General features: G+C 58.4%; 138 protein-coding genes and 1 tRNA gene (1 of these 139 only partly in view). 71 read left to right on the top strand and 68 right to left on the bottom strand.

Translation table 11 applies throughout. The features are described 5' to 3' along the window. Positions 1–359 precede the first annotated feature (359 nt). The gene (locus XX99_RS03915; RefSeq protein ID WP_050058028.1) at positions 360–1,664 is read left to right on the top strand and encodes a hypothetical protein; all 1,305 of its coding nucleotides are present in this window, start codon (positions 360–362) and stop codon (positions 1,662–1,664) included. A gap of 361 nt (positions 1,665–2,025) precedes the next feature. Here XX99_RS03915 and XX99_RS03910 read toward each other — a convergent pair whose 3' ends face one another. Then, positions 2,026–3,417, bottom strand: coding sequence for a hypothetical protein (locus tag XX99_RS03910; protein ID WP_050058027.1), 1,392 nt, complete (start codon positions 3,415–3,417; stop codon positions 2,026–2,028). A gap of 290 nt (positions 3,418–3,707) precedes the next feature. Between XX99_RS03910 and XX99_RS03905 the strand changes: the two genes are divergently transcribed. The 4 genes from XX99_RS03905 to XX99_RS27600 all read left to right on the top strand — a co-directional run bounded on the left by XX99_RS03905 (position 3,708) and on the right by XX99_RS27600 (position 10,104). Beyond that, positions 3,708–7,229, top strand: a complete 3,522-nt coding sequence (locus XX99_RS03905) for a TonB-dependent receptor (RefSeq protein ID WP_082125219.1) — start codon at positions 3,708–3,710, stop codon at positions 7,227–7,229. A gap of 690 nt (positions 7,230–7,919) precedes the next feature. Next, positions 7,920–8,498: an RNA polymerase sigma factor gene (locus tag XX99_RS03900; RefSeq protein WP_050058026.1), complete on the top strand. Its 579-nt coding sequence runs from the start codon at positions 7,920–7,922 to the stop codon at positions 8,496–8,498. Between the two features lie 55 nt (positions 8,499–8,553). Beyond that, entirely contained in the window at positions 8,554–9,243 is a 690-nt protein-coding gene (locus XX99_RS03895) for an anti-sigma factor (protein WP_050058025.1), read from the top strand. A 24-nt stretch (positions 9,244–9,267) separates the two neighbouring features. Next, complete coding sequence (locus XX99_RS27600; protein WP_050058024.1) at positions 9,268–10,104, top strand: choice-of-anchor P family protein; 837 nt, start codon at positions 9,268–9,270, stop codon at positions 10,102–10,104. 17 nt (positions 10,105–10,121) lie between these two features. On the opposite strand, the gene XX99_RS27595 is transcribed toward XX99_RS27600, so the two are convergent. Continuing rightward, positions 10,122–10,433, bottom strand: coding sequence for a hypothetical protein (locus XX99_RS27595; RefSeq protein WP_184084534.1), 312 nt, complete (start codon positions 10,431–10,433; stop codon positions 10,122–10,124). 90 nt (positions 10,434–10,523) lie between these two features. Here XX99_RS27595 and XX99_RS03885 point away from each other — a divergent pair, with 90 nt between their 5' ends. After that, the gene (locus XX99_RS03885; protein ID WP_184084531.1) at positions 10,524–12,587 is read left to right on the top strand and encodes a CHAT domain-containing protein; all 2,064 of its coding nucleotides are present in this window, start codon (positions 10,524–10,526) and stop codon (positions 12,585–12,587) included. Here XX99_RS03885 and XX99_RS03880 read toward each other — a convergent pair. After that, positions 12,566–14,203: a multicopper oxidase family protein gene (locus tag XX99_RS03880; RefSeq protein ID WP_082125216.1), complete on the bottom strand. Its 1,638-nt coding sequence runs from the start codon at positions 14,201–14,203 to the stop codon at positions 12,566–12,568. The genes XX99_RS03885 and XX99_RS03880 overlap by 22 nt on opposite strands. 318 nt (positions 14,204–14,521) lie before the next feature. Between XX99_RS03880 and XX99_RS03875 the strand changes: the two genes are divergently transcribed. Next, on the top strand, positions 14,522–16,888 hold the full coding sequence (locus XX99_RS03875) for a purple acid phosphatase family protein (RefSeq protein ID WP_184084528.1): 2,367 nt from the start codon (positions 14,522–14,524) through the stop codon (positions 16,886–16,888). 98 nt (positions 16,889–16,986) lie between these two features. On the opposite strand, the gene XX99_RS03870 is transcribed toward XX99_RS03875, so the two are convergent. The 9 genes from XX99_RS03870 to XX99_RS03830 all read right to left on the bottom strand — a co-directional run bounded on the left by XX99_RS03870 (position 16,987) and on the right by XX99_RS03830 (position 29,658). Continuing rightward, positions 16,987–18,519 (bottom strand): CehA/McbA family metallohydrolase, encoded by a 1,533-nt coding sequence (locus tag XX99_RS03870; RefSeq protein ID WP_082125215.1) that lies wholly within the window; start codon positions 18,517–18,519, stop codon positions 16,987–16,989. A 127-nt stretch (positions 18,520–18,646) separates the two neighbouring features. After that, positions 18,647–19,855 (bottom strand): hypothetical protein, encoded by a 1,209-nt coding sequence (locus XX99_RS03865; RefSeq protein WP_156185777.1) that lies wholly within the window; start codon positions 19,853–19,855, stop codon positions 18,647–18,649. 252 nt (positions 19,856–20,107) lie between these two features. Beyond that, positions 20,108–20,623, bottom strand: a complete 516-nt coding sequence (locus tag XX99_RS03860) for an RNA polymerase sigma factor (protein WP_184084526.1) — start codon at positions 20,621–20,623, stop codon at positions 20,108–20,110. 313 nt (positions 20,624–20,936) lie between these two features. Continuing rightward, on the bottom strand, positions 20,937–24,593 hold the full coding sequence (locus XX99_RS03855; protein ID WP_050058018.1) for a TonB-dependent receptor: 3,657 nt from the start codon (positions 24,591–24,593) through the stop codon (positions 20,937–20,939). Positions 24,594–24,804: 211 nt separating this feature from the next. Then, positions 24,805–28,113 (bottom strand): TonB-dependent receptor, encoded by a 3,309-nt coding sequence (locus XX99_RS03850; RefSeq protein ID WP_050058017.1) that lies wholly within the window; start codon positions 28,111–28,113, stop codon positions 24,805–24,807. A 299-nt stretch (positions 28,114–28,412) separates the two neighbouring features. Further along, positions 28,413–28,489 (bottom strand) — tRNA-Glu (locus XX99_RS03845). Between the two features lie 148 nt (positions 28,490–28,637). Beyond that, complete coding sequence (locus XX99_RS28295) at positions 28,638–28,913, bottom strand: DUF507 family protein (protein ID WP_050058016.1); 276 nt, start codon at positions 28,911–28,913, stop codon at positions 28,638–28,640. After that, positions 28,910–29,188, bottom strand: a complete 279-nt coding sequence (locus XX99_RS28290) for a DUF507 family protein (protein WP_050058015.1) — start codon at positions 29,186–29,188, stop codon at positions 28,910–28,912. Before XX99_RS28290 ends, XX99_RS28295 begins: the two co-directional genes overlap by 4 nt. A gap of 98 nt (positions 29,189–29,286) precedes the next feature. Then, positions 29,287–29,658, bottom strand: coding sequence for a (2Fe-2S) ferredoxin domain-containing protein (locus XX99_RS03830; protein WP_050058014.1), 372 nt, complete (start codon positions 29,656–29,658; stop codon positions 29,287–29,289). A 135-nt stretch (positions 29,659–29,793) separates the two neighbouring features. Here XX99_RS03830 and XX99_RS03825 point away from each other — a divergent pair, with 135 nt between their 5' ends. Beyond that, the gene (locus XX99_RS03825; protein WP_050058013.1) at positions 29,794–30,267 is read left to right on the top strand and encodes a hypothetical protein; all 474 of its coding nucleotides are present in this window, start codon (positions 29,794–29,796) and stop codon (positions 30,265–30,267) included. Beyond that, positions 30,264–32,042, top strand: coding sequence for a single-stranded-DNA-specific exonuclease RecJ (gene recJ, locus XX99_RS03820; protein WP_231581130.1), 1,779 nt, complete (start codon positions 30,264–30,266; stop codon positions 32,040–32,042). Before XX99_RS03825 ends, recJ begins: the two co-directional genes overlap by 4 nt. A gap of 9 nt (positions 32,043–32,051) precedes the next feature. On the opposite strand, the gene XX99_RS03815 is transcribed toward recJ, so the two are convergent. Further along, entirely contained in the window at positions 32,052–33,938 is a 1,887-nt protein-coding gene (locus XX99_RS03815) for a M61 family metallopeptidase (RefSeq protein ID WP_050058012.1), read from the bottom strand. A gap of 149 nt (positions 33,939–34,087) precedes the next feature. Between XX99_RS03815 and tmk the strand changes: the two genes are divergently transcribed. The 4 genes from tmk (at position 34,088) to XX99_RS03795 (ending at position 38,131) form a co-directional block, all read left to right on the top strand. Then, positions 34,088–34,726: a dTMP kinase gene (gene tmk / locus XX99_RS03810; protein ID WP_311732204.1), complete on the top strand. Its 639-nt coding sequence runs from the start codon at positions 34,088–34,090 to the stop codon at positions 34,724–34,726. 103 nt (positions 34,727–34,829) lie between these two features. Continuing rightward, entirely contained in the window at positions 34,830–36,227 is a 1,398-nt protein-coding gene (locus XX99_RS03805) for a cytochrome P450 (protein WP_050058010.1), read from the top strand. An 84-nt stretch (positions 36,228–36,311) separates the two neighbouring features. Continuing rightward, positions 36,312–37,409: a DNA polymerase III subunit gene (locus XX99_RS03800; protein WP_050058009.1), complete on the top strand. Its 1,098-nt coding sequence runs from the start codon at positions 36,312–36,314 to the stop codon at positions 37,407–37,409. A 203-nt stretch (positions 37,410–37,612) separates the two neighbouring features. Continuing rightward, positions 37,613–38,131 (top strand): RNA chaperone Hfq, encoded by a 519-nt coding sequence (locus XX99_RS03795; protein WP_050058008.1) that lies wholly within the window; start codon positions 37,613–37,615, stop codon positions 38,129–38,131. 6 nt (positions 38,132–38,137) lie between these two features. On the opposite strand, the gene XX99_RS03790 is transcribed toward XX99_RS03795, so the two are convergent. Further along, the gene (locus XX99_RS03790) at positions 38,138–39,202 is read right to left on the bottom strand and encodes an L-threonylcarbamoyladenylate synthase (protein WP_050058007.1); all 1,065 of its coding nucleotides are present in this window, start codon (positions 39,200–39,202) and stop codon (positions 38,138–38,140) included. A gap of 128 nt (positions 39,203–39,330) precedes the next feature. Between XX99_RS03790 and XX99_RS03785 the strand changes: the two genes are divergently transcribed. Beyond that, on the top strand, positions 39,331–39,918 hold the full coding sequence (locus tag XX99_RS03785; protein WP_050058006.1) for a class IV adenylate cyclase: 588 nt from the start codon (positions 39,331–39,333) through the stop codon (positions 39,916–39,918). A 3-nt stretch (positions 39,919–39,921) separates the two neighbouring features. Here the strand turns inward: XX99_RS03785 and XX99_RS03780 are convergent, their stop codons facing one another. Genes XX99_RS03780 through secA form a run of 3 tightly spaced genes read right to left on the bottom strand, consistent with a single transcriptional unit; the run spans position 39,922 to position 43,633 of the window. After that, positions 39,922–40,314, bottom strand: coding sequence for a type II toxin-antitoxin system VapC family toxin (locus XX99_RS03780; protein ID WP_050058005.1), 393 nt, complete (start codon positions 40,312–40,314; stop codon positions 39,922–39,924). Further along, positions 40,311–40,562, bottom strand: a complete 252-nt coding sequence (gene vapB / locus XX99_RS03775; RefSeq protein ID WP_050058004.1) for a type II toxin-antitoxin system antitoxin VapB — start codon at positions 40,560–40,562, stop codon at positions 40,311–40,313. Before vapB ends, XX99_RS03780 begins: the two co-directional genes overlap by 4 nt. 53 nt (positions 40,563–40,615) lie before the next feature. Next, entirely contained in the window at positions 40,616–43,633 is a 3,018-nt protein-coding gene (secA, locus tag XX99_RS03770; protein WP_050058003.1) for a preprotein translocase subunit SecA, read from the bottom strand. 817 nt (positions 43,634–44,450) lie between these two features. Here secA and XX99_RS03765 point away from each other — a divergent pair. After that, positions 44,451–45,776 carry a choice-of-anchor Q domain-containing protein gene (locus XX99_RS03765; protein ID WP_050058002.1) on the top strand — a complete coding sequence of 442 codons (1,326 nt, stop codon included), beginning with the start codon at positions 44,451–44,453 and terminating at the stop codon, positions 45,774–45,776. A gap of 116 nt (positions 45,777–45,892) precedes the next feature. On the opposite strand, the gene XX99_RS03760 is transcribed toward XX99_RS03765, so the two are convergent. Both XX99_RS03760 and XX99_RS03755 read right to left on the bottom strand, forming a co-directional pair. Then, entirely contained in the window at positions 45,893–46,873 is a 981-nt protein-coding gene (locus XX99_RS03760) for a tyrosine-type recombinase/integrase (protein ID WP_050058001.1), read from the bottom strand. Further along, complete coding sequence (locus XX99_RS03755; protein WP_050058105.1) at positions 46,870–47,808, bottom strand: site-specific tyrosine recombinase; 939 nt, start codon at positions 47,806–47,808, stop codon at positions 46,870–46,872. Before XX99_RS03755 ends, XX99_RS03760 begins: the two co-directional genes overlap by 4 nt. A gap of 181 nt (positions 47,809–47,989) precedes the next feature. On the opposite strand from XX99_RS03755, the gene XX99_RS03750 reads away from it, so the two are divergent. Beyond that, positions 47,990–48,724 (top strand): HAD family hydrolase, encoded by a 735-nt coding sequence (locus XX99_RS03750; protein ID WP_050058000.1) that lies wholly within the window; start codon positions 47,990–47,992, stop codon positions 48,722–48,724. Here XX99_RS03750 and XX99_RS03745 read toward each other — a convergent pair. The 6 genes from XX99_RS03745 to XX99_RS03720 all read right to left on the bottom strand — a co-directional run bounded on the left by XX99_RS03745 (position 48,721) and on the right by XX99_RS03720 (position 56,495). Then, complete coding sequence (locus tag XX99_RS03745) at positions 48,721–50,985, bottom strand: serine/threonine-protein kinase (protein WP_050057999.1); 2,265 nt, start codon at positions 50,983–50,985, stop codon at positions 48,721–48,723. The genes XX99_RS03750 and XX99_RS03745 overlap by 4 nt on opposite strands. 108 nt (positions 50,986–51,093) lie before the next feature. Beyond that, complete coding sequence (locus XX99_RS03740) at positions 51,094–52,530, bottom strand: DUF4135 domain-containing protein (protein WP_050057998.1); 1,437 nt, start codon at positions 52,528–52,530, stop codon at positions 51,094–51,096. Between the two features lie 29 nt (positions 52,531–52,559). Beyond that, positions 52,560–53,312, bottom strand: a complete 753-nt coding sequence (locus XX99_RS03735) for a class 1 isoprenoid biosynthesis enzyme (protein WP_050057997.1) — start codon at positions 53,310–53,312, stop codon at positions 52,560–52,562. A gap of 170 nt (positions 53,313–53,482) precedes the next feature. Further along, complete coding sequence (locus XX99_RS03730; RefSeq protein ID WP_184084524.1) at positions 53,483–53,689, bottom strand: Os1348 family NHLP clan protein; 207 nt, start codon at positions 53,687–53,689, stop codon at positions 53,483–53,485. Between the two features lie 213 nt (positions 53,690–53,902). Continuing rightward, positions 53,903–55,744, bottom strand: a complete 1,842-nt coding sequence (locus tag XX99_RS03725; protein ID WP_311732203.1) for an ABC transporter ATP-binding protein — start codon at positions 55,742–55,744, stop codon at positions 53,903–53,905. A gap of 196 nt (positions 55,745–55,940) precedes the next feature. Further along, the gene (locus tag XX99_RS03720; protein WP_050057995.1) at positions 55,941–56,495 is read right to left on the bottom strand and encodes a hypothetical protein; all 555 of its coding nucleotides are present in this window, start codon (positions 56,493–56,495) and stop codon (positions 55,941–55,943) included. Between the two features lie 148 nt (positions 56,496–56,643). Here XX99_RS03720 and XX99_RS03715 point away from each other — a divergent pair, with 148 nt between their 5' ends. Further along, a complete protein-coding gene (locus XX99_RS03715) occupies positions 56,644–58,158 on the top strand; it encodes a hypothetical protein (RefSeq protein ID WP_156185775.1) in 1,515 nt (504 codons plus the stop codon). 221 nt (positions 58,159–58,379) lie between these two features. Here the strand turns inward: XX99_RS03715 and XX99_RS03710 are convergent, their stop codons facing one another. Then, entirely contained in the window at positions 58,380–59,897 is a 1,518-nt protein-coding gene (locus XX99_RS03710; RefSeq protein ID WP_050057993.1) for a sugar transferase, read from the bottom strand. Positions 59,898–61,016: 1,119 nt separating this feature from the next. On the opposite strand from XX99_RS03710, the gene XX99_RS03705 reads away from it, so the two are divergent. Next, complete coding sequence (locus tag XX99_RS03705) at positions 61,017–61,841, top strand: 2OG-Fe(II) oxygenase (RefSeq protein ID WP_050057992.1); 825 nt, start codon at positions 61,017–61,019, stop codon at positions 61,839–61,841. 59 nt (positions 61,842–61,900) lie between these two features. On the opposite strand, the gene XX99_RS03700 is transcribed toward XX99_RS03705, so the two are convergent. Genes XX99_RS03700 through XX99_RS03685 form a run of 4 tightly spaced genes read right to left on the bottom strand, consistent with a single transcriptional unit; the run spans position 61,901 to position 66,476 of the window. Further along, positions 61,901–63,337 carry an alpha/beta hydrolase family protein gene (locus XX99_RS03700; protein ID WP_050057991.1) on the bottom strand — a complete coding sequence of 479 codons (1,437 nt, stop codon included), beginning with the start codon at positions 63,335–63,337 and terminating at the stop codon, positions 61,901–61,903. A gap of 25 nt (positions 63,338–63,362) precedes the next feature. After that, positions 63,363–64,388 carry a glycosyltransferase gene (locus XX99_RS03695; protein ID WP_197081819.1) on the bottom strand — a complete coding sequence of 342 codons (1,026 nt, stop codon included), beginning with the start codon at positions 64,386–64,388 and terminating at the stop codon, positions 63,363–63,365. Between the two features lie 28 nt (positions 64,389–64,416). Continuing rightward, positions 64,417–64,989 carry a serine O-acetyltransferase gene (locus tag XX99_RS03690; protein ID WP_050057989.1) on the bottom strand — a complete coding sequence of 191 codons (573 nt, stop codon included), beginning with the start codon at positions 64,987–64,989 and terminating at the stop codon, positions 64,417–64,419. A 35-nt stretch (positions 64,990–65,024) separates the two neighbouring features. After that, complete coding sequence (locus XX99_RS03685) at positions 65,025–66,476, bottom strand: sigma-54 interaction domain-containing protein (RefSeq protein ID WP_050057988.1); 1,452 nt, start codon at positions 66,474–66,476, stop codon at positions 65,025–65,027. Between the two features lie 882 nt (positions 66,477–67,358). Here XX99_RS03685 and XX99_RS03680 point away from each other — a divergent pair. The 17 genes from XX99_RS03680 (at position 67,359) to XX99_RS03600 (ending at position 97,865) form a co-directional block, all read left to right on the top strand. Continuing rightward, a complete protein-coding gene (locus XX99_RS03680) occupies positions 67,359–67,622 on the top strand; it encodes a helix-turn-helix domain-containing protein (RefSeq protein WP_269430950.1) in 264 nt (87 codons plus the stop codon). A gap of 140 nt (positions 67,623–67,762) precedes the next feature. Further along, a complete protein-coding gene (locus XX99_RS03675; protein WP_050057986.1) occupies positions 67,763–68,302 on the top strand; it encodes a UpxY family transcription antiterminator in 540 nt (179 codons plus the stop codon). Positions 68,303–68,392: 90 nt separating this feature from the next. Beyond that, entirely contained in the window at positions 68,393–69,697 is a 1,305-nt protein-coding gene (locus tag XX99_RS03670; protein WP_082125212.1) for a WecB/TagA/CpsF family glycosyltransferase, read from the top strand. 217 nt (positions 69,698–69,914) lie between these two features. Continuing rightward, positions 69,915–71,075 (top strand): glycosyltransferase family 2 protein, encoded by a 1,161-nt coding sequence (locus tag XX99_RS03665; RefSeq protein WP_050057984.1) that lies wholly within the window; start codon positions 69,915–69,917, stop codon positions 71,073–71,075. An 82-nt stretch (positions 71,076–71,157) separates the two neighbouring features. Continuing rightward, positions 71,158–72,198, top strand: a complete 1,041-nt coding sequence (locus XX99_RS03660) for a polysaccharide biosynthesis/export family protein (RefSeq protein ID WP_050057983.1) — start codon at positions 71,158–71,160, stop codon at positions 72,196–72,198. 92 nt (positions 72,199–72,290) lie between these two features. Beyond that, complete coding sequence (locus XX99_RS03655) at positions 72,291–74,513, top strand: GumC family protein (RefSeq protein WP_050057982.1); 2,223 nt, start codon at positions 72,291–72,293, stop codon at positions 74,511–74,513. Positions 74,514–74,730: 217 nt separating this feature from the next. After that, complete coding sequence (locus XX99_RS03650; RefSeq protein ID WP_050057981.1) at positions 74,731–83,100, top strand: hybrid non-ribosomal peptide synthetase/type I polyketide synthase; 8,370 nt, start codon at positions 74,731–74,733, stop codon at positions 83,098–83,100. Between the two features lie 52 nt (positions 83,101–83,152). Then, positions 83,153–87,085 carry a condensation domain-containing protein gene (locus XX99_RS03645; protein ID WP_050057980.1) on the top strand — a complete coding sequence of 1,311 codons (3,933 nt, stop codon included), beginning with the start codon at positions 83,153–83,155 and terminating at the stop codon, positions 87,083–87,085. A gap of 180 nt (positions 87,086–87,265) precedes the next feature. Next, complete coding sequence (locus XX99_RS03640; protein ID WP_050057979.1) at positions 87,266–88,045, top strand: 4'-phosphopantetheinyl transferase family protein; 780 nt, start codon at positions 87,266–87,268, stop codon at positions 88,043–88,045. Further along, entirely contained in the window at positions 88,042–89,073 is a 1,032-nt protein-coding gene (locus XX99_RS03635; RefSeq protein WP_050057978.1) for a cupin-like domain-containing protein, read from the top strand. The genes XX99_RS03640 and XX99_RS03635 overlap by 4 nt, the downstream gene beginning before the upstream one ends. A gap of 32 nt (positions 89,074–89,105) precedes the next feature. Continuing rightward, positions 89,106–89,753 carry an SGNH/GDSL hydrolase family protein gene (locus tag XX99_RS03630; protein WP_050057977.1) on the top strand — a complete coding sequence of 216 codons (648 nt, stop codon included), beginning with the start codon at positions 89,106–89,108 and terminating at the stop codon, positions 89,751–89,753. 3 nt (positions 89,754–89,756) lie between these two features. After that, a complete protein-coding gene (locus XX99_RS03625; RefSeq protein WP_082125209.1) occupies positions 89,757–91,166 on the top strand; it encodes an oligosaccharide flippase family protein in 1,410 nt (469 codons plus the stop codon). 457 nt (positions 91,167–91,623) lie between these two features. Continuing rightward, positions 91,624–92,985 (top strand): hypothetical protein, encoded by a 1,362-nt coding sequence (locus XX99_RS03620; protein ID WP_050057976.1) that lies wholly within the window; start codon positions 91,624–91,626, stop codon positions 92,983–92,985. A 609-nt stretch (positions 92,986–93,594) separates the two neighbouring features. After that, complete coding sequence (locus XX99_RS03615) at positions 93,595–94,299, top strand: glycosyltransferase family 25 protein (protein ID WP_050058103.1); 705 nt, start codon at positions 93,595–93,597, stop codon at positions 94,297–94,299. Positions 94,300–94,421: 122 nt separating this feature from the next. After that, on the top strand, positions 94,422–95,690 hold the full coding sequence (locus XX99_RS28285; protein ID WP_082125207.1) for a glycosyltransferase family 4 protein: 1,269 nt from the start codon (positions 94,422–94,424) through the stop codon (positions 95,688–95,690). Beyond that, positions 95,687–96,802, top strand: coding sequence for an acyltransferase family protein (locus tag XX99_RS03605; protein ID WP_050057974.1), 1,116 nt, complete (start codon positions 95,687–95,689; stop codon positions 96,800–96,802). Before XX99_RS28285 ends, XX99_RS03605 begins: the two co-directional genes overlap by 4 nt. A 1-nt stretch (position 96,803) precedes the next feature. Next, positions 96,804–97,865 carry a glycosyltransferase family protein gene (locus XX99_RS03600; RefSeq protein WP_050057973.1) on the top strand — a complete coding sequence of 354 codons (1,062 nt, stop codon included), beginning with the start codon at positions 96,804–96,806 and terminating at the stop codon, positions 97,863–97,865. A gap of 139 nt (positions 97,866–98,004) precedes the next feature. Here XX99_RS03600 and XX99_RS03595 read toward each other — a convergent pair whose 3' ends face one another. Further along, a complete protein-coding gene (locus XX99_RS03595; protein WP_050057972.1) occupies positions 98,005–103,638 on the bottom strand; it encodes a chitobiase/beta-hexosaminidase C-terminal domain-containing protein in 5,634 nt (1,877 codons plus the stop codon). Between the two features lie 270 nt (positions 103,639–103,908). Here XX99_RS03595 and XX99_RS03590 point away from each other — a divergent pair, with 270 nt between their 5' ends. From XX99_RS03590 to XX99_RS03580, 3 genes are read left to right on the top strand one after another with little or no spacing between them, the layout of a single operon-like run. Next, entirely contained in the window at positions 103,909–105,168 is a 1,260-nt protein-coding gene (locus XX99_RS03590; protein WP_156185773.1) for a glycosyltransferase family 4 protein, read from the top strand. A 3-nt stretch (positions 105,169–105,171) separates the two neighbouring features. Continuing rightward, a complete protein-coding gene (locus tag XX99_RS03585; protein WP_050057970.1) occupies positions 105,172–106,176 on the top strand; it encodes a glycosyltransferase family 2 protein in 1,005 nt (334 codons plus the stop codon). 30 nt (positions 106,177–106,206) lie between these two features. Further along, positions 106,207–106,809 carry an acyltransferase gene (locus XX99_RS03580; protein WP_050057969.1) on the top strand — a complete coding sequence of 201 codons (603 nt, stop codon included), beginning with the start codon at positions 106,207–106,209 and terminating at the stop codon, positions 106,807–106,809. A gap of 63 nt (positions 106,810–106,872) precedes the next feature. On the opposite strand, the gene XX99_RS03575 is transcribed toward XX99_RS03580, so the two are convergent. The 11 genes from XX99_RS03575 to XX99_RS03525 all read right to left on the bottom strand — a co-directional run bounded on the left by XX99_RS03575 (position 106,873) and on the right by XX99_RS03525 (position 123,249). Beyond that, on the bottom strand, positions 106,873–107,790 hold the full coding sequence (locus XX99_RS03575) for a hypothetical protein (RefSeq protein ID WP_050057968.1): 918 nt from the start codon (positions 107,788–107,790) through the stop codon (positions 106,873–106,875). Between the two features lie 28 nt (positions 107,791–107,818). Then, on the bottom strand, positions 107,819–108,931 hold the full coding sequence (locus tag XX99_RS03570) for a hypothetical protein (RefSeq protein ID WP_050057967.1): 1,113 nt from the start codon (positions 108,929–108,931) through the stop codon (positions 107,819–107,821). 335 nt (positions 108,932–109,266) lie between these two features. After that, positions 109,267–113,043 carry a TonB-dependent receptor gene (locus tag XX99_RS03565; protein WP_050057966.1) on the bottom strand — a complete coding sequence of 1,259 codons (3,777 nt, stop codon included), beginning with the start codon at positions 113,041–113,043 and terminating at the stop codon, positions 109,267–109,269. A 406-nt stretch (positions 113,044–113,449) separates the two neighbouring features. Then, positions 113,450–114,226, bottom strand: a complete 777-nt coding sequence (locus tag XX99_RS03560) for a glucose 1-dehydrogenase (protein WP_050058102.1) — start codon at positions 114,224–114,226, stop codon at positions 113,450–113,452. An 18-nt stretch (positions 114,227–114,244) separates the two neighbouring features. Beyond that, positions 114,245–115,516: a lactate racemase domain-containing protein gene (locus tag XX99_RS03555; protein ID WP_050057965.1), complete on the bottom strand. Its 1,272-nt coding sequence runs from the start codon at positions 115,514–115,516 to the stop codon at positions 114,245–114,247. Then, positions 115,513–116,820, bottom strand: a complete 1,308-nt coding sequence (locus XX99_RS03550; protein ID WP_050057964.1) for an MFS transporter — start codon at positions 116,818–116,820, stop codon at positions 115,513–115,515. The genes XX99_RS03555 and XX99_RS03550 overlap by 4 nt, the downstream gene beginning before the upstream one ends. A gap of 33 nt (positions 116,821–116,853) precedes the next feature. Then, positions 116,854–118,248, bottom strand: coding sequence for a glucuronate isomerase (uxaC, locus tag XX99_RS03545; protein ID WP_375782534.1), 1,395 nt, complete (start codon positions 118,246–118,248; stop codon positions 116,854–116,856). Between the two features lie 191 nt (positions 118,249–118,439). Beyond that, positions 118,440–119,426 (bottom strand): transglutaminase family protein, encoded by a 987-nt coding sequence (locus XX99_RS03540; protein ID WP_050057963.1) that lies wholly within the window; start codon positions 119,424–119,426, stop codon positions 118,440–118,442. 15 nt (positions 119,427–119,441) lie between these two features. Continuing rightward, positions 119,442–120,404: an alpha-E domain-containing protein gene (locus XX99_RS03535; RefSeq protein ID WP_050057962.1), complete on the bottom strand. Its 963-nt coding sequence runs from the start codon at positions 120,402–120,404 to the stop codon at positions 119,442–119,444. 91 nt (positions 120,405–120,495) lie between these two features. Continuing rightward, entirely contained in the window at positions 120,496–121,965 is a 1,470-nt protein-coding gene (locus XX99_RS03530; RefSeq protein WP_050057961.1) for a circularly permuted type 2 ATP-grasp protein, read from the bottom strand. Positions 121,966–122,265: 300 nt separating this feature from the next. After that, positions 122,266–123,249: a S1/P1 nuclease gene (locus XX99_RS03525; protein ID WP_050058100.1), complete on the bottom strand. Its 984-nt coding sequence runs from the start codon at positions 123,247–123,249 to the stop codon at positions 122,266–122,268. A 179-nt stretch (positions 123,250–123,428) separates the two neighbouring features. Between XX99_RS03525 and XX99_RS03520 the strand changes: the two genes are divergently transcribed. The 4 genes from XX99_RS03520 to XX99_RS03505 all read left to right on the top strand — a co-directional run bounded on the left by XX99_RS03520 (position 123,429) and on the right by XX99_RS03505 (position 129,364). After that, a complete protein-coding gene (locus XX99_RS03520) occupies positions 123,429–124,490 on the top strand; it encodes a 1,9-bis(guanidino)-5-aza-nonane synthase (protein ID WP_050057960.1) in 1,062 nt (353 codons plus the stop codon). A 605-nt stretch (positions 124,491–125,095) separates the two neighbouring features. Then, positions 125,096–128,530 (top strand): PAS domain S-box protein, encoded by a 3,435-nt coding sequence (locus tag XX99_RS03515; RefSeq protein WP_156185772.1) that lies wholly within the window; start codon positions 125,096–125,098, stop codon positions 128,528–128,530. A gap of 57 nt (positions 128,531–128,587) precedes the next feature. Further along, a complete protein-coding gene (locus tag XX99_RS03510; RefSeq protein WP_050057958.1) occupies positions 128,588–128,965 on the top strand; it encodes a response regulator in 378 nt (125 codons plus the stop codon). Positions 128,966–129,013: 48 nt separating this feature from the next. Next, positions 129,014–129,364, top strand: coding sequence for an Hpt domain-containing protein (locus XX99_RS03505; RefSeq protein ID WP_184084522.1), 351 nt, complete (start codon positions 129,014–129,016; stop codon positions 129,362–129,364). Positions 129,365–129,382: 18 nt separating this feature from the next. Here XX99_RS03505 and XX99_RS03500 read toward each other — a convergent pair whose 3' ends face one another. Beyond that, entirely contained in the window at positions 129,383–130,558 is a 1,176-nt protein-coding gene (locus XX99_RS03500) for a potassium channel family protein (protein ID WP_050057956.1), read from the bottom strand. A gap of 88 nt (positions 130,559–130,646) precedes the next feature. On the opposite strand from XX99_RS03500, the gene XX99_RS03495 reads away from it, so the two are divergent. Genes XX99_RS03495 through glmM form a run of 3 tightly spaced genes read left to right on the top strand, consistent with a single transcriptional unit; the run spans position 130,647 to position 133,663 of the window. Continuing rightward, on the top strand, positions 130,647–130,871 hold the full coding sequence (locus XX99_RS03495) for a DUF2905 family protein (RefSeq protein WP_050057955.1): 225 nt from the start codon (positions 130,647–130,649) through the stop codon (positions 130,869–130,871). A gap of 45 nt (positions 130,872–130,916) precedes the next feature. After that, positions 130,917–132,317, top strand: coding sequence for an exodeoxyribonuclease VII large subunit (xseA, locus tag XX99_RS03490; protein ID WP_050057954.1), 1,401 nt, complete (start codon positions 130,917–130,919; stop codon positions 132,315–132,317). Further along, a complete protein-coding gene (gene glmM, locus XX99_RS03485) occupies positions 132,314–133,663 on the top strand; it encodes a phosphoglucosamine mutase (RefSeq protein WP_050057953.1) in 1,350 nt (449 codons plus the stop codon). Before xseA ends, glmM begins: the two co-directional genes overlap by 4 nt. A gap of 96 nt (positions 133,664–133,759) precedes the next feature. On the opposite strand, the gene polA is transcribed toward glmM, so the two are convergent. The 5 genes from polA to XX99_RS03460 form a co-directional block, all read right to left on the bottom strand. Then, the gene (polA, locus tag XX99_RS03480) at positions 133,760–136,510 is read right to left on the bottom strand and encodes a DNA polymerase I (RefSeq protein ID WP_050057952.1); all 2,751 of its coding nucleotides are present in this window, start codon (positions 136,508–136,510) and stop codon (positions 133,760–133,762) included. A 55-nt stretch (positions 136,511–136,565) separates the two neighbouring features. Continuing rightward, the gene (gene queA / locus XX99_RS03475; RefSeq protein ID WP_050057951.1) at positions 136,566–137,636 is read right to left on the bottom strand and encodes a tRNA preQ1(34) S-adenosylmethionine ribosyltransferase-isomerase QueA; all 1,071 of its coding nucleotides are present in this window, start codon (positions 137,634–137,636) and stop codon (positions 136,566–136,568) included. 10 nt (positions 137,637–137,646) lie between these two features. Next, positions 137,647–138,321, bottom strand: coding sequence for a lysophospholipid acyltransferase family protein (locus tag XX99_RS03470; RefSeq protein ID WP_156185771.1), 675 nt, complete (start codon positions 138,319–138,321; stop codon positions 137,647–137,649). A gap of 66 nt (positions 138,322–138,387) precedes the next feature. Next, positions 138,388–139,632, bottom strand: a complete 1,245-nt coding sequence (locus XX99_RS03465; protein WP_050057949.1) for an ABC transporter permease — start codon at positions 139,630–139,632, stop codon at positions 138,388–138,390. After that, positions 139,625–140,530 (bottom strand): ABC transporter ATP-binding protein, encoded by a 906-nt coding sequence (locus tag XX99_RS03460; RefSeq protein WP_050057948.1) that lies wholly within the window; start codon positions 140,528–140,530, stop codon positions 139,625–139,627. Before XX99_RS03460 ends, XX99_RS03465 begins: the two co-directional genes overlap by 8 nt. Positions 140,531–140,826: 296 nt before the next feature. Between XX99_RS03460 and recG the strand changes: the two genes are divergently transcribed. Then, the gene (gene recG, locus XX99_RS03455) at positions 140,827–143,067 is read left to right on the top strand and encodes an ATP-dependent DNA helicase RecG (RefSeq protein WP_050057947.1); all 2,241 of its coding nucleotides are present in this window, start codon (positions 140,827–140,829) and stop codon (positions 143,065–143,067) included. A 16-nt stretch (positions 143,068–143,083) separates the two neighbouring features. Here the strand turns inward: recG and XX99_RS03450 are convergent, their stop codons facing one another. Next, a complete protein-coding gene (locus tag XX99_RS03450; protein ID WP_231581129.1) occupies positions 143,084–143,533 on the bottom strand; it encodes a hypothetical protein in 450 nt (149 codons plus the stop codon). A gap of 78 nt (positions 143,534–143,611) precedes the next feature. On the opposite strand from XX99_RS03450, the gene XX99_RS03445 reads away from it, so the two are divergent. The 5 genes from XX99_RS03445 (at position 143,612) to XX99_RS03425 (ending at position 150,650) form a co-directional block, all read left to right on the top strand. Then, positions 143,612–143,989 (top strand): holo-ACP synthase, encoded by a 378-nt coding sequence (locus XX99_RS03445; RefSeq protein ID WP_050057945.1) that lies wholly within the window; start codon positions 143,612–143,614, stop codon positions 143,987–143,989. A gap of 231 nt (positions 143,990–144,220) precedes the next feature. Next, entirely contained in the window at positions 144,221–145,297 is a 1,077-nt protein-coding gene (locus XX99_RS03440; protein ID WP_050057944.1) for an MlaD family protein, read from the top strand. Between the two features lie 196 nt (positions 145,298–145,493). Then, complete coding sequence (locus XX99_RS03435; protein ID WP_050057943.1) at positions 145,494–147,566, top strand: M13 family metallopeptidase; 2,073 nt, start codon at positions 145,494–145,496, stop codon at positions 147,564–147,566. Between the two features lie 294 nt (positions 147,567–147,860). Next, a complete protein-coding gene (locus XX99_RS03430) occupies positions 147,861–149,192 on the top strand; it encodes a beta-propeller fold lactonase family protein (protein WP_050057942.1) in 1,332 nt (443 codons plus the stop codon). A gap of 195 nt (positions 149,193–149,387) precedes the next feature. After that, a complete protein-coding gene (locus tag XX99_RS03425) occupies positions 149,388–150,650 on the top strand; it encodes a lactonase family protein (protein WP_050057941.1) in 1,263 nt (420 codons plus the stop codon). 267 nt (positions 150,651–150,917) lie between these two features. Here the strand turns inward: XX99_RS03425 and XX99_RS03420 are convergent, their stop codons facing one another. Further along, the gene (locus tag XX99_RS03420; RefSeq protein ID WP_231581128.1) at positions 150,918–151,694 is read right to left on the bottom strand and encodes a dienelactone hydrolase family protein; all 777 of its coding nucleotides are present in this window, start codon (positions 151,692–151,694) and stop codon (positions 150,918–150,920) included. Positions 151,695–151,914: 220 nt separating this feature from the next. On the opposite strand from XX99_RS03420, the gene XX99_RS03415 reads away from it, so the two are divergent. Continuing rightward, positions 151,915–152,292, top strand: a complete 378-nt coding sequence (locus XX99_RS03415; RefSeq protein ID WP_050057939.1) for a VOC family protein — start codon at positions 151,915–151,917, stop codon at positions 152,290–152,292. Positions 152,293–152,568: 276 nt separating this feature from the next. On the opposite strand, the gene XX99_RS03410 is transcribed toward XX99_RS03415, so the two are convergent. From XX99_RS03410 to XX99_RS03385, 6 genes are all read right to left on the bottom strand, one after another. Beyond that, complete coding sequence (locus tag XX99_RS03410; protein ID WP_050057938.1) at positions 152,569–153,399, bottom strand: hypothetical protein; 831 nt, start codon at positions 153,397–153,399, stop codon at positions 152,569–152,571. A 402-nt stretch (positions 153,400–153,801) separates the two neighbouring features. After that, positions 153,802–154,752: an alpha/beta fold hydrolase gene (locus XX99_RS03405; RefSeq protein WP_050057937.1), complete on the bottom strand. Its 951-nt coding sequence runs from the start codon at positions 154,750–154,752 to the stop codon at positions 153,802–153,804. A gap of 689 nt (positions 154,753–155,441) precedes the next feature. Next, positions 155,442–155,870 (bottom strand): hypothetical protein, encoded by a 429-nt coding sequence (locus tag XX99_RS03400; RefSeq protein WP_156185769.1) that lies wholly within the window; start codon positions 155,868–155,870, stop codon positions 155,442–155,444. A 241-nt stretch (positions 155,871–156,111) separates the two neighbouring features. Beyond that, positions 156,112–157,779, bottom strand: coding sequence for a hypothetical protein (locus tag XX99_RS03395; RefSeq protein WP_156185768.1), 1,668 nt, complete (start codon positions 157,777–157,779; stop codon positions 156,112–156,114). Further along, the gene (locus tag XX99_RS03390) at positions 157,767–158,564 is read right to left on the bottom strand and encodes an ABC transporter ATP-binding protein (RefSeq protein ID WP_050058099.1); all 798 of its coding nucleotides are present in this window, start codon (positions 158,562–158,564) and stop codon (positions 157,767–157,769) included. The genes XX99_RS03395 and XX99_RS03390 overlap by 13 nt, the downstream gene beginning before the upstream one ends. A gap of 240 nt (positions 158,565–158,804) precedes the next feature. Further along, a complete protein-coding gene (locus XX99_RS03385; protein ID WP_050057934.1) occupies positions 158,805–159,689 on the bottom strand; it encodes an aldo/keto reductase family oxidoreductase in 885 nt (294 codons plus the stop codon). Between the two features lie 113 nt (positions 159,690–159,802). On the opposite strand from XX99_RS03385, the gene XX99_RS03380 reads away from it, so the two are divergent. Then, on the top strand, positions 159,803–160,423 hold the full coding sequence (locus tag XX99_RS03380) for a TetR/AcrR family transcriptional regulator (protein ID WP_231581127.1): 621 nt from the start codon (positions 159,803–159,805) through the stop codon (positions 160,421–160,423). Between the two features lie 90 nt (positions 160,424–160,513). Here the strand turns inward: XX99_RS03380 and XX99_RS03375 are convergent, their stop codons facing one another. Continuing rightward, a complete protein-coding gene (locus tag XX99_RS03375) occupies positions 160,514–162,217 on the bottom strand; it encodes an alpha/beta hydrolase-fold protein (RefSeq protein ID WP_050057932.1) in 1,704 nt (567 codons plus the stop codon). Between the two features lie 144 nt (positions 162,218–162,361). After that, the gene (locus XX99_RS03370) at positions 162,362–163,387 is read right to left on the bottom strand and encodes an alcohol dehydrogenase (protein WP_050057931.1); all 1,026 of its coding nucleotides are present in this window, start codon (positions 163,385–163,387) and stop codon (positions 162,362–162,364) included. A gap of 299 nt (positions 163,388–163,686) precedes the next feature. Here XX99_RS03370 and XX99_RS03365 point away from each other — a divergent pair, with 299 nt between their 5' ends. Next, positions 163,687–163,932: a hypothetical protein gene (locus XX99_RS03365; RefSeq protein WP_156185767.1), complete on the top strand. Its 246-nt coding sequence runs from the start codon at positions 163,687–163,689 to the stop codon at positions 163,930–163,932. 29 nt (positions 163,933–163,961) lie between these two features. On the opposite strand, the gene XX99_RS03360 is transcribed toward XX99_RS03365, so the two are convergent. The 8 genes from XX99_RS03360 to XX99_RS03325 all read right to left on the bottom strand — a co-directional run bounded on the left by XX99_RS03360 (position 163,962) and on the right by XX99_RS03325 (position 172,048). Continuing rightward, a complete protein-coding gene (locus XX99_RS03360; RefSeq protein WP_050057929.1) occupies positions 163,962–164,489 on the bottom strand; it encodes an AAA family ATPase in 528 nt (175 codons plus the stop codon). Then, positions 164,486–164,854: a VOC family protein gene (locus XX99_RS03355; RefSeq protein ID WP_050057928.1), complete on the bottom strand. Its 369-nt coding sequence runs from the start codon at positions 164,852–164,854 to the stop codon at positions 164,486–164,488. The genes XX99_RS03360 and XX99_RS03355 overlap by 4 nt, the downstream gene beginning before the upstream one ends. A gap of 223 nt (positions 164,855–165,077) precedes the next feature. Further along, positions 165,078–165,887 (bottom strand): enoyl-CoA hydratase/isomerase family protein, encoded by an 810-nt coding sequence (locus tag XX99_RS03350; protein WP_050057927.1) that lies wholly within the window; start codon positions 165,885–165,887, stop codon positions 165,078–165,080. Positions 165,888–165,980: 93 nt separating this feature from the next. Continuing rightward, positions 165,981–166,856, bottom strand: coding sequence for a hydroxymethylglutaryl-CoA lyase (locus tag XX99_RS03345; protein ID WP_050057926.1), 876 nt, complete (start codon positions 166,854–166,856; stop codon positions 165,981–165,983). A 4-nt stretch (positions 166,857–166,860) separates the two neighbouring features. Further along, positions 166,861–167,259 carry a hypothetical protein gene (locus XX99_RS03340; protein ID WP_156185766.1) on the bottom strand — a complete coding sequence of 133 codons (399 nt, stop codon included), beginning with the start codon at positions 167,257–167,259 and terminating at the stop codon, positions 166,861–166,863. Between the two features lie 190 nt (positions 167,260–167,449). Beyond that, positions 167,450–169,174, bottom strand: coding sequence for an acyl-CoA carboxylase subunit beta (locus tag XX99_RS03335; RefSeq protein WP_050058098.1), 1,725 nt, complete (start codon positions 169,172–169,174; stop codon positions 167,450–167,452). A 69-nt stretch (positions 169,175–169,243) separates the two neighbouring features. Then, positions 169,244–171,280 carry a GH39 family glycosyl hydrolase gene (locus XX99_RS03330; RefSeq protein ID WP_050057924.1) on the bottom strand — a complete coding sequence of 679 codons (2,037 nt, stop codon included), beginning with the start codon at positions 171,278–171,280 and terminating at the stop codon, positions 169,244–169,246. A gap of 144 nt (positions 171,281–171,424) precedes the next feature. Then, complete coding sequence (locus XX99_RS03325; RefSeq protein WP_050057923.1) at positions 171,425–172,048, bottom strand: HAD family hydrolase; 624 nt, start codon at positions 172,046–172,048, stop codon at positions 171,425–171,427. Between the two features lie 194 nt (positions 172,049–172,242). Here XX99_RS03325 and XX99_RS03320 point away from each other — a divergent pair, with 194 nt between their 5' ends. From XX99_RS03320 to XX99_RS03310, 3 genes are all read left to right on the top strand, one after another. Next, positions 172,243–172,785 (top strand): helix-turn-helix domain-containing protein, encoded by a 543-nt coding sequence (locus tag XX99_RS03320; protein WP_050057922.1) that lies wholly within the window; start codon positions 172,243–172,245, stop codon positions 172,783–172,785. Positions 172,786–172,913: 128 nt separating this feature from the next. Beyond that, positions 172,914–173,525: a flavin reductase family protein gene (locus XX99_RS03315; protein WP_231581126.1), complete on the top strand. Its 612-nt coding sequence runs from the start codon at positions 172,914–172,916 to the stop codon at positions 173,523–173,525. A gap of 201 nt (positions 173,526–173,726) precedes the next feature. Next, positions 173,727–174,560 carry an isoprenyl transferase gene (locus tag XX99_RS03310; RefSeq protein ID WP_231581125.1) on the top strand — a complete coding sequence of 278 codons (834 nt, stop codon included), beginning with the start codon at positions 173,727–173,729 and terminating at the stop codon, positions 174,558–174,560. A 222-nt stretch (positions 174,561–174,782) separates the two neighbouring features. On the opposite strand, the gene XX99_RS03305 is transcribed toward XX99_RS03310, so the two are convergent. Beyond that, a complete protein-coding gene (locus tag XX99_RS03305; RefSeq protein WP_050057921.1) occupies positions 174,783–175,730 on the bottom strand; it encodes a vWA domain-containing protein in 948 nt (315 codons plus the stop codon). Positions 175,731–175,893: 163 nt separating this feature from the next. Between XX99_RS03305 and XX99_RS03300 the strand changes: the two genes are divergently transcribed. The 10 genes from XX99_RS03300 (at position 175,894) to XX99_RS03255 (ending at position 188,030) form a co-directional block, all read left to right on the top strand. Then, a complete protein-coding gene (locus XX99_RS03300) occupies positions 175,894–176,718 on the top strand; it encodes a phosphatidate cytidylyltransferase (RefSeq protein ID WP_050057920.1) in 825 nt (274 codons plus the stop codon). A gap of 36 nt (positions 176,719–176,754) precedes the next feature. Next, positions 176,755–177,942: a 1-deoxy-D-xylulose-5-phosphate reductoisomerase gene (locus tag XX99_RS03295; protein ID WP_050057919.1), complete on the top strand. Its 1,188-nt coding sequence runs from the start codon at positions 176,755–176,757 to the stop codon at positions 177,940–177,942. 63 nt (positions 177,943–178,005) lie between these two features. Beyond that, positions 178,006–179,379 (top strand): RIP metalloprotease RseP, encoded by a 1,374-nt coding sequence (rseP, locus tag XX99_RS03290; protein ID WP_050057918.1) that lies wholly within the window; start codon positions 178,006–178,008, stop codon positions 179,377–179,379. Between the two features lie 18 nt (positions 179,380–179,397). Beyond that, positions 179,398–179,826 (top strand): acyl-CoA thioesterase, encoded by a 429-nt coding sequence (locus XX99_RS03285; protein ID WP_050057917.1) that lies wholly within the window; start codon positions 179,398–179,400, stop codon positions 179,824–179,826. 392 nt (positions 179,827–180,218) lie between these two features. Then, positions 180,219–181,628, top strand: coding sequence for a hemolysin family protein (locus XX99_RS03280; RefSeq protein ID WP_050057916.1), 1,410 nt, complete (start codon positions 180,219–180,221; stop codon positions 181,626–181,628). Then, on the top strand, positions 181,628–182,560 hold the full coding sequence (locus tag XX99_RS03275; protein WP_050057915.1) for an ABC transporter permease: 933 nt from the start codon (positions 181,628–181,630) through the stop codon (positions 182,558–182,560). Before XX99_RS03280 ends, XX99_RS03275 begins: the two co-directional genes overlap by 1 nt. Positions 182,561–182,712: 152 nt before the next feature. Continuing rightward, a complete protein-coding gene (locus XX99_RS03270; RefSeq protein WP_050057914.1) occupies positions 182,713–183,918 on the top strand; it encodes an efflux RND transporter periplasmic adaptor subunit in 1,206 nt (401 codons plus the stop codon). Positions 183,919–184,018: 100 nt separating this feature from the next. After that, positions 184,019–184,873, top strand: a complete 855-nt coding sequence (locus tag XX99_RS03265; RefSeq protein WP_050057913.1) for a DUF4097 family beta strand repeat-containing protein — start codon at positions 184,019–184,021, stop codon at positions 184,871–184,873. A 115-nt stretch (positions 184,874–184,988) separates the two neighbouring features. Then, positions 184,989–186,197, top strand: coding sequence for a tetratricopeptide repeat protein (locus XX99_RS03260; RefSeq protein WP_050057912.1), 1,209 nt, complete (start codon positions 184,989–184,991; stop codon positions 186,195–186,197). Between the two features lie 72 nt (positions 186,198–186,269). Beyond that, on the top strand, positions 186,270–188,030 hold the full coding sequence (locus XX99_RS03255; protein ID WP_231581124.1) for a CRTAC1 family protein: 1,761 nt from the start codon (positions 186,270–186,272) through the stop codon (positions 188,028–188,030). 60 nt (positions 188,031–188,090) lie between these two features. Here the strand turns inward: XX99_RS03255 and XX99_RS03250 are convergent, their stop codons facing one another. Next, positions 188,091–191,534 carry a TonB-dependent receptor gene (locus XX99_RS03250; protein WP_050057910.1) on the bottom strand — a complete coding sequence of 1,148 codons (3,444 nt, stop codon included), beginning with the start codon at positions 191,532–191,534 and terminating at the stop codon, positions 188,091–188,093. A 518-nt stretch (positions 191,535–192,052) separates the two neighbouring features. On the opposite strand from XX99_RS03250, the gene XX99_RS03245 reads away from it, so the two are divergent. The 4 genes from XX99_RS03245 to XX99_RS03230 form a co-directional block, all read left to right on the top strand. Further along, entirely contained in the window at positions 192,053–194,437 is a 2,385-nt protein-coding gene (locus XX99_RS03245) for a glycoside hydrolase family 31 protein (protein ID WP_050057909.1), read from the top strand. 608 nt (positions 194,438–195,045) lie between these two features. Continuing rightward, positions 195,046–195,759 (top strand): RNA polymerase sigma factor, encoded by a 714-nt coding sequence (locus XX99_RS03240; RefSeq protein ID WP_050057908.1) that lies wholly within the window; start codon positions 195,046–195,048, stop codon positions 195,757–195,759. Positions 195,760–195,992: 233 nt separating this feature from the next. Continuing rightward, on the top strand, positions 195,993–196,673 hold the full coding sequence (locus tag XX99_RS03235) for a response regulator transcription factor (RefSeq protein WP_050057907.1): 681 nt from the start codon (positions 195,993–195,995) through the stop codon (positions 196,671–196,673). Between the two features lie 7 nt (positions 196,674–196,680). Then, positions 196,681–197,114: the 5' end (the start) of a sensor histidine kinase gene (locus XX99_RS03230; RefSeq protein ID WP_050057906.1), read on the top strand. 997 nt of this gene lie beyond the right edge of the window; only the first 434 of its 1,431 coding nucleotides appear in the window; its start codon is at positions 196,681–196,683; the stop codon falls past the right edge of the window.

Genomic DNA, 197,114 nt, shown 5'->3' with positions numbered 1-197,114 from the left:
CTCCTCTGAAACCGCTGCTACCATCCTCCGCCTTAGCGGAGACTTACAGCGGCGGACCATCTCATTAGCCGACTTCCCGTTCCAAATCCAGCCTCGATGAGCGACTTGGCGATTATGCGCTCAGTGAGAATTCGGGGACAGAACGGAAGGCCTAGCCCGCAGTCTGACAACCAACGCGTGCTAGTTTTCGCTAGGCTCACACACAAAACCATCTGCCTGAGATGCGACCCGATGCCCAAGTGATGAAAGACGCATTCGCCATTCCCTAATTCCAAATGATTGTCCCATGTGATTGTCCTCCTTACCCGCACAGACTTGGTGCTTCTATAATCGGGCCCAGGAGAACCCCAAGTCGGAAAATGGACCGTGCTCGCGTCGGAGAAATTCTTAGTAATCTGACGGCTCTGGGGACCGAAGCGATCTCTACGCTTAAACCGGACGCTCAGGCGATTAACACTGCCGCCCACCAGGTTGGGCTCTCTTGGAGCGGATCCGCGCTCGGACACCATGCAGAAATGTATTTTGAGCACTTCCAGAGACCTCCTCGCGAGTGCCGATTCAACGCGGAATGGGGAACGCAGATGGGATGGCCGCGTGGCTGGTTCATTCCCACGGTCGAGGAGATAGAGGCGGAAATCAGTCGCATCAGCGGAGTCGATCTTGCTGCATGGAAGGAGCGGTACGAGGGGATGATGTTGAAGCTCCACGAACTGCCGGGCTCCCTGCTAGTTGAGATTCCCACCACAGCGGCAAATCTAGATCCGAGATTTGCGCGAATTGTGTCGGATATCGAAGCCTCGAAATTCGATGATTCCCACGCAAAGGAGTATTTGCGACAACAGCTCAATGCGCATAGGCCCTCGATCTCCAGAGACCTGCGCGCCATCAGCGCCAGCGGCGTTACCCTTCCGACCCATCTGTGCTACGAGGCGCTGGTTGAAGGGTTTGAATATACGCAAAAGAGCCTCGCCGCGCTGGTAAAAAACATACGCCTGTTGGCTAGATATATTGAGGTTCAGGGAGAATCAAATGCAATCGGGAGCAGCTCGGAGGCACAAACCATGCTGGAAACATTGACTAACGACCCGCTAATGTTGCGGAAAAGCGACGGGATGGCCCGCAAATTTCAAGGGCGCATAACCAGCGGAAAACTAACCACATTTGAATCGACACTCCCTTATGCTGAGGGAGACACGGTAGAACGCGAATTGCCCAACGGTCAGATAGAAAATTTTGAAATTCTGGAATTGGGATTCCACCAGGGACTTCCACCCCACATTGGTCCGCACTACCAAATGAAGATCCGGAAGATCACGGACCGCATCCCGCATATTGCGCCACCAAGCTCGGTGACCAACATCTACAACGTACATGGCCCAAACGCTCGGTTCAATAGCCAGTCCGTCGATCAATCACATAATGTCGTCCGCGTCGATGAGGGTGAACTGTTCCAGAAATTAAAGGAAGCAATCCAGGCCGCTTCTGCTAATTCACCTCAGCGAGAGCAATTACTCCTAGCGGTAGAAGAGATGAGCGCACACGCAGGCAGGTCGTCATTTGGCGATAAATTTCAGAGCTTCATGGCGCTTGCTTCCAACTGCATGACGGTAGTCACTCCTTTTCTCCCGGCATTGGCCAATCTCGCTGCGTCGGTCCACCATTGATCCAGAGCGACAAATGGGCAGCACGCAATCTTTCTCAGTTTTTGGCGTACGAATCGACATGGACGCAAGCTGCCATAACTGATAGGCGGCAGTGATTCTCGATTGATGCATGCAGGGCAATGCACTTACTGAGCCTTCGCTTAAGGTATGAACAGGCCTAGTCCTGCTAAACACCCACCACAATCAGTTAGACATACTCTGAATGGGCTCTCCATAACAGCGGGCAAGCGACGAGATATATTCCTATCTCAAATCAAACCTAGCCAGCCTCTGACCAACACACGGAAGCCACTCTCCCCGCAAGGGGCTTGGAGATATCTCAGGTCAACAACCTAACGCATCCCCCGATACACTCACCCTCTTACCAGACCTCAACCGCCAGAATCTTCGGAGAGCCCGCGATTCCGTTGACCACGTCCATGCCCAGTACAGCCTCGAAGTCGTGATTTCGAAATCCCGGACCGACCTTTCTGCGCAATTCTTCCAACTGGTTCGCATCCACCAGGAATTCACCGGCCGCGGCGGTTCCGGTCATGCCGATCCCGGCCACAATCATCTGAACCTGCCCGGTCGACTCGTCGTGAATGCGCGCGATCAAGGCGAAATCATGTTTGAAGGCCGGATATCCGGTCTTCAAATTGACCTCCCAATCCCGCTGAGACGGATTCTTGGTGTCGGTGATCCAATACTGTTCCCCGATGTCGCCCGCAAACCGGTAGCGCAGGTGGGCGATGGCGCGCAGCGTCCAGCCATTATCCAATCCGCCGATCAGCACGTCCGGCCCCTGCTGCAGATCATCGAGCGTGGTCGAAGTGCCGAGGCGCAGTCTTGATTCACGGTCGTGAACCGCAAGCCAATTGGAGATTCGCAGCGTCGCCAGGGCATCGCTGAAGACAACGTTCTCACCCTCATGCTCATGGTCGAGGAAGGTAGGACTCGGAGCCGCAGCCGAAGTTACCTGTCCATCCACCGGCGAGGAGGGCTTCGGTGAATCGGAGGACGAGATGATTCCCGCAGCTTTGGCATCTTCGGATCCAGTGGATCCGGCGGGAAGGCATAGCGTGACAGTCTGATGTGCGGCGAGGAGCGGCTTCCACAATTCCTCGGTCGCCAGGGGATGCGCCCACTGCCAGCCGAATATGGCTACCAGCGCCAGAAGAACAGCCGCCCCGAGTCCCACCCCCCAGCGGACAAGGAGCGAGAGACGTGTCCGGCTGCGTCCCGGCGAAATGGGAGGCGAGTCTGACGGAAGATCGACGGGTACAGCCTGGGCCGCCGCGGGGTGATTTCCATTTCCCGGGGCGCCGTTCGACGGAACCGCCGCAGACGGCAATGCGCCGGCTTCCCCAGTCTCTTCTATTGCAGCGTGATGCACTCGGGGCGGATAGAATTCCGGCTCGTAGCGGCCCGGCATCAGCTCGATCCGCATCTCGTTATCGTGCGCTTCTTCGTGATAGTACTGGGCGATGCGCTTGCGGATCTCGGCGATTGTGACGCGGACGATCGGATCGTTGGCCGTATCGTAGTCGGGCGGCCGGTTGAAAACACGGACCCCGAGCAGGCGCTCTTTGAGGAATTCTCCCCGGCCCTCCAGGGTCTCCTCCACGATGAAGCGAAATAACGCCGGATAGCGGCGGCTATTTTTGAAGTGTGAGGTATTCAGCAGACGATGCATCTGCTGCCTTACCTGGTCTCTTTCCTCCTCCGTAGCGGGAATCCATGGAGCTTTTTCATCAATTCCAGCACGAATCATGGGTGCCTCACCAAATCGTGAACAGCATAGGACACATCTGTAACATTTGACAACTGTTTATAACGCTAAATCATAAGTCTTTTACATCTCCTTACCTATATGTAAAACCCAGCGTTATTACCACAAAAGGTTCTTAACCTTCCGTGTAATACCAGAAATAGCCTATCCATTCGATTGGACGTGGACCCTATAATGCGGCCGGTTCAAACTCCAACCTTTGGGTGTAGGGAAATGTCCCCCGTTACCCTCACCCTTTAACCGTAGGCCGTCGACCGCTCCATAGGATATCTATGATCAAAAGACAAAAGTACTTCGAATTCTTCGCTGGCCAGTGCGAAGCTGTTCACCGTTGGAAAAAAATCCCATCGCGTTCCTGCCTCATCCTGATCGCTGCCATCTGCATGGCGCTCGCGACCGGGGGGGTGGCCCACGCGCAGACCGGAGGCGAAATCGGTGGAACAATCACCGACGCCACGGGAGCCGTCGTTCCCAACGCCAACGTCAGCGTGACATCGGTAGAAACCGGCGCCACCCACGACACCAAGACCAACGGTTCAGGAATTTTCGACTTCCCAAGCCTCCAGATCGGCCACTACAACCTGTCGATCAGTGCTCCCGGCTTCGAGGCCTATAAGAAGACCGGCATCGTCCTGAACATCGCCGACTCTCTCAAGGAAGACGCCACGATGGTGGTCGGCGGAGCCAGCCAGGTCGTCACCGTACAGGCGAACGTCCTCCAGGTTCAGTCGGAATCGAACCAGATCAGCACCCTTATTACAGGTCAGCAGATCAGTCAGCTGGCGACCAACGGGCGCAATGTAACCTCGCTGGCCTCTTTGGGCACCGGCGTCTCCGGCAACTTGCCCTCGTTTAACGGCGTGACCGCACAAGGAAGCACCGCGACTCTGAGCTTCAACGGCACCAACCCTAACCACAATAACTGGATGATCGACGGCGGCGAAGTGTATGACCGCGGTTCGGGAGGCAAACTGGACGTTCTGCCGGCCCCGGACGTCATCTCCCAATTTCAGGTGTTGGCCAGCAACTACACTCCCGATTTCGGTATCAGCTCCGGAGGCACGATCCTGATGGAGCTGAAGAGCGGCAGCAAGGCTTTTCACGGCGGACTGTGGGAGTTCAACCGCAACGACGACTTTGACGCCGGTTATTACTTTAATAAGCAGGCAGGTACGCCCGATCCTGAGCTTCGCCTGAACATCTTCGGCGGCGACATCGGCGGACCGGTCTTCATCCCTCACCTTTACAACAGCAGCCGGCAGAAGACCTTCTTCTTCTGGAGCGAAGAGTGGCGCAAGTACATCCAGGGCGCGAACGCTGCAGCCCAGAACACCGTTCCTCTGGAGGACTTCCCCACTGCTGGCAGCCCAACCTTCAACTACACTCAGTGGAACTGCGCCCCCAGCTGCCCGGCGGTGTTGAACCCTGTAACCGGCACTCCATACCCGATCGTCGGTACCGCCGCGGCGGCCGGTCAGCCCAACACCTACGCCATCCCGACTGCACAGCTTGACGCCAATGCCCTGCTCTTCCTCGGAACAGGTGCTATCCCTAAGCCGATCATCGACCCGACCGGCAACTCGCCACAGTTCATCTCCTCGCCCAAGCAGCCTACCTACGTGAGAGAAGATACGGTCCGGGGCGATCACAACATCACGGATAAGTTGCACCTGATGGGCAGCTACATCCATGACCAGATGTCGCAAACCTACTTCCCACCGCTGTGGAGCGGCACAACCTACACCACGGTCGGAAATATCTTCGCCAATCCCTCATGGGCGGCTGTGGTCAAGCTCACCCAGACCATCTCGCCGACCATGCTGAACGAAATATGCTTCTGCGTGAACGGAAACACGATCACAACGACACCCCAGGGCATCTTCGCGGAGCCGACCGGCTGGAGTGCCGGCAGCTTCTTCAATGGAAATACCGACAACCGCCTGCCTCAGATTGCCTTCTCCAACGGCCAGCTCAACACCACGTGGGGAACCAACTACTGGCCCTGGCACAATGCTTTCCTGGATTACCAGTTACGCGATGACTTCTCCATGACCAAGGGCCGCCACGCCATGAAGTTCGGCGGAGCCTATATGCGCATGGACAAAAACCAGCAACAACAGGCCGATACGCAAGGCGACTACACCTTCCAGGGTGGCGCGGGCGTTGCCTCGCAGGATCCCTATATCAATTTCCTGCTCGGCTATGCCAGTACCTACCAGCAGCTTAACGAACTCAAGACCTACCACTGGGTGAACAACACCTTCTCCGGCTACGCGATGGATGACTGGCACGCAACCCCGCGCCTGACGCTCAACATCGGCATTCGCTATGACGCCCTGCCAAGGGTTTATGAGAAGAACAATCAGGTGGGTAACTTCAACCCGGCAGCGTTCAACGCGGCCAATGCGCCTACGGCTGCGGACATTACAGCCGCCAACGGCAATGTGCCCAGCAATTTCCTAACTCAGATCGCGGGAGCTTCTGCGCCGTTCTATCTGAATGGTATTCAGATCGCCGGCTCAAATGGAGTCGCCCGAGGTCTGGTAAAGAACGATTTCCTTACCTGGCAGCCGCGCGTTGGCTTTGCGTGGGATGCTTATGGAGCCGGCAAGACCATCGTCCGCGGTGGCTTCGGATTGTTCTATGAGCGCGTTCAGGGCAACGATATCTACGATATCGATACCACTCCCCCGTTCTCCTTCCAGCCCAAGGCGAGCCGGGTGCTCTTCTCCAGCCCGAACACGAGCTGGGAGGGCGTGGTCACACCCCCAACCAGTCTGCCCTCCGCACCCGCGGGTATCAACTCCATCGGGTTCTATTACCCCAACCCGGCAACCGCGCAGTTCAGCTTTGGCGTTCAGCAGGAGCTAGCTCCGTCGGTCGTGGCCGCTATCCAATATGTCGGCACCACCGCCTGGAACCAAAACGACAGGGTGGAGCAGAACGACCTTCCTCTCGGAGACATAACCGACCGCCAGGCCGTCGCGCAAGGAGCCAACGCCAACCTGTACCGCCAATTCCTCGGCTACAGCAACGTGCTGCAATCCTCCAACGCCGTCAACTCCAGCTACAACTCACTGCAAGCCGCGGTCCGTATGGAAGCCAAGCACGGATTCTCCCTGCAGCTGGCGTATACCTTCTCGCATGAGATCGACAGTCAGAACGGAAGCCAGGATCTCGACACCGCCTCCAACCCCTATAACCTCCGCTACGATCGTGGTTCGGGAGCATTCGATCGTCGCAATATCTTCAACGCCAACTACGTCTACAACCTTCCCTTCTACCTCCACTCCGGTTCGATCTTGGAGCGGCAGGTCCTGGGCGGGTGGCAGATTTCCGGTGTCACTGTCGCGGAGAGCGGATCGCCCATCAACGGAGCGGGATCGACTCTGTCCTACAACGGTGCGGACACGCTCGGCCTCGGTGGAAATACCACCAATCGTCCCAACCTCGTCTCGCCGGTAACGTATCCGCATAAGCAGAAGGCATGGTTCAACACCTCCGCCTTTGCAAATCCAACCGCTCCCTGGGCGGGTGGAGGCAACAACGGATTCGGCAATGCCGGCAAGGATGCGGTCATAGCCCCCGGGCTCTTCAACTGGAACATCGCGCTCTTCAAAGACTTCCCAATCCACGAGGCGTTCCACCTGCAATTCCGGGCGGAATCCTTCAATACCTTCAACCATACGGAATTCAATCAGATAGACGGCGGAAGCAACGACGGCAACTTCGGACAGGTCACCAGCACGTATGACCCGCGCGAATTGCAGTTCGGTGCAAAACTGATGTTCTAACCTGAAAGACCGGAATAGGCACGGCGGCAACAACCGCCGTGCCTATTTTATTTTCCGGCCAACGAGGCTCAACCATCAGGATTTGACCGTCTCGCCGCTTCCTTCTCGCTCTCACTGCCTCAGATCCATCCCGTCTGCACCCAATCCTAAAAAACGCGCTCCCGTGAAACGTTCTCCTCGCGTCCGGCACTATGCTCATGTCGCGCTTAAGTCCGAAGAGACGATACCGGCGTTTCGCCTGACTTCTGTCAGGTGGTTTCAGTTTTTTAACAACGTTTCTGCCTTGGTTCTTTCAATCAAGATTTCGAGGAAAACTATGCTTGCGTGCAGCACGATGGATGGGAAGAAAAAACCTCCAGTACCTCAACCGATCGGTGAAGATCGGCCGAAGCCAGTCATATCGAACGAAGGCAGGACGTTCAGGTCTCATGAGCCATCGCATGCGATGGATTTCTTTCATTGCCCAACACTGGTGGAACACGTAGTGGATTTCCTCGAGCGGTATAAACAAGCCCCTTACGGGCAGTGCTGAGGCCGGCCATGTCGACTACCTGGTTGCCCACTCCTCTGTTCGGAAGCCGTCCCGCCAATCGCGTGCACCCGAGCACCCTCCCCGGCAAAATCGGGATGGGAGGCGCGTCCGGCAGTGTAAACTTGGGCGCGTGTTCAGCTGCTCGGGGGAAACAGGGCTTGCAATTCACCGCATTCGACGCCACCTACCTGGAAAAGCTCAAGTCCGGAGATCCACGTACGGAAGGCCATTTTGTGAACTACTTCAGCGAGCTCATTCGCCTGAAGCTGCGTTCACGCCTGAATTCGAAGGAAGCTCTGGAGGACGTCAAGCAGGAAACCTTCGTCCGGGTGCTGGCTCTGGTCCGTTCAGAGGGAGGGCTGCGCCAGCCGGACAGACTTGGGGCGCTGGTGAACTCCGTCTGCAACAATGTGCTGCTGGAGCACTATCGCTCGAAAAATCGGGGCGAGATGGTCATCGAGGAAGAGCAGGAGAACACCTTCGTCAACCGCGACCCCAGCGCGCTCAGCCTTCTCGAGTCCAAGGATACGAAGCGGGTGGTCCGGCAGATCCTCGATGAGTTGACGGACCGCGACAGGCGTCTGCTTCAATCCGTACTTCTCGAGGAGCGCGATAAGGACGAGGTCTGCGCAGAGTTCGGCATTACACGAGAGTATCTAAGGGTCCTGGTGCATCGCGCCAAACAATCGTTCAAGGTCTTTTATCTGAGGCGAGTAGGCGAGAACAGGTCTTATTGAAAAACATGACACGATTTTGTAGTGCAATCACCATCGAGTTGAGGCCTTGGCTTCTATGAATCACGACGAAGCCACACGGCTCATGGCGGTTGAAAAATATCTGTTGAACGAGATGCCGCCCGAACTGCGCGACGAGTTCGAGGAGCACTTCTTCGATTGCCCGGAATGCTCAGCCGATCTCCGCGCGACCGAGGCCTTCCTCGCCGCGGCGAAAGATGAGATGAAAGAGGTGCGCGTCGCGAAGCCCTCGCCTGCACCGTCCAGGAAGTCGCCATTTGAGTTTCTTTGGAGACCGGCCTTCGCCTTGCCCGCTTTCGCACTCTTGCTCATTGTGATCGCCTACCAGAACCTTGTAATTTATCCCCACTTCGCGAACGAGATCGCTCAGCTGCGCACACCGCAGCTTCTTCCTTCGCTGAGTCTCGCGGGAGGCAACAGCCGCGGCGGCGAAACCCCGTCGATCACAGTGCGTCCATCGCAGCCTTTCGCACTGAGCTTCGATATTCCGACGCAAGGCCGCTTTTCGAGCTACACTTGTTTGCTGTATTCTCCTTCCGGTTCCATTGCCTTTCAGATTCAGGTTTCTGCCCAGCAAGCGAAAGACACAATTTCTATCAGCATCCCGGCGGGTCATCGCGAGACTGGCACTTACACATTGAAGGTGCAGGGGGATGCCGACGGCTCTGCAGCCGGGCCAGCTTCGGACCTTGCGCACTACCGTTTTGCAGTCAAAGAGCAGGACTAACTTCGCGGCAACACCAAGGCGGCTATGCGATCTCAGGCAAGAAAAGCTTTCTACTCTCAGGCGAATGCGGAAGCGCTCGGCGGGTTCATCGAGAAGCCCTTCCGGAAGGCAATTCCCTCACAGGCTTCGGCGTCTTTGCCGCCCGTTGGCGGCTACCACACGACACGCACCGAGCATTTCAATTTCGAAGAGATCGTCTCCTGCCGCTCGGCTTATACCCGCGTATCCGGCAGCGAGGGCGATGGCCACTGGTCAGTGCTGACGACAGCGGTGCTGGAAGGCCTCAACATCCTCGAGGTCATAACGGCAGATCGCGTGGTCGCACAGATCTCCGCCGACTATCCGGAAGATGGCGGCCTTCCCCGCATCTCGCTCGCCGGCTCTCACTTCGAAAATCTTCGTATCGCCGGATTCGAAGCGCTGCCTTCATCCATGCCTACTTCGGTGTTGCTCCAGCCCAAACGTGGAGAGGATGCCTCGCAGTCGCAACTCACCTTGCCGATTTTTCAGGAGACGGGACGCGAACAAGCTGACAGACTGATTGGAGCCGCAAAAGACGAGGGCCGCGATGCGTTTCGATGGATTGTCGAACGCTTCGAATGGATGACCTCGCAGCGGACTCCAAGGGAAGACGGATGCGTTCTTTGTTCACTGGTGGATGGCGTGGATCAAAGAGTTCCAGGCCGAGCTTTCGGGCACGTCGTAGAGATCCCCGACTTCGGCCGGATCTTTCTCGGAGAGGTGCTGGTGACTCCGTCGACGGTCCAACTGTCGATGATCCGGGCCGAGCTGGGCTGCGCGATCACGGCGCAGGTAAGTGGCGGAAACGGATCGGTCGGCGGCCGCATGGTTCCACCATAGCCTTGGTTGGCATCCTGCTATGCATTGAAGCTTTCTTCGGATGTCACACTGCAGCGACAAATGATCCCACCGTTATCTTTCAAAATATCCGCGGCGATTTCCTGCGCGGCAACCTCGACGTTGCAGGAGAAAAAGCCGATCAGGAACGAAACGTTTTCTCTGTCTCCGACCCGAATTGGTCCCTCCGCTTTCGCCTGCTCGAAGCTGAAATCCTCACTTATCAAGGACGCCGGACAGATGCACTCGCTCTGCTCACGAGCAGAGATGTTTCCTATCCTGCCCAAGGCGACATCGCGATCAAACGGGATATTCTTTGCGGGTTGGCGCACGCCCGTCTAGGCAAAACCGAGCAATCGAATCAGGAACTGCAGGAAGCTCGACGCTTATCGGACGAAACTAATTCTGAGTTGAAGGGCGAAGTGCTTCGCACGGAAGCGCAGGTGTTGGTCTATCGCAATGATTTGGCCGCAGCCAGCAGCCTGTTCAGGGAGAGCCAGCGATTTGCGCATGAGCATCACGACACCTTCCTTGAGGCAACCGACCTCTTGAACCTGGGCCTGGTAGCTCTTGAAATGGGACGCTACGACGAAGCCCTTGCATCACTGAGTGGTGCGGCAGATTTCGCCAGAACTGCTCAGGCGCGGCAGGTCGTCGAGGCCGCTTTCGGAAACCTTGGCGTTGCTTATTTCTACCTCGGTGATTTTCAGAAAGCGCTTTTGAATTTTGAACAAGCCGAAGTGCAGGCAAAGGAAATAGGGACGACAAGCGCACAGGGAAGTTGGCTCTGGGATGCTGGCGCATCTTACTATCAGCTCGGCAATCTGGCGCAGGCAAAGGATTGCTTTGAGGAAGCACTGAAGATTGCTCAAAGCATTCATGCACCTGATGAAATAGCAGGTATCAGCGCCCAGTTGGCATTTTTGTTCTATCAGGAGGGTCGATTCGATCTGGCTCGCGCACAAGCGGAGCAGGCCCTTGATGCCGCCCGTGCAGCGGGAGATAAATCTGCGGAACTTGAACCGCATTTTCTCGAAGCCCGGTTAGCTGCGAGACAGGCAAATAGACAGGACGCGGAGCAGATGCTGATCCAGGTAGAAAAGGAATCAGCCGAACGACCGGCTCTGCAATGGGAAGTCGAAAATGCTCTCGCAGATTTCTACTCTGAGAAGGGCGAAGGTATCCGCGCCGAGCGCTGGTATCGCAGATCGATTCAAACCTTCGAAGACCAGCGCGCTTCGGTCAAGGATGAGGAACTGAAGTTGCCGTTCTTCGCCAATGGCGACGCTCTCTATCGGGACTACGCATATTTTCTCATCGCATCCCATCGTCCTGACGAAGCACTGCGGCTGCTGGACCTTGGCCGGGCAAGAACGCTTGAAGAGGGTCTTGGACTAGCAGAGAACAATCCTCACTCGTCGCAAACGAAGACCGATCCACGAGCCGTTGCCGCAAAGCTCAATGCCGCGATCCTCTTCTATTCTCTCGGACCCGACAAATCCTATCTGTGGGCAATCACCGGGCGACAAACTGCGCTGTTCACGCTCCCCAGGCAGTCCGAGATCGAATCGCTTGTGCAGCGATACCAGAAGGACATCCTGAGATCGGGCGATCCGTTGCACGATAGCGATGAATCGGGGAAATTGCTCTACGACACGTTGATTGCGCCCGCAGCATCGATGCTTTCAAAAGGATCACGCGTCTTTGTGATCCCCGATGGTGGCCTCAACAATTTGAATTTCGAGACGCTGCTCGCACCGGGTCCAGACGATCTTCATTACTGGATCGAAGATGTAACCGTGACGAATACAAATTCCATTCGTCTCCTCGCACGGCCGGATGCACCTCGCAACGTAGCAGATCCGAAAAACCTTCTGCTGATTGGTAATCCCATTTCGCCGGCGAAGGAATATGAAGATCTTCCCAACGCTGCGGCCGAGATTTCCGGAGTAGAAAAACACTTCGCGCCGCTCCGTCAGAGGACGCTCACCCAGGCGCAGGCCGTGCCCGCGGCATATTCTGCAAATCAACCCGGCCGCTTCGCCTACATCCACTTTGTCGCGCATGGTACAGCGAGCCGGCTCAGCCCACTCGATTCTGCCGTAGTGTTGTCGGCTACTCCCGGGCATCCTGAAGACTTCAAGCTCTATGCGAGAGATATCGTGCGTACGCCGGTGCACGCGCAGCTGGTCACCATCTCTGCCTGTTATGGATCGGGCTTGCGAGCCTACGCGGGCGAGGGCTTAGTCGGGCTATCCTGGGCCTTTCTTCGCGCTGGCGCTCACAACGTCATCGGCGCTCTTTGGGAAGTCAACGACGCATCGACGCCGTTGCTCATGGATCGCCTTTATAGCGAGCTTGCAGCGGGAAGCCGGCCGGATGCTGCTCTCCGCGCCGCGAAGTTGCGGCTCATTCATTCTTCCGGTGTCTACCGCAAGCCGCTCTATTGGGCAGCCTTTCAAATCTACGCGGGCACAACCTCATAGGGCCGCATCATCTCGTTGTCCTCATGCTCCAGCATGTGGCAGTGCCAGACATAGCGTCCGGTAAAGCCTTCAAACTTGACGATAATGCGCGTCACGGTCATGGGATCGACACGCACAATATCTTTCCATCCCATCTCTGTCGCTGTCAGCTCCACTGGAGGACCAGTGAAGACGATCTTCTTCGTCAATTGATAGACGGTGAGATCGAAGGGCCGCCGATCCAATATCTGGAAGCGGACCATGTGCAGATGGATAGGATGAGAATCATCAGTCAGGTTGATGAACGACCAGATCTCCGTCGAATTCAAGACCGGCTTCTCCGTGACTGGCATGTCCCAATGCGCGCCATTCAGCAACATCACGCTCGACTGGCCCAGGCGATTCTGTAAATCGGCAATGGTTAACTCGCGTGTCTTGCTGGCAGCGCTCTCCAACATGCGCGGCACCGGACGAAGCGTTGCTGGCAATGAGGAATCATCCACGACCTTACCTGCTGAAACACGAAACTGCATGAAGACAGCCATATCGCTTCGCAGGAAAACTTCCTTCCCTGCTCGGTCGCTGAAGTCCACGATGATATCGGCGCGGTCTCCAGGCCCCAGGATAAGAGTGTGCATGCTCGCGGGAGCCTCGAGAAATCCCTGCTCGCTTCCGATCTGGAAAAACTCGATAGTGTCCGATCGAACCGAGCCATCTCCAGAGAGAGACAGCTTATAAAAGCTGCCATTGGAGCTGTTCAACAGGCGGAATCGATACTTGCGCGGCTCAACTTCAAGATACGGAAAGATTGTGCCGTTCACCAGAATCGCGCTGCCGTAATACTCCGATACCCAGGGTGAGTTGGGCTTGCCTGAAACCGGATAATAAAGCTGGCCGTTCGTATGAAAGGAGCGGTCGAAGATAACCAACGGGATTTCATACGCGCCCATAGGCAGATGCAGCGAGTCCTCGAATTCATCGCGGATGAGATACATGCCGGTCAGCCCGGCAACCGCGTTAAGACGCGTGATGCCCATCGCATGATCGTGATAGAAGAGGCTGGTCGCTTCCTGCTGGTTCGGGTAGTAACACGTGGCCGAGTAACCGGGCACAAACCACTCCTCCGGATAGCCGTCGCTCGCCGGGCCAGTCCTTCCACCATGCAGATGCACCACAGTACGCACCTCTGGCTTATCCGCCTCGGCTCCGTGGAGCGTGTGATCGATAGGCAGAAAGTGCTTTTGCGGCAGATCGTTCACCCATTCCACCAGCACCGGTTCGCCAAGCCGCGTCTCGAAGGTCGGGCCCGGGCATGAGCCTTCATATCCCCAGCAGGTAGTGGGCGACACATCGCGATGAACCTTGGCCTGAAACTGCCGCATCGACACGCGATAGTACGGGATCTGCTTCGCGGCGTTGTTCGGGTCAGGCCGCAGACCGGACGCTTTGATCAACTTCGGAATCGGCAAGGGATCGACATACCGTGCCAGAGCGTTGGTATCGAGCACAGGCTCCGCCGGTGTAGCCGGAGGGCTCATCTTGTGTCCCGTTTGCTGGCCCGCATACGCGCCCCGCGTTGCAGCTGCGGCGGCCATCAGACTCGCATGCTGTACGAAATCCCGTCTCGTAATCTTCATCGATTCCTTCGGTTCAGGTCTTTGCCAGCCCACTTCGGAGCGGTCATCTACTCAGAGTGACTGGAGAAGATTGCGAAGAGATGAATTTGCCAAGACGCTCGCGGCAAGAAGTTGCCATGTGGCGAGTGGGGGCCACTGAAGTCTGACCATCGCAGCGCCGGTAGTTTTAACCCAACTGTGAAGTCTCATTCATTCATGAACGCGGCGGAGCAGCATAGACTCGCGCCTGACTTCTGCAGACAGCGAACGGCGCACCGCACGTCCCATGCCGCCGCCGATTTGCACCTGCGAAGCAACAGCAGAACCAAGGAGATCCGCATGAAGTCGTTTGCAACGACCGGTCTTTCCCCCACCTTGCGCGCCCTGACTTTGATAGCGGGTGTTGCGTTTGCGCCAGCAGTTTTCGGCCAGCAGGTTACATTCTCTCCTTACCTTCAGCTCGGCGATAACGGCGCGTTCGGTCCCACGGATCAGATCGTCGTCGCCTGGCAAACGGATGAAACTTCTCCCAAAGCATCGGCCTACAAGGTTGAATTCCAGGCATCCGAGCGTGATCGCCGCAACGTCACTCCCCAAGCACGCGTGATCGACAACTATCTCGCTGCCGATCCTTCGCTGCCAACTATCCCCGGCGCGTATGGGGCGCATTCCAACTACACTGCCGTACTCAGCGGCCTGCGCTATGACACCGAGTATCAATATCGTGTCACCGGTCCCGGCATGCCCGGCGGTGGCTTCACCTCTACGTTCCACACCCGCACACAGAGTCCCGTTTACTCCTTCGTGGTAGTAGGTGACGAAGGTTTCTTTCCGACCGTGCCGAACTCCGATCCCGCGATCATTGTGGACTATGAAGCGCGCATCGCTCACCTGATTCACAATGTTGCGAATCTCTCCGTGAAGGGCGTGCCGCATCTGCCGCAGTCGGGCTTCATCCTGAATACCGGCGACAACGTCTATAACGAAGGCACCGAAGACAACTACCGCGATTTCTTCTTCCCGGTCTACAACAGCGACCAGGACTCCAACGAGACCGGCGCGCCTATCATCCGCAGCCAGCTCTTCTTCCCGGCAGACGGCAATCATGACCTGGGCAGCACCGGCGTCTCGGCCAACCTGCTGGCAGACAACTCTGCGCCCCTCTTCAGCGGCAACCTGAGCGGAGGCGACGCGCTCTCCTACTTCAACGATTTCTACTTTCCGCAGAATGGTCCCAAGGGATTCGACATCCAGAACGATTGGGATGTGACCACCTCTGTGCCCACCGGCTTTACCTTCAGCTATCAGGGACAGAGCTTCACCTCGCCCGCAGCGATCACCGCATTCCGGAACTCGACGAAGGTCGATACGGGCAAGGGTCCTTCGGTTCAGATCGATCACCAGAGCAACTTCTCGTTCGACTACGGCAATGCGCACGTACTCTTCCTGGATGCGAATCCGCACCTCTTCGACGACAACTCGCCCGGCGGAAATGCCTTCAACACGCCGCCGCCGACCTTCGTCGCCTATCCGACACCGCTCGGCCAGTGGGTTATCAACGATCTCGATTCCACCAAGCAGCCCTGGAAGATCGTCGTCTACCATCAGCCGGCCTTCACCTCGGGCGACGCCACCATCGTCAACAACCAGATGCGCGCAGTGGCCAAGCTTCTTGAAGACCATGGCGTCAACATCGTCTTCAATGGCCATGACCACAACTACCAGCGCTCGCTGCCCATCCGCGCAACGGCCCGCACTGCTTCCACTCCCACTACACTGGCCGGCTCGCCTGCGGTCTACGTGGATCAGAAGTTCAATGGCATCTCCGACACCGTTCCCGATGGCGTCCTGTATCTGATCGAAGGCGCGGGCGGCAATCGTGACTTCGACGGCGACTATGCTCCGCCGCGCGGCAGCGGTGTCGGTCTCGACCAGGACGACTCGGCGACCGGCACCTTTGTCGACGAGCCGGGCCTCACCGTTCCCCAGGGCCCTGCATCGTGGCTCGATACCAACCTCACCAATCCTGAGATGATCAACTTCTTCCCCAATGCCGGACAGGGAACGAAGATCACAGCGAAGTTGAAGTCGAAGATCTTCTCCTTCGGCGATGTCCTGGTCGATCACAACAAGCTGACGCTTTATCAAATCAGCGAGCCCTTGCTTCCGACTTCGTCTGCGACCTCCGCCGATCCTGCGCCTTACGGAACGGATATCAACGGAGAAGCATTGAATGATCCCATCCCCGACACCCAGGTCGATCCCGCAACCGGACAGGTTATCTCCGCTCCGGCCAACGGTCCGTCGGCACTGCTCGACAAGTGGACCATCACCAAGCCTGAAGTCTTCGGCTCCGTCTCGGCGAAGATCTCCGCTCCTAGCCAGATCAAAGCGGGACAGGCTTTCAACTACACCATCTCCATCCGCAACAGCTCGCAATACTCGCTGAACGGAACACAGGTTCGCTTCCGCGTCCCGCAGTATGTAACCTTTGCTGGAATTCCGGGCAACACCGTGACAGTCAATGGCAACGAGGTCATCCTTACCGTAGGCCGCGTCGCTGAAGGCTCGGAGCAGAAGATTGAGATTCCGGTCGTGGCGAATCCCGGTCGTGGCTTCTTTACCTTCGACGCGACGGCTGAAGTAACTTCGGCTACGGCGTTGCCGGTCAAAACCAACTACGCTCTTACCTACGTCGCAAAGTAAAGCAGCTATAAAAAAGCAGACCCTAACAACAAAAGGCCGGCCGGGATTATCAATCCTGGCCGGCCTTTTGCTGCGTAAGAATGACGAGCGGTTCTATCTTAAAAGTTAAGGTAGATAGGATTTCCAACTAACAGCAAAGATCCATCCGCCGATCGGATATTCACACGAAGCCAGTGACGCTTTCCGTCGCTCTGATAGTCAAAGCTACGTGTCTCTTCTGTCGCCTGCGCCGGAGAAGCATCGACGAGAGTAGTGAGATCCCCATCGAGGATAACTTCAGCATGCTCGTTTTCAAGGGCGAGCATCTTGACGGTGAAGTGGATCTGTTGACCAGCAGGCGATGCAAGAACATCGCCCATCGAAGCGGTCGTAGTGCCGGCGCTCGCGGTGAGTTCGAGGGTACGGTCTGAGGTTCCCACGATATCGACGAAGGCGTGACCGGCGCGGATGCCATTCAGGATCGCCTCTTCCGTAAGGTTGGGAGCGTAGACCACGGTAGTTGGATGTCCAACCGCCGAGCGTATGCTGGGACCGTAATCGGCGTCGTGGTTATCGCTGCCTCCGATTGCAGTAAGCCGGAAGCCCTTATTCAACTTGTCCTGCCAGAACGGAATACCGGACCGCGGTCCGTCAAGTGATCCGCCATTGATAGCTTCGATTGCATTGACGCGGCTGTAGTCGGTGTCGGGAGCGGTCCATCCGCACCCCATGCAGGCAGCACCCGAGGGCGAGCCAGGATGATTGATGGAGATAAGGCCGTGAACCTCCTCGACCTGCTTGAGGAGATCGTTCACCGTGGGTACATGCGGGCTGGTCAGCCGGAAGTCGATAAACTCAGTCGTACCGAAAACATTGGCGTGCCCGTCAAAGGTTGTGACCTCCCGGCCCGGCATGAGCAGAAGCTTATCGAAATACGGCTGCAGCTCCCGCATATCGTTGTATTGCGACATCGTGTTGTGATCGGTGATGGCGATGAAGTCCAGCTTTCTATTTGCCGCGTCTTCAACTGTCTTGTAGAGCGGGCACGGCACCTTCTGACCGGACTGGCTGAGGCACGAGCCATCGCTGTGCGCATTGTGCATGTGCAGGTCTCCTCGATACCATGCAGCCCCTTCGCGCAATGGCTTCTGGCTGAAGGTTGATCCTTCGAGGACATCCTTCCGATGCGAGAAATAGATCTTCGCTTCATAGTCGGAGCGCACGCCTTCTTCGATGTTCGGAACACCAAGGATTAGCTTCCACTTTCCAGGGACAACGACACCCGGCAGATAAGAGGGAGTGGCATCGGTCTCGGAGATGGTGAAGAAGCTTTTGTTTCCGCCGCTCCAACCGCGAAACCTCTGAGGATCGAAGACGCCGAGATCTATGTTGGTGTGCTTATCGTGCTCCGTATACGAGAGCTCTACGGAGATTCGGGATACGTCCTTGCCAACTGCAAAAGGCAGCTCGAGATAAGTCTGCCGATTGGCATAGGTCACCGTTCCGCGTAAAACCAGATCGGGCTTTCTCTGCTGGGCATGTCCGCAAACACCCGCGAACGATGATAGAAGCAGAACGCAACCGGTAATCACCCAGCAAAGCCTTGCCGAACCGCGGCGCGGCGCAGACAAAATCACCCCAACACTTACCATCCGGAATCTCCTGGAGGACAATGCTTCCTTTTGGTTCCTGTTTGCTCCGCAATAACGGATGCAGGAACCGCATAGCCCCATAAAGAAGACAAAGAGAGGATGTGAGAGTTGTCAACGACGCGTGAATTTACTTCTTCGATAGCAGCGAGCGTATGTGTTCTTGCGTCTCCTCAAGGCTTGCCGTCTGCTGGGGCGCAGCGTTGACCAGCGATAAAATCGCCGTGTCGAGCTGCCTGGCCTGTGAATAGCTCAACGGCACATGGGAGATGTTGTTTTGCACCGGCTCCAGCAAAGGCTCCAGCAGACCCGACAACCGTGCAGTCGCCGCAAAAAGATCAGCTCGTTCCTCAGCGATTAGAGGAGTGAGCGTGTGCGCTGCAGGGCTGTCCTGAAAGGCATTGCGTCGCGCAATAAGCTGATCACAAAAGAATGCCTTCCCGACAACTGCCCGCGAGGCATCAGCTATCTCGGTGACTCGTTCGCCTCTTTGATGGGAATCCGGAATCAACCGCTCCAATGTCATTTCCGCCAGCGGCTGTCCTTCGCCGCTGTGGCCCCTCTTGGGGAGCGCCTCTGGACGCTCGAGATCGGTGCTCACTCCCTGCAGCTGGGCGAAGGCCTCTTCGAACTTCTCTTTGCGCGAAGCGTCATCGATGAAACCCACGACGCGAACCTCCGATCCTTTTCGAGTGATCGTCGCCTCCCATCCAGAGTCGCCGCCTACGGAGCGCAACAGCTTCCAGGCTTGCGCTTCGATTGCGTCCTCTGCTGGATCGACATCCTGCACGCTTTCGCCTTTCACCGTTGTTTCCGGCTCTCGGGAAGGCACGTACACACGCCGTTCCGCTGCAGGTTCACTCTCAATCACAGAAACCCGCTCCAGCCCGGCAAATTCAAGCGTCAGCCCAACCGGACGATAGTCGGAGGAGCGGACGCTTAGACTCGCCGAACGGAGAAGCCCCTGATCGGTATCGGTCTTGATCGTCCAATACGGCTCCTGATGCAGGACAGAATCTCTGCGCCGCGAGAGCGAATCATGCCATTGCCGGTAGCTTCGCGCTGACAACATCCGTCGGTCATCCCAGTGCGCCTTCAGCAGTTGAACACGCACGCGGCCACAGAGATCCGAGTCCGAATCGGTCGGCTGCGACCAGCTCGCGTCCGTAGTGGAGCAGGTGGACGCTCCCACATTCAGCCTGTAGGAGTGTTGGCCTGCTCTGGTGTCCTCCTGCGCCGCCTCCGCGCGTGAGAGAAGTTCCGCGGCACTGACGGTCTGGATGTGCTTCGGCCACGCGAAGATCATGATGAGCAACGCAGCGGCAATCGCTCCAGCCACACTCCTGAATGCAATCGTCTTCGGAGCAATGCGCTTAGAAAAATGTATTTGCGTTTCCTTCGATTGGGAAGCGAGCCGGCTGTACGCCACTAATTCCTGAAGAAGTGAGCCGTGACGCCGGGAGACAGCGCTGCATCGGGGGCATATAGCAATGTGCTCCGAGACCAATCTCTTTTCGGCTTCGTTAACTGTCCCGTTGAGTACCGAAAGGATCGATGCTTCGGATGGATGATGTTTAAAGGGCATGGGTGTCTATCCTTGGATCGCCGGAATCCTTTTACGTAGTTTCCTGAGAGACCGGCGAACCACATCCACTGCGACCCCGTAGGTCAAATCTTTCTGAGAAGCGATTTCTTTGTAACTGTGGCCTTCTGCAAACATCAAAACGCACTCTCGCTCCAGCGGCTCCAGGATAGATAAAACGCGCTGCATTCGCATTCGCGATTCTTTCGCAATATATACCTGCTCTGCCGAAGGCGTATCGTCCGGAGCGATATCGATCTGAGCCTGCGAGTCGGGCTCAACGATGCGGAGAGAGACTTTACGGTGTTCAAGATGGTTGAGGGCAAGGTTGCGGAGCACCGTGCTGGTCCACCTCACCGCGCTCTGAATACGGCCGCCGCCCTTGACCTCGACGATCAGTTTGGCAAAGGCCTCCTGCGTCAGGTCTTCTGCAAGAGCGCGGTTCCGGACCATGGCAAAGGCCTGTCCGAACAGACTCTGCCGCCGGGATGCGTAGAACTCCGCCACGTCCTCCAGGACGAGCACTCCCGAACCATCTTGCGAAGCAAGATGTTCCGCTGCAGCAATGCAGTCACTTTGGGGGTTCGTGGTCCTGGATTCCATGAACAAAAATGTCTTTACCGGCTTGTTCGAGGGCGCTATCGAGCAGTTGAAAGTTTTGATCCGAAATCGGAACGGTACTGTACTCATGTTATCGCGCGAAGCAGAACACGATTTCGGCGATGGCGTTGTTCACTGAAATTTAATCCACGGCGAGAACGAATTGTGAGATTGAGTGGACGCGCCTTCAGCATTCACTCCGGAGACACGTCCACCGCTATTGTTTTACCGCAAATCTTTAGAACGAGAGCTTCAGGGCGAGTTGCAGCAGGCGCGGCGTATTTCTGAGTGCCGTGATCGAGCTGAAGTCCTTGGGGTTTAGATAATTCAGGTTGCCGGGCTGAGCAAACTGCGGGTTGTTGAGCGTGTTGAAGGATTCGGCGCGGAACTGCAGACTGGTCGAGTCCTTAATCTCAAAGTTTTTGAAGACCGAGGCATCGAGGTTGTACCAGCTCGGGCCGCGCGCCTGCTGAGGAAGTCCGCCGAGCACGGATATGTCGCTTTGACCGATCTGCGTGGCAGCTGCAGGCTGGATGAATGCATTTGGATTCAGCCACTGGGTTGGATTACGCGACGGAGCATAGAGGCTTTGCCCGGTGGCCACGGGAGCGAAACAGCCGAAGTCTGAAGTCGTCGCCGTGGCGCAGCTGATCGTCAAGGGCTGACCGCTCTGATAGGTGTAGATGTAGTTCGCCGCCCAACCACCGATGAACGCATCGGTGACTCGGTTCGCGCTACCGAAGAACTGACGTTGGCGGCCGATCGGTAGAGCATACGTTCCCGAGATATGAGCGACATTCGTCGCGTCCGTATCACAGAGACCGTAATCTCCGGAGATTCCGAACCCGGGGAGCCACTGCGCTCTGTAAGCCGAAGTCGCCGTACCCTGGGTTCGCTGATTGCTGAAGCACTTGCTCCAGGTATAGTTCGCGAGCAGCTCTAAACCGAAGCTGGTCTGATGCTGATAGGTCGACTGCATCGAGCTGTAGGAGCTCGCCGCATTCGTAGTCTCATAAATTGCATTCGGCGCGAAGTTAGGAAACGGAACGAAGCTCTGATTGCCGTTGCTGGCCGAAGGAATTTGAGAGATGTTGGTGCCGACGGGAAGAATCTGCGACGGCGAGTTATTCACTCCCAGAACATCGAGGTGACGGCCCACGGTTCCGACATAGGCCACCTGCACCGAATCATGCCTGGTGAATTGATCCTGCGTGGTCAGGTTGAATGTCTGGACGTAAGGGGTTTGATAGTTAAACTGGCGCCCGTATAGATTGACTCCCGCGCCGTTAACCTGGGTCGGATCCGAAAGGTTGATGGTGGTGAAGGTGTTCTCGATCGTCGCCGTCTGACCATTGGAGAGCTGAAGAGGAGCCTGCGAGTTCGGAGCGTTTTTCGTGATCGTGTAGATGAACGGGTAGTTCGTTCCCAACGTTCCGCCGTAACCAAGATTCCCCAGTGCACCATAGGAGATTCCATATCCTCCGCGCACAACAAAGGATGGAGTCACCCGATAGGCAAAGCCCAGTCTGGGTCCGAAATTCGTCTTCTGCGCGTCTCCGAGAGTCTTGCTCGAAACGCAGTCGACACTGATGTTGCTCGCGCTCAGCAGCGCATTGAACGTCGCAGATCGCGGAACGTTACAGCCCTCCTGCGAGATCAACAGAGTTCCTGTCGGCCCGTTTCCACCCACAGGAAGGAAGTTCGCCTGCCGTCCGTTGGTCTCTGAGTATGGCGTGAAGTAGTCCCAACGCAGTCCCAGGTTAAGGGTGAGCGACGGTGTGACCCGCCAATCGTCCTGGAAGTACGCTCCGGTGTAATAACGATGATAGTCAGTGCCCGCGAAGTTCGAACCGGAGAGACTCTGAAGGCCGCCCACACCATTGACGCCGCCAACCGTGGAGGCAGTGGGTGTCAGCAGGAGATCTGCGATCCCGTTCAGACTTTGATTCTGATTGGGAATGTCAGTGAACTGCCCGTTGAAGGTAAACAGGCCCCGGGGAGCCGGCGGCTGCATGATGTCGCCTTCGAGGTCATCGACCTGAACTCCGGTCTTGAACGTGTGATGGCCGAGCTCCTTGGTCACATTGTCCGTGACTTCCAGATCCCAAACACTCTGGATCGTGGGCCGGTCATCGGTCGGGCCGAGGCCGGTCAAGCCGCTGATGTTGAATGTAGGTAAGCCGCCGTTACCCGCCACCTGCGGTATACCTTGAATGCCATACTGCGCGGGGATGCCGTTCGTGTTCTCGGTCGCCAGTCTTTGATCTTTATCGCTGTGCCCGAAGCCCACGTGCAGCTCATTGGAAAAGGTGGGAGTGAAGACATGAGTGTAACCGCCGGCGATTGCATAGGAGGGAAAGGCATCATTCTGATCGTTCTGCCCGGGTAATGCTCCCGGAGCAAACGCTGTGTAGTAGCTCTTGTCCCACACTCCGAAAATCGTGTCCTTGGAGCCAATGTTCTCATCGATACGAAGGTCGTATGCATTGATGGTCGTGCTCGACTTCGGATTGTTGAGGAAGTTGTTCGAGAGCTTCCCAAGAGTCGTGGGCGTGGGGTAGAGATCCAGCAGCTTGACGGCGTTCGGATCGAGCCGGTTTCCGGGAATCTGGTTAAGCTGTCCCGCTAAGCTGGTAAAGTCTTTGATCCCGGCGACGCTGCCGCCGCTATAAAAAGGATCACGCACGAAGACGGCGCTGCTGGCTGTGTTTTGTAGACCGGTCACAGGATCCACCTGTCCGGGCTGCACCTGACGCGTCGTTGCAGGATCGAGCACCGTACCATGCGAGAACTTTCGACCCAGACCATCAACAGATGTTCCACTGTTGTATGTGATGAGGTCCTGCAGGTTGCTGAAGCCGCTGCTCGACATGCCTACAGTAGGAACCGTGCTCGTTGCCTGCGCCGGAGTAACGATGCGCGTGCCCTGATAGTCGAAGAAGAAGAAAGTTTTGTTTCTTCCGTCGTAGAGCTTGGGCAAAAACGCCGGGCCGCCAACCGTTCCTCCGAACTGATTCTGGCGGTATTCGGCCTTCGGCTTACCCTCCTGATCGGAGAAGTAGTCGTTGGCGTTGAAGGCGTCGTTACGAACATATTCCCACAGATCGCCGTGCAATTCATTGGTTCCGGAACGCAGGACAGCGTTAATGACTCCTCCGGTCGAGTGCCCGAACTCCGCGCTGTAGTCGCCGCTCTGCAGCTTGAATTCCTGCACCGCATCGGGAGGAGGAGTGATGGTGGCGTCGGTCCCTACCGAACTGCCGCCAAAGAATTCAATGTTGTTGTTGATGCCGTCCAGACGGAAGTCATTCTGATAAAGCTGCACGCCATTGACGGAATAAAAGGCGTTCTCCGGGGTTCCACCATTTTGCCCAATCGGAGCCGTCGCTACACCGGCAGCCAGCTGCCCTAAAGAGCCCCAGTTGCGCGTCTCGAGTGGCAGGTCGTTGATGATCTTATGTCCGATCGTCTGTCCCAGAGATGCGTCTGCGGTCTGCAGCAGCGGAGATGCCGCGGTGACCGTAACTTCCTGCTGCACATTGCCGGGCGCCAATGAGACATCAATCGCCGCAGTCTGTTGTACGTGCACTTCGATACCATGAACGATTCGCGTCTCGAATCCGGTAAGCGAAATCGTAAGAGTATATGTGCCTGGATTCACTCCCGTAAAAGCGTATGTCCCGACCGATGTGGATTTGCTATTCGAGCTGATCCCGGTGAGATCGTTCTTCAGCGTAATCTCTGCATCGCTGACAACAGCTCCCGAGGTATCTTTCACAACGCCGGCGATTCCACCGGTATCGATCTGAGATAACGCAGGCTTCGACGAAAAGCTCGCTACGAACAGAATCGAAACAAGCGCCAGGATGAGGCCCTTTGCGCGCGAATGGATCATACTTCCCTCCCCAAATGATTCACTTAAAATCCGTCTCCCGAGTACACACACGCCGGCGCAAGCCTGAAGCAGGTCTTGTGGCAGCCATGAACGTCCGCGATTGCAAGCGCCAGATCGCTCGTTTCGATTTGGTGGCGCTTACTGGGGAAGACAGGAGGGTGGAGGGTATTTTGTCAACGCAGGATGAATTGATGCGACGGCTAAGCTCAAATTAAAAAGACAGGCGCAGTGCAAACTGCATCGTCCTCTGATCGCCTGAGAGGCTGGTGATCTGTCCGGCAACGCCGCTGCTGAAATCGCTGTTGGGCGGTCCGAAGAGCGGAGTGTTCGCCACATTGAAGACCTCCCAGCGAAACTCCATGTTGGCGCGGTCCAGCGGAATCTCACGCAGTAGTGCGGCGTCAAAGACATTCGTATGTGGGCCACGCATGGTGTTTCTTCCCAGGTCTCCGATAGAGCCGGGATTGGGGAGGCTATAGCTGTCCGCGAGATTATGCGCATCGCTTCGGCAGGCCTGGTTCTGACTCGCATAGAACCAGCAATCCACGCTGCCGACAGTGTGAGGTTTGCCGATCAGATTGGGAACATCGGTTGCCATGCCATCGGGATCGATCGAGTCGGAAAGCGCGCTGCCCGCGTTCACCTGATAAGGAATGCCATTATAGAAGGTGTACACGCCCGAGGTGCGAAAGCCTCCAAGGAGCCAAGAGAGCGGTCCGTGCTGGAGCATCGTTTTGCCATGCCCGAAGGGCAGCTCATAGATAAAGTTGGCTGAGGCTCGTAGCGGAACGTTGAAATCGCTGGGACCATACCAGGTGGAGAGATCCCGCCCATTCGGAGCTCCTCCTGAGCTTTCCTCCAACTCTTCCGGCGTGTCGTCAAGACTGCGGGAGTAGGTAAACGCTGCCCGCAAGGTCAGGCCGCTTTGCGTTCTACGCGACAGGCTGGCCTGAAGGCCGTTGTAATTTCCATAGCCGACCGGGGCGGTGTATTCGACGTAACCGAAGTCAGGATATGGAACGATGCCGGTAGATTTGTTTCCGGCGATAAAAGGCTGGTTGTAGTTGTAGATCAGGTCCAGATGCGTGGACTTCGTTCCCACGTAATCGAGTTGTGCGGTCCAATGATCGGCAAACTCATCCTGGAGGCCGATACTCCATTGCTGCACAGTGGGCGAAGGCGCATGCTGGCTCACGGCGCGGATGTGGAAGCCTTGCAGGTTGCTATAGTCGATTGCAGACGGGTCGAGAAAGTTTTCGGGAAAACCATCCTTTGCGACGAGAGCGGGAGTTCCCGCGGTTGCTGTGACCTGTCGATTGACGAGAAAGGGAGGATTGAGCGCGAGCTCATCCTCGCTTCCGATACGCTCCACGGAGGTGTAATAAATTCCGTAGCCGCCACGCAGCACGGTGTGAGCGCCCGGAGAATAGGCGAAGCCAATTCGCGGACCAAAGTTCATTGTGCTTGGATCGATGAGGGCGCGGCTGGCCCGGGAACCAGGCTGCGCAAAGATCAACGATCCGTTTCCAGCGGGATCGAAGTTTGCAATGCGGTTGCGACCCTCCACTGGAGGAGCGGAGAACTCGTAACGCAATCCAAGGTTCAACGTAAGCTGCGGCAGCACCCTCCAGTCATCCTGGACAAAGCCTGCGGCGATCCATAGCCGCTGGTCGACCACATCGCTGTTGGTCAGCTGCACCTGATTCACCAGCCCCAAGAGTCCGTCAGCATAAGCAAAATGGGTGAAGGTGGACTCGAAATCCAGCGATCCGCGCACCGCCGCTTCATCCTGAAAGATGTTCCGCATCGGCGCCGACGCGGCGACCCCGAACTTGAGATTGTGCTTGCCACGCGAGATGACAAGCGTGTCGTTGTATTGAAATTGCTGCGGAGTCTGCTGCTTGGGCAGATAGATTGGCGATCCGATAAAGGCATACGCGCTGCTGAACTTGATCAGCGGCAAACCGCCGCCATTCGCCGGAACGTCGGGGATGCCGGAGATATATTGATCCGCTGTCTGCGGAAGAGAAAACGGCAGCTGTTCGCTCACCGCATGGTCGCGGATAAATCCTAGGCGAAGATCGTTCACTACTGACGAACCGAAGACATGTGTCCAACCGACCACAAAACTGTTGGAGCGCAAAAACAGATGTCCCCACGCGGAGTTCGTCGCCCCGTCGGCAAGGCCACCAAGATAACCCGGTACGATGCGGTTGCGATTCGAATAGTTATAGCGACCGAAGATTACGTTGTTGGGAGACGGAATCCAGTCGACACGCGCATCGTAGCTATCGTCGTCGTCCGTCGTAAGAGCATTCCTCGCATAATTGTTCAGATCGTTCTGGCCTTGCGGGTGAGGCACGTTGGGTAGAGGGAAAAGCGACAGGATCGTCTGGATAGCCGGATCGAGATCGCTTCGCGGAATCTGATTGTCCGGAAACGGCTGCCCCGTAGCAGGATCCACGATCGCTGGATAAGTTACACCAACCGCCGCAGCCGTGGCTGGACTGAAGTCCCCTACCCTTTCATTCGGAAGAGGAACGGTGGACGTGCGGGAGACGCCTTCGCGAATCCGTGTTCCCTCATAGTTGAAAAAGTAAAACAGTCTGTCATGGCGCACCGGTCCACCGATGCTCGCCCCGAACTGGTTATGATTGTTCTCCGGCCGCGGGAGCCCATAACGGTTGGAGAAGAAATCGTTCGCATCGAAAAAGCTATTGCGAATGTACTCATAGACGACACCATGAACGTCGTCCGTTCCGCCCTTGGTATTGATCGAAACAACGGCACCGGGGCTGCGGCCATATTCGGAGGAGTAAGGATTCGTGATGATATTGAACTGCTGAATCACGTCGACCGATGGATGCGCGGCTTCGGTGCTCAGCTCCTGAACATTCTCGGAGAAGGTGTTGTTGTCGATGCCATCGAGAATGAAATTATTCTGCAGAGAGTGAACGCCATTCACGTTGAAGTCTCCGGTGCGTCCCGGGGCGCTGCTTCCCGCCTGCTCCGTGTAGCGGCTGATCTGCACCCCAGCCACTGTGCGGAGCAGATCATCCCAATTGCGAAGGTAGAGCGGCGTGTTGGCAATCGTATTCTGATCGACGACGGTGCTGAGCGAAGCGTCATCCGCCGAAAGGCCGGCGCTATCATGCTCGCGCACATGAATTACCTGCTGAAGTGTTTTGATCCGCAGCGTAAAATCGCGCCGGGCTTTGCTTCCCACGTTCAGCTCTACACTTTCATCCGTCTCAACAAAGCCATCTCCCTCGACCGCCACGGTGTAGCTGCCGATCGGCATGTTCGACAAGGTGTAGTAGCCGGAGCGGTCGGTCACGACCTCTCTGGAATATCCGGTCGATCGGTTCAGCGACTTCACATGGATGCCTGCCATCGCCGACCCGGAGGAGTCTGCGACAAGTCCGCTCAGGCTCGCCGTATTGACCTGTCCTAATAAACTCCTGCAGCCGGAACAGCAAAAGACAGCAAGCAGAGCAAAGAAACCGATGGCACGTCGCATACATTTCCTGACGATGGTTCCTCGGAACGGGCCGAGGGGTATCGGGAAGGAAGTTTCGCCGATATAGTTTTTGCGCGCGGGTATTGCACAGGAAGAACCTGAGCTTCAATTCCAATCACACATGGAATGGGAAGAAAAGGTGTCAATCTAGGGTGAATTCGTGGCTTCCATGAAGTAGCCTGCAGCCATCGCGGAACCATGCAGTCGCTGACGACCGGACCCGCAGGGGAAAAGTATCCTGGGCGCACATCAAAAATCATGCTCGAATCGGGCAATCAGATTGAAGATCTTTTTGAGCTTGGTAGCGCCATCGGGGATCGAACCCGAACTCTCCGCCTTGAGAGGGCGGCGTGTTAACCAGTTACACCATGGCGCCAAAGGACGCTGGCTGAATGGGCTGCCCGGCGTGAACGCAGACAGCAGAAGCCAACTCTTTAAATATATCAGAATTTGAGTCTTACCCAAGCCCGGCATTCCGCTGCAAGATCGCGCCGGGGTCGCTTCAGGCGAATCAATTTCTGCGTCTAGATGCCGAGCTTCTTGACCTCTTCGTTGTAATACTTCCGGTAGAGGATGTCCCACTCCTGGCTTCCTTCGAGGATGATCTTGCGCTGCGACTGAATCTTCAGCTTGGCCGCCTGATCGATGCGGGTTTCTTCCATCAGCAGCTTTTCGAGAATCTTGCGTGCTTCCTGGCGGATGGTGTTGCGATCCTCAAGAAATTCGCACTCGTCCGTCTCGGCAAGGGTGTCGGCGATGGTGTGCGCCAGCTTGTTCAATTTGTCGCGGGAGATTCTCACAGCACCGCCTTGTACTTGCGGGCCAGTTCCGTCTTCACCTTCTTGAACATCTCGGCGTAGCCAGCTCCCGTGCGCCGCATCTCATCCTGGTAGGCCTCGAGAATGACGCGGACTTCCTCGTTGATGCGGTCTTCCAGCGACAGCTCTTCCTGCAAGCCGCCGTGAACGCGCTCCTGGACAACGGTCAATTTTTCGGTCCGGATCATCTTGGCGTCGATAAGTTGCTTGACCGTCTGGCGCGCCAAATATCCTACATATTCACGTGAAAAGATCATTTATCTCGTTCGAAATATAGCATAAAGAACAGCGGAACGGAGTTGGGGAGAGGTCGCGAATAGCTTTCCGGCCGGGTGCTCCGGGTGGGGCGCTCGCACTACGCCGGCGTGTTCGGAGCTAGCGGACGGTGAGGGCAGCTCGGCGTGTTCAGGCATCCCTCGGGGAGACGCAGGCGTTCCACCGGCCGGCCGTTCACGAGATGTTCCGCGACGATCTCGGACACGTCTTCAGGCTTCACAAAGCCATACCAGATCGCTCCCGGATAGACCACCACCGTCGGTCCATGCTCGCACTGGTCGAGGCAGCCCGACTTGTTCACCCGCACCCGCTCGCCCAAGCCGGCCGCCCTCACCGCATCCTTCATGCGACTGTGGATCTCGCTCTGCCCGTTCGCGGTGCAGGAGGGTCGAGCCGCTTCGGGAGCGCGAAAGTTCGTGCAGACAAACACATGGCGGTCGAATCTGGGCAAAAGCACTCTCCGTGGTGACAAATGGGAACTGGGTCAATTCTACTGAACCCCTCAAAACCAAATCCAGTAGCAAGAGCACTTTTCCACCCTCCGGAATCGCGTAGACTGGCGGTTCTGCGACAATATAACGATCCTATGCTTCAAGACAGTTTGCTTTCTCTGAAAGACGATATGGTGGCCTTTATCGAAGGCCACGGAATGCGCCGCGTACCCGCTTACGTCGGCGACGAAGTGCCCAACGTTCTGTGGGAAGACGATTCAAACCCGGATAGCTGGAAGGATTTTGTCGAAACCGCGAAGGCGGCCGGCGCCATCTTCCTCACCATGAGCGAAACCGTGCTCGAAAAGGGAGATCTCGAACTGCTGCTGCAAGAGCTGCAGGAGGCCAATTTCCCCGACGACGAGGCGCCCGAGGTCGACGAGGCTCAGTCGCTCGCAACGCACGTGGGCAAGGTGGGATACATCCAGCTCGGCTTCATGCACCAGGGCGTGGCCTTTCTGCATGAGAACACCACCGAGTGGTACGAGCGTTACCAGCGTCTGCTCGAATCCGTCGAAGGCTTCGGCGATATCGTCTTCAACGACGAGGACACAGACGACGAGTCGTGAGTTCGCCAGAAGCCGTTCGCACCATTCCCGCAGTGCCGCGGCAGCGATGGATCTTCCCTGAAGTCGATGACGCCCAGGCCTCCGCTCTTGCGCGAGAGGCGCAGATTCCCCTCCCGGTCGCAGAGCTGCTGCTGGCGCGCGGCATCGGCGACGCTCATGCCGCCCGGCAGTTTCTCAATCCGCACTTCGATCAGCTCCTCGATCCATACTCGATGTTGGGAATGGATCGCGCCGTCGTGCGCATTCAGCAGGCTGCAGCTGCGCGAGAGCCTATTCTCATCTACGGCGATTACGACGTAGATGGCACCACCGCCGTCGTACTCCTCAAAACCGCGATCGAGATGCTAGGCGGCCATGTCCGCTTTCACGTTCCACATCGGCTGCGCGAAGGCTACGGCATGCAGCGCGAGATTCTGGAGATTGCTGCGCGCGAAGGAGTTCGGCTAGTCATCAGCGTGGACACCGGGATACGCGCCTTCGCCGCTGCCGAGGCCGCCGAAACACTCGGGCTCGATCTCATCGTCACCGACCATCACCTGCCGGAAGCATCTCTCGGATTGCCGAAGGCGCTGGCCGTCCTCAATCCCAATCAGCACGGCTGCGGCTATGCCTGCAAGCACCTCTGCGGCGCGGGAGTCGCATTCAAGCTCTCGCAGGCACTCCTCGAGGCGCTTGATCGCGATCGTGCTCGAACGAAAATTCTGCCGTCTTTTCTCAAGCTGCTGGCCATCGCCACTATCGCCGATGCCGTCCCGCTGCTTGGCGAGAACCGCGTGATCGTCGCTCTGGGCCTGGAGCAACTGCAGCGCCCGGTTCACTCCGGGCTGCGCTCGCTGATGGAGGTTGCTAAGCTCGACCCGGCGAAGCGCAAGGTTACGCCTACCGATGTGGGCTTTCGCCTCGCACCCAGAATCAACGCCGCGGGACGTATGGACATCGCATCCGAGGTCGTCGAGCTGTTCACCACGAAGGATGCGCAGCGTGCCCATGCTATCGCCGAGAAGCTCGAGCAGCTGAACCAGGATCGCCGCAACACCGAAGCGGCCATGCTGACGGAGATCGTCGCGCGCCTCGACGAGCCGCAGTTTCAGGAGTGCCGTTGCGTGGTCATCGACGGCGACGGCTGGCATCGCGGCGTCATTGGAATTCTCGCCTCGCGCATCGTCGATCAGACCGGCAAGCCAGCCATCGTCATCGCTCACGAAGATGGGGAAGCCTACGGCTCGGGCCGCTCCATCGCCAGCTTCCACTTACTGAACGCGATCGAGAGCTGTCACGATCTCTTCACGCGCTTCGGCGGCCACTCGCATGCAGTCGGCTTTTCCCTGCCCTCCGCCCGCGTTGAACAACTGCGAGAGCGGCTGGCGGCTTATGCAGCAATCCATCTTATGGAAGAGGATCTCGGCTCGCCGCTCAACTGCCACGCCCCACTGCCGCTCGATCAGGTCACGGACGAAATCTTCTCCTGGCTGAAGAAGCTGGAACCCTGCGGCATGGAGAACGAAGAGCCGATATTCGTTGCGCGCGCGGTGCGCCTCGCCGCCGCGCCGCGGGTCATGAAGGAGAGGCACATCAGCCTGGCGCTCGTGCAGCAGTCTACTGGGACACAGCTTCGCGCGCTCGGCTGGAACTGGGCGGATCGTGTGCAATCGCTGGATCTGCGCGAAGGCTCCATGCTCGATGTCGCCTATCGCATCCGCATGAACGAGCATCCCGATTTCGGCGGACTCGAGCTGGAGATCGCCGGATTGCAACCGGCAGCAGAATCGATCTGAGCCCCGCACCTAGCTCTTGGGAGCTTTGGTCATCGGCTTCAGAATCTCATCCAGATAATTCGGCGTTCCATCCACGCGCACCAGGTGCGGGAAGCGCAGCCCGTCGTGATAGTCGAGATGCACAACCTTGTAGTAGCCGGTGTTCACCACGATCAGCTCGATGGGCGTGGTATTCCCCTTGGCATCGCTGATCGCATCGCCCAACAGGGATGCGGTGTACTGCCGCCCGTTGACGGCCACAACCTGCATGCCCGGCCCAAGTCCGGCTTTGTCGGAGGGCGAACCGGCGAGCACATCTTCGATGCGGCCGTCGCTGCCCACATTGATGCCCAGAGACCACCATGCCTGCGCGTCTCCGTTCACCGCCTCGCGCGCCTGGATGTATTCACCGGGCGCATCCGTGTAAACCAGCTTATAGCCGCCGTGCTCGATGCCGTTCAGCGGAGCATGTGGCGCCTTCGTCGTCAGCCTGTCTTTGAGGAACGAAGCCCAATCGTAAGGAACGATGGCGTTCAGATTGTCGACAACATCCTCGAACGTATACGGCACAACCTTCGGCGACGTGTTCCCGCCAACGCTTTCGAACCGCGCACAGAAATCGTTGAGACTCTTGCTACCCTTGGTCAGCTGGCGGATGGTCGTGTCCACGTCCAGCCAGACCAGTTCGCCCTCCTGATAGTAGTCGACGCTTCGCCGCCAGTTGTCCCACTGAGTGCTGGTATCGTAGAGAATCTGCGCCGCTGTCGCGGTATCTTGCAGATCGCGCCAGGTGCGCCCAGGCCGGTAATCCAGCGTCGCCGCACTCACTGCCAAGCCCGCACGATATTCATCGGCTGTCTCGATGCCGCTGCGCGCCGCCAGCACGTCGCCCAGGTATTGCGTGAGCCCTTCGTAGACCCACAGCAGCTCGCCCTTCATCGGATCTTCGTAATTGCCGGTCGCCAAGCCTGCAGGCCGGCGATACTTGCCATTCCATGAATGCGTAAACTCGTGCGGAAGCAGATCGGCCGAGAGAAGAGCTAGATTGTCATCGAGAAATGTCTTCTCCGACACACGATCGTCGCTGGACTGATGGTGCTCGAGGCCAAAATGCGCGACCTGGTCGCTCAGCGTGACCAGGAAATGGTAACTGTCATAGTGGCGTGAGCGATAAAGAGCGCCAGTCTCACGCACCAGATTGCTGTAAGCGGCAAATGCATCTGGCTTGATGCGCAGATCCTCCGGTCCATCGGCTGCAAGATCGAGGAAGTGCTTCGGAGTTACCTCGGGCGCCAGGGGATACTCCTGAAAATATTTGCCCGCGAGCAGCGGTGAATCAATCAGCTGCTCCAGCGAGACGGTTTCGAACTGGATGACTCCGTTTGCCGCGCTCGATTTTGTAAGAGCTGTTCCGTACTTCCAGTCGGCGGGCAATTTCACAGCCGGCGAGACGCTGATCTCGGCGGCGTTAAACCCCGCAGGATAGATCAGCACCTCGTTCCAGCTCAGCATCGCAAGGTTGGCGCTGGTCGATGCACCGGCGGAGAATCCCGACGCCGCTGCGGTGGCCAGGAAGTCCAGCTTCACATCCAGCGACGAGACACCTTCGGGAACGTTCACATGAAAGGCGAACATATTCACGTCGTCGCGCTTCCAGGACAGCTCGTGATCGCCGGCTCGAATGACCAGCCCGGCTAGATTGTCGACCGGCCCCGTCGGCCCATGCTCTCCGGGAATCCACTTGGGATAAACCAGCGTGAGATCCCCCGCCTTTACCGGAATGGAGAGCTGCGCATGCAGAATTTTGCGCGGCGCATCTGTCACATCAACGGTTACGTGAATCGGCTGGGAAGATTGAGCGAAACCAGCAAGTGCAGAAAATGCGAGCAGGAGACAGGGGAGTAAGCGAACCTTCAAAGGGCAAGACCTCCGGAAACGGCACTTCTAGTGTAATTGTCAGTGAGATTGACGCCGCTTCTGCAGCCTTTGTCGACGGCGCAAGCCGCAATCTTCGCACGCAGTGCTAAACTCCGGCCATGTGTGCGGCAACATCTCGCGGATTTTTTGTGACCTTCGAAGGACTGGACGGCTCCGGCAAGTCGACGCAGCTGCGTAAGCTGGCGCAATGGCTGGAAGCGGAGGGCCGCGAGGTCACGGTGACCCGCCAGCCGGGAGACACCCGCATTGGCGAGCTTATTCGTACTCTGATTCTCGATTCGCGCACAGAAAACCTGGCTCCCAAGGCCGAGCTGGGTCTGATGTTCTCGGATCGCGCCCAGGGCATTGCCGAGGTCATCGAGCCCGCGCTGGCCGCAGGCCGCATCGTCCTCTGCGACCGCTTCACCGATTCGACAGAAGCCTACCAGGGTGGTGGAAGGCAATTGGGCAGCGAGCTGGTGTTGAGTCTGCACGCAGCCATGTGCGCAGGCTTGCAGCCCGACCTGACTCTGCTGCTGCTCCCCGATTTCGAGCGCTCTCTCACTCGCGCCCGAGCCCGCAATACGCGTTCGGCGAGCCGCGGCAAAGACGAAAACCGCTTCGAAAAAGAGGACGAAATCTTCTATCGCCGCGTTTGGGATGCGTATCACCAAATCGCCATCCGGGAAACCGTGCGTGTGATCGCAATCGAAGGCGATGAGGGCATAGAAGAGGTGCATCAACGTATCGTGGAGAGAGTAAAACAGCGTCTAGGGATGCATGCCTGATCTGCAGGAAAGCCCGTCATTCTGAGAGCAGCGAAGAGTCTCAACGGGCCTCAATTCCTTTCATTCCTGAAGACTCACACCTAGACTCAAGCGGCTAAGGCGAATGTATAACTCCAGCGGCTGGAAGATCGAAGAGCGAGGCGGCTATCGTTATCCGCCGGGGTTGAAGCTGAATCTCCCACTTTATCTCTCGCGACGATTCTTCCGCGTGGGTAATCCCATCCTGCTCTTCGAGCACCTGGTCGCGACCTACGGCAAGATGGCCCATTACCGCGTCGGTCCCAGCGACATCGTCCTTGTCAACGAGCCGGAGTTCATTCGCGAAATCCTCGTAATGCAGCCGCACAACTTCATCAAGGAGCGCACCCAGAAGCGCATGCGCATCCTGCTCGGCGAAGGCCTCATCACCAGCGACGGCGAGTTTCACAAGCGCCAGCGCCGCATCGCCGCGCCCGCCTTCCACCGCCAGCGTATTCAGGCTTACGGAGAGCTGATCGTTGATCGCGCGGCGGCCATGGGCCAAAGTTGGAAGCAGGCCGTCGAGATCGATATATCCGCCGAGATGATGCGCCTCTCTCTGCAGGTCATCGCACGCACGCTCTTCGCGCAGGAGGTTACGCCCGATATCGAGAGCATCCATCGCGAAGTCAACGCGATCATGAAGCTCTACAACTTCCTCATCGCCCTACCTCGCGCCGAAGATTATCTTCACCTGCCCATCCCCGGCCTCATGCGCTTCCGCCGCGCTCGAAGGCATCTCGACGAGGTTGTGCATCGCATGATCGCCGACCATCGCGCCAGCGGAGTCGACAGCGGAGATCTGCTCTCCATGCTGCTTCGCGCGCGTGACGAGGAGGGAGACGCGTCCAACCCCTCGTCGGGCATGAGCGACGAACAGCTCCGGGACGAGGTGCTCACCATCTTTCTTGCCGGCTACGAAACCGTGGCGAATGCCCTCGCATGGACCTGGATGCTGCTCGCGCAGAATCCCGAAGCCGAAGCCAAGCTCCACGCCGAGCTCGACCAGGTGCTTGAAGGCCGCCTACCGACGCTCGAAGACCTGCCCAGACTCCGATACACGGAGATGGTTCTCGCCGAATCCATGCGCCTCTATCCGCCGGCATGGGCCATGGGCCGCCAGGCCACGGTCGATGTCCGTATCGGCCCCTATTTCCTCCCCGCCGGGACTTACTTCTTCTTCAGCCAGTACCTCATTCAGCGCAGTGCCGAGCATTTTCCCGAACCGCTCCACTTCGAGCCGGAGCGCTTCACACCCGAGCGCAAAGCCGGACGCTCGAAGTTCGTCTACTTCCCTTTCGGAGCCGGCAATCGCCAGTGCATCGGCGAGGCCTTCGCGTGGATGGAAGCGAATCTCATCCTGGCCACGCTTGCGCAGCGCTGGCGGCTGCGCTTGGTGCCCGGACAGAAGCTCGAAGTCCAGCCCAAGATCACGCTTCGTCCCAAGTACGGAGTTCGCGTAGTCCCGGAAGCGCGATTCTGAAAAAGAGTGCTCGCTCGTCTTGAGACCCTGGGTCGCATCCCGGAGAGATGCCCATCCCTTCAGGAAATACCGTAATCTGGATTCGTGAGCTTTCGTGATTTCGTCGGCAATGAGGCAACCGTAAGGCATCTGCGCGAGGCCATCGCAGCAGACCGCCTGCCGCAGGCCATGATCCTCACCGGACCGCGCGGCGCCGGCAAATTCACGCTCTCGGTCATGCTGGCGCAGACCGTGAACTGCCTTCAGCCCACCGAAAGCGATGGCCTGCCCGACTACTGCGGGGTCTGCTCGAATTGCACCAGGATCGTCCAGGCCGCCGACCTCGATGCCCGGGTGAGTGAGGCCATCGCCGCACGCGAAGAGCTGCGCGAGGTCGACAAAAAAGAGACGCGGATTCTCATTCAGACGCACCCTGACGTGCTCATCATTCCGCCCGATCCTCCGCAATTGCTCATCAAGCTGGGACAGGTTCGGTCGGTCATTCGCGAGATATATCGCATGCCCGCCGAAGCCAAGCGCGCCGTTTATATCTTTACCAGCTCGGCATTCATGAAGGAGGCGGCCAATTCCCTGCTCAAGATTCTCGAAGAGCCGCCTTCGCACGCCAGCATCTTTCTCCTGGCGGAAAACCTGGGCGATCTGTTGCCGACCATCCGCTCTCGCGCTGGCATATTCCGTCTTGGTGCGCTGCCCCTGGAGCAGATCGAGAGCATTCTCGCGGAACGCCGAAGCGACTGGAAGCCGCAGCAGCGAGCCTTGGTCGCTCGTCTGGCCCAGGGAGCGGTCGGCCAGGCAGTGGGCTTCGATCTCGAAGGCTACCTCGCCAGCCGGACCGATGCGCTGATCATCCTGCGCCATGCGCTGCGCGAACCCGATTTTTCCGTGCTTTTCAAGATGACCGAGACCTATCGCGCCGGCGCCGAAGGGCAGGAGAAGACCTCGAAGCTGCTTCGCGCGCTGCTCAGCCTGCTGGAAGACCTGCTGCTTATCCAATCCGGAACCGCGCACATGACGAGAAACATCGATCTGGAGAAGGAACTCAATGCCATGGCCCAGCAGACCAGCCTTCCCTGGATCGAAGCCGCTGAGCGCGGCGTCTCCCAGGTGGAATCGGGGATGCGACGCAATCTCCTGCGTTCGCTCACCCTCGATGCTTTCGCCACAGCGCTTCCCCGTCTTTAACGTGAACAGCCGTAGAATTTTCGTCTTTTCGCAAAGGGAAACCTCCAGCTAAATCGATAACAGAGGCTAAGTACCAAATCTTTCTGGATATCCGGCACCAATCTCGGCTACCATACGACCCAGATATCCAAAAATGACTTGCTCACGGGCGACTGCGGAAGCACGCACCCGCATCCCATGTGCTTAGCATTGACCAGACAACTATGGCGAATTCCTCCCATATCCCTGCCGGGAATCTGCATGAAGTGCGCCCCGGCTTCGCGAAGGACCAGGCGAGCCTCCGGCTTCGCGCGGTTCCTCCTCCGGTTCTCCAGGAAGCTGCCTCTTCCGGATCCGTCAACGGCAATATCGGCGAGGTTGTTGGCCCGCGGAAGCTGGTCCGCCCCAAGCTGCCTGCGGGAGTGATGCGGGAACGCGCCTTTGCATCCCGCGGAGAATCACCCATCCTGGCGCATCAGTCGGCGATGATGATCCCTCACGAAGACCACGCCGGATCGCACGCCGAAGTCTTCTATTTCCAGAAGCAGGTCCAAACCCAGACGCTAATGGTCTTTGTTCTCGAAGATGGAGAACAGGTCGAAGGCTACATCGAATGGTATGACCGCAACGCCATCAAGATCCGTAACGGCAGCCGCACCTTGATCTACAAGTCGGCGATCAAGTATCTCTACAAGGCCGGCGAGAACCATACCGCCTTCGAGACGGCCAAGGGAAACCGCTAGAGCAACTCACTCCGTCCGAGCCGCTTTGCTCAGGCGGTCTCGTATTGCCACACCAATGCCTTCGGCTTCCGGCAAGGGACAGAGGATGACCGTCGCACCTTGAGCATCCAGCCAGCGCAGACCGGCGAAGAGCCTCTGCGCCAGCTCCTCGTAATCGTCCCACCGGCCCCAGCGATAAATCAGAGTACCTTTCTCTGCGGCTATTTCCGAAAATTCCTCGGGCAGCATCAGCCCCAGGGTCTCACCCGGAAACCCATTCGCTTGCTCAGCAAACCGCCGAGCCTGGTCAGGGCCGGGCTCGACCAGCACCAGCCGGGCATGCGGCGCATAGTGACGAATGCCGACTCCCGGTGAGGGCAGCGCTTCCGGCGCGGCATTCTGGTCCCGCTCGTTGGCGATAAATTCAACCGCATCCTTACAGACGCTGCGAATCTGCGCGAGGGTGATCGCACCCGGCCGATACACGACGCACGGATGCTGTCCCGCATCGACCACCGTCGATTCGAGACCATGCTCCGTTCCCGTCTCCCCGCTACCCGTATCGAGAATGGCATCGATGCGTCCGTCCAGATCGTCGGCAACGTGCTGCGCCGAAGTCGGGCTGGTGTGTCCGAAGAGATTGGCGCTGGGCGCGGCGATGGGCACTCCGGCCGTGCGGATCAATTCTTTTGCGACCGGATGCTGTGGCATGCGAACGCCGACCAGCGGACGGCAGGCAGTCACGATTTCCGGGATGCGGGGATGGCGCGGTAGCAGCAGAGTCAGCGGACCCGGCCAGAAGGCGTCCATCAGTCGCTTGGCGTTACGCGGAACACTCGCTGCAACGTGGTGCAGCATCTCGATATCGGCGATGTGGACGATCAGCGGATCCCATGACGGACGCTGCTTGGCGCGGAAGATCTTTTCCACTGCATCCGCACGCAGTGCATTGGCCCCCAGACCATAAACGGTCTCGGTCGGGAAGGCGACCGTCCCGCCCTCGCGGAGAATGTGCGCCGCAGCTTCGATAGAAGCTCGTGACGACGCATCATTCAAATCGCTCGCATCGACAATAAGCCTTGGAGTCTGCATCAATCTCTCTCACGCGTTGTGGAAGCGGCGGTTCCCGAACCTCTTGCACGCCGCGGTATTTCACTATTATCCATCCACTTTCTGCGAGTTTCGGCGACGGACTACCGCATCCGTCCTATACTTTTCCAATGAGCACCGTTGAGATCGAGGTCAAGTTTCGCGTGAAGGACGGAGCAGCCCTCGAAGCCAGGCTCGGTGAGCTCGGCTTTCAGCAAATCACGCCGCGCACCTTCGAGCGGAATGTGCTCTATGACACTCCGGACCGGCGACTGCGCAAGGAGCAGGCGATTCTGCGTATTCGCAAATACGGCGATCGCTGGGTGCTTACCCATAAATGCCTGCCGCCCGATCATGACCCGCAAGCGCGCCACAAACATCGCGTCGAGACGGAGACGGAAGTTGCCGATGGTGAGGCAGCCGGCGCAGTCTTCACGCAGCTTGGATATCGGCCGGCATTCATCTACGAAAAGTGGCGCACCGAATACGCCGACCAGACCGGCCATTGCGTGCTCGACGAAACGCCTATCGGATTCTTCGCAGAGCTCGAAGGCCCCGAAGAGTGGATCGATAACATGGCCAAGCGGCTCGGCCTCGAACCTTCATCCCTAATGACGCTCAGCTACGGGCGGCTCTTCGAACGGTGGAAGCAGGAGACAGGCAGCCCCGCCAATGATCTTACTTTTACAGCGATCGGCGAGCCCCAACCGGCAAGGTGAACTTTAGGAATACCAATTCTCGATCTTCAGTCCCGGCACCTTTGCAAATTCTCTGGAGTTTCGAGTAACCAGGATCAGATCGCGAATGCGCGCTTGACCGGCAATCAAAGCATCGAACGGTCCGATCGTAGAGCCACATGCCGCCATGAAAGCGCGTATTTCGCCGGCTTCTCGCGCATCTTCGCGGTCAAACTCTAACACCTGGAAAGGCAGTCCATCCGTAACGATAACATTCGTCTCATGTGAGCTTTTGAAGGCGCCGTAATACAACTCGTGCATCACGATCGCCGAAACTGCAATGTCGTTACTGTTGTAATGAAGCAATTGACGGCGCAGGGCCGGTGCTGCGTTTCGCAGCACGTCAATCACAACATTGGTATCGAGAAGATACTTCAACGCGAAAAGAGCTCATCGAGCCCTTCTCTTTCCTCCGCAGGCGGCTGCTCCCTTGCAGCCTCGAACATGTCATCCGAAAACTTGCCTTCAATACCCTGAAGCCACGCCCAGTCATCCACAATCGGTTCGAGAATGACCGCATTCCCGTGACGGCGCACCCGAACCTCGTCGCCGTCGAAACGAAATTCCTTGGGGAGACGAACTGCCTGCGAGCGGCCGGACCAAAACAACTTGGCTTTCTGCGTCATAGCCCCTCGACGATATCCACCAAAAGTATATATCAAGGCCCCTATGCAAAAGACTAAGCCTCGCCGGCCCCGTGGCACTTCTTATATTTCTTACCCGACCCACAAGGACAAGGATCGTTGCGCCCCACCTTGTCGCCGGACCTGCGCTGTGCGACCTCGTCGGCGGTCTCTCCGCCGCCGGCCATGCGTGCATGCTCCAGCTCGCGCTGCTTCTTACGCTGAAACTCGCGCTCGATGGCATCGATGGTGGTCGAAGGCGCAGCTGCAGGCGGTCGCGACGGCAGTGCCGGAGGAGCCGACCGGTGTCCATTGGTGCCAGCTCCGTTGCTCCCCGCTCCGTTCGTGGGTGCGAGCGCGTCGGCAGATGCCACCTGCGGCGCCGCCGGAATCTCGCGCCGCGGCTGCGATGGAATCGCCACCGGTTGGCCATCCGGCCCGACGATCTGCATCAGGAACAGATAGCGCACCGTGTCTTCCTGGAAGCGCCCCATCATGTCCTCGAACATCTCGAAGGATTCCTTCTTGTAAGCCACCAGCGGATCCTGCTGACCGTAGCCGCGCAGGCCGATGCCTTCCTTCAGGTGGTCCATGTTGAGCAGATGGTCCTTCCACAGGCCATCCAGCACGCTCAGCATGATCATGCGCTCGTGGAAGCGCATCGCCTGATCGGTGATGATCTCTTCCTTCGCCTCGTAGCGCTGCTTCAGCTTCTCGAAGAGCGTCTCGCCCAGCTCATGCCGCGTGAGCTGATCGACCTCTGGCACCTCGGTGGTGAGATCGAATCCGAATTGCTCGATGAGCTTCGCTTTCAATCCATCCATGTTCCATTGATCCGGGTGAGCCTTCTCCGGAGCAAACTCGTCGATCATGTTGCTGAGAATGTTCGCGACATAATCTTCAACGATGAGTTCTTTCTGATCGAGCCCTTCGAGCAGCTGGCGGCGCAGTCCGTAGACGGCCTCGCGCTGCTTGTTCATTACGTCGTCGTATTCGAGCAGGTGTTTGCGGGATTCGAAGTTCTGCGATTCGACCGCCTTCTGCGCCGCTTCGATGCGCTTTGAGATCATGCGCGACTCGATCGGCACGCCCTCTTCCATGCCCATGCGCTGCAGAAGCGTCGAAACCCACTCCTTGGCAAAGATGCGCATCAGGTCGTCTTCGAGCGAGAGATAGAAGCGCGAGGCTCCGGGATCGCCCTGGCGCCCGGCGCGGCCGCGAAGCTGATTATCGATACGCCGCGACTCGTGGCGCTCGGTGCCGAGAATGTGTAAGCCGCCTGCAGCGATCACCCCCGCATGCTCCTCGTTGGTGCTCGCCGAGAAGGCGTTGTAGGCGCGCTTCCAGTTCTCTTCGGTAGTCTCGAATTCCTGCCCCTGGTAGTAAAAGCGAATCATGCCCGGCGCCGCCGTCGGATTGATGGCGCCTTCGGCCACGCTGATGGAGCGTGCCGCACCCTTCTTCACCAGATCCTGCTTGGCGACGAAATCGGCGTTGCCACCGAGCAGAATGTCGGTTCCACGGCCGGCCATGTTGGTGGCGATGGTGACCATGCCCAGACGCCCGGCCTGTGCCACGATCTCCGCCTCGCGCTCGTGATACTTCGCGTTCAGAACCACGTGGCGCACGCCCTTGCGCTGCAGAATCTGCGAGAGCAGCTCCGACTTCTCAATGGACGTGGTGCCCACCAGCACCGGCTGATTCTTTTCATGCAGCGCGGCGATCTCGTCGGCTACGGCGAAATACTTTTCCTTCGCCGTGCGGTAGACGACGTCCGCATTCTCGATGCGCAGCATTGGCTTGTTGGTGGGGATGACGACGATTTCGAGCTTGTAGATCTTGTCGAATTCGGCCGCTTCCGTCTCGGCGGTTCCCGTCATGCCGGCGAGCTTCTTATAAAGCCGGAAATAATTCTGGAAGGTGATGGTCGCCAGCGTCTGGTCTTCACGGCGGATGTTCACGCCTTCTTTCGCTTCAACGGCCTGGTGCAGACCGTCAGACCAGCGGCGGCCGGGCATCAGGCGGCCGGTGAACTCGTCGACGATGATGACCTCGCCGTCCTTCACCACGTACTGCACATCGCAGCGATAAAGCTTGTGCGCCTTGATCGCGACTTCAACGTGGTGCTTCAGCTCCCAGTTCTCGACATCTGCGATGTTGCCGATGCCCAAAAGCTTTTCTATCTTTTCCCAGCCGTCGTCAGTGACGGTGATGGTCTTGTGCTTCTCGTCGACGACAAAATCCTTGGTCAGGATCTTGGTCTCTCCCTCTTCGATCTCCTCGCCCTCTTCCAGCCCGGGGATGATGCGGTTCACTCGCACATACTTATCCGTGGTCTGGTCGGTGGGGCCGGAGATGATAAGCGGAGTCCGCGCTTCGTCAATAAGGATCGAATCGACCTCGTCGACGATGGCGAAGTAATGCCCGCGCTGCACGCAATCGGCGATCTCGAACTTCATGTTGTCGCGCAGGTAGTCGAAGCCAAACTCGTTGTTGGTGCCGTAGGTGATGTCCGAGGCATACGCCTGGCGACGCGTCTGGTCATCGAGATCGTGAACGATCACGCCCACGGTCAGCCCTAAGAAACCGTAGAGCTTGCCCATCCACTCGGCATCGCGCTTGGCCAGATAGTCGTTCACCGTGATCACATGCACGCCATGACCGGCGAGTGCGTTCAGGTAGCACGCCAGCGTGGCAACCAGGGTTTTGCCTTCGCCGGTCTTCATCTCGGAGATCTTTCCCTGATGCAGAACCATGCCGCCAATCAACTGCACGTCGAAGTGGCGCATCTGCAGCACCCGGCGGCCGGCCTCGCGGACCACAGCGAAAGCCTCGGGCAAAATCTCGTCCAGAACCCGTTTTTCAGCAGCGATGCGCTCGTCGGCATCGGCGATTCCTTCCAGAGCGGCGGCAATACGGGAGCGGAACTCATCCGTTTTGGCGCGAAGCTGCTCATCGGAAAGCTGCTGCAGAGCCGGCTCCAGACGGTTGATCGTCTCCACACGGGGCAGCAGACGCTTTACTTCGCGCTCATTGCTGGTGCCAAAAACCTTTGTTAAAGCATTTCCTATCAAGAGGATTCCTTTTGCGCCGCAGCATCGACACCGGCGGCATAGCTATTGCAAAATACACTCCTAGTGTAGTCGACTCTGCCCGATTCTGCAGGTGAGCGGAAACCCTCCGCAATTGCTCCAATCTGGAGCACGCAACGCGCACATTGCTCGACGTTCCGGCAGTGCTGTGGATCCGCGGCCCGGGTTCGCGGATACGCCCGCCTCATCCGGATTCGCAGCCTTCGCACAGCGATCTGCCGCGGTAAGCTCATAGGGAAGTCAGCGGGATTTTTGGTGATGCGACTACCCGCCAATAGGTTTTCTCTCGCAAAAAAAATTGGAAATTAACGTTTCGGCCAACTCATTCATTCCTCTAAGGTTGAGAACACCCTCCGCGGAGTGAGGGCTTAATTCAGGCCGTAATTCCACATTCTGGTCATAGGCATTTGCCCGAGATATGGTAAATATCTTTCATTAGTTACTAAAAATTGGTAATTATCGCGGTTCTGTCGGATTAACACGGCGTTGTTCGCCCGAAGATTAGACCTGATTTGAGCAAGTGTCGGACGAATTATGCCGATCATGCGCTTACCAGGGAGCCGTAAACTTCCATCGCGCGAGTACAGACTCTCTTTTGTCTCGAACGATATGGCTTCTTTGCTTGAAGCGTTTCCCGCTTCGCCTCCCCTTGGTTGACAACTCGCTCAATCGTGGATTGCGCCCGCTGCATCGGCCGCACTTCTCTCTTCTCGACACCGCCGGCGCCAGCCTTATGCGGTCTTGAGTCAGCGCTCGGTTCAACACAGGAAAGCTTAGGGGCAGAAATATGAATAGGAAAATGTTCGCTTTGAAATACAACAACTTGTTATTGTCGATTGCATCATCATTTTTTCTTCTTCTATCCCTCAACGCCTTCGCTGCCCCCGCTCCGCCCACGCCGCCGAAAGCCGGAGGATCGGGAGTGGTGTACTACGTGAGCAATCTCACCGGGAATGATTCGAACCTCGGCACCTCCACCGCCGCCGCGTTCAAAACCATCGGCAAAGCCGCATGGATCGTCAATCCTGGCGATACGGTCTACGTAATGAATGGAACCTACGCCGAGCAGGTTTATATCAACCGTTCGGGCTCCGCATCGCTTGGCTACATCACCTACCAGGCATATCCCGGACAGAAACCCGTCCTGGCCAACTACAACGCCTACGCCGCATTCAATTTCGCAGCGGGAGTTTCCTACATCATCGTCGACGGATTTTCGGTCACGGGCAATGCGCAAAGCCTGACGGCATCCCAGGCCCAATCCATGCTCAGCAACACATCCAGCTCCGTCAACAACGGAGACTGCATCGCCGCCAAAGGCAATCACATCGTGATCCGCAATAACACGCTCTCCTACTGCCCGGGCGAAGGCCTAGGAGCAACCGGAGATTATCTCTACATCTATAACAACGTCATTCACAACAATGCCTACTGGTCGCCGCTGGCGAAGAGCGGTATTTCCGTTCAAGGACAGAGCAGCGATACCAGCGCAGCCACAAAGATCTGGATCTATAACAATATCGTCTATAACAACCAGAATTTCATCTGCAACAAACCGCAGACCAATCCCTGCGTGATCACCGACGGCGAAGGCATCATCTCAGACAGCAATAAGGTCAATGACTATGACGGCCGGACGCTGATCTTCAACAATGTGATGTACAACAACGGAGGCCCCGCGGTTGCCGTCTACGATAGCCAGCATGTCGATGTCGTAAATAATACGGCGTACATGAACAATGTCTCTGCCACAGAGCCAGCGCCCTACAACGCGCACACTGAAGATTCTGAGGTAGCGGTGGGCAATTCCTCCGATGTGCGTGTCTTGAATAACATCATGTACTCGCGCACGGGCGCTCCCATCCTGTATGTCTTCGGGATGGAGCTCGATGCTGTGGATTGGGACTACAACATCGACTACAACAGCGTGGGGACGCTGACCGGGGTGGGCAGCCACAACCTGATTGTGAACCCCCTCTGCGTGAATGCCGGGGCGCACAATTTCAACCTGAAGGCGGGATCGCCGGCAATTGACGCCGGCACCAACATCGTCGATGTAACCACCGACTTTGCGAGCGTCTTGCGCGCCGGGGGCATCGATATCGGCGCATTCCAGAACCAGTAGCCTGCAACAAACTCGAGGTGCGCGGCCAATTCCAATGGCCACGCACCCCGAGCCATTTCGTACAATCGCAGCCGCCACCATATCCGCGCCTTACTGTGCTCCATTCCTTCGTCTCATCACTTTGCCCTCGGATGTGTGCGGTCGTACACCTCCGCTACCTGCCCTACCGTGAGCTGCGTGTAGCGCTGCGTCGTCGACAACCGCTCGTGCCCCAGCAGTTCCTGAATGGCGCGCAGATCCGCTCCCTCCTCCAGCATGTGCGTGCCGAAGGCATGACGCAGGGTGTGGGGATGCACATCTGCCGGCAGTCCATGCGCCAGGGCAATCTGCTTCACAATGCGCCCCACGCTGCGAGTGGTCAATCTTCCCGATCCTCGCAGGCGCGCGTTGAGCAGCAGCGCATCTTGATCAATACGGGCTCCGCTGCGCTTTTGCGCGGCTGATATCTTCGCCTCGCGCAGCGCCAGTTTCGCTTCCCTGGCCGGAAGATAGGCACGTAGAGCAACCGCCGCGGCATCGCCCATGGGAACATAGCGCTCTTTGCGCCCCTTGCCGCGCACCAGAATCGCATCGTTCGCCCAGTGCAGGTCGCGCAGGTTCAGCCCCACCAGCTCGGCGTTGCGAATGCCGCAGCCATACAGCAACTCGAAGATCACGCGGTCACGCTCCGGCCACGCTGCCGTTTCATCCCCGCCATCTTCCCCGACCGAATCCACCACCCGGTTCATCTCTTCGATGGTGGGCACGCGCGGCAGATGCTTGGGCAGCTTGGGCGTCGCCACCAGAGCCGCCGGATTCTGCTTGACATATCCTTGCCGCGCCATCCATTTGAACCACGAACGAATCGCTGCCAGCGCCCGCGCCACAGAGGCCTTTGACAATCCCCTGCCGTAGAGCTCGCTCAGATAACTCCGGATCTTCTGGTGTTCGATCAGCGCCGGATTGATGTCTTGCCCCAGCGTCTTCGTCAGAAAGATGGAGAAATTCCTCAGCTCGCGTTCGTACGCGCGAAGCGTATGCGCCGAGGAGCCCTTTTCATAAGCGACAGACGACAGATACAGGTCGACCAGTTCCGCGATAGGCGGGGTTGTACTCATTTGCTCTCTCGAGTCGCCCGGGGATGATGCATTCGATGTACCGTCTTCAGCCGATTCAGAGCCAGATGGGTGTAAACCTGCGTAGTCGCAATATCTGCATGGCCCAGCAGGGTCTGGACCGTACGCAAGTCCGCGCCGCCTTCGACCATGTGGGTGGCGCAGCTATGCCGCAGCATGTGCGGGCTGGTATGGCTGCCGGCGGCACGCACCAGCTGCCATATCCACTGCCGGGTAAGCGGCTCACCGCGCACGGAGAGGAACAACTTCCCCGCGTCGCGCTTACTCTTCTGGAGTTCCGGCCGGCCCAACGACAGATATTTTTCAATCGCCTCGACTGCGGGCCGGCCCAGCGGAACGATACGTTCCTTATCGCCCTTGCCGCGCACCTGCACCCGCCCGGCCGCGAGCGAAAGATCGACCACATTCAGGCCGGTCAATTCAGAAACCCGCAGTCCACCGGCATAAAGCAGTTCGAGGATGGCCCGGTCCCGCAGCGAGATGGCATCCGCCTCGGGATGATCCGCGGCCCTGCCGGCGCGATCCAGCATCTCCGTCACTTCCGACTGCGCCAACGACTTCGGCAGCACTTTCCAGCTGGAGGGAGAATCGAGCGTTACCGTGGGATCGCGGTCGATGCGTTTGTCGAGCAGCAGCCAGCGGAAAAATCCGCGCAGGCAGGAGAGCTTCCGGGCCATCGAACGCGATTCCACGCCATGCTTTCCTAGATGCTCGAGAAATCCGGAGACATGCTCGCGAGTGGCCTTCGCCAGTGAGGCGTTTGAGTTCTCCTGATATTCGGCGAATTGCAGAAGATCGCGCTGGTAGGCCTCGCAGGTTAGCGGACGCAATCCCTTTTCGACGCGCAGGTAGGCCAGATACTCGCGTATCAGTTCAAGATTGCCCGCCCCGAACGCGGCATCGTCGCTTCGAGCCATAAGTCCATTATCTGCCACCGTCAGGCCCGCAATGCGTACTCTAACCAGCGTGGCCTCAGCAGGAACCAACTTCATCAGCTGCCGTCTGCACAGGCCGCCTCAGACCAAAAATTCACGCTTCATCTCTCTGTTATGCAAAACTGCATCGTATCGCGCACAATAGTATTCAGGAGCTTGAGCCTTGACGACCGTCCACGCCGCCCCCGCGCGCTACACCCTGCCGGAGTTCGAAAACTCCGTTCTTTCCCTCTCGCCGTCGATCGCGGTCTTTGACTGCGACGGTACGCTGTGGGGCGGCGACGCAGGATACGGCTTCATGATCTGGTCCATCGAGACCGGGCTGGTCTCCCGCAATGCCAGCGACTGGATCGACTCGCGTTATCGCCAGTACCTCGCCAGCGAGATCTCCGAAGCCGAGATGTGCGGCGAGATGGTGCAGATTTATGCGGGACTGCAGGAGAGCGAGCTGCGCCACGCCGCCGCGGAATATTTCCGCCTGCACATCGAATCGCATATTTTTCCTGAATTACGCTCGCTGGTCGCCCGGCTGCATGAGAGCGGGGTCCAGATCTGGGCCGTCAGCTCGACCAACACTTGGGTGATCGAGGAAGGCGTCCGGCGCTTCAATATTCCTGCCTCGCGCGTGTTGTCAGCGCGTGTCCGTGTGGATGACGGCCGCATCACCAGCGACCTGGTTGCCGTTCCCACTGACGAGGCCAAAGCCACGGCGTTGAAGCAGGCCGGCGTAACCCGTCCGGACGCGGTCTTCGGCAACTCCGTGCATGACGCGGCAATGCTGGCTATCGCCCAGCGGGCCTTTCCGGTGAATCCCACCGCTGCCTTGGCTGAAATAGCGGCGCAACGTAACTGGACCGTCTTCTATCCAGAGTCCGTTCTTACCGACAGCAAGCTCTAAAGTGCCAGGACTTCGCTGGTGAGCTGTTCTTCGCTGCTGGCCAGCGCCAGCTTGCCGAGCAGCTCCTGAAATTTCGGTGTCTCTCGCAGGGGATCGAAGGGCGGAAAGATCTTGGCGTAGGCCAGGAAGGCATCCCTTCCCTGGTAGGCCTTGTCGAGCCACTCCAACGCTTCTTGTTCTTCGCCGAGCCCGATGTGAATCAACGCCGGAGCAATGGTCGAAACATATCGCTGCTTGGCCACATCCTTGAACTGCATCAGGATCACTCTGGCATCCGCTGGGCGTCCAGCCAGCGCATAGGCATAGCCTAGAAAACCCATTCCCAGAGGACTGTTTCCGGAGCTCGCAACGCCGCGTTCCAGCCACGAGAGCGCGGTCTCGAACTCTCCTTGCCGGATCGCGACCAGCCCCATGCAGGCGAGGCCCTCGACGTAATCCGCAGCGAGATCGAAGACCTTGCCGCACTGCTCGATCGCCAGTTCGTAATTCCCGGCATAGTAATGGGCCCAGGCAATGCCTGTGCAGATGCTCGAGGAGAGCGGATCGAGCTGCCGCGCCGTCCTCAGCTCAAGCAGCGCAGACTCATGCCGACCCGACTGCAGCAGCAGGATGGAATAGAAGAAATGGCTCCCTGAAAATACCGGGTCGAGTTCGATGGCGTGCAGCACCAGCTCTTCCGACTGACGCCAATCCGAGTTGTTGAACAGGAAGCACTTGGCTAACACAATCTCCGCCTCGGCCAAGTAGGGATCGATCTCCCGCGCCTTGAGAGCCAGCTCACGGCCGCGAGCCCATGCTTCGCTGGGAGGCATCACGCCCCAGAAACCCAGGCTGACGAAGCAGTCGGCCAGCCCGGCGTACGCAGGCGCGCACATAGGATCTACCGCGATGGCCTGCTCGAAGCACTGCATCCCTTTGCGTGAAGCTTCCGGGATCCGCAGCCCCCAGTAGTATCGTCCCTTGAGATAGAGCCCGTGAGCGTCGACGTTGCCGGTGTAGCGCGGGCGTAGCGGCGCAACCTCAGCCTTCAACTTCTTCTCGAACATGCCGGCCACCGAAACGGCAATATCCTCCTGGATGGCGAAGACATCTTTCATTTCGTGATCGTATTTCTGCGACCAGAGATGATAGCCGTGGACGGCATCGGTCAACTGCACCATGACGCGAAGTTTGTGACCCGATTGGCGCACACTGCCTTCGAGAACGGTATTTACGTTCAGCCGTTCGGCAATGGTTCGCACGTCCTGTGACTTGCCTTTGAACTCGAAGGCCGAGGTGTGCGACACGACGCGCAGCCCTTTGAGCTGAGAGAGCAGATGAATCAGCTCGTCAGTGAGACCGTCGCTAAAGTACTCCGCCTCTTCACCTCCGCCTACATTGGTGAAAGGCAGCACTGCGATAGCCATAGGAGCAGGGCTGACGCCCGGTACCTGAATCGAAGTGGGCGAACCTACTCCATGGCGCAAAGCATGAAGGTGGGCAAGCAGCTCCTCCGCTCGCTGATAGCGTTCGACGGGATTGCGGGCCAGGCAGCGGATGATCACCTGCTCAATTTCGTCCGATATGTCGTGGCGCAGTTCCGAAGCGCGGGGAATATCTCCGTGCGCGATGGCTTCGATCACCTGCGATGGCGTTCCCACAAAGGGACGCCGTCCGGTGACCATCTCGTAGAAGACCACCCCGAGCGACCACAGATCGCTGCGATGATCCGCCCGCCCTTCGATCTGCTCCGGCGACATATAGCCCACCGTGCCCACCACCGCTTCACGTTTGCTCCGAGCGGGATCGCGGCTGAGCTTTACCAGGCCGAAATCCAGAATCTTAACCACGCCTTCCGTGGTGACGATCACATTCTCCGGCTTGATATCGCGGTGGATCAACCCGTGACGATGGGCCTTTGCGAGGCCCTGCGCAATATCGACCGTGTGCCGGAGAGCGTCCTCGATCAGCAAGGGGCCATGGCCAAGCTTGCGGCGAAGTGTCTCGCCCTCGTAGTAGGCCATGACGATGAAGAACCGCCCATCGGCGTCCTTCTCGATTTCGTAGATGGTGCATACATTGGGATGGTCGAGTGAGGAAGCTGCCTTCGCCTCGTGGATGAAGCGGCCCATCGCTGCATCGTCTGCAGACCGCTGCGGCTTGAGAAACTTGATAGCCACGAACCGTTCCAGGTTCAGATCCCGAGCCTTGTACACCACGCCCATCGCCCCTTCTGCCAGGAGCTCCTGAATCTGGTAATGTGCGATGGTTTGGCCAATCATGGTCCCACTATTCTAAGGCGGATTTGCGGTCGGCACGTAAACGAGGCGCTTAACTTTTCGGAGAGTCTCTAGGAAGAGTTCGGGGCCGGGGGAAGATTTTGCCGCAATCTAGGCTTGAACTACAACCCGCTTGGCCGCGCCGTACAGCCCCCACGACAGGCGAATCACCGCGATCTGCGCATCCATAGCCTCTGCGGTAAGGTTTTTCACCGCATCGCGGACTAACTCGAATCCTGTTCGAGCAAAACATTCGCCAATGCCGTGCAATCCGGATTCTGCAGCGCAAAGCGTAAAGCGAGGGATGTCGAACTCCCGCAAAGCCGAGAGTTCCGCGGCTTCCAACGCCGCAAAGGCGGTCTTCGATGAAGGCAGGCGCGGCAGGACGACGCCATCGAGATTGCCGAGTGACAGAGCCGCAACCATCGCCTGGTAGTAGCTCAAGGTATCCCGGAAGACGTATCGAATACGCTGCAGGCGAGCACCTTCGAGTGCTTCCATTACCGAATCCTTATGCTCGGCGAGAAACAGCCAGGTCTGGCGAAATTCGTCGATCATCTCTTCGACGTAGACCTGCGGGTTCCGTTCCTGCTCAGGAGGAAATGGCAGATTTGCCTCCGGCTCCATCAGGACCATCTCCGTTCGGGCGGGAGATCCATTCAAAGCGGGGAGCGGAATTGGAATCGTCTGGACGGAAACACAGCTCAACGCCCCCATGTCGGCGGCCGCCGGAGAACCAGCCAACGGAAGCATGGGAGCAAGCCGCGGCAGCATCCCGGTGCGCAAAACTGAGATGCCCTCGTTAGCCGTGATCGCAGGCTGAAAGAGCGTCTCCGCATCCACAAAGAGCGGGTCTTCTCCGCATGCAATGAGGTTTTCGAAATGGCAGTCCGTTGCGCGCAGAACGTGCAACAGGCAAAGCAGCGCTCCGGCCTTACGGTAGAAACGCTGTAGCTGGGCCTCATCCTGACAATGGCGATGAACTGCGAACTCTGTCCAGCCATAACTATCCCGCGAGACTACTTCGAGCCCGCGGAAGGGCAGCGGAGCACCCAGCGTATTCAGCGTACGCTGCAATTCTGCAAACCATGCTTCGATGCCCAGAGGACGCGGCTTATAGACGAGCTTCAGTCCTGAATCAAAGGTGAAGGATGCCACCGTGCGTCCACCGCTATGCCGGTCAGAGAGGTCGAGACCCAGCGAAGCAATCCGCTCGGCATTCAGTCCGAAGCGCCTCTCGATCTCCGCACGATCGGCAGTGAGCCGATGCAGCATCTCGCATTGCGCCTGAACCCAGGAGTCGACGTAGCCCCGCAAGCGATCATCCGAGACCCGAAAGATCTGCAGCCACGCAAGCGTAGTCGATAGCGACTCACCCGCCTGATGCCATGCCTCATCACTCAACTGCTCTCGTCCGCTGCTATCTCGTACGCGCCTCACCGCATTACGCACGCGATCTTCGAGGAGCTGGGACGAAATCAGATTGGAGAGCGACGAACTGGGAAAAATTCGTTCGGCGAGAAGAGAGAGCTGTGCATTGGCGCGCATTTTGAAAAGCTTAAATGAATTGCTGCGTATTAAAGCTTCAACAGCGATTCACAAAGAGCGGCGAGACGTAGATTCGCCCTCATCTGCCGCGAAAAAGCCGCCTCACGCGCATCGAGATAGCGCACCAGCTCCGGGCTGTCGAGGTCGGCAGCGGAAGCTTTGATCTGTGCCATCCAGCTATCCATCACACCCGCCGCCCAATGGAGGCCAGTCCGTCCCATCCATATTGCAACGGTTTCCTCTGGCGCTTTCCTGCGGTGCGCTTCGCAGAGAATCCATGTGGCGTGGCTGCCTTCGTAGTCCTCGCTCCAATCCAGGACATCGTCGCGCATCTGGTGCCACCGGGCAAAGAGCGATAGAAACTGCTCCCAGGCCGGCAGCAGGTCCTCGCGGCCGTAGCGGCAACACACTGCCGCCATCGGGATCAGCGCGGCAGACGATTTGCGCGAAGTGATTTCGAGGAAGTCTTCGGAGGAGATTTCTTTCAGCGTGTGGTCGGTTGAAACTGACTCGGCCGTCAACGCAAGGTTCTGCTCGAAGTGCCTCCAGAAGGAATCGCTCACAGGAAAAAAGCGAAAGTAGGAAGACTGAAAGCGGAAGCTGAAGAGATGCAAGGCAGGAAGACTGGCCGGCTCAACCTCGTGCCCGTCCATCAGATCATCGAGCATGCGGATGAAGAAGTATCCGTGCACGCTCGAAACCATCAGGCTGGATTGAAATTCCGCGTCAACTTCGCCGCGAATACTCTTTTCCAACCACCACGGCAGAGCCAGCAGCGGCATCGCCTCAGGATGGGCGATGTATTTTTCCAGATGAGCTACATCGCAACGACGGGCGATCCACTTGAGTGTCTCGCCCGCCAGTGTTGAATTTGTTTTGCCGATGTCAGCTGCGACAGTGCGGGCAGCGTGTTGAGCTGTAGTGAAAAAATCCGAGTCCCAGACGTAGCCGCCTAGGTCAGCATTACCGTTTGTGCTGGTCCCTGCAGATCCTCTTCCAGCGCGGTTACCGCCGTCTCGATGTTCTTCAGTAATTGCAATACCTCGGGCGTTGGATCGATTCCAATCGATTTTAAGGCTTGTTCTGGGCGGAGGACGAGTTCCTGGCGAAAGTGAGGATCAGAAAGTACCTTCTGATAAAGAATATCGAATTTTTGCATTCCAGCGTTTCCCTTTCCCTTGTCAGTGAACATAACAACAGCCCTTCAGTGGGTCAAACAAACATCCTGAATGGAATCATCGTGATTACTACGCGATCCAAACTATGCGATTTGAACCACTCGGCTCAGGAGTTGTCGCATGTATCTTCTTCAGACATACATCGCTTATTTAAGTAGTTCTGCTTGTACCCGAAACTAGCGGAACACTTGAGATTAGCGAATGCCGCGAAGTGCCTGAGAGAAGCTGGGGAGGTCCGGACGACCATTGAAGCCATCCTCTTCGGTCACGATCTGGTCTCCTTCACCGGGAGCAAGAAAGAGATTGCTCTCCAGTGAATATTGCCGGGTGTAGAGATCGTAGTAGCGTCCTCGAGATGCAATCAGCTGTTCGTGTGTTCCCTGCTCGCGGATCAAGCCGTCTTCGAGAAAGAGAATCTGATCGGCCTGGCGGATTGTAGAGAGACGGTGAGCGATGACAAAGGTGGTTCGTCCGCGCATCAGGTAAGCGAGCCCTTCCTGAATCAAAGCCTCGGACTCGGAATCCAAACTCGAGGTCGCTTCATCCAGAATGAGGATTCGCGGGTCGGCGAGGATGGCGCGTGCAATCGATACGCGCTGGCGCTGTCCGCCAGAAAGTTTCACCCCGCGCTCGCCGATGATGGTGTCGGAGCCTTCGGGAAGGCGCTCGGCGAACTCGTCGACGCGGGCAATACGCGCGGCCTCGAGGATCTCTTCATACGTCGCATCGGGACGCGAGAACGAGATGTTATCGCGGATGGTGCCGTCGAAGAGAAACGACTCCTGCAGCACCACGCCCAGAAAACAACGATAGCTTCCCAGTTCCACGGTTGTGAGGTCGACTCCGTCCACCGTGATCACTCCGCTGTCCGGTGTGTGAAATGCATTGATCAGGTTGATGATGGTTGACTTGCCCGAACCTGACGGCCCGACCAGAGCGGTCACGCTCCCCGGCTTCGAGACGAAGGAAATGCCGTGCAGCACCGGTTTGCCAGCCTGATAAGAGAATCGCAGATCCTGAAGGATCACCTCACCGGCGAGCGTACTTCCAAAGCGGCCGGTGCGGCGAGGATCGCTGTCCTCATCTTTTTCAGCAAGTACTTCCCGGGTGCGGGACAGACCGGCAATAGCCTCGGTCAGCTGCGTCGCAATTGATACCACCTGAAAGAGGGGAGCGACCATGAACGCCAGAAAGACGGTGTAGGTAATGTAGCTCCCCAGCGTCATGCTGCCGGCGAGAATGCCGCGCGCCCCAAAGAACATGACGATGGAGGCGACTATCCCAATGACCACGGTCGAGGACATTCCCATCAGCGAGTTATTGGTGATGCCGCGCAGATGGTTATCGAGCAGCTGCCTCGCGCCCTTTGCAAACACTGCAGATTCGCGGGCTTCAGCGCGATAGGACTTGACTACACGAACGCCTCCCATCGATTCCGTGAGCCGGCCGGTGACGTCGGCAAAGATCACCGCGCGCCTCTTGAACAATGGGCCCAGAGTTCCGAACCACCACTTCATTGCTGCGATGAAGACGGCCAGGATGCCGAACACCATCAATGTCAGCTTGATGTTGATCCACAGCAGAACGACAAAAGTGAGCGCCGCGGTAAGAACGCCACCCAGGAACTCCACCAGGCCCGTGCCCACCAGGTTGCGCAGGCCCTCTACGTCGGACATGATCCGGGAGACCAGCACACCGGTGCGGTTGGCGTCGTAGTATGCGATGGGCAGGCGCCCGATGTGCTCCTGCACCTGGATGCGGAGGTCAGTAATAAGCCGCCACGCCGCCTTGGAGAGAAGCTGCGACAACGCGAAGGCGGTAAGAGCCTGGATTAACGTCGCCAGCAGCAACCCTCCCACAATGGGCAGAAGCAGATGGCTCATGTGTTTGCCGATCACGTAGTCGATCAGCGCCTTGGTAGAGAGAGGGAGTGCGAATCCGGCGATGCGGTTGATGACGATCAATATCAGTCCGGCCAGGAGCAATCCACGCTTCGGACGCAGCATGGCCCAAACACCCGGGAGCGCCTTACGCACTTCGACCTTCGGTTCCTTCTTTACTTCCTCCTCTTGATCGGGCGAGGCAGTAGCTGTAGCACTTGCACTTTGTCCCATCGTCGCGAAGCCCCAAAACTCCGAAAGTCACGATCTAGATCAACGGCGCTAAAACCATGAAGGCCCGCGGATCCGAAAAGTCGCCTAACTTCTCACTTCTTCAAACTTATCGACAGATTCAATCTTGACGTGCAGCGAGCCGCGCCTCCAGGCCGATCCCTGCCAAAGTCAGCGAACAAGCCAGGACCCACAAGAGCGCAATAACCATCACGCCATCGACCAGATGATACAGACTAGCGTCCACCTCGTGGATGGAAATGATTTCCATTAACCATAAAGTTGCAGACAACAAGACCCCGCTTACTGCTAGAAAAGCGCCTGTCCGCCGCTGGAATCGGCGATAGACACTGAGAAGCATGAAGAGCAGCAAACAGCCGAGAGCAAAGAGCAGGCCAAGCTGCATGGAGTGTCTTTGGTTGTACAGATTGTATTCCATGAACAGATTGACAAAGAAGGTGTGCAGCGCCAGACGCCATTCTAAAATCATGTCGGCGCAAAAAAGGAATTCGATCAGAGCCAGCCGGATCGCCAGCCCGGAGATAGCATGCCGCTGACGAGAGGATCGGTTTCGCAGCCAGACCAACACGCAGCACAGGCCAGTCACAAAATAGGCGGTGATACCTGTGGTTCGGGTGAGCGACCACCAAATGGGGAATAGCGTTATAGCGGTCATTCTGGTTAAATTAGATCGGATTTCCTACTACACCGCATCCTGAATCCCCCATCGGAGCGGCATTTTGCCGGTGCAAGCCACTTGTGCCAGCGATGATTCGTTGTTTGACCGTGGGAATTCCGGAACTAGCGCTGAATAGGACCGATCCATGACTGTTCCACCCTTATTGGCGCTGCTGCTCTGGATTCCGGTCAGCCTGTTCTTCTGCTCCCGTTATTCTCTGCGAACAGCCTTTGTCCTGATCTTCATCGGAGGATGGGCGGTACTGCCGGCCGCTCATTACACTCCGACCTCCGATCCGTTGCCCTACTGGATTCTGGGCACCGGGATAGCGACGGATTATTTCATCACCAAAGCCACTGTCATCGGTTTCTGCGGTCTGCTCGGTTTCTTTCTGTTCGACCGCCATGCGATCCGCCGCTTCCAGCTCACGCTCTGGGACATGCCAATGCTGCTCTGGTGTATGGCACCCGTACTTTCCGGAATTGCCAACGCCCTGCCTCTCGGCGAAATGTTCCGCGCCGAGACCTATCAGCTGCTGGCCTGGGGAGTTCCCTACTTTATTGGGCGCCTTTACTTCTGCGATTCCGGATCGCTTCGCTTTGTGGCCCAGGCGTTTGTCATCGCCGGCCTCTTCTACGTCCCTATCTGCCTGTTTGAAATCTGGAAGGGACCGCAGCTTTACGCGCACATCTATGGATATCTGCCCTACCGCTGGGTCGGCGCGCAAAGATATATCGGATACCGCCCCATTGGATTGCTCGAGAATGGCAATCAATTGGGTATATGGATGGCTACCGCGGCTCTGGTGGCGACCTGGTTCTGGGCCAAACGCATCATCGACCGGGTGTGCGGTATTCCCATTGCCATCGTTGCCATCACTTTACTTGTGACGACCTTTTTGTGTCAGTCAGCAGGCAGCATTCTGCTGCTCTTTATCCTGCTGCCCTTCGTCTTCGTCAGCCACCGCACTTTCCCGCGCGCCATTGCCATCTTCATCGTGGTGGGTATCATTTTCTTCGCGGGACTACGCCTGACCAACGTGGTATCGCTCCGCAGCCTGGTACAGCATAATCCTGCGGCGCACGCGACCGCGGCTTTCCTGAAAGAGATTGGACGGGGCTCGCTGGGATGGCGTCTGGGACAGGACGAGCGTCACGTGAGCATCGCGCTCGATCGGCCGATCCTGGGATATGGCGAGTGGGATTGGTGGCGGAGAGGCACGCTGCGGCCATGGGGATTGTGGCTGCTGGGCTTCGGGATGTACGGAATTCTAGGATTGGTGGCGCTGGAGGCTCTTCAGGTGGTTCCAGTGATTCGCGCGATCTGGTTTCCGCTTACCAAGTCCGATATCGAGTACCTGAACTTGCGTCACGCGCTGGCGGCGGCCATTCTGATCACCGCCGTAGACAACCTGCTCAATAGTTCCATGATCCTGCCTCTTCTCCTGGTCATGGGAGGCATGAGCACCTGGAAATCGGCTGCGGCCGAGGTCAGCGTGACCGTCGATATCGGGCCTGAGCTTCTCGAAGAGCTCGCACCGGCTGCGCACGAATTAGACTGGCCTAGCTTCGAACCAGAGAACTACCCTGTCGAACATCTCGAAGGCGGCATCGTCGAAGCCGCCCTTCCCGTCGGAAAGCGCCCCAAACTCCACGACTGAAGCTTTCGGAGGGAGCCCCGAACTTTAGTGAGGGGAATAAACTCGGAGCGAAATAAGGGTTTCAGCCCCGGGCCTCAGGACCCATCGCGATGCAGGTCACAACCAATCGGACGTCAGGATGCGATAACGAAGCGGCCACAAGCAAAACGGCCCCGATACTTTCGCATCGAAGCCGAAGGCGCACATATGTAAGGTGGCGTTTCGTGAATTGCAGTCCGGAACTAGCAGCCGGTTCCCCGGAAAACGACCTCGGCCGTGTGAACCAGGATTTTGAGATCGAGCCACAAGCTCCAGTTTTCGACGTATGCTAGATCCAGCGCCACGTACCTCTCGAAAGAGGGATCCTGCCGGGCGCGCACCTGCCATAAGCCGGTCAGGCCGGGCAGCACTTCCAATCTGCGAAAGTGCTCCAGTTCGTATTTCTCCACTTCGGTGGCGAGGGGCGGCCGAGGACCAACCAGGCTCATATCTCCACGCAGAACATTGAGAAACTGCGGGATTTCATCCAGGCTGTATTTCCGCAACCAGGCACCCACGCGCGTGATTCGCGGATCGTTCTTCATCTTGAAGAGAATGCCGGTGCGCTCATTTTGTCCGACCAGCGCCTGTTTTCTCTTCTCGGCGTCAGCCACCATGGTGCGGAATTTGAAGCACCGGAAGACACGCCCCTTTTTGCCGATGCGCTCCGAGAGATAGAGGACGGGGCCCGGCGAATCCAACTTGATCGCCACAGCAACCGTCAGCAAGACCGGCAACGAGACGAAAAGCGCGGCACAGGACAGAACAACATCGCTGACTCTCTTCAGAAAGAGAGCGGCCACCTTCTCGTCGCGGCGGTGAATGGCCACGACCGGGAAATCTCCCACATACTCAATGGGAGCCTCGGGCGTAATGCCGTCATAGAAGCCGGGGATTACCAGGATCTCGAGCTTCAGCTCGCGAGCCAGGTCGATCAGGTCCCGGGTCACGTCCATGCTGCAAGGCTCGGCGATGATGATCTCGTCGATGAAGTGCTGGCGGGCCAGGTAGCGAAGCTGATCGAGCGTACCCAGACTGAGCTCGGCGCTGGTTTTCGAGTTCGCGCTATTGCCCGACGAGTGTACAAAGCCCTTGAAGACCCGGCCTAGATGGCGATTGCCGACAATCTGCCGGTGCAAGGCCATCCCGATGCCGGTCGCCCCGAGAATGACCACATTGCTCGCATCAACGCCCCGTTCATAACGGCGGAACATCAGAAAGCGCCATACTCCGCGGGTGATGCAGGTAAAGGCCGTGCTCAGGGCGATGAAGTAAAACACCACTGCCCGCGACATGGCGGTGTTGTGGGTGGAATACAAGGCCCCGCACAGCAGCAAGCCGGCGATGAGCCCGGATTGGACAGTTCGGCGCTGTTCGTAGAGAGCACTATAGCCCAGCGTGTGTCCATACAGTCCCTGGTGATAGTTGACCAGGAGTAGAGCAACGACAAAGCACGCCAGATAGCCGAGCTCCCAGGAGAGCGGCGTCTTGGGACCCACTACCCGCCAGAGATCGCTGCTTCCCGTCCCGAGAACTCTCTCCAGGCCGATGTTCAAGGCAAGGACCAGGGCGAAAAGTACGCCAAAGACATCCGAGAACATCATCAGGAGTGTCGTGAGCGAGGCCCGAACGGAAGTGCTCGTAGCTACTGCGCCGAAATTTCCGGCTTTTCCTGAAAACGATTTTTGTCTTGAGAGATTACCGAGGCTGACTGTTGCCATGGAAGCAGACTCCTTAACGCTCAGCGGCCAATAGGCCGTGCTCAGTTCCCCGCGGGCTGCGAAGGGCGGGACGCAGTTAGCACACTTGAAAGAGAGCTTGAGCAACGACGAAAGTGAAAACTGTGCGAGAAAACGACAGGGCTCGCATTGATGAATGTAGGGAAGAGGTCTTCGCGTAGATGAGAAGGAGCGGTGTGGCCAGCTGTCATCCGTGAACTCACTTTTGCAAGGAGATGGTCAGAAGCTGAACATCATTCCACGGAAACCGCATTGATCTGAACAGGGCTTCGCCATTATGAGTCCATAGAAAGGACTCAAATTTGAAGCAGGCAGATGATCGTACGCCTGAATTGTTCTTACTTTCGAAAGCAAAGTTAAAAATTCAAGCGCAGCCCATGTAAAACGCAGATCCGAGGAACCAGCAAGTGGGTCAAAAAATACGATGCGACCTTTGGCGAAAACTCTTCGAACTGTGGACTATGAACTACCGAACCGACTCTGTCTTTGTGTTTTGCCTATCGCGTTAATCTTTCTTCTACGGAGAATAGCGGGCAGTTCCTGCAAGATACCATTCCCCTTTGGTAATAAAGGAGATTTTTTTTGGTAACCCGCAGAGCATTTGTCACTGTCATTGATACAAATACCGCTTACGCCGTTCTTCGAGGATTTTACACTTCCGGCGAGGTATGGAGCCGCCAATTCCGCACGTAGGTTACTTTCCTATTACCATTTTGGGCCTCCGTCACTCTAGCCGTACTTCCCAGCGGATGTATTTTCTATCCCACCGAGCGATCGTCCGGCCCCATACCCGACAAAGGAGATCGCCACAAGCAGCGCCTCCCTCTACGATTTGCCTTTGACGGCTCTTCCCTGAACTCCCAAACGGATCATTTCCAGAAGCACTCTGATTTCATCCCCTGCGCAGGCTGATGGAAAATTCGCCACTTCGCCACCCTTAAGAACATCGCCGGGACCGAACTTCCTGGGGACTACGTTGCAACTGCCGTCATTCTTCGATCGCTCGTAGGTGGTATTTTGCCCGAACTATCCCCATGCTAAACTTCGACCAAAATCAGGATTATTCTGCTGACCGGGACGAAGTCACGAGGAGAAGATGGAATGAGTGTGTTGTACAGCGATGATTTCTTGGCAAGACTAGAAGCTCTGGCTCGTGACAAGGCTCCGGAATACGCAGCAAACAAGCCGTTTCCGCACATCTACTTCGACGATTTTCTTCCCTTGGAAGCGGCCGAGGCGGCATTACGCGATTTTCCCGAGCCCCGGCAGCTCAACTGGCAGGAATTCAGCAACCAGAACGAGAAGAAGCTTGCTTTCGACGTAGCCGAGAAGCTTCCCACCTCGATTCGCGACGTGCTCTACTTCCTCAATAGCCGGCCGATGGTCCAGTTCCTCGAGGTTCTCACCGGCATCAAGGGCGTCATTCCCGATCCCTACTTCGTGGGTGGAGGACTCCACCAGATCAAGCCCGGTGGACACCTCGAAGTCCACTCCGACTTTAACTGGCACGAGCAGCTTCAGCTGGATCGCCGTATCAACGTGCTGGTGTACCTCAACAAGGAATGGCGCGAGGAGTACGGCGGCCACTTCGAGCTATGGAATCACGACATGACCAAGGCAGAGCGGAAGATTCTCCCGCTCTTCAACCGTTGCGCGATCTTCAGCACCACGGATTACTCGTACCACGGCCATCCCACGCCGCTCTCCTGTCCGCCTGACCGCTCGCGCAAGTCGATTGCCACCTACTACTATTCCAACGGCCGGCCCGAGGAAGAAATAAGCGACTCCCATACCACCAACTTCCGCCAGCGCCCCGATGCACCCGCAGCCGCGGAGGCAAACGGGAAATCGCATGGCGTTAAGGGCTTTCTGACCGCCGTCACCCCGCCGTTTATCGTCGACGCCTACAAGAGCCTGCGCAAATAATCGAATCCGGGCACTGCGCATGGCTCAGTGCCCGATCTCTTGTTTCCTGGGGTTTGCTTTTAAACGCGCTCTTGCATGATGCCGGAAGGTGAAACCGGCACGTTCGCCTCGGGATACTTCCGCGCCACCGTAGCGACCATTCCCGTCTCACCCTTCAATTGCTCCCGAAAGAAGGCTCGCGTCAGATCACCGATGATTCTGTGCGCCCGCTCCGGCTGAATGGTCCCCGCCTGGGTCTGCTTTCGCAGGGGTGAATAGAGCGCCCGGTCGCTGAAGTTCCAGTGGCTCGCTCCTTGAATGGTTACTAGGTAGCCGCCATCCCTTTGCAGAGCGGCTTCCACGATGGCATAGTTTTCGCGATTCATCTGCCAGTACCGCTGAATCCCCTCAGACTGTGCGGCCAAGTCTCGCGGCTCGACTTCGACTCCTTTGCCGTAGACCACCATCCAGGGCTTAGTCAGTCCCTGACGCAGAACCTGTCCGAAGGTCCATCCATCGAGGTTGAGAGCCGCATGAATGCGTGGGTCGAGCCGGCCGGCTTCGGCCGCGGCTGCACCACCGATGGAGTGCCCGAGGACTCCCACCCGTGAGAGATCCAGCTTCCCGCGCCAATCGCTCTCCGGGCTCTCGTTCAGCACGGTCATCTCGTCGAGCACGAACGAAACATCTTCCGCCAGGATGAGGACAAACTGATCCGCCAGCTCGATTCCCTCCTCGATGCTGAGGTGAGTGAAGTCTCCCAGCGCGGGGGCCATGTGTCCGTCGAGGACCCGGCCATCGGGAAAGGCCACCAGCCCGCTGTAATAGGTGTGGTCGATGCTGGCCACGACGAAACCGTGGCTGGCCAACTCCTGCATCAGGAAGGTGCTCTGGGTGCGCTGGCCGGTCCAGGCCGGATTGAAGATGAGCAGCGGATAAGGCGCGCCTGCATTCGAAACCGGCGCATTGCGCAGCGACTGAGTGCGGAGCACGGATTGGTAGGAAGATTTCCAGGTCGTCTCCCGGCGTCGGCGATAGACTTCGCGGCGTGCCCTGGCCGGCTCGGCCGGATACCAAACCTGTACCATCAGCTCGCGCCAGTTGTCGGGCCGGTGACCACCCTCGGCGTCGCGACGCGAGTCGATCATATGAAGGATGCGCGTGCCCACGGCGTGAGGTCCGGTCGGTTTGAGCAGCCGGAACATGGGCAGCAGCCAGGAGAGCGGAATCGCCGCGAGGGCCAGTAGAAGCGACAAGCCTCCGCCCAAGCGCAAGGCTAACGGAGGGATCGATACCTCACGAAGCAACAGGAAGCAGGACAAGACGAGAACACCCCCTGCGATATAAAGCGGGATGAGCTGCCAGTGCATGCCCTCGTAGATCAAGTGGACTATCGCGAAAACGCTGAGCAGCACGAGAAGAGTTGTAAGCGCGGCAGGCGGGATGGACACCCCGCCCAGCAGCAGCACAGATCCGGCAGCAATCAGACCGCAAAGAAGGATTTCAAAGGCTCTCATGCGTCTAAGCAACGAGAATACTGCATCACGGAAGAGAAGAGGCGCCTTTGTATTCGATCAGCTTTTTCTGACGGCCCTTTCGCGGATCAAGATCATAGCTCAGCTGTCCGATGCAGATCGGCACCTGCTGCAGCTGCGAATGCAATCCATAGAGCAGCAATGTGACCGCGCTTGCCGATTTCCATCGCGCCTTCCACGCCGAGCGCAGCGAAAGAACGAGCAGCAGCGCGATCCATGCAGCTGCCGGCAGCACGGAACGCAACACCGCCGATAAGACCAGCGTGGCCAGAAACGACAGCGCCCAAAAGCCGCCGCGACGCAGGTTGGCGATCCGGTCAGATTGCCAGAAGGGATCGCCGGTTCCGCGAAAACGGCTGGAGACCTGGGCATACGCAAAGCCCGCGCGCAGAGCACGCTTCCAGTACTGCCGGAAGCGCCGCATCTCGAGATCGTGCCCGGTCATGGGTGCGTCGATGTGCAGAATCTGATAGCCGAGGGCGCGCATGCGCCGGCACAGCTCCGGCTCCTCACCGGCAATGAGGGTTCCATCGTAACCACCCGCAGCTTCCAGCGCGGAGCGCCGCATGAGCACATCGCCACCGCAGAATTCTGCAGGCCCCGGCGGGTAGATCCAATCCAGGTCGAGGATGCGGTTGTAGAGCGAAGCTTCGGGATGAATCTCGCGGCGATGTCCCCAGACGGCGGCGATCGCGGGATCGGCCAGCAGTGATTCGAACGCCCGTTCTGGAAAATCCGGGTGAAGGATGGTATCTCCGTCGAGAAAGAGAACGTATTCGGCGCTGGCCTGCTTCCATCCCGCGTTGCGTCCCAAAGCAGCAGTTGGATGCGAAGCTTCGAGCGCGATAGTTTTCGCACCAAGCCGGGTCGCAGTCTCGCGGCTGCCGTCGGACGAAGCCGAATCCACGTAGATGACTTCGAGCTCTGGATGGGCGCTGCGAATCGCCGCGATTGATTCAAGACAGCGGACCAGGCGCTGCCCTTCATTGCGGCCGATTACGACGACAGAAAGCGGAGGGAGAGTCATTGCCATGTTCCATCGGCAAGCGGCAGGATACGCTTCAAACCAGCACCTCGCTGGCCGGTCCCGCGTTCTTTGCAATCTGCGCTTCGTCGGAGGGCTCGACTTCGCGGTTCTTGCGCGACAGGATGCGCGCCGGAATTCCCACCGCCACGCAATTGGCCGGGACATCCTGAAGCACCACGGCATTTGCTCCGATCGCCACGTCGTCGCCGATGTGGATGGTGCCCAGAATCTTGGCCCCTGCCCCGATGTCGACCCGGTTGCCAATGATCGGCGCCCCGCGCTGACCGGTGTAGCGCAGGCCAACCGTAACGCCATTGCGAATGATGCAATCGTCGCCGAAGGTGGCGTCACCGCTGATCACGATGCCGCCGAAGTGGTCGATGCGGAAGCGTCGCCCCAGGGTCACTTCGCAAGGCAACTCGATCCCGGTGAGGATCTCCATCGCCTTTTGCAGGAATTTATAGAGGAACGAGAAGGGTAGGCGCAGCCAGCGCTGGCGGATGTTATATCGCCAGCGGCCGAAGCGGTAAACGGCCATCACCCACAGGCCTTGCCGCGACAACTGCCGGTCGTAGGTACGCCAGTCTTCGCGAAGATGATCGAACAAGAGGACCCTCCCGGCCAAATTGCCGCGAGCCGCCTTCAGGCGGTCTGCGGCACCTCAGCCTTCTCCCTCTTTTCCACGATGCCGAGCTTCTGCAGCTTGTAGAGAAACGCCTTGTAGTCGAGATTGAGGCGGGCGGCGGCCTGCCGACGATTCCAGTGGGTAGCTTCGAGCGCATCCAGAAGCAGCTTGGCCTCGGCCTGTCGCGAAACTTCGGCCAGATGATCCATCGAAGAAATCTGGGACGCGGTCGGCTGCGGCGTAGCAACGCTCTGGACAGCTTCAGAAGCTTCACCCGATTGCGAAAGAGCAGGACGCGATCTGGACTTCGATTGTGCGATTGCCAGTTCCAAATCTCCGGTAATCATTGACTCATTCTGGTATACGAGTAACCGGCGCATCAGGTTTTCCAGCTCGCGCACATTGCCCGGCCAGTCGTATTGCAGCATGAGGTTCTTGAAAGACTCGGTCAGCAAGGGTTCCGGTATTCCCGCGCGCAGGTGACGGCGCAGCAGCTTTTCAGCCAGCGGGATAATCTCATCCCGGCGCTCGCGCAGCGGCGGAATTACGATGCTCACCACGTTCAGCCTGTAGTAAAGGTCTTCCCGGAAGGTGCCCAGTTCGATAGCGCGGCGAAGATCGCGGTGCGTCGCCGCCAGCACGCGCACGTTCAACTTGAGCGTCTTGCGGCTGCCCAGAGGTTGAACCTCACCATCCTGCAGCACCTGCAACAGCTTGGCTTGCAGGCGAATATCCATGTCGCCGATCTCGTCGAGCAGAATCGTGCCGCCCTGTGCGATCTCGAATTTTCCCGGCTTGTCGATAGCCGCGCCGGTGAATGCGCCCTTCTCGTAGCCGAAGAGCTCGCTCTCGACAAGTTCGGAGGGCAGCGCTGCGCAGTTCAACTTGAGAAACGGCTTCTGCGCCCGCGGCGAATAGGCGCAAAGCTTGCGGGCCATCACTTCCTTGCCCACTCCGGTTTCGCCATGCAAAAGAACCGGTACGTCCGCCATACCCACGCGCATCAGGAATGGGGTAGTGAACATTGGCAAGCCGCTATCGTTGTTCTCCGAAGTTAGATCCAGATCGATGGCGCTCTGCTTTTTGTCGAGCAGCGCATCGACTGCACCAACCGCGTCCTGCACTACCTGGAAGAGATCCTGAGGATTGACCGGCCGCTGCAGGATGCGAATATTCGCGTGCGGGACCGGGATTTCGCCCAGCGGGCTCTTTCCCTTTTCGGCTAACAGGATGATCTGAAGGTAAGGACGGAAGGAGCATATCTCCGCCAGCGTCATGGCGTCCTGCTGACGGCGCATGGCTTGCTGGAAAACCACCACGGAAGCGGTACACGCGGGATCGCGAAGGTAGAGGAGGGCCTCGGGAATGTCTTTTACGACGAAGACGCTGTGATCCTGGTCCTCTAGGCGCCGGCTTAGCGGAGCGTTGACTTCTTGTTGATCCGCGACCAAAACGATGGTGCTAGACATAGATATTTGGCGACTTCCGCTCCATTATCGGCAGGTAGGGCCCAGGATGAGGGGGTCATCGCCGTGGCACAACCCAATCTTACCAGTCAACAATTTTTTGGGCAGTTGAGAAATGACCCTACTTCAATTCTTTACAGGCTCACGGTATTGAATGCTTCAACCACTTCCTAAAAGCAATACGGAACGTTTTCATCCGTCCTTCAATAAGCGAACACTACTCAAGTTTCGCGGCCGGAGCAACAATAATTTGGCGTTCCATTACCAGAGATTTTGCGGTCACCTCATCGAGTTATGACCAAAGTGGGAGAAGCTTGGACTTCGCTTCCGAAGACCTTCCTTCTCGCGTCTTCACGATGCATTCGCTAGTTCGGACCGAAGAGTCGAGGGTAGCTCGCAGACTAGAGCAGAACCTACTTGGCGAGCGGCCTGGAAGATTCCGTCTATTTGTCGCTGCCGGTCGCATCCTGAGTAGAGGTCATGACCGAAGCAAGCTCCGCGCTCTCGATCGAAACCGCGGGATCGACGCCGAAGAGGCATCGGTGACGCGTTTTCAAGAAAACGCTTGCCCGATGCGATGGACCGCCCGTTGAATTGGCCTCACCCAGCGGCGGAGGGGATCGTCATGGGTTCTGATCTCAGTGGGAAATGTCAGCTGAGATTGGCTAACGCAAACGCCCCAATTTGGGAATCTTTGTCAATTATTTGCAAGTACGGGCCGGGATAGCGAGACGGATTTCGGCTCGGCATCGGCCAACTTCAACAAAATGTTGACGTCGGCCCCTGGAATAAAGTTTGGCACGACACTTGCATCATGGCAGGCAACTCAGACACCCCCGGGCTGAGAATCTGCTGCTATTACCACGAGAGATATTGGGTAATCAAGTGCCAATTAATCGCGACATATACCCAAATTTGAAATTACGCATGTATACGAGCGGCATCCGGCAGAACCGTCTTGCCAAGATGGTTGGGATCGATGAGGCCCACCTCAGCAAGATCGTTAACGGCTTCCGCGAGCCCAATCCAGATCTGCGCACGCAGATCGCAGAAATCCTCCATTGTGATCCCGAATGGCTCTTCCATAAGGTCCTGCTGACTGAAGAGAGCCCGGAATTCGACCATCAGACCTGGCCGCCGAACAAATAGATTCGACGCCCGAACCCCGTTTCCCTGCAGCTCTGCCTCATGCTTCTCTTTCTTCATCGTCAGTATCGAAATCTGGAATCAGCCCCTGGGACTGACATGGGCGAAGCCTATTCAAATACTGATTTAACACGAGAATACCTATGGACATCAGCTCTTCTTGGTTTGCGCTCCAAACCCGGTATCGCTACGAAGAACGCATCGCGACAGAACTCAAAGCCAAGGGCTTCGAGAGCTATCTCCCCACCATGCGCGAGATTCACCAGTGGAAGGACCGTAAGAAGGTTCTGGATGTTCCAGCATTCGGTGGCTATCTCTTTGCCCGCTTCGAACCCTCCCTGCAGAATCGGGTTCGCGTTCTGGAGACTGCCGGGGTGGTCAAGCTCCTCGGCAACCACGGACGGCCCGAGCCGGTCCCTGAGGGAGAGATCGAATCGCTGCGCCTTGCTCTCGAGAGCGGTGCGGAATGCGACCGGCACCCCTGTGTCGAAATCGGCACCCCGGTCAAAGTACGGCGAGGCATGCTGGCAGGCGTGCAGGGCCGTGTTATCCGCATCGCCAATCGGGTCAAGATTCTGGTCAACATAAGCTCGGTCTGCCAGGCCATCGCCGTAGAAGTACACCTGGATGACATCGATCTGCTGAACTCTTCCCCCGCCGAAGCCCCCTGCACCGTCAATTGACGACCATATTTACGAATTGATGGACGCTTTACTCCATTCCCCACTCGTAAAACCCAATCGCCTCTATCCCCAGAAAAGGGTTTGATTTCAATGGCAAGAACATCTCCGTCCAGAGTCGCAATCCTGGGTGTCCCGTTCCACAACGTCACCATGGACGAAACCATCGCATTGATCGACGAGAAGATCCGGGATCGCGGCTTCCACCAGATCGCGACCGCCAACGTCGACTTCCTCATCCACGCCATCCGCGATCCGGAGCTGCAGCAGATTTTATGCTCCTGCGATCTGGTCATTCCCGACGGCATGCCCATCCTTTGGGGCGCGCGGATGCTGGGAGCGGCATTGAAGCAGCGCGTGTGCGGAGTCGATCTCGTGCCTCGACTCGCCGAACTCTCGGCGCGGGAAGGACACAGCATTTTCATCCTGGGATCGAGCGAAAAGAACTCGGCCCGGGCAGCGGAGAATTTGAAGGAGCGCTATCCGGGAGTGCGCATCGCGGGCCGCTATTCGCCCCCGCTGGCTCCGCTCGAGCGCATGAATCATGAGGACATCCTGCGTCGCATCGAGCGGGCCCAGCCGGACATCCTGCTGGTGGCCATGGGAAATCCCAAACAGGAAAAGTGGCTGGCCATGCATCGCCACCGTCTCAACGTGCCGGTTTGCATCGGGGTGGGCGGCTCTATCGACTTCGTGGCCGGAGCGATAAACCGCGCGCCGGTGTGGATGCAATCGAGCGGTCTGGAGTGGCTCTATCGCCTGGCTCAGGAGCCGAAGCGCCTGTTGCAGCGCTACTTGGGCGACGCCGCGGGGTTTGCACGTTATATGCCGCAGCAGTTGATCGTGATGGCCATGCAGCCGAGAAACAAAACCAAGTCGGGGGTCTTCGCCGACCGGACAGGTAACACTTGTGTTGTATCTATCTATGGTGATCTCACCGGTAACATCATGGATGAGTTCAATTCCGTGACTAAAGAGGCAGTCGACTGCCAGATGAACCTGATCCTTAACCTCTCCCAGGCTCACTACATCGGGCCCGACGCTCTGGGCGCGCTCATTGCCATGGCTGCAAAGATTCGGGACACAGGCGGTCAATTCTGGCTGGCGGAGATGGCGCCGCACATCATGCGAGTCATCAACGGCTCCCGGCTGGCAGGCCTTTTCATGACCACCACCAGCGTTCAGGATGCTCTCCACCGGACAGACCGGGCCGAGCAGAGAATTCTCAATAACTCCTTAGCTGCGCATTCGATAGAGCATCCCATCGATAGCCCGGTGCAGGTCCGGGTTGAACTTTTGCAGGATGTTTGCCGAAAGGTAACAGCAGCGAACAGTTCGACCCCGTTCGACGCGGCAGAGACCAACCCGGGATACGCATACCAGAGTTCAATGAACTGATGCAATTTGGCACAGCTATGGCATGGAACGAACGTAATTCAGCAGTATTGAATTAAATAGTTCTATACTGAAGTTACTTTAGGCTTTTGCCATCCCCCCCAAGGCGACGCATCCCAGAATAAAACGCTCCATAGCGTTTGGTAGGCTTTCTAGTTCGCCCAAGACGATTCATGTTTCATGCAGCTCGTTTTCTACCTCGGGGTTGGTATACACATCGATGAACAACGCAATCTATATCAGTCTTGCTGTTGTGCTGGTCCTAGCGACTCTGCCTTTGGTGCTCGAACTGTTGATCGTTACCTCCGCCCTTTTCCTGCCTCGCCGCAAACCCCGCGGACTACAGACTCAACACATCGGCCGCCTCACCGTAATTGTGCCCGCGCACAATGAAGAGCTGCTTATCGCTCGCTGCGTCACCAGCCTGCGCGCTTCGGCGAACGACACGGCCAGAATTCTCGTCATCGCCCACAACTGCTCCGACAACACGGCAATCGCGGCCCAGACCGCCGGAGCCGAAGTCCTGGTCTTCGCCGATCCCAGCGCCAGCGGAAAAGGCCATGCCCTGCGCATGGGCTTTGCTGCCGCCATGAACGAAGGAGCGGACGCGGTCGTGATCGTCGATGCCGACTCGACGGTCTCGGCGAACTTTATCCCTATGGTGCGGGAGGCTCTGGGTGAGGGCTCGGATGTCGTCCAATGCCGGTATGAGATGAAGAGCGTGACCGACAAGGGTAATTCCGGCCTGGCCTCGCTCGCCTTCCGCGGTTTTACCTTCATTCGTCCTCTGGGCCGCGATCGCCTGGGACTGTCGGCGGGAATTCTTGGGAATGGCTTCGCCATATCGGCCCGGACCCTCCGAGAGGTTCCTTATGAAGCCTTTTCGGTGGTCGAGGACCTCGAGTATCACCTCCATCTGCTGCTCGCCAAAAGGCGGGTGAGGTTCATCGAAGACGCCGTGGTCTCTGCGGAGCTGCCGGTTTCGCGCTCCGGCGAAGTATCACAGCGCTCCCGCTGGGAAGGCGGCCGGATTCGGGTCGCCAAGATGTGGGCCCTGCCTCTGCTGAAGCAGATCCTGCGCGGACGCTTTTCTCTGATCGAACCGCTGCTCGATCTGGCCGGCCTGCCGCTGGCCTTTGGAGTATCGGCGCTCATTGCCGTTTCCCTGATTCCCCTGCCCGCGGTTCGCATCTATGGCCTGCTCTCGCTCGCCATTGTGTTTGCGCATGTACTGCTGGCGGCATGGGCCGGCCCGCATTTTTTCAGGACGCTGCGGTTGCTCGCATTGTCCCCGTTTTACATTCTTTGGAAGTTCCGGCTCGTTCCTAAATTGCTGCGCGCCTCGCAAGCTGAGGCCGCATGGATCAGAACCAGCCGCTGACGCAAGTAGTTCGGGACGCCGGCGGCTTTTAGCCGTACAGAGCAGTTGGCGTTAAACAAAATTACGAATAGGCCTCCCCGCTATGAAACAGCTTTTCGTGCATGTTCGAACATCGCTTTCTTATTTAGGATTCGCGCTCGCCCTGGCGGCATTTTCCGCTCATCAGGCGAGCGCTCAGGCGGCGCAGGCCGCTAACACCGCTCCGGCTATATCTTCCGATGGCTCCGCCACACCGGGCGCGGACGATCCTAAGCTCAAGCTGAGTCCGACCAAGGTCCTCGAGGCCTTCGAGCCTTCCGCGGATGCGGAATACGAGCTGGGCCCCGGTGACGAGATCAGCCTCGACGTGCCCGGCCATGCCGAGTTGACGGGAAAGCACACGGTCGGTCCGGATGGGCGCATCACTCTTCCCGTCGCCGGTACTGTCGAGCTGGCCAATAAATCCCGCCTCGGCGCCAGCCAAGCCATCAAAGATGCCCTGACCCCGTACTATACGGATGTCAGCGTGACCCTGAGCATCGACAAGTACGGCTCCAATCACGTGACCATCCTCGGCAATGTAAAGAATCCCGGAGTGCTCTATTTCGACAGCACGCCGACGCTGCTCGAGACCATCTCTCGCGGTGGTCTGTCCGCAAACACCACCTCGAAGGACGGCATCCCCGACCGCTGCATCATCTATCGCGGGAACGACCAGTCGGTGACCGTGGAGCTGCGCTCGCTGCTGCAAAACGGCAATGGGCTGGCGGATATGCGGCTGCGCCGCAACGATATCGTCTTCGTGCCGCCGCAGAAAAATGACTACGTCTCAGTCATGGGCGAGGTTAAGAATCCCGGCGCAGTGGCTTTGACCCCGGACCTGAGCCTGCATCTGGCGATCGCACAGGCCGGTGGCTTCACCGATTCGGCGAGCAAAAATATCACTCTCGTGTCCGGCGTAACCGGCAAGACCACCACCATCACCTATAAGCAGATGATGATGCCGAACGGCGACAAGGAGATCACCCTGCACCCCGGCGATATTATCGCGATCCCCAAGACCGGTTTCTCCAAGGCGACTACCGTGATTACCAAGCTCAGCCCGATTGCAACGATGCTCACGATCGGCGCACTTCTTCAATAGCGACTAATTTTCGCTGTTTTTAGACTTTCTGATTCGATAGCCGGCCTCCCCCGAGTCGGCGCAGCCAAAACAGGTACAAGGATCCCGACGGCATGTATATCACTCCGGTCAATCCCGCCGAACAACGCAGCGCTCCCGTAGCTCCTCAGCAGCCCCTCCGTCCTGCGACCCGAGGGCCGGTCGTGAAGTTCAATGTTATGCGCAGCCTGCAGCTGCACGCCGTCACTGCTGCGGTTGTCGCCCTGGTCGTGCTCGGCTTGGGACTTGCGTTTCTCTTGCGCGGCTCCGTCATGTATCAGACCGCCAGCATTGTCTATGTGTCGCCGACCTTCCCCGCCACCCTCCACTCGGAGCGGGAGCAGGAATACCCCTACGACTCCTACGTGCAGGAGCAGGTGCATGCGATCACCAACTACGACGTGATCGAAGATGCGATTCGCCATCTGCCGCCCGGAGTATGGGGGAATCCGGCAGCACCCGACCAATCCTCCGTCGAAAGACTGCAGCGATCCATCGAAGCAGAGCGCATCGGCACCACCTACCAGGTCGGAATCGTACTCGTGGGACCGCATCCGGAGCACCTCGCCGACGTCGTCAACGCAGTCACGGATTCCTTCCTCAGAAAAGCCAAGTCGCAGGAGTTTTACGGCCGCGACGAACGACTCGCTGCCCTGCGCCAGACGCGCGACAGTATCCAAAAAGAAAAGGATGCGAAGATTCAGCAGCTGGCGGATATCACGCGCTCCCTGGGAATGGCGTCGGTAAGCAGTTCGGTTATCAATCCGTTCGATAGCGAGCTGGGCAAGATGCGCGGCGATCTCAGCACCGCTCACGAGCAGAAAATCCAGGCCGAAGCGCAGTTGAGCGCCTTGCAGTCGGGAGATCCGTCGGCGCCGAACTCCGCCCTCAATGCAACCGCCGACGAGATCATCCAGACCGATCCCGGGCTCTCTGCGATGAAAGCGAATCTAGCGCAGAAGCGGGCGACGCTGCTGGAACAGCTTGCCGGCCTGACGCCAAATCACCCCTTGCGCAAGGAAACAGAAGCGCAGCTCGCCCAGATCGACACAGCCCTGCTCAACATGCAGAACGATCTGAGGAAGAAAGCGGCGACCCGTCTCGAGCAGAAGCTGCGCTCCGAGGTCAATCGCTCTTCCACCGTGGAGTCGAAGCTGCTCGGCGACATGCAGCAGGAGACCGGGGCCGCAGCTTCGGCTGGTCCCAAGCTGCAGAGCGCCCAGGAACTCAGCGCCGACATCACCCGGCTTGACGCCCGCTATACCGAAGTCGATACCCGCATCGGCGATCTGGAGCTGGAGAGCAGCTCTCCGGGCTCGGTTCACCTCTTTTCGCCCGCGCTGCCCCCGCTCAGCCCGATTCCCAGCAAGAAAAAGCAGCTGTTGCCGCTGTTATTGCCCATCTCTCTGCTTCTCGGAGTGATGGCTGCCGTGCTCGTAGATATGCTCGATCCGCATGTCTACAACTCCAGCGATGTAGAGGGGGTCCTCGGCTTCGCTCCAATCGGTATGCTGCTGAACGACGGTGACGTTACGCAGCGGGTCTTCGACGAGTGCATTCTGCGCCTCGCCGCGGGAATCGATCACTCGACCCGGGTTGCGGGTGCGCGCACCTTCGTCTTTACCGCAGTCGGTTCCGGAGCCGGCACCACCTCGATTGTCGAGAACCTGGGCAGCTCGCTCGCCCGGCTCGGCCGCAAGACGTTGACCATCGACGCCTCGGGAAACACGGCGCCCGTAGCTTACGTGACCATCGGCGCCAATGGCGCTACCCAACCGGCCGGTATGGAGAATGCTTCACCGGGCGGCCCCGGCCTCAATCTGCAGGCGTCCAGCGTCGTGACCGACATCCTGCCCACGCACGCTGCTCCTCTCTCCGGTTTCGTCGCCAAGGCCTTTCAGGAGCTGACCCGGGAATACGATATTGTCCTGATCGACGCCGCTCCGCTTCTGATCTCGGCCGAGACGGAGTATCTGGCTCGCTGTGCGGACGTCACGCTGCTGGTCGCAGAGGCAGGAAAGACCAGCCGCCACAAAATCAAGCGCACGGCGCGTCTGCTGGAACGCCTCGATGTCCAAGGCGCAGCAGCGGTGATCAACAAGGTCCGCCTGGTGCGGGTCGAAGAGAATCTCAAGCACGACCTGAAGGAATTCACGGCTCGCGAGAATGAAATGAACCTGCGCTGGCGTCCCCGCCAGCCGATGACCACTCCCACGGCGGCCGGAAACCCTTTCAGCCAGCCGGTCGAGGAGATGAGGACGGAAGAAACGGTCAGTTTCACCACCGAGGGGAACTGACCCTCTGCCCCTTTTGGGGGAGGTTCTTCTTGCTAACGCAAGATTAGGCTTTTAGCTTAGAGGGCTCTCTTCTTAACACCGCTCAACATTCCTTGAACCGCTCTCCTCGCGTTACTTTATGACAACCAGGTCCCAAGAAGACGACAAAAAACTCCCTGCAAGTGGCTTTTCTCAGCAGCAAACCAATGCTGCCACGGAGACCAGGCAGAGCGGAGCTATGTTGGAATCCGCGGTGGCCGGGGTATGGCAGGAGATGCTCGGACTGCCGTCGGTAGGCCGCGAAGATAACTTCTTCGATCTAGGCGGCACATCGCTTCTGGCCACTCGGTTACTCTCGAAGCTGAACCAGACCTTCGGCCGTAAACTTCCCGCTTCGACGGTCTTCGAATATACGACCGTTCGTTCCATGGCTGAATTCCTGGGCCGCGAGAATACTCCCCACATCGAAACGCTCGCCGCAGATACACCGCAAAAGAACGACAAGCGGGATGCCTCCAATGGAGTCGCCATCATCGGCATGACCGGACGCTTCCCGGGCGCCGATTCCGTCGAGCAATTTTGGAAGAATCTCTGCGACGGTGTGGAGTCGATCACCTTCTTCACACAGGATCAGCTGGAAACGACACCGCCATCTGCGGAGGCCGGCCAGCGTTATGTCGCGGCACGTCCCATCCTCGAGAATGCCTCGCTCTTCGACGCCAACTTTTTCGGCATCTATCCCAAGGAAGCCGAGCAGATGGATCCCCAGCACCGCGTCTTCCTGGAATGCGCATGGGAGGTGTTAGAGCGGGCCGGCTACGATCCGGCGCACACGAAAGACTCCGTAGGCGTCTTCGCCGGGTGCAGCATGAACACTTACTTCATGCACAACCTGGCGGGTAACCGGAGCTTTCTCGAAGACTTTACCGGCTCCTATCAGACCGGGTCCTACGTCACCATGCTGGGCAACGACAAGGACTTTCTGCCCACTCGCATCTCATACAAGCTGAATCTGCGCGGTCCCAGCATCGCGGTGCAAAGCGCCTGCTCGACCTCTCTGGTCGCCGTGAGCCAGGCATGCCAGAGTCTTCTCACCTTTGGCTGCGACATGGCTTTGGCCGGAGCAGTCTCGATCACTTTCCCGCAACAACGGGGTTATGTCGCGCAGGAAGGCGGGCTGGCTTCGCTCGACGGCCATTGCCGCCCTTTCGATCACCTGGCCAGTGGAACCGTCTTCGGTTCGGGCGCCGGGGTGGTTCTGCTCAAGCGGCTTGAGGATGCGGTCGCCGACGGCGACCAGGTGCTGGCGGTCATCCGCGGCTTCTCGATCAACAATGACGGCTCGGCGAAGGTGGGCTACACCGCGCCCGGCGTCGAAGGCCAGTCGGAAGTGATCGCCCGCGCGCAAAAGATGGCCGGCGTTCCGGCCGAGAGCATCACCTATCTTGAAGCCCACGGAACTGCGACGCCGCTGGGCGATCCCATCGAAGTCGCGGCCCTTACCAAGGCCTTTGCGCGTTCCACACAGGCCAAGCAGTTCTGCGCTATCGGGACCGCCAAGGCCAATGTCGGCCATCTGGATGTCGCCGCGGGCGCTGCCGGGCTGATCAAAACCGTGCTGCAGATGGAGAATCGATGGATTCCCAGGCTGCTGCACTATGAGCAGCCGAATCCACATCTCGATCTCGAGAACACGCCTTTCTTCATCGCCAAAGATGCGGGTAAGTGGGAGCCGAAAGATGCTCCGCTACGCGCCGGAGTGAGCGCCTTCGGCATCGGCGGCACCAACGCGCATCTCGTCGTCGAAGAAGCGCCGAAGCTTCCTGCTTCCGAAGCAGGCCGTCGCGATCAGCTCCTCGTCTGGTCGGCCAAGACGCCGACCGCGCTCGAGGCTTTGAGGAAAGATCTCGCCGATCATCTTGCTGCGCATCCCGATATCGATCTGGCCGACGCGGCGTATACCCTGCAGACCGGACGCAGCCGTCATCAATATCGCGCTGCGCTGGTAGTTGAGTCTGTTGAAGATGCCATTCAGAATCTAAAAGACGAGGGCAGCAAAAAGATTCTGCGCGAAGACCGCGCGACCACCAATCCTTCGGTGGTCTTCTGCTTTCCCGGCCAGGGCGTGCAAACCCTCTTCATGGGCCGCGAGCTTTACGAGACCGAGCCGGTCTTCCGGCGGGCACTCGAGGATTGCAATGCGAGGCTGCTGCCCCTGCTGGGCGAAAGCCTGATCGATCTTCTCTATCCGAAAGAAGACACGCCCGAAGCCGCTGCAAAGCTCAATGAAACCGAGCGGGCGCAGCCGGCTATCTTCTCCATCGAATATGCGCTGGCTCAGCTGTGGATGTCATGGGGGATCAAGCCCCAGGCCCTGGTCGGGCACAGTGTCGGCGAATATGTCGCCCTGTGTGTCGCGGGCGCATTCTCGCTCGATGATGCGCTGCGAATGATTGCTGTGCGCAGCCGCCTGATGCAGAAGATGCCGCGCGGCTCCATGCTCTCGGTGCGCGCGAATGAGGCCAAGGTCCTCGCGCTGCTCGACGGCACGCTCGACCTTGCAGCCGTCAATGGTCCCCAGCTGTGTGTCGTCTCAGGAGCCGACGACGCCATTGCCGCCTTCAGCGCGAAGCTCGACGCTGAAAGCATTGTTTATCGCAAGCTGGTAACCTCGCACGCCTTCCATAGCAGGATGGTGGAGGAGGCGCTGCCACCCTTCGCGGAGTTCGTACGCGGCATCCGCTTCAACGAGCCGCAGATTCCGGTCGTTTCAACGGTCACTGGACATTGGCTGACCGCTGTCGACATTGCCAAGCCCGAATACTGGACCCGGCAACTTCGCCAGACAGTCCGCTTCGCCGATGCCATCACCGAGCTGTCCGGCACTCCGGAGCGTATCTTCCTCGAAGTCGGGCCGTCGGAGACTTTAGTCCAGCTGATTCGCCAGACCATCGGACAAGTGTCAGGCAGCCAGGCGGCAGGCAAACAGCTATCGGCACATGTGGTCTTAGCTTCTCTGCCCTCCAGTCGCGAAGGACTCCGCGCCGATGCGGCAATTCAGAACGCGGTGGGGCGGCTTTGGGCTTCAGGAGCAGTCGTTGACTGGGCCACGTTTCACGAGGGCGCTCGCCGCAAGCGAGTGCTGCTGCCGACCTATCCCTTTGAACGAAAGAGATACTGGGTCGCACCGGTCCGCAGCACGCCGTCGCATCCTGCAATAAAGAGCGAGGGAGCAGAGAACGCGCAGACTCTCACGCTGGTTTCAGAAAGCAATCAGGCATCCCTGCTTCCTTCTACCGAGGTTTCTCCCATGGCCACCTTTGCCTCCCAGACTCCGAGCATGTTTGACGGGCTCAAATCGCTGATCGCCGACCTTTCCGGCGTCGAACTCAGCAATGCCGACAGCGGCGCATCGTTTCTCGAACTGGGCTTCGATTCGCTCTTCCTCACCCAGCTGACTCAGTCCATCCAATCGAAGTATCGGGTCAAGCTGACCTTCCGGCAGATCATGGAAAGCTACTCCACGCCGGATCTGTTAGTCGCGCATCTGGAAAATACGGTCGCTCCCGAGCTGCGTCCAACAGCCGCTCCACAGCCAGCCGCGTCTGCGGCGGCGACCATCTCAGCACCAGCCGCTGCAGCTCCGATTCTGCCTTCAGTCGCTGCCTCCGGTTCGGCTGCCTCCGGTTCGATGGAGGCGCTCTTCGCAGCGCAGGCGCAGGCGTTATCGCAGCTCTTTCAGCAGCAACTGGCCACGCTCTCCGGCCGTCCCGCTGAGGTTTCAGCGCCGGCAGCCGCGGTCATTGCGCCGGCACCCGCACCGGTTTCCGCGCTTCCCGTCAATCCCGCCCCTGCAACTCCAGCGGTAGTCGAAGAAGCTCCGGCCAAGCCTGTCTTCATTCCTTTCAAGCCGATTCAGCGCGGAGCAGACGCCGGCCTCAATGCGACGCAGCAGAATTATCTCGACGGCCTGATCCGGAAATACAATCAACGCACCCACAGCTCCAAGGAGTTCACCCAGGCGCATCGCTCGGTCTTTGCCGATGGCCGCGTGGTCTCAGGCTTCAACGCGCAGATCAAAGACCTGATCTATCCGCTGGTCGTCGACCGCGCCTCAGGCGCCTATCTCTGGGACAAAGACGGCAACCGCTATATCGACATCCTCAACGGCTTCGGCGCAATTCTTTACGGCCACTCCCCGCAATGGCTCACCGAGGCGTTGCGCAAGCAGCTTGAGGTAGGCTTCCCCATCGGTCCGCAGACCGAGCTGGCCGGCGAGTGCGCGGAGCTAATCCGCGACCTGACCGGTATGGAGCGGGTGGCCTTCTGCAATACGGGCTCCGAAGCAGTGATGGGAGCGATGCGTCTGGCCCGCACCGTGACCGGCCGCAACCTGGTCGTGGTCTTCTCCGGCGATTATCACGGCAGCTTCGACGAAGTGCTGGTGAAGGCAGTCGGAAAGCATCGCACCGTGCCCATCGCGCCCGGCATTCCGCGTGAGAGCGTGGCCAACATGCTGGTTCTCGACTACGGGACCGAGGAAAGCCTCGCCATCATCCGCCAGCGCGCCGATGAGATTGCCGCAGTCCTAGTTGAGCCGGTGCAGAGCCGCCATCCCGATCTTCGCCCGGTGGAGTTTCTGCACGAGGTTCGGCGCATCACCGCAAACCACGGCGCGGCGCTGATCTTCGACGAGGTTGTAACCGGATTTCGCACTCATCCCGGCGGCATGCAGGCGGTCTTTGGCATCAAGGCGGATCTTGCCACCTATGGCAAAGTCGTCGCAGGCGGCTTGCCGGTCGGCGTGCTCGCCGGCCGCCCGGAGTTCATGAACGCGCTGGACGGAGGCATGTGGCAGTACGGCGACGCCTCCTTCCCGGAAGCTGGCGTGACATTCTATGCCGGAACCTTCATGCGCCATCCTCTGGCCATGGCGGCGGTGCGCGCCTGCATGCACCATCTCAAAGATGCCGGTCCCGCGCTGCAGGAAGGCGTCGCCACCAAGACGGCGGCGCTGGTGCGTGACCTTCAAGGCATGTTCCGGGACTTCTCCCATCCTTCTACGATCGAAAGCTATTCGTCCTGGTTCTACCTCCCGGTTCCGAGCGAACCCTTTCTCGCACGGATGCTTCATTTCCATCTGCGCGAACAGGGTATTCACATTCAGGAAGGCTTCCCCTGCTTCCTCACCACTGCACATACGCAGGAAGACTTTGACTTTGTGCGCCAGGCTTTCCGTCACAGCCTGGAACAGATGCGGGAAGGCCAGGCTCTCCCTCTGCATGATGGCTCCGCGCAGGTCCAGTCTCAGGCCGCGCCCATACCGTCCACGGAAGCTCCATCTCAGGTTGGAGCGGAAACGACTGCCGTTCGAGTCGTCCCGATATCGGAAGAGCAGCGAGAGATTCTGCTGGGCACGCAACTCGGCCACGATGCCAACTGCGCCTTCAATGAATCGACCTCTCTGGTTCTAAGGGGAAATCTGAATGAGGCGGCATTGACGTCTGCTTTGCAGACTCTCCTTGACCGCCACGAGGCGCTTCGCCTTTCCATCGACATGGAACAGGAGGCGGCCCGGATCGAGCCCACGCTGTCTCTCGATCTGCAGCATGACGATCTGAGCCAGCTTCCCTCCGAAGATCAAGGGTCGCAACTGGCCGCAATCCTGGAGAATGAAGCCTCTACGCCCTTCGATCTGCGTCAGGTTCCGCTCTTCCGCGTGAGGCTGGTCAAGCTCTCGCCCGAGGAACATCATCTCGTCTTCACCGCTCACCACATCATCTTCGATGGATGGTCTACGAACGTCTTTTATGGCGAGTTGAGCCAGCTCTACAACGCGCATGCCGCAGGCCAGAGAGCGACTCTCGGCGACGCGCTGCGCTTCAGTGAGTTCTCCCAGCGATCGGCGAGTCCGAGCGGAGTGCAGGAGCAGAATTCCGCCGAAGAGTACTGGCTGAACCAGTTCAAGACCGTTCCTTCGCCGCTGCAGATTCCAACCGACAGGCCTCGGCCCGCATTGCGCACCAATCGCGGCACCAGCAAGCGTTTTGTGATTCCCGAAGAGATGGCGGCGGCGGTTCGCAAGGCGGGCGCGCGTCAGGGCAGCACGCTGTTCGCAACCATGCTGGCCTCGAGTGCTTTGCTGCTGCATCGCCTCACCGACCAGGACGACATCGTGCTCGGCATCCCCATGGCCGGACAGTCCAAGGTTGAAAATGGGAATTCCGTTATCGCCCACGGCGTCAACTTCCTGCCCATCCGCAGCCGCTTCGAGCCCGATCAGCCTTTCGCGCAGTTTGTGAAGAACACGCGCAGCACGCTGCTCGATGCCTACGACAACCAGGACTACACCTACGGAACTCTGCTGCGGAAGCTAAAGATTCCCCGCGACCCATCCCGCCTGCAGCTGATCGAATTCCAAGTCAACGTGGATCAGATGGGATCGGCGCTCGACTTCAACAGCCTCTCCGTCGATCTCTTCGGCAATCCGAAGACCTTCGTCAACATGGATGTGTTCTTCAACTTTGTCGATCGCGGCAAAGAGATCTGGCTGGAGTGCGACTTCAACACCGATCTCTTCGATGAAACGACGATCGAACGCTGGTTCGGGCACCTGAAGGCCATTCTGACGACTTTCTGCGAGAACCCGGCCCTGCCCAGCGCGGAAGTCTCCCTGATGAGTGCGGAGCAGCTGCGGGAAGTCCTGACGGTCTGGAACCAGACTGCCACGGAGTATCCACGCAACTCGTCACTACACCGCATCTTTGAGCAGCAGGTGCGGCTGACGCCCTCTGCCATCGCGGTCCTCAGCGATCAGCATCAGTTCACGTATGCCGAGTTGAACGAGAAGGCCAATCAACTGGCTCACTTCCTGCTTGGCTCCGGAGTGACGCCAGGCTCGCGTGTGGCTCTTTGCCTCAACCGCTCGGCGGAAGTGATCGTCAGCCTGATGGCCATTCTGAAGGCCGGGGCAGCCTACGTGCCGATCGATCCCAGTTATCCGGCTCCTCGTATCAAGTACCTGGTTGAAGATTGCGCCGCTCCGGTGCTGCTGACCAGCCGGACGCTGGCAGCGAAGCTGCCGGAACTTCAAACCACCATCGTTGCGCTCGATGCCGATTGGGCGTCCATCGCGATTGAAGACCCCGCGAATCTTTCCCACGACGGCAGCGCCGACGATCTGGCCTACGTGATGTACACCTCGGGATCGACCGGCAATCCCAAGGGCGTTCTGATTCCTCACCGCGCCGTCCTACGGCTGGTGCAAAACAACACCTTTGCCGACTTCAGCACCGATCAGGTCTTTCTGCAGCTCGCGCCACTCTCGTTCGATGCTTCCACCTTCGAGATCTGGGGAGCGTTACTGAACGGGGCACGGCTGGTGATCGCCGCTGGCGAGCGCATTACTCCCGAAGAGATCGGGCGGCAGGTCGCGCAGTACGGTGTGACCACGATATGGCTCACCGCTGCGCTCTTCCATCTGATCGTGACGGAGTACATCCAAGTCCTAAGTCCGTTGCGCCAGCTCCTGGCCGGCGGCGACTCTCTTTCGCTGACCCATGTCCGGCGGGTCTGCGAGGAACTGCCGCACGTGCGGCTCATCAACGGCTACGGTCCGACAGAAAACACCACCTTCACCTGCTGCCATCCGATTACGCTCGAGAGCACCGCGCAGGAGACCGTCCCGATCGGCCGCCCCATCGCAAATACGCGTGTATATCTTCTCGATGGCCGGCGCATGCCGCTTCCGGTGGGAGTGGCGGGCGAGCTTTACGCAGCGGGCGATGGTCTGGCTCTCGGATATCTCAATGCTGCCGAGCTGACTGAGCAGAAGTTCGTCACTCATACCTTCGCCAATGGCGTCACCGAGCGGCTGTACCGCACCGGCGACCTGGCGCGCTATCGCCCGGACGGGACCATCGAGTTCCTCGGCCGGATCGACACGCAGGTGAAGATTCGCGGCTACCGCATCGAACTGGGAGAGATTGAATACGCTCTTGAGCAGTCGCCTAAGGTGCGCTCGGCGGTAGTTGCGGTGCGTACCGATTGGGTTACTCCTAACGACAGCCCGGGTGACAAGCGCCTGGTGGCGTATGTAATTCCAGAGCAGAGTGGAGATACAGCCGCGCTGGTTCAGGAACTTCGCGATCATCTCCAGGCGCAGCTTCCCGAATACATGCGCCCGGCCGCGGTCATGGTTGTGGATAGCTTCCCGCGTACCTTGAATGGGAAAGTAGATCGCAGAGCGCTGCCGGCGCCGGTAGCCGAGCAGTTGATGAGGCAGCGGCCGGTAGTTTACGCGCGAAACCCCACCGAGGAGTTAATGGCCGGCATCTGGGAAAAGGTGCTGGGACTTAAAAATGTCAGCGTCGAAGATAGCATTTTCGAAGTTGGCGGCGATTCGCTGCTTATCTTCCGCATGACGACCATGGCCAATCAAGGTGGCTTGAAGGTTACTGCCCGGGACTTTTTTCAATACAAAACGATAGCCTCTATCTGCGAACATCTTGAGACGGGGGCCGAAGAGGAGACAGGCGGCAAACGGGCCGGCGCAATTCAGGCAATTCCCCGTTCGCAACGCCGCCAGAAACTAACCTCTCTCCAGTAGTTCGTCTGTCGAAGCTAGGGTAAGATTTACTTCAATCGATAAGGATCAGCTTTTGCAGGAAGTCGATATCAGTATCCAGAACAATGGAGATTTCTCTGTCTGCCAAGTTCCGAAGACAGATGAAGTATTCGTGTTTCCGGCCAGCCTCGAGCAACACCGCTACTGGATCCTCGATCAGGTGGCTGCTGAATCGACCGCGTCCAATATGGCCATCGCCTTCCGGCTGGAGGGCGAAGTCAACGACGCGCTGGTGGAGCAATCGATTTCCGAGCTCAGTCTTCGCCATGAGGCCTTGCGCACCACCTTCCGGATGGTGAAGGGCGAGCTGATGCAAGTTATCTCAGAAGAATCGAGCTACCATTTTTCGGTTGCCGATCTCAGCAGTTTTCCCGACAAAACTCGTCAGTCAAAAGCAGAAGACCTGATCCGCGAACATAGCCATGTGAAGATCGACCTGGCCAAGGGACCGCTATTTCTTGCGCGGCTCGTTCATCTGGACAGCCGGAATCACTTCCTGGCCCTCACCATTCATCACAGTGTCTGCGATGGTTGGTCGAATGGCATTCTGGTTCGCGACTTTGCCGCTTATTATTTCTCGCTGGCTAACCGAACGAGTTCTAATCTGGCCGAACTTCCCTTCCAGTTCGCCGACTTTACCGAGTGGCAAAAGGAATGGCTGGATACCGACGATGCGCGTAACGCGCTGACGTTCTGGAAGGAGCAGATCGGGCGCAACGTTCCTGCACTCGACCTTCCCTGCGACCGCCCGCGCACGGCGCGCAAAGACGGCCCCGGCGAAATCGAGTCGCAGCTCCTCTCGCCTGAGCTCAACGCGCGCATCAAAGCCTTCTGCCGAAGCAGCGAAGCCACCATGCACCAGGTGCTGCTTGCTGCCTTTGAGGCTCTTCTGTCGCGCTACACGGGCCAGACCGAATTCCTGCTGGGATCGAGCATTGCCAACCGCACCCAGCCGGGCATGGAGAACGTGGTCGGCCGTTTCGCCAATCCTCAGGTCATTCTTGCGAATGCGGATGGAAATCCGACCTTCCGCGAACTGCTGAGCCGGGTGATCGACTGGAGCAGCCGCGCCTACGCGCATCAGGATCTGCCCTTTTCACGCTTGATGGAGGAATTCCAGCTCGGCTCGACTGGAGCTTCCTCGCAGTTCCTGCAGGTTTACTTCGTCTATCAGCGGGCCTTCATGCAGCCGCAGCAGGCCGGCGAGAGCCTTAAGATTACGCCGCGGCCATCGGTCAGCGGCGGCGTCAACTTCGACATGCTGGTGAGCGTTGTCGAACGCGCGGAAGGCCCTCGCGTGCAGATCGAATACAACACTGACCTCTTCGATGCCCAGCGCATCCGCACTTTTATCGATCTGTACATCCGGGTCATCGATACGATCACCGGCAATGACGCGCTGAAAATCTCTGAACTGCCCTTGCTGTCCGCCCAAGAGCAGTCGGCGCTTTCCGATGCAGGCCGTGGTGAAGCATTCTCCCCTGCGCCTGCGCTGTCATTGGTCGAGGCATTCGATCAACATGCCTCGCAACTGGGCGAAGCCATCGCCATTGTCTCGGGTAAAGAGCGGACATCCTGGAAAGAGCTTCAACGCACCAGCCTCAAATTCGCCTCCACCCTGCAAACGATGGGCATTCAACGCGGACAGGCGGTGGCTGTGCGTCTGGAAGCGAATGCCGATGCGGCGGCAGCAGTTCTTGCCGTGCTTCGACTAGGCGCTGTCGTCATGCCTATCCCGGCAACGACCACCGCCGAAGAGTGGACTCGTATTCTTACCGAATTGCAGCCAGCCGCGGCCCTGGCCTCTGAGAATTTCGCCCCCACTGTCACCTCGGTCCTAAGCTTTAAAGCGCTCAAGAAGTCCGATTCGAAAGACCCCGGGGTCGCTGGTTCCTCAGCCACAGATAACGCGGCACAGATCCTTTCTCTGGATTCGCACGGACACTACAGGACCGCAGCGGTCTCGCACCGCGTCATCTTCGAGCAGTTTCAGGCGACGGCGGAGCGGTTGAAAATCCGCTCCGGCAGCAAAGTCTTGATATTCCCAGCAGAGACGGCCATTGATGCCTGGACCGACCTGCTGCTGCCGCTGACTAGCGGCGCTGGCATCATCTATTCAGACGAGAGGGACGCGGGCTTTCTGCAGCGGGTTCTCTCCAAGGAGCAGCCGGAAGTCGCCTTTGCCGCACCCAGCGAATGGCTCACGCTGTTGCTTTCCAACTGGCGCGCCGATGCCGGCCTGCAGATAGTCTGCCGCGGGGAACGATTGCCCGCAAATATATCTCAGCAGCTCGCACGCGCAGGATCTGCCTGGTCGCTGCTCTCTTCCGCCGCGGTGGGCGGACCCGTCGGCCTCACTCGTCTGGTAGAAAGCCGCACGCAGCAGTGGCCGCTTGCACCTCTTCCCGGCCAGCAGCTTGTCGTTCGAGATCAGTGGGGAAACCTCACGCCGGAGGGAGTGACCGGAGAACTCTGGCTCGGCCAGATCGAACCGGTTCGGACCGGTTATCTCGCGCGGTTTTCGTCGACAGCGGGATTCGAATTGATCGAAACGCCCGATCGCTCGGTTCGCATTGGCGGCTATCAGCTGCATCTGGGCGAGCTCGAAGACCGCCTGTTAGGTCATCCAGACGTGGTGAAAGCTAAAGCTTCCCTTCAGCATGGCCCCGACGGAACAGCCGAGCTCATCGCCTATATTGCCGGCGCTAAGGCCGATCCGCCGAACCGGAATGAAGTCAGCGCGTTTCTCCGCGCCAACGCTCCCGATCATCTTTCGCGCGCCGAGATCGTAGCCGTCCAGTCCATTCCCTGCCAGCTGGATGGCACTCCCAACCTTGCTTTGCTGCCGCGCCCCGACCGGACGCAGCCGACGCATGCCAGTTCAGGCGACGCGGCTCCTCCACGCGATGAGCTGGAAGCTAAACTGCTCGCCATCTGGGAAGAAGTTCTGGGCGTGCAGGGCATCGGAACGAAGACCAGCTTCTTCACCCTGGGCGGGTATTCGCTGCTCATCGTTCGCCTGTTCGCAAAGATCAACAAGGCGATGGGGAGATCGCTTCCCATCACCACCATCTTCAATGCTCCGACCATCGAGCAGCTGGCCGATATACTGCGCGGGCGTAAGGCCTATTCCGCGCTGGTCCCGGTGCAGGCGGGCGGAGACAAACCTCCCTTCTTCCTGGTTCACTCCTATCTGCTCTACGCAGGGCTGCCGTCGTCGCTCGGTCCGGACTATCCGTTCTACGGCCTGCGCGAACTCGACAACGAAGAAGAGATGAACATCGAAGCTCGGGTCACTTCCTATGTGAAGGCGATTCGCTCCGTACAGCCTCAGGGACCGTACTACCTGGGAGGATGGTGCGCGGCCGGTCCGCTTACCGTCGAGATGGCAAGGCAGCTGACCGAGTCTGGAGAGAAGGTCGCGCTCATCGTGCTCTTCGATTCCTGGCGTCCCGGTTATGCCGAAGAGCTTTCATCCCAACAGGCCAGCCGGAAGCGTGCCGCGTGGATGACCCGCAACCGGTGGAAGTACGCCTTCCATGCCCGCAAGCTTCGCAAGCTCTCGACCGGCGGCAAGGCCCAGTACGTGTGGAACGCCGTCATGCACAAATACAGAACGACGCGCGATGCTCTCTTTATCAAGCATTGGTCGACTGCCCGGTGGATGTCGAAGCAGTTCGGCTTCGCTCTGCCGCACTTTATGCACAACATCAGCCTGGACACCCTGAACTCGGTGGCCAATTACAAGGGAACGCCCTTTTCCTGCCGCATTACGCTGATGCGGGCGACCGATTCGCAACCGATCCCCGGGTCCGATATAGCCTGCGGATGGTCGCGGATTGCGACCGAAGGCGTGGAAGTTCTTTGGGCTCCGGGCAATCACGAAACAATGTTCAAAGAGCCGAACTTGAGCGTCGTAGGCAAGATGCTTTCCGAGCAGCTGGAAAAAGCTCAGCAAACGGCGTGAAGCCTGCCGCATTTTTCGTTCTCTCAAACACCATTGCTACCATTGATATCCAGAGGCTAGGTTCTTGGCTTCAGGGGGCTTTCGATCTGTACCCCGAACGGGTTATCGACCGGCGCTACCATGCCAATTCTAATTTCTGACAGAGATCGATTTCCCGCACTCTGCGGACGGGATTCCGAATTGATATCTCGAGACACCGTTCCTGGGCTATTTCCCTCTCCTGCTGCGCCCACGCTGAAAGTCCAGGAGGTTCATCTCTGGGCTCTGCCCTCGGGTACGAAAGAGATTGCCGACTACACCTCGCTGCTCAGCTCGATGGAGATGGACCGTGCCAAACGCTTTCGCTTTTCCGATCTCTCTCAAAGATTCGTCCTCGATCATGGACGCCTCCGGCTGCTGCTCGGAGCTTACCTGGAGATCGATCCGCGGAGCCTGGTCTTCGCGGAAAATGAGCAGGGCAAGCCGCGTGTCAGCTGGCCGGATTGCCGCCTGCGATTCAACATGTCGCACACGCGCGGGCTCACAATGATTGCCGTATGCCTTGACGCCGAGCTGGGCATCGATGTGGAGGAGCTTCGCGTGATCGAAGAGCGGGATGCAATCGCTGCCTCCCACTTCTCTCCGCTCGAGAGCCAGACCTTGCAGGCGCAGCCGGAAGAGGAACGCGATGCGGCGTTTCTACGCTGCTGGACACGCAAAGAGGCGTATATCAAAGCGCGCGGCGAGGGTCTTTCCCTGCCGCTCGATCAATTTGCGGTTACTCTGGCTGCCCACGATCACCCTGCGCTGCTGCATTGCGCGTGGGATGAGCGCGAGCCGCAGCGGTGGAGGATCGAGCATTTGCAGCCGACAGCAGCCCACGTCGGCGCATTGACCATTGGACAGGGCGACTGGTCCTTCCTGCATTTCACCTGGCCGGCAGGAAATCAGCCCCAGCAAGCTTTCGGAGACAGACTATGAGCACCGCCGTTGCAATGAATCACGCATCATCCAGAGCTGAATCCACTACCCGCTCCATCGAACGGCGCTCTGCCGCCGATCTGCCCTACGAGCGCTTCCTCAAGGAGTATCTCGAGCCGAATCGTCCAGTCATCATCTCCGGCGCCGCGCCGCAATGGAATGCGATGCGCACCTGGACCCCGGAGTTCTTCAAGAATCGCTTCGGATCGCTGACCGTCAACGTCTCTTACGAGACCAAGATGAAGATGTCCGAATTGATCGATGCCGTCCTGGCCTCGACGCCGGAGAAACCCGGTCCCTACCTCCATAAGGTCATTATTTATCGCGATATGCCGGAGCTGCTTGCCGATCTTTCTCCGGACAACGTTTATGCGTTCCCGCGCCGCTACGCCGGCTCTCTGATGCAGGAGCGCTTCCGTCGTCCGGATGGCTTCCTCAAGCTGCTCATCGGTGGAGCGGGCGGCAAGTTTCCGCTTATGCACTACGACACCGACAACTCGCACGCCATGATTACCGAGATCTACGGCGACAAGGAGTTCATCCTCTTCCCTCCGGAAGACACGCAGTACATGTACCCTTTTGCGAATTCCTCGCATACCTCGGAGATCGAAAACCCCGATCAGGCCGATATCGTAAAGTATCCGCTCTTCGCTAAGGCTACAAAGTATCGCGGAACGGTCTATCCCGGAGATTCGATTCTGATCCCTTCGGCGTGGTGGCATGCAGCGCGGGCTCTCAATCCATCCATCTCGGTCTGCACCAACATGATGTATCGCTCCAACTGGCCAGGGTTTGTGAACGAAGCCTGCGATCCGGTAGCGGGCGGGAGCAGTGTCAACAGGCTGCTGAAACGCGCCTATCTGAATGGCCTGGGTGCGGTTCTTACCACCTGCGAAGGCCTGCAAAAGGCGATGCCGCGAGGGCCTCTTTCGAGGAAACTGGCGGAGTTTGCACCGCGTTACCGCCAGCAGCTGCCCACAGAAGTGGATTACCCGAAGCATCGCCGTACAGCGGCGTCCCAATCCTAGGTCCGTCATTGGAGCCGATTCCAATCTCACAAATGTCAGAAATCCAGCAAAAGGCGATCGCCGCACCACAGTCAGAGACAGTCACTCCCTGTCTGGATCGCGGTCTGCCTCGCGCGGGATTGCAGCGGGTCCTGCTCTCCCTGTTTTGTCTTTGCCTGTTCACGGCCATGCTCTCCGGATGCAATCTCAATAGAGCCAGCAGCCGTATCGCGTTCATGGGCGATTCGCATGTGGAAGCCTGGTCGCTGCCGCGCGCGAACCTCGGCAAGCGTGGACAGACAACATCCCAGATGCTGGTGCGCTTTCCGGGCCAGGTACTGGGCCACGGATACCAGCGGGTGATCATCCTGGGAGGCACCAACGATGTGCTGCTCGGCGTCTCTCCCGCCACAACCATCTCCAACCTCGCGCGCATGGTCGAGCTTGCGCAGAGCGGAGATGTCGAGCCCACTCTCTGCGAGATTCCGCCGATCTACCGTCCGGGGCCGGATTACAACCCGCAGATTCAGAGCCTGAACTCGCAGATCGCAGACCTCGCTGCTTCGCGCCATATCAAGCTGGTCGATTACTACGACCCGCTGCTCAACCATCGCAGCTACTACAGCGACGGTGTCCACATGAACCGCCGCGGCTACTTCACCATGGAACGCGCCATCCTGCAAGTTGAACCGCTCTTCTGAGGAATGATGATTACCGAGACTGAATTCGATATCACGCCGAACGAAGAGGACATCCCCGCGCCGCAAGAATATCCGCGCGCTCTCGAGTCGCGGGCCCTCAAAGGCACTTATTACGTAGTCGCCTCGCAAGGGCTGGCCATGGCCTTGCGCCTGGGAAGCAGCATCATTCTCACCCGCCTCTTCGTACCTGCGTACTTTGGCCTGATGGCGCTGGTCACCACCATCCTGGTGGGAATGAACCTCTTCTCCCATATCGGCCTGCAGGACAGCGTCATTCAGAATCCGCGCGGCGACGAGCCGGATTTTCTGAACACCGCCTGGACCCTGCAGGTGATTCGCGGCAGCATCCTGTGGCTGGTAACCATTCCTCTGGCATGGCCCATCGCGCGGTTCTACCACGAGCCTCGCATGATCCTGCTGATACCGATCCTGGGGCTGGGCAGCATCATCGCCGGATTCAGCTCTCCCAGCCTGCTCTCGCTGGCACGCCACATCGGTCTGGGGCGGCTCTCCGCGCTTGAGCTCTTCTCGCAGGCCCTGCAGCTGGTTATCACTGTCATCTGGGCATACTTCTGGCGTTCCATCTGGGTGCTGGCATGGACCCGGGTGATCGTCGAGATCACTCGTACGGCGATCAGCTATACGATGATGCCGGAGCTGCGGCCCAAGTTCACCTGGGAGAAGCGCGCGGTCTCCGAGCTCATCAACTTCGGCCGCTGGATTCTCGTCGGGACCGCACTCAATTTCCTGGCCGGACAATCCGACCGCCTCATCCTCGGGCGCCTGACCTCGATGCAGATGCTCGGGATCTACGGCATCGCCTTTACGTTGTCGGACATACCGCGGCAGGTGATAACCCAGTTCAGCGGGCGGGTTGGATTCCCGTTTATCGCCAAGTTCGCCGATCGCCCGCGCCCCGAGTTCCGGGCTGTCGTGCTCAAGTACCGCATGATGGTGCTGGCGGTTGGCGCAATCATGCTGGTAGGCGTCATCTGCTTTGGCGACATCTTCATCATCCACGTCTACGACAAGCGCTGGCATGAGGCCGCCTGGATGATTGCCATCCTGGCCCTCGGCCTCTGGCACACGCTGCTTTACAGCACCATCAGCCCGGCCATCATGGCGCTGCAAAAGGCGCATTACAACGCGGTCGCCTACGGGGTCTATTGCGTGACGCTCTTCGCCGCGCTGTACTTCGGTTTTCACTATTGGGGAATGGTCGGCGCGGTCGCGGCCGTCGCCGTCAGCGACCTTCCGGTCTATTTCGTGAACCTCTACAGCGGCTACCGCGAAGGTGTGGGAACCTTCGGGCAGGACCTCAAACTCACCTTCGGCTTTGCCTGCCTTCTGGCTCTGTCCTTGACGCTGAGATTTTCTCTGGGCTTCGGCTCACCATTTAGCCACATCCGGTAAATCCAGGCAGGACGCTGAATCGTTGCTCAGGTAGTAGAAAAGAAGTCGGAATTTGCGTCTATTCTATGCAACTCGACCGAAAGCGCTCAGACACTCTCGACCCTGTTTTTTTTGAACTTGCAGCATTTGCCACCTTAGGGGTATTTCACAGCCGCTTCGATGTACTTAACATCCCATCAGACGGCTTCGAAGGGACGGTCACCAGAGACGTCCTGCTGTCGATTCGATCGGCGTTTAAACGCTTGAGCATACGCCGCGGATGCGACATCATATGTTTGGAGCTGATACCACGTCTCTTGTGACGGGCATGGCGAAGCTTTGACGCACATCGATGAAGTACCAAAGTGAAGTACTATTTCATCGAGCTGTGTTCTCCAAACACGTTTACAGGCAAGGCTCCGGAAGCGATCGAGGAACGGTTTCTATTTTTGAGAAGTCTCCACCCCAGGGGATCTGAATGAATCTGCAGGCGCTGGTCATCTGTCTCGTGACCATTTTTGTGATCTGGCGCTATTCGGTTGAAGCGGCCGTGCTGAACGTCTATTTGCCGGTCTTGCTGCTGATTTCCAGCAGCTATTCCCTTCTGATTGCACATTTGCCTCCGACTTCACTTCAGGCACTCGCGCTCTATCCGATTGTTTTCTGGCTTTTCCTGTCACGGCCCTACTTGTGGCGCTTTCGACGCACCGATCTCTGGTTGCTCGCATTCTGTGCGGAAGCGTCCTATTCCGAATATCTAAATAGCGGATTTCCGGGCAACGGCATCTTTTCATTTGCAGGCTTCATTTCGGATTACTTCTTTCCGTACGTACTCGGGAAAATGCTTCTCGAAGAGCCAGGCTTTCGCGAACGGTTTGCGCGCCGCCTCGTTCTTCTTGTCTCGATTGTCGGCGTGTTCTCCACTCTGGAATTCGCCACCGGAAAAAACATCTTCCATATGGTTTCCACGCACCTGTTTCGAGGCTTTCCCGGCTGGTATTTTCAGATGCGGTATGGGTTCACGCGCATCCAAGGATCGCTGCCAGGCCCTGAGAATGCGGGGAATATCTTTCTCATCTGCATTTTCCTGGGATTTTGGCTGAGGTTTGTAGCCAAGTTTAGATTTCCACCCGAACGGAGTCTTCTCAAACTCCGTTCTTCTACCTGGACGCTGCTGGGACTTGTACTTGGATCGGCGATGACGCTTTCGCGCGGCCCGTGGCTGGGAATAGTATTCGGCCTACCCATCGCCCGGATAGGCAGAGCGAAAAATTTAGCTCTCGCAGTTTCTCTCACGCTCCTTCTGTTTCTGGTCGGATACGGTGCTGTCAGGCAGTGGGCCAAACAATACACAACGGTCAGTGAAGGTGTATCCGAAGATTCGGTGAGCGAGGCTCAAAGCACCGCAATCTACCGGCAGAAGGCCTTCGCGCAATATGAAGTGATTGCCGAAAAGGGCGGCTTGCTGGGATGGGGAATGAGCAACTGGCCTAAGGTCCCCGGCCTCGATTCGATCGACAACGAATATCTCCTGCTGAGAGTCAGCCAGGGCAAAATCGGATACTGGCTTTTCATGATCATGATCGTCGAAGCGGCTATCGGGATCTATCGCGCCGTGAGGGCCAGCTTAAATCCGATAGACACATGTTTTTATTTCTGTTTGGCCGGCGCGTTGGCGGGCCTGCTTGCTTCGCTCAACACCGTCTTTACGATTGGACAAACAACGGTGCTTCTGTGGTTGATCTTCGGCTGGATTCAGTCCCTGCAACCAACGCCTCTGCCCCCCGGCTGGGTATTCTCTGACATCAGGCAATTCCGTTTCAAGCGCGTCTTCGCATGAGGTAGCCAGCGAAGATTTGCATATACAGACAGTCTCGCTCCCGGCAAAGTTTTTGAAGATTGTTCGATCCGCTCCAGGTGTTGATTGCGCTCTGTTTCGGAGATGAAAAACGAAGAGGGCGTTCAATATCAATTTCTGGCCGATTGCCGGAGGATGACTCTATACTTGAGCGATTCTCCTCTTGCAATCAAGTACGACGAGGCTGGCGCAAAAGAGTACAGCGCTTGCCATAGAGAGATGGAATGGGCCAAATTTTCCCGCTATCAGCCTGATCTGGCAGATCCGAGATGACGAAGATGCATAGGAAGATCGATCGAGATGCGTCCAGCTCCCGGAACAGATTCCGGCCTCATATTATGTTTCCAGCGCACCCGCTAAGTTCGTTCTATCCACCCGCGCCATCCCCCCTGTGCGCCATTGCCATAAACACGAAAAGCGTATCTCATGAGATGTACTTGCGGCAGCCCAACCCCGTTCTCTGCTCAGTGGGCCGGAAGTCATCGCAAAACACATTAGAAAGCAAATACTTAAATTTCTTTGCTGAGAGTCGGGACTATGTTTTCAACGGCTGACAAACCAGTGAACGACTACTCCAGCAAAGGATCGGCCATGAGTCTGTTCGACGTGTTCGAGCGTATCGTCGTGATTAATTTAGTCGAGCGCAACGATCGTCGGCGGCATGTATTGGGTGAGTTGGCGAGCGTGGGTATCGACGAGAACGATCCCCGCTTCCAGATCTTCGCAGCGGTTCGCCCGGAGGACGCAGGCGGTTTCCCAAGTATTGGCGCTCGCGGATGCTTCATGAGCCATCTCGGCGTGATTGAAGAGGCCTTGCGGGATGGCGTAGAGCGCTTGCTGGTAGTGGAAGACGATCTTCGACTCGAATCCGCCGTTCACAAACAACAACCCGCGTTGGCCGAGCAGCTGCTCGATAGCAATTGGGATTTCGCCTACCTCGGTCACGTTGAGGCAATCCCCGGCGACCTGGCAGCACCGCAGTGGCTGGCGACGGATGTTCCCGTGCACTGCACCCATTTTTACGCGTTGAACAAGCGCGTGTTATTGCCGTTACACGATTATCTGCAGAGCTGCCTGACACGGCCGGTCGGCAGCGACGACGGCGGACCGATGCATGTCGATGGCGCCTACTCCATGTTCCGGGCACGCCACGCCGTCACCACTCTCATTGCCGCTCCATCACTGGGCGGCCAGCGCAGTTCGCGCAGCGATATCTACCCGAATCGCTGGTTCGACCGCCTGCCGGTATTGCGCTTCATTGCCGGTCTAGCGCGCGACATAAGGCTTATCCGGTGAGCCGTCCGGCTGAAGTTGTAAAGAAAGACCTTTTGCTCAAAAGAACCTGCAAAAGTAAAAAAATCTAGAGAATTGCCGATTCAGGGATACTTCTCTGCCGAACTCCCCTGTGAGGCCAAACTATGAGCTCAACAAAACAAAACCAACTTTCTGTCATCCTGGTATCGCCCAATGTGTCGGAACAAATGGGGGGAGAGGCGATCAAGGCGCTGCAGATCTATCTGGAGCTTCAGCGCCAGGGAATTCAGGTTCACCAGGTCACTCACGATCGAGTCAAGCGTGAGCTGGATGAAAAATATCCAGACATGAGCGTGTCCTACCTGAAAGACACGAAGCTCGAACGGTTTCTCAATCGCATGGGCCCGTTGGGTGTATTTCTGAATCCGATCTTTCTCTGGAAAGCTACACGGCTCGCAGAAAAGAAATTAAAGGAATATCCCGGCGCGATCATTCACTTCAACTCACCCGTCTCGCCGGTGTTGCCGTATTTTCGCGCTCGTGGAGCGCGCGTGGTCATTGGACCGATCAACGGCAACATTCACTATCCGCCCGCGTTTCGTACGCGCGAATCCTCTTCCTATCGCATGCGCCGCTGGCTGCACCCTATCCTGCAGTTTCTCCATCGCCACACGATTACCGGGAAACAGCATGCGGATGCTCTGCTGGTCGCCGGCGGCGAGCGGACCTACGAATCACTGCGCATGTGCGGCTGCCGCGACGAGCAGCTCGTCGACTCCATCGATAGCGGAGTCATGGACCGCCTCTACGCCAATTCCCGCATTACGCATGCGGGAAAGAATTTCCGCTTCTTTCAGAATGGCCGCTTAGTCAGGCATAAGGGCACGGACCTGGTCATCAAGGCACTGACGAAGACCAAAAATCCCATCGAATTCGACATTATCGGGCGCGGGCCTGCGCTGGAGGGCCTGAAGGCTCTGACAGCAGAATTGAACCTGCAGAATCGCGTTCACTTCATCGAATGGATTCCCGATCACAGCAAAGTCGCTGAGACGCTGCGTCAGTATCGCGCCTTCGTCTTCCCCAGCCTTGCCGAAGCCAATGGCATTGTCGTCCAGGAGGCGATGGTCCAGGGACTTCCTGTAATTGCCTTGAACTGGGGAGGCCCTTCGCTGCTGGTCACGCCGGAGACAGGTATCCTCATCGAGCCAATCAGCGAGGAGCACGTCGTCACCGAACTTGCGAAAGCCATGGACCTGTTAGCCGAGAATGGTGAGCTCGCGGAAGAGATGTCGATTGCCGGCCGCAAGCGGGCGATAGATGATGGCTATTTGTGGTCCGGCGTAATTCGTAACTGGACATCGGTCTACGATCGCATCTCGGAAATTCCCGAGAGAGAACCTTCACTGACTCAGGCAACGACTTCAGTATGAAGCTTAAATACCTTCCGCCTCTGGACGGATTGCGGGCCTGCGCATTCGGATTGGTCTTTGTTGCACATGCGGGTCTTGGCGACTTTGTTCCGGGAGGATTGGGAGTCACCATATTCTTTTTTTTGAGCGGCTACCTGATCACGAGCCTCATGCGCGCGGAGTGGTCGGAAACCGGACATATCTCTCTCCGCAATTTCTATCTGCGCCGCTGTTTCCGAATCCTCCCCCCTCTCTATCTTGTCCTGATCATTACCTGCCTCTTCGACCATTTCTCGATTCCCTCCCACCAGACCACATGGCTGGGAATAACTTCGGTCTTATTCTATTTCTTCAATTACGCCGAACTTACCCATCTCATAGCCTGGGCTTTACCTTCCGGTCTTGAGGTTGTCTGGTCGCTGATGATCGAAGAACACTTCTATCTGCTGTTTCCCTTCATCTATCTGCTCATTCTGAGACGGTCGCTCTCGAAGCGGAAGACTGTCGCGATCTTTCTCTCCGCATGCGGAGCAGCGCTGGTGTGGAGGTTCGTTCTCGTCTTCTTCTTCCACACCCCCTTGGACAGCCCCTCGCTGTCCTGGACATACTCTGCCACCGACGCACGCTTCGACTCCATATTGTGGGGTTCTGTCCTGGCCATCGGGGCAAATCCCTGGTGCGGCGATAAAGTTGCGATCCTCGATCGGAACAAAGGGTTCTTCGCGTTCGGAGGCCTGCTATTACTCGCCCTGAGTATCATCATTCGCGAACCGCACTATCGAGAAACGCTTCGCTACACGCTTCAAGGTGTCGCTCTGCTGCCTATTTTTTATTATGTAGCCGCGATGCCCGGAGGATGGCAGACGCGATGGCTTACCTGGCCTCCGCTGCGCTGGCTGGGAGTTGTGTCTTACACGATGTACCTGAGCCACCTCTTCATCCTTTCGACTCTGCGCTTCTACCTGATCCCACATGATGTGATCATCGCGCTTGCAGCGCTGGTCATCTCAGGTTGTTTTGCGGAGATCGTGCGTCGAACCATCGAGAACCCGTCTCGCCGCTTCATGAAGAAGGTGGCAGACTCCCGGACGTCGCTGCCCAGCAAGCCCGAACTACAGACGGCCGAACGCTAAGATGAACGCTGCCGAAAATATCAATCTCGATAATTCAGAGCCGATTCCGCTTATCTGCGTGTACAGCACGAACCCTTCAGGCTGGCAGTGGTTCGCCGCGGATACAATCGGCAAGGCTCGATGGCAATTCCACACCGAAGAACCTCGGTCCTTTCTGGAAAGACTGATCCAGCGCCCCAAGCTGAGCCGAATCATGGGAGCAGTCCGGTGCGTTCGCAGCGCAAGGCGTGAACGAGCGGTCGCCATCGCCGCCCACAGCAGCATCAGCACATTTTGGATTTCGATCGCAATGCGCCTCTTCGGTCAAAGCGCGCCCCTGCTGTCGTTTTCCTTCCATTTTCCTGAACTGCCGGCCGGACCTCGCAGATGGATCATGACGCAAGCCTTCTCACAGGTTCGCCGATTCACTGTTCACTCCGAGCCGGAGAGAGCGCGATATGCCAATCACTTTGGCATACCGCTGGAGCGATTCGACCTGGTGAGATGGGGGGTGGCGCCTCCCGAGCCGGCCGATCCCAACGAGGCCCCGATCGTGAGCGGTTCGTACATCTGCGCGCTCGGCAAAGATGGGCGAGATTATCCGCCACTGATCCGGGCGATGGAGTCTCTACCGGAGCTCACCCTCGTGGTGGTAGCGCAGCCAGACAACCTGGCCGGAGTCGTCCCGCCGAAAAATGTGAAGCTCTTCTGCGACATCCCATGGAATCAGGCGATGAATATCCTTCGGCATTCGCAGTTCATGGCCTTGCCGCTCGAAACCGACGAGACCTCTTGCGGACACATCACATTAGTTTTGGCGATGTTCTGCCGTAAGGCGATTGTCGCGACCGCGTCGTCGGGGATAGCGGACTACTTTCCCGCAAATTATGACTCGCCGAAAGTTCAAGCGAAAGATATCGCCGGATGGGCGGAGTCATTGCGCGCAATGGCATCGGATCCTGCACGAAGGGAGCGATGTGTTGCTCTCGCGGAGCCATTCGCACATGCCTGCTGCTCTCACGACTCAGTTCTGGCAAGCACGTTGGAAGTTTTCCGCAAAGCCGGAATTGAGATTCCCGCGTAGGCGTTCGTCGCCGAGGCTGGAGTTCGGCAATCGTGGTTCAAGATAGAGGTCCAAAAGAAAATGCACGTTTTGTTTCTCGGGTTAGAGAAGCAAAACGCGCATGTTAGTTTCTAGCGTGTTACAAAACAGCTCTTGATGGTTACGGAGCTGTGTACGTCCAGCTTTGGATCGTTTGCACTGCAGTGTTGCCGCCGCTGCCGGCTGTGAAGCCGACATAGGCGCTGTTTCCGCCAACTGTAGCGGGGATGTTAATCGGGTACTGCTCCGTTACCGTTGCGTTGGTCGTGGTGTCAGTCAGCGTGACGGACAGCGTCGTTCCGTTGTACGCCAAGTGCGCTTTGATTACATGGCCGCTGTGCAGATTGATGCCGGTGGATGACAAGTCGGTTGCCGGAATCGTCGGCGAGGCACCGTCCGAGTAGACGCCGGTTGAGTCCGTACCCTCTCCTCCATTGTTGTAAAGGTCGAACTTTACGGCAACACTCTTTCCGATTCCCTGATAGCCCAGGCTTCCTCCCTCGCCACCCAATGCACTCAGTCCACTGTTCTGAATTGCGAATGTGAAACCGTCTGCGTTGGGATTGGTTAACAAGAAAGCAAAGTCAGTGGTGAATGCATTGACGGGAACCGTCGCTGAATACCACGCGCTTCGAGCTTCGAAAGAGCTGCCATCGGTGAGGCCCAAGACGCCGCTTGTTATCTTCGATCCACCGTTGAGCTGCATACCGCTCGCGGTGAACCCTGCAGAGTAGTTGATCTGCGGTGCCGTGGTAACAATCATGTAACTGGCGCTCGTACTGCTGCTCACCAGCGTGCTTTGAGTCGCGGCTGCTGTGGTGGCGGCTGCCGTAGCAGCGGAAGCCGCTGTTGCTGCTTGCGAGTTGGCGGCGGTCCCGGCTGATGCGCCGAGCACGGCAATCGCCTGCAGCGTCTCAGTGGAACTTACATTGATTGGAGCGGTGTAAGTCGGCGACGACGCCGTCGGAGTGGATCCATTCGTCGTGTAATGGATCACAGCTCCAGGGGTGGCATCAGTTATAGTCACCACCTGAGCGGCGACATAAGTGCCCGCGTTCGGACTGAAGATAGGCGCCGACACGGACTGCCCAGCATTGTATGTCCAGTTCAGGACATTCTGCGTTGAGCTCATGCCGCCCGCTCCTGCAGTGAATCCGACATAGGCGCTGTTGCCGCCTACGATCTGCGGGATGTTGACCGGGTAGGTCTCGGTGACAGAAGCGTTCGTTGTCAAGTCGGTCAAAGTCAGTGTGAGGTTCGTGCCATCGTAATTGATGTGCGCGTGGATCACATCCTGGCTATGGAAGTTAATTCCGGTCGACGAGAGGTCGGTGGCAGGGACCATCGGGATCGCGCCATCTTCATAAATCCCCGTGGAGTCGCTCCCTTCACCTGCGTTATTGAAGAGATCGAACTTGACCGCAACGCTCTTAGCGATACCCTGGTAGCCCAGGCTCCCTCCCTCCAAGCCAAGTGCGCTTGTCCCGGAGTTCTGAATGGCGAATGTAAAGCCGTCTGCAGTTGCGTTCAGCTGCTGGAAGCTGAAATCCGTTGAAAATTGATTCACCGGCACAGTTGCCGACGACCAGACGCTTCGAGCTTCGTTCGATCCGCCGTCGGTGAGCTGAAGAGCGCCGCTCACTACCTTGGCGCCTCCGTTGAAAACGAGCCCTGTGGTGGTAAACCCGCCGGCAAAGTTGATGGTTGCAGAACCGGTAGGAGAGGAGCTCGAGGTCGACGCAGCCTGAATCGTATAAACCGCGCTGCTGACGGCGCTGTTCGTAAATCCAGAGGCGACGGCAATCGCTTCCAATGTCGTAGATGAGCCGATGGTCAACGAACCCGTGTACTTGGTGGAAGCGGTTGTCGGCGTGCTGCCGTTGGTGGTGTAGTAAATCACCGCATTCGGAGTCGCATCTGCAAGAGATACGGTCTGGCTTGTGGTGTAGGTTCCACCAGGTATGGAAACAACAGGAGCCGCCGCGGCCGTCTCAATCGTGTAAACCGCATTGGATACGCTGCTATTCGTGTAACCGGAAGCGATCGCAATCGCGTTCAATGTCGTCGTGGAACTGACAGTGACTGCGCTGCTATACCGCGTAGAGGCAGAGGTCGGAACGCTGCCATTGGTTGTGTAGTAGATCACCGCTCCAGGAGTGGAGTCCGTAATCGACACGGTCTGCGACGAAGTGTATTGCCCACTCGCCACCGAGAAAGCAGGAGCTGCTGCGATCGGCGTGCTCCCCGAGATATCCGAGTGAGTCCAAGTCAGCACGTTCTGGGTTGCTGTCTCGCCGCCGGTCGCACCGGTAAAGCCAACGTATGCGGTATTGCTACCAACGATCGATGGGATGTTTACCGCAAACGTTTCGACCGCCTGAGCTTGCGTGACAGTATCGGTCAGGGTCAGGGTCAGATTAGCGCCGTCATAGACGATGTGCGCCTGCATCACGTCGCCGCTATGCAAGTTGACGCCCGTAGGAGTGAGGTTGGTCGCCGGCACCGTCGGCGTAGCGCCGTTGGTGTACACGCCGGTGGAATCCGGTCCCTCGCCCGATCCATTGAAGAGATCGAACTTCAGGGCTACGCTCTTGGCCAGCCCTTGGTACCCGAGGCCTGCAGCAACCTGCCCCAATGCTGTGGAGCCGCCGCTCTGAATGGTAAAGGTCATCCCGTTCGCATTCGCATTTAACAGCTGGAATTTGAAATCGTCGATGAACTTTTGCACGGGTACGGGAGTTGGGAACCAGGCGCTGCGAGCTTCCGAGGTCCCGCCATCCGTCACTTGCAGGGCGGTGCCGGCAAGCGTTGCACCTCCGTTGAGGGTGACGCCACCTTGCGTAAAGCCGTTGGCAAAGTTGACGACAGTATTTCCGGGCACGATCACATAATTGGTGCTCACCACGGCAGCATTCGCGTATCCGGGCACTGTCTCGAGGGCGCTTACCGTTCCGGATGAACTAACGGTCAGCGGAGTGGTGTACTTCGCGGATGACGTAGTGGGTGTTGAACCGTCCGTTGTGTAATAGATCGTCCCACCCGGAGTTGAAGTAATGGTGACGGTCTGTGCGTTTGCATAAGTGCCGGATACGGGCGTGATAACCGGAGCCGGCAGAGTGGCGCTGATAGCGTAGTTAGCGCTCGCCACCGAACTGGCCGTGAGGTTCTCAGCCATGGCAATCGCGTTAAGAGTCTCTGCCGAGCTGACCGTGATGGGCGCGGAGTAGACGTTAGAAGACGACGTGGGAGTCGATCCGTCCGTGGTGTAATAAACGACTGCTCCCACAGACGCCTCGGAGATGCTTACGGTTTGCGCCGTGGGATAAGTGCCGCTGGGGACACTGATCACAGGAGTAGCCGCCTGCGCCGATACAGCGGTTTCGGTGCCTGTAGCACTCCAGGTAAGCACCGTCATGGAGTGCGCAGGAAGCGAGTAGGGTGTGGCAGGGTTGAAGCTGCTCAGGCTATTGGTGGTCGGCTCGACCACATCCGACGTTTCGTTCGAATCGGTGACGTTAGTCGAATTCAACAATGTGACTTCGACGGTGCCAGTCGGGGCATTCGGTCCGGTAAAGGTAACCGGCAGTGCCGTGGTTTGATTCAAGTTGAAAAGAATCAGGCTATGGCTCTGTCCATTTAAGAATGCAAAGGACTGAATATAGTGAGCGCCGTTGTACTGCACGCCATCGCTGCTTAAAGGCTCGTTCCAGGTGGGATTGGCTCCCGCCTGCTGGGTTGCGAGCATGTCTCCCTGGATCGCGGCGTTTGCCATCTGTTCTGTGATGAACGACGGACGGCGGCGATTCGTTGGGCCGCCCATATCAACCACCGTGCCGAACAGGTAGACGGTATTTCCGGTGGTTGTCCCTTGTTCGTAGCCGGTGAGACCGAAGACGTTTTGGACACTCACTCCGTCACGCATCATCTGCAACAGGTGATCGGTCAACGTGAGTCCTGCTCCAAGCGAAGTTTCAAACTGGTTCAACTGGCTCTGCGTGATCGAGCCGCTCTGCGTGCTCAGGTTCACTTCATATACATTGATCCCGGTGGGCTTAGAAGCACCGGAGGCCGATGTCATTGTCTGCTTGGCAACGGTCACGTTCTGGTAGACTTCACCGCCCGGGGCGTCGAACATCTCGGGTTCAGCAAAGAGTGAATTGAAGAGATTCGGAATCGTATCGTTGTTGGCGCTGAACATCAGGTAAGGCGCGATATCGATCGAATCGTGCTGTGTGCTGGATTGAAGTACGCCCTGGGTGTATCCCGGTGACGCAGCGAAGCCGCTCAGCACCAGGTCAAACTTGCTGGCTTCATAATTGGGAGCCTGCCGAGCTGCTCCGAATACTTGATTCGCCCACAGCGGATATGCCGGGTAGCTCATGTTGTCGCCCAGGAACATGCCGTTCCATGTTTCGTTCCCGAGTTCCAGGTGAATCTTCTTAAAGACTGTTGTCCAGGGAGCGGTCTGTCCAGCGGCGACGCGAATTGCGCTGTACTTCGTCGAACCATCTCCGGTGAGATAGTCCATGAAGTCCGTAATTTCCTGTGGCGTGGTTGCGGTCGGAATCGTAATCCAGGGATCGGCTCCGACCAGCTGGCAGAGTTGCAGGAAATCAGTGATGCCGAAGGAAACCTGTGAAACTGAACTCTGGCTGGTGATGACGCCTTCGGGATAGCGAGCCGTCATCGGCGCGATCTCGTCATAAAGATTCGAACCGATGGAAGAACCGCCGTACATGCGAATCGTGCCCGGCTGCAGCGCCTTGAGAGTGTTGACAACCTCGTCACGGAAGACCGTCGTATTGGTCGGGTCGGTGTTGACCTTCATCACGCTGACGTCGTCAATCTCCGCGGAAGCGCCGGAGACGCTGAGGCTGGCCTGGATATGGCCGACAGAGGAGCCTGTCTCATTCGCAGTGAAGGTGAGCGTGTAGTCCTGCCATGTCGGAGTCAGTGTCAACGTGGTGTTGAGATATCCTGCCTCTCCATTTTCCAGACGATAGACGCTGGCATTCAACTGGTTTGTGCCGCCGGTTCCTTTCGCACGAAACGTCATCTGATAAGTTCCATTCATCTGGATGAATGAAAAACCGTTCAGTGTGTCCCATGCGCTCACTGCGGACACCGACTGGCCTGCGCCTGAAGCATTGAGACTCAAGGCCTGGGTTCCTGCAGTGTTGGGAGAGAGGTCAGTGGTTTCGCTGCTGACCGATCCGCCACCATTGGGATAGATCCACCAGCCGTTGTCGCCGTTTCCAGGGAAGCTATTCTCAGCGATCACGTAATCGCCGACCGCCATGTTCACGCTTTTGTCAAAGGTCACAGAGACGCCGGGGCCTACATTCAGATTTCCCGCCGTGCTGCTGACAATCGATCCTGTCGTTCCCGAGGCCGCGCCTGAGATCACGCGGTACGTTCCGCCCTTCCAGTAATTGGCGGTCTCCGGGTTATAGATATTCACATCGGTGCATGTGTTCGCCGAAACGCTCACGCATTTCAGGATGCTGCGGTACGACATCGGCTCGAAGCCGGGATTGATGAATGCCAGGTTCTTCATGATCTGCGAAGAATCCCAATAAGCCTGGTCTTCAAGGTTGATTCCAAACTTGGTCACGGCCGGCTGTTGCACCTGGCTGGTCACGTTGATCGAGGTTGGAGTGCTTGCAGTTTGGCCGCTGGCGGGCAAAAAACTGTATGCAACCGAAACGAAAACAAAGACAATGGCTACTAGACGCCGTCCCGAAAATTTCTGCATATGCCTCATCGAAAACACTCCTTGGTTTGTGCGCAGGAGGAAATAGTCAATCAATTGTTTAGTAGTCGAAAATGTAACTGCTGTAGATCTGAATGGGGAGGCTTCTTGAATCTGGAACTGCTGTTTGAGTCGGAAGGTCTAGCCTTCTCTTTTTTGTTTCCGAAGATTAACGTTCTTAACAATCATCGTTCTCTTTAGCTTTGATAACGAAACATTCCCCTTTGGTCAACATTACCTACGTGCGTGAAAATAATTCCTAAGGCTGAAAGCGTGAATCGTATTACCCAAGCAGACGAAAATACAGGAAAGCGACGGATTGCTTATGTTCTAAGCCAATATCCGGCGATCTCGCACACCTTCTTCTTGAAGGAAGTACTTGGCCTGAAGCAATTGGGTTTCCAAATTAGAACTTGCTCGATCAATTCACCCGACCGGCCTCTTAGTCAGCTCACTGCTGGGGAAGCAGAAGAAGCTCGTAGCACTTATTACGTAAAGAGTGTCAACTATTGGGAAATTGTCAGCACGTTGTTTGCGGTGCTCTTCCTACACCCTGACGTCTGCCTGCGAGGAATTATCGCGGCAATCAAGTTAGGCACGTGGGATCTCTATCGGCACTTCTTTCACTTTCTTTACTTGATCGAAGCTCTACTGCTCGGTGCGTGGATGAAGCGATCCAAACTGGATCACCTGCATGTGCATTTTGGCGGCCCGGTGGCCACGGTAGGCTTCTTGGCTGCGCATGCCTGGCGGTTCTCCTATTCACTCACCATTCATGGGCCCGAAGAGTTTTATGACGTGGAGGAATTCTATTTGGCGAAGAAGTTTCGGGACGCGAAGTTTATCTTCTGCATCAGTAACTTCTGCCGTAGTCAGGTTATGAAATATTGTCCGCCTCCGCAATGGAAAAATTTGCACGTCGTGCCGTTAGGTGTAGATACGGAGCAGTTTCAGCCTGCACCTCAAGCCACTCGCAGCACGCTCGAGATTTTTTCAGTAGGGCGGCTGACTCCAGCGAAGGGACAGCTGATTCTACTGTTGGCTTTCAAAAAATTATTGGAAAAGGGACACTCCGTTCATCTCACATTCATTGGTGATGGCGCTGACCGCAAACTACTCGAGCAGTTCGTCGCCGAGCAGCGGATGCATGAGTCGGTAACTTTCCTGGGAGCCCTCAATCACGATCAAACCCGCTCCAGGCTTGCCTCCGCGGACATCTTCGCCCTCCCCAGCTTCGCCGAAGGAGTGCCCGTTGCCCTGATGGAAGCTATGGCCATGGAGATACCCTGCGTCAGTACCCAGATCGCTGGTATTCCTGAATTGATAGAGAATGAGGTGGAAGGAATTTTAGTTCCGGCCTCGTCTGACGATGCGCTCGCCAACGCTCTCGAGCGTCTTCTCCAGTCTAGCGAACTACGCCGCAAACTTGGCGCCGCGGCGCGAAAAAAGGTCAAAAACTGTTACAATTTACATACAAATATTGAAAAATTAGCTGTGACCTTCCAGAAGTGCCTGGCTGAGAGGAATGCCTGACCGATGGTCGATGCGCTCTCGGAGTCTTTGCAGCCCGATGTCTCGATCCTGATCGTCTCGTTCAACACCCGTGTTGTGCTGCGCGAGTGCCTGGAGTCAATCGAGCGAGAATCGGCCGGTCTCAATGTTGAGATCTCGATTCTCGACAACAACTCCGTCGATGGATCACCGGAGATGGTCGAGCGGGACTTCCCCCATGTGCGCCTGGTCCGCAGTCACGTCAATCTCGGTTTTGGAGCTGCCAACAACGCTGCTCTCGAAGGTTCCCGGGGGCGATACATTGTGCTCCTTAACTCCGATGCCTTTCTGTGCCCCGACTCATTGCGCCTCGCCGTTCGGCACATGGACGAAAACCCCAGAGCAGGTCTCGCGGGAGGCAAGCTGGTCGGACGCGATTTCTCCTGGCAGCCCTCGGCGCGCATGTTTCCCGGTCTGCTGAGCGACCTCAGCGTCATGACCGGTCTTGCCGCTCGTTATCCAAAATCGCGCGTCTTCGGATATTTCGATTGCACCTGGGCAGATCAGTCCGTCCCCAGCGAAGTCGACTGGGTTCCCGGAGCTTTCTCCATCATCCGGTCTGACGTGCTGGATAAAGTCGGCTTCTTCGATCCCGCTTTTTTTCTCTACAGCGAAGAGGTCGATCTCTGCCGCCGCATCAAGGCCGCCGGCTATCAGGTCTGGTATTGGCCGGATATTAATGTCATCCACATCGGCGGAGAGTCGTCGCGCCAGGTGAAGACGCTGGAGATGTCCTCGACCGGCGCGCAGCTGGTCCTTTGGCGCATGCGCAGCACGCTGCTCTACTATCGCAAACACCACGGCGCCAAAGTATGGCTCACGAAAGCGATGGAACAGACTCTCTACCGGTTGACAGCTCTGCGCAACTCCTTCAGCAAAGATCCGCGGCGGAAGGCGCGCGCCCGGGAATATCGCAATTTGGCTGTCCTCATGCAGCGGGCGTGGCAGGAGACGCGCGGCGGACGCGTCTCGCCACCACGGCCGTGGTAGTCTCGCCGTGGCAGTCTTTTGGGGACCACAATGAAGCGCGCGCTTAAAATCCTGCTTGGCTCGCCCCTCGCAATTCTGCTGCGAATCAGTCGGCCGCTGCGCGTGAATCTGTCGCGCATCTATGCCCATGCCTCACTCTCCGCGGACCTCTCGCGTCCGCTGCCCGCATCGGTGGTGCTGCTCGGCAAGATCAGCGTCTTCGGCACGCGCAATATCGAAATAGGCGAGGATGTTCTCTTCTATCCCGATGTTCACCTTGAGACCCAGGAAGGCGCCGCGATCCGCATCGGAAACGGATGCGTGATCTCGCGAGGTGCGCACATCGTGGCCATGTCGGGCGTCACTATCGGAGCCGGCACTCTGATCGGTGAATACTCTGGAATCCGCGATGCCAATCACGTGCGCAGCGAGAGCGCCAGCATTCGCGATGCAGGACATTCTGCAAAGCCCATCACAATCGGGAATCAGGTATGGATCGGCCGCGGGGTCACCGTCGTCGGCGGAGTCACCATCGGCGATGAAGCCACTGTCGGCGCGAATGCGGTTGTCACGCGGAATGTTCCCGCCGGTACTGTAGTAGCAGGCGTGCCTGCCGTACCGATCGCTGCAAGAAAAAACTCGCTCCAGAGTTGAGCCGGCCTGCCAGGGAAGTGGCGCGGGAAATTGCGCCACGCTGCGTCTGGCCGACCGATCGGTCTATCGGCCAAAGATCCTATGAACGAATGAGCCTACGTACCCGGCAACATCCTGAGGATGTTTGCGAGGCGGCTTCACCGTTGCAGTATTGTCCCTGGATGGTGCGGCCGCCGTCTCAGCCGGAGAAAGCTGTGGCGCTGCTCTTGGCACGGGACCGGCGGCCGCGACCAGCGTCTCTCGCGCAGCGGGAGCATAGTTTGGGGGCGCCGGCGGTCCGGAATCGGCCGTGGAATCTGGGCCATTGATTTTGGCCATCTCGCTCTTGGTCGCGAATTCGGCATTGCAGCCGCATCCTTCAGCGGAGGTTTCCATCTTTCCATCGACGAACCGCTCGCTCTGGCCGCCCGCCACGCGAAACGATTCGTCGCCGATGAGCTGGCTCACGCGAAAGTAGGAGCCCTGCTGCGAGCTCCCTTGCAGACAAAGATCCCCATGCCGGTTGGTGACTACCTGCACCAGCCCCATATCTCCCTGGCGACTGTCGCTGGTGAGCTCGACGCGCCAGTCCGGAGTAATGACCTGGTCGCCCATCTTGAGCGGGAATGGCTGCTGCGCGCCGCCCGCCTGAAAGGCCAGCATCATACCGGCGCTCTGACTGGCGGCGAGGATCTGCAGCTGGGAGCGCGGACACAGCAGCATCGATCCGCCGCGCTCGAAATTCACTTCCATGCCCTGGGCCATCGATTCCAACTTCGTCCCGTTGTAGAGCAGGAACCGGTTTCCCATGAGCCGCATGGTTCCGGTCACCATGCCATTTTGCGCAGTCAGATCTGCAACCGGAAGGCTTGCTCCTTCGAATGCGCCGGAGGCGCCTCGCACAGTGGACAAGACGCAAAGCGAAAGCAGTCCGGCCGTAGCGCCGATACGCCATCCGAGCCCGGTAAGTCCACTTCCTCGACTTAATATGCTTTGCTTCATGGAACCGCCTCGTTCTTGCCTATTTTTATTAACTCTTCTCAACCGGAGAATCGCCGAACCAGCGCGTGATCTCGCGAGCCGCCCCATGAATCGCTGCCCAATCCGCATCGACCGCAGCAAGCTTCTCGTTCAGAAAGTCTTTTGACGGAGAGGTAGCCACGTCGGTCCCGCGAGCACCTGGGTGCATCTCCAAACGCGCGAGGGCTTCGCGACGCTGCGCATCGAACCACTGATCGATCTCCAGCCCTGCCGATTCGATCCGCTGCCACGCCTCGTTCAGTGTATTCAGACGGCCGCGAAAGTCTTCCTTAGTGGAGACCGGAGGCGCGGAGGAAGCAATCGATTCGACAGCCAGCACTGCAGGCGATGGAACTGCGGCCAGACTTGTCTGCACCGGGGCGGCAATCGGTTCGGGCTTCGGCGAAACGGTCAGCATGGTCGACTCCAGCAATCTGTCGATGTTGGCAATCGCTGTGGTGTCGGGGGAGGGCATTTGAAAAGTGGACAAGGTTAGTCCTTCCTGCGGGGGTTCTTCCAAGCCAGCATAAGCCGGCTTCGGAGCATCGATTTCATTCAGGCGCAGCGTGGTGTAGCCAGCTCGGGGGCGCGGCGACAAGCTCTCATCTTGATGGCTCAACTCGCGGCGCTGCTGCATGCGACTCCACGCGAAGATGGGCAGCGCGAGGACAAATCCAACCGCCAGCGCATCAGAGACGGGCACTGTCTTCGGAAAACGGCGCGCCACGATACCGTTGGTTCCGAGCCCATACATCACGGCGGTCGAAACTACCGACAAACTCATCCATCCCATCCAATACACCTCGCGACGTCCGACTCCCAGCTCAAGGCGCCGCCGTTCCAACAGGCCCCAGGCCAAAACCACGATCCACACAACGAGAAAGACATACAGAAACAGCCAGGTATTATGCAGCTGCTCGCGCAAAACTCCCGCAGAAACCTTGGCTGAAACCAGCAATGGTGCAAGATGAAATCCCTGAGCCGTATCCAGGGTCGATCGCGCAGCAGACCACACGTCGGCGCCGGACCCTGCGCTCGAGGCGGCTAAGAGACCGATCGCGAGAGCGCCGAGAACGGCGTAGCAAACAGATCGCGAGAGAACTAGGCTTCCTGTAGTTTGCACGGCTCTCCAACCTACCGATCGATGGTGCGAACGGGCCCTGCGTCGCTCCTCGCCAGTTCAATTCCTTGATACCGAGAGGAAACAATCGCAATTTTCCTGGCGAACGATATAGTCCTATCGTCGTTTTCAGGATTTTTTTTACTTAAAGCTAAGGGGGAGACTTCGGTAATCATTGCACGAACTATTCTGGTTACCAAGGGTTTTCTTCCCTCTTTTTGCCGGATTCTCCGCAAAAGCACGCCTACATGTAGTTGGATTTGCTGGAATCGGGCTTCCGCAAAAGAAAAGCGCCGGAGATCAAGAAGATCTCCGGCGCCGATTTCAAACTATGCAGACTAAAAATCGTAGCGCAGTGCGAATTGCATACGGCGCGGGGTGGTAAGCAGCGCACTAGCTACCCCGAGACTTCCACCGGTCAGCCCGTTTGTGATGCTTGCGGGATCAAACCGAACGGTGTTGGTCACGTTGTATACCTCCCATGCGAATTTGAGTGTGCCGTATTCCGCAAGCTTCCAGGACTTCGACAAGCCTGAGTCGAGATCGAAGTATCCATCGCCGCGGAAGTTGTTTCGTTCCCCTGCTTCGCCCGGATACGGCAGGCGAACCGGACTTCCAGTAGCCAGACCATTATTGATGGAATCCGGATCGGCGAAGAATTGTGGGTTTCCATTCTGGTCAAAGTGCCGGTGCAACGGCACCTTGGTGGTGACCACTCCATAGCTCTCCTGCTGCCAGTTCGTGGTAAAGCCGGGTTCAGAGAGAGAGAAAGGCAAGCCGCTGGTCGAGCGCGTGATCCCAGACCACTCCCATCCTCCAATGAACCCATTGACGATGCCGTTGGCTCCTGCGGCGAAATGCTGCCCTCGTCCCACCGGTAGTTGATAGACCCAGTCGACAGTCAGCAGATGCGTAGTGTCGAAGTCGGAGACAGCTCGGTTTAGATAGGGTTTCCAGGTATTCAAGATAGAACTGGAAACTTTAGACAGGTTAGTGGCGAGTGCAGAACCGGTGCCCGTGAATTCGGTATTACGTTCGGCATCGGAACCCATATCAATCGAACGTGAGTAGGTGTAGCTGATGTCCGTCTGCAGACCGTGGCTGCTGGGATGACGCAAGGTGATCTGCCCCGCGTTGTAGTAGCTCATGCCGATAGTCGATAGCGCATAGAGCGAGGAAAACTGCTGCTGCCAGAACTTCGATTGATATCCCGCCGGGCAGCTATAGTCGCAATAGAAGTCGATATTGGCTAACCCAGTTGTAGCGCCCAAATTAGCACGGTCAGGCGCCCACTCTGCGGTATAGATATTCTGGGTTGCGGAGTGACCAGCGCCGCTGTAGATCTGATTTCCGTTATTGTCGTAGACTGCTACATTTGCGTTGTTGGCCATAAACGGAAACACGTTTTCAAAGTATGGAATTGCCGGAACCGTGGCCAGATTGTTTCCCCCGTTCACATCCACCAAATGGGAGAGCGCACTGCCTGCAGAAAAGTAATCGCCTCCGCCGGAAGGGTCGACGAAGTCGGTCGGCTCAGCCAGATCCAGGCTCTGGAGCAGATGCCGTCCCAAACGGCCTACGTAGGCGGTTTCCAGGGTAAAGCCAGCCGGCAACTCCCGCTGCACGGAAAAATCAATTGCTTCCGAGTACGGCGTCTTCAGCTTGCTATCCAGGCCCCAGGTAATTTGAAAACCATTGTCTGCGCCGGCAGGAGGCGCATAAGGGTAAGTAATTGATGGGGCGCCTACGCCGTTGCTAAACGGAATAGTGTTGCGTCCCGTATAACGCGGAGCGTTTTCATAGTTGAAGACACCGGCAGGGTTGGTCAGCTGGCTGCTGATACCAAAGGACCCTTCCTGGTCAAAAATATTGACCAGGCTCTCGCCGTAGTGATCATAGTAGATTCCCGCACCAGCGCGAATCGAGGTTTTGGTATCGGGCGAATAGACCACGGCAAAACGCGGCGCGATATTGTTCTTCGATTTCGGCCAGAATCCGGGCCGGTTGTAAAACGGGCCAGCCGGAGAGAAGTCGAGATTCGGTTCGTAAACCTGGCCCTTGAGGGCAGCGGCTTCTCGCTGCTGATACCAGGCGTGAGTATCGATGGTCGGGGTGACTTCCTGCCCTCTGGTTTCCCATGGAGTTTGAAGAAGGGAATGACGGATGCCAAAGGTCAACGTCAAATTCGACTTCACCCGCCAGGAGTCCTGCAGGTAGTACTCATACTCATTAGCCTTGAAATGCCTATCAAGAGCAGCTCCGTCCGCAAGCAGCGTTCCGGAGGTGGCGCTGGTGATCTGGTAGTTGTACAGGTTTGTGACTTCTGGAACATTGCCAACCAGATTCGAATAGGCGATCTGGTAGGAGTTCGAAAAACCTTGATCGACTGCGGGCGCCCCGATGCCTGTTGGCTGTGGCGGTGGAGTGGAGCTGAACCAATAGGGATTGGTGCTGGCTCCGTTGAAAGAGTTCAAATTGGAGATCCGGTTTTGATGAACCAGCCGCCAGTTCCCCCCTACTTGTATGTTGTGCTTGCCTTTATTCCAGCTGAAGTTGTCGACAATATTGTTGACCGGCACGCTGGCAATTGTGGTTCGCGTCTCCGCTGTGGGGCTGGCCAGGAAGCGAAAATCGACATAATCGCCAGTTCCCACCCCGACGCTGCCATTTCCCTGGCGAATATATCCGTAGCGAATATCGTTCACCATGTTGGAGTTGATACTCCACGTCTCTCCAGCGGTGATGCCCTTGGTGTTGTCCTCAAAAACGAAGGCAGGGCCCTGGCCGGGAAACTGCTCCGGCTCGCCGGTGGTGTCCTTTTGCAGATTGCCCCGTACAAAGATGTGGTGCTTGGCGTTCGGGGTGTAGTCGATCTTCGCAATCATGGTGTTCAGGCTGACCGGATTAGGCGACGAGAACGAATAGGAGCCGCTGTTATAACCGCCATCTCCCTCGTTCGAACCGTTCGCAGCCGGCATCGATGCAAAGTATCCCAATGCATTAGGATCGGCGCCGGGTCCCCAGGGGCAAACAGCGTTGGCCGTGCAGGCTGCGTCGAGCTGCGATACTTGCCCCTGCGACAGCGTCACCGTCTGGCCTCCAGAGGTGTAATTCAACAAACCCTGCTGGTAGGAGGCAGTCGGCGTAGTCTGCGTGACTTGCGCATCTTCCGCGATTCTCGATGCTTCGTAATTGACAAAGAAGAAAAGCTTGTCCTTCTTGATGGGACCGCCCAGGTCGGCGCCGAAGATATTACGAATCAACTTGCCGGGAATATTGGATTCGCCGCTGTTGAGCTCCGCCTGCTTGTTAAACCAGTTGTTCGCAACGGTAATCGTGGGCCGATTGTATTCATAAGCGGCGCCATGAAATTTGTTGGTGCCCGCCTTGGTAATCAGGCTGACCTGTGCGCCCGAGGAGCGCCCCGCGTCAGCATTGGCATTGCCGGTGGTTACGCGAAACTCCTCGATGGAGTCCTGGGTCTCGCGCAACACCCCGGTGAAGGCGTAGCCATTGATCTGATCGTTGTCATCCACGCCGTCGAGGGTGATGTTGCCCTGGTCGGAGCGGCCGCCATTCACCGACCCATTGCGGCTGTCCTGCACCTGGGGATTCGCGGGGGGCCCCAGATACAAGACCCCCGGCTGAAGGGAAAGCAGATCGGGGACATTCCGGGTTTCGCTGGGAAGCGCTTGAATCATCGTATTTCCCATCGACCCGCCCAAGGAAGCATCGGTCGTATTCAGGGTCTGCGCCTCAGCCGAAACATTGATGACCTGCTGCGACGCCTGGACGGTCAGGATGAAATCGACGGTCGCCGGCTGATCAACCAGCAATTCTGCGATTTTCGATTGGTTGCCGAAGCCGTTGGCGGTAACTGTAATCGTGTACTGGGCGGGGGGGAGCGGTGCCAGCCGATACTCCCCAGCGCCGTTCGACATCACAGAAATCGCATAGCCGGTCGCGCTGTTGCTCAGGCTGACCGTTGCACCCGGCACCACAGCCCCGCTGGGGTCTTTGACGATGCCCCGCAGAGAGGTTGTCGCATTCTGGGAAAAACTATTTGAGATAAAGAAGAAAAACAGGAAGGCGAGGGCGAAACAACGTCTGGTCACAAAACTCCTCCAACAAAATCAGCGCAAATGGAAAGTGCGACTGCCGCAGCAGTATTGTTTCTTCTTGTGTGTTCTGGAAGTGGACTGCGCCACCGCGTATCCGGGGCGAGTGCCTTATTTTGTAGCAGGAGAGTTTACAAAAGCAATAAAAAACTACCAGAACCGGGAATAGAGAAAGGTTTTCGGGGTACGATCACGTTCCCTTCACCGCCCCGAGCTCTCGCAAAGCCTGCGTCAGTAATTTCTTTTATTTCGAGGATAAGAAAAGCCGATAGCAGGCTCGGGACTTATTGCGGATCGGCATAGACGGCAACGCCCTCGCCGGGCAGCGAGGGCGTCGCATAACTCATACATGAGCAAGAGTTAAGTCGGTCAGCGGATACTTCCCCGGGAGCTCCGTATTGCTCTACTGGTTTACTCCGCTGGCCAGGAAACCACCATCGACCACCAGCACCTGTCCCGTGACAAACGATGCAGCATCGGAGGCCAGGTAGACGGCTGCGCCCACCACCTCCTCGGTGCGCCCGAAGCGGTCCATTGGAGTGCGCATGCGCAGCTCCTTGCCGCGCGGCGTGTTGTCCAGCAGATCGGCGTTCAGCGCGGTCCGAAAAACTCCCGGAGCGATGGCATTCACCAGCACGCCCTGGATGGACCACTCCACTGCGAGCGAGCGCGTGAGTGAGGCTACAGCAGCTTTGCTCGCGGCGTAAGCCGCGACCTGGTTCAGCGCGACAAAGGTGTTAAGAGAGGCAATGTTGACGATGCGGCCATATCCGCGGTCGAGCATGTGCTTGCCGAAGATCTGGCAGGCGCGCAGCGTGCCGGTCAAGTTGGTGTCGAGAATCGAGGCCCACTCGGATTCATCGAAAGTGAGCGTCGGAGCGCGTTTGATCCTGCCAGCACAATTCACCAGGATGTCCACCTTGCCCAGTTGATTGACAGTCTGGTCGAGCAGGTTCTGGAGCGACGCACGATCGGCAACATCGGACGACACGCGCAGAGTGCGCCGGCCCTTCGCTTCAACTTCGGCGGCGGTGCTCTCCACCTGCTCCATACGCCGAGCCGATGCAACCACATCCGCGCCGGCATCGGCCAAACCCAGACTGATGGCGCGTCCGATTCCCGACGTGCCTCCCACGACTACGGCAACTTTTCCTTCCAGACTCAGCGCAGCGAAACTCATGATCATCCTTCGTAGTGACTATTCGAATCTTCCCCGATAGGCCCAAAGACCCAGTCCGGGATTGCTGATAAAAAAGATCTCTTCCCCATCGACGTTGTTGTAGCCGTGATGCAGCTTTTCGGGGTTGTATCGCTGCATCATCGGACCCAACTCACCGTAGCGAAAGCCGACACCTTCCACTTCCTCACGTGTCAACTTCCCAGGGCACCAGGTAATTTTGAAGCGGCCTTCCGACGATCCGTGAATGAGGTGGGCTGCGGCGCTCAGGTCGGCCGCAAGATCGGCATTGTTTTTCACTGCATCGAGCGTGGCCGGCGTTCCACGATAGCCGTATTTGCGGATCAGCCGGTCGATGGTCGGATCTTCACCGAACTCCTCTACCGCCGGTGCGAGGACGATCAGCTCGGCGTCGTCGGCGAGCGCCATCCGCGTCCGATAGATCGCCTTGTTACCCAGCCAGGTGCTGTGAAACTCGTGCGGGTCGAGATAGACGACAGCCTTGCGGATCGGCTGGTCCAGCATCTCGAAGTTGACCTTGAGGCTGAGTTCCGCGGCCAAATGGAAGCACTCCGCATCGTCGCCCACATAGATCCCACGCAGCGCCAGGCTTCCATCCGGAGCACGGCCGACGACCGTCTGCACATACGCGATAGGAATATCGCCGAGGAAGCGATCGGCAGCATAGTTGAGCACCGCGCGGACTGGATTCTCGGCGCGTCCCATGATGCGCTCCATGCCATATACCGCGCCGAGGTAGTGACTGCGATTGATGCCGTCGACACCGCCCGCACCCACCAGGATGTTCTTGTTGTAATTGGCCATGCCGATGACTTCGTGCGGCACCACCTGGCCAATCGAGAGCACGAGATCGTATCCGCCGCGCGAGATCATGCGATTCACTTGAGCTGGATACGCGTAGTTCAGCTTGCCTTCCGATACTTCATGGATAAATTCCGCGGGCACCTCACCCAGCGTCTCCACATCGGAGCGCCAATTGTGAACATGAAACAGATGGTGCGGGATCGCTCCGTACATCCGCGTCAGCTGTTCTGGAGACATAGCGGCATGCGTGCCAAGTGCAGGCAGAATCGCGGCCAGATGCTCACCGTAGTATTCCCATGCGAAGCCGGTGAGTTCGCCGGCACGCGAATGGAAACGCGTCTGGTCAGGAGGCACAGCAAGCACGCGCTTGCGCGCACCAAGCTTGCCCAGCGCTTCAAAGAGAAGCGCCTTCAGCTCCTCCGGCGTAAACTCCGCGTCGGGAGATCCCTGCGCGAGATAAAGGCTCATACCGCAAACTCCGCTTTCTTCAACTTCGGCGCCAACACATTCATCAAGAGTAAGGCGATGAGATAGACGCTCGACGCCATCACGAAGAGCGATCCATAGCTATGGGTGCGCTCAAGAATATGCCCGGTGAAAAAGGCCAGCAGCGCTCCTCCTACCGAACCGGCCATTCCTCCGATGCCGACCACAGCTCCCACTGCACTGCGCGGAAACATATCCGACGCAGTAGTGAAGAGATTCGCCGACCACCCCTGGTGCGCACCGGCGGCGATACCCAGCACCGCAACCGCCATCCATTCGGAGTTCAGCGTGCCGATGGTGAAGACCGGAATCACGAGGCACGCGCAGAACAGCATCGCCGCAAGACGCGCGCCCTCGGGCGAAAGCCCCAGCTTGCGAAAGGGCGAAGGTAGCCAGCCGCCGCCAATGCTGCCCACGGCCGACATGTTATAGACGATGATCAGCGGCAGCCCGAGATGCGAGAGATCGAGGTGAAATCGTGAGCTGAAGAAGGACGGTAGCCAGAAGAGATAGAACCACCACACCGGATCGGTGAGAAACTTGCCAAGTGCAAACGCCCAGGTCTGGCGATATCCCAGCAGCTTCACCCACGGCACACTCGGACCCATCTGCGTGGCCGCTTCCTTGTAGATGTGTCGAAGCTCAGTGCCGGTCAACGTGGGATGATCGGTTGGCTTGCGGTAGTTTTTGAACCACCAGGCGATCCAGATGAGGCTGAAGATACCCGTGGTCAGGAATGACGCTCGCCAGCCAAAGCGAATCGTCACCCACGGCACGATCAGAGGAGCAAGGACCGCGCCCACGTTGGCGCCGGAATTGAAGATGCCGGTGGCTAAAGACCGCTCGCTCTGCGGAAACCACTCCGCGACCGTCTTGATTGCGGCGGGAAAATTGCCGGACTCGCCGATGCCGAGAAAGAAGCGCGCGATCCCGAACTCGAAGGCGGTGCTGGCCAGCGCGTGGCCCATCGCGGAGAGGCTCCAGATGCCCATCACCACGATGTAGCCGACGCGCGTGCCGATCTTATCCACCAGCCGTCCCGCGACCAGCAGGCCCAGCGCATAGGCCAGCTGGAACGCGTCTACGATGTAGCCGTACTTGATCTCGGTCAAGCCGATGGTGTGCGACAAGGTCGGCTTGAGCAGCGCGATCACCTGGCGATCCATGTAGTTGATCGACGTGGCAAAAAACAGCATGGCGCAGATGGTCCAGCGGACGCGTCCCATGCGCCCGCCGCCCAGTCCGCTGGGCTCTTCGATCTCCGCCGTATTCTCGATAGAGCTCATCGAAGTCCCCGCATCTTCATGTCCTGCAAGAAATCAGAGCCGATAGGCATCGCGCACCAGATTGTACGTAAGATCGCGCGCGACTGCGAAGGCCTCGTCTTCGCCGAGGCGATGCTCGACAACCAGCTTGGCAAGAAATCCACAATCCATGCGACGCGCCACATCGTGACGCGCGGGAATCGACAGGAAGGCGCGTGTGTCGTCGTTGAAGCCGACCGTGTTGTAGAAGCCCGCCGTCTCCGTCGCCATCTCGCGGAATCGCTGCATCCCCTCCGGGCTGTCGTGGAACCACCAGGGAGGCCCCAGTCGCAGGCAGGGATAATGGCCGGCCAGCGGCGCGAGTTCCCTGCTGTAGGCCGACTCGTCGAGAGTGAAGAGAATCACTCGAAAGCCGGCTTCGTTCCCGTAAAGATCGAGAAGCGGCTTGAGCGCCTCCACATACTCGGTCGAGGTGGGAATATCCGCGCCCACATCTCTTCCATAACGCTCGTAGATTTTGCGATTGTGATTGCGCGAGCTTCCGGGATGAATCTGCATGACCAGACCGTCGTTGACGCTCATGCGCGCCATCTCGGTGAGCATCTGCGCGCGGAAGAGCTCCTTCTGATGCGCATCGGCATCACCGCGCAGAACGGCGGCGAACAACTCTGCCGCCGCCTGAGGCGAGAGAGCCGCGGTACGCGCCGTGGGATGGCCGTGATCGGTTGCGGTGCAGCCAAGCTCTTTAAAGCGGGCACGCGATCTCTCCAGCGCGCGGAGATAGCCCTTCCACGTCGCGGAGTCCTCTCCGGTCAGCTCTCCAAGCTTCGCAATGTTCTCGCGAAAACCGGCGAAATCGGGATCGACGACAGGATCGGGACGGAATGTGGGCAGAATGCGAGCCTTCCAGCCGGAGTCGCGAATCGCCCGGTGATCGCTCAGTGAATCGAGCGGCGAATCGGTGGTGGCCAGCACTTCCAGGCCAAAGCGTTCGTAGAGAGCGCGCGGGAGAAACTCGGGCGCCTCCAGCTTCTCGGCGATGGTGTCGTAGTAAAAATCGGCATTATCGGAGGAAAGCCGCTCGCTCAACCCGAAAAGCTCGTGAAAGGCGTAGTCCAGCCACATGCGGGTGGGCGTTCCGCGGAAGAGATAGTAGTGGTCCGCAAATATCTGCCAGACTCTACGCGGATCCTTCATCTCGGCAACCCCGATTTCGAGATCAGCGAGCGAAACGCCCTGGCTGTAGAGCATGCGGAAGACGTAGTGGTCCGGCTGCACGAACAGTTGCGCGGGATTGGGGAAGGGCTGGTTACGCGCAAACCATGAGGCCTGGGTATGGCCGTGCGGACTCACGATTGGCAGCCCAGCGATGCTGTCGTATAGCTGCCGGGCGATGGCCCGCGTCCCCGGATCGGCGGGAAAAAGGCGGTCTGGATGAATCAGAGTCACGGTCCTGCTCACCTTCTGTCAATTTGTTTGACGGCCCAACAAAATAGCCTACACTCATCGGGGCGTTAAGTGGTCCGACCACTAGAATACATCCACGTGAACGCGCCCGACGGATCGTCGGCGGCGATTTTTGGAAGATCCTTACGCCACCTCGCACATGGAGCGACCAACCTCGCCGCAACCGTAAGCCGCTATTGCTGCTGCTGAGCCTGTTGTAATTGCAACAACGGTTCAGCGGGCGGAGGAGGAGGCGCCTGAGCCTTCTCCACCAGCATCGACCAGTCTTCGGGGATGGGTAGATCCTGATCCAGCGCCGGAGGCTCTTCCGACGCCGAGACCTGCACCGCCACGTAAAGATCGCTGGCAGTGCGTCCGAGAAAGATACCTTTGGTCGGCGGGACGTCCGCATAATCGCGACCCAGAGCAGTGCGGATATGCCTGTCGCCGGCGACCAAAGCATTCGTCGGATCGAAGCCTACCCATCCGAGATGGGGCAGAAGCGCTTCGACCCAGGCATGGGTGGCGTCCGAGGTCGAACGGTCACGATCGCCCTTGCGATGGTAAAGGTATCCGCTCACGTAGCGGCAAGGAATGCCGAGCTGGCGAACCAGCGTGATCATGATGTGGGCGAAGTCCTGACAGACCCCTTGCCGCGATTCCAGCGCCTCGTCGATCGGCGAATCGACGCGCGTGGTGCGCGGCGAATAGCTGAAGTAGTCGTAAAGACTGTTGTTGATCTCCCGCAGCAGCATCATCGGATCGTCACGCCGCCGGACGCCAAGACCAGCTGCAAGCTTTTCGAGAGCAGGCGTGGGCGTGGCGAATTCGCTGGGCAGAAGCATCTCCCAGTAATCGCCTTCGGCCACCATCGAGTCGAGCTCGCCCCATGCGTCGGGCGCAAGGAAGGAAGGAATATCCGCCAGTGGCTGATATTCGACCAGCGACTCGGCAATGACGACAAGCTGTCCATGCTGGCCGGGAATGTCAAAGTGATGCACGTTGTTGCTGAGGTGATCGCGATAGGAAAATACGCGGCAGCGCGGGCTGACGGAAAGCGAGAAGGTAAGGCAGCGCTGATTGCTGTCGCTGCGCGGATGCATGCGCACCTCCATCACGCTTTCGCTGACGGCCTTGCTGTAGACAAATTTGGTCAGGTGCCGGATGGAATAGAAGAGCACGTTGCGGCCTCCATTTTACATTGCGAGCGCGGTTTGCACCGAGTATTGGATATAGACCTCATAAATGAGGTCATGAATCAGGCGGCATTGGTCGAGAATGCGGCGCATGTAGCGGCCGGGGTCCTGAGCAAGGATCTCCGCGATCTGGGCATAGGCGAGCGAAGCCTTGAGCTTGCCGGAGACGCGCATCAGCTCCGCTGCATGCAGTCCCCGCCCTTCGCTCTGGATGGCGTCGAGCGACTGATGCAGGCGGTCGATGGAGTAGCGAATGGAATGCGGAAACTCCGGATCGAGCAAAAGGAATTCGATAATGCGCTCGTAGGTGAGGTCCGCCGTGTAGACCTTGCAATAGGCCTCGAACGCGGTGCAGGTGCGGAGCAGCCCGATCCACTCCAGATATTCGTAGGCATCGACCGACTCATCGGCCTGCGAGAAGACATCGCGATGATAGATGTCGAGCAGCTTGGCGGTTGCCGACGCCCGCTCCAGAAAGCGGCCTACCTGCAGAAACTGCCACCCCTCGCCATGGCTCAGCGTGGTGTCGGTGACTCCCTGAAAGAGATGCACGCCGTCGATCAGCGCAGGAAGAAATTCCGAAAGCTGCGTGTCGGAAGGCGAAGGCGGCTTCAGACGCGAGATGTCGTGAAAGAGCCGATTGAGACGCTGCCATTGCTCGCTGCTTATCTCTTCGCGAATCTGCCGCGCGTTCTCGCGAGCCCCGTAGATGCAAGCCGTCACCGACGCAGGCTGCGAGCCGTCGAAACATAGCGTATAGACCAGCGAATAGACATCGTCATTCCATTCCAGATCGTGGGGCGTGCCCAGCGCTGCAAGCACACGCTGCCAGCGCCGCTCCACGCTCACCTGCGATTTATCCAGCATCAGGCCGAGGTTGATATCCACCATGCGCACCGTATGCTCGGCGCGCTCAAGGTAGCGGCTGGTCCAGTAAAGGCTGTCTGCAACTCGTGAAAGCAATCGTATCTCCCGCTGCGACAAATCACTTGCAATGCGCCAACAATTCCGTTGCCCGACGTCTGACTTCTCAGACGTCGGCTTTCTGCGTCCCTTAGCTCAGAACCCAGGTGTCCTTGCTTCCCCCGCCCTGCGACGAATTCACCACCAGCGATCCTTTCCGCAAGGCCACGCGGGTCAGGCCGCCGGGTACGATGGTGACCTTGTCTCCGTAGAGAATGTAGGGCCGCAGGTCGACATGCCGAGGCTCGATGCTGCCGTCTTCCTGCAGGCACGGTGAGCGCGAGAAATCCAGCGTGGGTTGCGCGATGTAGTTGCGAGGATGCGCCTCGATGCGCCGGCGAAACTCTTCGCGATCCGCGGCGCAGCTGTGCGGGCCGATCAGCATGCCGTATCCGCCCGATTCGCCAACCGCCTTGACCACCAGCTTGTCCAGATTTTCAAGCGCATGCTGCCGCTGCGATTTCTCGGTCATCAGGTAGGTTTCAACGTTATTGAGGATCGGATCTTCGTTGAGGTAATAGCGAATGATCGCCGGCACGTAGGCATAGAGAGCCTTGTCGTCGGCGACGCCGGTGCCGAAGGCATTCGCGAGCGTCACGTTGCCGGCGCGATATGCATTGAAAAGTCCTGCAGCTCCAAGAATCGAGTTGCTGCGATAGGCCAGCGGATCGATGAAGTCATCGTCGACGCGGCGATAAATGACATCCACGCGCTTGAGCCCGGCGGTGGTGCGCATGTAGACGATGTTGTCGTGAATCACCAGGTCGCGGCCTTCGACCAGTTCGATGCCCATCTGGCGAGCGAGAAAGGTGTGCTCGAAATACGCAGAGTTGTAAACGCCCGGCGTCAGCAGCACGATGGTCGGCTCGGGACGGCCCTCCGGCGCAATCGAACGCAGCGTGCTGAGCAGCACCTGGGTGTAGTGCTCGATGGGACGCACGCCGTAGCTGCGGAAGAGATGAGGCAAAGTCCGCTTCATGACGCGGCGATTGGTGAGCATGTACGACACGCCGCTTGGCACGCGCAGGTTATCTTCGAGCACAACGAATTCGCCGCTGTTGAGGCGCAGCAGATCGGTGCCGGCGACGGCTACATATACATTGCGCGGCACCTGCAGCCCGCGCATCTGCCGGCGAAAATGCTGGCAGCTGTAGACGATCTCGCGTGGAATGACTCCCTGCGCCAGAATTTTGCCATCGTGATAAACGTCGTGCAGAAACAGGTTGAGAGCGGTGATGCGCTGGGTCAGTCCGCGCTCGATGCGATCCCAATCCTCGCTGGTTACCAGCCTGGGAACCAGATCGTAGGGAAAGATGCGCTCGGTGCCCTCCTCCCGTCCGTAGACGGTGAAGGTAATGCCCTGCATCAGAAAGGAGACGTCCGCGGACTGCTTGCGGCGCTTCAACTCCTCGCGCGGCAACGAAGAAAGCACGCGCAGCAAATCCTCGTAATGCGGACGAATCGCGCCATCGGAGGCGAACATCTCGTCGAAGGCACCGTCGAGCAGATATTCGCGAAGCAACGGGTTGTCGAATTCATCGCGTAACAGCGTTGTGCTCATCGGCTCTCATTCAGGGAAGCTCGGCTCACCCTCTGCGTTTGTTCCTTCAGATGCAAAGCGGCCGCTGTGCAATGACAGAAATGAAAAAGATCTCAGTAGTAATGGGGTCTTGCAGCGATTGCGCCGGTCCGCCTGATCAGATGAAAAAACGTACCCTTTTGTAGCATGAGTGGAACCGGGCGTCCAGACATGCGCAGTCACACCGCGGTGCGGTGGTTCGACGCCGCCACATCGAACAACGATCCGTCTCCATGCGCCCGGTATCGGCTTGAGGCCTGAGCGCACGAAGACGGAGCCTAGTTATTCTCCCGACATCGGCTTCGCAGACATTGCTGCTGCAGGAGCATGGTCGTGCCATTGCGGAACCGGCTTGCCACTCTCGATCCATGCCGAGTCGATCAGGTCGCGGAGTTCGCTCGCTCCCGCAGCCAGACGCTCGGCCGTGAACTGCTTCGCCTCCGGAGTGCCCGCTCCGATGAATCCCTGCTGTTTGTCCAGCTGATAAACCTTCTCGACGAGCGAGTTGGAGTGGCGCAGATACGCCATGTAAGCGTCCCACTCATCGGTGACCGGACGCACGGGCGAGATCAGCGGCTTCACATCTTCGGGCTTGAGGTTGGCGCTCACGAACGCGCTCTCGAACTGCGAGTGGATGGTGTGGTCGGTGGTGTAGCCGTTGGGATTGTCCTTCTCCACCCAACCGTTGTAGTCGCGACTGGTGTGCAGCGGCATGGAACCGTCTCCGACATAATGGCCGAGCCATCCCGCGTAAAAGAGGATCGCGGCCTCCACCGGCTTGGTGTCCTCATGTTTGGAATTGAGCTCGCGATAGGCGCGCATCGCGGCCTTCAGCCTCTCCCATACTTCGTTGGTGATGTAAGGCTGGAAGCCCACATGCTCCGGCTCCAGCTGCCGGGCAAAATCGGGATGCGTAATCTCCGCTGCGGTGAGCGCGGCGATGAAGTCGTAGCGGCGGCGCGGCAGCGTGCCGATCATGTCTGCATATTCAAGGTCGATGAAATGGTCGGGAGCCTGTTCTGTGCTCAACTCCGCCTCAGCTGGAGAGCGCCAGCGGTCGGGCTCGGGTCCGAGATATTCGATTTCGCTGGCCGCCTCGGGAGAACGCAGGAAGGCGGGAACATCGGAGGGAAGACTTTCGGCCGCAAGCCGGTTGATCATTCGGTGTCCCACATCTCCCCAGCCAAAGGATTGAGGGACGGCAAGAAGAGGCAGCAGAGCAAGCGCGGCAAAGCGGCGCAGATGAGCGGGTGCATTCCATTTCATGCGGCGAGTATAACTGTCCGGGAGCGGCAAAAATCCGGCCGCTCTCACTTCGCTATCGTGTCCGGTTGATGGGATTGAATGCATCGACGATCGGGGCGCTCAATCTGCACAGCGGCCGCTCGAAAATTCATCTTTCAGCCATGAATGACGCGGGCTTTCTTTGATATTCTTGAAGAGCTATGCCTACGAAACAGGAACTTCTCAAGCAGCCAATCCAGCACATCGACATCAAGCAGCACAATGTCGTAGCCCTGGTCGACGCCATGCAGCACATGGCTTTCAGCTCGCGCGACCTGCACCGCGCCGCGTCGATCTATGAGCGCATGTTGTTGGACACGGACTGCGGCGTCATTCTCTGCCTCGCCGGATCGATGGTCTCCGCGGGACTCAAGCAGATCTTTATCGACCTTATCCGCAATCACATGGTCGACGCGATCGTTTCGACCGGCGCCAACATCGTCGACCAGGATTTCTTCGAGGCCCTCGGCTTCAAGCACTGGATCGCCGACGACCTGCTGCGCCAGGGCACCGAAGACGCGATGCTGCGCGAGAATATGATCGATCGCATCTATGACACGCTGATCGATGAAGAACAGCTCCGCTTCTGCGACGACACCACCGAGAAGGTAGCCAACTCCCTCGATCCCCGGCCCTATAGCTCGCGCGAGTTCATCCGCGCCATGGGCGCTTATCTCGAGCAGGAGGGCAAGGTTCCGGAAAAGGGTGGCGTCGACTCCATCATTCATGCCGCTTACCAGAACGATGTGCCGATCTTCTGCCCGGCCTTCAGTGACTGCTCGGCAGGCTTCGGACTGGTTGCGCATCAGCACGCCCGTCAGGACAAGCCCAAGGTTTCGATCGATTCGGCCAAGGACTTCTACGAATTGACCCAGCTAAAGATTGCTAATCCCACCACCGGCCTTCTCATGCTCGGCGGCGGCGTACCCAAGAACTTCGCGCAGGACATCGTGGTCGCCGCGGAGATCCTCGGCAACGACGCTCCGATGCACAAGTACGCGATTCAAATCACGGTCGCCGACGTCCGCGATGGCGCGCTTTCGTCCAGCACACTCAAGGAAGCCAGCTCCTGGGGCAAGGTGGACACTACCTACGAGCAGATGGTCTACAGCGAAGCCACTCTGGCCGTGCCGCTGATCACCGGCTACGCCTACCACAAGGGCGCCTTCAAGGCCCGCCAGGGTAAGCGCTGGTCGCGGCTGTTAGAGCCGGTCACGGCGTAAAAGCCAAAGCGATACCGCAAAAATTACCGAAGAGGCAGACCTACACGGGTCTGCCTCTTCGCTTTTAGCCTGCCGAAATCAGGAGATTTACTTCAGGAATTTGCAATCCGGGATTCATCGATTTTTCGCTGGTCTCCTTCGATAACCATGCAGTAACATCGCTCTTCATCATCAATTTCCTGATCCGAACCCTGATAGTTTTTATATTGGAGTGGGCCATGTGGTTAACCGTTGAGCTTCTGGCTGCGTTGTATCTCATTTCCTTTGTGTGGTTCTGGTCTCTGTGCCTCACCTCGGCACGTAAATCGGACCCTCCCCGACAGCGGGAAGACCGCTCGAATCTCATCCCTTTCGAGCGCGGACTTCAGATGAGCCAGCGAAAAACTGCGAGGACAATGTAGCCGTTCGGACGGCCTGCAGAACGATCCAAACTGCGCTCCATGCACTTTAGGTATTTTCGCTTGACGTATGCTGCGCGAATACCAATTTTGTCCACTTTTGGCACAAATGTCGGAATGTTTTTTAAATCCTGGTCATTGCTTCATATACTTACAAAGGTAACTACGGTAACCTAGTTGCATTGAGCGGTTCTTTGCTCGAGCGACGTGACTTTGTTTCGACCTGGCAAAAATCAGACGACCGTCTTCGTCGCGGCGCTTGCACTCTCCGCAAGCGGAGTGCTCATTCTTGCGCGAGCTGCCTCGCACCTGCCCATTTTGAAAGATTCGCTGCTGTTCCGGTTCATCCTTTGCTGGATCGTCGCGCAGCTTGCGTTGCTCATCATTGCCCTGTTCAGCATTCGCTCCAGCAAAAAGCAGCGCCAGGCAGAGAGCCAGCTGCAGCAGATCGCGCAATTGCAGAAAAGCATTCTGGATTCCGCGGGCCCGATGATCATGGCGACTGACCTGGACGGCAGGCTGCTGATTTTCAATCCCGCCGCCGAACGTATGCTGGGATATACGGAGGCAGAGGTCTGCGGCAAGCTTCAGTCTCACGAGCTGTTCTCTCCCGGCGAGATGGAGCGGGTGGGCAAACAGATTGCCCGGCGGCCAGCCTCCGCGCAGCAAGCCAGCGATTCGCCTCGATCCATCCTCAGCAGCTACGTGCAATATGTTTCGAACTTCCCTCCCAGCCGGGTGCGGGGAATCGAGATGCAATATCGCCGCAAAGACGGGAGCATCTTTCCGGCCATGGTGTACCTGGGTGCGGTGAGGTCTCCGGAAGGCGACATCCGGGGGCTGGTCGCCGTCAGCATGGATCTCTCTTCGACCAAGCGCGCAGAACAGGCGCTGCGGGAGAGTGAAGACCGCTATCGCGACCTCTTCGAAAGCTCGATCGAGATGATCGCCACACTGAGCCCGCGCGGTCGATATCTGTACGTAAATCCCGCGTGGCAGGGGCTGTTCGGTATCAACACCGAAGGGTTTCAGAGCTTCATGAGCTTCGAATCGCCGTTTCCCGCTGGCGTGCAAGCCGAAGCGGCAGCGCTGTTTCGCCGCGCGCTCAACGGAGAGAACGTCGACAACGTGCTTTTGCACCTCCAGGACACCGACGGGCGAAGCGTCGAGGTGGAAGCCAGCCTCAGCTGCAGGTACACGGATGGGCGGCCGGTCTCGGTTCGCTGTATCTTCCGCGACGTTACGCAGCAGAACCTCCGCGAACGCCGGCTGCGCATGCAGCTTCACGTCAACCAGATGATCGGCGAGTCGACCTCGGCCGACGAGACACTGCCCAAAGTTCTGGCCGCGCTCTGCGCACCCCTCGAGTGCGACCTGGCAAATCTCTGGGTCGTCGACGAGGCGGCAGAGCTTATTCGCTACCAATATGGCTGGTCGGCGCCGGGACGAAACTATGAGGAATTTACCCGGGAATCGAATTTCCGCGTCTTCAGCCGTGGCCAGGGACTGCCGGGAACAGTCTGGGCGATGGGTAAGTTCAAGTGGATCGAAGAGCTGCGCGATGAACCGGCCTTCCATCGCCGTTACGCCGCACGCCTGGACGGACTGACGACAGGCTGGGCCGTTCCGGTACGCGCGATCAACCAGGTCATCGCCGTGGTGGAGTTTTTCAGCCGCCAGCGCCAGCAGGAAGATCTGGAGATGATGGCCTCGGTCGAGACCGTCTGCGCCTCGATCGGCCAGTTTATGGCGCGCTCGGCTCAGGAAGGCCGCGTACGCGAGCTGAATCGCCAGAAGGAGTTCATTCTGAACTCGGTCGGCGATGGAATCTTCGGCGCCAATCCGGAGAGCGACGTCGATTTCGTCAACCCGGCTGCGGCCGAGATGTTGGGGGCGCCTCCCGCTGACCTGATCGGCAAATCGATTCATACCATCATCCACCAGGGATCCGACGCCTGCGGAGATCAATGCCGGCTGCGGCGTGCCCTTCTGATGCATGAAAATACTACCGGGCAGGATGTCTTTGCCCGCAGGAATGGGACCACCTTCCCTGTCGAGTTTGCCGTGACCCCCATGTTGGAACAGGGGGTGGTCGTGGGCAGCGTGCTGAGTTTCCGCGACATCAGCCAGCGATATGCGCTGGATCGCATGAAGGATGAGTTCATCTCGACGGTCAGCCACGAACTGCGCACTCCGCTGACCTCGATTCGAGGCGCCCTGGGCCTGCTGTCCCATGGACTGCTGGGCGATATGAGCGAGAAGGCGTCCAATCTCCTTCGCATCGCCGTCTCCAACTCCGACCGGCTGGTTCGATTGATCAACGACATCCTGGACCTCGAGCGGATGCAGTCCGGCCGCGCTCCGCTGGCCTTCCGCGCCTGCTCGGTGAACGAACTGGCACGGCATGTGGTGGATGCGATGCAGCCGATGGCTGACGCCGCCGGGGTGAAGCTCGTGGTCGAAGCAGAGCCGGTTATCGTCGAGGCCGATTCCGACCGCCTTATGCAAGTGCTCACCAATCTGCTCAGCAACGCAATCAAGTTTTCGCCTATGGATTCGACGATCCGCGTGCTTGTGGTTCACGCGAACGAAGGCGCGAGCCTCAGCGTGATCGATAGCGGCCGAGGCATCCCAGTGGACAAACTGGAGAGCATCTTCGACCGCTTCCACCAGGTAGACGCGTCCGACTCCCGGCAAAAGGGCGGGACCGGGCTCGGCCTGGCCATCTGCCGTACGATCGTGCAACAGCATGGCGGCCGCATCTGGGCAGAGCGCAACCCTGACCAGGGATCCACATTCCGGGTCATGCTTCCGGACCGCAGCCGCCTGGAATCCTCCTCCGACGTCAGCCTTCTGCCGCCAGCCTCGATAACCACGGAAACCGTACTGGTGTGTGAGCCGGATGTACAGGCGCGGCGCACACTGGTCGAGGGACTGCGAAGACAGGACTATCGCATCCTTGAAGCCGAGAATCGCGAACAGGCCATGCAACTGGCCCATCGCTTTCCTCCCCAGGCGATCCTGCTCGGAGTCTCGAATCACCCGCGCAATGGGCTCGAAACCCTGCAGGCATTGAAAGAGGATTCTCGTACCGCTCGCATCCCTATTGTCGTGCTCAGCCTTCTGTCTCCGGCGGAAAAATCGAAAGTCGCAGAAACGGCGGATGTCTGGCTGCCGCTGCCCATCGATGAAGCGCTACTCCTCACAGAGTTGGCCCGGCTGCTGAAGCGCAGCGGCGAGCAGGCTTCGGTCTTGCTGGTAGAAGACGATGAGGATCTGGCGCGCGTTATCATCGCCACCTTCGAACGCGCTGGCGTTGGGATTCACTATGCCCCACGGCTGTGGCGCGCGAAGGAGCTATGTCACGAAGTGCGTCCCAGCCTGATCATTCTCGACCTCGCATTGCCTGATGGACACGGCCTCGAGCTGGTCGACTGGTTGCGCACGCAAACGGAGCTTCGGCATCTCCCTCTGGTGGTGTATTCGGCCCGGGAGGTCTCCGCCATTGAGCAGGAACAGCTCAAACTGGGCCACACCGAGTTCCTCACCAAAGCCAAAGTGCAGCCCGAAGAAGTAGAGGCCCTCGTCTTCACCATGCTGCGGCGCTACGATGTGGCAGACGCAGCAACAAACCGGAGATAGATGGACGCTCTCCGGCACTTCAATAGAAGAGTCTAGAGATTAAGGAATCTGAAAAAAATGCAACGGAGAATTCTCATCATCGACGACGACGACGACATCCGGGAGGTAGCGGCTCTCACGCTAGAGATGGTTGCTGGCTGGGATGTGGTAAGCGCCAACTCCGGCAGCAACGGTATCGAAAGAGCTCAGGAGGCAAGCCCCGATGCCATCCTGCTCGACGTGATGATGCCGGGCATGGATGGTCCCACGACATTTCAGGAGCTGCAAAAAATTCCGGAGACCGCGAAGATTCCGGTCATCCTGCTCACCGCAAAGGTGCAGGGAGCGGACCAGAAGCGCTTCGCTGAACTCGGCGTGGCGGCGATTCTCTTCAAACCCTTCGATCCTCTAACGCTGGCCAAGCAAATGTCGGACGCGCTGGGTTGGCAGCAGTGAGCGCTGCACTTCTACTTAACCGTTGCCGCAATGCAGAAGGACAACGCGATGAATATGATAAATAGTTCGAACGGATCACAGCCTGATCTTCCGGGCAAACTGGAAGCGGTATGGAAAAACAATCTTCCTAAAATCGCAGGCCGTGTACTGACCCTGCGCTTCGCCGAGCAAAGCCTGGCCCAGGGCACGCTCGATCAGGTTGGCCGTAAAGAGGCCGAGTCGGCTGCGCATAAGCTGGCTGGCATCCTGGGCACCTTCGGCCTTCCGCAGGGAACCGCGCTTGCTTCCAAAATCGAGGTGCTGCTCTCCGGAGACGCCCATATCGACGACGAGCAGCGGCAGGAGTTAGCCTCCTTGCTCAAAGAACTGGAGACGGAGATTCGTTCCCGGGAAGCCTAAATGCGGAGCGGAGCGTCCTCAGAAGATGTGGTGCTCTTCGTCCGTGATCAGGATCGGCGCGATATTCAGATTCACATTCTCAGCCGGAGCAGCTTCCGCTTCGGCTCGCACCTTTGCCACCGAGAGCCAATTGTCCTTGTGGGGATGATCCGCCACCCAGGGCGGCAGAGGCATGCGCAGATGACGGCTCAGCGCCACGGAATAACCTTCGTAGAGCGACCGCATCTTGCGCAGCCGCTCCATGGAATCTCCATCCCGGCAAACGCGAATTCCGGACTGGCAGAGCAGGTTGTACAGCACCTCGAAGCGCTCCGGCGGAAGGCGATCTTCCATGTCCGTAACCGGCGTGAGGGAGAAGATCTGAGCAATGTCAACGACCGCGTGGCGCGCAATGGCGAAGGTCAGCTGTGCCTGACGTGCGGCATGCTCCTGTACGCCGGCAATCATCAGCGAGCAAATATCCAGCACCGCGGTGAGCGCGCCGATCCAGCTTTGGTTGGAGTGTTGCGAGCGAAAATAGCAGAGCAGCGGATAAGAGATATGGCTCTCCAGCAACTCGGCCGACCAGCGCTCCCACTCCACCAGCAACAGATTGAGCGCCTCCGTGCCCCCGCTAAATGCGTGCCGGCGCATCAGCTCGGCAGCGGTTGGCGGAGAGCCGGCGCGGGCATCGAGCAGAGAGATATTGACTTCGCGCCGCGAGAAAGCCCCATACAACACGGGAAAATAGCCGATGACCAGAGCCAGAAATCCCAGCCCTATCCCTGACTCCAGCACCACCAGCAGTCGCGCCCAAGGCGAATGCGGAGTCAAATCGCCGATCCCAAGAGTAAAGACGGTGGTTCCACTGAGGTAGAGATCGGAAAGAAATCCCGGATGGGCCTGCGACGGATCGTTAATCGGGATGCGCAGCGACGCATAGAGCAAAGCGAAGCCGAAGAGCAGCCCCGTGGCCCAAATCGCAATCAGCAGGATGAGCGACAGCGGCCCATAGTAGCTCAGGGCAGTCTCCCGCTTCCTTGAGTCCTTGATTCGGCCTGCGATCTGCGCCCAGGGCCACCAGGTCAGCACAAAGTACATGTGCGTGATTCGAAACCGCCCCGTGGCGCGGCGCGGCAGAATCACCGTCTGGAATGCGTCGAACAACGCGATGAAAAGACATGCGGCTCCGACACAAAAGTAAAAGGCTCTCAAGCGTGTCCCTCAATCCTTATAGCCCTGCGTTTCCCAGCAAAAAACGGATAGCGCGTTCAGCTGCGGCCTTCGATAGTCTAAAGAGAGTATGGCCGGACTGGCGCGGTTACTGGTAAAACTCGGGCTGCTGCTGATTCTAGCCGGTGGGATTGTGTACGCGCTCGACCGTTTCGGCATTCGCGCCGGCCATTTGCCCGGAGATCTCGCCTGGCGGCGTAAAAACGTAGCGGTCTTCTTCCCGCTGGGAACTTCCCTGCTCCTCAGCATCGTGCTTTCTCTTATCTTCTATCTGCTCTCCCGCTTGCGTCGCTGAAGGGGTGCTCAAACCACACCCAGGCAGCATGTAGACTGAAACCTTGTGGTTAGCCAGCTAGGTTTCAGCTTCGAAGAAACAAAAACTCAGCAGCGGCGCGTGTGGAAGATCAGCGAGCTTACTGGACAGCTGCGGCTCGAAGTGGAGCGCTCCTTCTCCGACCTCTGGATCGAGGGAGAAATATGCGACTTTCGCCCCGCGGCGTCGGGACATCTCTACTTCAATCTGAAAGATGAGTCGGCCCAGCTTTCCGTCGTGATGTTCCGCCGGCAGGCTGGGCTGCTCCGTTTCCGTCCCGAGGATGGACTGCATGTTCTGTTGCGCGGCAAACTTTCCGTCTATGAGCAGCGAGGCTCGGTACAGATTGTTGCCGAACATCTCGAGGTGATGGGCGCGGGTTCGCTGCAGCTCGCCTTCGAGCAAGTGAAGCGTCAGTTGCAGCACGAAGGACTCTTCGACGCCGAGCGCAAAAAGCCGCTTCCCGCCTTTCCTCGCTGCGTGGGCATCGTCACTTCGCCGTCCGGCGCGGTCATCCGCGATTTCCTGAACGTTGCAGGACGCCGCCACTCCGCGCTGCAAGTCTTGCTTTATCCTGCGCTGGTGCAAGGCGACGCAGCAGCAGCCGAGGTCGCTGCGGGCATTGCGTTTTTCAATCGATCGCAAGAGGTCGACGTCATTGTCGTCGCGCGCGGCGGCGGCTCGCTCGAAGACCTGACACCCTTCAACTCGGAATTCCTGGCCCGCGCCATCGCCGCATCCGATCTACCCGTCGTCTCGGCCATCGGTCATGAGACCGACTTCACGATCGCCGATTTCGTCGCCGACCTTCGCGCGCCGACCCCGTCGGCAGCAGCGGAACTGATCACCGGCGCGCAGCACAAGATCGAGGAGCAGGTGGAGCAGCTTTCGTTGCGCATTCACCGCGCAGCGCGCTATGCGCTGATTCAGGCGCGGGAGCGCTTCGCGCGACTCTCCGCTCCGGCTGCCTTCGCACGATTGCAGGATGGGCTGAACCGCCGCCAGCAGCGCGTCGACGAGCTTTCCTATCGCGCCGAAACTCTGGTCGGACGGCAGCTGCAGAGGGCCTCACAGCGCGTACAGCAACTCTCGTCCGAGCTGATTCGTCACGACGTGAGCCATCGCCTGAAACTCGCGGATGAGCGACTGGAATCGCTTGCGGGCAGGTTGCTCCACGCCCAGGTCGCGACCGATGCCCGGCATCGCGCGCGGCTTAAATCTTTAGAAAGAAATTTAGTCGCGCTCTCACCGCTTGGAGTGCTGAGCCGCGGCTATGCTCTGGTCTACGACGAGAATGGAGCCTTGCTGCGCGATGCAGCCCAGGCTCATCCGGGACAGATTTTGAAGACACGACTGGCACGGGGCAGCGTCGAGAGCCGCGTCACCCAGACCTCACAGGAATCGAACGGAGAACAGAACAAGGAATGAGAAAGCTTTTCGGAACGGATGGCATTCGCGCAGTGGCGGGAGAATCCCCGCTCGACCCCAAGACCATTTACGCAGTGGGACTGGCCCTGGCGCATCAGCTGCAAATGAGCTCGCAGCAGCCGCGGGTAATCCTGGGCATGGACACACGTGAGTCCAGCGAATGGATCGCCGGAGTGCTTGCTGCCGGTCTCTCCAAAGGTGGCGCTGCAACGGAAAGCGCAGGCGTGATCACCACCCCAGCGATTGCGTATCTTGCGCGCAAACACCGTTTCTCCGCCGGGGTTGTGATCTCAGCTTCGCATAATCCATGGCACGACAACGGCATCAAAATTTTCGGCGGTGACGGTTACAAATTGCCGGACGAAGTTGAACTGCGCATTGAAGAGGAGATCTTCAAACAGCTTGCGACAGTGCCTGCAATCGATCCGTCAGCAGTGGCTGCGCTTCAGCCCAAAGAACATTACCGCGCCGAATATGAGGCTTTCCTGCTCTCCGCCGTGCCCGCCTTAGCTCTTGGAGAGATGAAGCTGGTCCTCGATTGCGCTAACGGCGCAGCGTCTGCCATTGCACCGGAGCTCTTCGCCCGGCTCGGCGGCCACATACAGCTGACACATGTCCAGCCCGACGGCCGCAACATCAATGCCGACTGCGGCGCGCTTTATCCTGCGACGGTTGCAGCCGAAACCAAGGCCACACAATCCGATATCGGCGTGACCTTCGACGGCGACGCCGACCGCGCGCTCTTCGCGGATGCCCAGGGACGCGTGGTGAACGGCGACGCGATTCTCCTGCTCGCCGCGCGCGATCTGAAAACGAAGGGCCTGCTTCATAAAGACACGGTGGTCGCGACAACCATGTCCAACATGGGACTTGAGGCGGCTCTCAAGCGCGACGGAATCACGATGCTGCGCGCGCCAGTGGGCGACAAGTATGTGCTGGAGATGATGCAGGCCAACGCGGCCTCACTGGGGGGAGAGCAGTCCGGACACATTCTCTTTCCGCATCTCGCCACCACCGGTGATGGGCTTCTAACCGCTCTGGTAGTGCTCGATATCGTGCGCCGCTCCGGCAAGCTGCTTCACGAACTCCTCGCCGACCTTAAGGTATTTCCCCAGGTCATCGTGAATATTCGCGTGAAGGAAAAGAAGCCGCTGATGGAATTTGCAACCATCGCGGATACGATTCACGCAGCAGAAAACGAATTGAACGGCAACGGCCGGGTGGTGGTCCGCTATTCCGGAACCGAACCACTGGCTCGCGTGATGATCGAAGCAGAGTCCGAAGCACTCATGCGGCGTCACGCGGACTTCATCGCTGATGCGATACGTGATGAGTTGGGGGCATAGCATCGTGCGAATCAAGAGTGCCGCTCTCGATTTGTGCTGACCGCTTCTTAGCTGGCCGGACTTTAGCCGACCGTCTTTTGGCGATCCGCTTCTCAGCTACCCCATATCTCGCCAATTGCTGCCCACACCCACATCGGCAACCAGCGGGATCTTGAGCTCAATCACACTCTCCATCTCGGTCTTCACCAGCTGCTGCACCTCATCCACTTCAGCCGATGGCGCGTCGAAGACCAATTCGTCATGCACCTGCAGCGTCATGCGCGTCTGAAGCTTCTGCACGCGCAGCTTCTCCTGAATGCGGATCATGGCCAGCTTGATCAAGTCAGCGGCGGTTCCTTGCAGCGGAGTATTTACGGCAGTGCGTTCGGCAAATCCGCGCAGATTCGCATTGCGGCTTTGAATATCCGGAATGGGACGCACTCGTCCAAAGACAGTCCGTACCTTTTGCTCCTGGCGGGTCTCTTCGAGCAGCCGGTCGATGAACGCTCGCACGCCTTTGTAGCGCTCGAAGTAGGTATCGATATACAACCGCGCCTCATGCTGATCGATGTTCAACTGCTGTGCCAATCCAAAGGGCGAGATGCCGTAGACAATGCCGAAGTTCACCGCCTTGGCGCGATTGCGCGTCTCCTTGCTCATATTTTCGGCGGACACTCCGAATACTTCGGAGGCGGTCAGAGTGTGAATGTCCTGACCAGTGCGGTATGCGTTAACAAGTAAGGGGTCATCGGAAAAATGAGCCATGAGCCGTAGCTCGATCTGCGAGTAATCCGCAGAGATCAGTTGATTTCCCGGCGCAGCGATGAACGCCGCGCGAATCTCACGTCCCAGTTCAGTGCGAATGGGAATGTTCTGTAGATTGGGATTGGTCGACGACAGACGTCCCGTCGCCGTGCCGACCTGGTTAAACGTGGTATGCACGCGACCTTGGCCATCGGCCAGCAGAGGCAGAGAATCGACGTAGTTCGATTTCAGCTTGGCCAACTGCCGGTATTCGAGCACCATGCGCGGCGCCACATGATGCACAGATAGCTCCTCGAGCACATCCTGCGCGGTCGACACCACCTTGCCCTTGCCATACTTGATGGGTTTGGGCAGGCCCATTTTGTTGAAGAGAACATCGCCAAGCTGCTTGGGCGAATTGATGTTGAAACGATGCCCTGACTGCGCAAAGATCTCTTCTCCCACTCGCTGCATCTCCGCTGACAGCTTGTCGCCCATGCGATTCAACAGACCCGAATCGATGCGCACTCCGGCTTTCTCCATCTCCAACAGCACCGGCACCAAAGGCCGATCGATCGTTTCGTAGACGCTGCGTGCCTCCAGCGTCTCCACATCCTGCCGCAGCACAGGAGTCAACGATTCGATAGCATGCGCCGACTCAGTAAGCAGCCGGTCGCCCGTCTCGCGCAGCGGATAGTCGCTGAATCTCGCCGCAACATCCCCCAGCCGGTGCGTGGTGTGCGTGGGATTGATGAGATACGAGTACAGCATCAGGTCGTCCTGCGCGCCGCGCAGCGTGACTCCATGCGCCTCCATCGCCCGCAGCGTTCCCTTCAGATCGTGCACTCGCTTCGGTACGGATTCGTCCTCCAAGAGCGAACGCACCGTCTCCAGTTCCACCAGCAATGCCTTATCGCCATCCGCGGCCACAGCAACCTTGCACTGCACTTCCACAGCCGGAGTCTCGCATTGCTCTTCCGCCTCGAACATCAGAGACATGGTCTTCAGCTCTGGCTCGCGCTCTTCGATCGCTTCGGTTTCCTGCTCCGAGACCTGTTCCGCAGCCGCTTCTAATGCGGAGGTATTTACCGCCAGCGCGAAGCCGCCGGCTCGCGCTGCAGTAATGAAGGCTTCGATTTCTTCCGTGCTCGGCTCGATGCGATGCTCGAATGTCTGCTTCACCTCGGCCGGCGCCAGCTCCTTCAAGAGCGTGGTGAATTCGAGCTCGGTAAACAGCGCGCGGCACGCATTCACATCCGGAGGCAGCGTGCGCATCTGCTCCAGGTCAAGCTCCAGCGGCACCGAGCAATGGATCGTGACCAGCTCCTTGCTCAACAACACGGTGTCGCGGTTGCTCTGGAGCGATTCGCGGTATCTCTTTCCCTTCACCTCGGCCGCCCGGTCGAGCGCTGCCTCTACGCTGCCAAACTGCTGGATCAGCTCGACCGATCCTTTGTCGCCGATTCCCGGCGCGCCGGGGATGTTGTCAATCGAATCGCCGCGCAGCGCCATCACGTCGACAACTCTTTCAGGAGGCACACCCAGCGTCTCGATCACCTTGTCGCGATCGAGAACCAGATTGTCTTTCGCCGGATTCAGCACCCTCACCTGATCGGTCACCAGCTGCAGCATGTCCTTGTCATTCGATACGACGTAGACATTGTGTCCGGCCTTCGCGGCCTGCACCGCGAGCGTTCCAATCACGTCGTCCGCCTCGAAGCCCTCGGCCTGCAGGATGGGGATATGAAATGCCTCAAGCGCACGCCGGATATAGGGCAGTTGCTGCGCCAGGTCCGGAGGCATCTCCGTGCGGTTCGCTTTATAGCCGCCGTATTCCACCTCGTCGAACTGCTGCGTCTCGGCGTTGAACTTGCGCAGCTTGATCTCGCGCGCCCGCTCGTCGCGAAAGACCGGTCCGCTCAGGTCGAAAACAGCGGCAAAGTATTCCGGAGAAAAATCCTTGCGCAGCTTGTTGATCATGTTCACGAACACATACGTCGCCGCAGTGGGCACGCCGGTGCGTGTCGACATCGGCCGCTGCCGCTGCATCGCGTGGTAGGCGCGGAAGATGAAGGACATCGAGTCGAGCAGAAAGACGGGCGGTTTGGTAGCGTCGGTGGACATCGAATCTGAGTCTACCGCTTCTCCTGGCGTGGAATCTCATGCTCCGGCCGGGTATTTAGGAGAGAAACATGCAATCGCCGTAGGAAAAGAATCGATAGCGGGATGTAACCGCATGGCGATAGGCCGCGAGCACATGCTCTCGCCCGGCAAAAGCGCTCACCAGCATCAGGAGCGTCGACTGTGGCAAATGGAAATTGGTCAGCAGCGCCTTGACGACGCGGAATTCGAAGCCGGGCGAGATGAAGATATCTGTACTGCCGGAATGAGCTTCGAAGCTTCCATCGCTCGACGTTTGCGCGCAGTGTTCCAGGGTGCGAACCGTGGTCGTCCCGGCGGCCACTACGCGACGCCCTTCGCGCAGCGCGGCATTCAACTCGCAGGCTGTTTCTTCGGACAACGTATAACGCTCGCGATGCAGATGAATGTCCTCAAGCCTTTCCACGCGCACTGGCTGGAAAGTACCCAACCCCACATGCAGGGTGATGTGCGCGATGCGAACGCCTCGCTCGCGTATCCGATCGAGAATCTCCGGGGTGAAGTGCAGGCCGGCCGTCGGAGCGGCCACCGATCCGCGATCGCGGGCAAAGACGGTCTGGTAGCGTTCGCGATCTGTATCAGCATCGGTATCTTTTTCGGAGCGACGAATGTATGGCGGCAGCGGAATGTGCCCAAGCCGCTCCAATATCGCATAGAAATCGGCAACAGGCTCGAAGCGCAGCGTACGCTCACCAAGCTCGCCGCGCGCAATCACTACGGCACGCAACTCTCCCTCGCCGAATACAAATTGCGTTCCGGCCTGGACCTTGCGGCCGGGACGAACCAGCGCCTCCCACTCCCATTCACTGACTTGGCTGGTAAGAAAGACCTCCATGCGCCCGGTCGGGTCTTCACCATAAGCGGCAGCGCGAACACGCCGCGCAAAGAGGCGCGCTGGGATCACGCGGCTGTTGTTCAACACCAGCAGGTCGCCCTCGCGGAGCTGCTCCGGAAAATGCTGGAATGCGCTGTCCTGCCAATGACCCGAGCGGCGGTCCAACATCAATATTCGCGCACCTGAACGCTCAGCAGGAGGCTGTTGCGCGATCAGCTCTTCGGGAAGTTCGTAATCGAAATCGGAAACCAGCACAAGGCCAATTCTATCGGCTGAAGTGCGCTTCGGCCCGCGCCCGAGCCCGCTCCAATGCGTCGTTCAGCTCCTGGCGCTTCCCTTCCAGCATCTCTGGAGTATCTTCCGCGCCGGGAGCCGGAAGAGCACGCGACCAGCTCACGGCCACGCGGGAGAACGGCTTGGGGATGAGAAACTGGTCCCAGGATCGCATCGTCCAGGCGCGCTGGGGCAACAGGTAGAAGCTGCCGATCTTCTGGCCCGTCATCTGCGCTAGCCTGACCGGGCCGGCTTTCGTCTGATAGATCGGCCCCCGCGGCCCATCGGCTGTGAACACTACCGGGAATCCATTCTCGATGACAGCCTTCAGCCCGAGCAGTCCCGCCGCACCTCCGCGCGAGCTCGACCCGCGAACCGCGCCATAGCCCAGAAGACCGAGCGTACGGGCGATCAGCTCGCCGTCGAAGCTCTGGCTAATGAGGATGGAGCAGCGAAATTTGCGGAAGTACCAGCCGCAGGGCAGAGTGCAGCGATGCCAGAAGCAGAAGATGCCGGTGGTCGGCGGGCTCTCCGGAACCGCTCCCTCTTCGCAGATCACCTCGAAGCGAAGCGTCATCCCGATCAGGGCCAGAACCAGCGCTGTCAGTCGCGGGATAATAGCCAGAGCCACCCGCTGCCCAAAAGAGAATTGATGAACGGAACTCACTCATCGATTCTACTGGCCCTGGTCTACTGGTCCAGGCTTTTACACCCTGAACGCTATCCCCTGCTTTCAGCTATACCGCAGCCAGCGCACAATCTCCGGCAGTGTTGCGCGCTTGCCGTACATCAGGATGCCGACGCGGTAGATGCGCGAAGAGATCCAGAGCAGCACCACCACCGAGAGCGCCATCAGGCCGAGCGAAAGCACAATCTGCCACAGCGGAGGAAACTGCGAGGCCAGCCGAAGGAACATCGTTATCGGTGCGCAGGGCGGAAACATTGAGATGGCCACCGACCAGATCGAGTTTGGATTCGTAACAATGAAGGTGATCATTCCAAAACTCAACCAGATGGGAACCGCAGCCAGCGGGGTGTATTGCTGCAGCTCTTGCTCGGTATCGCAGGTTGCGGCCAGGCCCGCGAAAAGCGTGCTGTAGAGCGCGTAGCCCAGAATAAAGTACAGGATAAACAAGATAATTTGCGGAGTAGAGACCGCAACTTTGAACTCTCCCGACAGCAACGTCGTTGCCAGCGCGGAGCTGGCAAAGAGCGCAGCCGCAACCGCCCAGATCGCCAACTGCGTCAAGCCGACTGCGCCGATGCCGATCAGCTTTCCGGCCAGCATGTCGCTGGCCTTCACGGTCGACAGCATCACCTCGAAGATGCGCGACGTCTTCTCCTGAATCACCGAGCGGCCGACGTTCATGCCGTACATGATGACCGTAAATGACAACAGAAAGGACATGGCGTACGCGGCCCAGAAGGTGCTCAGCGAGCTGCTCTCCGTCTCCTTGCCGTTCTTGATCTGCACCGTATCCACATCGACGCGCTGGGTAAGAGCCTCGACCTCATTCGATGGAATCCCACGCGCCACCAGCCGCTCTGCAACCAGAGCATGGTTCACCGCGCTCTGCAATCTGCTTTCGGTAGCATAGTCGCCTGCAGACCGCGACTCGTACGTTGCCTTCGCGGCGTCCGGCGCGGAGGTGTCCAGCCAGAGAAATCCGTCCAGATCCTTCTGATCGACCTTCGTCAGCAAGGCCTGGCGCTCGGTGCCGGCCACGGGAGCGTCCACATCCACTGTCGCCCTGGCATCCTTATCGCTGACCAGTTGATCGCGAACTCGATTGGCCAACGCCGCATCGCTGCTCGCGACCACCAGGTGCTTACCCACACCGGAATTCCTGCTGGCCAGCGTCATTACGCCGACGAGAGCCACAAACAACAGCGGGATCAGGATGGTGGTGATCTTGAATGCTTTGCCTCTCACCTGCTCGAGGTATTCGCGTTTCGCGATCAGAAGGGTGTCACGCATCGACTTTTTCTCCCACCGTGCGGATGAAGATCTCCTCCAGCGAAGGCTCGACCAATTCGAACTTGTAGATGGTCGCTTTTTGCACAGCTTCACGCAACAGGTCCTGCGCGTTGGCGTGAGGCTTCAACTGGATTTCAGCCTGCCCGCCGTAGTCTTTGTAGTCGGCAATCGCGGGATGCTGCAGGAAAGAGTTGTCGCCCTCGAAGTTCAGCAGCACCCGGTTGCGCTCATAGCGAGACTTGATCTCGCGCATGCCGCCCGCCAGCACCGCCTGGCCACCATTGATGAGGCAGATGGCGTCGCACAGCTTCTCCACCTGGTCCATGCGATGGGTCGAGAAGAGGATGGCCTTGCCGGCCTTCTTCAGATCGATCAGCGTATCCTGCAGCAGCGTGGCGTTCACCGGATCGAGGCCCGAAAACGGCTCATCCATGATGATCAGCTCCGGATCGTGCAGCAGCGTGGCAATGAACTGGATCTTCTGCTGCATGCCCTTCGAGAGCTCTTCGGTCTTCTTCTGCACCGCGTCCAGAATCTGCAGCCGCTCGCACCAGTCATGCGCGCGGCGGCCGGCAACTGCGGGATCGAGGCCGCGCAGCTCGCCCATGAAGACGAGCTGATCCATCACCTTCATCTTTTTGTATAGACCGCGCTCTTCAGGCAGATATCCCACCCGCTTGAGGCTCTCGCGTGTGAAGGGCTGGCCGAAGAGATTCACCGTGCCCGAATCCGGCATGGTGATGCCGATCATCATGCGGATACTCGAGGTCTTCCCTGCGCCATTTGGCCCAAGGAGACCGAACATCACGCCTGAATCGATCTGCAAGCTCAAATCCTTGACCGCGATCTTTTTCTCGTAAGCCTTCGAGATGCGATCCAGATAGACAACCGTGGACATTCCCAGCTCTCCAATTTCAAAACGAGTCTAACAGGGGGAGCAGCTGAGAGGCGGGTCGCTAAGGAGCGGATCGCTGAAGTCCGGATCGGCAAAAGTCCGGTTGGCGAGCTCCGTGGAGTCCCACATCTCAAGGGCGAGATGCGGGGCACCCGAAGCGGCTTCGAGGTCTAGCCTTCCCCGCCCGCCGCCTTCCCCGCTGACCGGCTCTTGGCACCCCGCCCTTCGGCCGACCGCTTCCTAGCGAGCCATTTTTTAGCCGCCCGGCTTTTAGCTACCCGCCCTGCTAGCATCTTTGAGTGGTTGCACTCGACACTCCGGTTCAGTTCGTCAAGGGCATTGGTCCTCAGATCGCAAAGACTCTCAACGAGAAGCGCATCGCGACCGTTGAAGACCTTCTCTTTCACCTGCCTTTCCGCTACGAAGACCGTCTGCATCCGCGCTCGCTGACAGAATTGGTGCCTGGAGAGATGGCCAGCGTGATTGCCGAAGTCCGCGGCACCACGCTGCTCCGCACCCGCCGCATGCCCATCTTCGAGATGACCGTCGGCCAGAACCTCTCGTCGATGAAATGCATGTGGTTTCATGGCACGTATCTCGAAGGCAAGTTCAAGGCCGGGCAGATGGTCGCGCTCTACGGCAAGGTCGAGCCCTCGCGTTCTACGCGCAATTTCAAGATGATCCAGCCGCAGTTCGAGATCCTCCCCGAAGATCTCGACGACGAAAGCCGGTTGCTCGAAGTCGGCCGCATCACGCCGGTCTACGAATCGCTCAGCGGCAGCCGCCTCGCCTCGCGCTGGATTCGCAAAGTCATTTACAGCCTGCTCGAAGAACTGCGAGGCCGCATCCCCGAGACCATGCCCGCAGCGATGCTGGAGCGCCTCAAGCTGGCCAGCCGTGAAGAGGCCTTGCGCTTCGTACATTTTCCGCCTGCCGGAACGCCCATGACGCATTTGCAGGCATCGAGCACGGGCGCGCATCGAAGGCTCATCTTCGAGGAGCTGTTCTACCTCGAGTGCGGACTTGAGCTGAAGCGGCGCAAATTGAAGGAGCGCGCCGGAATCACCTTCGAGACCAGCGACAAGGTCCGCGAGGCGTTGCGCCAGATCCTGCCTTTCCATCCCACTGCCGCACAGAAGCGCTCGCTCGGCGAAATTGTCGGCGACATGCGCCAGCCCTCGCCCATGCGACGGCTGCTGCAGGGCGATGTGGGCTCGGGCAAAACCATCGTCGCGTTGCAGGCCATGTTGGTGGCCATCGAGAACGGCTATCAGGCAGCGCTCATGGCTCCTACGGAGATTCTTGCCACGCAGCATTCGCTGGCCATTCGCAAGCTTCTCGAACGCAGCTCGCGCAAATATCGCACCGTGCTGCTGACCGGCTCCCTCGACGAGGAGCAGAAGCGGCTCGCCCGCCGCCGCATCTTCCTGGGCGAAGCCGATCTGGTCATCGGCACGCATGCCCTGATCGAAGAGAAGGTGGATTTTGCCAAGCTCGGCCTGGTGGTCGTCGACGAACAGCACCGCTTCGGCGTTCTCCAGCGCTTCCGGCTGATGAAGAAACCGAACGCCGCCGAACCGGACGTGCTGGTGATGACGGCGACGCCCATCCCGCGCACGTTGGCGCTTTCGATTTACGGCGATCTCGATCTCAGCGTGCTCGATGAATTGCCGCCGGGCCGGACGCCGATCGTTACCAAGCAAGTTCCCGACGAACGAGCCGATGAGGTATGGAAGCTGCTGCGCGATCAGGTCAAGCGCGGCCACCAGGCGTATATCGTGTATCCGGTCATCGAAGGCGCTAAGGACGATCAGCCGGAGCTCGATTTCGCGCCTCCCGAAGCGGAAGAGCCGGTGAAAAAGCCGGCGAAGAAATCTGCGAAGAACAAGACAGCAGCGAAAAGCACCTCACTCTTTCAAAAACCATCGCTCAAATCGGCTACCGAGATGTACGAAGAGCTTCGCGCCACGCATCTGAGCGGCCTGCGCCTCGGACTCTTGCACGGGCGGCTCGATGCCGATGAAAAAGAGATCATCATGCGGCGTTTTCAGCGCGGCGACCTGGATGTCCTGATTTCGACCACGGTCATCGAAGTCGGCGTAGACGTGCCCAACGCCAGTCTGATGGTCATCGAACACGCGGAGCGCTTTGGACTGGCGCAGCTCCACCAGCTGCGCGGGCGCGTTGGGCGTGGCGCGGCCAAATCCTACTGCATCCTCATGACCGGCGGCCGTCCGTCGCCGCAGGCGGAAGAGCGGCTCGCAGCCATGGTGCGTACGCAAAACGGCTTCGAACTCGCCGAGCTCGATCTGGAACAGCGCGGACCAGGTGAGTTTTTCGGCACGCGGCAGGCCGGCCTGCCCGATTTCCGCGTGGCCAATATCGTGCGTGATCGCGAATTGCTGGAGCTTGCCAAGGAACAGGCGGCGCGCTTCGTCGAAAAGCCGGACGCCGAGGCCAGCGAAGAGGAGAAAAGAGCGGTGTGGGATCGCCTGCGCGCGGCCTGGCAACGCCGCTACGGCCTGGTGGAAGCAGGTTAGACGCCCCAGCAGCTTTTTACCCCAAGGTCAGCGTCTCCTCTCCGCCCGGGGATTTGCTCGTTCTGCCTCTGTAGATCATGAGCTCGATCCGCGCCACGTCGAAGGCTTTGCTCTGCAGCAGATTGCGGGTGCAATGGCAGAGGTCCGCCATCTGATGATGCGAGTCTCGGCTTAGCTCCAGCCCTGCGGCGATCAGCGCAGCGTAGATCTCGATGCAGGCGGCGCGCGCGAACTCGAAGTCCAATTCGGCAAAATCGTTGCCCCGCGTGCTGCGGGTGAGAATCCATACCCCGCAGGAAAGCAGCACCCCGCTGAGAAAGCGAACCAGCCGCTGGGGATCGTCGTCACTCGACGCCGTCAGCTTCAGGCTCCAGCTATTCGACTCGTAATCGCCACGCATATTCACTTGATCGGTACATTGCGCCGTTTGCATAACCGGCAACAGATGGTACTTTCGTGCCTTCAAGATTCACCAAAGTCCGTCCGATGCAGACTAAAACGCAAGGAATTTTGCCACCGCCGCAAATTCATTTAGCTTTCTTGCATGATTCTCGGCACAGGTATCGACATCATTGAGATCGACCGCGTGGCCCGTTCCATCGAGCGGTTTGGGGAGCGCTTCCTGGACCGGATCTTCACTCCCGGCGAAATTGCCTATTGCAGCCGAAAGAAAAACTCCGCCGAAAGCTTCGCTGCGCGCTTTGCGGCGAAGGAAGCGGGCGCCAAGGCCCTGGGCACGGGCATCCAACATGGCGTCGCCTGGAAGGAGCTGGAGGTCCAACGGCAGCCTGGCAGCCGTCCCACGCTGCATTTGAGCGGCCGGGCCAGCGAATTGGCCAGCCAGCTCGGGGTTCGCCGCATCGCGCTCTCACTGACCCACAGCCAGACCATCGCCATGGCCTCAGTGCATTTGGAAGACTGAAAAAGGCAGGGTGTAGGGAATAGGGTGCAGGGTTTAGCGTTCAGATTCTGTCAATTTTTGGGACGTTGATTTTTGTACGCTGTACTCTTGCCTCTGCATCCTCGTTTTCTGCAACAGGTGTCGCCGATACGGCATCCTATGGTGGTCCGGCAAGACATAAAACCGCGGTTTGATATTCTCTGACCGGAAGCTCAATCCAATTCCCAACCGTTTTTATCCCTGAGGGTGCCTGTGCCGAGTCAGCAACAAGTCCAGTGGTCTCAATTGAAGGTGGGAGTACTGGTGCTGGTAGCGCTGTCGGCGCTCACGGCTCTGGTTTTCCTTATGTCCGGCAGCTCTGGCGGGTTTTGGACCGGCAAGATCACCGTTCGCTCTTATTTCGAGAACTCGGCCGGCCTCAAGGTCGGCGCGCCGGTAAACCTCGAAGGCGTGACCATCGGCAACGTGAAGGCTGTGCGCATCGAGCCTCAGCGCAAGCTCACGCCGGTTGAAGTCACCATGAAGATCAGCAAAAAGTTCACCGATGCAGTTCATCAGGATTCGAAATCCAGCCTGGAGACGATTGGTGTGCTGGGCGACACCGTCGTGAATATCGACAGTAAATTCTCCACTGGCCCCGAAATTCGCGATGGGGACGAGCTGAAGACGACTGAAACGCCGAATCTCACCGACGTAATCAAGTCCAGCCAGGGAACCATCGAGCAGCTGAATACGATTCTGGCCAAGGTCGACAATCTGGTCGATTCGCTCAACAGCGGCAAAGGTTCGATCGGCCAGCTCATCAATGACCCAACCTTGTACAACAAGGCTGTTCTGACTGTGAATCAGATTCAGGCACTGGTCGATTCGGTCGCCAGCGGCAAAGGCTCAATCGGCAAACTGGTAGCCGACGACCAGCTTTACAAACGCATCGACGACACAGTCGGGCATCTGCAGCATATCTCGGCCCAGTTGGACGCGGGACAGGGCAGCGCCGGGAAACTGCTCAAAGACGAGACCCTTTACAACAACCTGAAGCAGTCGACTGATAGCCTGAATCAGCTTCTGGCTGGAATCAACCAGGGCAAGGGGGCCATCGGCATGATGGCCAAGGATCCACAGTTCGCCAAGAAGCTCAACGATACTGTGACCAATCTCAATTCGGTTCTGGCGCAGGTGGATAGCGGCGAGGGAACGATCGGTAAGCTGATCAAGGATCCTGCCCTCTACAACCACAGCGACGAGATGATTCAGAACACCAGCAACCTGGTTACCGCCATCCGCCAGAATCCGAAGAAATACCTGACAATCCACTTCAAGGTCTTCTAAGCAGATTCGGGACCCGGCATCTGACTAAGGCCAGATGCCGGGCAATCGCGGAAAACGGCTCCTGGAAACGAATCCTGGAAAAACGCTGTGTCTCATTTAGTTAGCGGCATGTTAATTTTCCAGTAGACGCGGTTTCCCCGCGCCAAGATCCGCTGCGCCCCTTCCCCTCAAAGCGCGGTGACCCTCCCGAGGATTCATGCAGCCCTTCCGCATCGCCAGTACGCTTCTCTTTTGCAGCAGCCTCGCTCTCGCACAAAGCACCTTCACCTCGGCGGATAACACGCCGGGAGGTGCTCCCGTGGAACCGAAGGCGCTGCATAGCTTCGACCTCAACGCCATCGACAAGACGGCCGACCCGTGTACCGACTTCTACGCCTACGCCTGCGGCAACTGGCGCAAGGCCAATCCCATCCCTAGCGACCAGGCGCGGTGGGGCCGCTTCAATGAGCTGAACGAGCGCAATCGCTATCTCCTCTACGTCGATCTCAACAAGGCAGCGAACGATCCGAAGACGCCGCTGCAGAAGAAGTACGGCGACTTCTACGCCGCCTGCATGAATACCGATCTCGCCGATCGGCTAGGCGACAAGCCCGTGATGCCGGTCATCGATAAAATCGACGCGCTTTCCTCTAAGGCACAGCTTGGCGCGTTGCTTGCCGACCTCCAGGCCAAGGACTCCACCGGAGCGTTCTTCCGTTTCGGCAGCCAGCAGGATCAGAAGGATTCCACCCGGCAGATCGCCATCGTCATCCAGGGCGGGCTTAGCCTGCCGGACCGCGATTACTACATCCTCGACGACGAGCGCATGACCAAGATCCGCGAGCAGTACAAAGCTTACGCGGTAGGCCTCTTCAAACTGGCCGGCGACAGCGATGAGAAAGCGTCGACCGAAGCCGACAGCGTGCTGGCGATCGAGACGGCACTGGCCAAGGGGTCCACGCCGCGCGTCGACCTGCGCGACCCCGAGAAGCGCTATCACCTGCAGCCACTCGCGAATCTCAAAACCCTCGCTCCGAATTTTCAGTGGGATGCCTTTCTCTCCGGCGTCTCCGCCCCGCAAATCTCCGAGATCAACGTGGCCACGCCGGATTTCTTCAAGGCGCTCAATGACGTCATCGACCAGCAAAGTCTCGACGCGATCAAGAGCTACCTCCGCTTTCATGCTCTGAATGAAGCCGCGCCCTTACTTTCGTCTTCCTTCGACGACCTGCATTTCGGTTTCTTCCAGAAGACGCTTAACGGCCAGGCCGAGCAGTCCGCTCGCTGGAAGCGCTGCACCACGCTCACTGACCAGGCTCTCGGCGAAGCCGTGGGACAGGACTGGGTACGGCAGAACTTCCCGCCCCAGGCCAAGGACAACATGGAAAAGCTGGTCGCCGCCCTGCAAAAGTCTCTTGGCGATGATATTCAGAACCTCTCGTGGATGACGCCGGAGACCAAGAAGCAGGCCGAAGCCAAGCTCGCCGAATTCCGCAAGAAGATCGGCTATCCCGAGAACTGGCGGGACTACTCGAAGGTCGAGGTTAAGCGCGATGACCTCATCGGCAATGCTCAGCGCGCCGACGCCTTCGAATACACGCGCGATCTGAACAAGATCGGCAAGCCGGTGGACGAAAAAGAGTGGGGAATGACGCCTCCCACCGTCAACGCCTACTACAACTCCAGCAATAACGACATCAACTTCCCGGCCGGCATTCTTCAGCCGCCGTTTTACGACGTGAGCAAGGATCCCGCGGTCAATTTCGGAGCCATCGGCGTGGTGATCGGCCACGAGATGACCCACGGCTTCGACGACCAGGGAAGCAAGTTCGACGGCCAGGGCAACGTGAAGAACTGGTGGACTCCGGATGACCGCAAGGCCTTCGACGAGCGCACCGGCTGCGAAGTCAACGAATACGGCAGCTTTGAGCCGGTTCCGGGCCAGAAACTGAACGGCAAGCTGACACTGGGTGAGAATACCGCTGACAATGGGGGCATCCGGATCGCCTACCAGGCCCTGATGAGCGTGCTGGCCCAGGAGGGCGGAAACGCCCGGAACGAGAAGATCGACGGCTACACGCCCTCCCAGCGCTTCTTTATCGCCTTTGCCCAGGTATGGTGCGAAAACCGGACCGAGCAGTCGGAACGGGTGATGGCGCGCACCGACCCCCACTCCCCCGGCATGTTCCGGACGAATGGAACAGTGCAGAACTTTGACCAGTTCGGCAAGGCCTTCGGCTGCAAGAAAGGCCAGCCCATGATGCCGGACGCTCCCTGCGTCGTCTGGTAACGTGCTTGCCTTCCATCGATCCCCGGCGATGGCCGGGGATTCCCTCCAGGTGACAGACGGCAGCTGTTGCCAGCAAATTTGGCGAAATACCCTCTAACCAACTTCGCCGGAACGAGTCAAAGAAAACCAAGGGGATATGCCGCCGACAAGCGCGAATCCCCTCTGAATTTCATGACTTATCGGGACGTGCCCGGCCTTCCGCTATAGCCGAAAGCGCGTCCAGCTTTTACAATGCAGACGGGAGCGATCCCGATCCAGTGCCTGGTCTAAGTGAAATCAGGATGAAGGAAGCGCATGAAGTTTAAGAAATTTGGCCAGATTGTTCTGGCCCTGGTTGTATCCCTAGGTCTTTGTCTGAGTGTTACCTCCTGCACCGTCGACTTTACCGTCGCATATCTTTATGTGACCGGCGCCCAGTTCAACCAGATCGGTGCCTTCAAAGTTTCGAATAACACTGGAAACCTGAGCAATATCCCGGGCTCCCCCTTCGGCTCGGGCGGCACTGACCCGCTCCGCTCGATCGTGTCCAGCACCGGCCGATATCTCTATGTCCTGAATGCCGGCGCTCTGCAGACAGACGGAACCTATAGCGGCGGCAATATCGCCGTTTTCTCCGTCGGCGGAGACGGCGTTCTGGCCCCGCAGCAGACCTACACCAGCCAGGGTAATGGGTCCATCCGCTTTGGATTCAACTCCACAGGCAGCTTCCTGTATGTGCTGGACCAGTACGCTCCGGTCGATGCCAACAATCCTGCCCAGACTACATCGACCACGCAAAGCGCAGAGTTTCCCTGCCCTGACCCCACAACCGCGGGCGTCTGGCATCCGGTGGGCGATATCACTGCCTTCAGCGTGAATACCAACACCGGCCGGCTCTCGCTGATCACCAACAATCAACAGCAGACCGGCAACGGCACCCAGCTTGGCTACTTCCCCATCGGCTGCAACCCGATCGACCTCAACGTTGCCTCGGCCTTCGTCTTCGCTGCGGATGCCGGCCCGGAGCCTGCCACCACGGGTTTCGCGAGCGATAACCGTCAGACCATCTTCGAGTACGCTCTCAACAGCTCCAGCGGCCAGCTGACCCTCACGCAGAATGCAGAGTTAGTCACCAACGCCGCCAAGATCAGCAACATGGGATCGAGTGCGTCGGGAGCCTATATCTTTGTGCTGGATACCGGCAACAATCAGGTCTACTCCTACACCGTCGGCACTAACGGTATTCTGCAGTCGGTCACGGATAGCCCGTTCCCCAATAGCCAGTCGACTTCCGGCAACCCGATTGCGCTCACCACGGACAGCAAGAGCCAGTTCCTCTACTTAGCCAATGCCGGACCGTCCTCCAGCGTTGGCAATGCGAATAGCCAGATCAGCGGCTATACGATTGCGAGCAATGGTGTGCTGGCGCAGATCAGCGGAGCCCCCTTCCCCACTGGCTCCAGCCCGCAGTGCATCCTAGAGGATCCTTCGCACCAGTACATTTACACGGCTGACTTCATCAGCAGCACCGTCACCGGCCATGTACTCGATCCAAACTCCGGCGTGCTGACCGATTTGCGTAACAAAACCAGCTACGCCACGGTCGGCAATCCCACCTGGTGCGTCGCAAGCGGACACACGGACTAAGAACAGAGTTGAAGCGGTCACGACGCGCGTATGCCTTCGCTCCTGACCGCTTCAATTCCTTTGCTTAGCTCTTAGGCTATAGCGCAGCCGTTCGATCCGGCGCTATAGCCGAAAGCAGCTCAAGCTTTTACAATTCAAGCGGGAGCGATCCCTAACATCGCACGCCTGTGCCGCTGGCCAGGACGAAGGAAGCGCATGAAGTTCAGCAAAACGGGCCACGCGTTGTTGGCCGCAGCAGTTTCACTTGGCGTCGGACTTGGCATTACCTCCTGTGGCCAGAGCAATACCATCGATTACCTCTACGTCACGGCCTCCAAAAACACTCCCGGGCAGATCAGCGTCTACCGCGTCGACCAGGAGTCGGGCGCTCTGACCCAGATTCAGGATTCTCCTTATAGCTCCGGCGGCCGCAATCCTGTCGCCGAAGTCACGTCCCCGAATGGGGCAGACTTATATGTCGTGAACCAACTCGACAGCACCATCGTCGAGTTCGCCATTGGCACCGACGGCAAGCTCTATCCGCAGCACACCACGACTACGCCGGGAGCTTTTCCGCAGGCGATCGCCATCAATGCGGCGGGGACTTTTCTCTACGTCGCCGTCACCTTTCAGCCCAATTTTTCCATTTTGAATGTGGGTCCGGGCGCTTTGGTCGCCTATCCCATCAATTCTGACGGCAGCCTAGGCACCGCAGTTGCCAACGGCACGCTCTCGTATTTCCCGGTTCAAACCAACCCGTTGAGCGTGAATGTCACCGCGAACGGAAACTTCGTCTACGTGGTCAACCAAAATACCACCCCTCAAGTAGCAACCGGTGCGAATGCCAACGGTACAGGCGCAGCCACCTCCGGTACAGGCGGAACGGTCTCGGCATTCGCCGTCGGCAGCGGCGGCGTGCTGACCGCCATCCCGGGCAGCCCCTTCACCTCCGGTGTTTCACCCAATGCCAGCGCCAGCGATCCTACCAGCCGCTTCTATTACGTAACGGACAGCGCGACCAACCAGCTTATCGCTTACAATATCGCCGCCAATGGCGCGCTTATCCCTCTGGAAGGCGGCCCGTTCGCGACTTCGGTCTTCCCGGATGCTGTGACCATCGATCCGAGCGGCACTTATATCTACGTTGCCAACTTCAATTCCAACAGCATCAGCGCCTACACGATCACCCAGTCGACGGGTGCGCCCTCCGGGCTGGCCGGTGCGACCACCATTTCGACCGACACCGGCCCGACCTGCGTGCTGGTCGATCCGGCCTTCGGACGCTTCGTCTACACCTCGAACTTCCTGGGCAACTCGATCTCCGGGTTCCAGCTGAACACGAATACCGGCGTGCTGACCGGCGCAGAGAACTCGCCCTTCCCGACCGCCGGCCAGCCGACCTGTGCCGCCGCGGTTACCCACGGCAACCACCCTGGAGAGCACGTCCAGGCAACGGCCGGAACCGGAAGCGGCGGTTAAACCGTACACCGCTAGTAAGAACTCAAAAGCCCGCTGCATGCAGCGGGCTTTTGAGTTTGATGACGAACCTTTGCAGTGTGAGCGGGGCCTTCCCCCAGTGGCTGAAGCCACACTCATTTGCTTGATTTACGTACGGCCTGAAGGCCGTACCCTACCAAGACCATGACTTTGTCAGTAACCGGAGCCCGCTGCGTGCAGCGGGTTTTCCTTTTGGCCTGAAACAGGACATTCGATCGAAACCCCGCTTGGATCGAGCAAAGTCGGCGCTTACAGGCCTTTCAACAGCTCTTTCCAGCGCGCCCAGGCGTCGTCGCGAGCCTTGATGTTCGCCTCGTTGCCGGAGGTCCGGGTCGGGTCTTCACCGGCGCGCATAAAGCCGTGTCCGGCTCCATCGTAGACAACCGGATCGTATTTCTTACCCGCTGCTTTCATGGCCACCGTGGTATCGGGAATGGTTGCGGAGATGCGGGCGTCATTTCCTGCATAGAAGCCGTACACCGGCGCAGAAACGGCACTCAGGTCCTTCGGCGGTGGTCCGTAGAAGACGAAGGCTGCGCTCAGGTCATGCCGGTTGGTGGCAAAGCGGAACGACTGGCCTCCTCCCCAGCAGAATCCGGCGACCGCCAGCTTGCCGCTGACTGCGGGCAGCTTCTTCACGTAGTCGGCGGTGGCATTCAGATCCGCTGTCACCCGGTCCGGATCGAGTCCCGATACTGCCTTCACCGCGTCATCCTGGGTGGCGTAGGCGCTCGAGCCTCCAGCCTCCGGACCATCGCCGGAGAGCAGGTCAGGGGCGATGGCAATGTATCCTGCAGCCGCTACCTCGTCTGCTGCCTCGCGTGCCCAATCCGTTAGTCCGAAGATTTCATGGATGACGAGCACCGCCGGAGCCTTGCCCTTCACCTCCGGATAGACCACGAAGGCATGCACCGTCCGATTGCCGTACTTGATGTCGACCCACTCCTGGTGGCGGGGCGATTTTCCCAGCCGTTCTTTCGCCCAGTCCTGCGCCTGACTGAGGGATACGCAAGTCATTGCGGCCATTACTGCAATTGCCAGTCTCTTCCGAACGTTCATTCTCGTTAACCTCTGTGGCTAGATGGAGTTGCCATATCGCTGTTCAAGGGCAGACTAAACGGAAGGGGCGAAGGAGGCAAATCAAGGGATGCTTCTCTTCTCATGCTGCCAACATTTTTTCGGAAATCGTTCTTTCCGGTGCGGACGGCTTCCCGTACCATGGCGCCATCCGCCGCACAGGAGCGCTATGCCACTCGACCACATTGTTACCTTCCTGCTTACGCAAAATCCCGACGCAGCTACCCGCTTTTACCGCGATATGCTCGGTTTCACCTTCGTGCGCGACGACGGCTTTGCGCTGGTCTTCGATCTTCACGGGACACCGCTGCGCATCGGCAAGGTTCCCAGCCACACTCCGGCGCAAAATACCGTTCTGGGTTGGGAGGTGAGCGATATGAAGGCAGTCGTCGCCGAGTTGTCGGCGAAGGGAGTCGCTTTCGAGCGCTATCCGAACATGGGCCAGGACGAGCAGGGCATCTGCACCTTCCCGACGGGAGATAAGGTGGCGTGGTTCAAAGATCCGGATGGGAATGTGCTGTCGCTTTCGCAACATGCGGCGGTGTAGGGGAAGGACAAGCAAGCTCTAAGACCGAAGAAACGAGATTGATACGAACATTTGCGGTGCGAGCGGGCTTTCCCTCAGCGGCTGAAGCCGCACTCATCTTGCTTAATTTACGTACGGCCTGAAGGCCGTACCCTTCCAAGACCAAGACTTGCGAACAAGACTTTGCGGGAAGCCAAAGAGGCCGGCATAAGCCGGCCTCTTCAGGAATAACGAGTAACTCAGGCAGAAAATTAAACCCCGGCGACTGCGGGAAATCTGCTTTCTCGATCTGCTGTTTTAATTCGACTGCGATTGCGGCTTGGGCTTGGGTAGGGTGTTCTGCTCGGCGTTGACTGGAGCCATATTTGGACCGTCGTAGCCGGTCAGATTGCCCATGCCACTCAGCTGCTGCTGCTGCACCTGCAGCGGCCGTTGCATGACCATGATGACGTCGGTTCCTGCCGGGAAGGTGATATCGCCGCCATGCTTCATCATCATTCCGACGAGGCCGGCAGCTGCACCCGCACCCGCTCCGAGACCGACACCGAGACCGGGCGCACCACCTGCCCATCCGGCCAAACCTCCGATGCCCGCACCGGCCACCGTAGCACCGCCTACTGTTTTGGCGTCGTCCGTCTTGGAACTGGTTCCCTGAATCAAGCCTTCTTTATCGGTGACTTTTGCGTTCTGGGCGCCCGGAACGTTATCGACCGCACCGGGCAGCGCGATCACCACGCCATTGGGGAAGACCATGGAGATGAAATGCATCATGATCTCCGCGCGGCCTTTCACCTTGCCGCCGCGCTCCACGCCATCGATGTAACCCTGAACAAATACGCCGGCAGGAATGACCACCCGCGATCCCACAATGACCGGAAACTGGCTGGTGAGATAGACGGCATCGCCTGGCTTCGCGGTCTGCGTGCTGATGGTGCTCTTCAATGTGAGCGGAATCTTGGTTCCGGCTGGAACGACAAAGACTGGCTGACCGGGTGTTGCGTCCGCGCTGGGCGCACTGGTTGAGGGGGCGACGGGCGGGGCAGCCTGTTGGGCGAAAAGCGGGCTGGTGGCTAGAAGCGAAGCACCAAGCAGGAATAAAAAAGCGGAGCTAAAGTTGGGGCGAGTCATTCGAATCATCTCCAGGGGAGCAGTGGAACGTGCAACTGAATATCGAGGGTCCAGTTGCGGACCAGGGCTGACGGCTTTCGGCTCTCCCCGGTTTTCGATCCCGCGTGTGCTCCAGATCGGTAGAACTTGAGGGTTGTCCCACCCACCAATCGAACTAGGGTCATTGTTGCATCGGAAACAACAATTTGTACCTTTAATTTGGTAATCCGCGGCCATTATTTGGTTACCGGAGAACCCGAACTAAGGTGGTACGTGCTTATTTTGAACCATAATCAGGCGGAAAGTTCAGAAGGATGCTTATTTTGGTTGAGAATTTGCTTGGCAGGACTTCGGGAAGTTCCTTGGCGATTTGGCGCTCGCTGACGACAAGGGCGTTCATCAGGACTGACGAGGCGAGGGGACTCATTTGGAGGTAAAAAAATCATCCAGCGCCTGATTGAATGCCGCGGGTTGCTCAAACCAGGGAAAGTGCCCTGCACGATCAATGAAGCGAACTGCAGCATGCTGGAAGGCGAGCTTTGTCTCATAAGCCGCCACAGGGTCCATCGGGTCCTGTCGTCCACTCAGAACGAGCACCCTACCCTGATATTTCCCGAGCTGTGGGCGTAAGTCATAGTTGGGTGGCGTAATTTCTCGGCCGAGCAGATGACCCACATCTGAATGCCATGCCGAGCTCAGCTCTTTACCCATTTGACTGCCAAGCTCGCGATTGAAGAACAGTGCTTGAGACTGCAATTCAGCCGCGTCTGCCCGCGCTCCATTACCGCTTTGGCTCTCTAACGCTTCAAGCTTGGTTCGATCTCCCATCTGCAGGCGATCCAGTATGTTGTCGTCGAAGGCGGCGAGGGCACTGAAGCTGACCGGAGCGGAATCGAGCAAGACAAGCTGCGAAACGTGCTCCGGTTGAGCAATTGCATAGCGAATAGCAAGAAGACCGCCTGCGGAGTGTCCGATCACTGTCCAACGATCCGCCTTTAAGTACATTCGCAACGCTTCGTAATCTGCCAACGACAACGCCACGTTCATTGTGGTCGCATCAACGTGAGGAGGCAGTGAGCGCCCTGTGCCTCGTTGCTCCACAAGAATCGCCTTTTGGTGCTTTGCCACAGCAGCTGCCACCGGGAGCATGTAGTCGCAATCATCTCCCGGGCCTCCGCTCAAAATCAGAACTGGCTCACCGGCTCCAGCGCTTCGAAAGTAGAGATCGAATCCATCCCTCGAGATCTTCCCAGTTTGGAACTGGTCCGCATAGGCCGCCAATGATGCTTTTGAGCTCTGGGCACAGACGCTTCCACCCCATAAAAGACAAAGCACAAGATAGCTGACGACAAGCGCGTGACCGAATCTGGGCATGACTTTCCTTTCTTGAAAACGTGACCTTCGCTGGTACGAAGAGCTCTGAGGAGTTGTTCCATTGATTCGGCGATCTGGCCCCGGATTACTAACAAGCTGGCTTTGCGGTAGTAACGATAGCGGCTTGAGCGGGCTCTCCTGCGGGTGCCTTGGGGTTGGGATCTCTGTGAAAAAATTAAGAGGGTGCCCCTCTCTCGTCATTGAATCGATTGGGTTTTCATTCGCCTTGGTGGCTGTAACTCATTCACTCCGTGAGGTTTTCCCAGATGTCTTTGAGAATGTGCTGCATGGATGCGGTGATTGATTCCGCTTGGGTTGCGGCTTGGTCATTGCAGGGGCTCGACTTAGGTCTGTGGAGACGGCCGCGAGGTTCGGTGCGGAGAGGCGGCTGACGATAGAGGCGTCCGTTGGGCAGAGCGTATCCGCAGAGTGCGAGGTTGGCCTTTGGGCCGCATTTCTTTGGGCAAGCAGTCTGCCGGGGAACAAAAAGGACCGCGTCGGGGTTCGTTGAGCAGCCCACAGAGCGGTCCCTTTGTTCTCTCTCTCTATTTTAGCGAGTTAGCCCCTAGTTATGTGCCAAGTATTTTTGGTTTCGGTTAGGTGGTTCACCGTCGCCCTTCTATAGCTCTTGTCGCCGACGTGAACGTGTTCTGGTGACGGAAGATCGTTTGTCCGCGCCGGCCGCGCCGTTACCGTCCAGTGAGGTTCGACTCGGCTAGATCCAAGATGAGGTCGGGATTGCTTTCAGCGTTGTGCACGAACCCCATCACCCTGAGCACACCAGTCAAAACGGCGTTCACTTTGCGAGCGCACACCTCGTTGCCGTTGATCGTTAGGCGAATATTTTCCCTAGAAAAATCTCGTAGCAATCGCTGTAGTGCCGCACTCGTCTTGGCTGGATGTTTTATGGGAGCAGTGACGGTGAACAGCATGCTTTGATCTTTCGGAAAGGCTTCGATGACGCTTGCCTTTACACCGTCAATAAGCCGTAAGGCCACCTTATCGAATCGCAGCCGAATCCCGGCTGAGGCTATGCGTTCAGCTATCTCCCCCTCGTATGGATCAGACTTGAACACCGGCTCTCCCGATTGATCGGCGGATCCAGAATTTCTTCTCATTCCTCAAGGCCTTCCTACCGTTCTATGACAGTAAGCTTCTGGGCTTATGTGCATGATAGCGCCCCTTATTGTGCGTAGAACGATGATCGCTTCTCAGTCCAGTCCTGGAGAGATCCTCAACTGTCGTTAAATCGCCAATGCACGCCGCGACATCGGATTAACGACATGTCGACTTGCCGGAAGTAATCCATCTGTCCGATAGTGCTCGCGGTTTCCGGCAATCGAGATCAGTCACCGCGTTCTAAGCGGCGCGCGCTAAGGTCTGAATCAGGTTCTCGCGGGCGTTGGCGGCCATGCGATCGATTGCCTTGAAAATTCGCAGCCAGAAAGCGGCGCTGGCTACCGCTAGCATTAGAAATATTCCGGCTGCGAGTCCGGTGTGGTGATAGCGGGAGAGGGGCAGAAAAACCGCTACTCCGATGCCCACGATGGCGACTTGAATGCCCAGGCTCAGGAAGCCGTTTCCGGCGGCGCCTTCTTCGCGCGACATGCGGGTCAGGGTCATGCGATAGGCCACGGTCAGGGAGACGATGTTTCCCGAAGCCAGCTGGAGCGGGAGTGCGAAGAGCAGCCAGCAGAAGGTTGCGGCGATGATCCCGCCTTCGGGCATGCCGTAGCGAAAGAAAACGATCAGGCAGACCGAGAGCAGTTCCATGCAGAAGAGCCCGGCCTGCATCAGGTTCTTGGACAGCATGATGGTGCGAAAAGGAGTCGGCGAGAGGAAATAAAGCTGGATGCCCGCGCCCTCGCCGCCGAGGCTGTTGTAGATCATGCGAGTGAGCCCCAGAAAGGAATAGGCGACACCCGCCGGAAGCGCATATTGCCCCCTCAAGAAAAGGCCCGAGCCGCGGTGCATGCCTCCACCGCTGAAGATCAGCAGCATGAACAATGGCGCTGCGAGGCTGTAGAGCATGATGCCGCTGCGCGAGAGATAGCGAAGCTCCTTTTCGATCACCGCACCCACCGGTCCGAGATCGAGAGCGCCGGCGCGCTGTTTTTTTGTGCTCTTCCGCGCCCGCGTCGACTGCCGGGAACCTTCGCCCAGGCTTTCTCCGCGATACTCTGCATGAAGCCGAAAGCCGAAGAGCAGAGCCGTAGCTCCGCCATAAAGAACTAGGCCGCCGAGGGACGATAGAGATTGCGGCTGATGGTTTCGTATCGCATAGCGAACGGCAGATGCTGTCAAGCCCGGCGGCAGGATGCTTTGGGCTTCGTCGATCTCCTGCAGGGTCTTCTGACCGATGGGAAAGCTGCGTCCCTGGTAGTGCTGCATCAACGGATTGATCAGCTGGACGGACAGCAGCAGAAAGAGAAAGGCTGCTCCCATGATCTCGCGGGTGCGCCGCTGCGCCAGCCAGCGGTCGATCCAGGCAAAGATGGTTCGGGTAAGCAGGATATTGAAGATCGCAAAGAGCAGGAGAGCAGCGGTAATGCCCAGAACGGCATGCGGCTGCGCGACAACCAGCCCAATCCAGATGCCGTAGAGGCAGATGGAGCCCATGATGGTGGAAATATCCAGCAGCCCGAAGACCAGGGTCACGAGCATGTAGGCGGCGAAGCTCATGGGAAAGCGCAGAAATGCGCTCAGGTCCACGTGCTCCTGGAAGGACGCGACCATCAGGGGGAGAAATTGCCACAGAAACAACACCGGCCAGAAGAGGACCACGAGCAGGCGCAAGGTGTGGCCCGAGGCGATGGAGTATGCGCCGAATCCCAAGCCGGTGCCGATGGCAAGCGCGATCACAGAAAAGAAAGCGATGGTGAAAATGCGGGCGCCGAGTTCGAAGTTGCCGCGTTTGCTGCGGAGCGAGTGGCGCAGCATCTGCCCGCGCATGGCGGCAACCGCGCCGTACTGCTGGCGCGACTCCGTCGAGAAGATGCCGGCCAGTCCGCCTGTCATGCCAGCCACGACAGCTCCGGCACAGGCTCACCGCCTCCGGCTCCGACGGTGTTCAGGAAAATCTCTTCGAGCGTGAGACGTTCCTCCGCTGCTGCTCCGGGGAGTCTCGATGCAACTCCGGCACGCAGGTCTTCGAGCGAGCCGTTGGCAACCAGCCGGCCTTTGTAGATGATGGCGACGTGCGAACAGAGGCGCTCGACTATTTCGAGGACATGCGAGGTGAGAAAGATCGTCGCGCCGCGATGAATCATTCCCTGCAGCATGGTCTTCAGAGTGCCGGCAGCGACCGCGTCTACTCCCTCAAACGGCTCATCGAGGAAGAGCACCTTGGGTCCGTGGATCACGGCTGCGGCGAGCGCCAGTTTCTTCTGCATGCCGTGCGAGAAATCGGTCACCAGCTTCTTAGGCTCATTGGCCAGATTCATGAAATCCAACAGCTCTTCGGTGCGGCGGCTGGTCGTCTCGCGATCCAGTCCGTACATGCGTCCGACAAAACGCAGATACTCGGCGGCGGTGAGGCGTCCGAGCAGAGCCATGCCCTCCGGCACCACGCCGATCTGACGCTTGAGATCCAGCGACGCGGAGGTGAAGCTCTGGCCCAGGATCTCCACGCGCCCCGCGGTCGGCTCGAGCAGGCCGGTGAGCATCTTGATGGTGGTGGATTTTCCCGCGCCGTTCGGTCCCAGGAAGCCGAAGAACTGGCCCGGCGCCACGCTGAAGGAGAGATCGTCGACCGCGGTAAATTCGCCGAATCGGCGCGTCAGACCAAACATGGCGACAGCTGGAGTATCCATTGCCGCCAGCATAGCTGGAAACCCGGGGCAAGCAAAGTATCGGGCGAGTGAAAGCCCGGATGACTCCGGGCGAGATTGATGACAAACCTTTGTAGCGCGATGTGGCTTTCCCTCGGTGGCTAAAGCCACTCACATTCGCTTGCTTTACGTGCGGCCTGAAGGCCATACCCTTCGAAGAGAACGGCTTTGTTAATGGTCATAGCCCGGATTGCTCCGGGCTTAACTCTTAGGGCTTAACTCTTATGCCGCGGAAACGCTGATCGAGTTCAACTGTTCCAGCGCTTTTGAAGAGAGCGCCAGCTCGGCCGCAGCCAGGTTCTCACGCAGGTGGCCGGGTGACGACGTGCCGGGGATCAGCAGAATGTTGGGCGAGCGGTGCAGCAGCCAGGCGAGCGCTACCTGCATCGGCGTGTAGCCGAGGCTCGCGGCGACATCCGAAAGCTCCGTGGATTGAAGCGGGGTGAATCCGCCGAGCGGGAAGAACGGCACATAGGCGATGCCCTTCGCTGCGAGGTCGTCGACCAGCGTGTCGTCTTCGCGGTGGGCGACATTGTAGTGGTTCTGCACGCAGACCACGGGCGCGATGGCGCGCGCCTCCTCGATCTGCGCCGCGGTCGCGTTGCTGATCCCGAGGTGCCGGATCAATCCTTGCCTCTGCAGCTCGGCAAGCGCCGTGAACTGGGGCTCAATCGATTCCTTGCCTGGCTTGTGGATCTCCCCCCACACGCGCAGGTTGACGACATCCAGCGCTTCGACTCCGAGGTTGCGCAGGTTGTCATGCACCGCCTTCGTCAGCTCGGCCGGACTGTGCGCGGGGTTCCATGAGGCATCGTCACCGCGCACCGCGCCTACCTTCGTCACGATGACGAGGTGATCGGGATAGGGATGCAGCGCTTCGCGGATGATCTGGTTGGTGACATGCGGACCATAAAAATCGCTGGTGTCGATGTGATCGACGCCTGATTCCAATGCCTCCTGCAAAACGGCAACGGCCTGCGCCCGGTCTTTAGGCGGACCCCATACGTGAGTACCGGCAAGCTGCATCGCGCCATAACCCATGCGCTTGATAGTGAATTTGGTGCCAGGCAGCGTGAAGGCGCCGCCGAGTTTTTCTGCATTCGTCATTCTGTCTCCATCTCTCTGTCTCCATCTCTTCATCGGCTCGATTCGAGCCGCTTGTGGTTAGATGAAGATAACTTCAGTTTCGGAGTTCGCATTTGCCGAGAGCAGCCAGAGCCGTGCTACAGCCGCGAAAGACGCCGGTTCAGGTGCGTTCCGCCGCCAGCGTCGAAGCCATCCTGCAGGCCACGCTTCAGGTTCTGCTTGCAGTGGGCAAGGAACGGCTGACGACCACGCGGGTCGCTCAGCGCGCGGGCGTGTCGGTGGGAACGCTGTACCAGTATTTCCCCAATAAAAGTGCGCTTCTGCAGGCATGTCTCAGGCGGCACATGGATGGAGTAAGCAGGGCTATCGGAGATATATGCGAGAAGCACAAGTCCGATGGGCTTCTGGAGATGGGAACGGCTCTCGTCTTCGCGTACCTCGATGCGAAGATGCGCAATGTGAAGGAGAGCGCAACGCTCTACGCCGTGAGCTCCGACGTGGATGGCGCAGCTATCAGCAAGGCGTCGAGCGAGCGCTCGCGCCGCAGCGTCGCGGAGCTGTTTGCCACCGCGAGAGAAGGCCTCACGAAAGATCCCGAAGTCGTGGCGACGGTTGTCCTGGCGGCGCTCAACGGCGTAGCGCGAAGGCTGTTGGAGGCAAAGTTTCCGGAGCGCGAAGCCGAGGCTCTGCGTGAGGAACTCATCGTGTTGGTTCACGCCTATCTGCGTACCTGTACCGCATCACAACTTGCGTGATGCGTGTTCCCGCAAGGACGATAGGACTTGCGTCTTCTTTGCTGGGGCGGTAATGCGGTCCACGGCTAGCAGTTCATGTGAACCGAACCTTCAATACCGCCAGCTCTTCACGTCCGCACCTGCGGGTGCGGTCTTCAACATGTGATCCGCCATCAGGGGCAGCACGCGCTGCGGCCAGTTGGCGTTGTTCTCCTGCATGGTGTATTCCGGCGGACCTCCGGTGTAGCAATGCGGCATACCCGGGCCGTACTGAAAGGTTGCGTCGGAGTGCGGATTGCGCGTGGAGTCGAGCGCAGTCTGCAAGAGATGCACGGCATTGTTCAGGAAGTAGGTATCGCCGTCGCCGACCGCCACGTGCAACTTGCCTTCGAGCTTCGGCCCCAATACCGGCCAGTCGCGCTGCAGAATCGCCGTCAGGTCATAGTGATCGTGCCAGTAGTCGACCACCTTCTTGTCGACGGCGCCCGTTAGCGGATCGAGGACATCGGCTGGGTATCCATCCGTCCCAGCCGGCGAAAACACTGCCTGCCAGATATCCCACTGCTCGGTCGAGCGGCCATGCGTGCCGAGTACATACTCGAAGCGAAACTCGCTCTCGGCGGTCGCGATGATGGTGCCGTCGGGCTTACGGTCGGCAGCTACGGGAACCTCGCCGAAATCTCCTCTGCGAACAAAGGCATTTGCATCGTTGTAGAGATCAATGTTTTGGTATGCGTGGAAGTCCACCGGATCGGGGCAGGCCGCATCGGTCCCGTTATACATGTCGGGATAGAACACCTGCGTAGCCAGAGCCTCCCATCCCCCGGTCGATCCACCAAAGGTTGCTCGCGCCCATCCCTGCCCGATACCGCGGTACTTCGCTTCGATCGCCGGAATCAGCTCTTCGTTGATAGCGGAACCATACGGACCGACATTCGCTGAATCGACGACATAGGAATCGTCGTAGTAAGGGTTCGCGTTCTGCACATAGATCATGATCACGTGCGGCAGTCGTCCTGAAGTCCAATCCTGAAAGAACTTGTATCCGGCCGCTGCCCTGCGCGGCGCGTTTTTGGCATCAGGCTTCGTCGTAACAAACGGCAGTGGTCCAAATCCCGCATGGTAGTGGTCCTGATAGACCACCAATGGATAGCGTGCGTCTGGATGCTCGTCGAAGCCGTCGGGAAGCAGCACCCATGCGCCTAGATACATGTCCCGGCCCCAGAACCTGCTCAGCTTCTCGCTGCGGAAGCGCATGAACTTCAGCCATTTCGCACCGGGATCCTTAGCCGCCATCACTGCTGGGTCCTGGTCCGTCCCTTCGATGGGAGGAATCACCTTGTCCAGCGTGAGCTTCAGCGTCTTACCGGACTTCGGATCGAAATGCACGCTCACGGGTGCGTTATAAGGATTGCCGGGCTTCAAATTCCAGTGCTGACCCTCGCCCTTGTCTGGCGGCAGCCAGACTGTCTTACCCGATGCCAGATGGAACTGCTCGTAAACGTTGAAGACCGCCTGTACCGTGTAGTCGCCGGCATCGAGATCGGCAAGCGAGCGGCGCGGGAAGCCGATCGTCTTGGCATCCACGACCACCGTCGAGCCCGGAGCAGCGTTTTCAACATCGACGCCAAATCCCTGCGCTGAGAGGTAGTTCTCCTCCAGTTGCATGCGCGGCTCGGATTCTGTGTTTTTGGCAAAGACCAGGATTAAGTGGCCACGCAAAGGCCCAGTGCCGGGGATCGTAACTTCAACACGCTGGGCTTGGGCGCCTGCAGCAGACAGAAGGGCAAGAACTAAGCCTAATAGGGGCCGCATAGCTCTCCAGGAAAATGAAGGTGTGAAAGAAAGAGCATAACAGCCGGAGTCGCCAGCTATCACGCCGTCAATAGCGCAGGGTGGAAACCGCGCAGCAAATCTCCGGACGGAGAAAGGCTGCGCGGGCTTTGGACCTATCGGACTCTAAGCTCCGGTTTCCAGTACTACGCGGAAGCGGGCTTTCCCGCTTATCATGCGGTCGTAGGCTTCGGCGGCCTTGTCCAGAGGGAAAGTCTCGATCAGGGGACGAACTCCAGTGATCTCGCTGAACTTGAGCGTGTCCTCAGAGTCCATCGACGTGCCGCTCGGCCATCCCGAAACAGCCTGTTTGGCGAAGATCAGCGGCAGCACGGAGACCTTCAGCGGATCGGACGGTACTCCGACGATCACAAAGTTTCCTTTATAGCCTAGTCCGCCAATGGCTGCCGACATGGCATCGGCATTGGTGATGGTGGCCAGAATTGTTCTGGCTCCGCCCAGCTTCTGCAGGGACTGGGCCACGTCTTCTTTGGTGCTATCGATGTAGTGATGCGCGCCCAGCTTATGCGCAAACTCGGCATTGTGTGCACCACGGGCGATGGCGACGGTGCGAAATCCCATTTTCGCGGCGTACTGTACTCCGAGATGCCCCAGACCACCCATGCCCAGAATGGCGACCGTGTCAGGAGGACGCGCGCCGCTGTTGCGAATCGCATTGAAGGTAGTGATGCCGGCGCACAGCAGAGGCCCGACCTCCGCGCCGCTGAGCGCGTCAGGCACGGCGGCCAGGGCCATCGCCGGCGCGATCAGGTAATCGGCATACCCTCCGTCATAGGAGATACCGGGGATGCGCAGATTCTGGCAGCAGACGTGATCACCGCGGCGGCATGGCTCGCATTTGCCGCAATGGCCTCCATACCAACCGATGCCGACCCGTTGTCCAACCTTCCACTCCGTCACGCCTTCGCCCAGCGCATCCACCAGGCCAGCGACTTCGTGGCCGGGCACGCGCGGATAGGGAATCGGGAAAATTCCTTCCTTGGTGACCGAATCGCTATGGCAAACGCCACATGCCTGCACCCTGACCCGGACCTCTCCCAATGCGGGCTCGGCCACCTCCCTCGTCACCACTTCAATGGGGCCGCCTTTGCTGACTACCTGCGCGAATCGACCGGTCTTCGTGTTTGCCATCCCTGTTCTCCTTCAGCGGCATAATACATCTCCGCAATGAAAATCAATTCATCCCTAAGACACCTCCACCCATCGCAACAGATGCAAAGAACTATCGCCTGGCAATTCGCTCGCGCCGGAAAAGTAACCGCACCGGCGAGTACCATTGATGCTTTGCGCAGTTACCAAATCGACCTCTAGAGTGAGAAATGATCGATCTCAAAACCAGAGCGTGAAGCCTATCTTGGAAACGGTTCGGGCAATCGAATCTCTGCAGGGGTGAAGTGTTGAATACCAATCGTCGTAAGTTTTTCGGAGCCATGGCAATCGCAGGAGCGGCAGCGATCATGCCAAAGGCGGATGCTCAGACCACATCTTCCACAGTGAACCTCGGACCTATCGGCGTGATCGTCAGCCTGAATGGCGCCGTAGTCGGTCTCTTTTCGGCCCTGGCCGATGCTCAGAAGTATGTCTCTGCACAGACAAAGCCTTCGTCTTATACCGTTCAAGTCTGGCTCATCACTCCCGCAGGCCAATCCACTCCATTAAACGGCAGCAATACGTAGTAGAACGTCCGGTGATCCGCAGGCGCGGATCACCTACCCTTCGATAGTTCGTCTACGATCGCATCCACGGCGAATCCGTCGACTCCGCCGGTTGTATCTACAACCATGTGCGGCAGCAATATTTCTTCGAAGCGAGCCTTGATCTCGCGATAGAGTGCAGCGTTGCGGTTGCGCGCCGGATTCTCGGCATCGAGGCGCGCCAGCCGTTGTTCCGCAACTGAGTCGGCGCAGACTACGTGCAGGATCTTCCATGCGGCTCCAGCCAGTTCTGCGGCGCTCACCGCCTCGTCGATTTGTTCCCGGCGAGAGTAGGTGCGGCCATCCAAAAAGACGAACTCGGCGCGAGCATTCCTGGTCAGATAGGCTGCGGCATGAAAGATGGCGCGCATGCAGAGATCGTCCTGCTCGCGCGTGTAGTCAGTGAGCGGTCCGGGAAAAAGCGCTTGGCGGACGCGGTCTTTATCGAGAATCGCGCCGCCCAGTCGATTGGCTAAAGCGCGGGCAAGTGTGCTCTTCCCGGTGCCGGGCAGGCCGGCGAGAATCACCCACACCGTCATTTATTTTTTTCTTTTGGCTGCCACAATTCGACACGGTTTCCCTCGGGGTCGGTGAACCAGCCAAAGTCTCCGAAGTCGTAACGATCGCGTTTGGGATCGACTTCCACACCAGCCGCGGTCAAAGCGTCGAGCATGGCGTCAAGATCGTCGACATGAAAATTGAGCATCGCGGGCTGCGCTACCGGGAAATAGTCGGCATCCGTCCGAAAGAATGCGACGACGGCGCGAGCGCGCTGCTGTGCAGGGTCGAAACCAAAGCAGCCGTCTCGTCTCGTGAGTCCGAGGTGCTTCTCGTACCACTCATAAAGCGCCTTCGGATCCTTCGCCCGCAAAAATGCTCCGCCGATTCCGGTGACCTGAGCCATGATGTCTCCTTCGAGTGTTCAGCATAACCTCGATTGCGCTTTCCGATGGGTCTTTTTCCGACGAGGCGTCGTCTTTAAAAACACAGAGTTCTCGATGGTTGGATCTCGCGGGAAGGAACTCTTTTTTGGGATTGGTGTGCTCGAGGCGTCCTTCTGCTGACTTCGGGCACACCATCGTCCCCGGTCTGACGGTCTTGTCAGATCAGCCTGAATCGGATCTACCTCAAATAGTCTTCGATGGCACAGATCGCGAAGGCCACTCCGGGCTGCGCTTTTCGAGGAAGGCTCTGATTCCCTCCCTGAAATCGTCGGTATCCCGGGCCTGGGCATTGGCCACGATGGCAGCCTCAATTTGCCGATCCAGCTGAGAGCGCGTGAATTCTCCGATGAGTCTCTTCGTCGCCTGCAGCGCCGAGGGACTGTTGGCCAGCAGGCGCTGCGCCAGCCGGTAGGTCTCTTCCATCAGATTTTCCTGGGGGACGATGCGGGTGACCAGTCCTAGATCAAACGCCTCGGCTGCATCGATCAGGCGGCCTGTCAGCAGCAGGTCGCGAGAGCGCTTGTCGCCGATCTGGCTGCGCAGAAAAACCGAGACGATGGCGGGGATGAAGCCAATCTTGACCTCGGTATATCCGAATTTGGCTTTGGGGATGGCGAGTGTGAAGTCGCAGAGAGTGGCAAGGCCCATGCCGCCGGCGATGGCCGCGCCATTGACGGCAGCGATGGTAGGCTTTTGCAGGTCATAGAGGGTGCGCAACAGGCGGGCAATCCGCTCCGAATCGATGCGGTGTTCCTGGGGGCTCTTGTCGCGCATGGCTTCGAGATGCTCGAGGTCCAGTCCGGCGCAAAAGGACGGGCCTGCGCCGGTGAGAATGATGACTCCGCAGGAGGGATCGTTCGCAGCTGCGAGAAAGGCGCCGGTCAGATCTTCGATCATCGCCGGGTTCAGCGCGTTGCGCTTCTCCGGACGATTCATGGTGATGGTGACGACGCCATTCTCACTTCTGATTTCGAGCGTGGCAGAGTGGCCCATAGATCTTCCTCTCGCGCGGAGACAGCTGATCTTACTCCATAAGAAATTGGCGGCTCAACAACGATGAAGCGTGCCAAGTTATCGGCGCTCGCCTCACTGTGTTGAGCCGCCAAATTTCTGCTGAATCCCCTTGCTGGCGGTGATGAGGCTATCGAGGGGCTGCAGTGTGGGCAGCTCCGCACCCAACCGGGCCAGCTCGGCCAGCGCAATCTCGGTCGCCACATTGCCGACCAGCGCATCCTGCGCGAAAGGGCAGCCACCGATGCCGGCGAGAGCCATGTCGAAGCGGCGGCATCCCGCCCGATAGGACGCGGCGACCTTGGCTGCAGCCGTCTCGGGCTGCGCGTGCAGATGAACCCCCAGCTCTACGCCTTCCTGAAGCGTGGGCAAAACCGCGGCAACCAAGGTCTCAACGGCTTCCGGGGAGGCCAGACCTACGGTATCGGCGAGCGAGATCTGCTCGATTCCCGAATCGATGAGCAGATCGCAGGCGGCAATGACCTCTTCGACCGACCAGGGATCGCCATAGGGATTGCCGAAGGCCATCGAAATGTAGGCCACCACGCCCAGGCCGGCCTTGTATGCGGCCTCACCTACGGCGTCGAGGATTTCGACGGACTCCTCGGGAGTCTGGTTCTGATTGCGCCTGAGAAACTCCGGCGAAAGCGAATAGGGAAAGCCCAGCGTGGTTACGGCGCCGGTCGCAATCGCACGCTCGGCGCCCTTGCGGTTGACGACGATGCCGATGATCTCCACATCGTAGTCTGGCTGGGCAAAGGCTAAGACCTGCTCGGAATCCGCCATCTGCGGGACAGCTGCGGCCGACACGAACGACACCGCGTCGACATGCTTGAAGCCAGCCGCGAAGAGGAGGCGGAGATAGTCGGCCTTGATTTCAACAGGGATGGGCCTGGGCAGCCCTTGCCACGCATCCCGGGGACACTCGATGATTTTGACTCGATTGCTCATAAGCTCAATGGGTATGGAAGTAAGTGAGAAGAAGCAGAAATCCGATGCCCAGCGCATGCACGGCGATGACGGTTCCCAGCGCGGCGGCGAGGTGTTTGAACCTCAAGATCAGGGCCATCAGCAATCCATAGAGCGGAAACTGCGCGTACAGCAGGCCCTGCGAAAGGTTGTTGCCGAGATCGTTGGATAATCCGATCACCGGCTCCTTGACCAGGACGACGTAGGGATAGAGAAGGCGCAGCGCCTGCGGTCCTTCAAGCGCGAGAATGCTGGCCGCGTGAATGGCAAAGGGAGTAACGATGATGCCCACCAGCGGCGGCCACCAGATCCCGATGGCCAGCTTCTTCTTTTTTCTGCGCGCCGGAGCACGGCGCTTCTTTTCGGCCGATGATGTCGCGGGCATGTGATGAGGATACTAAAGGACTGGCCGTCCAGGCGTACGCGCTCCCGCGCGAGTCGCTGGACTGCGCTCCCTTTCGCTGACTCCGATCGGGATGACAAGGTTTTGAAGGCTGGGGAGGTGGAATCCCACCCTATGCAAAAAGCTCTCCTAGGGTGGGGCACCCGGCAATACTGTTACGACCTACTTCTACCTAAGTCTGAATGACACCGGCATTGAACTTGGGCACGTCGGGATTGAGAGCGGCGGCTTCTAAGGCGGTCAGGATGGCGTCGCGTGTCTGGGCTGGGTCGATGATGGCGTCTACCCATAGCCGGGCGGCGGCGTAGCGGCAGTCAGTCTGCTCGTCGTAGGTGGCCTTGATGGAGGCCAGCAGCTCCTGCTTTTCTTCGTTGCTCAGCTTCTTGCCGCCGCGCTCCAGCTGTTTGATCTTGATCTCGACGAGAGTATTCGCGGCCGAGGCTCCGCTCATGACCGCGTAGCGCGCGGTCGGCCAGGCAAAAATAAATCTGGGATCGTAGGCCTTGCCGCACATGGCGTAATTTCCTGCCCCGAAGGATCCGCCGACGATCACTGTGATCTTAGGCACGGTGGAATTCGCCACCGCGGTGACCATCTTCGCTCCGGCGCGGATGATGCCACTCCACTCGGCATCGCGTCCCACCATGAAGCCGTTGACGTCGTGCAGAAAGAGGAGCGGGATCAGATTCTGGTTGCAGTCCATGATGAAGCGGGCTGCCTTCTCGGCGCTCTCGGCGTAGATCACGCCGCCGAACTCGATCCGCTTCTCGCCGGCGTGGCTGGACTTGCTCTCAATGTGGGGCTGCGGCTGTTTCTGGTTGGCGACGATGCCGACGGCAAAGCCGCCCACACGGCCATAGCCGCAGAGGACGGTGCGTCCGTAATCGGGCTTGTATTCGTCGAATTCGCTGCGATCGACGATGCGCGCAATTACCTCGTGCATGTCATAGGAGCTGGGCTTGGCCGGATCGGGGTCGAGCAGCGAGTAAAGATCTTCGGCAGGATATTTCGGCGCGTCCTTCTCACCATCGTAAGCAGCGCGGTCAAAGGGCGCGCCGGGACGATGGCCCACCTTCGCGACCAGGGAACGCAGCCGCGCGATGCAGAGATGATCGTTGGGCTCTTTGAAGTCCACGGTGCCGGAGATCTCAGAGTGCATCGCCGCTCCGCCCAGCTCTTCAGCGGAATATTTCTGCCCGATGGCTGCCTGCACCAGCGCCGGACCGGCGAGGAAGAGTCCGCTGCCCTCGGTCATCAACACGTGGTCGGTCATGACCGGCAGATAGGCGCCTCCGGCTACGCACATGCCCATGATGGCGGTCATCTGCGGGATGCCCATCGCGGACATCACTGCGTTGTTGCGGAAGATGCGGCCGAAGTCGTCCTGATCGGGGAAGACGTCTTCCTGCAGCGGCAGAAAGACGCCGGCCGAATCGACCAGATAGAGCGTGGGGATACGGTTCTCCATGGCGATGGTCTGCGCGCGGATCACCTTTTTCGCGGTCATGGGAAAGAACGCGCCGGCCTTCACCGTTGCGTCGTTGGCGATGATCATGCAGAGGCGACCGCAGACGCGGCCCAGCCCGGTGACCGTTCCGGCGGCTGGCGCGCCGCCCCAGTCTTCGTACATGCCGAAGGCCGCGAAGAGAGACAGCTCGAAGAGCTCGGTCTCGGGATCGAGCAGGAGTGCGATGCGCTCGCGCGCCGTGAGCCGCTTCTTGGCGTGCTGCGATTCAATCGCTTTGGCCCCGCCTCCTTCGCGTATCGCCGTCTCCTGCATGCGGAGCTGAGCCAGCAGGGCCAGCATTCCAGCGGCATTGTTTTTTGCGCGGGGATGATTGCGGTCGAGCTTCGAAGGCAGCGTGGTGTTGAGCGAAGAGGGATTCGGATCGGTCATAAGGGACTGGCCAGCATAGCACGGGCTTGGCGGCGCAGGCATTCACGCTACGGGCGTTAGAACAATCGTTCACTTCAGGGGCGTGAGTTTCACAAACGATACCGCAGGCATGGGCATATCGAAATCCAGTGTGATGACGCCCTGGGCTGTAGCGGTGGACGTCGAAAGCGGCACAAGCGTCTGCAGCTGATCCCGTTGATGCAGCACCGCCATTTGCGATTGATCCGGCCACTGCGGGCTGCCCATCGTCTGCCATGCGCCATAGACATTGGAATGCTCGTTGTCGATGCGGTCGTGCTCGATCTGGTAGCGGTTGCCGGGAACGAGTCCGGTAATCGCGAGCGTGAGATGGCGAGCCAGCGCCGGATCGCCGGCTGCTTTCGCGTGCTGCTGCGTCGCGTTGTCGATCAGGAGGGACACGCTGCCGTCTGTAGCGCGGGTGGCCACGCCTTTCACCAGTCCGTCAAAGCCGTCGCCCTGGCCATCCACTGCAATACGATCCGTGCCCAGGCGGTGCAGGAGGTAATAGGTCCAATAGCGAGACTTGCGCAGGCCGTCGAGCCCGATCAATCCAAAGCCGCCATGGAAGAGCTGCCTGGGATTGCCGCTCTCCTCGAAGTAATCGCTGGCCGTCCAGTAGCTGACGCTGGCCGCCTGATCGAGACTGTCGAAGATGTCGCCGGCAGTCGCGGCAGCGCTGTAAGCCGTGTCGCCCACCGTGTCGCCATACTGCGGGGTTACTCCCCACTCCGTGAAATAGACCGGCACATCGGAGAGGCCGTAACGGCGTAGAAGCGGCCGGTAATCGGAGACGGGGAGGTAGTAGTTGTGCATGTCCAGGAAATCGAGCGGCGTGCTCTTCGCTCCGGTCGCGTAATTTCCGGTGGTGATGTGGCGGAGAAATGGCTCCTGGAAGGTGGTGAAGGCGGTGACCGGTCCGCCGATCTTTAGGTTGGGATCAACGGACTTCAGTCCCGTAGCGCTGTAGTCGTAGAGGCGGAAGTAGTCGTCGCGGGTGCCGCTCCAGAAGCCCGGCAGCAGCTTGTTGTCCGGCTCGTTCCACACTTCGAAGGGCCAGCTCTCGACTTCGCGGCGTCCGTACCGGTCGATGAGGTGTTGCGCGAAAGCTGAAACCAACGCCTGCCACTTCGGATAACTCTTGGGCGCGGAACTGATGGCGCGATACTGAAAGATTCCTTGCGCGCGCGGATTCGACGCCAGCGCCTCGGGCATGAAGCTCAACTCGATGAACGGCTTGAGGCCATCCTGCCGGAGAATGTCGTAAAGGCGGTCGACCTTCGACCAATCGTAGTGCGGATTTCCCTGCGCGTCTTCGGTGTAAACGCTGGGATCATCCATGAAGATGCCGTGGGCGCGGATGTACTGGACGCCGAGCGTGTCGTGGGCCAGCTTATTGCCCTGGCGCAGGCCTGCACCTGCAGCGCGAACATGCTCGTTGATGTCGCCTTTGAACATGTAGCTCAGGTGTTCGGAGCCGAGAGCGATCTCCCACTTGTGCTCCAGGGTCCCGATGCTGTGCGCGGCATCGACCTGCATGCAAATCACCGGCTCCGGCGTCGCGATCGATGCGGCGGTTGCCGCGACGACATTGCCGTCGGGGCTCCAGGCGCTGCCGTCGTTCGCGCTCACCCGGTAATAGTAGGTATGTCCCGGGCGGATGTCGGAATCGACAAAGGGGCCGTGCGGCAGGCGCCCGAAGGGCTCTCCCGGAAAGACTCGCTCCACCAGGTTGTCGAGAAAGATGGGAACTTTGCCGTAGGCGGTGCTCACCAGAGCGAAGGGGCCGCCGGGTCTGCTGCTGCGAGCTACCTGGTAGCTTACGGCGTTGGCTTCCGGAGCCCAGGTGATGGTAATGATGCCGCGGCCCGGCGTCGCTCGAACCGAGGTGACCGGGGCAAGCAGCTTCGATTGCGGAAGCGAAGGGGGTGGGACGTAGCGCAGCCAGAGAAAGGCGGTTCCCGCGATCAACAGAACGGCGCAAACCAGGAGCAGCAGAGCCTGCAGCCCCCGACGCACCCACTTCTCCGCCTTATCTACGCTTTCCGACCGCTCTCTCGTTTGCTGCGCCGCTACAACGGATCTCATTTCTCCACCGCAAGTTCAAATCGCTACGGGTAAGACCCGCTGCCAGCTTCGCCCTCCGCACAGGCCGGAAGGCGAGGCTGCTTTCATCCTTTACACGTTATCTCATGCAGCAGGAAGAAGCTTGCGAATCATGAGATGCATGTTTTATTGGGTCGCCAGGCTTCCCCGCAAACCCAATACATCGGCATTCTTCTGCATCGCGGTGATGCAAAAAGCGATGTGATCGTCCACGGGCACGCCGAGCTCCGAGGCCCCGGTGAGAATATCGTCACGATGCACTCCGCGCGCGAAGGCTTTGTCCTTCATTTTCTTTTTTACCCCGGCCACATCCACGTCGAAGATGGATTTTGTGGGTTTGACCAGGGAGCAGGCAGTCAAAAAGCCGGACAGCTCATCACAGGCAAAGAGGGCCTTGTCGAGATGGCTGACGCGCGGCACGCCGGAATAGGAGGCATGACCGAGAATCGCCGTCCGAATCTCTTGCGGCCAACCCTGTTCCGCGAGCAAGCGGGTGCCGACGAAAGGATGCTCTTCGAGGGAAGGATGGCGCTCGTAGTCGAAGTCGTGCAGCAGGCCGGTCGTCGCGTACAGGACGAGGAAGTTTTCGCGCTCGTCTTCGGTTAGCCCGCGTGTATCGGCTTCCTTTTCGCCGTAGGCGAGCACGCAGGTTTCCACGCCCAGCGCGTGCTTGATCAGGCTCGGCGATTGCGTCCATTCGTTCAGAAGAATCCATGCGCGCTCGCGTGTGTAGCGCTCGTCTAATGCCATACTACTTCTCTCCTCTTAAACACACCGATTCGGTTTTCTTCGGGTTTCTTCCGTGTTTCTTTGGTTGAATCACAGTTTTCACTTGACAATGAAGATACCTCAGATGCAAGCTCAAACACAGTTGCTTCGACTGCGGGTACAATCCGCCTTCGAGGCGACGCGAGTAGCCCGCTCTGGCCACTTCGCTACAACATATGGCAACTACCTTAGCTACCGTCGAGGCGCGTGAGGTACTTCGCTGTGAGCACTGCAGTCTGGTGCAGTTTCGCACAACGAATTCCCTTTGCCGGCGCTGCCACAAGCCACTCGAGATCGAAGAGCCTGAACCCCAGCTGCCTCAGCTTGTCGTTGCCTCAGCCGCTGCGGTCGAGGAAGACGATATCGACGTGGCGCGCGCGGTCCGCGACATCCGCCACTCGCGAGGCATGAGCCAGCGCCAGCTCGCCGGACGCATGCTGGTTCCCCGCACCTATATTTCTAAGATCGAGAACGGTAAGGCCATGCCTACCTTGTCCTCGCTCGAACGGCTGGCCAAAGCGCTCGAAGTAAACATCTGCGCGCTGCTGCGCGATGCCCGGAGCCGGCGGCAAGCGGAGACCAACGCGATCATGTCAGACGTATTTCTGGCCGAGATCGCATCGCTGATGCCCCGTCTCGATGGATTTCAGAAGTCGATGTTCCTGAATCAGGTTCGGGAGATGGCGTCGGGACGCAAGCGCACACAGGCTGTCAGCTAATACGGTCAGCTAAAATCGTCTGGGAATCGGAATACTTCCGCGTATACGGCGGCAACGTTCCCTGATTCTTACGTTCCCGGGTTCTAAGGTTCCCGGGTTCTACTGACCGCAACGCTGGAGTCATCGCCTTGGTTCGGATCGATCCTGCTCATAGCTCCGCCGCCGATATTTACCGACTCATGGTGGGAGCCATCGTGCCGCGTCCCATTGCCTTCGTCTCGTCGACGGATGCGAACGGGGTCGGCAATCTCGCGCCCTTCAGCTACTTCACCGCCTGCAGCTCGAATCCTCCCGTGATCTGCTTTTGCACCGCGGTGGGCAGCGATCCGCGGCCGCACAAAGACACCCTGAGCAATATCCGGGCGACGGGGGAGTTTGTCGTCAATATTGTCTCCGAAGAGATCGCCGAGCAGATGAATGCCTGCTCCGCATCGGTAGCGCCTGAAGTCGATGAATTCGACCTGTCAGGGCTTACTCGGCTGCCCAGCGAACTGGTTCGACCTCCGCGCGTAGCCGAGAGCCATGTGCAGATGGAGTGCCGGCTCAACCAGATCGTCACGGTCAGCGATAAACCGGGCGGGGGCCTCCTGGTCCTGGGCGAGGTGCTGCTCTTTCATATCGACGAGGCGGTTCTGGATGGCGACAAGATCGATCCGGCGCGTCTCAAGGCCATTGGCCGCATGGGCGGACCGACGTACGTCCGGACCCACGACCGCTTCGACATGACCCGCCCCAAGTAGCTCCATCCTGAAGAGTTTGTAAGCTCCTTGCTGTATGATTGCCGGGTTCTCGATCGGCGTGCTACGGTCGGGCAGGGATGCAGATTTTCTCTGGCGCTGAAGGCCAGTGTTCGCCTGAGCCATCTGAAGGAAAGGAAATCTTCTCTCCCCTGGCAGTGTCGGCAAACCGCCGCACCTGCGAAAATGGAATAGAGGAACCCGTTGTCTCTTAATTTCAGCCGCGTTCACGAACTGCCTTCCGACGAGCTGGCCGTCTACCGTCGCCTCGACCCGACGCGTCTCCCCAAGCACGTCGCGATTATTATGGACGGCAATGGCCGCTGGGCGGGCAAGCGCAGCCTGAAGCGCTTTCTTGGCCACCAGCAGGGCGCCGAATCGGTTCAGTACGTGGTCGAGACCGCCTCCCGGATCGGCCTTCCCTGGCTCACCCTCTATGCATTCTCGCTCGAAAACAATCTGCGCCGCCCCAAGCTCGAAGTCAGCTTCCTGATGCGCCTGCTGCGGACCTATCTCAGCAACAACGTGCAGCGGATGAACGACAACAATGTTCGCATTCAGTACATCGGCCGCACCCATGAGCTGGAAGGCGAAGTGCGCGAGCGCATGGAATGGGCCGCGGATGCGACCAAGCACAATACCGGCACGGTCCTGACGCTGGCATTGAACTACGGCGCGAGGTCGGAGCTGGTTGACGCCTTCCGGGCGCTCCACAGAGAAATTCAGGCCAAGGAGCTTCGCCTGGAGGATCTTACGGAGCAGGATATTCAGCGCCATCTCTACACGGCGCACATGCCCGACCCCGATCTCCTGATCCGCACCTCAGGCGAGATGCGCGTCTCCAACTACCTGCTGTGGCAGATCGCCTACTCCGAAATCTTCGTGACCGAGCGGCTCTGGCCGGATTTCCGGGGTATCCATATGCTGGAAGCGATTGAAGATTATCAGCGCCGCGAGCGCCGGTATGGAGGGTTGGGCGACGGCTCGGAATCCGACGACGTGGCACAGCTGCCGGCCAAAGCGCTGGTCCCGAGATAATCTTTCTGGATTTGAGAAGCAGAAGACCCTGGACCAAGGCCTGGGGCTGAAGCCCTCAGAATTCGATCGATGTATTCGTGAGGCTGAAGCCTCACGCTCCCTCCGAAAAACAAGCCGTCGGGTTTTCCACCGTCCTTATCACTAACAGAAATGGCCGCGATGCTGTCGCGGCCATTTCTGTTTCCGGTTGAATTTGCAGAACCGAATGGTTCGCGGCTGGGATTACTGGTTTGCGGCTACGCCGCCGGGGGCAACAATGACCCTCTGCGGAGCAGTCAGCTTCGTATTTGGCGCCTGCAGCTTCACCTTCAGCGTGGCCACTTCAGGCTTGGCTTTGGCGGGCGCCACATATCCCAGCTCGTACTGGTTCTGGAGACGGCGGTTCAGATCCTCGAAGAAGGGGCTGAAGGACACCGGGTTGCTGAATCCCTGCAGATAATCCGTACCGCCGGTGGCGTCGGTCACAATCGACATCAGATTCTGGCCGGTGTTGATGCCGCGGAAGGTGCTGCTTACAAAACCGGTGTCATGCCAGTAAATGGAGTTGACTACCAATCCAGCGCGCACCGAATCGTTGATCGCAGACTGCAGATATGGGTCGTCGGGGTCGAAGCGCGGGTTATAGGGATCGAATCCGTCCGTGATCATGACTACGATGCGACGGTTTTCGCGGTTGGTCGAGGGCCAGTTCTTGGCAAGATCGGACAAGCAGAAGTAAGGGCTGGCGCTGCCCCCGGGGATACCGCCCGGCAGATGAAGCGCCTTGAGCGCCTCGGCCTTATCCGCGGTCAGGCGTCCCGGCATATAGGCCCGGCCATTCTGCATATAAGCGATGGCGACTTCTGTGGTCGGCGGAAGCCCCTGGACAAACTGGCGAATGTCATCCAGCTGACGGCCAAGGCTGTTGCGGGCACCGCTGTCGATCAGGACGACCAGCTCCGCACCGGCGCGGTCGCCGCGCAGAGGCGTCAAATTGCTGACCTCCGTCGTTTTGCCATTCACCTGGACCTTGAAATCCTGGGCCCGGAGGTTCGCGGGAGCCTCAGAATTCTTAGTCATGACGGTAATAACGGACTGCGCCGGAACGCTGTCCGAGCCCTGCCCGAAAGCATAAGTAACAGCCATAAGACCGATACCGGCAGCGGCAACAACAACTCGATTCAATTTCATCTCGTTCTCCTTCGATCCCGATACTGAGACCGGCACCGATCTACTCGTTCTGTTAGATGTAGACCCCGAATTCGTGACTCAGTTGTTAAGACGGCATCCTTCTCCGGTTGGACCCGGCCGCAACAAAATCCAGACAAAACTAACGTGTATCCTCAACTTCAAGATGAAACGAGTTGTTACCGCTGCAGTTCTGATCCCCTTAGTCCTGCTGCTGATCTTCAAAGGTCCTTTTTGGTTGATTACCCCCGTGGTCGGCTTGGTGGCTGGGTTGGCTCTATGGGAATATCTCGCCCTTGCCGACGCCCAGGGTGCGAAAACGCCCCGAATCGCGACGCTCATTGGCGTGGGTCTGGTGTTTCTATGCGTCTTTTACCGTCCGGAGCTGCTGGCGCAGCTACTGGGAGCGGTGGCTCTGGTCTTGCTTATCGTTTGCGCCTTCCGGTCGCCCATCGAGCGGGTTCTCACGGACGCTGCGTTCTCCCTGTTCGGCGTACTTTATGTGGGCCTGACTTTGGCGACGATTCCGTTGATCAGCGCGCAGGAAAACGGCCCATCTCTGCTGCTATTCCTCTTCTTTGTGGTGTGGGCGGGAGATATTGCCGCGCTCTATGTCGGCCGGAGCCTGGGAAAGAGGAAGCTTGCCCCGGCGATCAGCCCGGGCAAGACCTGGGAGGGTTCCATCGCATCGGTAGTGGGCAGCGTGATTGTGGGAGTGCTGCTTGTCCTGCTGGCGGGCGCACTGGCGCGCAGAAATGTGGAGACCCTGTTCTATCCCGGCTCGATGGGACGATGGATTTTCCTGGCCGTGCTGCTGAATGTCGCAGCGCAGGTGGGCGATCTTGTAGAGTCAGCCATCAAGCGTGGCGCCGGTGTGAAGGACTCGGGAGCGATGCTTCCCGGCCATGGCGGCATTCTCGACCGTATCGACGCCCTGCTGCTGGCGGCGCCGGTGCTGTGGTACGCTCTATTAATGCAGCAGACCTTCTAGCGTAGCTAAGTCTATCGCATTCATGAGTTTACGACGTTGAAGCAGATCGCCATCCTAGGCTCTACCGGCTCCATTGGACAGAGCACCCTCAGTGTCATCGAAAAGCATCCGGAGCGCTTTGCCGTAGCTTCCCTGGCGGCGGGCCGGAATCTGGATGCGGCGTTTGAGCAGTGCAGCCGCTGGCGTCCCAGCGTCGTCTCCATGGCCACGGAGGAACTGGCCAGCGCGCTTGAAGTTCGGCTGCGCGAGGCCGACGTCACGGGGATCGAGGTTGTCTTCGGTACGGCCGGCACGGTCCGTGTTGCAACGGTGGCCGAAGCGGATTTCGTCGTTTCCGCGATTGTGGGTGTAGCCGGACTTGAGGCGACACATGCCGCTGTTCTGGCGGGAAAGCCGATTGGCCTGGCGAACAAAGAGGCGATGGTGGCCGCCGGCGAGATTTTGACCGCAGCAGCCCGGGCCAAGAATGTCCCGCTTCTTCCCATCGACTCCGAACACAATGCTGTCCATCAGTGCATGCGAGCAGGCGACCGGCAGGAAGTCAAGCGTATCTGGCTGACAGCGTCGGGCGGTCCGTTCCGCAACCTTCCGCGCAGCGAGTTCGACAAAATTACGGTCGAACAGGCGCTGAAACACCCCACCTGGGTGATGGGCCGCCGCATCACGATCGATTCCGCAACTCTTCTGAATAAAGGACTTGAGATCATCGAGGCGTGCCGGTTATTCGATCTGCCACCCTCGGCGGTGAAGGTGACGGTACATCCGGAATCGACCGTGCATTCGCTGGTCGAGTACGTGGACGGGAGCATTCTGGCTCAGATCTCGGTCACCGACATGCGGCTGCCGATCCTGTACGCCATGAGCTATCCCGAGCGGGTGGAGTCGGATCTGACCTTCGATCTCTCGGCGCTGTCGCAGCTGAACTTCCAGCCGCCGGATTTCGAACGATTCCCTTGCCTGCGGTTGGCCTATGAAGCAGCTGAAGTCGGGGGGGCTCATCCCATTGCGTTGAATGCAGCGGATGAAATCGCAGTGGAAGCCTTCCTCGAAAGAGCCATCCCGTTTTCCGCCATCCCGCGTACAATTGAGAGAGTATTACAGGCAACCCCCGAGACCCACCCTGCAACCATCGCCGAGGTGCTCGCGCTCGACCAACAGGCGCGCGAGGCCGCCGCAGAAGCAATTGCATTGGCCGGCCGGGCATCTTCGCAGATCAGCGTCTAGATTCCACAGTCATTCGCCGGCGACGGAGAGAGACTGCGCTGTCATTAGGGAATTCGCGAAATTATGTCTTTTGCTTTTACTGCTCTCGTTTCCATGCTCATCGTTCTGGGCATCATGGTGCTCGTCCATGAGTTTGGGCATTTTGCCGTTGCCAAATTCTTTAAAGTACGGGTTGAGGTTTTCTCGATCGGCTTCGGCAAGCGGCTCTTTGGGTTTCGCCGCGGGGATACCGATTACCGCCTGAGCCTGCTGCCGCTTGGCGGATACGTAAAGATGGCCGGCGAGACGCCGGGAGAGGCACGGACCGGCGATCCTGATGAATTTGCATCCCATCCCCGCTGGCAGAGAGTTCTCATAGGTCTGGCTGGACCGGTAGCCAACTTCATTCTGGCTTTCGTTCTGATGACCGGGCTCTACATGATGCACAACGAGGTCGAGAATTATCTGGCTGGTCCGGCCATCACCGACTTCGTACCCCAGGATTCACCCGCCGGACACGCCGGCATCCAGGCCGGCGATCTCATCGTGCGCTTCGACAAGGATAAGAATCCGACCTGGGAACAGGTTCGGATGCGCGCCGCGCTCGACGTGAACTCGCAGGTTCCGGTGACCGTGGAACGCACGGTCGATGGCAAGACGCAGACCTTCAACACCCAGCTTTATCTTGCCGACCCGACGAAGGGCGATGACTTCGAGATCGAATCAGTCGGCCTCATGCCCAAAGTCCAGAACAGCCCGCTCGGTGTACGCGATGTAATGCCTGGCAACCCGGCGGACAAGGCCGGTATGAAGACGGGCGACGCGATTGTCGCAATCAATGGTCAAGCGGTGCACTCGGTAGCCGCTGTTATGGCGTTTCTCCAGCAGACACAAGGTAAGCCCGTGGATCTGACCATACAGCGCGGAGACCAGACACTCCAGCTGACGGCGCAGCCCATCTGGGCCGACGATGGCGCGGGCCACCTGGGATATCGCCTCGGCTTTCATCCTGCGCAGGCACCTTTCCATGTCGAGCAGCTGCCGCTGAGCCGAGCCGTGGGACAGTCGGTCACGTTCAATCTCAATAATTCCGGATATATTCTCGACGTTCTCAAGCGCCTGGTAACACGACGCTCGAATGTACAGCAGTTGAGCGGTCCGATTGGCATTGCGCGCGAGACCGGCGAGGCTGTATCCATGCCAGGATGGCAGCCGCTGATCGCGTTGATGTCCCTGATCAGTCTGAACCTGGGCATCTTCAACCTGCTGCCCATCCCCATCCTCGATGGCGGGATGATTCTGCTGCTGCTGATCGAAGGCACGCTGCGCCGCGACCTGAATCAGGAATTCAAGGAGCGCGTTTATCAGGTCGCCTTCGTGATGCTGATTTTGTTCGCAGCGTTCGTCATGTTCAACGACGTGGCCAAGCTGAATATCCTCTCCAAACTGAAGCCGTAGGCAGATGAACTCAAACGCATGACCATGCCTGTCCGGACGACGCTCCGTGTCCGCTATGCCGAAACCGATCAGATGGGCGTGGTGTATTACGCGAACTACTTCGTCTGGTGTGAGATCGGCCGCGTGGAGTTCTTTCGCCAGCTCGGCCACGATTACAAGCTGATGGAGACGGAAGATGACTGCCATCTTCCCGTCGTCGAGGCCAACTGCCGCTATCGCTCCCCGGCGCGCTATGACGAAGAGATCCAGATCGAGACTCGTGTAACTCTGCTGCGCGGGGCGGTGATCAAGTTCAGTTATCGCCTGCTACGTGCGGAACCGGGTCGCGAGCGGCTTCTGGCAGAAGCGGAAACGGTCCATGTCTGTGTTGACAAAGGGATGCTAAAACGGGAGATGCCGGAGAAGTACGCGGCGGCGATTCGGCAGACAATCGAGGAGCGGGTGTAAACTATTTGCGTGGAGTTGGTCCTCGACCTTCTGGCTCCACGGTAATGGCACTGAAGTCATCTCCGAATCAAGTGAATGATTGCGGAGATAGCGGCAGCAAAAGCGAGCAACCAGCGTAGAGTGACGCTGATGTCGCATTTGAGCTTGATCCTCATATGCGTCCTCCTTTGATAGAAGGCCCGGAGAGTGTTCTAGCACTTTCCGGGCTTTGTCGCGTTTGGGGCGACCCGCACCGGAGTGCAATGCTCCACTGCACCGTTTTGCGACTAGACCGCAAAGGAAGATGCAGCCAGCTTAACGGGAGCGAGACTCCGCGCAGAGCCGGAACCGGCAACGGCGCTACACCCAGGTAACCACCTGACGCCGCCGAGGTTGTAAACTTCCTATTCCAGATGATTCAGTTCCTTTTCCTTCGGGGCGTCTCCATTGTCGTGCTCATTCTGGCCAACGGATTCTTCGTTGCCGCCGAGCTGGCCTTAGTGAGCGTTCGTGAAACCCGGATCGAGCAGCTGATCGCGCAGCAGCGGCCGGGGGCGCGGCTGGTCCGCAAACTGCAGCAGCATCTGGATGATTTTCTGCCCGCCGTGCAGCTGGGCGTCACGCTTTGCAGCCTGGCGCTGGGCTGGATCGGCGAGCCAGTCGTTGCCGCGGTATTTGAAGACTGGCTTGGGTGGCTGCCTCACGCGCGCATCTACGCTCATCTCATCGCCGTACCGATCGCCTTCGCCTTCATTACTTACTTCCATGTGCTGCTCGGCGAGCTGGTCCCCAAGGCTCTTGCCCTGCGCAAGACGGAGCAGGTTGCCGTCGCCATCGCCGGGCCGATGGAGGTCTTCATCCGGCTGACGCGGCCGGCTGTCCACCTCATGAACCGCTCGGCACGAGTGGTGCTTCACCTGTTTCATACACCTGTGGCGCACGAGAGCTCGAACCACTCTCCGGAAGAGCTGAAGCTCATCGCGACCGCTGCACGACGCACCGGCGCGCTCCCTGAGTATCAGGAGGCGCTCATTCATCGCGCCGTCGAGGTGAGCGAAATTCCTACCCGGGAGATCATGACGCCGCGGCAGAGGATATTTTCTCTTCCCTTCGATCTACTCATCGAAGACGCCAGCGCCCGGATCATCGAAGAGCTGCATTCGCGCGTGCCGGTCTACGATCCGGCGCAGGGACCTGAGTCCATCGTCGGCGTGGTCTATTCGAAAGACATCTCCCGGCTGATGCACTTCCGCGCCTCGGCCCGAACGCGCTTCAGCGAAGCTCCCTTCGTCGAGCTGCGCTTGAAGCAGGTGATGCGCGAGGTGCTGGTTGTGCCGGAGACCAAGCCGGTGCTCGATCTTCTCAACGAGTTTCAGGAGCGGCGCAGGCATCTGGCCATCGTGGTGGATGAGTTCGGATCGACGGTCGGCCTGGTCACCGTGGAAGACGCCATCGAACAGCTGATCGGCGAGGTGGAAGACGAGTTCGACGTGGCGGCAAAGGCTGTGCTCACGACTGCGACCGGCGGACTGATTCTCGACGGCAGCGTGAACCTCCGCGACCTGGAGACGCAGATGCAATGGAGTCTTCCCCGCGAGGGCGGCGCCGAAACGCTGGCCGGATTTCTGCTGGCGCGGCTGGGGAAGATTCCCCGGGAGGGCGAAACAGTGGAGTATGAAGGCCGCCGCTTCACGGTCCTCGAGATGAGCGGTCATCGCATCAGCCGGGTGCGCATCGAAATGGTCGCGCCTCAGACTGCGAATCTGCCATCCTCTTCCGTCCGACAGGATAGAGCGCAACGCATCGCGGAGAATGCCCGCTGATGCGCATTCCCAGGGCTCTCAGGTCTCTGCTCCTCCGGCTCCTCTACACCATTCCTGTGGTGTGGCTGGTTGTCTCCATTGTTTTTCTGTTGATTCATCTCGTTCCCGGCGATCCTATCGAACAAATGTTGGGCGAGGGCGCACGGCCTTCCGACATCGTTGCCTTGCGTCATGCGTATGGATTGGACCTGCCGCTGGGCCAGCAATATCTTCACTACTGGCGGGGAGTGCTGCACGGCGATCTCGGCCACTCTCTGCGCCTGAACGATACCGTCACCCACCTGGTACTGTCGCGATACCCGTATACGGCGGAACTTACCGCCGCTGCGTTGCTCGTGGCCCTCCTCCTGTCGCTCCCCGCAGGCGTGGCCAGCGCCGTTCGCCGGGATCGCTGGCAGGATCGCACGCTGAGCGTGGTGAGCCTGCTGGGATTATCTTTTCCGGGATTTGCGTTAGGGCCCATCCTGATTCTGCTGGTTTCGATCAAGCTGGGCTGGCTGCCGGTCAGCGGCGCAGGCGATCTCAGTCATCTCGTCCTTCCGGCATTCACCATGGGCGTAGCGCTGGCCGCGGTGCTCACGCGCATGGTGCGGACGGCGATGCTGGAAGAGCTGGGGCAGGATTACATTCGCACCGCACGCGCCAAAGGACTGCCCGAACGCACGGTTGTCTACAAACATGCTCTGCGGAATGCGCTGATTCCGGTCATCACCCTGGTGGGATTGCAATTCGGAGCATTGCTCGCCGGAGCCATCGTCACAGAAACCATCTTCAGCTGGCCCGGTGTCGGCCGCCTCACCGTCTCCGCAATCTCCAACCGCGATTATTCCCTGCTGCAAGGCTGCATTCTGGCCGTAGGGCTGACCTATGTGCTGGTGAACTTAGCCACTGACGTTCTTTACATTGTCGTGAATCCTAGAATCCAGGACTAAGAGCAGGGGATAGGGTTTAGGGTACAGGGGGTAGAAAAGCCTTCCGGACCGTCTTTGTTTACTAGACCCTGCACCCTATCCCCTCCCCCCTGCCTTTACGGAACTTATGGCAAATGTCGTGCGTATCCGTCTCTGTCGGTGGAGGCGGTTGCTTGGCAAACCAGCGGAAACGTAAGACGAGATGGTGGTGGTGGACCGGAGCCGCAGTGGTGGTGGTCGGCGTTCTGGCGGCGGTTGTCGCTGCGCGCGGCAGTCACACCAAAATCGAGCCGGCGCGCCTGGCTAAGGTGACTCGCGGCGACATCGCAAAGAGCGTGATAGCTACGGGCAAGATTCAGCCCATCACCAAGATCGAATTGAAGTCCAAGGCCAGCGGCATCGTCGAGAAGCTGTATGTCGACATCAATCAGCAGGTCCACAAGGCACAGGTGCTGGCGCAGCTCGACCAGCAGGAAATTCTTGCCCAGGTAGCAGCGCAAAAGGCGCAGCTTGCTGCGGCAGAAGCTAACGTAATTACTTACAAGGCCAACATCGCCGAGGACAAGGTCAACGCACAGGCACCCGACCTGCCGATGTATCAGCAGACCTACCAGCGCAACCTGGAGATGGAGAAGCAGGGTATCGTCTCGCAGCAGACGCTGGACAATGCCGAGCGCGATTACCTGGCCAACAAGAATAAGCAGCAGTCGTCCGCGGCTCAAATTTTCGTCGACGATGCCAAGCTGAAGCAGGCCGAAGCGCAGGTGCAGCAGAATCAGGCGAGCCTGGAGCAGTTGAACGAGCAGCTCAGCTACACCACGCTGGTCTCTCCCATCGATGGCGTGGTGCTTTCGCGCGATGTCGAAGTGGGCGATGCGGTGAGTTCGATTCTCGTCCTGGGCTCTACCGCAACGCAGGTGATGACCATTGGCGATACGACGCAGGTCTATGTCGACGGCAAGGTGGATGAAGCGGATATTGGGAGCGTGTATCTCGGCCAGCCGGCACGCATCCGCGTCGAGTCTTTTCAGAACGAGGTCTTCAACGGCAAGGTCACCAAGATCGCTCCGCTAGGCGTTGAAAAAGACAATGTGACCACGTTCCAGGTGCGCGTCTCCATCGACAATCCCAAGAATGAGCTCAAGGCCAATATGACGGCCAACGCCGAAGTTCTCATCAAGGAAGATAAGGCCGTGTTGTCGGTGCCGGAGCAGGCGCTGGTTTACGACGCGCAGAAGAACGCCTCGGTCTTCGTGCCCGACGCGAAAGAGAAAGATGGACAGCGGAAGATTCCGGTGAAGGCCGGGATCTCGAATGGCAGCCGCACCGAAATTCTCGATGGATTGAAAGAAGGCGACACAGTAGTGCTGCAGCAGTAGGACTGGCCGTCCAGGCGTCCGCGCCTTCGGCGCAAAGGCTCAGAAAAGATTCGTAGCTGGTACGAACGAGAAGGATCCAGGCAACACTTAGGAGGCAACGATGAAGATGCAATGGTTGGCAGTAGCGGCGCTCGCGGTTTCGCCCGCGATCATGTTGGCGGCGGATGGCACCTTCGATAAGGTGCTGCATGTCAGCGGAGCGGTCGAGCTGAACGTTACCACCGGGTCGGGATACATTCACGTTTCACCCGGCTCGGACAGTGAGGTGCACATCATTGGCCATGTGCATGCCAACCGCTGGAACGGCTGGGGAGATGGCGGCGGATCACCCGAGGATCGCCTCAAGGAAGTAGTGTCGAATCCTCCCATTGAGCAGAGCGGCAACACGATCACCATCGGCAAGCACACCAGTTATCACAATATTTCCATCGACTACGACATCACCACGCCGCGAGGCACGAATCTTGAAGCTGGCTCCGGCTCCGGCGACCTGCGCCTCACCGACATTGGGGGTCCGCTGAAGGCAAATACCGGCTCGGGTTCGATCGAGGCCAGCGGGCTCAGCGGCCGCGTGGTGCTGGAGACGGGCTCGGGTGACATTCGCGCAGAAATGCACGCGGCTCCCGACGTCAAAGCTCAGACCGGCAGCGGGACCATCCGCCTGCGCGGAGTGACCGGCGGACTTTATGCCGAGACCGGGTCCGGCGATATCGAAGTGGAAGGGCAGCCTGGCGCGAACTGGAAGCTGGAGACGGGCTCCGGCTCGGTCACCCTCGACACCGGCGGGCGAGCGAAATTTTCGCTCGATGCGACCACCGGGTCGGGATCGGTTCACAGCGATCCTCCCATCTCGACGCACGGCAGCCTGGAGCGCCACCACATCACCGGAGACGTCAACGGGGGCGGACCTACGGTGAGAATCGAAACCGGCTCGGGCGACGTCCGCATCCACTAATTTCTTTCTTATTTCTTCACAAACATCCTTTGCATGAGCGCCGATGCTGTCTCAAGCGGCGCTCTGCGAAAGCTCCTCTTGCCTTTCCTGTGAGCGGCAAATTAGGCTTGCCGCTATGAATCGAAGTGGCCTCCTGGATCAGGCTTGGGACCCGTTTCATCACCAGCCAGCGCGCCGAGCGATAACTCTCTTCGCCGGGCTTCTCATCTGCCTGCTTCTATCTGTTTTTCCAGCCTTCGCGCAGGACGAAACGCCGCAGCGAGCGATGCAGCTGATGCAGGCCGGTCAATTTCACGAAGCGGAGCTGATCTGGCGGCAGCTTGCGCGGCGCGATCCCAAGAATGCCGCGGTCCACGCCAGCCTGGGAATGACTCTGGCTCAACAGGGCGATCTCACCGCCGCAACTGCCGAGTATCGGAAATCCATGGCCTTGCAGCCCAATCAGCCGGGAGTTTCTCTCAATCTTGGCCTGGCAGAGTTCAAGCAGGGACATTTTGCCCTCGCCGTTGCGTCGTTCAAAGCTGCCAACACGAGCAAGAATCTGGACGGCCGCCTTCCTCTCTTGATCGGCATGAGCTACTTCGGCCTGCACCAGTATGCCAACGCCATTCCTTATTTCGACAGAGCCAGCAAGGCAGACCCGGCAAATCTGGAATTGCACAGCGTGCTTGCCAAGAGCTGCCTGTGGAGCAAGAAGTACGACTGTGCCCTTGCCGAGTTCAAGAGCCTGCTGGCGGTGAATCCGGATTCGGTGCAGGTGCACATGATGATGGCCGAGGCTCTCGATGCAACGAACAAAAAGCCCGAGGCGATCGAAGAGTTGGAGACAGCGGAGCGGAGCGCTCCCAACGAGCCGATGCTGCATTTTGAGCTTGGATATCTCTACTACACGCAGCGCGACTTCGAAAAAGCAATTCCGGAACTCGAGTTGGAGACCAAGATCAATCCCAGTTATGCACTCGCCTATACCTATCTGGGAGATATTGCGTTTCACAAGAACGACGATGCAACAGCGGAATCACTGCTGGGCAAGGCAACTCATTTACAGGATGATCTCCGGTTAGCCTACTTCGACCTGGGCTGCGTTTATGCCGACCAGAAGCGCAATCAGGATGCACTTACCGCCTTCCTGCGCGCGGAGAAGCTCGATCCTTCGGAACCCGACGCGCACTACAGGCTTGGCCGCGTTTATCTCGCATTGAACGAGAAGCAAAAAGCCGACGAAGAATTTGCCAAGACCAAGAGTCTCCACGCCAAGACAGAGGAGACGTTGATCCAGAAGGTCTCTGGCGGTGACCCATCCAATCCGAAACAGACGGAGTAATCTCTGCGACGCCGTTTCTCACCCGACATGCACGAGCGCAACTCTCTCACCTCGCGGCGTGAGTTCCTATGGATGGCGGCTGCGTCCACTGTGGCTATGGCCCAGGGCGTGAGCAGCAGAAATGTGAAGCCGCTTCCTCGCGGCAAGCCTTCGGGCATTCCGTTTCTGGCTCACTTCACGGACGTCGCTGCGGAGGCCGGGCTTACCAATCCCGTCATCTACGGAGGGCTCGCGCATAAGAACTACATCTACGAGACGGTGGGATGCGGCGTTGCTTTCTTCGACTATGACAACGATGGCTGGCTGGATATCTTCGTCCCGTGCGGGATGCGGGTCGAGGAGCATGTTTCGGGAGCGACCAACCGGCTCTACAAGAACAATCGCGACGGAACATTTTCCGATGTAACCGAGAAAGCCGGGCTCACTCGCTCAGGCTGGGCCAGCGCCGTCACCATCGGCGACTACAACAACGACGGCTTCGAAGATATCTTCATCACTTACTATGGCCAGAATGTTCTCTATCGCAACAATGGCGACGGAACCTTCACCGATGTGACCAAGCCGGCCGGGCTTCTGTATGAGGGCGCGACGCGCTGGGGAGCGGGATGCACTTTTCTCGATTACAACCGCGACGGGCATCTCGATCTTTTCGTGACGCACTATGTCGACCTGAGCGTGGGCAAAATTCCCAAGCCGGGCGAGAATCCCTTCTGCAACTTCAACGGTGTTCCGGTTAACTGCGGCCCGCGCGGGCTGGCCATGCCACACGGTTATCTTTACGAGAACCAGGGCGACGGAACCTTTCGCGACGTTACGCTGCCGAGCAAGATCCTCAAGGCGGAGCGGACCTATGGCATGACGGTTGTCGCCGCGGACTTCAACAACGATAGCTGGACGGATATCTACGTCGCATCGGATTCAACACCGAGCCTGCTCTTTCTCAATCAACACAACGGAACCTTCTCCGAAGAGGGCGTCGAACGCGGGGTCGCGCTGAGTGAAGACGGGGTAGAGCAAGCGGGGATGGGCATCGCGGTGGGAGACTTCGATCTCGACGGCAATCTGGATATCTTCAAGACTCATTTCTCGAGCGACACCAACATCCTGCTGCACAACGATGGAGCCGCGAACTTTACCGACGTCACGATTGCCTCGGGATTCGGAGTCGAGACGCGCTACACCTGCTGGGGAACGGGGTTTGCGGATTTCGACAACGATGGCTGGCCTGATTTAGCTGTCGTCACCGGGTCGGTTTATCCGGAGGTAGAGGCTAAGTTTCCGGAGTATCCGCTGAAGACGCCGCGCTTCCTCTTTCGCAATCTCGGCAACGGCAAGTTCGAAGAGCTGATCGAGGAGGCCGGACCGGGAATCCTGGCAGCGCATTGCAGCCGGGGATGCGCCTTCGGGGATTTCGACAACGATGGCGACGTGGACATGGTGATCATCAACCTGAACGAGCCGCCTTCCCTGCTTCGCAACGATCTCACCGGCAATCGGAACTGGCTCAAGGTGCTGCTGGTGGGGACGAAATCCAATGTCAGCGCGATCGGCTCGCGCGTGCTGGTGAAGTACAGTGGCAAAGTGCAGGCGCAGGCAGTCATGGGGCAGTCGAGCTTCTATTCAGTCAACGACCGCCGATTGCATTTCGGTCTGGGAGAAAATTCGCACGCCGATCTCGAGATTCACTGGACCAACGGTCTGGTGGAGCAATTCACCGGCGTTGAAGCGAACCTGCTGGTGACGATCAAAGAAGGGCAAGGTATTTCGAAGTCCGCGCTACCCGCTATGAAAGCTACGGCGAATCCAGTAAAGAAAGATCTTTCCCAAAAATAAGAGGGCGCCTCGGCTGGTTAGCCTTGGCGCCCCTCAGCACGGATGCCGAGCGAATCGGAATCAGAACTTGAACTTCGCCCCAAGCTGCAGGGTGCGAGGATCGTAGGCAGAGGTTACCTGCCCGAAGTTCCCATCGGCGGAGTTAGCGTCGATACCGTTGAACTCTCTGTGGTTGAAGGTGTTGAAGGATTCGAAGCGAAGTTCAATCGTCGGTCCTTCGCCGGGTGAGAGCGGAATTGTCTTGAACAGGGACAGGTTGGTGTTGAAGAGCGCCGGCAGAACCACCACATCTTTTCCGGCATTGCCGAAGCCCTGATTCCCGCCTCCTGCCCATGGCGCGACAGGACTGGCGAAGGAATTCGTCGTGAACCAGGCCTTCAGGTGCTTGGGATAGGAGACAGGAGAGACCAGGTCTGGCCGATTGGTCGTTCCGCCTCCCAGCCCCAGAGTATCGGGACCGGTGTAGGTGATGAACTGCGGCGCTCCGGATTGGGCGATGGTTATGCCGGATACTTCCCAGCCGCCCAGCGTAACGCGCTCCAAGGTGTTAGAGCTATGCGCGAAGAACGGCAGACTGTAGATGTAGTTGGCGTTGAAGACGTGACGCCGGTCGAGGGTTCCCGACCCGCGGTCATACGACGGGTTGAATGGGTTGGAGAGTGAATTCAGGTCGTTGCTTACCTCATCGATTTCGTGCGACCAGGTGTAAGCCAGTTGCAGCGTCACGCCGTGACGGTTCTCGATGCGGACACCCGCCTGTAGAGAGTTGTAGTTGAAGTTAGTTTCGTTTTCCTCCTGAGTAACACCGCTGTAGCCGGGGTAGATGCGGTACAGGTTCGCATTCAATGTGCCGTTGGCAACACCTTCGCGATCGTAGTAGGGATTGCCCGGAGCGGCTGGATCGTTGTTCGTTAAAGGAAGCGTGTTGATATTGCGATCGTCATCCTGATCCCAACCCAAAGAGCCGGCGTACTGCAGCACCGCGACAACCGAGGGAGCGAGCTGATGCTGAATGCCCAGGCTGAACATCGCGGTGCCCGGCGGAGAGAACTTGTATTCCAAGTTCGTGAGCGTGGAGGGGAAGGTCTGCGATGTCGTGGCCCCGGTCAGGGCACTGGTGTTGGGGTTGGAGAAGTAGACGTTCGTCGCGGATGGCTGATAGGCGAAGGGTGGATTCAAAGCGGCGTTATAAACATCGTTGCCCTGGACGCGCTCGAAGAACATTCCAAAGCCGCCGCGCAGTACGGTCTTGCCGTTTCCGGAGAGATCGTAAGCGAAGCCAACTCTAGGCTGCCAGGTGTTGTATTTGTTCTGCACGACGCCACGCGGGAAACCATCGACGCCAGCCTCGCGGATGCCGTTGAGGTAGAAGGATTGACCGTTGAAGGTGGTCAAGGAGGCGGGATCGAGTGTTCCCGCAGCGGTGACCGGATTACCCAATGCGGTGTTGTAGAGGCCGGGAACGAAATTGGCGAACTCGTTGTAGCGCTCGAAGGCGTGCGGCAAGCCGTCGAAGCGCAGCCCTAGGTTAAGGGTCAACCGCGGCGTGATGTGCCAGTTGTCATTGCCGTAGAAGCCGTAATTGTTGTTCACCCAGTGCTTTCCGGCCAGGTACTGCAGCTGCGTAAAGCTGGCCGCATCGCCGAGCAGGAAGTTGACGTAGGAATCACCGGAGAAGGTGCTGGAGTTGAACTGAGCAGTGCCTTGGGTGTTGGCCTGGAGTTGCTGATTCTTGTAGTCGTGCAGCCAGCTGAACCCGAACTTGAACTGATGCCGGCCTCGCGTCCAGGAAAGATCGTCGCGATATTCAAAGCCCTCGTAGCCGTTCTTCCAGGGGAAGTAGCTGGAGCTCCAGGTGGTATTCAGAGGAGTGCCGCGCAGGTCGATCTCGGGCAGGCGCAGGCCGTCATTGAGAGACGAGGGGAAGAAGCTGGTAGCCGACCATCCGCTGGGTTGAACAAACGAGCCGCCAGGACCGGCCACGGGGGTGAGGGTGATCTTGTTGCCGCTATATAGAAACGCGGTCTCATTCAGCAGAGAGGGAGAGATGGTCTGCGTGAGCTTGATGACCGACGAATACGAGGGATTGAGCATCGACGTGCCTACCGTGGGATAAGTCGCGCCGCTCCACAGTGGCGGGAAGAACGATGTGGTCACCGCATCGTGAAGGTAGTGACCCATCAGCTGCAGCTTGCTGTTGATGTTGTGATCGATGCGCACAACATCTTCGCGAACGTTGGTAGGCTGCGGGATGGATGAGATGTACTGCGCCGCTCCCGCGACGTTGGGGTGCGGGAAGGTGCCCGCGTTCACTTCGAGAATGGAGTTCGGATCCATCAGATTAGCGGGGATGACATTGCCCGGGAAAGGCTGGCCGGGAGTAAGTCCATCGGCGGCGTAAATCGCTAGCTTGGCGGGATCGCTGGTGACTGGAACGACAGGCACGCTGCCGCCCGCGGGAATGGCGTATGCGAGGTCCTGTCCGGCGGTGGGAAAGTCGCCGCCCGGAATGGTGTTTACGATGGAAGGCGCGCTGCCCTGAATCAGCCTGCGCCATTCTTCATTCACGAAGAAGAAGGTCCGTTTGCGATCATTGTTGTAGATGTGAGGAATCCAGACGGGGCCGCCGATGTTGAAACCCGGTTCGTTCAGACGAAACTCAGGCCGCGGCTGGCCGGCAAGATTCGTGAAATAGTTGTTGGCGTCGTAATCTTCATTGCGATTGAACTCCCACACTGCGCCATGGAAGTCATGCGTGCCCGATTTGATGACCATGAGGATGGTTCCACCGGAACCTATGCCATAGTCCGGGCTGTAATTGCTATCGAGAGTCTGGAACTCGGCAAGCGCGTCGATGGAAGGAAGCGAGCTGAAACAGCCGCCGCAGCCACGGTCGTTGAGTTCGCCTCCGTCGAGCATGTAGATGTTATGCGTGGTCCGCGTCCCGTTGAAGCTGATTCCGTTTGCGGAGGTAAGAGCATTCACGCCGCCAAACTCGCCCGACAGGTTGTTCGATACACCCATACCGAGAGCAGCGAGTGCGGTCACATTGCGCCCGTTGGTCGCGAGCTGCGTTACCTGGTCACCCGTGATCAGGGTGCTAAGCTCACTGGTCTCCGATTGGACCTGGAGAGCGTCAGCCTGCACGGTAACCGTCTGGCCTTCGCTGCCTACGGAGAGAGAGAAATCCTCCTTCAGCGTCTGGTCGGTGTTCACAGTGAGGTCGGTTTTGGTGTACTTGCGGAAGCCCGGTGCGGTGGCGTTGAGGTTGAAGTGGCCGACGCCGACGTTTGCGAAAAGATAGATGCCGGAGGTGTTGCTGACCTCCTGCCTGGTCTGGCCGGTGGCCTGATTGGTCAGCAGGATGGATACGTTGGGAACCACGGCTCCGGTGGAATCGGTAATTGTGCCGGTAATGGTTGCATTTTCCTGGGCTCGCGCCAGGGGCGCGAGAAGCATCATCGCGATGCCAAGGGCGAACGATGAGAAGAGTCTGCGTTGCATAACACCTCCTGAAATGTGGTGCACGTGCTTGCAAATCTGTGGTGCTCTGTTGTGCTGCCCGGGTGATCGCGAGTTGCTCGGCGGACGCAAGCTATCACGCCAGGGGGAATACCGGCGATGCGGAGGTGAGCGGAGAGTGCGCGGGTTGAGATAACGTTTGCCTCCGATGGAGTAAATGCTTCCATCCATCCAAGCGGTAATCGTTTTCCGAGAACATTGAGAGATATCCGCTCTCACATCGAAGTAAAGGCATTTTGTAGGAACTGCGGAAAGCGAGTCAGTGTGGGAGAGCGATGGCGATCCGAAGTTGTGTAAATGTTTACTCGGCGCGAAGAATAGTCCGGCCCAATTGCGGCTGTCAAGAAAAAATCCCGGCCGCGTATCGGGTACTTACACCCCTTTCCGTTCTGGGCGGGGAACGGGATCGAATCATGGCAGCAGCCTGCGACAGAACAAAGACGGTAAGCTTTCACAGCAGCACAAAAGCTGGTAAAAGGATTTACTGGAGCCGACTCAAGATGAATGTTCGCCGATATTTAGCCGCGCTGTCTGCGTTTTTGCTCGTGCCTTGTCTGGCCGCAACCGCGCAGGTGCAAGATGGAAAGATCGTTCTCGAGCACGGCAACAGCACGATTGTGCTCGAGCCCTATGCTCCGAACATCCTCCGCGTCACGCTGAGCCTGCTCAAAGACCAGGCGCTGGCCGGTCCAGGCTACGGGATTGTCGGGACACCTTCGGCGGAGGGCTGGAAGTACGAACACACCGATGACGGCGATATCTACACTTCGTCGCGGATGGTGGTGAAGCTCGGCGGAGGCGGACATGGGGCGCCGCACAAGCCGATCCAGACGCAGGTCGACATCTCCAAGTTCTTCGGCGGCTCCACTCCCGGCGCCAATATCAGCTTTAGCACGCCCGAAGGTAAACCGCTGCTACATCTGTTGGGGTGGTCGCAATCCGTTCCCAATCATAAGGACGGGAACTCCGGCATTCTTGCCGATAGGCGTTCTTCGGATGCACCGTTTTATCAGGTCGGCGCAAGCTTCGCGTCACCCGATGATGAACACTATTACGGACTAGGCCAGAACCAGCAGGGCCTTCTCGACTACCGGGGCCATCAGATCGATTGCTGGCATGATTACAACGCATCCGGCGGGCCGAGCGTGTGCGTGCCGTTCCTCGTTACCAACAAGGGCTATGGGGTGATCTGGGATAATCCTTCCCGGACCACCATCGCTCCGGGATTCAATGAGCAGACGCGATGGACATCGGAGGTAGGCGATCGCGTCTCGTTCTTCGTGATTGCAGGTAAGACCACCGACGAAATCTACGCTGGCTATCGCCAATTGACGGGCGCGACCCCGCTACTGCCGAAGGCTGCCTACGGTTACATCCAATGCAAGCAGCGCTACCGCTCTCAGGCGGAGGTGATGGCGGTGGCCAAGGGATACCGCGAGCGGCATCTGCCGTTGGACACCATCGTCGTCGACTGGTTTTACTACACCAAGATGGGGCAGATGGACTTCGATCCCACGCTCTGGCCCGATCCCGCGGCGATGAATGAAGAGCTGCACAAGATGGGCATCCAGACGATGGTCAGCGTGTGGCCACGCTTTGTGCCTGACTCACGCTACTACGAGACGATTCTCAAGAATGGCTGGTTCGAGCATCTGGCTGATGGCACGCCGACGGATGGCCTGCCTTACGACCGCGCCGGCTCCGACATCGACACGACCAATCCCGATGCGGCGAAATGGTACTGGGATAAGATTCGCGAGAACATCCTGAGCAAGGGATTCAACTCGCTCTGGGCCGATGAGACCGAGCCCGATCTTCCGCCGCAGGGAAGCTACTTTCATGTCGGGCCGGGGACGCAGTACTACAACACCTATCCGCTCTTTCATACCGCCGCGCTTTATGATGGATTCCGTCGCGACACGCCGCATCGGGCGCTCATTCTCTCCCGGGACGCGTACCTGGGAATCCAGCGCAACGGCGTGATCGTCTGGTCGTCGGATATCTCTCCGACATGGGACACGCTGAGGCGGCAAATTCCTACGGGCCTCGACTTCACGGCATCGGGCATCGCGAACTGGAGCAACGATACCGGCGGCTGGCAATATCTGCCCGGCGAGCATCATCCGGCGCATCCTCCGCTGCTCAATCCGTCCGATGCCCGCGATAACGTTGGAGGCTACGACGACTATCCTGAGCTCTATACGCGATGGTTCGAGTATGCGAGCTTCCTGCCCATCTTCCGCACCCACGGCAGCCGCAACTTCAACGAGGTTTGGTCGTATGGGCATGAGGCCGAGCCTATCCTCGAAAAGTATCTGAAGCTGCGCTACCAGATTTTGCCTTACATCTATTCGCTGAGCTATCACACCTACGAGACGGGTGCGCCGTCGATGCGCGCGCTATTCATGGACTTCCCCGACGATCCACAGGTCACCGACCTGCGCGACGAATACATGCTGGGGCCGGCGTTCCTGGTGGCGCCCATCACCGAGCAAGGTGCGACCAGCCGCAAAGTCTATCTCCCAGCGGGCACAGATTGGTACAACTACTGGACGAACGAACGAATTAAGGGCGGACAGACTATCGCCGTGAACGCGCCCATCGATACTCTTCCTCTGTTTGTTCGCGCCGGATCGATTCTGCCTTTAGGCGAGCCGATTGAAAGCACCAGCCAGACGCAGAAGATCGCCAGGCTGCGGGTTTATCCGGGCGCCGATGCAGACTTCACGCTGTATGACGACGACGGGACGACGTATGCGTATGAGAAAGGTGAAGACAGGGTGACGCGCCTGCATTGGGACGATGCAGCAGGAATGCTGCATCACACCGGTGCGAAATCGTGGACCGGCTCCGATGCGGAAGTCGTCGAGGTGGTGGGCAAATAGTCCGTTCAGCAGGCATTTCCTGCCGCAGTTCACGTGATGCAAACGAGCGACTGGGCCCCAAAATTTTTTGTTTGAGGGCCCGCCCCAATCGCTCACCGAAGGACGAATATCGCTCCCCGCGGAATGCGTAGGCCGTCTTCCGCCTCTTCTCCACCCATGAGAGCGATCGTTCCGTCCCCAGCCCCGCAAAAACTTAATGCCACACCTCGGAGTGGCATTAGCGATGAAAATATCTCGCACGCACCAAAGTTTTCTTGCGCTCCATTGTTTTTTCCGGCAAATTGAGAGCGCCGTTGTTTTACTCGACCGCTTGAGACGGGCGGCGAAGTCGAGCCACGAAGCTTCCTGCCCTCTGTAAATTTCATGGCCCTGGTTTTGCGAACTCGTTGTCTGTCGCGGTTCCTGAAGGTGTCCCCACGTCCCGCTACGCTGCGCTTTGGGCTCTCATGCGCCCGATTCCGGATCGCTGCGCGCAAACCCGACGAGAGTATCTGCTTCCCTTCTTCTGTTCGCCTCCAAAGGATCGAAAGAGGATTGAGCAAGATCGATGATCCCCTCGATTTAATGGAGAAAGCTGTCTTCGCGCGCAAGAAAACGATGGAGGTCGCATGGCCGGGTCGGTGATCTCAATTGTTCAGGGCATAACGGGAGGCACACTCACAAAGCCAGCCAAGCGTTGGAGCCTGGACCGTCAGGCATTCGATGCCCTGCTCACCGCGCTCGACCCTGATCTCGAACGCGCCAGCGGCAAATACACCGCACTGCACGATCGGCTCATCCGCTTCTTCCACTGGAATAACGTGGAGGACGCTGATGCCCTCGCCGATGAGACTTTGGATCGCCTAGCTCGACGAGTTGCGGCCGACAGGAACGATGCGACTGCAGAAGCGGTCAAGGAGCCGGAAAAGTTTGCGGCGGGGATTGCCCGGTTGCTCCTTCACGAGTACTGGCGGCAACGCCAGAGGCAAGAGCAGGCCCTGCAGCTGATTTCCAAACAAGAGCGTGCCAGCAGTGCGGCCGATGTCCGGGAAGATGTCAGGGAAGGTATCCGGGAAACCGAGGCGCTCGCGCAGGCGCTCGACCACTGCCTGCAGAAACTGCCCGCGGCGCAGCGTGAGTTGATCGAAAAGTACTACGACACCGAGGGCAGAAACCACATCGAATCGCGTAAGCAACTGGCCGGGCAGCTCAAAATTTCGCTCAATGCGCTGAGAAACCGCGCCATGCGCATCCGCTCCGAGCTTGAAGAGCACGCCGCCCAGGCGTTGGAGATCGCTGCCAAAAAAAACAGCCGCTCTCAGCAGGGTTCGACCTTCTCCTAGCCGCTATTCCGCGGCGTCCTTGAACTCTTCCTACCTTCAGGCCCATTTAAGACCAGCATCGCACACGAGATCGATGCGAATGCTCGCGCAGCCCTCCAAAGCATCGAAGTAAGTGCGTCAGCTTGCCATCGGTGGCGCCGCGAAATGTCTTCGAGAGCGAACGCCATTCGAGGCCTGTAACGTCATGTTCATCTTGATGGGTTACAGAACACTTAGCTTCACAGTCTGTACATATGAATATCCTGGTAATTGAAGATGACAAACGTATCGCGGGAATCGTCGAACGCGGATTGACTGAAAACGGCCATCAGGTCGTTCTTTCTCATGACGGGAAGCAAGGCGCCGACATGATGCTCGATGGCAAGTATGACGTAGCTTTGCTGGATCTCTACCTGCCGAGGATGGACGGCTTTGCGGTACTCGAGAAGGTGCGCGGGCGCCGTTGCAAGACTCCAATTCTGGTACTGACAGCAGTGGACGCCGTCCCCAAAATTCTGCAGGCGTTCGATCTGGGCGCGGATGACTACCTGGTCAAGCCTTTCCTGCTGGAGATTCTGCTCGCGCGAGTCTCCGCAATCGCTAGACGGGTACTGCCGGCGATGGAGCCGCAGGCGATTCGTGCAGGCGACATCACGCTTGACCGCAGCCGCAGGCTGGCGATACGAGAGGGAAAACACATTTATCTGACGCGAAAGCAGTTCGATCTCCTCGAGCTGTTGATGAAACGCAGCGGCCTGATCACGTCTCGCGAGCAGTTGATCGAAGCCGGCTGGGGATGCGACTCCGAGGTCAAGGAAAATACGCTTGATGTCTACATCCATGGTCTTCGAGCAAAACTTGAAGACAAGAGAGATGACGACCACACTTTGATCAGAACGATTCACCGCTCAGGCTACATGTTTGTAGAGAACTGACAAACGGATGCGTGATCTTTCTGTGCGGGCCAAACTTACTTTGCTCTATCTCGCGGTTACTTCCGCGGGGCTGCTGGCATTCGGAATACTCTCCTATGGCGCATTGCGTTTCGCGCTGCTCCAGGAAAAAAAGACGCACCTGATCGGGCGCGAGCAGCGGCTCATTCAGTTCCTTGTGGAGAACCGGATTCAATCCCCTCCCCTGCCGATGTCCGAGCAGCTTCGCAACTACGCCATCGTTACGCATGAAGGAAATTTATTTGAGATTCGCAATACCGATGGAAGTCTTCTCTTTCCACGGGAGGTGAGCGGCCCGGACGCCATCGTTCCACCCTCCGACAATTGTGTGCACGCAGTCTTCTTCCTCCAGTCGCTCGAACATCGGCCGGCTATGGTCATGTGTCATCTCACCCAACTGAATGGCCGACCGGTGCGCCTCTT

It is taken from the genome of Silvibacterium bohemicum, assembly GCF_001006305.1.
Taxonomy (GTDB): domain Bacteria; phylum Acidobacteriota; class Terriglobia; order Terriglobales; family Acidobacteriaceae; genus Silvibacterium; species Silvibacterium bohemicum.
Note: the sequence above shows the minus strand (reverse complement) of the source record. Positions and strands in the feature narration are given on the sequence as shown.

Bases quoted from the DNA above. Each gene is read 5' to 3' on its own strand.
- polA (WP_050057952.1), bottom strand. From the start codon at position 136,510: ATGTCCACCGACGCTACCAAACCGCCCGTCTTTCTGCTCGACTCGATG.
- XX99_RS03420 (WP_231581128.1), bottom strand. From the start codon at position 151,694: ATGGCCGCAATGACTTGCGTATCCCTCAGTCAGGCGCAGGACTGGGCG.
- glmM (WP_050057953.1), top strand. From the start codon at position 132,314: ATGAGAAAGCTTTTCGGAACGGATGGCATTCGCGCAGTGGCGGGAGAA.
- XX99_RS03325 (WP_050057923.1), bottom strand. From the start codon at position 172,048: ATGGCATTAGACGAGCGCTACACACGCGAGCGCGCATGGATTCTTCTG.
- XX99_RS03240 (WP_050057908.1), top strand. From the start codon at position 195,046: ATGGCCGGGTCGGTGATCTCAATTGTTCAGGGCATAACGGGAGGCACA.
- XX99_RS03250 (WP_050057910.1), bottom strand. From the start codon at position 191,534: ATGCAACGCAGACTCTTCTCATCGTTCGCCCTTGGCATCGCGATGATG.
- XX99_RS03510 (WP_050057958.1), top strand. From the start codon at position 128,588: ATGCAACGGAGAATTCTCATCATCGACGACGACGACGACATCCGGGAG.
- XX99_RS03345 (WP_050057926.1), bottom strand. From the start codon at position 166,856: ATGAGCAATCGAGTCAAAATCATCGAGTGTCCCCGGGATGCGTGGCAA.
- XX99_RS03375 (WP_050057932.1), bottom strand. From the start codon at position 162,217: ATGCGGCCCCTATTAGGCTTAGTTCTTGCCCTTCTGTCTGCTGCAGGC.
- XX99_RS03825 (WP_050058013.1), top strand. From the start codon at position 29,794: ATGCTTCAAGACAGTTTGCTTTCTCTGAAAGACGATATGGTGGCCTTT.
- XX99_RS03735 (WP_050057997.1), bottom strand. From the start codon at position 53,312: ATGCCGCTGCTGGCTCTGCCGTGGTGGTTGGAAAAGAGTATTCGCGGC.
- XX99_RS03530 (WP_050057961.1), bottom strand. From the start codon at position 121,965: ATGAGCACAACGCTGTTACGCGATGAATTCGACAACCCGTTGCTTCGC.
- XX99_RS03665 (WP_050057984.1), top strand. From the start codon at position 69,915: ATGAACAACGCAATCTATATCAGTCTTGCTGTTGTGCTGGTCCTAGCG.
- XX99_RS03745 (WP_050057999.1), bottom strand. From the start codon at position 50,985: ATGATTGGCCAAACCATCGCACATTACCAGATTCAGGAGCTCCTGGCA.
- XX99_RS03685 (WP_050057988.1), bottom strand. From the start codon at position 66,476: ATGTCTAGCACCATCGTTTTGGTCGCGGATCAACAAGAAGTCAACGCT.
- XX99_RS03855 (WP_050058018.1), bottom strand. From the start codon at position 24,593: ATGATCCATTCGCGCGCAAAGGGCCTCATCCTGGCGCTTGTTTCGATT.
- XX99_RS03700 (WP_050057991.1), bottom strand. From the start codon at position 63,337: ATGAGAGCCTTTGAAATCCTTCTTTGCGGTCTGATTGCTGCCGGATCT.
- XX99_RS03580 (WP_050057969.1), top strand. From the start codon at position 106,207: ATGAAGCGCGCGCTTAAAATCCTGCTTGGCTCGCCCCTCGCAATTCTG.
- XX99_RS03550 (WP_050057964.1), bottom strand. From the start codon at position 116,820: ATGAGCTCTATCGAGAATACGGCGGAGATCGAAGAGCCCAGCGGACTG.
- XX99_RS03695 (WP_197081819.1), bottom strand. From the start codon at position 64,388: ATGGCAATGACTCTCCCTCCGCTTTCTGTCGTCGTAATCGGCCGCAAT.
- XX99_RS03260 (WP_050057912.1), top strand. From the start codon at position 184,989: ATGAATCGAAGTGGCCTCCTGGATCAGGCTTGGGACCCGTTTCATCAC.
- vapB (WP_050058004.1), bottom strand. From the start codon at position 40,562: ATGACGCAGAAAGCCAAGTTGTTTTGGTCCGGCCGCTCGCAGGCAGTT.
- XX99_RS03445 (WP_050057945.1), top strand. From the start codon at position 143,612: ATGATTCTCGGCACAGGTATCGACATCATTGAGATCGACCGCGTGGCC.
- XX99_RS03285 (WP_050057917.1), top strand. From the start codon at position 179,398: ATGACCATGCCTGTCCGGACGACGCTCCGTGTCCGCTATGCCGAAACC.
- XX99_RS03555 (WP_050057965.1), bottom strand. From the start codon at position 115,516: ATGAGCCTTTATCTCGCGCAGGGATCTCCCGACGCGGAGTTTACGCCG.
- XX99_RS03625 (WP_082125209.1), top strand. From the start codon at position 89,757: ATGATGATTACCGAGACTGAATTCGATATCACGCCGAACGAAGAGGAC.
- XX99_RS03605 (WP_050057974.1), top strand. From the start codon at position 95,687: ATGAAGCTTAAATACCTTCCGCCTCTGGACGGATTGCGGGCCTGCGCA.
- XX99_RS03430 (WP_050057942.1), top strand. From the start codon at position 147,861: ATGAAGTTTAAGAAATTTGGCCAGATTGTTCTGGCCCTGGTTGTATCC.
- XX99_RS03905 (WP_082125219.1), top strand. From the start codon at position 3,708: ATGATCAAAAGACAAAAGTACTTCGAATTCTTCGCTGGCCAGTGCGAA.
- XX99_RS27600 (WP_050058024.1), top strand. From the start codon at position 9,268: ATGCGATCTCAGGCAAGAAAAGCTTTCTACTCTCAGGCGAATGCGGAA.
- XX99_RS03265 (WP_050057913.1), top strand. From the start codon at position 184,019: ATGAAGATGCAATGGTTGGCAGTAGCGGCGCTCGCGGTTTCGCCCGCG.
- XX99_RS03360 (WP_050057929.1), bottom strand. From the start codon at position 164,489: ATGACGGTGTGGGTGATTCTCGCCGGCCTGCCCGGCACCGGGAAGAGC.
- rseP (WP_050057918.1), top strand. From the start codon at position 178,006: ATGTCTTTTGCTTTTACTGCTCTCGTTTCCATGCTCATCGTTCTGGGC.
- XX99_RS03795 (WP_050058008.1), top strand. From the start codon at position 37,613: ATGGCGAATTCCTCCCATATCCCTGCCGGGAATCTGCATGAAGTGCGC.
- XX99_RS03575 (WP_050057968.1), bottom strand. From the start codon at position 107,790: ATGAAGCAAAGCATATTAAGTCGAGGAAGTGGACTTACCGGGCTCGGA.
- XX99_RS03350 (WP_050057927.1), bottom strand. From the start codon at position 165,887: ATGGGCCACTCTGCCACGCTCGAAATCAGAAGTGAGAATGGCGTCGTC.
- XX99_RS03760 (WP_050058001.1), bottom strand. From the start codon at position 46,873: ATGAGTACAACCCCGCCTATCGCGGAACTGGTCGACCTGTATCTGTCG.
- XX99_RS03585 (WP_050057970.1), top strand. From the start codon at position 105,172: ATGGTCGATGCGCTCTCGGAGTCTTTGCAGCCCGATGTCTCGATCCTG.
- XX99_RS03320 (WP_050057922.1), top strand. From the start codon at position 172,243: ATGGCAACTACCTTAGCTACCGTCGAGGCGCGTGAGGTACTTCGCTGT.
- XX99_RS03400 (WP_156185769.1), bottom strand. From the start codon at position 155,870: ATGAGAAGAAATTCTGGATCCGCCGATCAATCGGGAGAGCCGGTGTTC.
- XX99_RS03245 (WP_050057909.1), top strand. From the start codon at position 192,053: ATGAATGTTCGCCGATATTTAGCCGCGCTGTCTGCGTTTTTGCTCGTG.
- XX99_RS03740 (WP_050057998.1), bottom strand. From the start codon at position 52,530: ATGCGCGCCAATGCACAGCTCTCTCTTCTCGCCGAACGAATTTTTCCC.
- XX99_RS03255 (WP_231581124.1), top strand. From the start codon at position 186,270: ATGGCGGCTGCGTCCACTGTGGCTATGGCCCAGGGCGTGAGCAGCAGA.
- XX99_RS03850 (WP_050058017.1), bottom strand. From the start codon at position 28,113: ATGCGACGTGCCATCGGTTTCTTTGCTCTGCTTGCTGTCTTTTGCTGT.
- XX99_RS28285 (WP_082125207.1), top strand. From the start codon at position 94,422: ATGAGCTCAACAAAACAAAACCAACTTTCTGTCATCCTGGTATCGCCC.
- XX99_RS03410 (WP_050057938.1), bottom strand. From the start codon at position 153,399: ATGACTCGCCCCAACTTTAGCTCCGCTTTTTTATTCCTGCTTGGTGCT.
- XX99_RS03755 (WP_050058105.1), bottom strand. From the start codon at position 47,808: ATGGCTCGAAGCGACGATGCCGCGTTCGGGGCGGGCAATCTTGAACTG.
- XX99_RS03520 (WP_050057960.1), top strand. From the start codon at position 123,429: ATGCCTACGAAACAGGAACTTCTCAAGCAGCCAATCCAGCACATCGAC.
- XX99_RS03805 (WP_050058010.1), top strand. From the start codon at position 34,830: ATGTATAACTCCAGCGGCTGGAAGATCGAAGAGCGAGGCGGCTATCGT.
- XX99_RS03355 (WP_050057928.1), bottom strand. From the start codon at position 164,854: ATGGCTCAGGTCACCGGAATCGGCGGAGCATTTTTGCGGGCGAAGGAT.
- XX99_RS03720 (WP_050057995.1), bottom strand. From the start codon at position 56,495: ATGACCGCTATAACGCTATTCCCCATTTGGTGGTCGCTCACCCGAACC.
- XX99_RS03235 (WP_050057907.1), top strand. From the start codon at position 195,993: ATGAATATCCTGGTAATTGAAGATGACAAACGTATCGCGGGAATCGTC.
- XX99_RS03280 (WP_050057916.1), top strand. From the start codon at position 180,219: ATGATTCAGTTCCTTTTCCTTCGGGGCGTCTCCATTGTCGTGCTCATT.
- XX99_RS03370 (WP_050057931.1), bottom strand. From the start codon at position 163,387: ATGGCAAACACGAAGACCGGTCGATTCGCGCAGGTAGTCAGCAAAGGC.
- XX99_RS03615 (WP_050058103.1), top strand. From the start codon at position 93,595: ATGAGTCTGTTCGACGTGTTCGAGCGTATCGTCGTGATTAATTTAGTC.
- XX99_RS03870 (WP_082125215.1), bottom strand. From the start codon at position 18,519: ATGGTAAGTGTTGGGGTGATTTTGTCTGCGCCGCGCCGCGGTTCGGCA.
- XX99_RS03425 (WP_050057941.1), top strand. From the start codon at position 149,388: ATGAAGTTCAGCAAAACGGGCCACGCGTTGTTGGCCGCAGCAGTTTCA.
- XX99_RS03635 (WP_050057978.1), top strand. From the start codon at position 88,042: ATGAGCACCGCCGTTGCAATGAATCACGCATCATCCAGAGCTGAATCC.
- XX99_RS03675 (WP_050057986.1), top strand. From the start codon at position 67,763: ATGGACATCAGCTCTTCTTGGTTTGCGCTCCAAACCCGGTATCGCTAC.
- XX99_RS03630 (WP_050057977.1), top strand. From the start codon at position 89,106: ATGTCAGAAATCCAGCAAAAGGCGATCGCCGCACCACAGTCAGAGACA.
- XX99_RS03525 (WP_050058100.1), bottom strand. From the start codon at position 123,249: ATGAAATGGAATGCACCCGCTCATCTGCGCCGCTTTGCCGCGCTTGCT.
- XX99_RS03895 (WP_050058025.1), top strand. From the start codon at position 8,554: ATGAATCACGACGAAGCCACACGGCTCATGGCGGTTGAAAAATATCTG.
- XX99_RS03390 (WP_050058099.1), bottom strand. From the start codon at position 158,564: ATGGATACTCCAGCTGTCGCCATGTTTGGTCTGACGCGCCGATTCGGC.
- XX99_RS28290 (WP_050058015.1), bottom strand. From the start codon at position 29,188: ATGATCTTTTCACGTGAATATGTAGGATATTTGGCGCGCCAGACGGTC.
- XX99_RS03785 (WP_050058006.1), top strand. From the start codon at position 39,331: ATGAGCACCGTTGAGATCGAGGTCAAGTTTCGCGTGAAGGACGGAGCA.
- XX99_RS03340 (WP_156185766.1), bottom strand. From the start codon at position 167,259: ATGCCCGCGACATCATCGGCCGAAAAGAAGCGCCGTGCTCCGGCGCGC.
- XX99_RS03385 (WP_050057934.1), bottom strand. From the start codon at position 159,689: ATGACGAATGCAGAAAAACTCGGCGGCGCCTTCACGCTGCCTGGCACC.
- XX99_RS03415 (WP_050057939.1), top strand. From the start codon at position 151,915: ATGCCACTCGACCACATTGTTACCTTCCTGCTTACGCAAAATCCCGAC.
- XX99_RS03435 (WP_050057943.1), top strand. From the start codon at position 145,494: ATGCAGCCCTTCCGCATCGCCAGTACGCTTCTCTTTTGCAGCAGCCTC.
- XX99_RS03660 (WP_050057983.1), top strand. From the start codon at position 71,158: ATGAAACAGCTTTTCGTGCATGTTCGAACATCGCTTTCTTATTTAGGA.
- XX99_RS03705 (WP_050057992.1), top strand. From the start codon at position 61,017: ATGAGTGTGTTGTACAGCGATGATTTCTTGGCAAGACTAGAAGCTCTG.
- XX99_RS03655 (WP_050057982.1), top strand. From the start codon at position 72,291: ATGTATATCACTCCGGTCAATCCCGCCGAACAACGCAGCGCTCCCGTA.
- XX99_RS03560 (WP_050058102.1), bottom strand. From the start codon at position 114,226: ATGAGTTTCGCTGCGCTGAGTCTGGAAGGAAAAGTTGCCGTAGTCGTG.
- XX99_RS03765 (WP_050058002.1), top strand. From the start codon at position 44,451: ATGTTCGCTTTGAAATACAACAACTTGTTATTGTCGATTGCATCATCA.
- XX99_RS03600 (WP_050057973.1), top strand. From the start codon at position 96,804: ATGAACGCTGCCGAAAATATCAATCTCGATAATTCAGAGCCGATTCCG.
- XX99_RS03620 (WP_050057976.1), top strand. From the start codon at position 91,624: ATGAATCTGCAGGCGCTGGTCATCTGTCTCGTGACCATTTTTGTGATC.
- XX99_RS03650 (WP_050057981.1), top strand. From the start codon at position 74,731: ATGTTGGAATCCGCGGTGGCCGGGGTATGGCAGGAGATGCTCGGACTG.
- XX99_RS03300 (WP_050057920.1), top strand. From the start codon at position 175,894: ATGAAACGAGTTGTTACCGCTGCAGTTCTGATCCCCTTAGTCCTGCTG.
- XX99_RS03460 (WP_050057948.1), bottom strand. From the start codon at position 140,530: ATGTCCACGGTTGTCTATCTGGATCGCATCTCGAAGGCTTACGAGAAA.
- XX99_RS03790 (WP_050058007.1), bottom strand. From the start codon at position 39,202: ATGCAGACTCCAAGGCTTATTGTCGATGCGAGCGATTTGAATGATGCG.
- XX99_RS03915 (WP_050058028.1), top strand. From the start codon at position 360: ATGGACCGTGCTCGCGTCGGAGAAATTCTTAGTAATCTGACGGCTCTG.
- XX99_RS03305 (WP_050057921.1), bottom strand. From the start codon at position 175,730: ATGAAATTGAATCGAGTTGTTGTTGCCGCTGCCGGTATCGGTCTTATG.
- XX99_RS03715 (WP_156185775.1), top strand. From the start codon at position 56,644: ATGACTGTTCCACCCTTATTGGCGCTGCTGCTCTGGATTCCGGTCAGC.
- XX99_RS03335 (WP_050058098.1), bottom strand. From the start codon at position 169,174: ATGACCGATCCGAATCCCTCTTCGCTCAACACCACGCTGCCTTCGAAG.
- XX99_RS03405 (WP_050057937.1), bottom strand. From the start codon at position 154,752: ATGCCCAGATTCGGTCACGCGCTTGTCGTCAGCTATCTTGTGCTTTGT.
- XX99_RS03910 (WP_050058027.1), bottom strand. From the start codon at position 3,417: ATGATTCGTGCTGGAATTGATGAAAAAGCTCCATGGATTCCCGCTACG.
- XX99_RS03710 (WP_050057993.1), bottom strand. From the start codon at position 59,897: ATGGCAACAGTCAGCCTCGGTAATCTCTCAAGACAAAAATCGTTTTCA.
- XX99_RS03275 (WP_050057915.1), top strand. From the start codon at position 181,628: ATGCGCATTCCCAGGGCTCTCAGGTCTCTGCTCCTCCGGCTCCTCTAC.
- XX99_RS03465 (WP_050057949.1), bottom strand. From the start codon at position 139,632: ATGCGTGACACCCTTCTGATCGCGAAACGCGAATACCTCGAGCAGGTG.
- XX99_RS03495 (WP_050057955.1), top strand. From the start codon at position 130,647: ATGGCCGGACTGGCGCGGTTACTGGTAAAACTCGGGCTGCTGCTGATT.
- XX99_RS03880 (WP_082125216.1), bottom strand. From the start codon at position 14,203: ATGAAGATTACGAGACGGGATTTCGTACAGCATGCGAGTCTGATGGCC.
- XX99_RS03365 (WP_156185767.1), top strand. From the start codon at position 163,687: ATGGCAATCGCAGGAGCGGCAGCGATCATGCCAAAGGCGGATGCTCAG.
- XX99_RS03875 (WP_184084528.1), top strand. From the start codon at position 14,522: ATGAAGTCGTTTGCAACGACCGGTCTTTCCCCCACCTTGCGCGCCCTG.
- XX99_RS03330 (WP_050057924.1), bottom strand. From the start codon at position 171,280: ATGAGATCCGTTGTAGCGGCGCAGCAAACGAGAGAGCGGTCGGAAAGC.
- XX99_RS03505 (WP_184084522.1), top strand. From the start codon at position 129,014: ATGAATATGATAAATAGTTCGAACGGATCACAGCCTGATCTTCCGGGC.
- XX99_RS03670 (WP_082125212.1), top strand. From the start codon at position 68,393: ATGGCAAGAACATCTCCGTCCAGAGTCGCAATCCTGGGTGTCCCGTTC.
- XX99_RS03730 (WP_184084524.1), bottom strand. From the start codon at position 53,689: ATGCAAAAATTCGATATTCTTTATCAGAAGGTACTTTCTGATCCTCAC.
- XX99_RS03595 (WP_050057972.1), bottom strand. From the start codon at position 103,638: ATGCAGAAATTTTCGGGACGGCGTCTAGTAGCCATTGTCTTTGTTTTC.